This window comes from Pseudomonas sp. GW823-FHT02F05 (assembly GCF_058797315.1).
Window position 1 is genome coordinate 1 of record NZ_JBXAJM010000010.1, and the last position, 228,882, is coordinate 228,882.

A 228,882-nucleotide genomic window follows, 5' to 3' on the forward strand; every position below is an offset into this window, starting at 1 on the left:
AAGCATAGAGGAAGCAAGCCATCATCGAAACCGAATGACGCGAAGGCCTCGTCAAGGTGTGTTGCCTAGACGCTTACGTTGGGCATAGATATCCCCCCTGCGATGGAAGCAGCCAAGTGCTGTTGATTTCCAGCCGAATGCTGGGCACGCCGCTGCTGTGGAGGTCAATCAACAGCTGAGGTCTGCGAGGGTTTAATGAGGCCGCGTTCCGCCTGCACCACCCCATGGTGGTGAACACGCCGATCACCAGCGTTACGCTGATGCTACGTGAACGCACGTTCATGAGCGGATGCTCAGGCCGGGCGTGGCCGCAGTTTTTTGGTCATACGCACGCACCCTGTAATTTGGTTGAACTGCACGTAATGGGCTTGCGCCGTCCATTCCTCGACCAGGATCAAATACTCGGCCGGCGGATTGATCTGGCGCAGATAACCGCACAGCAGGCGTGTGCGTCGCGCGTTCATCGGCTGCTTTAGTGTCAAGATGACGTTGTCTGCGGCACGGCATTCAGTGATCTCCATGACTGAGCCCCTCATCGAGTGCTGGCGGCAAACGTGCTGGCCCAGTATCAGAGGCTGGGGATTCTCGCCGCGTGGCGTTCATTCTCAGATGAGGCGTTGCAGGCGTCTACTGTCATACTTGACAGTCCTTTAGTCGGTTGTGCACTGCCGTGACCCATTCCTCGACGTAACGGGCGTTAAATGATTCAGAGGCACAGACCGTCGACTACGTGCGCTCAGCTTCAAGTAACAGCGGGCTGCCTCACCTTGCGACTTAACCCCGGTGTCTTGCCCGTAATACGCTTGAATGCGCGACTGAAAGCGGCTTGGGATGTATAGCCCAAGCGCTGTGCTACCTCTTCGATCGGCAGCCTTTCGAGGGTCAGCCACTGGCTTGCGAGCCGCATTCGTAGTTCGGTGACATAGCGCAGCGGCGTCATGCCAATCGTCACCTGGAAGCGATCCGCGAAGGCTGAGCGTGAGGTATTGCATTGCTCTGCCAACTGGGCAACGGTCCAGTCGCGGCCCGGTTGTTGATGGAGCGCTAGCAGCGCACCGGCCAAGCGTGGATCGCGCAAGGCGGCGACCAGGCCAGAGGCATTACCGCAAGCGCACTCCACCCAGCCGCGAACGACCATGGCGGCCACCACGTCGGCCAACCGGGCGAGGATACCGGCGAAGCCCACACGTGCGGCGCTGACCTCGCGTTCCATGGTGGTCAGGATAGGCACCAGTCCAGGGTAGCGCTGGCCGCCGGCATCAATCAACATCAGGCCCGGCATCAGTTTGCCAAGGCCATGGATACTGCCCAGTTCAAACTCCATGCAACCACTGAACAAAATTGTGCTCGGCGTTGGGCTGGCATCGGTTGCGGTGTGCACCGCGCTCACGGTGTCACCGAGGGGGACGCTGTCTAGACCGTCGATGTCCTGAACAGGTGCGTCCGCATGGGAAGACAGTTGATGGGCGGCGCCATGGGAGATGAACACGGCGTTGCCGGCAGACAGCGCGTAGGTGGTGCCGTCCGCCATTCGCAGCACCGCATTGCCGACCGCCATGAAATGGAACCAGGCATGCCCAGGTTTTTCAGCGAAGCCCAAACCGAAACTCGGACTGGCTTGTATACGCCGGTATTCGACGCCACGCAGGCGCATACCGCGCAACAGCTCGTTGATGAGATCCGAGGAAAGAGCAAACTGTTCTGCAGACATTGTTCAGGTGTTTTAGTCAAAAAGTAGAGGTTTTTGATCATAGATCATCCAGTTTCCGGCGCCTAGACTGCGGCCTGAAATGAAGACTGGAGATCCCTGCAATGACTGACTGTATATGTAGTGCCGTATCCAACCGCCATCCCGGCGCCTTCTCGGAGGCAGAGCCTGCGGCCCCCGCGTGGATGGCGGTCTTCTCGCTGGCAATGGGGGTGTTCGGATTACTGACCGCTGAGTACCTTCCGGCCAGTTTGTTAACACTGATGGCGACTGATCTGGGAGTGTCCGAAGCACTGGCTGGCCAGGCGGTAACGGTGACAGCAGTGATAGCGCTGTTCGCCGGTTTGTTGGTGCCAGGCCTGACCCGCGGTATCGACCGACGTTGGGTGTTGCTGGGGTTTTCAACGCTGATGGTTGCCTCCAATCTTCTGGTCGCCGTTTCCTCCAGCTTCGCGGTGCTGTTGTTGATGCGCATCTTGCTGGGGATTGCCCTAGGCGGGTTCTGGAGCATGGCTGCGGCGGTGGCGATGCGCTTGGTGCCGAGTGCTTTGTTGCCTCGGGCGCTGTCGATCATTTTCAGCGGGATTGCCATCGGGACGGTCGTTGCCGTGCCGCTGGGCAGTTATCTGGGCGGGCTATACGGCTGGCGCAGCGCGTTCTTTGCAGCGGCGGCGGTAGGCATGGTGACCCTGGCTTTTCAGTCATTGACTTTACCGCGCCTCGCGCCGCGCCGGCCGACACGTCTGCGCACCGTTTTCGAAGTGTTGCAGCGCCCGGGCATCGCCATGGGGATGTTCGGTTGTGTGCTGGTGCATAGCGGTCACTTTGCGATGTTCACCTATGTTCGGCCATTCCTGGAAGGCACTACCGGCATCGGCCCGCAAGGGCTGTCGCTGATGTTGCTGGGGTTCGGTGTGGCGAACTTCTTCGGCACGCTGTTGGCTGGCAGGCTGCTGGAGCACCACCCGCTGGCCACTCTGGTGTTAATGCCTGCGCTGGTCGGGGTTGCAGCATTGGCGTTGGTGCTGTTGCCACCCTCGTTGCCGGTGCAGGCAGTACTGCTGGCAATATGGGGCTTGGCCTTCGGCGGTGTGCCGGTAGCGTGGTCGAACTGGGTCGCCAGCGCGGTACCTGATCAGGCGGAAAGCGCCGGGGGCATGGTGGTGGCATCTGTGCAGTCCGCCATCGCCACGGGCGCCGCCGCTGGCGGAGCAGTGTTCAGCCTCGGTGGCAGCGCTGGCGTATTCATAGCGGCAGCGATGCTGATGCTGCTGGCTGCGTTGCTGATTGCGCTGCGTGTCCGGGTTCCTTCTGTCCATGGCGTTCGCGAGTCCACGCCCGCATTGCACCTTTGATTCGGTTTTCCAAACTGCCTCGTTGCGCTTTGGGTGGATGTCACATTTGGCACCGATAATCCTGAGTCACGGTGGTTTCCAGGCAATGAAATTGCCCCATCGTTCGGCACACGGATTTCTCCGCACCTTCGCGTTCTGCGCGTGCGTAGTCCCAAAACTGGCAGCGCCCCGTGGCGATCGCCAAACCTTGGGATTCCCGGATTTGGCCGAGCTCGAATGGCGTATGTACGTAGGAGAGTTGGACCAGCCCATCGGACGGGTTGCCGCCGGTAGCTTCCCAATATTTCGGCGTGACGCAGCCTGCAAAGAGCGGTAGGGCGATGGCGACGATGACGGGTTTCATTGTCGAGGACGATCCTTTGTTGGTGAAAATGACGTTGGTAGGCTTCGTTTTTTGTTCGCCAGCATCAACGTAGAGGGCGAAGGCGGCCCAAATTTGACTGACTGGTAACCACTGGGCAGCAGCGGTTTGCCTGCATCGGCCTCAAACCCGACAACCTTCCTGTCCTGATCCATGGTGATGGAAAGGATGCAGTGATTCGGGTTATTGACCGTCGAGCAGTTGACCAGACGGCCTCTGGGGGTCGCGGCTTTGAGTTCAGTTCAGCGCCGCCCAGGAAATTCTCCTTGCGAATGGCGGCGGCAAAAAAATCTGCGCCGTGCCGCCTGTGGGAATCATGATGGGAAAGGGACTTGCCCCACGGCGGCGGAGTCTAGAAGCGCGTAAAGAGCCCGACAATCACCTGGAGGAAATCGAGACGCAAGCTACGGTGGACCGTGCTGGGGCTGACGGAAATCGGCTACAACCCAAGCAGTTATAGGGCTCTGCGACGCTGCTACCGATTGCGGCGCAGGGCTTTGCGATCAATGTATTGGCGCATGAGCAACAACTGCTGAGCGACCGCTTTGCGACGCCGACCGCGGATAAGTTCAGCCAGGTGCCTTACGCAATCAACCAAAACCACAATGTGTGGGTCTGGTTCAGATAGCGCGTAGCCGAGTACCCATCGGGTTGGGGCAACTGATGATGGAAGTGGTAACTCTGCCCAGTCATCGGCCCCAGGCTGCTGACTTGCCAGATCAGCCACTGCATCACTTGCCAGCGTTGTACGGGCGATGTGCCGCCAAAACGTGCGTGTTTTTCCGCCAGGTATAGAAGCACCGCGGCAGACTCCACCACCACTTGCTGGTTGTCGTTGTCCAGCAGCACCGAGATTTTGGCGTTCGGGTTCACCTGCAGATACGCGGGAAGGTGTTGTTCATCGCCGGCGAGATGGATGTGGCAGATGTCATAACTGACCGCCAGGGCCTCCAGCATCAGCAGCATTTTATAGCCATTGGCGGTGGGTGAGAAAAAGACGGTGTACATAGAGGCCGTTCATGTGAGCGCAGGGCAAAGAGCCGGCAGGTGCCGGCTCGCGGTACGTTGCAGGGGGCTTATGCGATGGGGTATCGCTTGAAGGCCGGGTGTTCCTCGAGCCTCCCAGCATGGCGCTGCAGGTGCGGGAAGGCCTCGGCGTTAACCACTGAGGCCACTGTGAACTGGCTGAACGACCAGGCCACTGCTGCGCTGATGGCACCTTGGGTCAAGCCTGCATCCGGCGCATGGGCCAGGCGTTTTTCCAAGGCTGAGTAGGCGGCCAGCAACTGGCCGGTTACTCGGTCGAGCCAGGGCTCGTGGAGTTTTTCTGCGGGGCGCAGGTTATGTTCGTACACGATCTGTACGGTTTTCTCACAGGCAGCAAGGGCGAGGCCAATCAACTGCAGGTCTTGGACGCGCGCGCTGGCTTGCTGTGGCAACAGCTTTCTATCAATCGGGGCCGACGCTTCGAAGTAATCGAGAATCAGGCTTGAGTCCATCAGTACGGTTGAATCGTCCAGCACCAGGCTGGGCGCTTTTACCACCGGGTTGATGCTGGCAAATTGTTCGTAGGTGCTGAATACCGAAAGTGGCTGATGCTCAAAGTCGACGCCGTAAAGATCCAGGGAAATTGCTACGCGGCGCACGTAAGGCGAGTCCAGCATGCCGACCAGTTTCATGAAACCTCCATTTACGTCAGGGTAATTTTCAACGTGCAGTGGGGATGCTTGAGGTACTTGTACAGGTTGAACAGCAGCCCCCAGGCGCGGGGGGTGGCCTGGTGGTCGGCCAGGTACAGCGCAATTTCCCCTTCGCCTTCCAGCAGGATCAGGCCCGGCGCAAGGCAGGTGAAAGTCCCTTGTTCCAGGCAGACATCAATGCCTTGGGACGTCATCCAATGGCGGCCCTTCAGCGCGATCACGTAGGCCTGCTGCTCCAGCCAGAAGGAGAGTAGTTGATCCTTGGTCACCAGCCATTTCAGGGCATGGCGCCCCTGGCCCATTTTCGTCAGTAATACCTGCGGGGCCTGGTTGAGGCGGGTGGTCCGGAGGCTTGGTTCCATGAGGGTGGTTTTCATCGAAGACGCTCCGCTGTTCTCGAGGTGACGGTGGAACGGAAAGACGCCCGTGGCTGGCAGGAATTGTTAATTTGAGGTTACTTTAACGTTGGTATAGCCCTCAAAATATCGATAATTTTTACCAGAAAAGGTTAGCTGAGCTTACATGAGTGCATTTCCTCCATTGACATGCCTGCGCAGTTTCGAAGCCACTTCCAGATTGGGGAGCGTCACCCTTGCTGCCAAGGAGTTGCACGTCACGCATTCTGCTATCAGCCAGCAGATCAAGGTGCTGGAGGAAATTGTGGGGTTGACGCTATTCGTGCGCGAAGGGCGCGGCTTGCGAGTCAGCGAGGATGGGCGCCTGTATGCGTTGCAGATCCGCAAAGCGCTGGGCGACATCGCCGAGGCCACCCGATTGATCCAGGCACAGCCCAAGATGGGGGAGTTGGTGATAGCGGTTCTGCCGTCGTTCGGCCGGTCCTGGCTGTTACCGCGACTACCGGGTTTTCAGCAGCTTTACCCTGATATCGGCATTCGTCTGCAAGCCAGCTTGACCATCTCCAATTTGCATCAGGAGTCAGTGGATATCGGCATCCGCATGGGCAAGGGGGAGTGGGAGGGCGTCGAGCAAAAGCTGTTGTTTCATGATGAAGTCGTTGTGGTTGCCGCCCCTCATTTCAATGGCGGGCGCCTGCCGCAGACACCGCAGGAGGTGGTCGACAGCACCATCATCTACAACACTGAGTCCTGGTTGCCCTGGTGCGAGGCTGCAGGTGTCGAGATGGGCAGCGAGCGCAAGGGTTTATGCAGCAATGACTCCAACCTGGTGCTGGAAGCCGTTCGCCTGGGGCAAGGCATCGCGCTGGAGCGGCGCAGCCTGGTGCATGACGCTATCGAGCGGGGCGAACTGATCCAGCTGTGTGACGTCAGTGCACCGTACGCGTACCCCTATTGGCTGGTGTGGCCACCCAGGGAAAGTTCGGAAGATAAACAACGCGAGTTCTCCCATTGGTTATCGGGGGAAGTGGAGCGTTACCTCGCGCAACTGAAAAAAAACACCTGACGGAGGTACTGCCCGAAAGGATCTGTCTCTGCAAGAACGCCTGGTTGTGGTCGCGGGCGGCAGCTCGGGGATTGGCCTGGCATGCGCCCGGGCATTCGCCGGTGAAAGCGCCCGAGCGGCGATCGTTTCAAGGTCGCAAGTGCGGCTGGAACAGGCGCAACGCGAGTGCGAGCGAGCGGGCCTGCAGGTGCATACCTTTGCCAGCGACCTGACTGACGCCGACCAGGCACAGACGCATCGAGAAGGGTAGTTACATCAACGTCGACACAGCCGACTATTGGGTGATTGAGAACACACGTTGATCGACGGCATGCACCTGCGCACGGATGAGAGGGTGATTTGATGAGCATTATTGAATTTCTAGGTAACCCTTGACACTCCCCAGCGCCGCGCACTCAATCGACCCCGGCTGTGCGAACTGATCGCCATCTGATAGTCATTTGAAAGGGGCGAAGGGCATGGGCGTTTTCGATTACAAGAGCATGAGGGGCGAGCAAGCCAAAGCGCTGCTGGACAACGCCTTGGCGTTGTCCGAGTACGCTTATGACTCCACCGGCAAACCCCTGGCCACCGGTGGCTGGGCGCCCATTGGTGCGCAAGCGTTGGGCGTGACGCAGAACGTCGACAAGCAAGGCACCTTTTGGGGCGAGACTGCCTTGGCCCCTTCGGCAAACGTCGAGATTCTCGGGCAGTACGATGGGGGTGGCAGGCTGATTGCCATGGGCATTGCCTTTCGTGGCACGTCCTTTGGCTTGACCTGGGATGGCGCGGGCGATGTGGCCAGCGACCTGGCAGCCGCTGCACTACCTGGATACGCCGCCAATTATGCCAAGTTCGCCTTCAGCGCCTTGTTCGAGAACGTCGCCCGTTATGCCGCGAGCCAGGGGCTGAGCGGTAAGGATATCCTGGTCACCGGCCATAGCCTCGGCGCGCTCGGGGCCAACAGCCTGGCGGCCTTGAGCCCCGATCATTGGGGCGGCTTCTACCAGGACGCTCACTATGTGACCTTCGCTTCACCTACCCAACGTTCAGGTGACACTCAGGTATTGAATATCGGCTACGAGAACGATCCGGTGTTCAAAGCCATTGATGGAAACGGCATCAACACCTCGGCGCTCTTCTGGGGTAACGACAGGGGCTGGGATTCGGCCGCGAACAACCTCGTCAGCTTTACCGATAATTACGCGTCGTTCTCGGCGCATTTACCCAATAGCCTCAATTGGGGCGTCGCCAAGGCCCACTCCCTGGACGGTTATATCCAGGGCCTGGGGCGCATCGCGTCCTCGCAGTTCTATGACTTGACCGACAAGGACTCGACCATCGTGGTTTCCAGCCTTACAGAGGCTGCGCGTGGAACCACCTGGGTAGAAGATCTGAACCGCTACGCTGAAAAACACACCGGCAATACCTTCATCCTCGGCACCGAGGGCAACGACCTGCTCAAGGGCGGGGCCGGCAATGACTTCCTGGAAGGCGGGGCCGGTGATGATCGTTTTCGCGATGACGGTGGCTACAACATCCTGCTGGGCGGGCAGGGCGATAACGTCTTCGAACTCCAAAAACCACTGGCCGGCTTCAGCTTTGCCAATGATGGCGATGGCACGCTGTACGTCAACGACGCCTATGGTGGTATCAGTATGACTCGGGATATCAGCGCGCTGGTGAGTAAGGAGACGTCCTACATACTGTGGAATTCAATTCCGTGGGGTTCTCACGACATCACCTATACCGTAACCGGCCAGGGCCTGCTGGCCGGAACAGCCTTGACGCACTACGTGCCCTCAGTCAACGGCGATGTACAGGATAACGTTCTCACCGCTCATGCAGCAGGGGAGTGGTTATTTGGTTTGGGCGGCGACGATCATTTGATCGGTGGGCAGGGCAATAACGTGTTCGTTGGCGGGGCGGGCAATGACCTGATGGTGTCGGGCGGTGGCAGCAATACCTTCCTGTTCAACGGCCTCTTTGGTAATGACCGGGTCGAGGGGTACCAGGCCAGCGATAAGCTGGTGTTCATGGGTATTCCTGACTTGGGACAGCAATACGATTATCGCTCCCATGTCTCGATGTTCGAGGACAACGCGCTGCTGTCCTTCGGGGACAATTCTGTGACGTTGGTTGGCGTGAATATGACTCAGTTGAATGGGGCGGGGATTTATATTTCCTGAGTCTCCAAATAACGGTGATGTGACGCTGAACCTGTGGCGAGGGAGCTTGCTCCCGTGACGTCCTGTCAGCCTAGGCGTATCTACCTTACTCCCCACATTTGGATCGCGGCGTGTCAGTGAGATCAGCGTCTGCTGTCAGACCGCTACGGGAGCAAGCTCCCTCGCCACAGGTGCGGCGCACCCCACCTCACTGGCGACATCCTTGTAGCCAGTGAGGTGGGGTGAGTTGCATCAGACGGGATACCTCGATGCTATCCACTACGGGTTTGTCATCGAATTCAAACCCGTTGTCTTACAGCCTCCGTTTACTTGAGCGTGACGTCGAGCATCGGCGGGATGTAGCCGTAGTCATACTCGGCGACTACGAACGTTTGCTGCCCTTTGATCTTGATACCCACCGTCGGTGCCTCGGTGCCGCCGATACGGATCTGCGTGCCGGTGTCGTCAGTCGGTACGCTGTCGATGAAGGAGGTCACCAGGCCGTTGGGCATGACGCAGTGCGAGTAGGTCTGGAACGGTTGGGAGGACGGGTTGCCCAGTACCAGGCCAGAGCCGTTCAACGGCACATACGGGCCGAACAGCGAATCGGCGACGAAACCGTACACCCCGTCCGGGCCGGTTACACCGTCGGCGTAGGTGAAGGTGTGGCTGATGGTGAACAGGTAGTACTTGCCGTCCTGGAACACGAAGTGCGGGCGTTCGGTCTGGTCGTTGACGCCGACCGCGGTCAGCAGCGGTGGGAGCATTTCCCAGTCGTCACCGTCTTCGTCGCGGGCCACGGCGATCCCGACGCAGGCGGTCTGGAAGCGCGAGTTGCCGACCTCTTCATAGCCGGGTGGCACGTCGCCGATTTCGGCGTTACCGACCTTGTGCGAGCCGCGTTCGCCGGCCACGTTGCCTTCGAACAGCATGTACAGCTTGCCGTCTTTCGGGTCGCGGAATGGCCATGGATCGCGAAAGCCCCAGAAGGCGTTTTGCGCTTCGGTCTGGTACATCTTGCCGTCCGCCTCGAACAGCGGCTTGACCTTCTCGAAGCCCACCAGGCTGACGCCGTGCTCGGTGGTCACCACGCGGCCACGCACCTTGACGATGGTCGCGCCGGGCGTGACGGCGGTGTAGTACAGGTCCACTTCGCCTTGTTCGTTCAGCAGGATCGGTGTGCCAGCCCATTCGCGCACGGTGGGCGAAACCCCTTCAGCCATTACCCGGCCGCCGAGTTTCCAGTCTTTGCCGGTGCGGGAGAACCAGTAGTACATCTTTGCCCGGCCATGGCGATCGTTCCAGTCGCGGATGACGTCGTAGTTGCCATTCTGATCGAGGTATTGCGGGTCGTTCGGATGGCGATCCGCGGTGAGGGTGAAGATCACCGACCAGCCGTCGACGGAGGTGATGTTGCCGTCGATATCACGCAGCGGCATGGTGTCCCAGATAAAAACCTCGTCACTCAATACCGGGAAGTTCGCACTGACCAGCGGCTGGGTGGTGGTGGGGTCGTCCGCATGGACTTTGAGCGCATCGGCGCGGGTCCACAGGCTGGGTTGATGGGGTGTTTTGCCAAATTTCGAAGGGGTGCTTTTCATAGTAAGCCTCGTCCATGAAGGGATTCAAAATACTGTATTCATATACAGTTATTTGAATTTAGAGGACTCGTCGCTATGGGTCAAGGTTAAAAATGCAGTTGTGTATAATTCGTGCTTTTTCCAAAGCTGATACGTTTCAGCGTGTCTTGTTTAAAGAGGTTCGTTCCTGAATGGATCGGCGAAGTTGTCCGCATGATGGCGGCAAACCAAGCGCCAGGCAGAAAGCCCAAAAATAATGAACCCTGCCTGCGCCTGCGCACCCAAAGTTACATAACCTGGAGGTGCATCATGCAAACCACTTACTTCTGGATAGGCCTGGCAGTGATCCTCGTACTGCTCGACGCGTGGATCATCAACAGCATCTGGCGCAGCGATAACGCATCGGCCAGCAAGGCAGGCTGGAGTGCTGTCGTCGTGGTACTGCCGTTCCTGGGCGCCGCGATATGGGCGATTGCCGGCCCAAGGGGTGTCACCAAGGGGCCGTCTTCTCCCGAGCACAGCAAGGGCTGAGTCCGGGCCGCGCTATGAACAACCCAGACCCCGACGACTTACAGAGCCGCAACTACCCGGTACCGGAAGATATGGCCTTGCAGCGCAAGGTCTGGCGCTTTGAAAGGGTGGGTTGGTACGCGCTGCTGGTGCTGATGGGGCTGAGCCTGGCGGGCCTGTTTTCCAGCGGGCCGGTGAGCACCCGCGAGGTGCGCAGTGCCGATGGGCAGTTGCGCGTGGAGTACCAACGCTTTTTGCGCAATGGCGCCTCCGATGGGCTGGTGATTCATGTGCAAGGCAAGGCCCAAGAACCTCTGGAGGTCGAGTTGAGCGGTGAGCTGCTGCGCGGTTTCAATATCGAGACGCTCCAGCCGCAGCCGCTCAAGGCCAGGGCGGCCGGGGAGGGTGTAAGCGTCTGGATGCTGAGTGACAGCGCCGGCCAGGCCGTGTTGTACCTGACCTTGCGCAGCGACACGGTGGGCAGCGTGGATACCCAGGTGTCGCGACCAACAGGGGCGTCCGTGCGCTTCTCTCAGTTCATCTACCCTTGACCGTCAGCCCAAACCCTAACGGCGTGAGCGGCACAGTTTTTCGATCAAGGAGATCAACGAGTCATGGCCCACGGGTTTGCTGACATGCGCATTAAAGCCCGATTCAGTCGCCTTTTTCTGGTCATTGCCAGCGCCATAGCCCGTTAAGGCGATGGCGGGAGCCTGTCGAAGGTGGCTTACTTTGCGCAGCTTCTGCATCAGCTCATGGCCATTCATTTTAGGCATGCCGATGTCCGAAATAATCACGTCGTACTGGGCATCCCGGGCTGTTTCAAGTGCGCTTAACGGGTCGCTGAAGGCGCTCACTTGGGCGCCTTCCATTTCCAGCAGCATGTTCAGCACCTCAAGGACTTCGGCTGAATCATCGACCAGTAAAACCTTGAGGCCATTGAGGCGCTGATCTTCGTTCTGGGTAGCGCCGCTATCCAGCAGATGATCCTGCTGTTCGCACAGCGGCAACCAGATCGAAAAGGTGCAACCGAAGCCCAACCCTCGCGAATGCACGCTCACCGAACCGCCGTGGGCCTCCACCATCTGCCGCACCAACGACAAGCCAATCCCCAGGCCTTCGCGCTGGTGAGTCTGGTGCTGGTTTTCCGCTTGCCCGAACAGGTCGAAGATTTCTTCCAGGCTTTCTTGGGCCAGGCCCGCGCCGCTGTCGATGACGTCCAGTTGCGCGCGCCCGTCCGAGCGGCTGACCACCAACTGCACCTGGCCGTCTTCGGGGGTGAATTTCAGGGCGTTGTTGACCAGGTTCCAGATCACTTGCTCGATGCGCGTGGGGTCTACGTCAACGATCAACGGGCCCGGCACCGAAGGTGTCTGAAGGCTGACCTGGCGACGATGACCGTCGGCAAGGACCACGCTGTGAATGTCCTTGAGGGTGCGAATCAGGTCGATCGGTTGCTTTTTCAGCTTCAGTTTGCCCGTGCGAACCCGGGCGACATCCAGCAGGTCGTCAATGATCCGCGCCTGGCTGGACACCGCTTCGCAGATGGTATTGACCGCCTTGATGGCCGGGCCCGCGACCTTGGTGGCTGGCAAGCGCCGCAACAGTTCGGCGTTCAGCTGGATCAGGTTCAACGGATGCTTGAGTTCGTGGGACATCACCGCGAAGAACTCATCCTTGAGATGGCTTTTGGTCTGGGTTTCCTTCAAGCGCTGATTCTGTTCGTCCTGGGTGCGTTTGTGGCCGGTAAGGTCGCGGGCAATCTTGACGTAGCCGCGCAAGCTGTCGCTCTTGAGCTGCGTCACCTCGCCACTGCAATAGAAACGGCTGCCATCCTTGCGCACATGCCAGCGTTCATCTTCGCCACGCCCATGTTCGCGGGCGGTGCGCAGTTCGCTCTCCGGCACGCCAGCGGAGCGGTCTTCCGGGGAGAAAATCAGGTCGTAGTAAGCGCCCAGCACCTCGTCCTTGGTGTAGCCGAAGATCAGTTCGGCACCGGTGTTCCAGTCGGTGATGGCGCCGTGGTCATCGAGGATGATGATGGCAAAGTCGTGGGTGCTCTCGGCAACCAGACGCATGCGCTCCTCGCCCAGGCGCAGTTCCTCTTCGGCCTGACGCCGCTTGGTGATATCAATGAAGGTCAGCACGGTGCCATCAATGTGGTCTTCACTGGAGCGGTAAGGCAGCAACCGCGCAATGTACCAGCGGTCGTCGTTGCTGCTGATTTCCCGCTCGATCAAGCTCAGGGACTCAAACACGGTGGCGGCGTCTTCGGTCATTTGCGGGTAATTGAGGCGGTGGGTGATGTCCAGCAATGAGCGTCCGGTGTCCACCGGCAACATACTGAAAATATCCGTGGCCCGTGGCGTGAACCAACGGATGCGCATGTTGCGGTCGACAAAGACCGTGGCGATGTCGGTGGACGCGATCAGGTTGGTCAGGTAGTCGTTGACCTTGTCCGTCTCTTCCACCTTGGTCTTGAGCTCGAAATTGACGGTCAGCAATTCTTCGTTGATCGACTGCAACTCTTCCTTGCTGGTTTCCAACTCCTCGGTGGCCGAGCGCAGTTCTTCGTTGACGGCCTGCATTTCTTCGTTGGAGGCCTTGAGTTCCTCGCTGGAGACTTCCGCCTGTTCGATGGTGTCCTGCAGGTGCAACTTGGTGCGTTGCAGCTCGCGCTCCAGGTTGCTCATGATCGCGTTTTCGGCCTGGCTGACGGTGTCGATGTCGGGCAGCTGTGGGTCGACGGCGGTTTCCTGGAAGATCACCAGCACGTAGTCGTTTTCGGTCGCTTCATCGCGGTAGGGGCGGGCGCTGATGTCCACCAGGAAGGGGCCTTGCTCGCGTTGGATGCGGATCTTGCGCGAAGACACCGGGCTATTCGATTGCTGGACCTGAAACAAGGTGGTGCGGATATCGAGGCGTAAATCGGGATGCACCAACGTCAGCAGGTTGTGCGTCACCTCGCCGGCCACGTAGCGCAGGAATCGACCTGCGCCTTCGCTCATGTGCAGGATATCGGCCTGCATATTCACGATAACGCTGGGCGGCGCGGCTTTTTCCAGAGCGCGCAGATGGATGTCCGCGAACGAGACCTTGCTGGGCGCCTTGGTTTCAATCGCCAGCGTCGTGGCGCTCGGGCGCAGGTAGCCGCCTCGCGGCATGGTCGGGGCGCGACGCACGGCGGACGAGCCGGCACGCACCCTGAAAATGCGGTTGCGCTTGTCCACCGGTACAAACAGGTCCAGGCAGCCGTCGGCCGACTCCGAGGAGCCGAGAAACAGGTAACCTCCGGGGCGTAACGCGAAGTGGAACATTTGCAGGATGTCGCGTTGCACTTCGCGGTCCAGGTAGATCAACAGGTTGCGGCACACGATCAGGTCGATCTGCGAAAACGGTGGGTCGGCCAACAGGCTGTGCTTGGCGAACAGTACCTTTTCGCGAATTTCCTTGCGCACCCGGTAGTGCTGGTTCTTCTCCTTGGCAAAGTACTGGCGCAACCGTTGAGGCGGTACGTCGGTGATGATCGCTTCGGGGTACACGCCGTTGCGGCCATGGGTAATGGCCCGCTCATCAATATCAGTGGCAAACACCTGCATCTTTGCACCGCTGGCGTCCAGCGCCAGTTGCTCGGCCACCAGCATCGCCAGGCTGTAGGCCTCTTCGCCGGTGGAGCATCCTGCCGACCAGATACGCACTTCCTCACGGTGCGGCACGCTGTCTTCCAGTGACTTCACCAGATTGGGGATTACGTCTCGCTCAAGCGCTTCGAAGGCCTCGCGGTCGCGAAAGAAGTTGGTCACGCCAATCAGCATGTCGCCCAGCAACGCCTTGGTTTCGTCCGGGTTGGCCTGGAGGAAGTTGTAATAGGTGGCGAGGTCGGGTTGGGCCGTGACCTGCAAGCGCCGCTCGATACGACGCAACACCGTGGCGCGTTTGTAATGCTTGAAGTCATGCCCGGTACTGGCGCGCAACTGGATCAGAATATCCAGCAACAGCTGCTCGGCCACGGCGGCATCGCGTTCGGTACTGGGTGGGGTGGTCTTGATCTCAGGGTCGTTGGCGGTGGGCAGCACAATCGACTGGGCATTGCGCCACAGTTCCAGCAGCTTCTGCGGCATTTCCACCACAGGCAGCACCAGGTCGACCATCTGGGTTTCGATGGCCGCCAGCGGCATGCCATCGTACTCGGCGTCTTCCGGTGCTTGTACCAGGGTGATGCCGCCTTGCTCTTTGATGCGTGACAGCCCTACCGCGCCATCTGAGCCGGTACCAGACAGGATCAGACAAAACGCGCGTTCTTTATGGGTGTCTGCCAGGTCGCGAAAAAACAGGTCGATGGCAATGTGCGGTCCACCTTCGCGCACGGAAGGTGAGACCGCGAGGTAGCCATCATTCATCTTCAAGAGCTGTGCTGGCGAGATGACGTACACGTGATTCTTTTCGATGGGCGTGGCGTCATTGACCTGCGACACCGGCATGCGGGTCGTTTCCTGAATGATCTTGCCCGCCACACTTTGATGGTCGGGCGAAAGATGCAGGATCACCACAAAGGCCATGCCGCAGTCTCTGGGCATGTGCTCGAAGAACGCTTTCACGGCTTGCAGCCCGCCCGCCGACGCGCCAATACCCACCACCGGGAAATTCAAGTTGCTGGGGGTCAAATCTTTGCGTTGCGGAACGTTGGGGGACCGCGGGGGGGCAGACTTCATAAATACCAACCTTGGATAACGGCGCACAGGAAGACGGGTGTAGAGGGAAGAACTTGAGCAACGAGGGCGAGGGCTGAACCGACAGTGAAATATAGCTGAAAACCTGCCGCCAACAAAAAATGCGTTTAGGCCACCCGGTCATTCGACCGACCACTTACACCCGGTTGAGGCGCGCAGCCTGCGGAAGGTTTAATCAAACTGACGAGTGGCCATCGTGGTTGCACGGTTATCCGATTTTCTGAAAATCCGTCTGAACTTCGCTTCCTGGCGAACCCTCGCAAAGAGAAACCCACCCAGGAGACGTTCTGATGAACAGCTACCCAAAACCACCCTTCAACGCCCAGCAACAGCCCGTACCCGGTGAGCAGCGCAAGATGGACCCGATGCCCGATTGCGGTGAGCAGTCGTACCAAGGCTCGGGCCGGCTCGCCAATAAAATCGCCTTGGTCACCGGGGCCGACAGCGGCATCGGACGGGCCGTGGCCATTGCCTTCGCACGTGAAGGCGCGGACGTGGCGGTGTCGTATCTGGATGAACATGAAGACGCCAAGGAGACCGCACGCTGGGTCGAGGCGGCGGGTCGTCAATGCCTGTTACTGCCCGGCGACCTGGGCGATGCGGCGCAGTGCACGGCCATCGTCAACGACACCGTGGAGAAATTCGGCCGCATCGATGTGCTGGTCAACAACGCAGCGTTCCAGATGACCTATCAATCGCTGGAAGACATCCCCGACGAGGACTGGGTGAAAACCTTCAACGTCAACATCACCGCGATGTTCCGCATCTGCAAGGCCGCGCTGCCGCATATGGCCGAGGGCAGTTCGATCACCAACACCAGCTCGGTCAACTCCGATATGCCCAACCCCAGCCTGTTGCCCTATGCGGCCACCAAGGGCGCGATTGCCAACTTCACCGCCGGCCTGGCGCAGATGCTCGGCGAGCGGGGGATTCGCGTCAACAGCGTGGCACCCGGGCCTATCTGGACGCCGTTGATTGTCTCGACGATGACGCCGGACATGGTGAAAAACTTTGGCGGCAACACCCCATTGGGACGCCCAGGCCAGCCAGTGGAAGTGGCGCCGATCTATGTGCTGCTGGCGTCGGATGAAGGCAGCTACATCTCCGGCGAACGCTACGGCGTGACGGGTGGCAAGCCGATACTTTGATCAGTGATTGAGGAGGGCAGTATGAGCGAAGCCTCGAAGCACCACGAACCGAATCCTTCTGAGCGCAAGGTGCGCCCGCCGGCGGCTAAGCGAAACGATAAATCGCAGGCACCGGCAGGCGGACAACAGGCAAAGGAGCAAGGCGGTGTTGCTCCCGGAGGGCCTTCGACAGACCCTGAGTCAGGGGCGTAAACGCGAGGGGATATACACTCGGCCTGACATCCTGATTGGTTGTCAGGCCGCTATCGCAGGCAAGCCAGCTCCCACAGGCTGACGTTATTTGCGCTTGGAACGATGAATTCGCATCCACTCCCGATAGGCCACTGTGCGCTGCGCATCCGCACGTTTCTTCGCCTCGGTAAACCGCGCCCACGTCTGCGCATCGCCGCTGTAGGACTCAATGATCTCGTACGCCAACGCGTCCAATCGATCCGCTTCGAAGAACATCTCGGCGTTTCGCGTGACCTCGTCGTCCCGCCTGTTTGTAGTTGTGTAACCAAGAGTCTGACTGTTCATCCTCTGAGGCCCTCCGCCCATTGAATCTGTGCCGCGCCACTCCAGCGCACCTGGGTAATGCCGTATTTCTCCGCCATCGGTTTGGACACACGCTTGAACGTGTGTTGCCCAAATTTGGGGATGACCGCCACACCAGCGTCACAACTGGCCCAATGCCAAGCCTCGGCATTGTCCATGCGCGGTGCGCGCACGATGAAGGACTTGGGCTCGCCGTGCAGCTGGTACTCGATAGTGAAAAGGTCGTTGTGTTTCATGAGGCCTCCTTGATACTCATGAACTACAGATATTTGACGTCAAAAAAAATTCAAATAAGTTGTCCGACAATTCGATGATTGGGCGCAGGGCGTGGACGAGACCTAATCGTCTACCGTAAAGGTGACCCATCCAGGCCCATCGGCCGGGCGTTGCAGCTCGGCGATGACCCCGCTGACAGAGGAGCCGTCGGGCAAATTGACGGTGATAAAGTTGGGATTGCCGGGCCAATCCATTGGCGTGTCAAAGTCCAAGCGCGCGATGGTCGGTTTACCGCTACTGGTCATTTGGATGTTTTTTGATTCGTTAAGGCGTTCATCTGAGGGTGTTCCAAGATGGCGCGAGGCAGTGATGACACTGGCAATACCTTGGTAGTCGTAAGACATGCTGGGTTACCTCATAAAGGGGGGACAACGAAGATCAAATGTGGGAGCGGGCTTGCTCGCGAAAGCGGTGGATCAGTCACATCAATGTTTAATGGACCGACGCCTTCGCGAGCAAGCCCGCTCCCACAGAGGAGTTGTGCTTGACTGGCTGGTATCCGGGATTTGCCCCGTTTTCATTTGTGACGAGCCGAATATTTGCGCGCAACGACAACGCCGCCCACTAGCAGCGCTGCGCCTATTGCAACCATCCCATAGGGCGTACGGCGGGTTTGCCGCCAGCCGCCTTCCACACGACGTTCGCCGCTTGCCGGGGTGTAGAGGTTGCCCGTAGAGGTCACGGCGCGCGGGCTGCGCTCCAGCCCGAGGCGGGTGAGCCAGCCGGATAACCGGGCAAAGCCAGGCAGCAAAAAATGCGCGACACGGGCCACGGTGGCAGCGCTGCCTACCGTGGTGCTGTCCCTCGGTTGCAGCGCACAGGCCACCATCGCTTGCGCGACTTTATGCGGGTCATAGACCGGTGGCGGTGGCGTCAAGGTGTGGCCGGTAAAATTGCCGCCATCGCGAAAGCCTGGTGTGTCCATTACGGCGGGATAGATGTCGCACACATGAATATCGGGGTAATCAGTCAGCTCCCCACGCAGTGCTTCAGTCAGGCCGCGCAGGCCGTATTTACTGGCTGAGTAGGCGACGGCATAGGGCTGGGCTACCCAACTGCCCAGCGACAAGGTGTTGATCAGAATGCCGCGGTGCTGGGCTTTGAAATAGGGCCACACCACGTGGGCGCCGCGCAGGTACCCGAGCAGGTCGGTTTGCAGCACCTGTTCGTGGGCTTCCAGGGGCGTGTCCTCGAAACTGCCGACGGCGCCTACTCCGGCGTTGTTGATCCAGATATCGATGCGGCCATTGCCGAAGGCCGCCGCCTGTTCGGCAAGGGCGCGCATCTGGTCGCCCTGGGTTACATCGGTTTTAACGGCGATGGCCTCGGCGCCACGCGCAGCGCATTCCTCGACCACCTCTTCCAAGGCTTTTTCATCTCGGGCCGCCAATACCAAGCGGGTACTTTGCTCGGCAAAGGCGTGAGCAGCCGCGCGACCAATGCCACTGGAGGCGCCGGTGATCACCACGGTTTTGCCGTGCAGTTTCCCCTTGGCCCGCATGACGCCAGGCGAATCCTCGGGCACGTGGACGGGCACGGGGTGCAGTTGCAGGCGGGTACCGTCAGTAAGTACCAGGGTCAGGTTCTCGAGGGTGCCAGCGACGCGGTCGGGAAATACCGGTTCGCCTGTGGCGTCGAGCTCATCATAGATAAACGTCTGGCCCTCAAGCCATCCGACTGCTGTCATCAGTTCAGGGCCCAGGTAGTACTTTCCGTCCAGGAAAAACCCGCTGAAGTTCGGTGTGCGCTCCAGGTTTTCCACGGCGTATCGCTCGCCAGGCCTCATTCCGGTTGCGGTATCAATCATCATGACATCCTCCTTTGGCTGGTCTTGGGGTAGAGAAGGGCCCGCAAATGATCGTTCAATCCAAATGACTGAATGGCGGTGTCAATGTTGATGGGCCTTCAGGGTCGGGTCGGCGATCTGGATAACCGTGCCCTGGCGCCACGCGTCCGCGCCGGGCGCGATGGGCGGCGCGGGGATATCGGCACGCGTCTTTTTCTTGTCGGCACTGTCGATGCCCAGTCGTTTATCTCGTTCGGCGACCATACGCGGGTCAGCCTGGCCGTCTGCGGTAAACCCCATCATCAACTGAGGCACGCCTAACGGCAGGCGTTTATCCAGATCGGTATGCCAGGTGTGCCAGGTCTTGCCGTAGGTGTGCACCAGCTTCTCCATCAGCGCATGTTCCGCCGCCTCAGGAATGCCCGGCGCGACCAGTTGCCCTGACTTCACTTCATGCACATGGCTATGCCACAACGCCTTTTCAGGCGCGGGCAGTGCGTTGAACTGCGCCTCGCTGATGATGTACTCCACGCCCATCAACTTCGCATCCTTGCGGTTGCCGTCGTAGATCACACACTGGATGACCTCCTCGTTGAGGATTGCGCAGTAGTGATGGGCTTCCATTTGCACATCGGGATGGCCGTTGTAGAAGTGAAAACCGTCCAGGTAGGCGTTCAGGGCATCAATCGGTGGGCGTGATTGCAGCAGGGCGGCGCCGGCTTCCAGCGTTCGGGTCGAAGGTGTTGTCGGCTTCCCAGGTGCCTCGACATTCGAAGGTGAGTTGTTGCCAGCGCAGGCGCTGAGCAGGGCCAGCGTCACTGCTGCGGCCAGGGATTGGGTCACTTGATGGATGGGGTTGTCAGTCATGGTCGGCTGCCTCCTGTTGCCGGTGTGTTCATGCGCGATGATCAAAGCCAGGTTTGATCCTGTTCTCGTTGGAAAGACGCGCGTACGGGGCGTTCAAAATGCTTTGAGTTGAACACTCACTCATTCATCAGGTCGTTTTTTATAGAGGCGCTGACAGCGCAATTGCTTACCTGCCAGTGAGGTGTTCATCCCATGCACAAGACTGAAAATCCAGCGTCGACGCTGCTTACCCAATTGCTCCAGGCACGCGGGCCGGGCGGTCAGGAGGACGAGGTGCGCGCCATATGCCTGGAAAGCCTGACGCCGTTGTGCGATGAGGCCTGGGTCGATCCGGCAGGTAATGTGGTGGGTTTGATCAAGGGCAAACCCAGCGATGCCGAGCCTGCCGGTGCGGTTAAAGTCATGGCGCATATGGATGAAATCGCCATGGTGGTTAAACGCGTCGAGGCGGATGGCACGTTGCGGGTGACGGCGTTGGGTGGGGCCAACCCGGTCAACTTTGGTGTGTGCCCGGTGGATATCCTGGGGGACGCACGCATCCTTCCTGGCGTGCTGTCTTTTGGCTCGATGCACGCCACCAGTAATACGGCACAAGGGGCTGATGTGCTCTCGGGCGATGTGCACTGGAACGACGTTCATGTGATCACACGATGCACTGCCCAGGCATTAGGCGAGCACGGCATTCGGCCAGGAAGCCGTGTGGTGCTGAGCCGTCATTGGCGTGAGCCCTTCCAAGTGGGCGATGCCATTGCCGCGCATTTTCTGGATGACCGCGCCCCGATTGCTGCCGTTCTGCATACAGCCCAGCTGCTGGCTTCGCGCCGGGAGGCGTTGGCCAGGGATGTCTATCTGGTATTCACCACGCTCGAAGAGGAGTGCAATGCCGGGGCAATGTATGCCGCGTCGACGCTACCCGGCGACACCACCATCGCGGTGGAGGTGGGGCCGGTCATGCAGGAATACGGCACGCGCCTGGCCGTCGACCCGATCATCAATACGGGGGACCAGAAAGGCTATTACACCCGGGCGGTGGTCAACGACCTGGCGGCTGCCGCAGAGCGCTGCGGCTACAGCCCCCAATATGCGCTGTTGGTGGATTTCGCTTCGGATGCCAGTGCGGTCATGAGTAACGGGACCTGTGCCCGCGCCGGCTGCCTGGCCATTCCAACGGAAAATACCCATGGTTATGAATTGATTCTGGATGGGGCGGTGCAGGCCTGTGCCGAGACATTGGCCGAGTACCTTGCAGCCTGATAGACGGTGCAAGGTACGCTGACCGGCGTGGGGCTCAGATTGGGCCGCTTGGAGAATCTGTCTCCTGCCTGATTTCATCGGCCGCATTGGGTTGCCCCAGCTTGCTGTATTGCTCGCGCAATTTTTGCAACTCACGCGACCCAAGCTTATCCAGGCTCAACGCCGCATTGTGAGCTTCTTTGGTGGCACGAATCAGCTCGTCCAGTTTCAGATGAAGAATATCGTTGTCGCGGTTCTGGGTATTCTGGATCAGGAACACCATCAGGAAGGTGATGATGGTAGTGGAGGTGTTGATGATTAACTGCCAGGTGTCGTTGTAATGAAAGTAAGGCCCGGTGAGCGCCCAAACAGCAATCAAGCTGACGGCTGTCAGAAAGGTTTTTGAGCTGCCCGCCTGGTTGGAGAGTTTTTGGCAGAATTTCGCGAACTTCATGGTGCTGTCTCCTGGGGGATGTTCCTCTGTAGACCCCAGCAGAATTTCGAAATTCTTTTTTACAAATCGTTTTTTTTGACAAAAATCAATGAGCAAATCCCTCTTGCAAAGGAGCACTCAGCATGTCGGTCGCTGCTTCTATCGTTGAATACCTCAAGCACCATCAGTTGGTCATCACGACGGCGGAGTCGTGTACCGCAGGCAAGATCATCACCTTGCTTTCGCAGGTCGACGGCAGCGGTTCGTGGATCGAAAGCGGGTACGTGGTGTATTCGCCAGAAGCGAAACAGCGGCTGTTGAACGTGCGTCGCTATACCATCGATACCTTCAATCTCACCAGCTGTGAGGTCGCCCAGGAAATGGCCCAAGGCGCGCTGCGCGACAGCCCCGCTGATGTGGCGGTCGCCACCACTGGCCTGCTGGGGCCGGATGGAATTGATGGCATTCCCCCAGGCACTGTCTGTTTTGCCTGGGCCTATCGAAACGGCGGGGCACTGAGTGTGTTCAGTCGCAAGGAACGCTTTATGGGTTCTCGTGAGCAGGTGCAGTTGGCCGCGTCTCTTCATGCATTGAAATGGCTGCCGCATTTTCACCAACGGGCGATGGTCGGTGAACGCGCCTAATGCTGCCAAGTATGCGCGTTTACGGCTGCGGTTCGATGTCCATCAGCAAGTCGCCGTTGGTCAAGGATTCAGCCTCCTGCACCACGCCACGATAGGCCTGACCATTCCATTCAAAGCTAATCCAGTGGGCCTTCGGCAATAGCTTTGGCCATGGCGGTGCAAGCCGCAACTGCACGCCGGGCGCAGTGCGCACAAGTTGCCCCATGCATTCGCTGGCGAGCGTGTTCACACCGAACAGCGTGTCATGCAGGTATTGAATGTTGACCGGTTGCAGCGTTGCGTCAGTAGCGTCTGGCATATCTGTTACCCCACCGATGACAGCCAGAAAGACTGTCTGGCGATGACCATTTCTTCACGTATTTCCCGCACAAGCCGGTTGATCCCCGAAACACCGTGGTAGTGGGCGCGGTTGATGTTGGCGATGGTGAATTGGTCCATACCGTGCGCCGTTACAGTGACTGAAAGGCTGCCGTCCGCGTTGAGTGCGCACTTGACCGCGCACTTGGGAAGGCGAGCGGACAGGGCCGTTTCGATTTCGGCTTTCGTTAGCGTATCCATGAGTTCACCGCATAAAGGACTCAGCGCGTTAAGGCTAGCTCAGAATCAGTTGGCGTAAATACTGGCAAGGTAATGGCTGCTGGGGCAGATGTTCTACCTTACATATTTCTGGCCCTTTCTAGGAGCGTTCCTAAATACGCCGGCTGAAGGTCTGCCGATAATTCGCACATCCCCACTTATGTGTGCTCTGCCATGTCCTTCCTACCTATTCGTGTTCTGGTCATCGAAGAACACCCGTTCAAGCGGCTTGTTGCCACCCAGGTGTTCCGGGAGGTCGGGTGTGAAGAGGTGGCCTCCGTTGCCGATGTCGTGGCGGCCGTTGAGTTGCTCGAGCGTACCGGGCCTGTCGATATCGCCTTGTGCAACTTGAAGGACGAGGGCGCACACGGCTTGAGGGCCATCGAAGTGCTCGGCCGTGGCCACTTGGCTAAAGCGCTCATTATGTTCAGCGCCCATGGCACGGACCTGCACGATGCAATTGATCGCATGGCAGGCCTGTTGGGCATCAGTGTATTGGGTTATGTGGACTTCCCGGTGCCAGCAAGCGCCATTGCGCCTATGCTCAGCCGCTACTTGGAGAGGATTGGCGCGCCGACAAAGCAGGCGCGCCGAAGCAGCCGGTCTGGGTTCTTGAGCAAGGCCTGCGTGGCTGGGGGTTTTTCAAGGCATGAGTTCAAGGCGTTCTTCCAGCCCAAGTTCAATTTGAGCACGGGGCACGTGCGCGGTTTTGAAGTGCTGGCGCGTTGGCAACATCCACAGTACGGCCTGTTGTATCCGGCAGATTTTTTGCCGCTGCTCGCTCAAGTTGGCGCATTGGATGAACTGTTCTTCGCGCTGTTGCAACAAGGCCTCGAGTTCTTGCAGCAGTCGGCAGAGCAGCAGGTCTTATCGCTGGCATTCAATCTGGAGTCCGACCAGCTCGGTCGTGGCTCATTATTGCCGCGTCTTTGCGATTCACTCCAATCCCACGCCATTGCTGCGTGTCGTCTGACGTTTGAAATCACTGAATGCGGCCTGCTGGAAGTTTCTCCCGCCGTGCTCGACACCCTGATACGACTGCGCATGATGGGTGCCGGCCTGTCGATTGATGACTTCGGCACCGGCTATTCCTCGCTGGAGCGCCTGTGCCAGTTGCCGTTTACCGAAATCAAACTGGACGCCGCATTTACCCGCGATCTTCAAAGCAGTGCGCGCAACCGTGCCGTGGTCAGTAGCACATTGGCACTGGGCGAGGCACTGGGCATGCGAGTGGTGGTGGAGGGCGTCGAGAACGAAAGCCAGCGCCAGGGATTACTGAAGCTGGGATGCAACGAGGCCCAGGGCTATCTCTGTGCTCGTCCCATGAACGCTGCGCGCGCGTTGGCCTGGCTGGCGACCCAGTTGAACTCGCGCAGCAATATTTGATGTCAATCAGGAGGGCTTTTATGTCCAATCCACGTTTGCGGATCGCGTTGGTAGATAGCGATGCCACCCGGCGAATGAGTATTGAAAAAGACCTTGGCCATTTGGGATACCACCGCGTTGTGCCTGTCGATTCCCTCAAGGTGTTGATTACGTTATTGGATAACGCAAGGGATGTATTTGATCTGTTGGTGATCAATGAAGAAACCGTGCACGCGGCGGGCGCACAGTTTAAGCAAATGCTTGAGGAGTACGCGTGTGTCAGACACTCATTGATTTATCAGGGCGTGACCCTGCAAGCGTTTCCCGATAATCCAGTCACGGCGCAACGCTGCGGCTTTATTGCCTCCGGTGTTCCGGACCGATCGATTCTGGCGCGCGTCATGGATCGGGTGGATGTGCAAATAAAACAGCGCTCGGGCAGACCGTTGCTGGAATCCAATTAATCCTGATGTGAGCTATTGCACGCTTTTCGCGGGACCCGCCACCGCCTCAGTTTTATGCTTTTAGTCCCATTCCTATTTGCTTCTTTTTAGGCACTGATAAGCTTTTTCGCTGAAACAATCTCGGGAAATTCTTTGTCATGATCTTAAATGCCGCCGTGCCTAACGAGTTCAGCGCCCTGCGCGTGATCACGTTGGCAACCGACCCTGCGTGTGTCTTGCGCCTCGCCTCTGCGTTGGGTGGCATGGGGGTCACGCCGCTGGCCACGGTCGCCTCGCTGGAGGCGCTGCAGGCGTGGTTAAGCGCGCACCGCGTGGACATCATCGTGTGCGAAATCCGCTCCGAGTGTGGCGATGGCTTGATGTTGCCAAGTGTGCTCAAAGCACTGCATGACGCGGGTACGTTAATGCAGTTTCCGAGTATTTTCTGGACCGGCGAAACCACCCTGAATGTGCAGGAAAATTTGATCGAAGCAACAGTTACACCGGCGTGCGAAGCGCCCGCTAAGCAGTTGTGGGTCAAGCACATGGGCGGCGTAGCCATCAGCGCACTGGAATCCCATTCGCGCCTGGCGCAGTCGGCGGGAATCAGCGTGCAGATCTTGCGTGACGGTGGCCCGCTGGAGCTGGGCGATGCCTTGCGCACGGTGCTGCTGACCCTCGCTCAACCGGACCCCAAGCTGCAGGCCATGACGTTTGAGTCGCTGGCTGAGGATGAAGTCATCAACGCCCTGACCACCGGCGAGGGATTGCGCTTTGTCTTTCAGCCACAGTTCGAGTTGCTGAGCCGGCGCATCGTCGGCGCTGAGGCGTTGGTGCGCTGGAAGCACCCGCGCTTTGGTGAAATTCCGCCTGCGGTGTTGATGCCGCTGGTCAACCGTCTCGGCCTGGACCTGTTGCTGTTCAGCCTGGTGGAGATGTGGACTCTGCGCGTGATGCTAGCGTTAAAGCGCGAAAACATTACGATCCCTATCGCGGTGAATGCGTCGGCCAAGACCCTGTGCACCCCCAATTTTGCCGAGCGCCTGGCCTTGCGCATGCGCCAGGCAGATCTGCCGAGCCGCTTGCTGAAAGTCGAACTGACCGAAGATGTGCAGGAGCCGGATGAGCTGCATCTTTCGGCGTCATTGACGACTATTCGCGCCAAGGGTTTTCAGGTTTCGCTGGATGACTTCGGCAGCGGCGCAGCCACTTTCAAGCTGTTGGCGAACCTGTCGTTTGATGAAATGAAAATCGACGGCTCGTTTGTGCGCGGTGTCGAGCAGCACGCCTCGTCACGCAAGGTGATCGCAGGCATTGTGAACTGGGCAGGTCTGCTTAACCTGAGCCTGGTGGCGGAGGGGATCGAGGACGAGTCCACGATCCCCCTGCTGCACCGCCTGGGTTGCCGGGTAGGGCAGGGCTATGCGCTGGCGCGCCCGATGGAAATAGACGCCTTCTTGAACTTTGTGATTGAGCGGGAAAAGAACGGCTGAGGCTGTAAAGTTTGGCGGGCAGGTAAGTATTGGAACTTGATGTGTGTAGGTCAGCTCTTGGTTTTTAGGAGTTTTCTTATATTAAGTTTTTCGCAGATCTATTAAGTTTTATACCGTTGTTATTGTGAAGAATTGGCGCATTTTTTAACTGCGATGGTGAGCCTGTGCGCGTTAAGTTATAGGGAGTGAGCGTGTGGCGTGTGATGTTCAGTTGCACGGATGTAATTGATGAAATGGATGAGTCTGAGAGGACCTTAACTTATTCAGAGTGAGGCAGCGCTGTTGTCCATTTTTTTGCACGCTATACAGAGTGTTCCGTCATTTATGAAACGCCTACAAATTGCTTTGCTGGATGATCATGCAATCGTGCGGCATGGTTTGGTCAATCGGTTGGTACAGGAACCTGATTTTGAAGTGGTGGGGGTCTACGCTCGCAGTCGTGAGTTGATGGCCGGCCTGCTGACACACCCGGCCGAGGTGTTGTTGCTCGATTTTGTGCTCGGCCCTCATGAGCTGGATGGCATCCTGCTGATCCGTGCTCTGCGGGTAAAGTACCCGGGCTGCCGAATCCTGGTGTTTTCCACTCACCATGACGCGGCCACGGTGATTCTTGCCCTGCGCGTCGGTGCCCGTGGGTTTATCGGCAAGGGTGAAGACATGAGCCAATTGATCAGCGCAGTGCGGCTGGTGGCCTCGGGCGCTGTCTACCTGAGTGCTGACATGGCCTATCGGGTGGCCGAAGCCACGGCGGTCAACTATGACGGTGAGGAGCAATCACGCGATGACGCGATGCGTTTTGTCAGCTTGTCTGCGCGGGAGCAAGAGGTGATCCGCTGTTACCTGTCGGGCATGACCATCACCGAAATTGCTGAAAAATTCAGCCGCAGTATCAAGACCATCAGTTCGCAAAAGGCCTCGGCTTTTCGCAAGTTGGGCGTGATGTCCAACAACGAGCTGTTTCGGATCAAGCACATCATCGAGAGTGTTTAACGCTAAACGCAGGCCACGCCGACGCGCGCAAAAACAGCGGTAGGCGGGCGTGCCCTTTGGCGGTTGTTGCATATACTCCTTGAAGTGCCGTAATAGCTGTCCCTGTTGTTTGACCGCGCCACCTAAGCGGGGCCAAGTGGGTTCGAATACGATGAAACCTGTACGCATTGCTCTATTGGACGACCACGCTGTTGTTCGGCATGGGCTCGCCAACACCTTGGCGGCCGAGGCCAACTTTGACGTGGTTGGCATTTATGAAAAAAGCCGCGACTTGCTCGCCGGCCTGGTCAGCGCTCCGGCTGACCTGCTGCTGCTGGATTTCTCCCTGAGCCCCGACGAGATGGATGGCGTATCGCTGATCCGCGCCTTGCGGGTCAAGTTTCCCAGTTGCCAGATCCTGGTGTTGTCCGCCCATCATGACCCGGCTACCGTGGCCCTGGCCATGCGGGTCGGTGCCCGTGGCTTTGTTGGCAAGGGCGAGGACATGACGCAAGTGGTCAAGGCCATTCGCAAGGTGGTCTCCGGCGCGGTGTACCTGAGCACCGACATGACGTATCGCCTGGCGGAAACCGTCACCAGCGAGACGCGCAAAGACCCCAGCGAAGCCTCGGATGCCCTGGTCCAGGCCGAGCTGACCAGCCGTGAGCAGGAGGTGATCCGCTGCTATCTGGCGGGCATGACCGTGAGTGAAATCGCAGAAAAATTCAATCGCAGCATCAAGACCATCAGCACCCAGAAAACCTCAGCGTTTCGCAAATTGGGGGTCACCTCGAACAATGAACTGTTCAAGCTCAATAAAATCATCGGCTCACCATGAGGCGATGGCGACCGGGTGCCCTCTTATTCATGTTGCTGATGCTGGATGCCGCGCTTGCCTGTGCGGCGCCGGTTGAGCTGACGGAGCAGGAGCGGCTGTGGATAGCGCAGCATCCGGTCCTTCGAGTGGGGGTGATGGAAAACCTGGTCCCCTTCGAGTACATGAGTAATGGCGTGCTGCAAGGGCGGCCGGTGCAGTACCTGCAATATGTGCGCGATGCCACGGGGCTTGAATTCACCTATGTGCCGGTCAAGACCCGGGCTGCACGTGAGCGCATGCTGTTGGATGGCCAGGTAGACCTGCTGTCTTCGCACTTTCGCTTTCGTGACGAGCCGCCTATCGAGGATCTTACCGCGCTGGTCTACGACACTACCGTGCCGATCATCGTGACCCGTGTCGACGACGCCGATATTTTTGACCTTGACCAGCTACAAGATAAAACGGTCGTGATCCCCGATGTGGAGTATTACGAGCAGTTGCTCAGAAAAAGGGCACCCCGAGCCACTCTGATCAAAAGCCCCCAGGCCTTGGCCATGCTGAACACCCTCCGGGACGGTGGTGCCGATGCAGTCGTGGCCTCCGAAGCCTTCTTGATGCCCTATTTGTATCGACAGTTTCAGGGCGTGCTGGAAATTTCTGGCGTGGTGGGCAGCAGCATGTTGGATGTGAACATGGCGGTGCGCACCGATAACGCCATGCTGGCCTCGATCATTGGCAAAGCCCTAGGCTCGATCAGCCCCTCACAACAGAATGCGATGTACGAGCATTGGTACCGGGACCTGGAGGTAGATGCGCCGACCCTGTGGGACATCGCCAGCCATTACTTGCATCTTTTGATCCTGGGCATGTTGGCGTTGATTGGCTTGTGTGTGCTGGTCTATCGCGGTTACCGCCAGCAGCGGCAGGCCGAGCGGAACGAGCAGGAAAAAACCATGTTCCTGGCGGTGATGGGTCACGAAATACGCTCGCCAATGAACGCCGTGCTGGCGGCCATGGAGCTGCTGTGGCACACCCGACTCAATGACCAGCAGCGCCACTTCGCGCACTTGGCCAACAGCGGCGCCAATATGCTGGTGCGCTTGCTCGATGATGTGCTGCACCGGCCGGATTCAGGGGCCAAGGCGTTACGTCTGACACTTGAGGCGACGGATGTCATCGCGCTGGTGCATGGCGTAGTGGGCTTGCATCGCCTGCGTGCGGGGGAAAAACACTTGAGTCTGAATGTGAGTGTGCAGACACCCCTGCCGTCGTTGTGGCTTGACCGTTCGCGGCTGACGCAGGTGTTTCATAACCTGTTGTCTAACGCCATCAAGTTCACCGATACCGGCGCTGTTGACATCACCCTGCGCCTGGAAGACTTGCTGGACGGTAAGCATCAGTTGCAGGTTGAAGTCCGCGACACCGGCATCGGTATGGGCGAAGCGGTGCAGGCCTCTTTGTTCCGGCCTTATGCCCAGGCGAGTCAGTCCTACAAGCGTGCGGGAGGCAGCGGCCTGGGGCTGATGATATGTCGGCAATTGGTCGATTTGATGCAAGGCTCGCTGACCCTGCGCAGCGAGCCGGGAGTGGGGACGTGTATCAACCTGTACTTGCCCGCAACCCTTGCCCCTGAGGCCGCTGAACCGACGCGAGCCCCAGCCCCAATGCCTTTGCATGTCACCGATGGTTTGCAGCTGCTGGTGGTGGAAGACACCCTGGCCAACCAGGAAGTGCTGCGGGCGCAAATCAGCGGGTTTGGTTGTGTGCCAGTGATTGCCGCCGATGCGGCCCAGGCCCGCGTGCGGTTCGCTGAGCGCGCTTACGCGTTGGTATTGATGGACTGCGACCTGCCGGATCAGGACGGCTACAGCCTGGTCTGCGAACTGCGGGCGCTCGAACAGCAATGGGGGCGAGCGCGCTGCCCGATCATTGCCATTTCCGCCTTGACCGGCGAGCAGCACCTTCAACGCTGCCTGGCGGCGGGCATGGATGGGGCGTTGAGCAAGCCCATACGTCTGGGGCAGTTGAGTGACGTGATCGAGCAGTGGTGCGGCGTCACGTTGGCGGCACCGCGTGCCAGCTTGATGGCCCCGACACTTGATCAGGCCGCTATCAACCGTGAGATGGCGGCCGACCTGGGGAGCCTGCTCAGGGCGATGGCGCTCTGTGATCGCCCTTCGGCCATCCATGTTGCCCATCGGTTACACGGCGCGGCACTGATCATCGAATGGCCGGCCCTGGCCCAGGCGGCCGCGCACATGGAGAACCTGTTGCGGGCAGAGGAGGGCTGGGGCAACCCGGTTTACGTGCACACGCTTCAGGCGTTGGTTCAGCACTGGCGTGCCGTGAGCGAGGAGACCCCGCTGGACATGCTGGCCATGGTCGCGCCGCCGCCGATGACGCAACAATGAAGGTTGTACGGTTGCGCCTGCTGCTGGGGTGGTTGCTGCTGGCAAGCGCGGGCCTGGCCGATGCGCAGGCCGACCCGCCGTCGATGACCTTGACCCAGCAAGAGCGTGACTGGATCGCCGCCAACCCCGTGCTGCGTGTCGGTGTGTTCGACAACCTGCTGCCCTTCGAGTACATCAGCGACGGCCAGTTGCGTGGGCTATCGGCCAAGTACCTGGGTTTGATTGCGGCGCGTACGGGCCTGCATTTTCAGTCGGTGGTCACCGGCAATCGTAGCGCCCGCAAGGACATGCTGATCAGCGGCGAGGTGGATATCTTGCCAACCCGGCGCCGCGACGACGATCCGGTCAAGGACCTGGGCATGCGCTATACGACGCCCTACAACACCAGTTCCACCATCCTCGTCAGCCGCTTTGGCCAACAGCCATTCGTGGACCTGGAACAACTTGCCGGCAAACGCCTGGTGATGTTGGGGCGCGAGGTGTATCAGGCGTTTTTGCAGCAGAAAGTCCCCGGCATAACGGTGATCTCCGGCCAGAACGCTGTCGACATCATGGCGATGGTCAAGGACGGTCGGGCGGATGCCGCCATCGCCTCTGAATGGTTACTGATCCCCTATCTTTCCCGGCAGTATCAGGGGGTGTTGCAAGTATCCGGGGTGGTGCCGCAATTGCACACCGGCGTGAGCATGGCGGTGCGTGACAGCGACGCGATCCTGTTGTCGATCCTGGAAAAAGTGCTGGGGTCCATCAGCAACGATGAGCGCAAAGCGATCTATGACGCCTGGTTCGATGACATGAACCTGGACATTCCGACGATCAAGGACATCGCCGAGCATTTCCAGGGTGAGTTGTGGCTGTTGCTGTCGGTGGTGCTGCTGTTGATCGCGTTCGCCTGGCAAAGCCGTCGTCAGCGCCGCCAGGCCGTGCAGAGCGAGCGGGAAAAGGCGATGTTTTTGGCGGTGGTCAGCCATGAAGTGCGTTCGCCGATGAACGCGGTGCTGGCGGCTATCGAGTTGTTGGAGCACACACCGCTGGACGAACAGCAGCGCCACTTCACTCAATTGGCCAACAGCGGCGCCAATACCTTGCTGCGGCTGGTGGATGACGTGCTGGACATTTCCAGGATGGAGGCCGGGGAACTGACCCTGACCCTGGAGCCTGTGGACCTCTGGGCCTTAGTCCAGCAGGTGGTGGAGGAGTATCGCGCCGGCGCCGAAGAAAAAGGCCTGTTGCTGACATTGAGTGGTGAACGCCCCAGCGGCCCCTTGATGCTGGAGGGCATGCGCTTGAGTCAGGTGCTGCGCAACCTGATCTCCAATGCGGTCAAGTTCACTGAGGTAGGCGGGGTGGAGGTGCAGCTCAAGGTGGTTGAATGGCCAGAGGTTCCTGTGCCGCACGTGCTGATCCGCATCATCGACAGCGGCATTGGCTTGTCACAGCAGGCGCAGGCCAGCCTGTTTCGGCCCTATGCACGGGCCAAGCACTCTTACAAACGTACCGGTGGTAGCGGGCTTGGCCTGGTGATTTGCCGTCGCCTCGTGAGGCTGATGTCGGGTGAGCTGACCCTCAACAGCACCCAAGGCGTGGGTACTGAGGTTGAAGTCAAACTGTCTGTCGAGTGGGCCAAGACCCTGGATATACCCCAGGCTGAAGCGGCGCAGGCCCAAGTGGAGGGTAACGGTGTACACGTGTTGGTGGTGCAGGCGCCTGTGACCGGCCAACAGACACTGCCTGCACACCTGCAAGCGCTGGGTTGTAGGGTGTTGCTGGCGGTTGATGGCGCCCAAGGGTTGACGCTATTCAATGTGCGACGGGTCGATATGGTATTGATCGATTGCGACTTGCCAAACAGTGAAATCGAGCCGCTGGCGGGCGCCTTTCGTGAGTTGGAGCAGGTGTTGCAGCGTGCCCATTGTCCGCTTGTAGCTGTCGCGGGCTTCAGCGATAACGAGCACCTTGAGCGTTGTTTTGATGCGGGGCTCGACGGGGTGCTGGTCAAGCCGGTTACACCGGCCAAGTTGCAGCAGATGATCGAGCTTTGGTGTGACATGCCGCAAGGTCCGCTGCCGGCAATGCCCAAGGAAGAGCCAGAGGAGGAGTCGCATATCCTGCGCACGGCCTTCAACGACTTGATCGAGGCACTGGCCTTGCGCGAGCGAAGCCAAGCGTTGCAGGCAGTTCAGCGTCTGCACGAGGCGGCGCTGGGGCTGGAGCGGGACGACCTGGTGGGCACTGTCGAAAGCCTGGGACGGCTATTGCGCGATGAGCGTGACTGGCCAGCGCAGCAGATTGCCGAGCGTCTCAGCGTGCTGCTTGGTCAAAGGCCTGCGCCAGCATAGCCTCGTTGCTGTACCCGCTCGTTCTCACAGGTGGGGCTTGCCTTAATGCCGTTCAGTTAAGCGTATATCGCTCCTACAAAATGCCTTAACTGAACGGCATTAGAGCTTGCCTGCGATAGCCATGGGTATCTATACAACTCTGTAGCGCTCAATGGTAACCACGATGCGAAGCGAGCCGCTCAGGCGGCCCCCAAATCACTGGCGGATTACGGGCACACCGCGCCTGGGCGAGGTGCCGAGTGGTGGGGCAAGAGCGTTTTGCTTGCTTTTGCGCTGTTCAAAAGGGAGCCGCCGTCAGGGCGGAACCCTAGGTGGCCGTTACCGCAGGAACGGATATGTACCCAATCCAACTGTGTTGACTGTCAGGTCGCCTTCGCGAGCAAGCCCGCTCCCACAGTTGGATCGCGGGGCGCCAGGTAAATAAGCGTCGGCTGTCAGGCCGCCACGGGTCCAGCCTAACCTCGAAGTTGTGTAGATGCTTAGGCTGCGATAACGGTGGGTCAATCAACATCTGATGATCAGAATAACGATGACCCATTATATAAGCTGGATTTAAATATACCGTTCAGGCGCGCTTTTAGGACCACTCCTATAGACGCTTTGTCTGTTGGCTTATTAAAGCCAGCCAACTATGGTGGGGGGCTTTGTTTGTTGCTTTTAATCGCCTGTTTATAAGGTAATTTGCCCGGGTTATTTGTTTTTCAGAGCACTCCTATTTTGAAAATTAAGTGCGCTGCTTACACTTCACTTCGCAACAACGCAGAAGTATTTCCCGTCCAGGGAACTTCAAAACTTAATCAAGTCTATCGTGCTCTCGGAGTTACTCATGAATTACAAAGCTCGCGCCCTCGCTGTACTGGTCGCTGCCACCGTCTCTTCTGCTGCCATGGCTTCGGACGGCAAAATTGATTTCAACGGTGAGCTGAAAGCCGAAACCTGCCAAGTGGCCGTCAATGGTGCAGCAGCTTCCGGCGCGACCACCGTCACCTTGCCAACCATCTCCACCGCTTCCTTGGCTTCCGCCGGGCAAGTAGCTGGCCAGACCGGTTTCAACATCGAACTGAGCAAGTGCTCTGCTGCGATCAAAACCGCGGCGGCGTTCTTTGAGTCGGGCGGTGGTGTTGATCCGGCCAGCGGTAATGTGAAGAACATCAGCGGTTCAGCCACCAAGGTTCAACTGCAGTTGGTGGATGCCACCAATGGCAACGCGATCAAGGCCGGCAACACGTCTCAGGTTACCTCCACCAGCCGCGTAACTGTTGACCCAACTGCCCTGACCGCTGTGCTGCCGTACGCCGTTCAGTACTACGCCCAGTCGGCTACCACGCCGGGCACCGTTGTGGGCTCCGTGACTTACTCCATCAATTATCAGTAAGTCGCAGGCTTTGGACACACGCCCTGCTCGGTATTGAAGGGCGTGCATCCAGACGGTAAAGGGATTGCTCTATGTCGTGCACACGTGCATTCAAACCACTGCTGCTGATCGGCCTGGCCACACTGATGTGTTCCCATGCATTCGCTGCAGTGGTGATTACCGGTACGCGCCTGGTCTATCCGGCGGACCAGAAAGAAATCACCGTAAAACTGAACAATAACGGCACGTTGCCCGCACTGGTCCAATCATGGATCGACACCGGCAGCGTCGAATCGACACCCACCAGCTCCAAGGCGCCGTTCCTATTGTCGCCCCCGGTGGCGCGCATTGACCCGACCAAGGGCCAAAGCTTGCGAGTGCTCTTTACCGGCGCGCCTTTGGCGCAGGACAAAGAGTCGGTGTTCTGGCTCAACGTTCTCGAAATCCCGCCCAAACCCGAGGCGGGTGCAGACCTTAATACGCTGCAAATGGCTTTCCGTTCGCGCATCAAGCTGTTCTATCGCCCGGTCGGCTTGCCTGGAAATCCCAATGAGGCGGTTGAGCAGGTGCAGTGGCAATTGGTTACGGCACGCGATGGGCAAGGCCTGGCGCTGAAGGCGTACAACCCGTCGGCGTTCCACGTCTCGCTGATCGAGTTGGACCTGGTGGCGGGTAACCAACGCTATCGCAGTGAGGACGGCATGGTCGGCCCTGGAGAAACCCGGCAGTTCGCGCTGCCCACGCTCAAGGCCAGGCCGTCGAGCCAGGCCCAGGTGGAATTCAGCGCCATCAACGATTACGGCGCGTTGGTCCCGACCCACAACACGCTGCAGCCCTGATCCATTCCTGACGTTTTTACCCGCGAGTCATCTATGTCGACCTTTTCTTGCTCCAGGCTTTTTCTGCGGGCGCGGCCTCGCTTCGCCTTGAATCCGCTCACTGCCCTGATCCTCAAGGCATTGGCCATTGCTCCAGGCGTGTGGGGCATGCAAGGCGCACTGGCGCAAGAAGTGCAGTTTAATGACGCCTTCCTGCCCGAAGACTCGCGCAATCTTGACCTGAGTGCCTACCAGGCCGGCAACCCGGTGATGCCAGGCCAATACCGAGCCGACATCATCCTCAACGGGCAACTGAACAACCGGCAGGATATTCGCATTGACGCCCAGGCCGACGGCAGCAAGCCGGTGGTGTGTATGAACCGTGGCTTGCTTGAGCGCCAGGGTGTGCAAATGGCCAGCCTTACGCCCGAGGCCAGCACGATGCTCGACAGTCAGGCGTGCCCGGCAGTGGGGCAGGTAATCCCTGGCGCTACCGCGAACTTCTCCCCAGAGAACCAGGCGCTGGACTTGAGCATTCCCCAGGTGGCGCTCAAGCGTAATGCGCGGGGTTACGTCAGCCCGCAGTTGTGGGACCGTGGCGTGACGGCCGCCATGCTCAGCTACAACTTCAACGCCAATCGTAACCGCACCCGCAGTGGCAACTCCGATTCGGCGTTCATGGGCCTCAACGCGGGCCTGAACCTAGGGGACTGGCGCCTGCGCCACAACGCGTCCATGAGCTGGCAGTCACGTTTGGGCAGCCGGTACCAGGCTCTGGACACATACGCCCAGCGTGATATCACCGCGTTGAAAAGCCAACTGACGGTGGGTGAGTCCAACACCACCGGCGAGATCTTCGACACCTTGTCCTACCGCGGTGTGCAACTGTCCACTGACGACCGCATGCTGCCCGATTCGATGCGCGGGTATGCGCCGGTCATCCGGGGTATTGCCCGCACCAATGCGCGGGTAACCATTCGCCAGGCCGGCAATATCTTGCTGGAAACCACCGTGGCGCCCGGCGCGTTCGTGATCGATGACCTGTACTCCACCGGCTATGGTGGCGACCTCAGCGTGAGCGTGGCCGAAGCCGACGGCACTGAGCAGAACTTTATCGTGCCCTACGCCTCGGTCAGCCAGTTGCTGCGCCCCGGCACCTCGCGGTTCAGCCTCACTGCGGGTGAAACCCGCAACAACTTCGTCGACGATCAGGCGCGCCTGCTGCAAGGGACTGTGCAGTACGGCTTGAACAATACCTTCACCGGTTTTGCCGGTCTGCAATCGAGCGATGACTACACGGCGGTGCTCACCGGCCTGGCGTTCGGCACACCCATCGGTGCGATGGCCGTGGACATCACGCACGCCCAGACCGACCTGGCCGGCGGCGCTGCCAAGGGCCAGAGCATGCGGGTGTCGTACAGCAAGAATGTGCTCAGTACCGGCAGTAACTTCTCGCTGGCAGCCTATCGGTTTTCCACTCAGGACTACCTGGATTTCAGCAACGCCATCCAACTGCTGGATGCCGAGAAAAATGGCTGGGATTCGAGCATGTTCGGTCGCCCGCGCAGCCGTTTTTCGGTGACCGCCGACCAGAACCTTGGGGCTTGGGGGCAAGTCTCCATCAGCGGTTACGCGCAAAACTACTGGAATCAGCCGGGCAGTGATGTGCAGTACCAGTTCAGCTACAGCAAGCAGTTCAACCGCGTCAGCTTCAGTGTGAATGCCAACCGCAGCCGCATGGGGCTGGGCGACATGGAGAACAGCTTTTTGCTGACCATGAGCATGCCCCTGGATTTCGGCGCGTCGGGTAACACTCCGCAAATAACCGCGCAGGTGGGCCGCGATACCCAAGGCAATTACAGTGAGCAGGCCGGTATCAGCGGCACCGCCGGCCAAGACCGTCAATATGGCTATAGCGCCAATTTCGGCCATGACGGCGCCAACCACAGCAAGAGCGCCGCGCTTAACGGTCAGTACACGGGTGGGCGAGCCATGCTCAGTGCGGCACTGGGGCGTGGCGATGGCTATACCAGCGCCTCGATGGGCGCCAGCGGCACCGTGGTGGCCCATGCAGAGGGCGTGACCATGACGCCGTACCGCGGCGAAACCATGGCGGTGGTCAGTGCGCCGGGTGCCGCGGGCGCCAAGGTTTCGGGGTACCCCGGCCTGACGCTCGACAGTCGCGGCAATGCCGTGGTGCCGTACCTGCGGCCTTATGAGCTGAACGAGGTGGCCATCGACCCGATTGGCAGTTCGCTGGATGTCGAACTCAACGAGACCAGCCAACAAGTCGCCCCACGCGCTGGCGCCGTGGTGCATCTTAAATACACCACTAATCAGGGCCGTGCGGTGCTGCTCAATGTGCGCCTGGACGATGGCAGCAGCTTGCCATTTGGCGCAGGCGTGACCGACGGCGAAGGCGCCTCGGTGGGGATGGTCGGGCAGGGCGGTCTGCTCTATGCCCGGATCAAGCCAGAAACCCGCCAGTTGTTGATCAACTGGGGCAGCAAGACCCATCAACAGTGTGCCCTGATGATTCCTCCCGGCCCCGGCGAGGGCCAGCAATTGCAGCAGGTGGACGCTATTTGCGCCGCCGGCAAACAGGTCGCGGGCAGCACGCCGCCCAACAACATGCAAAAGGTACCGTTATGAACATGGGCGCTTTGATCAAACCCAGCCTAGCGCTGGCGGCACTTTGGGCGATGGCCGATACGGCCATGGCAGTGACCTGTACATATAACAACGGTATCCAGGCCGCAGTGGGCAACATGCCATTGCAGGTCTCGGCGATTACCGTCGGACGTGATGTGCCGGTGGGCGCCGAAGTCTATCGACAGCGCTTCAGCATGGCCTTGGGCCAGGCACCCGAGCTGGACTGCCGGTTTGCTCCGTTTCAACAGTGGACCGAGTTGACGGTCGAGGCGACTTCTGGCTTAGCCAATTGGTCCAGCGGCCCCTATGCCAACAAGGTCTACAGAACCCGAATTCCAGGGCTGGGGGTGGTTATCAATAGTCTCGGCGGCGTGCTGCCCAGGCAAACCAACAAATCCTGGACTGCCTGCACATCGGGCTCTCGCTGCCTGATTCCGTTTGATGGACCTTCGAACTTCGAATTGATACTGATCAAACTAGGGGAAGTAACGCCAGGTGTATTGGCGGGCAGCTCATTGCCGGTCGTGAGCCTGTTTGGCAACTTCGGCGATGCCAGGATGCAGGGTTTCAGGATGGGCATCTCCGGCAGTATCCAGATTGTCTCGCGCACCTGCAGTACGCCGGATGTTTCAGTGCCGATGGGGACGCACTTGACCAATAAGTTCACCGGGCTTAACAGCGCCACAGGGTGGACAGATTTTTCCATCAACTTGAATGATTGCCCGGCGTTCCATGGCACCTATTCCACCACCGGACCTGGCTGGCTTTCGCAAAGTGGTAATTCACCCACCGGCGTTGGCTCCGGCGGAACCCTAGCGGGTAACACCCTGCAATTTCGCATCGACTCCTCGCGCCCGGCGATCAATGCCAGTACGGGCGTGCTGAGCATTGATCCCACAGGCACAGGTAATTCGCCTGCCGCAAGCGGAGTCGGCATCCAAGTAGCGACACTAGACAGTACCCCGGTACCCCTGGGGATGAATCGGGCCAGCGGTATTAACCCACTGTCCTTCGAGTCCAGCTACAACATCCGCTTGCGTGCCCGTTATCTGCAAACCGCCAACCGAGTCACGCCAGGCCCGGCCAATGCGTCGGCGACGTTTACGATTATTTATCAGTGATGAATATGTCACTTATGTTCTGTGCGTTTGGTTTGAAGGGGCAGCCAGGCTGCCCCTCCCACCGTTACTCAAGAACCCGACTTCCGACCGCCGCCATGGCTGTGCTGCCCACCTTTACGGCCGGCTTCCGAGGCTTTTTCACGGTCGTTGGCGAAGTTGCCGCCCGACGCCTGGCCGCCTTTTTTACCGGCTTCGGAGGCTTTTTCGCGATCATTGGCAAAGTTGCCCGGGTTTTTATTACCTGTAGTCATGATAGTTCTCCAGTCGCTAAGTTTGCGTTTCGTTAGTTGGCCGTTTCGCAACGGACACTTATTCCGATATTGGCTTTTTGAAAAATGTTTTACCGATTTTTCTAACCGGCGACGAACGGTAATTTCGCTGAAAAAGTTATACAGAAACTTGGTTGATGCGCCGCTTCGTATAACTTTTATTGCCGGCCAGCGCTTTGATATTAATTAAATCGAAACTGCTGGTTTAGTTAACGGTCCTGCCATTCGTCTTTTTCGTCGCACTCCAAAAAAGGGTGTGGTTCCAACGAGGTTCCTAACCTGTGAACGGGAGCTTTTCAGCCATGAAACACAACCCATCCAACCCACAGTACCGGCCGCTCGAGCATCCAGACGCACCCAATGAAGACGGTTGCGTCATCGGCACTGCCGGGCGCGACGAAGACCCCAACGCGACCACCGATTGGGACCATCCCGACAGCGCCGCAACGCCCGCTGACGCCAGCATCAAGCCCGCCAACGGTACGCCCGGCATCGACGCCGTGCCCGAGTCGGAAAACCACGGCGCCGATTGAGAGAACTGCGCTACAAGTGCCGTTTCGCTTGGCCTGCAGCGCATTACCGCTGGTCGTGAGGCGTCGGTTTATTTTGAAATTTTCCACGCGCAGGCCACTTCCCATGCAAGGTAGGCGCGCATTCCAGCAGGGCGCCTTTTTCCGTAAGCCTGAGGAGATTTGTTCATGTTTCTACATAACAAGCGACTTCAATACACCGTCCGCGTCGCCGAGCCCAATCCGGGCCTGGCCAACCTTTTGCTCGAGCAGTTTGGCGGCGCCCAAGGTGAGTTGGCCGCCGCGTCCCGTTACTTCACCCAAGCCTTGGCGGAAGACGATCCGGGGCGCAAAGATTTGCTGATGGACATCGCCACCGAAGAACTCAGCCATCTGGAGATCGTCGGCTCCATCATCGTCATGCTCAACAAGGGCGCCAAGGGGCGAATGGCCGAAGGCGTGGAAGAGGAGGGCGAGTTGTATCGTGCCCTCAATGGCGCCGGCAATGACTCGCATATCACCAGCCTGCTGTACGGGGCGGGTTCGCCTTTGACCAACTCTGCCGGCGTGCCGTGGACCGCCGCCTACATCGACACTATTGGTGAACCCACCGCAGACATGCGCTCGAATATCGCCGCCGAAGCCCGGGCCAAAATTGTCTATGAGCGGTTGATGAACGTCACCGATGACCCGGGTGTAAAAGATGCGCTGGGTTTTTTGATGACGCGGGAAATCGCTCACCAGATATCCTTCGAAAAAGCGCTGCATGCGATCCAGCCGAATTTTCCCCAGGGCAAGTTGCCGGGCAAACCGGAGTTCACCCAGGTGTACTTCAACATGTCCCAAGGCGCGGAGAACCTGCGCGGGCCCTGGAACCAGGGTGACGGTTGGGAGTTTGTGGAAAACCCACAACCGGCGGTCGATGGCGGTGACGGCACCGCCAGCGTGCAGTTGGACGCCGACGATGAAGCGGTGCTGAGCGCGATGAAAATCCGCACGCTCTCGGACCCCACCAGCGACCCCACCACCGGCGCTGACCTGGGGGCGGGCCTCAAGCCCAAGCCCGACCTTTGATTGAGAACAGCCGCACGCTGAAGGGCGTGCGGTGCTTTCGACTTTCTTGACGAGGACAACGACATGGCTACCCCACAGGAAAACCTGCTCGACTGGCTACGTGATGCCCATGCGATGGAGCAACAGGCCGAGAAAATGCTCAAGGCACAGTCCGAGCGCCTGGAGAATTACCCCCAACTAAAGGCGCGAATCGACGAGCACATTGAGGAAACCCTTGGGCAGCAGCAACTGATTGACGAATGCCTGACGCGTTTGGGAGGCAGTGCTTCGACCCTTAAAGACGTGGGCGGCAAGCTGATGGCTTTCGGTCAGGCGGTCGGTGGCTCGCTGATGAGTGACGAGGTGATCAAGGGCGCGATGGCCGGCTACGTGTTTGAAAATATGGAAGTGGCCAGCTACACGGTGCTCATCGCGGCCGCGAAGGCAGCGGGTGACGCCGAGACACAAGCGGCGTGCGAAAAGATTCTACCCCAGGAAGTCGCCATGGCTCAGTGGTTGCTCGAGCACTTGCCAGAGCTTACGCAAGCGTTTTTGCAACGCTCTGAGGCGCCTGACACACAAGCCAAGCGTTAATGACACGTGCGGTGCCCTTGGGGGGCGCCGCGTCCGCTCGGCACAAGATGGCACTGCGCAGCGTTTTCACGGTCCATGGAACACGTACCACGTATCTGGAGGTGAACCTTGGCGACAAAGAAGAAGCCTGTGGTCGACGGTATGGAATTGGCAATGCTGTCTGCCAGCCGCAAAGACCTGTTCTTTGCGGCCATGCAAGCCAGCCACAGTGCAATGATCGTGACCGACCCCGCGGGGCCTGATAATCCGATCATCTTTGCCAACCAGGCGTTCCTGACCCTGACAGGCTTTGAACTGGACGAAGTGATCGGACGTAATTGCAGGTTCTTGCAGGGGCCTCAAACCGACAAAAACGCGCTGCACCAGGTGCAGCGCGCGGTTGAGCAGCACCATGAGGCCTGTGTCGAGGTGCTCAACTACCGCAAGGATGGCTCGACCTTCTGGAACGAGCTGTTCATTTCGCCGTTGTTCAACGAACGTGGGCAACTGGTGTATTTTTTCGCATCGCAGCTGGACGTGAGCCGGCGTCACGATGCCGAACAGCGCGTGCGTCGCGCACAAGACCTGGAAGCGCTGGGGCAACTGACCGGTGGCATTGCCCATGACTTCAATAACCTGCTGCAAGTGATGATGGGTTATCTCGACTTGATCCAGCAGAGCGCCAAGCGCCCCGGTAGCGATCCGCAGCGCATCGTCAACAGTGCCAGCCGTGCCAGGGCCGCGGCGGAAAAAGCTCAGACCCTGACCCAGCAGTTGCTGGCGTTTTCGCGCAAGCAACGGCTCGACAGTCGGGTGATCAACTTGAACAGCTTGCTCAGCCGCCCCGAATTCATGGCACGTGCGCTGCAGGGCGTCGAGTTGCATGTAGAACTTGCCGAAGATCTGTGGAACTGCCGCATCGACCCTGTCCAGGCGGAGCTGGCAGTGCAGCACCTGTTATCCAATGCCCAGGATGCTTTGCGCGGGCGTGCGGACCCAGCGGTAACCGTCCAGACCTGCAACGTCCAGGTACCGGGCGATGTCGGTGCCGAGCGTGATGGGTTGACCGAGGGCTGTTACGTGAGCATTTCGGTCTCGGATAACGGCAACGGCATCGACGCAGGTATTCAGGACAAAGTCATGCAGCCGTTCTTCACCACCAAGGAAGAAGGCCAGGGCTCGGGCCTGGGGTTGTCGATGGTGTACGGCTTCGTCAAGCAATCGGGCGGCACGGCGCGGATTCATTCAGACCCGGGCATCGGTACGACGATTCGCTTGTACTTTCCTGCAGATGACAGCCAGCTGTGGGTCGAGCAGCCCCCCACAGCCATCTCACCGCAAGGTAACGAACGCATCCTGATCGTGGAGGACCGGCCCGAGGTGGCCGAGTTGGCGCAGGTCATTCTGTCTGACTACGGTTACCACACGGACATCGCCCTCAATGCCGCCGAGGCGTTGGGCATGCTCAAGCAGGCGACGTATGACCTGGTGTTCAGTGACTTGATCATGCCCGGCGCGATGAATGGCGCGGCGTTGGCGCGGGAGGTGTCGCGCTTGTATCCGCACATCAGGATCTTGCTGACTACCGGCTATGCGAAAGACGCATTGGCCCGCGCGGAGATAGAGGTGCATGAGTTCGAGTTGATTCCCAAGCCGTATCAGCCTGCTGATTTGCCGCGCAAAATCCGGGCGGTGCTCGATGCCTGATCGAGCAGGCCACTGTGCCCCAAATGTGGGAGCGGGCTTGCCCCAATGCCAGTCAGTTAAGCGCAATCCCCTGTGGGAGCTGGCTTGCCTGCGATAGCGGCGGGTCAGTCAACGTCAATGTTGGGTGGGCCGACGTCTTCGCGGGCAAGCCCGCTCCCACAGTTGATCTTCGTTGCTTTGAGCATTGCATCCCTCGAGGGCGCCGCCCACAAAGCTACCTCAGCACCGCCAGCGCCAGGTCAAGCGCCAGCACCAACACAATCGAAAACCCGAATATCCTGCGCGCCCAGCCGGTCGGGTCAGCGAGGCGTGTACCGCTGGCCGCGAGGGTTAGCCAATAACTCCCCAGCCCTAGCATCACCACAAAATACAACGCCGCCATCTGCGCCACCGCGCCTAGCACCAGGGCGCTGGCGAGGAAGGCCAGCATGTACACCTGGATCTGCCGATGGGCTTGGGCCAGGCTCAACAGCGGCAGGCCTGCGGCGCGGAAATCCTCGCGGCGCATCACGTTGATGGCGTGTGAATGCGGCATCTGCCAACAACAGAACACCACAATCAGCAGCAACGCCGTAAGGTCAAACCGCCCGGTGACCGCGCAATAGCCGATCACCGGCGGCATCGCCCCGGAGACGCTGCCGATCAAGGTGGCCCAGTGGGAGCGTCGCTTGAGCCAGTAGGTGTAGACCCCCGCATAGATCACCAGCCCGACCATTGCCAGCCCACACGCCAGCGCATTGCTGCCGGCCCACAGCAAGCCAAAACCGCAGGTGCCCAGGACGATCCCATAGCCTGCGGCAGTGGACACGCTGATGGTGCGCAGTGCCAATGGCCGATGACAGGTGCGCACCATGCGCCGGTCGATGTCGCGGTCAATGCAGTTGTTGACGACACAGCCGCAACCGATCACCAGGGCCGTGCCGAGCAGTGTGGCAAGCCCGTGCGTCACCGTGGCCACATGCCCGCTGGCGGCGAGCAGGTAACCGCCCAGCACCGACGCCAGGTTGCCGACAATAATGCCCGGCTTGGTGAGCTCGATAGCGGTATTGAACAGCCCCCGCCAGTGTTTCAGTGCGCCAGCATGTTGTGATGAATACTGTCCATGATCCATAACGAAAGCCCCACCAACAGAAGAATGATGACCGCCGAGAAAATCAGCGCAATCAGGTTCCAGCGTTGTTCTTCGGCCGTGTCCAGGTGCAGGAAGAACTTGAGGTGGACCACGATTTGTATCGCGCCCAACGCCACTACCAACCAGGCGGTGACGGTGCGCGGCAGTGACGGGAACATCACCAGGGCGAACGGAATCAGGGTGAGCAGTACTGACACCAGGAACCCGACCAGATAGGAGCGACTGCTGCCATGGCTGGTACCGGCACTGCTGTGAAGCGAGCTTTGCTTGTACATGTCACACCACCCCCAACAGATAGACCACGGTAAAGACGCAGATCCACACCACGTCCAAAAAGTGCCAGAACAGGCTCAGGCAACTGAGCCGGGTGGCGTTGGTGCTGGTCAGGCCGCGTTGCTTGACCTGGACCATCAGCACCGCCATCCAGATCAGCCCGGTGAACACGTGCGCGCCGTGGGTGCCGACGAGGGTGAAGAAGGCCGTCAGGAAGCCGCTGCGGTCCGGCCCGTAGCCTTCTTCGATCAGGTGGTGGAATTCGTTGATCTCCATGGCGATAAAGCCCGCGCCCAACACGAACGTGAGCCCCAGCCAGCGCAGCACATCGCGTTGCTTGCCGTGGTTCATGGCGAGCATGGCGTAGCCGTAGGTGATACTGCTCAACAGCAGCAGCATGGTTTCGGCCAGCACATAGGGCAGTTCGAAAATATCCATGCTCGACGGCCCGCCCGCCACGCTGTCGCGCAATACGGCGTAGCCGGCGAACAAGGTCGCGAACAGGATGCAGTCGGTCATCAGGTAGATCCAGAACCCGAACAGGCTCAGGGAACCGGCGTCTTCATGCCCTTGTTCGTGGGTATGGGCAATGTCTTTTTCCATAACGATATTGGACATGGGTCAAGCCTCCGCCAGGTCTTTGAGACGGGCCGTTTCGATGCGCGCGACTTCCTGGGCGGGCACGAAGTAATCGGTGTCTTCGTCGTAGCTGCGCACCACGAACGCGACCACCGAGGCCACCAGGCCGAACGCCGCCAACCACCAGATGTGCCACACCAACGCAAAGCTGCAGACCAGCGCAAACAGGCTGATGACCAAGCCCGACGCGGTATTGCGCGGCATATGGATGCTGCGATAGTCGGTGTGGCTCAGGGTGCTGACGCCGCGCTCCTTCATGCCCCAGTACGCGTCCAGGTCATTGACCTTGGGCTGTTCGGCGAAGTTGTACAGCGGCGGGGGAGACGCGGTGGCCCATTCCAGGGTGCGCCCGTCCCACGGATCGCCGGTGCGGTCGCGGTATTGATGACGGTTGCGGATGCTGACAAACAATTGCAAGGCTTGCGCCGCCACGCCGCAGAGGATGATTGCCACCCCCACCAGCTCTAGCAGCAGCCAGGGCCGCCACTCGGGGTTGTCGAAATGATTGAGACGGCGCGTCATGCCCATGAAACCCAGCACGTAGGAGGGCATGAACGCGAAATAAAAGCCCACCAGCCAGCACCAGAAGGCGATGCGGCCCAGCTTGTCGTTCAAGCGGAAACCGAACGCCTTGGGGAACCAATACGTCAGGCCGGCCATATAGCCGAACACCGCGCCACCGATGATCACGTTGTGAAAGTGCGCGATCAGGAACAGGCTGTTGTGCAGCAGGAAATCGGCCCCGGGCACCGCCAGCAGCACCCCGGTCATGCCGCCGATGCTGAAGGTCACGATAAAGCCCAGGGTCCACAGCATGGGCGTTTCGAAGCGCACGCGGCCGCGGTACATGGTGAACAACCAGGTGAAGATTTTCACCCCGGTCGGCACCGCGATGATCATCGTCATGATGCCGAAGAACGCGTTGACGTTGCCCCCCGCGCCCATGGTGAAAAAGTGATGCAGCCACACGATGAACGACAACACGGTGATCGCGATGGTCGCCCATACCAGCGACACGTAGCCGAACAGCCGCTTGCTGCTGAAGGTGGCGGCAATCTCGGAAAACACCCCGAACGCGGGCAGGATCAGGATGTACACCTCCGGATGCCCCCAGGCCCAGATGAGGTTCACGTACATCATCGGGTTGCCGCCGGCCTCGTTGGTGAAAAAATGCATGCCCAGATAGCGGTCCAGGGTCAGCATCAGCAGGGTGGCGGTGAGGATCGGGAATGCCGCCAGAATCAGCACCGAGGTGCACAGCGCGTTCCAGGTGAACACCGGCATCTTGAACAGCGTCATGCCTTCGGTGCGCATCTTCAGGATGGTGACGAAGAAATTCACCCCCGTGAGCAGCGTGCCGATACCAGATATCTGCAATGACCAGATGTAGTAATCCACGCCGACGCCGGGGCTGTAGCCCAGCTCGGATAACGGCGGATACGCGACCCAGCCGGTGCGCGCGAACTCACCGACCCCCAGCGAAATATTCACCAGCGCCGCACCCACCACGAACAGCCAGAAACTCAGGGCGTTGAGAAACGGATAGGCCACATCGCGAGCGCCGATCTGCAACGGCACGACGATATTCATCAAGCCGACCACGAAGGGCATGGCCATGAAGAAGATCATGATCACACCGTGGGCGGTGAAGATCTGGTCGTAATGTTCCGGCGGCAGGTAACCCGGCCCGCCGCTGGCGGCCATGGCTTGCTGGGTGCGCATCATGATCGCATCAGAAAACCCGCGCAGCAGCATCACCAGGGCGACGACGATGTACATGCAACCGATCTTCTTGTGGTCCACCGAGGTGAACCACTCGCGCCACAAATAACCCCACTTGCGTTTCCAGGTGATCGAGCCCACCAGCGCCACCCCGATCAGGCCCACGACGGCCAGGGTGTACATCACAATGGGTTCAGTGGTTGGGATCGCGTCCCACGACAGTTTTCCGAACATGGTTACCGCTCCTCAGCCAGCAGACTTGGGTGTTGATCGGTGCGTTGTGCAGCGTCGCTCAATGGCGAGCGCCGGGGTTTATTGGCCTTGTTCATGCCTTCGTATTTATCGACGATGTCCAGGAACAAGCGCTCCTGTACCGCCGAGTAATAGGTCACCGGGTGCTTGAGGGTCGGCTTGGCCAATTGCGCGTAAGCGCTGTGGTCCAGAGAGGTGGCCGCGCCCTTGACCTTTGTCACCCAGGTTTGAAAGTCGGCAGTGCTCAGGGACAGCGTGGTGAAATGCATGTCGGAAAAACCGGGGCCGTTGTAGTTGGCGGCAATCCCTCTGAACTCACCGGTTTCGTTGGCGATCAGGTGCAACTTGGTCTGCATGCCGGCCATGGCGTAGATCTGCCCGCCGAGTGCGGGAATAAAGAACGAGGTCATGGCCGCGTCGGAGGTGACGGTGAAACTCACCGGCGTGTGCACCGGCAGGGCCAGTTCGTTGACGCTGGCGATGCCCAGGTCAGGGTAGATAAACAGCCACTTCCAGTCGGTGGCGACCACCTGCACATTGATCGGCGGGGTGTCTGATTCCAGCGGGCGATAGGGGTCGAGTGCGTGGGTGGTCTCCCAGGTCACCCACCCCAGGACGATGATGATCAGCAGGGGAACGCCCCATACCACCGCTTCGATTTTGTGTGAACTGGCCCAGCGGGGGGAGTAACGCGCTTTTTTATTGGTGGCGCGGTAGCGGTAGGCGAAGACAAACATCATCACAATCACCGGAACGACCACCAGCAGCATCAGGCCCGTAGCGAGAATAATCAGGTCGCGCTCATCGGTTGCTACTTGCCCCTTGGGGTTGAATACCACCAGGTTGCAACTGGTGAGTAAGAAGAGGCTGGTGATAGTGACCAGGCAATAACCCATCGCTCGTTTCATGCCTTGCTCCTGTATTGGAAACTTGCGTTTTGCTGTGCCGAATCTGTGCTCGCGCGTTAACTAAGCGAAGCGCTTGTTAACACCAGGAGCCATCAGGTGATAAACATTCGGCAATAAGCTGCCGTCAGTAGATAAAGTGCGTCTACTGTCCGGTTCTATTGGCTTTTTCTGCCGCTCTGCAGGGCGCATTTCGCCGCGCTCCCGAACATTTTGAATAGAGCCCGATGGGTTGGTTTAACAATTTGTTTCCTCGCCTGACGAACGGTTTAACAGGCGAAACGGTAAAGGGTTTTTATCGGTGCATGATGGAGGTGGCCTTGCAGAAAGTCTGAATTCTGGTTAGGGATTTCAGTCGTTAGTTGATGGCCAACCCCACTAACGGTTTTGGAGAAGCGCTATGTTTATACGTGGCAACACCTATAAAGCCTGGGTCTCAAAAGCACTGGAAGAAAAATGCTTCACCCGGGAAGTCGAAAACGGCTGCCATATCGAAGTCAGGGCCCGAGAGCGGGACGATGCTGATATTGAAGTGCTGCTCTGTGTTTATACCGCGACGGGACAATGTGTGGTTGAACGCATCAAGCAGTTGCCGGGTGCCGAATGGACGGTGAATGACGCGCTCAAACGCGGTATTGACCAGGCGGAACGGATTGCCGGAGGTGAGTCCGGCCGACTGCCCTGTGCTGACGCTCACGTGCACGACGACGATTGAGTGGCTCCGCGATCTTGAATGTGGGAGCTGGCTTGCCTGCGATGACGGCCTGACAGCCGACGAGGACTTTGGTCCGACAGGCAAGCTTGGACCTCGGTGCGTCAGTTAGACAAGCGTCGGCTGCCAGGCCGTCACGGGAGCAAGCTCCCTCGCCACAGGATGAAGCGTCGCGGCAAAATAAAAAAGCCCGCACGGAATGCGGGCAAGACAGGAGTTTTTACCAAGAGCCTGGAGTGAACAGACTCAGTATTAAGAAACAAAAGAAGCATGAGCAGTTTTATTTTTTTAATGCGAGGCCGACGAACGGTAGTGCAACAGCAAGTGCGTGATCGTCGTCATTAAAAGATTAAAATTTCTGAACCTTCGTTCTGAGCAAATAACAAAAAATCAGAAGGAGAGGTTATGAAAAATTCTTTATATGTCATCGAGTACGAATACCACCACGAGCCTAAGTCTTTCATTATAAGAGCGGAGGTGATGAATAACGCAGAGGCGTGGCATTGGGCCTGTTGCGATGCAGGCATTGGTATTATTCCCAGGTCGCGTAATGAAAAGATCAAACGCATCAGTAAACCGCTGGCCGAGCGCTACGGTCTTGAGAATGTAAGATGGCGCCCGTCTGGGAGTATCCCGTTTATTGCAAAGCCTTATGTGCCGCCGCCACCCGAATGAATGTATTTTTAATGGACGGTCTCCATGCGGGTGGCGGTAGGGGCGAGGCGCGTGTTTACTGTTTTTTGCGTCGCTCCTGCAACATGCACAACTTTTGCACGCTGCGTTGAAGTGCCTCTTTCATCAGGTCGGCTGCATAGTGTTGCTGGCACGCCGGGCAGAGCATGTCAGAGGCCGACGACACTAGAAAGTCGGGGTCACCCAGCGTCGATTCGTAGGGTTGTTTACATTGCAGGCAACTTCGGTTCGCTTGTAGATGGGGCACATCGATTCCTCCCTGAATGAACGGCCACTCTCGATTAAGAAGTGGGCGTTTTCAACTGCTAAAGAGGAAGAATTCAAACAAGCGATTAGTTGATGCTTTAATGCCAGTATCGAGAGGCGGCGGGGCGGGGATGGCGCTTGGACGGCTGTCGATGTTTTAGAACCCTGGCAGGTTTATCGACAGGCGCGTCCTCACTCTCTGCTCTGTGGGTTCAGCAGTTGGGTTTTCTGCTACGGATTTTTTGCCCGGCGGCGGTCGCCTGGCGCTTTGATCGGTCCGGGTTGGGCGGGGTGACGCTACTTGCTATCGAGCCTGCCAGGCTGTCAGTCGGCGGGGTTGTCAGCTCCTCCCTGGCTTGTAACCAGTGCACGAAATCCTGACCGTCAGGCTTCCCTTGCTGTTCCCAAATGCGGTACGCGGTGAGTCGGATCGTTTCTTCGTCCATTGTGAGGCTCCCCTATTGAATAAAAGGTGCTAGGAGTGAATGAAGCTGCTCACGTACTCCGCCTTGATCACGGGAAGTTCGATCCCATGGATCAAGCCGGCGGTCAGCGCTTGTTGCGGATCAAGAATGCGGGGCGCGGCGATCAGGTACTTTTCAGTCTCCAGTTTTTCGACGGCATCAGCGGTGCGCTCGGCTACGATGCGTGCGTACAACTGCAAGTCGTAATCGAGACTCATCGCATATTCGGACATGCGCGAGTGGTCAACCGCGCCTTGCACATGCCAGTGGAAGGGGTGGAACAGGAATTTACTGTGCTTGCAGGCGGTTCTGCGCTCACCGGCCAGGAAGATGATATTGCCCATGGATTCCACGGTGCCGAGGTTATGGGTATGCACCGGAATCGGCAGGGACAATAAAAAGTTGTACATCGTAAAGCCGTAGCTGCATTCACCACCCATGGTGGCGATATTCAGTACCAGGCCCTGGGCATCTTGTTGTACGGCCAACGAGGCTTTTTCAATCAGTTGGCTGCACGTAGAAGCGGTGACCGGTGCGGTGAAGTTGATAATGTGTAAAGGCATGGTGTCCCTCATCAATGAAAGCAGGGGAGCATGGCTCCCCTGCATCAAGCACATCAGCTTTTGCGTCCGCCGCCGCGGCTGTGTTCGCCACCTTTACGCCCGGCTTCGGAAGCTTTTTCACGGTCATTGGCAAAATTGCCGCCACTGTTCTGGCCGCCTTTGCTGCCCGCCTCGGCGGCGCGTTCGGGGTCATTCTTGAAATTGCCCCCGCTGTTCTGGCCGCCTTTGCTGCCGGCTTCAGCGGCGCGCTCGGGATCATTCTTGAAGTTCCCGCCACTGTTTTGGCCACCTTTGCTGCCGATCTCCTGGTAGAACTCTTTGTCATGGGACGCAGAAGTGGCTTCGCCGCCTTTTTTACCGGCTTCGCTGACGCTCATCTGGCCTTGCTTGTCTTGAGTAGTCATGTTCAGTTACCTCGTCGTTATGTCGGTAATGTAACGTTCACTTCGATTGTGCTGGAAACGTGCACTTAGGCGCGTGAGTCAAGCTGCACGGTTATAAGTGCCTTTCACACAAGGGTGGCGTTTTAGATGCACTTATCGTGGCTTCGGCTTGTTCAGCAAGTTGCTGATGTTCGTAGCACGCAGACGTATTAGAACGCAGGCCAGTCCTTGCTTTAGTTTGCACTTCTACAATCGGCCTGCGAGCTGGCTCGCCGCGCTGATTATCAATGGACGCACGCATGATGAATGCCCTTTGTTAACGAACGGAACAGCGGTACTGCCCGTGTGGTCAGGACTTACGTCCACCACCATGACTGTTCTGGCCGCCTTTACGCCCGGCTTCCGAGGCTTTCTCGCGGTCGTTGGCGAAGTTGCCGCCAGAGGCCTGTCCACCTTTCTTTCCCGCCTGTGATGCTTTTTCGCGATCATTGGCAAAGTTTCCAGGGTTTTTATTGCTCGTCGTCATAACAATACTCCCAGTTTTGAAATGTCGTTTCGCTAGTTGCCCGTTTATGCAACGGACATCTTTTCTGATAGGGGCAAGTGCGCAGATGTTTTGAAATTTTTTAAAAAGGGCGATGAACGGTAGAGTGGTAGATGAAACTTGTACAGCTAGGCTCAAGAAGTGCCGCTTCGTATAAGTTTTGTCGCGTCGATTGATATTGAATTAATGGCGACCTTAACGATTGGTTTAGCATTCAATACCCTGTTTGATAGTGGTCATTAAAGGCGCTGGCTACTCTGGCCGGCGCTCAGCCGCACACTCTGTTGCTGCAGCCCGCACAGACTGCTTGTATGCTGGCACTCTGGAACCGGTTGCCCCTGTGAGTACCGACGTTCGAATGATGGCTGGAACGGAAACCGGACTTCCTTAAGGTGCTGACGTGAAGCGTGATACCCGTCTTGTGATGCTGTTGCTGTTGGTGATCGGCTGTTCCCTGACTTCGCTGACGATTTGGAAAGTCCTGTCTTCCCGCGACCGTGCGCTGGCGGAAGTGGATGTGCATGGCTTGAACCTGACCCAGGCCCTTAACACCTATACCGAAGGCATCGTGCGGCAAAGCTCGTTGCTGTTGCTGGGGCTGGTTGAGCGCCTGGAAACCGAAGGCAGTGGGCCGGTGCAAATCCAGCGAATCAGCACGCTGATCAACCTACAGCAGCCGCTGATGCCGCAGCTCAGCGGCATCACCATTTATGATCATCAGGGCCGGTGGCTGCTGTCTTCCAATCGTGCGATTCCGGAGGGCGCCAATAGCAGTGATCGGGCCTATTTCATCCACCATCGCGACGATCCGAGCGCTGAACCTTTTATTGGCCCGCCGATTCAAAGCCGCGCCAACCATGAATGGGTGGTGACCATCAGCCGCCGTTTCAACGACGCGGCCGGCAACTTCGCTGGCGTGGTCGCTGTGACCCTGGGGGTGGAAAACTTTCTGCGGGTATTCGGTAAACTCGATGTGGGCCAGGAGGGCGCCATCGGCCTGTCCTACGCCGACGGCACGTTGCTGGTGCGTTACCCCTTCCGCGAGCAGGACATGGGCCGCAACTTTTCCACCTCGCCTATTTATTCCAAGTACCTGGTCGACCAGCCTGTGGGCACTGCGGCCTATACCTCCAGCCTGGACGGCGTAGAGCGGCTCTATGCCTTTCGCAAGAGCGAAACCCTGCCGCTGATCACCACGGTCGCGTTGGGCAAGCACGAAGCCCTTGCGGCGTGGCGCATCGAGGCGGCACTGTCAGCGGTCGTGGTGGTGGGGCTGTTGGGGCTGACGGGGCTGATCGGCTGGTTTCTGATCCTGGATATCCGCAGGCGTACGGCGGCGGAAGAGGCGTTGCGTGTCGCCCAGCAACAGTTGCTCGACTCCAATCGGCAATTGGCGCTATTAGCGAAAAAGGATGCGCTGACCGGCCTCGCCAACCGCCGCTGTTTTGACGAAACGCTGGCGGTGGAAGCGCGCCGGGCGCAGCGCGAGGGTACGTCACTGGCATTGCTGATGATCGATATCGACCATTTCAAACGCTTCAACGATGCCTTTGGTCACGTCGCGGGAGATGCTTGCTTGCAGGCGGTCAGCACGTTATTGGAAACGTGCGTGCGGCGGCCCTCGGACCTGGTGGCGCGCTATGGCGGAGAAGAAATGGCGGTCATCATGCCCGCGACTGACAGTGCAGGCGCTGCGGTGGTCGCGCAACGCATTCTTTCGCGCCTACAGCAGGAGAACATCACACACCCAGGCAGCCCCTTCGGGCGCGTGAGTGTGAGTATCGGCGTTGCGACGGGCCTGGGCTCACGGCTGGAGCCGGTGTTGGGTTTGGTCGAGGCGGCCGATGCAGCGCTTTACGGTGCGAAGGCGGCGGGGCGCAATGGGTTCAACGTGCACCCTGCGGACGTGACTTCGGGCGGCTGAAACGGCTTTTACCTGGGTATGCGCGGCTCACATCCCCAGCGTCGGGATCATGAGTTCGCCGCACTCCATCAGTTGGCCAGCGGTGACTTGCAGCTGCGGGGTGGGTTTGGCCGCATAGCCTGCGATGAAGCCGGCACTTAGCAGTGCCAGGCAGAGGACGGCTTTTTTCACAAGCATGCGCAGGGTCTCAATCGGTTCAAAAGGGTGAACCACAGATTGTGCGTTCGAGAAAAGGTTCCCGCGTAGCGCAGATGGCGTTCTGCTTTCTGTAGGAGCGAGCTTGCTCGCGAAAAACCTCAACGATAACGCGTGCTCCCTGAATAAGCGCGGCGCCTGTGAGTGTTTCGCGAGCAAGCTCGCTCCTACAAAAGGTATCGTCAGCGAATGAACCTGACGTACACACGTTCAGGGTCGTTATCGTCCAGATTCTCGATCTGCCCGCTGGGAATAAAGCCGGCTTTCGTCAGCAGGGCCTGGGACGCGCCGTTGGAGGCATTGGTCGACGCGAACAGCTTGGGCGTCTTGCAGGCCGCTTCGGCCGCTGCCAGCAGACGAAGGGCGACGCCTTTGCGTTGATACAGCGGTGAAACCACCACCAGCGCTATAAACCCATGGTTGAAAAAATCGTGGGTGAGCACCAGGTAGCCGGCGCACACGTTAGCGTTGGCGGCTACCAGGCATTGCTGGCGAACCACGGCATCATAGATAAACACACGACGGCTGGCATGCTCGGTTGCGTAGGCATCCAGTGCGACCAAGGCATGCACATCGTCGGGGATGGCTTGGCGGATCAGCCAGTGTGGAGCAGCGGGAGGCAGAAGGTATTCAGCCATGGTCGTGGAGCATCCTCTGTTTAAACATTTGCCCCCACGTGCTTGATGACAGTCCCTTGTGCATTGATGACGCTATGCTATCGCCCGCTAGAGGGCGGCGTTATGGATAGCACAGTTATGGGGCGCGAAGGGGTTACGTTTGTTGGCCTGATTGCAGTCGTTGTTTAGAAATGTTTATGTGTTCCAATGGTTATCTCGACTTGCGCAGGAAGCGCATCGGCCGAGGCCATTCAGTCTTTTAACAGATTCATCCCAAGGAGTAACACCATGCAAGGAAGCACATCGCTCAAGTACCTGGCGTTTTCGTTGATCCCGTTGATGGCCGCCTGTACCACGCCCACACGCCAGTCCGCCGTCCTCCCTGCGCCACCCTTGCAGTTCGATAACTGCGCGGTTGGCTGCCCCACCGGCGGCAGCCCAGTGACGTTGAACCGCCAGGCCTACACGTTGAACAACAACGGTTCGACCAAGTTTGCCAATTGGGTGTCCTACAAGATCACTAAAGCCACCGCGGCCAGCGGGCGTTCCCGTGACTGGCGCACCGACCCGGATATTCCAGCCGGGGAGACCCTGGACCCGGTGGATTACAACGGTGCCAACGTCGCGCTCAAAATCGACCGTGGGCATCAGGCCAACCTGGCGTCAATGGCCGGGGTGGCCGACTGGCAAACGCTCAACTACCTGTCGAACATTACCCCGCAAAAAGCCGAACTCAACCAGGGGCCGTGGGCGCGCCTGGAAGACCAGGAGCGCACTCTCAGCAAGGAGCCAGGCGTCGATCAGGTGTATGTGGCCACCGGGCCGCTGTATGAGCATTTTGTGGGCTCGTTGCCGGGTACGAACAAAGTACACACCATCCCGAGTGGCTATTGGAAAATCATCGTGGTCGGCAGTTCGCCGGAAACGGGTGTGTACGCCTCATTCGTGATGAACCAGGAAACCCCCAAAGGCGCAGACTTCTGCGATTATCAGGTCACCGTGGATCACATCGAAGAGCGCTCGGGGCTGACGTTCTGGAGCACCTTGCCGCAAGCGATGCAAGCCACGCTGAAGGCCAGGCAGGGTCAGTTGCCGAGTCGGATCGGCTGTAGCCGAACCAAAGCCTGACGCCTAGTCGGCACACACCAACGAGGGCCTGCGGCTGTTGTTCTTGCCCAGGCGCTCATGCGTGGCGACGTCTGTGGCCTGTTCACGCAGTGCGTCTTCGAGCGCTTGCAAATGCTTGGAAAGGATTTTCACCGACCCACTCGGGTTGGCGGGGTCGAAGGGGATCCGACCGTTGGCAATCAGCACCATAGCCAGTTCCCACGCGCGTTGTGAGTCGTTCATGACAGGGATTCCTTCTTCAGCGTGATCGATATAGAGCTGTGACCCGCTGGCAACGCCCCGGTATCAACTGGGTTACTGCCGAAATTTCGATCATTTCAACGATTCAGTTGCGCTGAAACCATCATCTTTTTAGATGGTGGTCGAGATGTGTCGAAAGAATGAACCACCGCGGCGCGGTGGTCACCTAATCCGTATGAATCGGTCGTTTCCCATTCAATGATCCGAGGGGCAACCATGGACTCTGTACTGCGGGCTGTGGCGATTTACCTGGTGCTGCTGGTGCTGTTCAAAGTTGCCGGCAGGCGCACGCTGGCCGAGCTCACCACCTTTGACCTGGTTTTGTTGATGGTCATCGGCGAAGCCACCCAGCAGGCGTTGCTGGGCGAAGATTTCTCAATGACCAACGCCGTGCTGGTCATCGCTACCCTGATTGCCATCGACATTGGCTTCTCGCTGGCCAAGCAGCGTTCAGCCTGGTTCGCGCGGGTGCTCGATGGCGGGCCGACGGTGCTGGTCGAGCAGGGCCAGGTGCTGCATAAACGGCTCAAGCATGCGCGGCTGGACGAGGGTGACATTCTTGAGGCGGCCCGGTCCACCCAAGGGCTTGTCGAGCTCAAGCAGATCCGCTTCGCGATTCTTGAGCGCAACGGCAAGATCTCGGTGATCCCGTTTGATTGATACGCGGCCCCCATTCGTCAGCCAAGGGTCTGTTTTTTGAACGCACGCGCCTCTGTACCAGACAGATAGATCATGGGCGGACGAATGTTGCTGTCGTCACGCGGATATCACTCACTCGCCAGCAGGTGAACCTTCATGAAGAAGCTTTATATGTGCCTGGGCCTGTGCAGCGCATTCATGCTGCACGGCTGTTTTGACAACGCCGACAACGCCACTAAAGACAACAACAGTGGCACCGAGTCGTCGGTGCAGATGCAGGAAGGCAAGGCGGACGAAAACAAATAGCGCGGCCTTGTAGCCGACGCTTATCTACCTGAATGCTCATCGCCCAAATGTGCGAGCTGGCTTGCCTGCGATGCAAACACCTCGGTTCATCAGGAAAACCGAGTCGATGCATTCGCAGGCAAGCCAGCTCCCACAGTTGATCGCGACCGATCAGCGCATATGCAGGATGATCGGGCTACTGCTCGCCGGGTCGGTATGCCCACGCAACTTGCCCACGGCCTTCGCATCGACCGCACCGCCGTGGTTGCCCCAGGTACCGCGCACGTAGCTCAGCACGTCGGCGATTTCCGAGTCGGACAATTGCTCCCGGAACGCTGGCATGCGGTAGGCATCCGGCAGGCCGGCGGTGATCACGCGCTGTGAGCCATTGAGCGTGATGTTGATCGCGGACGCATTTTCCTTGGCCAGGGCCGAGGTAGCGCCGGCCAGAGGCGGCATCCAGTCGGGCTGGCCTTTGCCGTCGAGCCCATGGCAGGAGGCACAGCGGGTGGCGTACGTGTGAGCACCGGGGACATCCGAGCGCGCCGTTACCGGCTGATATTGCCAGGGGCTGCCGTCACGCTGGGGGTCGCCGGGCAGTGACTTGAGGTAGCGAGCGATTGCGGCCAGGTCATCGTCCTGCATGAACTGCGTGGAGTTGTTGAAGGCTTCGGTCATCGAGCCATAGACCACGGCATGCTGGTTGCGACCGGTCTTGAGGAACTGCACGATCTGTTCCTCACTCCAGCGCCCCAGGCCGGTGTTGTGGTCCTGGCGCAGGCTGGGGGCGTACCAGCCGTCGAGCAGGGCACCGGCCAGGAACGGCGCGCCGGATTCGTCCAGGGCCTTTTCGTTGAACGCCAGCCCCCGTGGCGTGTGGCAACTGCCGCAGTGGCCGGGGCCTTGGACGATATAGGCGCCCCGGTTCCACAGTGCGTCCTGGCCGGGCTTGGCGGCATAGGTCGCGGTCGGTGCAAACACACCGTTCCACAGGGCGATGGGCCAACGCAGGTTGAGCGGCCAGGGAATGTCGCTGGGGATATTAGGCTGGTTGGCCGGTTGCACGCCTTTCATGAAAAACGCGTACAGCGCCTGGATGTCATCGTCGCTGAGCTTCACATAAGACGGGTAGGGCATGGCCGGATAGAGTCGTCGCCCACCCGGTGCTACGCCGTGGCGTACGGCGCGGTCGAAGTCGGCCAGGCTATAGGTGCCGATACCATGCTCGCGGTCGGGGGTGATGTTGGTGGCGTGGATCGCCCCCAGCGGTGTGGCCATTTCCAGGCCACCAGCGAATGGCTGCTTGCCGGCCAAGCTATGGCAGGCCACGCAGTCACTCACTCGCGCGACGTATTCGCCGCGACTGACCAAGGCGGGGTCGAAACTCGTGGCCTGTTGCTGTTCAAAAGGCGAGGCAGGCTCGCGGGTGACGTACCAGGCCAGCAGGCCGGCGGCGACCACGCAGGGCAGCACCAGCCACCCTGCGGTTCTTGCGAATCGGCGGTTATTCATGGGCATTCCCTGTCGGTTAGCTGAAGGTGTAACGGCTCAAAGGCAGACTGCGGATGCGTTGGCCGGTCAGCTGCGCCACGGCATTCGCCACGGCCGGGGCCACAGCCGGCAACGGCGGTTCGCCGATACCGCCCATTTTTTCTCCGCTTTCGACGATCTTCACGTGTACCTGCGCCATACGCGAAGGCGGCAGCACCGGATAAAGGTCGTAGTTGCGCGCCCTTGGCTTGCCATCCACGTATACCGCTTCCTCCAACAAGGTTTGCGACAGTCCCAAGGCCACGGCACCGTTGACTTGCGCTTGCACAATCGCCGGGTTGACGATGCTGCCCGGGTCAATCGCTTCCCAGATGTGATGAACCTTGACCTGGCCGTTCTCGATCGACACCTCAGCCACCACCGCTGCATGGGAGCCAAACGGCGAGGCCATGGCTACGCCGCGTGCACGGCGGGTGCCGTCTTCGGCGGTGTAGGGCCCACGCTTCCAACCGCCAGACAGCTCGGCGGCCGCTTGCAGCAGGGTGGTCAGGCGCGGGTTGTCGCGCAGCAGGTGCAGGCGCAGTTCATAGGGATCATGGCCGCCTTTGTCGGCCAGTTCGTCCAGGAAGGCTTCGTAGAAAAAGTCATTGAGCGAGTTACCCACCGAGCGCCAATAACCGAGCATGGCCGGGCCTTTGACGTAAATCTGTGCGATGCGTTTGTTGGGTATTGCGTAGCTCTTGCCCGACAACCCTTCCAGGGCAGTAGGGTCGATGGCGTCGCCCTGTTTGCCGGCGATGGCTTCGGTGGGGCCTTCGGTGGCGCTGACCGCTTCGATGGCTACGGGCAGGCCTTTGTCATCCAGCGCGGCGCGGAACTTGACCACGGCGACCGGGCGCAATACATCGCGCACGAACTCTTCTTCACGGCTCCAGATCAGTTTGATCGGCCGGCCCACCGCCTTGGCCAGCGCAATGGCCTGCGGGTAAGGATTTGCCGAGTCATACAGGAAATGCCGGCCGAAAAAACCGCCCAGCAGCGGCGAGTGCAGGGTGACTTGCTCAATGCTCAGACCGGTGCGCTTGGCAATGTCGGCACGGAACATATCCGGCGCCTGGTTAGGCAGCCACACCTCCAGCGTGCCGTCGGGGTTAAAGCGTGCCAGGGCTGAAGGCGGTTCCAACTGGGCATGGTTGAGGTACTGGTTGTGGTAGGTGGCTTCGACGCGGGTCTTGGCGCTGGCCAGTGCACCGGCCACATCGCCTTCGTTTTCGTCATCGCGGGCCGGGCCCTGCTGGGCGGCGAGGAAGTCGCGGTACTTGTCGCTGGAGAAATCCGCTGGCATGGCCCGCACGGTGGAGTCGGCGGCGGCTTCAAGCCACTCCACCTGGATGGCTTCGACGGCCCGCTTGGCATGCCACCAACGTTCAGCTACCACAGCTACGGCGCCGGGCAGGGTGTGAACCGAATGCACGCCTTTCATGGCTTGCACCTGCGCCTGGTTGCGCAGGCTGCCCACGGTCATGCCCAGGCGTGGCGCATGCTGGACGGCGGCATGGAGCATGCCGTCGATTTTCAGGTCGATGGTGTACTGCGCCTTGCCGGTGGATTTGTCATAGGCATCCAGGCGCTTGACCGGCTTGCCGATCCAGCGGAACTGGCTCGGGTCGCGCAGGGTGATGCTGGCCGGGTCGGGCACCGGCATATCCAGGGCGGCACCTGCCAATTCGCCGTAGCCCAGGGAGCGACCGGAAGCGGCGTGCACCACGCGACCGGGCTGTGTGGTCAGCTCGCTGAGCGGTACGCGCAGTTGCTCGGCGCCGGCCTGCATCAGCATCGCGCGGGCGAGGGCGCCGAGGCGCCGCATGGTCGGGTAGCTCATGCGCACCGACATGCTGCCGCCGGTGATGCGCATGCCATTTTCCATCACCACGTAGGCTTCGCCGGGCGGGGCCGCTTCGACGATGAACGTGGCCGGGTCGGCATCCAATTCTTCACCGACGATCTGCGCCATGGCAGTGTGGGTGCCTTGGCCGCCTTCCATGAAAGGGCTGAGCAGGCGCACGCTGCCGTCAGGGCGAATTTCCAGGAAGGCGGGTACCTGGGTTCCACGCTCAGCGGCCGCGCCGGTCGCGGCTTGCACGCGGGAGGTGCCCAGCGGCAAGCCGAAGCCGATCACCAGCGCGCCCACCGCGGTGCTGGCCAGGAAGCGGCGACGGGACAGGTTGATCGGTTCGCCCAGGGTAACGCCGGGAATGATCTCGGTGGTGTTCATCAGGCGGTCTCCTTCCCGGCGGCCAAGGCATCCATGGCGGCATGGATCGCGTTGTAGGTGCCGCAACGGCAGAGGTTGACCATCGCCGCGTCGATCTGCGCCTTGGTCGGCGCGGGGGTATGTTTGAGCAGCGCGGTGGCCGCCATCACCTGCCCGGACTGGCAGTAACCGCATTGCGCTACTTGATGTTCGACCCAGGCCGCCACCACACGCTTGCCCACGTCATCGGCCTCCACGGCCTCGATGGTGGTGATCTCGCGACCGACCACGCCGGCCACGGGCGTCACGCAGGCGCGCACCACGTTGCCGTCCACCAGCACCGAACAGGCGCCGCACTGGGCCAGGCCGCAGCCGTATTTGGTGCCGGTCATGCCCAGGTTGTCACGGATCACCCACAATAACGGGGTGTCGGCTTCGGCATCGACCTGATAGGCCTTTTGGTTGATACGTAATTCCATGCGGGCTCACCTGCTGATCATCGGTTGGTGGTGCTGAGTTCTTATAGGAGCGGTGCGAATGGAAGTCGCCCATCGTCGAACTCTAGACCAACGCGCAAGGGCTATCTATCCGATTGCCCTCAAGTTCAGAGGATCAGGCAAGAATTCAACAGGATTGGGTCACTGTCCTCTGTAGGAGCGAGCTTGCTCGCGAAGATCGCCAACGATAACGCGCGCTATCAGGTTTAACGCGGGGTTCTCGGTTTTTTCGCGAGCAAGCTCGCTCCTACAAGAGCCTTCATCAGCAGCCACCAAATTGAAACCCGCCTGACAGCTTTTCCTTCAAATACCCTACCAATACGGTCACCGACTTGGGCACATGGGGCGAGTAGGGCCGAATGAGGTAAATCTCATCGGCAAACGCGCCTTTGAGTGTCCAGTCCTTCAATACCTGCACCACTTTGCCAGCGGCCAGCGCCGCCTGGGCGCTGAAGTCCGGGAGCAGGGCGATGCCCAGGTGGTTGAGTGCGGCGTCGCGCAAGGCTTCGCTGTTATTGGTGGCGAAGCTGCCGGCGATGGGCACGGTGAGGCGCTCGAGGGGTTGGCTGCCGCGTTCGAAGGTCCAGGCGGGCTGGTCGGTGCCGCGTGGGTAAAACAGGCAGTTGTGGGCCGACAGGTCGCCCGGCTCGCGGGGTTCACCGTGGTGTTGCAGGTAATCATGGGTGGCGACCAGTACCGAGTTGGTGTCGCACAGTTTCCACGCCACGTGGGTTTCGGGCACCTGGAAGCCGTGGCGCACCGCCAGGTCGTAACCCTCGGCGGCCAGTGAGCTCAAGGCATCGGAGACGTCCAGTTGAATACGCACCTGGGGGTACTGCTGCAAAAAGCCGGACAGGTGCGGCACCAGTTGTTGCCGGGCGAAGGCCACGGGGGCGGTCAGGCGCACCAGCCCGCGTATTTCCCCGACCGAGTCGCGCACCGAGGAAAAACTGCGGGCGATCTGCGCATAGGCGCTGCGCACTTCGCGGGCCAATGACAGCCCTGCATCGGTCAGCCGCACGCTGCGGGTGGTGCGCGTCACCAGCCGCGTGCCGGTGGCCTTTTCCAGGTCGGAAATGCGCTGGCTCACCGCTGACTTGCTCACCCCCAGGCGCGCGGCGGCGGCGGTGTAGGTGCCTTGTTCCTCCAGCACTGACAGCCAGTGAATGTGGGTCCACAGCCCTTCGATCTCAGCCTTTTCCATGGGTGTATTGTTCGCATATAAGGACAATAAGTTCTGGATTCTGCTCTGGTTCGGAACAAAGTGAAAGCCTATCGTGTGGACCAACGCTACCCACCTGGATCGACTGCCATGACTGCAACCATCGAGCACTACATCAACGACCAGCGCGTCAGCCGCGATGACCGTTATCAGGACGTCTACAACCCGGCCACCGGTGAAGTCACCGCCCGTGTGGCCCTGGCCAGCCGCCAGACCGTGGCCGAAGCCGTCGCCGCCGCCCAGGCCGCGTTTGCCGGCTGGGCCGACACCCCGCCGATCCGTCGCGCCCGCGTGTTGTTCGAATACCTGCATCTGCTGCGCGAACGCAAGGACGACCTGGCGCGCATCATCGTCGCCGAGCACGGCAAGGTATTCACCGATGCCCAGGGCGAAGTCGACCGTGGCATCGACATTCTCGAATTTGCCTGCGGCATTCCCAACCTGCTCAAGGGCGAACACTCCGACCAGGTCTCCCGTGGCATGGACAACTGGACGATGCGCCAGCCGTTGGGCGTGGTCGCCGGCGTGACGCCGTTCAACTTCCCGGTGATGGTACCGATGTGGATGTACCCCATCGCCATTGCGGCGGGTAACACCTTTATCCTCAAGCCCAGCCCGACTGACCCAAGCGCGTCGCTGTTCATGGCCGAGCTGCTGCATGAAGCCGGCCTGCCCAAAGGTGTGTTCAACGTGGTGCAGGGGGATAAAGAGTCGGTGGACGCGCTGATCGAACACCCGGACGTCAAGGCCGTGAGCTTCGTCGGCTCCACGCCGATTGCCCAGTACATCTACGAGAGCGGCGCCCGCAACGGCAAGCGAGTGCAAGGCCTGGGCGGGGCGAAAAACCATATGGTGGTGATGCCCGACGCCGATATCGAACGCACCGTGGACGCGCTGATGGGCGCCGCCTACGGCAGTGCCGGCGAGCGCTGCATGGCGATCTCGGTGGCGGTGCTGGTAGGCGACGTGGGTGACAAAGTCATTGCCGCCTTGACCGAACGCGCCAAATTGCTGCGCATCACCGATGGCCGCGATCTCAAAGCCGAGATGGGCCCGATCGTGTCGCGGGCCGCGCTGGAACGCATTAGTGGCTACATTGAGCAGGGTGTACAAGCGGGCGCGCAGTTGCTGCTCGATGGCCGTGACTACGTGCCCACCGAGCCCGGCCTGGAAAATGGCTTCTGGCTCGGCGCGACCTTGTTCGACCACGTAACCCAGGACATGAGCATCTACCGCGAAGAAATCTTCGGCCCGGTGCTGGCCTGTGTACGGGTCAACGATTTTGCCGAGGCAGTGAAGCTGGTCAACGACCACGAGTTCGGCAACGGCGTCAGCTGCTTCACCCGCGATGGCAACATTGCTCGTGAGTTTGCGCGGCGCATCGAAGTGGGCATGGTCGGTATCAACGTGCCGATCCCGGTGCCTATGGCCTGGCACGGGTTTGGTGGCTGGAAGAAGAGCCTGTTCGGCGACATGCATGCCTACGGCACCGAGGGTGTACGTTTTTACACCAAGCAGAAGTCGATCATGCAGCGCTGGTCGGAGAGCATCGAGCAGGGCGCGGAGTTTGCGATGCCGGTGTCGAGATAATCGGTACAGCCAAATTACTGAAATTTACCTTGGCGCCCGTTTCCGGGCGCTCCTTGCACAAGCAGGCAAGATGTTACAGCCTAGCCTTACCATTGGTCATAGGCTGTAACGTCGCCCTCCTGATTGCTGGCGTGCGGTACGCTCGATCAAGTACCACGAACTTTGTCTGTCAAGAATATCTAAGTAAAGCATGTCACGAATCTGTCCCGCAGAAAGGTACCCGTTTCTGATTTCATCAGGGGTAGGCGCAACTGCCTCGAGGACAGCTCGAGGATTGATGCCCTGCCGACGAAGACTTGATGGTAAAACACCGGGCTCGTTCCCGGCCCAGATTCGCCTCACCGCACTGATATAGTTGGGAGCACGTTCTGGTGCTACCGGTAAGGCGTGTAGTGCAGGGCGAGAGTGAGTGACCACTGCCTGATTCATTTGGCGTGAAGTAGCAGACAAGTTGGCCAAGGCTCTGCCGGGCAATTGATTGAAAATATTTTCCAGCACATGTTCCGGCATGCCGCTCAAGGTAGCATTCGGTCCGCCCCTCAGCGCTCCTCCTTGCACTTCCAACCTGGGTACCCCTCCTGCTGACTGCAGGTTTTGCTGCCAACGACCCACAAATTGACCCAGTTTCGCTGCGGCTTTCCAGGCGAGAGGCGCCAATGCGGTGACGCCTGAGGCTATTCCTGTGGCAAAGGACAGTGCACCCAGTATGGACGCGGCTTCGGAATTACCCGAAGCCTCCAGTAGAAACGAAGCGACACCGGTGGTGGTCGCTACCACTCCCAGTGCCATTGACGTTACCGCCAATGCGCCACTTGTCGTGAGTGCCGCCAGCCCACCCGCCATTACTCCGGCAACGACGGGCGCCGCTGTTCCGAATGAGGCGGCCGTCGCTAGTACGCCTATCAACAACCCTGCGCCAGCCAAGAACCATTTCCAGAAGCTATGCCCATCCGGGTCGACTCGGTTGAGCGGGTCACCGGCGCAATAAGCGTAACGGTTGAGTCCACCCCTACCGAATGGACTTTCATTGTCGGGTGCCAAGAACATCATAAGGTGAGGGTCGTAGGGTCGATAGCTGCCCAGCAAATAGCCACCTTCTACCAGTCCACGGGGCTCTCCGGCGTAGCCTAGGCGGCTTTTTCCGCTGCCCATGTCCGCCCCATGGGCGGTGTAGCGCACGCGGCGGATCTGCTGATCGTTTTCAACCTGCACCGTGCCTTGACCATCGCAGCCTGTCAGCAAGACCTCGCGTACAGCCTGGGCCATCGTATTCTGGGCAAACACGAAGGTGTCGTCGCGTAGTAACGATAATGCGTCGTCCGACCGGGAGCCGCGTGTACTGATCAGCCGATCACCCTGATAGAACCAGAGCGTCTTAACCCCATTCTGTGTAGTTTGCGTGGCTCTGCCCAGCGGGTCGTATTGATAATCGTATTGACCGTTGCCGCTGATCACTGCGCTGAGTCGCCCCTCTGCGTCCCATTTCAGCTCGCGGCCAAGACCGTCGCGTACCAGACGCCCATCGGCGTCGTACTCCAATGTCAGTGTCTGGGGGGCAGGGTAGGTATGTGTGATGGTAATGGGGCGGTCGGGGGCGGCGCAGTCGTAGGTGAACACCATGACATCGCAATTGCCGTCCGTGTAGGTCGTGGTGACTTGTTCGTAGCCGTCCAGGGCGTTAAACGTGAACGTTTGCTGGCTTATAGGCTGGCCGGTGCGCGGATCTTCGGGGCCCTCAGGGCCAGTCACCGATACTTCTACCAGCCTTGCACGCGCGTCATATTGAAATACCTCTTCGCTCAGCAGGTGGTTTTCTTCCTGCCAACGGCGGCTCGCCAGTTGGTCGCGCCCTGTCCACGTCAAAGTCTGGGTCAGTTGACGATGGTTATCGCCGACCCAGGTACGTGAAACTTCCCGTTCAAACTCATCATAGTGGAGGATCTGTTTGAGAGACTGGGTAGGGCCTTGTGTGATGTATTGGCTGACGCGGCCGAATGTGTCGTAGGTAATTTGCAGTTCAACAGCTCCCAGTACCTGGCGCTCCGGACGGCCGTAAACGTCATAGAACGTTTGGTGTTCTGCGCCGTTGGAATCCGTAAACGACACGTGCCGTCCCTCCAATGAGTGCGTCCAATCCGTGCTATGCACTTGACCGTCCAGGCACAACTGTTCGGACAATAAGCGCCCGTTATTGGAGTACTGCCAAGTCAATGTGCCGAAGGGGCTCTGTGCTTGTGTTATCTGGCCGGACTTGAAGTCGTATTGAAAAGTGCTGTCCTGACTATCGCCGGGCGACAGTCGGGTCAATTGATTTTCAAGCATCGGTTCATAGGCATATGCCATGGAACGACCACTGCTGCTGGTTCGAGAGGCGGGCAGCTTCTGACCCTCGTTATAGTTGAGACATTCCTTGCGGCTACCGATGGTGCGGCTGACTGGACGACCGATGCCATCATAGGTCTGCTTGCCTAGTGGCAAGGGTGTGAGGCCGATGGGTTTCAACGTAATGCTAACCGGATGATCCGCATCGCTATGCGGGGCGAATGCCCACTCAACCTCGCTGCCGTCTTCCAACCGACGGCGGGTAATACGTCCATATACATCGTAGTGCGTCTGCGTCTGCACACTGGTCTCGCCCGGCACGTTGACCGTATGGGACAAGGGACGATGAAGCCCGTCGTGGGTCCAGGTTTCACTGCGCAGTATTTCATCGTTGCGAGCAAGCGACGTCATGCTGAGCACCTCGCCGGCACTGCCGCGTACTATCCGGGTTTTCGCAGTCACCAGGCCGTCCCGGCTTTCTCGCCAAATGTCGCTTGTCAGTGTGATGGGGTTGGCTTGAGTGTGCTCGAGCGTGCCGTCCGGGTATCTGATCGTGCTCACTTGGCCCCAGTCATCGAACTCATAACTGGTGGTGAGACTCAACGACTGTTCCCTTCCGGCAAACCAGTCCTGAGTGGTCTCTTGTAACAACTGTCCTTCGACGTTATAAACGCCTCGCCAGGTTTCCCGAAAGACCTGGCCGGTGATCAGGTCGTCACGCCGCTCCTCGCGCACTCGGCGCCCGGCGCCATCGAGATAGATACGTCTTTGCTGGCCTGCCAGATCGGTTTCTTCTGCCATGACGGCGTGTTGGCGATAGCGGCCCGCGAGCACATAGCGACACGTGGCGCTGGCTTCGAACTCAGTGCCGGGTGCTACCGTGCTGCGAATGACACGACCCAGGGCGTCATATTCATAAAGGGTTTCCAAACCCTCTTCGCGATTGCTTAGCGTCAACCCCAAAAGACTGTCCCGGGTGACGTGTTCGGTTGATGTATAGCTACCGTCATGGCCGGTAACCCTAATGTGGGTCGTCAGTGCGGTGGCGGTCAGAGTCCGATGGTAATCGGTGGTGGTGATGAGTCCTTGAATCTGCGTCTGTGATTGAGTCACCTGGGCGAAGAAAGGACTGTCGATGACGGTGTCATAACACTGGGTGGTGTGACCGATCACAACCAGGCCACCTGCGGTGACGCTAAACGCCTCTTCCGACACGACGACCCACTGCAAGTGATCATCCGATTGGCGTCGCGGCAGCTGTTCATATCGGTAGTGCGTTTGCGTTATCGGCGCGCCGCCCGTTCCGCCAGAGTTTACGGATGCGGGCGTCACGATATGGTGTTGTATCCAGCGGACAAACATTTCCGTGTCGGCAACATCCTGCGTGCCACCCAACGGGTAATAAACCCACTGCTCCACTCGGCCATCGGCATGGCGCTGTTCAAGGGTATTACCGTAATTGTCGTAGGTTGTTTGAGAGGTCTCTTCGCGCGCATCTTGCGCGTCTTCGTAGCGCTTGGTGACTTGAGTGGGTAGCTGACACCAGGCTGGCTGAGCCTCCCAGCCCAGCGTCGGATCCTCACCATAGTCGGTGGTTGTCGTCACTGTCTTGCCGTTGCGCTGCACACGCTCTCGTGTCAGCAGATGGAATCGGTTCCAGGTCCGCTCGGTTTCTGACAGCACTAGCCCGGTATCGCTGTGCAACGTCTCCAGGCATGTATAGCTATATGACTCGGTGCGATAGAGATTGTCTTCTCCATCACGCCAGCCTCCTGGCAGGTCGGCGCCGTTACCGAGGAAGTTGGTGCTGCCCACCCATGTATAGGTTCGCGAGTTCGCAGGTTGACCCGCCCCAGGATCATGCCGATGCGCTGTCACACGGGGCAGCGAGGATAAAGGCGCGCCGGGTGGAAGTTGGTGGCCCTCGGTACCGGTGGCATACCACACCTCATCCTCGCTGCCCAAGGGGCCAGTCAGTCTGACGGGAAACAGCAATCCGTCGTGCTCGTCATAACTGAAGGTCCAGCGGCTGTCGTTGTCCGGCAGGATCAGTGTGCTGAGTTGGTCGCCGCTCAGGTGTAGCCTGTAGACACTTTTGGCGGCATCGTCTGGAAAAAGTTGAATCTGGAACTCGTCGATGGTGTCCCGAACAACTCGCAGCACCGCGCGCTGTTCATCGCGAATTTCAGCGAGGACATAACGCCCACTGCCATGGGGCAACCAGTCCAGAAATACCTGGCGCCCTTCAGCAGAGCGTATTTCCTGGGGCAGGGCCAAGCCGCTGTCGCCCTGAACGACCAGCCACTGGGTTTCGCCATCTTTGTACTCGACGCGAAAGCGGCGGCCGTCCGGTCCTTCCTGAATCACGCGGAAATTCAATAGCTTCTGGTCGATGAATACCAATTGACCTTGGTCGACGAATGTCGTCGCTTGACGATCGAGGCTGAAGCTTTCTCCCGTCGTCAACTGCAAGCGCCCGGCGGGCAAGTCCAGTTCAGACATTGCCAGCATCCAGCCACGCCCGAATCCAAAATCTGTGTGGGACGACAGTGGGCTGAACAGCAACCTGAACGACACGGAAGGGCCGGACTGATGATTGGCCTGGAGTTCCGGCAGGGCGATGTGGAGAGTGAGCTGGCCGGTGCGAGCATCGACGCCGTTGCTGACGTGACTCAGGAAATTACCGGCCTGTGTGTAAAGACCGCCTGTTTTCAAGCGGATTGAAGAAGCGCTGTCCATGCCCGAAACTCCTGATGATGAGAGGAGACCTGTGAGGGAAAATCACAACAACACCAACTCCAAGCGGCCAGTCGGCGTTCGGTCTTTGAATGCAATATTCAATAGGTGCTCGTTGCCGTACGTGTCGATGGCGCGCAGCTGACAAGGGCCGCCTTGATTGATCGCACTTTCACTGTGGTAGGGAATATTGTTGCCGCCCTGCAGCACCACAGTCACATGGCCTCTTCTTGGACGCGCAACCGTAGTGGCAGGGGAAAACTCCGAGCCGAGTTTAATCGCTGTGTTGTAATTGACGTTGGGCTCGCCCGGTGCGGCGTATCCGACATGGGAGGCCCGCGTGACCGTGTTGTCGCGGTCAACCCATTGAATCATTCCCATGGGGCTCATACCTGTTACCGAGAGTAATTCGACCACGGGCATCTGCACATTCTTTCCAGCGAGTTGGTACTCCCAGGTGAATAAATCGCTGTTGGGGTTGCCCGCGACCAAGTCTCGATTGAACGTGTAGTTGTCAGGGATACTAAAGTGCGGAATTTCTGCCGTTCTAAGGTCGACATACGATTTGAACGTAGCATCTATTGCGGTGTTGTAAGTAACAGGCCCTTGCGCGGTGTGCTGGGTGATTTGTGCATACAATCGGACCGATGCTCCCGTGGGAGCACGGCTCAGGATATAAAAATCTTTTTGAAAGAAATTGACATTCTCAGGCTCTTTTTGAGTAGGCGGTGGGCTGACAGCGCTCGTTGGATAAGGCAGGTACTGATTTTTCGTTTGGGAATAGAACCATTCACTGCCGTCGTCACCTCCGGGTAATATTGGGAAGAGTTCGTTTTTACGGGTGGTAATACACACGCTCTCTAATTCATCGTCAGAAATGGTCTGGCCTGTTCTGGGAGCAATGATCAATGTCACCAATACTTGTTGACGGGCGTTGGGATAGAGCAGCGCCGACAAACTGGTCAAATTTATTTCGAATCGGCTCAGCCAATTATTGGAGGCGCGGAGGGTTTGTTCAGTCATGCTATTCACCGTGAGTGTATGGGCTACTGAAATGACGTGGTATTCACGTTTCGAAGGAGTCCTGAAAGATGTTGACCGGCGCTTCCTCTATGCGAAGACTGTATCTCGTGCTGTCATTTTCTGGATCTAATAACGCCACACTTGTTTTAAATCGTTGCGAGTTACCAAAAGCGTCAAAAGTGGTAAATTCTTTAGAAGAATTTCTAACAAGGCTGTTACTTGTTGGCACCACGCCTGAAACCACGAATACCAACCTATCGGTGCTTGGCTTGAAGTAACCATTTTCTCTCAGCCATTGACCAGCTTGGTTATTCCAGTTCGAAGGGTAGGCATACCAGAGAAAGTTCGGCTTGTCGGGTTCGCGGACGCCGACCAGAAGGGAGAAGTAGGCCTTTCCAGAACCATGACGGAGATCGTATATGTTCCAAGTAAACCATTCATCGTCATGTTCAACGTGTTTAATCGCAATGGCCCTTGCGGTGCCGGGCAAGTTAAATCCGATGTAATGGTTGTAGGTATACCAATACTGGCTGTGATAACGCACTTGTTCGACTGCTTCTACCAAGCCGCCATTTCCCGCAGTGTAATAGTTCTGCGTTACTGACCTAAGATAGACGGAACTGTAGAAACGACCATTCTGCCCGGCGCCGCCATAAGACACATCCTCGTTACGGCTGGTGTAATCAACGCTCGTACCGGGTAAACGGACACGTACGGCGAATCGGTCTACTATGCCCCCGGGGTTTGCGTCATTGGTCAAGTATCGTTTAAATACTTTTCGTTGGGTTTGTGTACCGTCCGGAGAGTAAAGAGTGAGCGGTTCCGGTTTTGGCGCAGGCAAGAACTGACTCGGCGCCACGCTTTCCGGCCTGTAGGATTGCGGAGGGGGTGATGAGTCAATTTCTTGAACAGTGAAACTTTCATCAAACGGTAAATAGCCTTTTTCATGCGGGCCGGTTTTTGCAGGCCAGCGACCTCGCAGGGCGATGAACGGAATGATTTCGACCGTTGTTCCATCGGGTACGACGGTCACTTGTCCATGTTCATCTCGCGCCTCCAGCGTAATCAAAAATTCGGAAACCTGGCGCCGGTTGTTATAAAGCCGGGCGGTAGCATTTTCTCTTCCTTGAAACTGCTGCTGTTCAAGCAGCAAGTAGCTGATGGTCCTTGCGGAACCTGCGTTCATTGGGTATCCGCCGCCAGGCATGTCGATTTCAGTTAACGGAGTATCGCTCATGATTTAATCATCCAATTCGAACTGACTTAAGGTTCATCACCAAGCCAATCAGATCGGAGAGGGGGTGCAGCGTCTACCTGTCAATATTGACAGTCGCGACGAGTGGTATATGCGCATGGCTTGCGAGAGTCGGCTGCTCTGCGTGTCAAACGTCCTGTTGATTTAAAGTACGATAAAGTCCAATATGGATTTTGCAGTATGTGTGATCTTCCGTTTTGACATTCTTGCCAAACCAACAACAACTTGCGAGAACCCCTCCATGAAGAAACGCCATCTCCTTCCCGCCCTGGCCCTGAGCCTGTTTGCCGCCAGCCACCTGCTGGCCGCCGAGAAAACCCTGCGTATTGGCATTGAGGCCGCTTACCCACCGTTCGCCTCCAAAACCGGTGACGGCAAGATCGTGGGGTTCGACTACGACATTGGCAACGCCCTGTGTACGCAAATGAAGGTCAAGTGCGTGTGGATCGAAGGGGAGTTCGACGGGCTGATTCCGTCCCTCAAGGTCAAGAAGATCGACATGGCGTTGTCGTCCATGACCATCAACGAAGACCGCAAGAAGTCGGTGGATTTCACCCACAAGTACTACTTCACCTCGTCGCGCCTGGTGATGAAGGACGGCGCCGTGGTGGATGACCAGTACGCCAGCCTCAAGGGCAAGAACGTTGGTGTACAGCGCGCAACGACTACCGACCGGTATGCCACCGAGGTGTTTGAGCCCAAGGGCATCAACGTCAAGCGCTACAGCAATAACGAAGAAATCTACATGGACCTGGCAGCGGGGCGCCTGGATGCGATCTTTGCCGACACCATTCCCCTGAGCGACTTCCTGTCGATGCCGCGCGGGCAGGGTTATGCCTTTGTCGGCCCGGAGCTCAAAGACCCGAAATACGTGGGTGAGGGGGCCGGCATCGCAGTACGCAAGGGTAATGGCGAGTTGGTCAGCGAATTGAATGCGGCCATCGACGGCATTCGCGCCAGCGGCGAATACCAGAAGATTTCACAGCAGTACTTCAAGGCCGATATCTACGGCGACTGATTCTAGCGGATCGAACTCTTGTAGGAGCGAGCTTGCTCGCGAAGAACTCTCAGGCACCGCGTTTACCCAGAATGCACGCGTTATCGTTAAAGTTCTTCGCGAGCAAGCTCGCTCCTACAACTGATCAGGCCTTCAATTCCTTCAAATGCTTGTAGACCGTCGCCCGCCCCATGCCCAGCACATTGGCCACATAGTTGGAGGCGCTCTTGCCCTTGAAGGCTCCCTCAGCATGCAGCGCCAGCACCAGTTCGCGTTTGTGGTCGCGGGTCAACAGGTTCAGGCTCAACTGACGCTCGCGCAGCCAGGCATGCAGGAAGGTGTTGATGCGTTCCTGCCAGTCATCACGGAACAGCGCGTCCGGCTGTGCGATCAGCTTGCTTGGCGACAGGAATAAATCCAGCGCCGCCTTGGCCGTTTCGAACATTGAAATATTCAGGTTGATGCACAACACAGCCAGCCTGCGCCCTTTGTGGTCGTGCAGCACGGTGCTCAGGCTGCGGATTTTCTGGCCGTCCCAGTTGAGCTTTTCGTAAGGGCCGATATTCACCTCGCTGACGTCGCCGTCGAGCATGTCCTCCAGGGACGAGTCGTCACCCAGGCTGCGTTTGGACAGGTTATTGGCGATGTAATCCACGGTTTGCGTGCGCAGGTCATGCAGCACCACTTCTGCATGGGGAAAGAACAACGTAGCGATTGCATCGGCAATCGCGCGAAAGTTCTGCATGACCTTGTCTTGTTCAGCGGTGTTCATCAATGGGGCTCCAGGCGGACCGGTGAGAGCATACCAGCGTCCAGGCCGAACCGGGTCAGTGCCTCCGGCAGCGGTTCGCCGCGCACCAGAGCGGCGCTTGCCTGGCCCATGGCGGGTGAGGTCTGGATACCATAGCCGCCTTGCGCTGCCACCCAGAACAGCCCCGGTACTTGCGGGTCAAAGCCCGACAGCAAATCACCGTCCTGCACAAAACTGCGCAGCCCGGCCCAGGTGCGCGTGGGGCGGCGGATGGTCAGGGTGGTGGCTTCCTCGATCTGGTAAATGCCCATGGCAATATCCAGCTCTTCGGGTTGCACATCCTGGGGTTCTACCGGGTCGGCGTTGGCCGGTGAGCCGAGGAACATGCCGGCATCCGGTTTCATGTAGAACGCTTCGTCGAGGGCTACCAGCATCGGCCAGTCGTGGCTGTCCATGCCCTCGGGGCCGGCAAAGACAAAGGCCGAGCGGCGCTTGGGCTGCAAGCCGATGGACGCTGCGCCCGCCAGCCCGCCGATATGGTCGGCCCAGGCACCGGCGGCGTTGATGATGACCGGCGCGGTGAAGGTCGCATCCTGGGTGCGCACCTGCCACAGGCCGTCGGCGTCGCGGCTCAAGCCCAGCACATGGCTGTCGGTGCGCACTTCGCCCTGGTTGCGGCGGATACCGCGCAGGTAGCCTTGATGCAGGGCGTCGGTGTCGATGTCACAGGCGGTAGGGTCGTAGATTGCCCCGTGGACTTTTTCACGGCGCAGGATCGGCAAGCGTGCACAGGCTTCATCGACCGTCAGGCGCTGCACCTGCTCTACGGTCGCCTTGGCGCTCAGGTACTGGCTGTCTAGTTCGGCCGGGTCACCGTTGAAATCAACGGTCATTTCGCCCCGGGGCGTCAGCAGGGGATGTTCGCAGAAGCCTGCGGGTGGCTGGTCGAAGAAGGCCCGGCTGGCCAAGGTCAGCGCGCGTACTTGCGGGGTGCCGTACGCGGCGGTGTAGAGCGCTGCCGAACGCCCGGTGGAGTGATAGGCCGGGTGGTTTTCACGCTCAAGCACCAACACCTTGCCGTGCTGCGACAACCAGAACCCGGTGGACGCGCCGGCAATGCCGCCGCCGATAATGATGAAGTCTGCCTGGCTCATGGAGATCTCCTGAAATAAGCATTGTAGGCGCGTGCGTGCTCGCGAAAAACGTTGACGATAACGCGCCGATTCTGTGTGACCGCAGTGCCTGTGAGGTCTTGGCGAGCAAGCTCGCTCCTACAGTCGATACAGGGCATTGGCCAGGGCGATGTCTTCCAGGCCCAGGCCGATGGAGCGGAAAAAGACGTGACGATCGTAGTCGGGGCGCTGGGCCATGTCGCTGAACAACTCGGGCAGGTCGCCGACAATCGTGCGTTTGTCCCAGCCGTGCTGTTCGCTGGCGATCAGCATCTCACCGGCCGAATCCGGAGTGGTCTGGCGGTAGTCGCAGAACACGTGCATCTGGTTGAGGCAATGTGGCGGTACTTCATGGGCACGTGGCGCATTGGTGCTGATGGAGGTAATCAGCGCGGGTTTGCTCAGGCGCGAGGGGTCGATGACCGGCCCGGCGGACGAGGTGCACAGCAGGATCACATCCGCGTCTTCCAGGGCGGCCTCACAACTTGAGACGAGGCTCAGGCGCGGGTCCAGGCTGGTCAACTGCGCACGCGTCTCGGCGCTGGCGCTGCCCAGGCTTGGCGAGTACAGGCGGATCTGCTGCCAGTCGCGCAGGTTCTGCACATAACGCAGGTGCGCCTGGGCGACCTTGCCGCTGCCGATGATCGCCAGGCGTTGCGCCGCCGCCGGTGCCAGCGCATCCACTGCCAAAGCCGTGGCGGCGGCGGTGCGTGCAGTGGTCAATTCAGCGGCATCGCACAACAGCAATGGCTGGCCGCTGTGCATCGACATCAATAAGGTCCAGGCCGTCACCAAAGGGCCCTGATCACGCACGATATAGGGGGAGGTCTTGACCCCGTACACGCCGTCTCCGGCCAGTACGCCCAGGTAGTTGATGAAATCCCCGGCGCCTTGAGGAAATTCCACCAGCTGTTGCGCCGGCTGTACCGCTTGCCCGGCGGCGAGGTCGCGGAACAGTTTGCGCAGGATCGCGGGTACATCGACTTGAGCCAATAAAGTACGGGCCTGGGCCTGGTCGATGACGAGGGGCGTCGTGGACATGGGGTTCTCCGGATAAACTAATTTGTCCATTATGGACTTTTAGTTTTTGTCCGCAATAACCTGAGGTAAAAATGAGATCAATGTGGGGGGAGCCATGAAGATCAAATGTGGGAGCTGGCTTGCCTGCGATAGCGGTGTGTCAGTCGGTCCATCAGGTGGCTGACCCGCCGCCATCGCAGGCAAGCCAGCTCCCACAGGTGATCGGTGGTGTTCTGGCGGACGAGTTATCGCCTGCCCGAGCGCGTACTCACATCCACCCACACCGCCAGCACCAGAATGCTGCCCTTCACAATCATCTGCCAGTAGCTGTCCACATCCAGCATCGACATGCCGTTGTCCAAACTTGTAATCACCAACGCGCCAAGCAACGCGCCATAGACGGTGCCCGAGCCGCCGCGCATCGATGTGCCGCCGATAAAACAGGCCGCGATGGCATCGAGTTCACCCATGTTGCCCGCCGAGGGTGAACCCGCAGCAAGGCGGGCGGTGTTGACCAGGCCGGCCAGCGCGCACATCACCCCCATGATGCCGAAGATCCACAGTTTCACCGCTTGCACGTTGATGCCGGATAGCCGTGTGGCTTCCATATTGCTGCCTACCGCATACACGCGGCGGCCGAATACGGTCTGGCTGGTGACGTAGCTGAATACGCCGAGCAGCACCAGCAACAGCAGAACCGGCACGGGGATACCGTCGTAGCTGTTGAGGGTGGTGACGAACCCGGCGAGCACCGCGCCGATCAATACCACACGTAACACGTCGCGCACCAAAGCGTGCGCGGCCAAGCCATGCAGTGCGCGGTTGCGCCGCTGCTTCCAGGTCAGGAACAGCGTCAGTGCGAACAGCAGTACGCCAAGCCCCGCGCCCACACTGTGGGGCAAATACCCCTGGCCCACATACACCAGCGACGGCGACACCGGCGCAATGGTGGTGCCGCCGGTAATCCCCAGCAGAATCCCGCGAAACGCCAACATTCCGCCCAGGCCGACGATGAACGAGGGGATGCGCAGGTAAGCGGTCATGTAGCCGTTGGCAAGGCCGATCATCAAGCCGCACAGCGCCACCAGGCTCAGGTTGGCCAATAGCGGCACGTGATAGACCACATCCAGAATCGCCGCCAGCCCGCCCAACAGTCCGAGCAACGAGCCCACCGACAAGTCGATCTCGCCGCTGATAATCACCAGCACCATGCCGCAGGCCAATATCCCGGTGATCGACATCTGCCGCAGCAGGTTGGAGAGGTTGCGCGGGGTGAGAAAACCGCCCTCGGTCTGCCAACTGAAAAACAACCAGATGAACGCCACGGCGATCACCAGCGCGAGCATCTTGTAGCGGGTAAAAAGGTGTTTGACCTGATTCATCTACGCGGTCTTCCGATCATTAGGGTTATGGCTGAGCGCGGCGGCGAGCACCTGTTCCTGGGTGAGCCCTTCATTGATGAAATCCCCCCGCAACTGGCCGTCGCCAATCACCAGCACGCGGTTGGACACGCCGAGCACTTCGGCCAGTTCTGAGGAGACCATGATGATCGACACGCCTTCGGCGGCCAGCGCACCCATCAATTTGTAGATCTCGTACTTGGCGCCCACGTCCACCCCGCGTGTGGGTTCGTCGAGGATCAGCACCTTGGGCTGGGTCATCAGCATTTTCGCCAGCACGGCCTTTTGCTGGTTGCCGCCTGAGAGGTTGGTGATCGGCAGCGACGGGCTGGCGGTCTTGAGGTGCATGCGGCTGATCTGCTGGTCGATGCTGCCCAGTTCGGCCTCAGCGTCGATGCGGGTCATGTGCGCGTAGGTGTCGAGCACCGCCAGGGTAATGTTCTGGCCTACCCCCAGGTCGGGAATGATGCCTTGGCGCTTGCGGTCTTCGGGCACCATGCACAGCCCGGCGCGGATCGACTTGAGCGGCGTGCGCGTATCGATCACCTGGCCGTCCAGCCATACTTCGGCGCTGTAGCGGCCGGGGTAAGCGCCGAACAGCGCCGACACCAACTCCGTGCGCCCGGCGCCCACCAAGCCGGCGATGCCAAGGATTTCACCGCGCCTGAGCACGAAGGAGATGTCGTCGACGCGCTTGCGCTTGGGGTTATCGACGTCGTAGCAGGTGACGTTACGCGCTTCGAAGATCACCTCGCCCACTTCATGGTGCTCGATGGGGAAGAGGTTGCTCATTTCGCGGCCGACCATCTGCGTGATGATCCGGGGGATGTCCATGTCTGCCATGGCGGTGGTTGCGATGTGCTTGCCGTCGCGAATCACTGCAATGGTGTCGCAAACCGCCGCCACTTCATCAAGCTTGTGGGAGATGTACACGCAGGCCACGCCCTTGGCCTTCAGGCCCTTGATAATGTCCAGCAACACCTCGATTTCGCCACGGGTCAAGGCCGAGGAGGGCTCGTCAAGAATCAACAGGCGCGCCTGTTTGTTCAAGGCCTTGGCGATCTCCACCAGTTGCTGGTAGCCGCCGCCGTACTGCGACACCGGCAGCGCCACATTCATGTCTGGCACCTTGAGTTCACGCATCAACGCCTCGGCGCGGTGCAACATCGCCGGGTAGTTCATGCGCCCACCGGGCAGGGTCAGTTCGTGGCCCATGAAAATGTTCTCGGCCACCGACAGGTCGGGCACCAGGGTCAGTTCCTGATGAATGATGACAATCCCGGCGGCCTCGGTTTCGCGGATGGACTGGGCCTTGAGCGGCTGCCCATCCCAGAGGATTTCCCCCTCCCAGGTGCCGTGCGGGTACACCGCCGACAGCACCTTCATCAAGGTGGATTTACCCGCCCCGTTTTCACCGCACAGGCCCACGCATTCCCCAGGCTTGACCTTGATGTCTATGCCGTTGAGAGCGTTGACACCGCCAAAGCTTTTGACGATGCCGTTCATTTGCAGCAGGTAATCGGCGGCCACGGTCATTGCCCGGCGATCTGCTCTTTGGTGTAGAAACCGTCCTTTTCCAACAGGTCGATGTTGGCTTTGGTCAACGGCGTCGGCGTAAGCAGGATGGTGTCCACCTTCTTGCTGCCATTGTCATATTGCGAGCTGTAGGTCGGCTGTTCGCTGCGTGCCAGTTGCACCGAAAGCTTGGCCGCTTCGGTAGCGATCAGCTTGAGCGGTTTGTACACGGTCATGGTCTGGGTGCCGTTGATCACGCGCTTGATCGCTGCGAGGTCAGCGTCCTGGCCGGAGATTGGCACCTTGCCCGCCAGTTTCTGCGCGGCCAGGGCCTGGATCGCACCGCCGGCGGTGGCGTCGTTGGAGGCGACAATAGCGTCGATCTTGTTGTCGTTACGGGTCAGGGCGTTTTCGACAATGCTCAATGCCTCGGTGGGGTTCCATTCCTTGACCCATTGCTGGCCGACGATCTTGATATCGCCTTTGTCGATGGCCGGTTGCAGCACCTTCATCTGACCTTCGCGCAGCACCTTGGCGTTGTTGTCCGTCGGCGCGCCGCCGAGCAGGAAGTAATTGCCCTTGGGCGCCGCTTGCAACACGCCGCTGGCCTGCATCTCGCCGACTTTTTCGTTATCGAAGGAAATATAGGCGTCGATGTCGGCATTGAGGATCAGGCGATCATAGGACACCACCTTGATCCCGGCTTTCTTGGCTTCGGCCACCGCATTGGTCAGCACCGTGGCGTTGAACGGCACGATCACGATCACATCGACGCCCCGGGAGATCAGGTTTTCGATCTGGGCAATCTGCTTCTGCTCGTTGGCATCGGCAGACTGCACGAACACCTTGGCGTCGAGCTTTTCCGCAGCGGCGACAAAGTAATCACGGTCGCGGGACCAGCGCTCCAGGCGCAGGTCGTCGATGGAAAAACCGATTTTGGGGTGCGCAGGATCCGCCATCACCGGCAGGGCGAGCAGTGCCAGGGCTGCGGCGAGCAGGGCAGGTTTGAATGACTTCATGGTGGTGCGTCCTTTTATTGTTGTTGGAAAGACACTAGGTGAAGATCCTCTTTGTGGCGAGGGAGCTTGCTCCCGCTGGAGTGCGCAGCACTCCCATTTTTTGGGGCCGCTTCGCGCCCCAGCGGGAGCAATCTCTGGTCACAGTCAGGTGTAGATAAACCGATTCACCACGCCTTCAAGCATCTCCTGGCGCCCGCTCACCGCCTGCGGGTTCAGCTCGTTGGCAAAGGCATGTTCAGCCAATGACTCCAGGCTGAACTCACCGGCCAACACCGCCTGGCCCAACGGCTGCTGCCAGCCGGCATAGCGTTGGTCCTTGAACTGCTGCAAGCGGTCGTCCTGCACCATCGCCGCCGCACGCTCCAACGCCAGGGCCAGCACATCCATGGCGGCGACATGCCCATGGAACAGGTCCACCTCGTCGAGGCTCTGGCGGCGCACCTTGGAGTCGAAGTTATAGCCGCCGTTCTTGAACCCGCCAGCCTTGAGGATTTCGTAGGTGGCCAGGGTCATCTCCTCGACGCTGTTGGGGAACTGGTCGGTGTCCCAACCGTTCTGCGGGTCGCCGCGGTTGGCGTCGATACTGCCGAAGATCCCCAACGACACGGCGGTGGCGATCTCATGATGAAAGCTGTGCCCGGCCAGCGTCGCGTGATTGGCCTCGATGTTAACTTTGATCTCGTGTTCCAGGCCGTACTCATGCAGGAAGCCGAACACGGTGGCGCTGTCGTAATCGTATTGGTGTTTGGTCGGCTCTTGGGGCTTGGGCTCGATCAACAGGTCACCCGTAAAGCCGATCTTGTGCTTGTGTTCAACCACCATGCGCATAAAACGCCCGAGCTGTTCGCGCTCGCGCTTGAGGTCGGTGTTGAGCAAAGTTTCATACCCTTCACGGCCACCCCACAGCACATAGTTGGCGCCCTTGAGGCGCAGCGTGGCATTCATTGCACTGAACACCTGGGCGGCGGCGAAGGCGAACACCTCTGGATCTGGGTTGCTCGCCGCCCCGGCGGCAAAACGCGGGTTGCTGAAGCAATTGGCGGTGCCCCACAGCAGCTTGATGCCAGTCTGTTCCTGATGGCGCTCCAGGTGGTCGACCATCTGCGCAAAGTGATTGCGGTACTCCTTGAGCGTGCTGCCTTCGGGCGCCACATCGGTGTCGTGAAAGCTGTAGTAGTCGATGCCCAGCTTGGAAAAAAACTCAAACGCCGCCTCGGCCTTGCCGATGGCCACCTCCATCGGATCGCCACTGCGCTGCCACGGGCGCTTGAACGTCCCCATCCCAAACATATCCGCCCCCGGCCACACAAAGGTATGCCAGTAACAGGCGGCCATGCGCAGGTGCTCCCGCATGGGCTTGCCGAGGATCAGTTTGTTGGCGTCGTAGTGACGAAACGCGAGGGCAGAGGTGCTGGCAGGGCCTTCGAAGCGCACCTTTTCGACACCGGGGAAGTACGGCATGGGGTTTTCCTTATTGTTCTGAGCGGTGTCTGGATACTAGCAATGGCACTTGGGCGGCTGATTATGAAAATCACCAAAGGGGAGTGCGATTTTGAGTGAGGGGCTGAGAACGGCTGAGGGAGTACAGGATTTAGAGAAACGTCTGACTTTACGGTGGGGATATGCCTCTTCAAGGTTTGGTGTGCCACTTGCTCGTTACCTCGGAAGGCGTTACGCGTCAGTTTTCTTATCGGGACGAGCAGGGAAGTACGGCCAAAAAACATGGATAAGAGGCAAAAAAATGAGCGTAGGTTATTTCATTGGACTGGGTGACAAGACCACCTGCGGCGGGGAAGTGCTGGACGGTGATAAGAGAGTCAACATACATGGCCTTTTTCATGCGTGCGAAGGTGACCGAGTCACCTGCGGCAAGGATGGGCAAACTTATAAGATCGTCGGTGGCATTTCCCACATAAACAGCCATGGCCGGCTTATGGCCGGCACTTTGGATAGTTACAGCGACTGTCCCTGTAAAGCCGAGCTGATTCCTTCGGTGTACTCGGCCACCTATGAAAACCAACATGCAGAACCACCCATTAACCTGCGAGTAGCTCAACCAAACGCATCATCTGTAAATCGAAACACTGTAGCGCCACGTCATTCTGGTTTCGTGCCGTCCGGTCATGTTGGATCAATGGCATCCAATGGTGTGCAAGGTCAGGAGCCAGGTTTTTATATCGTGCCCAAAAGCATGACCCGCGAGGCGCTGGAAGCCACACTTTTTCCGACGCTCGACCCGGCTGTAATGCGCAAGTTTCAATCGCTGAATCCCAACACAGGCCACGTCAAAGCTGGTTCGATGACCGTGCTCAGCGATCCGAAAAACACCTCCTGCTCGTATGAAGAAGCTCAACTGATGCAGGCTGCACAACACGTCAGCGCATCACTGGATGAGCTGACGCCGGACGAGGCTGACTTTCTGCATCGCCACGGTGCAGAGATCGCCGGTTTCATCGGCCAAACCTCAACCTGGCTCGGCGTCAGCGCAGTGGTGATGGAAAAACACCTGAGCAATCTGCGCGAAACGCTGCAGGCCATGGAGCGCCTGCATCAGGACAGCTATCGGCAGCACGGACACCTTAGGTCACCGCAGTTCTTTGCTGATCGTCAGCGACTTATGAATCAGTTGGATGCTCATCTGCTCAACTCCACCCGCCTGCGCGGGCAGACCACCTTGGGCGATCACCCCAAGTTGAAAACGGCCCTGGGTATATCCAGTCGCAGCTTGGTGCATCACTGGGACAAGGCGGGTGGGCCGGGGCAGATTCCGGGGTATGCCGCTCATGTGGAAGCGGTCAGCCGTGCCACGAAGTACATGAAGGCAGGGGGTTATATCGGTATTGGACTTGGGGGAGTGTCTTCGTTGCTGGCTATTGAGCAGGTATGTAACGGGGATTCTGGAGCTGCATGTGAGAGGGTTAAGTTCACTGAAGGGGGGAAATTCGCTGGAGCCACATTGGGGGGTATTTGGGGTGGAGTGACGGGTCAAATTGCGGGTGGTTCAATCTGTTTGGGGATTGGAGTGGCAACCGGCGGGCTTGGAGGGGTCGTCTGTGTCGCGGCCTTAGTCGGGGCCGGCGCCTGGGCAGGTACGACTTTCGGTGAGATGGGTGGCGATTATATTGGGGAAAAAATTTACGAGGCTTTTCAACCATGACCCGTATTGACTCTTGGTCACCCTGGGCTGCGATCATTTTTACCGGCGGGCCTTTTCTGCTCGAACTCGTGAGTATTGCGTACAGCTTGTTCCTGAGTCATCGACATTTGGATGCGATAAAAGAGGCATTGAAAAACAGTCGCTATATTTATCTTTGGGGGCCGAGCCTGGGGAGGCGCGGCTATATTTGGTCGTTGTTGGAGATGGCGAAAATCACCGGGATGATAGCGATGCCAAGGACATATATCCGCATTGGTGACTTGAGCCCTATCGATTATGAAAACTTTCCTCCGTACCTAAAACGCCTGCTGAACCTACATTTAGCAATGGTAGTTGGCACTGGCGTTTGGCTAGGAACTGTATTCATAGTTTTAAAATTTAGGTAGATAGAACGGGCCTCCCTGAGGCCCGATATGCTCAGACTGCTTCCAGGACGTGACATCGATTTGAATGTAGCTAGGCGTGCGTAGTACACAGGCCTAATCTGCACCGACCGGCCCCAGGACAAAAACAATGAAAACCCTACCGCCCGTTCACCGTATCGCCTTGCTCTTCAACGGCAGCAAAATCTACGACCGCGGCATCATCGCCGGTATCGGCAACTACCTGAGCAGCACCCGCGCATCCTGGGACCTGTTCCTGGAAGAAGACTTCCTCTGCCGCCTGCGCGGTATCGAGCGTTGGCAGGGCGATGGGATAATTGCTGACTTCGATGACCCGCTGATTGGCGAGGCGTTGGCCGGCAGTCGGGTTCCAGTGGTGGCGGTGGGTGGGTCTTATGAGGATGTGGGCAAGTACCCGAAGGGCATTCCCTATGTGGCCACCGATAACCATGCCCTGATGAAGCTGGCCTACGAGCATCTGGTGGAGGCGGGTTTGACGCGGTTTGCCTGTTTCAGCCTGCCCGAAGCCCAGGCCAATCGGTGGGCCCAGGAGCGTGAGAAAGCTTTTCGCCGCTTGATGCAGCGTGATGGCTTGCAGGTAGAGGTGTATCGCGGCCTGGGCACCAGTGCGCCGTTGTGGGACAGCGCGGTGGAGCAGCAGATTGCCTGGCTGCACAGCTTGCCCAAGCCTATCGGCATCATCGCGGTGACCGATGCCCGCGCCCGGCAATTGCTGCAAGCCTGCCTGACGGCGGGTATTGCGGTGCCGGAGGAGGTGGCGTTGATCGGCATCGACAACGACCCGCTGACCCGCACCCTCACGCGGGTGCCGCTCAGTTCGGTGATCCAGGGCACGGAGACCATGGGCCGTACCGCTGCGGCATTGTTGCATCAGATGCTGCATGGCAAACCCTGCACGGGCACGCAGGTGCTGGTGCCGCCAGACGCCATTAACGTGCAAGCCTCCAGCCTGCATCAACCCCTGGGCAACCCTTACGTGATGCAGGCCTTGTTGTTTATCCGCCAGTACGCCTGCCAGGGTATCAAGACCGATCAGGTCGCCGCTTATGTCGGTGTTTCCCGCTCGTCCCTGGAAGCGCATTTTCGCAAGGCGCGTGGCTGCAGCGTGCATGATGAGATTTTGCGCTTCAAACTCGCCGCTGCCGCCAAGGGCCTGGAAAACCAAAGCCTTGCTATAGCCGACATTGCCGCACGCTGCGGCTTCACCTCTGCGCAGTACCTGCATACGGTGTTTCGCCGCGAATTTGGCTGCACGCCACGTCAGTATCAGCAGGGCGCGAGCTAGAACACCGCTTTGACTTGCAAACCCAGCACCAGCGCATTGTCGATGCTCTCACCGGAAAACGCCCCCGGCTCGATGATGTATTGCACATCCGGGCGCAAGGTCAGCCAAGGCGTGGCCTGGTAGCCATAACTGAGTTCGATCAATTGTTCGGCGCTGTCGATTGAGGGGTAGGACGCCCCGGCATTGAACGCAGCCAACTCTTGCACATCACGGCTGCGCGGGTTCGGCACCGCGCGGCCATAGCCCAGGGCGACGGTATCGCGCGGGCGACCTTCGAACGGCTTGTACAGCACCACGCCTGCGCCATACCACTTGGTGAACGGCGAGGCCGCTTGGCTGGCGGCAGAGTACTGGCCGAAGGCGTGCAGGCTACGGCCTTGGGATGATTGTGAGGCCCACACAGCCTGGTCGATCAAGAGGTAGTGACCGCCGCGCCCGCTGACGTCCTTGTTGCTGCCAATGCGTTTTACATCGGAACTGTCGTAGTAATACCCGAGCTTGTATTCACCGGGCAGTGCGCCCGCATGCTTGTAGATAAGCTCGATGGGCACCACGGTGCCGGTGGTGTGCTTCGGCCCCAGGTGCCAGGCACGGCTGGAGTTGCCGTTGCTGGACGGGTCGACATTGAACGCCGCCACGCGCAGTTGCCAGTTGGGCGAAAAGTCGTATTTTACCCGGGCACCGAGGTGCGCATTCGGGTAGTTGGCCCAGCCACTGCCGCCGGACATATTCAGCGGATGCCCGCAGAAGCCGGCGTTCATGAAGTTGCACAGGATGCCGCTGTCCAGGCCGCCGAGATCATTGCCCATGGCCATATAGCCCAGCTTGAGGTTCAGCGCCGGGGTGAACAGCGTGCGCTCGTAGCTCAGCTCGGTGAGGCGCGTGTAGAGGCCGCCGTAGTTTTCCTGGATCGGCAGGCGGTTGCCCACCAAGTCCTCGGAGGCGCTGTTGCCGCGTCGGTCGTTGATGGTCAGTTGGATGCGGTCGCCGTTGTTGAAGCCGTAGAGCTTGCCCAGGTCGAACTGCACGCCGAGCTTGATATTTTGCGAATAGCGCGCCGAACGGTGCTGGCCGCCGTGGGCGTTGTAGGCGGTCTCGCCGCTGTAGTCACCGGTAAAGCGCACACCTTGCGCGTCGAGTTCGCGGCGCAGGCCGCCCCAGTCGCCGGTCAGGGTGGTGTCGTCGGCTTGAACGGGCAGGGCGGCCGCAAAGGCCAGGCCCAGCGCCAGGCGCCAGGCGGTATGAGGAGTAGGGGTCATGGGGGATCTTTCCAAACACAAAGCGCGGTGCCGGAGCACCGCGCGAACAGAGGGCGGTTACGGCAGGGCGTAGGCGATCACGTAGTCGCCACGGTCGGTGGACTGGCGTGCGCCGCCGGCGGTGACGACGATGTATTGCTTGCCGGTTTTCGGCGACACGTAGGTCATCGGCCCACCCTGGCTGCCGACGGGCAGGCGGGCTTTCCAGATTTCATCGCCATTGCCGCTGTTGAAGGCGCGCAGGTAGAAGTCCTGGGTGCCGGCGATAAAGATCAGGCCGCCTTGGGTGGACAGCGTACCGCCCAGGGTCGGCAGGCCTACCTTGATTGGCAGGTGCATGCGGATACCCAGGGGGCCGGTGTCTTCAACGGTGCCCACCGGTACTTGCCAGGCGACCTTTTGCGTCTTCATGTCGATGGCGGTCAAGGTGCCGAATGGCGGCGCCTGGCACGGAATGCCGGCCACCGACAGGAAGCGGTTTTTGTTCACCGCGTACGGCGTGCCCTTGAGCGGCACGGCGCCCATGCCGGTGTTCAGCGCTTCCCCACCGGAAGAGGTCTGGGCCTTGTTCTGCGACGGTACCATCTGGATCCACAGGCCCAGGCGCATGTCGTTGACGAAGATAAAACCGTGCACCGGGTCGGTGGAAATGCTGCCCCAGTTCATGCCGCCCAGGGAACCCGGGAAGCTCAGGGATTTATCGGTGCCCGGCGCGGTGTACAGGCCGTCGTAGCGCATGCCCTTGAAATCGATGCGGCACAGCAACTGGTCATACGGCGTCGCGCCCCACATGTCCGACTCGGTGAGGGTTTGCGCGCCGATCTGCGGCATGCCGACGGATTTAGGCTGGGTCAGGGAATACGGCTCGTTGGGAATGTTCGCGGCTTTTACCGGCACTTCCTGCACGTCCGTCAGCGGCTTGCCGGTGGCGCGGTCGAGCACGTAAATCTGCCCGGCCTTGGTGCCGATGACCACGGCCGGTACAGCCTTGTCGCTACCTGGCGGGGTGAAGTCGATCAGGCTTGGCTGCATTGGCAGGTCGAAGTCCCACAGGTCGTTGTGGACCGTCTGGTAGACCCACTTCTCGGCACCGGTGGAGGCGTCGAGTGCCAGCACCGAAGCGCCGTATTTGTGGTTGAGCTGGGTGCGCTCCACGCCGTAGATATCGGTGGAGGAGCTGCCCATCGGCAGGAAGACCGTGTTCATCAGTGGGTCGTAAGACATTGGCGCCCAGCTGTTCGGGGTGCTGCGCACGTAGGTGGCGTCGCCCGTCGGGGCCTGCTTGTCTTCAGGGTTGCCTGGGTCGAAGGCCCAGCGCATCTGACCAGTGATCACGTCAAAGCCACGGATCACGCCACCGGGCATATCGGTCTGCACGTTGTCTGCCACGCGACCGCCGACTACGACGGTGGTACCGGCCATCAGCGGCGCTGAGGACAGTTGGTAGTAGCTGTCTGGTACATTGCCCAGGCCGGCCTTGAGGTCCACCTGACCGTGGGTGCCGAAGTCTTCGCAGAACTTGCCGGTGTCGGCGTCTACGGCGATCAGGCGTGCATCAATGGTGTTGGTCAGCAGGCGACGCTGGCACTGCGCACCGGCGGGCACGCTGGCGGCCAGGACCGGCGAGCTGTAGGGCTGGGCCGGCTGGGCAATCGGCGCGCTGGCGTCGAAATACGCCATGCCCCGGCAACGCTGCCACACTGCCGATTTGGCGTTGACTTCGTTTTTCCACAGTTCTTTGCCGGTGTCGGCATCCAGCGCGATCAGGTTGTTGTGCGGGGTGCAGATAAACACTTTGTTGCCGATCTGCAGGGGCGTCAGTTGGTCTTCGGCTCCGTTACCGTCGCTGATGGCCACGTCGCCGGTGTGGTAGGTCCAGGCGACCTTGAGCTTGTCGATGTTGTCGCGGTTGATCTGGTCCAGCGCGGCGAAACGGCTGCCACCTTCGGTATTACCGTAGTGGGCCCAATCTTTCTGCGCATCGGCCGCAGCCACCGGGGTGACGCCCGGGCCTGCACCGGTGGGCGCAACACTGGGGTGCGCGACAAACATATTGCCCGCTGCCACCGCCACGCCCAGCGCCAATACGGCGGCGACGCCATAGGCACCCCGCGCCGGTTTGCCAGCCAGCAACGGATACACCAGTGCGACCACCACGCCAATCACCGCAAACATGAACAGTCGCGAGAACAGCGGCCAGTATTCCAGGCCCACGTCGGCCACCGCCCACACGGCGGTAGCCACTAGAAACGCGGCGAACAACCAGGCGCCGGCAGGCTTGCAGCGGGCAATCAACAGCCCGGAGATGGCCATGACCACGCCGCCCAGCAGGAAGTACCAGGAACCTCCCAGGCTGACCAGTTTGGCGCCGCCGACGGCAAGCGCAAGGCCGAGCAGGGCGATGACGACGCCCAGGCCCAGGAGTAAGAATCTAGAGACGCCAGCGGCGCGCGATGCTCGTTTCATGTCGAATGGACTCGAGTGAGAGAGGGCAAAGACGCGATTTTAGCAAGATAAGTAACCGGTTAGTACATTTGAGTCCTGCAATAGACTGTTGCAGGTACTGCGATGATGGGCAGGGCCGCCTCTGAGTCGGCCTAGATGGACCCTGCGACGCGTACCCTGTGGCGAGGGAGCTTGCTCCCGCTGGGGCGCGAAGCGGCCCCTCTCTTAATTTAAAAGACTGGGACTGCTACGCAGTCCAGCGGGAGCAAGCTCCCTCGCCACGGTACAGCGCTGCCTTTATTGGGCGGGCATCAGAACTTGAAGCGCCCCACCAGCCCATTGAGCTGGCCGGAAATATCAGTCAGCCGCCCTGAACCGGTCTGCGCCGAATGCGCAAAGCCTTCCACCAACTGCGCGTCGGCGTGGATCTGCGCGATATGCCGGTTGATCTCTTCGGCCACCTGGTGCTGCTCTTCGGCGGCGGTGGCGATCTGAGTGTTCTGGTCGCGAATCGAGTCCACCGAGCCGCGGATCTTGTCAAAGCTGTCACGGGCCTGCTGGATGCGCTCCACGCTGGTGTTGGACACCAGCAAGCTGCCTTGCATCTGCTGGGTGACTTCCTGGGTGCGGCGGGCAAGGTTGCCCAGCAGGCTGTCGATTTCGCCGGTGGAGTCGGCGGTGCGACGCGCCAGTGCACGCACTTCATCGGCGACCACCGCAAAGCCGCGGCCCTGGTCGCCAGCGCGGGCGGCTTCGATCGCGGCGTTGAGCGCCAGCAGGTTGGTCTGTTCGGCAATCGAGCGGATGGTGTCGAGGATGGTGTTGATGTTCTGGCTGTCTTGCTCGAGCAACTGCATGGTCTGTGTGGATTTTTGCAGGTCTTCGCTGAGCTTGAGCACGCTGCCGGTGGCTTCGCCGATGTGCTGCTGGCCGGTGTGCACGTCGCGATAGCCCTCATCGGCACTCGTGGCGGCGGCGCTGCATGAACGCGCGACTTCGTTGGCGGTGGCGACCATCTCGTTGAACGCGGTGCTCACCAGTTCCACGGCTTCGCGCTGGCGGCCGGCGGCCTGGTTCATATTGTTGGCCACGGCGCTGGTGTCGGCGGCGGCGGTTTGCAGGTCTGAGGAGGCGTTGCCGATGCGCTGCACCAGTTGCGCGATCATGCTCAGGAACTGGTTGAACCAGCCGGCCAGGCTGGCGGTTTCGTCCTTGCCTTGCACTTTGAGCTGGCGCGTGAGGTCGCCTTCACCTTCGGCGATTTCCTGCAGGCCGTCGGCCACACCGCGAATCGGACGCACGATCACACGGGCGAAACTGGCACCGACGATTGCGAACACCACGGCCAGTACGGCGGCGATCGCAGCGATCAACCACGTCAGGCGGGTGGCGCCGGCCATCACTTCGTCACGCTTGATCAGGCCGATAAAGCGCCAGCCCAAGTCTTTGGAACTGACCACGTTAGCCATGTAGGCCACGCCATCGATGCTCACCTCGGTCACGCCATCGCCGTGCTTGGCCAGTTCGGCGTAGTTCGCGCCCAGGCCCGCCAGGGGCTTGAAGTTGTGCGTGGCATCGCTGGGGTCCACCAGCACGTTGCCGTCGGCTTCCACCAGCATCAGGTAGCCGCTGTCGCCCAGCTTGATGGTGCGCACCAGCTCGGTGAGTTGCTTGAGCGACACGTCAAGGCCAACCACCCCAAGGACGTTACCCGTGGCATCCGCGACGGTGCGCACGGTGCCGATCAGCACCACATCGTCCGGGGCCCAGTAGTAGGCGCCTGTGCGCACGGTCTTGCCTGGCGCTGCAATGGCGGCCTGGTACCAGGGGCGGGTGCGCGGGTCGTACTGCGTCAGCTTGGCGTCGTCCGGCCAACTGGCGTAGCCGCCATCGCTCAGTCCCAGGGACAGGTAGGCGGTACTGGGGTGGCTTTTGGCGAACTGATCAAAAATCGCCAGCAGTTCGGTGTTGGTCGGCGTCAGCGGAATTTGCGCTGCATCGGCGCCGGCGTAGTTCTTCAGGTTCTTGGCCGCGATCACACGCGGGTCTTTGGCGACGAAGTCGACATTCTGGCTGATGCCGTCGAAAAACTGCTGCATGCCATTGTCGATCTGGCGGATCTCGCGGCCGCTGCTGTCGAGGAAGTTGGCCAGCGCACCCTCGCGCAGGTTCAGCACCACGATAATGGCGACCAGGATGACCGGCACGCACGCGATGGCCGCAAACGCCCATGTCAGCTTCTGCTTGATATTCATGACTTCACCCGCGGGTATTTATAGTTTTGGCAAGGGGAGAAAAATGGCTACTGCGTGTCGCAGGCGTTTTTGTGAGAGGCGAGGCCATGCGTACCCTCGGTATATCGGCCGAGGGAGTTGGCACTTGAGGAGGGGGAATCAGGCGATCGGGTCACCGACCAGGGCATCGCGGCGCATCGACTGCAGGTTCTTCTCGATGGTTTCGCAGATGCTTTCCATCTGGATCTGGTGTTCGCTGGAATTGAACGGGCTTTGCAGGTCGGTGCCGATGCGTTCGATGGCCAGCAGCATGAAGCCCACGACCGTGGAGGCCAACGGCGTGAACCAACCGAGCGATTCCACCAGGCCCACCGGCACGATCAGGCAGAATAACGAAATGAATAGCCGCGGGAAGTACACGTAAGGGTAGGGCAGTGGTGTGTTGGCAATCCGCTCCATGCCGCCCTGGGCGTTGGAGAGGTCCACCAGGGTCGACTCCAACCGCGCCAGGCGAATGCTGTCCAGGCGCCCGGCCTGGTATTCGCGCGCCAGCAACGAGGCCGAGCCGGTGAGGATGTCATTGGCGAAGTTATTGGTGGCGCCGTTGCGCGCAAATTCTTCGGCGGGGATAAAGGCTCGCACTTCCTCCGGGCACGGCTGGCCCTTGAGGTGCGCAGCCAGGCAATTGACGTAAGCCACGTGACGGCGCAACAGCGTCGACTTCACCGGGTTCACCTCACCAGGGGCGTCATCGAGCAGGGTCAACACTTGCCGAGCAAAACTGCGCGAGTTGTTGACCATCGCACCCCACAGCGTGCGTGCTTCCCACCAGCGGTTGTAGGCGCTGCTGTTGCGAAAACTGATCAGCACCACCAGTGCCGAGCCGAGCAAGGTCAGGGGCATCAGCGGCAAATTGATCTTGGCGGTGAGAAACAGCATGAAATCCACCGTCACCGCCACATCCCACAACAACAGCCAGAACAACGCCCAGCCCACATAGCCCATGGTCTTGATGATCAGGCGGTATTTCTTCAGAAGGGCAGCTTTCAAACGAGAACCTCGCGGCGGGCGGTTGGCAACAATCCCCTGTTACGACGCCGCCGAGGAAGGAAGGTTCGCAGTGTGCTGAATCGATTAGTCCTCTAACCGCCAGGCGGAGAGAATGTAACCAAAGGTTGCGCGTAAGTGTGTGCCATAGGGCATCTGACTGTGGAACAACTTTGGTACTGATGACGTCTTGTCCGGCAATCGCTGTACATTGCGTTCGAGGCAAAAAGCCATTAATGGCAGGATTTTTGAAGTGATTTGTTTTGGGGCCGGGCTGCAGGGATTTCGTAGCTGAGATCAGTGGCATCAAGTTGGATGATCAGGGCTCTTTCATGCGTGTCAGTTCGTTGAAGTTGGCTATGTGTAATACCGCGCAAGCGCTCGAACGTCATAAGGATTTTGAATCGTGCATGAGAGCGCATTACCACGTGCTGCTCGTGCCCTATTCGAGACGACCGTTTTTCTACAAGAGTGCCCTTAAATACAGCCGCTTGATGGTGTCGTTTGCATTATTGAGCCAATACTTTTCTACACCGCTGCCTTTGTTGGCAGAAGTTAAAGCCTTGTGCGTAACGCGCAAATATTGTTCGAAAAACAGCCTGGAATCGATTTTTTTGCTATTCCGGGCCTTGGGTTTCATGGAGGTTGCGCCGCACCCCGAAGACAGTCGCTTCAGGGTGTATGCACCTTCGGATGAAGCCTGCCGCGAAGCGCGGTTGATGCTCACCGCCCTCACGGAGTCTTTGGCGCTGCTCTATCCCGAAAGGGAAGTGTTCCGGCAGATGCGCGACTTGGATGACCGCGAGTTCCTTGCGCTCTATTTCAAGGGTTTTGCCATGATTCTCGCGGCCGAGTTGACGGTGGATGTCTTGCTGCCCGAATGTTACTGGCTGGTGAAGCGCGACGCCGGCCATCTGTTGATGCTGGCGATCTACAACGACGCCTTTGCCCCTGAGAACGACCGCGCCACCTTCCGGTCGTCTTCCTACCTGGCCTTGGCCAAGCAACTTTCCGTGTCCAAGACCCACATTATCCGTATGGTGCAGGAGGGGGTTGAAAAGGGTTATTTCAAAGCCCACTCCAAAACCCGGCTGGAAGTTCTGCCACCCTTTGCCAGCCTGGTAAAGCGGTTCATGGCCTTTTCATTTGCGATGGGCCTGCATGCTATTGAGATGGGAGCGTAAGGATGCCTGCTAACTTGAAGTTGCGGCCCAGAATGCGCAGTTTGTTGTCACCTGCGGTGACCCAAGCCGAAGGGGTAGGGATTATTGCCTGGGTCGGCATGCTCCTGATTCCTGCGGCCCTGAAGTTGAATTTTTATATGTTGGGCGTCACGGTGGGCCTGCTGATTGTTTGCCGGGTACATGCCACCACCACGAACTTTCTGCTCTGGCGAGTGCTGGGGGTCACCTATATGGTGTTGTTGTCCGTCGGCTTCGCTTATCTGATTCATATGAACAAAGAGTTGCGTATCTATGGCCTGCCGTTGGCCGTGACCCTGGTGGTGGGCAGTGCGATCTTGTTTATCAGTGTCCAGGATTACCTGGCCGATGCGCTATTGATCTGGCTGATCCTGTGGCCGCCCATGCAGGCGGATATATACGTTGGCACCGAGGTGTATTTGCTGCTGTTCTGCGCCGCGTCGGTATCCATCGGGTTTATCTTGAGTTATTCCTACTTGAAGAACCTGCGTTCGGTATTGCTGGTGGAAAGCGAGTTTCGCGCCTTGGCCGAGACCGACTACCTGACCTCCATTCTCAACCGGCGCGCTTTTATGCAGAGCTTCGAGAAGTTGCTCGGTGGGGAGCAGGGCGGCTACTTCATCATGTTGGATATCGACAGTTTCAAAGAAAAAAACGATCTGTATGGCCACGACGTGGGGGACAAGATTCTGCGCGCCATGGCCCTGTGCCTGAAAAACGCCAAGGGCAGCCACAGCTTTGGACGGATCGGCGGGGAAGAGTTCGGCGTGTTATTGCAGGGCGACGATGTGGAGGTGGCCTGTGATTATGCCCTGGACTTGTTGCAAGCGATCCGCAGCAGTGTGCCTGCGCCCCACCATTACACCTGCAGTGCGGGAATGGCGCGTTTTTCGCCGGGCGACGAGTTGTCGGCCGTACTCAAGATGGCGGACAAGAACCTGTACGGCGCCAAGCGCAATGGCAAGGACTGTGTGCACCTGGACGGCGCGCTGTTAAAGGCGGTCTTGTCCTGAGGCTTGGCGTCTAGTGCATAGGTATCTGCACAACTTTCCAAGTTGCAGCAGCCAACGCTAACCACGATGCGAAGCGAGCCGCTCTTGATCTTGATCTGCTTTTGATCTTAAGCGCCCCGTTAAACCACGCTGGCGGATTACGGGCACACCGAGCCTGGGCGAGGTGCCGAGTGGTGGAGCAAGAGAACCCTAAGTGGCTGTTACCGCAGGAATGGATATGTACTCGGTATAACTGTGCCGGCTGTCAGGCCGCCTTCGCGAGCAAGCCCGCTCCCACAGTTGGATTGAGGGGTGTCAGGTAGATATGGGGCTGCTGTCGGGCCGCCATCGCAGGCAAGCCAGCTCCCACATTTGGATTGTGGGGTGTCAGGTAGGCAAGCGCCGGGTGGCAGGCCGTCACGGGAGCAAGCTCCCTCGGCACAGGCCCGGCGTCGCGCCGAAGTTATGCGTCTAGTGTTGTGACAACACGCTGGCCAGCAACCCAGGGAAGCGGCTTTCCAGCTCGTCACGGCGCAACGAGTTCATATGGGTGGTGCCCACATTGCGGGTGTGCACCAGGCCGGCATCGCGCAATACCCGGAAGTGATGGGACATGCTGGACTTGGGCCGCCCCCCGTCCAGTTCGCCACAGGTGGCCTCTGGCACGTTGGCCAGGTAGCGCACGATGTCCAGGCGCACGGGGTCGCTCAAGGCGTACAGCACACGCTCAAGCGTCAATTCTTGCGGGGTAGGGTGTTTGAAGGCTCGCATGGGGCGGATCATAACAGGGGGGTAGCGTTCAATACCATAGTTCGATTACCATCGAACTATCGAATCACTCATCCCTTCCTGGAGTTCTCAATGTCGGCTTTGTTCGAACCGTTCAAACTCAAAGATGTGACCTTGCGCAATCGCATTGCTATCCCACCGATGTGCCAATACATGGCCGAAGACGGCATGGTCAACGACTGGCACCACGTTCACCTGGCCGGCATGGCCCGTGGTGGTGCCGGCCTGCTGGTGGTCGAGGCCACCGCGGTCGCCCCTGAAGGGCGCATCACCCCAGGCTGCGCCGGGATCTGGAGCGATGCCCATGCCCAGGCATTTGTGCCCATGGTCAAGGCCATCAAGGCCGCAGGTTCGGTGCCGGGCATTCAGATCGCCCACGCCGGTCGCAAAGCCAGTGCCAATCGCCCCTGGGAAGGTGATGACCACATCCCGGCTTCTGATGCGCGTAGCTGGGAAACCATCGCCCCCTCTGCCATCGCGTTTGGTGCCAATTTGCCCAACGTACCGCGTGCCATGACCCTGGAAGACATTGCCCGCGTGCAGCAGGACTTCGTCGACGCGGCCCGCCGCGCTCGCGATGCCGGTTTTGAATGGATCGAACTGCACTTCGCCCACGGCTACTTGGGCCAGAGCTTTTTCTCCGAGCATTCCAACCAGCGTACCGATGCCTACGGTGGCAGCTTCGACAACCGCAGCCGCTTCCTCCTCGAAACCCTGGCTGCGGTGCGTGAAGTCTGGCCGGAAAACCTGCCGCTCACCGCCCGGTTCGGCGTGATCGAATACGACGGTCGTGATGAGCAGACCCTCACCGAGTCCATTGAACTGGCGCGCCGTTTCAAGGACGGTGGCCTGGACCTGCTGAGCGTCAGCGTCGGCTTTACCATTCCTGACACCAACATCCCATGGGGCCCGGCCTTCATGGGCCCGATTGCTGAGCGGGTACGCCGTGAAGCCGGTATTCCGGTGACCTCGGCCTGGGGCTTCGGCACACCGCAACTGGCCCAAGGCGCTTTGCAGGCCGGGCACCTGGACCTGGTTTCGGTAGGGCGTGCGCATCTGGCCGACCCGCATTGGGCCTACTTTGCTGCCAAGGAGCTGGGCGTGGACAAGTCCTCCTGGACCTTGCCGGCGCCTTACGCGCATTGGCTGGAACGCTATCGCTGAGGTACGCCTGCGCATTGCATGAGCCACTCGATTGAGTGGCTTTTTTTCGCCTGTCGCTTTTGGCGACCTACGCGGTGAAAAATAACAAATGAGAATCGATGTCAAACGAGAATCCGCTGATATATGATGCGCCGCGAATTCTTGGCAGGTTTGCCGTCCCATCTGGCTCATTCACTAGGTTCTACACCCATGCGTCGTATTCTGATTTCCATCTGTGTGCTCCAGGCGTTTTCCCCCTTCGCGTGGGCAGAGCAGGCACCTGCCGAGAACGCCAGTATCGAGCTGCAAGCGACCAATGTCACCGCCACCGCGCACCTTGAGTCGGCCCAAGGCCCCGTGCAGGGCTACCACGCCACACGTTCAGCCAGTGCGACGCGCACCGACACCGCCATTCATGAAACTCCACAGTCCATCAGCGTAGTGTCCAAGGACGTGGTCGAAGACCTCGGTGCAACGCGCCTGCAGGATGCCCTCGATTACGCGGGCGGCGTGGGCCGCGCCAACAATTTCGGCGGCCAGGGCCTGACCACCTTTACCGTGCGCGGCTTCACCACCGGTGAGTTCTACCGCAACGGTTTCCCGATCAACCGCGGTTACCCGAACATGCCGGACGCCAACACCATCGAGCGTCTGGAAGTGCTGCGCGGCCCCGCGACCATGCTCTACGGCCGTGGCGACCCAGGCGGCACCTTCAATGTGGTGTCCAAGCAACCGCTGGCCGAACGCACCGTCACCCTGGGCAGTCAGCTCAATGACCAGGGCATGAAGCGCGGCACCCTGGATGCCTCCGGCCCGCTGGACGATGAAGGCCGCCTGGCCTATCGCCTGAACGTAGTGGGCGAGGGCGGCGACACCTTCCGCGATCACGTCGAGACGGAACGCTACGGCGTGACGCCGGTGATCAGCTGGCAGGCCACCGATGACACCAAGGTGACCTTCGAAGGCGATTTCATGCGCAACAACCACCCGCTGGACCGCGGCCTGACGCGTTTCCCCAACCAGCGTGGCACCCCCTCGCGCGATACGTTCTGGGGCGACAAGGATGCCGGCAAGCTGCACAACGACAACAACATGGCGCAGTTGCGTTTCGAGCACATGCTTAACGACAACTGGACCCTGGGCGGCGGTTTTCAATGGTTGGACGGCAGCCTGACGGGCAACGCCATTGAGGCCAACGGGCCGGGTAGCCTGGGCGCCGATGGCCGGACCCTGCAACGCAACTTCAACTACCGCAAGCTGGAATGGACCGACAAGGACTATCAGCTCAACCTGACCGGGCACTTCTCCACCGGCGGGTTCGATCACACCTTGCTCACCGGTATCGAGTACGAGGACTACGACTACAAGTCGATTATCCAGCGTTCCAGCGCCGCGGCGGGCACCTACCCAATCGATATCTTTGATCCGGTGTACGGTCAACCCCGTCCGGCACTGACCCGTACGCCGACCCACGACAAAGAAAACCTCAAGACCTACGCCGCTTTTGTACAGGACCAGGTTGCTCTCACTGAACGTCTGAAAGTGCTGGCCGGTGCCCGCTTCGAGCGTTTCGAGCATGATTACCAAAACTATGTAGGTAAAAGCTGGCAGGCCGCCGACAACGCCGTCACCCCGCGCGTGGGTGTGATCTACGACCTCACCGACACCGTCGCGGTCTATGCCGACGCCGCCCGTTCGTTCAAGCCCAACACCGGCGCCAGCCGCGAAGGCGCTGGTTTTGCGCCGGAGAAAGGCAAGTCCTACGAGATGGGCATCAAGTGGGAGGCGCTGGACCGGCAGTTGAGCGTGGATGCGGCGATCTATCAGATCGAGAAGAAAAACGTGCTGACCACCGACCCCGTGGACAATACCTTCAGTGTTGCGGCTGGCCAGGTGCGCAGTCGGGGCTTCGACCTCAATGTGGCAGGCAACCTCACGCCCGAATGGCGCGTGATCGGCGGCTACGCTTACGTAGATGCGGAAGTTACCCGTGATAACACGTTGCGCTCCGGCACACGCTTGATGAACATCCCGCGCAACAGCTTCAGCCTGCTTAACGTCTACGAGTTCCAGGACGGCGCGCTCAAAGGCCTGGGCCTGGGCGCCGGCGGCAAGTACGTCGACCAACGCGCCGGCCAGACCGCCAATACGGCATTCTCCATGGACGCCTATACCGTGGTCGACCTGCTCGGTTACTACAAGGTCAATGAGCGTGTGCGCTTGAACCTGGATGTGAAGAACCTGTTCAACCGCGAATATGAAGAAGGCGCGTTCGGCAATATCTACGCCTACCCCGGCGCACCGCGTACCGTGCAGGTGGGCATCGCCTACACCCTGTGATGAACAGCTGCGGTACCACGCAGGGCCGGTGGCGAGAGAGATTGCTCCCGTGACGCTACGCGTTCCAACTGTGGGAACTGGCTTGCCTGCGATGACGGCCTGACAGCCGACACTTCTCTACCTGACACCCCACATTTGGAATGCGGCGCGTCAGGTGGATATGCGTCGGCTGGCAGGCCGTCACGGGAGCAAGCTCCCTGGCCACAGGGACCTGCATCAGCTTCACCTGTCAGGTTTGACAGTAGACACTGGCGGGCGATCGAGGGATGTTTGCTCGTAACGTGCCAGCGCAGCGGTCGGCGCTCATTGCTTTTCGAAGCCACGCTTAATAGGGATATTAAAAATGGAACGGGAACTGATCGAGAAAGCTGAAGACCTGATCAAAAAGACCAACGATGCCGAGCGTCTGTTCACCCGATACGCCACCAAGTGCTACACGTCAGCCTTGCAAAAATATGCCAAGGAGATCAGCGAAACCTCCTATACCTATCTGCTGGCCGAGCTGGCCGAAAGTTCGCTGAGTTCGGAAATTCTAGGCCGTCCAGGCGCCAATATCAGCCTGGTCAGGATCGAGATAGAGGAGGTCATGCTCGAAGCCGATGTGATCAAGAAATTGAAGCGGGCCGAAACCCATTACCTGGAAACCCTGGAATCGGTGCGCAAGTTCGAAGACCTTAAACGCTTCGAGAAAATGCAGGACACGTCCGATATCGTCCGCTCGATAAAACTCGGCGTGTCACGTTTCAATATCCTGTTTGTCATCTTGCTGATCGGTGGGTTGACCTGGGCGGCGATCAATCTGCCTAAAGAAGCCTTGGCGTTGATTTCCGCTGCGATCGGCGGCGCCATCACTCACTTGCTGTCCGAGCGCCAGGCCGTGCTGGCGCTGAAAAAAGAGGGCGATAACACCTGCCCCAGGGCCAACAATAACAGTCAGGAATGACGCGGGCTCACAACGGCGTCAACACGTTCATCACCGTATCCAGCGCCACCCGCGTGTCATCCAGTTGCACCAGCGACGCATGCCGCGCACCCAGGGCGTCGCGGTTCTGGATCGCAGTGAGGATCGCTTTGTGCCGAGGCAGACTCAGGCCCTGGATATCCGGACGGCGGTTGGTGATGTTGATCGACTCGCGCAACGGCAGCGAGAGCATGTTGCACATATAGGCGAGCAGGTCGTTGCGGGTGGCGTCGGCAATCGCGCGGTGGAAGTCCAGGTCGGCCTGTAACAGGTCCTCGTGGGTCTTGGCGGTTTCCATGCCTTGGTAGGCTTGTTCGATGGTGGCGATGTCTTCGTCGGTGGCGGTGGTCGCGGCCATGGCGGCGATTTCCGGTTCGAGAATGCGGCGCACCCCGGCCAGGGTGTTGAAAAACTCGCTGTGGGGCGTGGACTGCATCAACCAGGACAGCACGTCCGGGTCGAGCAGGTGCCATTTCAAGCGTGGCCGTACCACCGCGCCCACCCGTGGCTTGGAGTACACCAGGCCCTTGGCGCTGAGCACCCGTGTGGCTTCGCGCAATACCGAGCGGCTGACCTGGTATTCCTCGCACAGCGTGGCTTCCATGGGCAAGCGTTCTTCAGGCTTGAAGCGACCGGAAACGATGTGCATGCCCAAGTCCTGAACGATCTGGGCATGCTGGCTCTTGCGCGGCTTGGGCGGCTGGTGATCCATAACGACGGGGAGGCTCTGGCTTAGATTCGCCGCATCATAGCATCCCAATTAGTGGGAATGCCGTGGGACTTCTGCCCCGCGACAGCCCACCAGGAAGTCAAAGTCACAGCCTTGGTCGGCCTGCAGCACATGGTCGATATACAGCTGGCGATAGCCGCCGACGATTAGGTTCTGCGCGGGCGGCAGGTCGGCCATGCGCGCTGCCAGCTCGGCGTCTGGAATGTCCAGGTGCAGGCGGCCATTGGCGCAATCGAGTTCGATCCAGTCACCTTCCTTCACTGTCGCCAACGGCCCGCCAGCAGCGGCTTCCGGTGCCACGTGCAACACCACGGTGCCGTAGGCGGTGCCGCTCATGCGCGCATCGGAAATGCGCACCATGTCCGTCACGCCCTGGGCCAGCAGCTTGGCCGGCAGGCCCATGTTGCCGACTTCGGCCATGCCGGGGTAACCCTTGGGGCCGCAGTTCTTCATGACCAGGATCGAGTTGGCATCCACGTCCAGCTCCGGGTCGTTGATGCGTGCCTTGTACATGTCGAAGTTCTCGAACACCACGGCGCGGCCACGGTGTTGCATCAGTTCGGGGCTCGCTGCCGAAGGCTTGAGCACCGCGCCCAGGGGCGCGAGGTTGCCACGCAGCACGCAGATGCCGCCGTCGGCGCGGATCGGGTTGTCCAGCGTGCGGATCACTTCGTCCTGGCCGTAGATCGGCGCATCCTGGGTGTTCTCGCCCAGGGACTTGCCGTTGACCGTCAAGGCGTTGGGGTGGGGGATCAGATTGGCCTCACCCAGGCGACGCAGCACTGCGGGCAGGCCGCCGGCGTAGTAGAACTCTTCCATCAGAAAGCGTCCGGAGGGCTGCAGGTCGACGATGGTCGGCATACCGCGGCCGATGCGGGTCCAGTCATCCAGGTCGAGTTCGACGCCGATGCGCCCGGCGATGGCTTTCAAGTGGATCACGGCGTTGGTCGAGCCGCCGATGGCCGCGTTCACGCGGATAGCGTTTTCAAACGCCTCCTTGGTGAGGATTTTCGACAGCTTCAAGTCCTCACGCACCATCTCCACGGCGCGCATGCCCGACATGTGCGCCAGTACATAGCGGCGCGCATCCACGGCCGGAATCGCCGCGTTGTGGGGCAGGGAAGTGCCCAGCGCCTCGGCCATGCAGGCCATGGTGGAGGCCGTGCCCATGGTGTTGCAGGTGCCCGCCGAGCGCGACATGCCGCCCTCGGCCGCGAGGAAATCATCCAGGGTGATGGTGCCGGCCTTGACCTGTTCGCTGAGCTGCCACACCACCGTCCCCGAGCCGATGTCCTGGCCCTTGTGCTTGCCGTTGAGCATCGGCCCGCCAGTGACGACGATGGCCGGCACATCACAACTGGCCGCGCCCATCAGCAGCGCCGGGGTGGTCTTGTCGCAGCCGGTCAGCAGCACCACACCGTCAATCGGATTGCCGCGAATCGCTTCTTCCACATCCATGCTCGCCAGGTTGCGCGTGAGCATGGCGGTAGGGCGCAGGTTGGATTCGCCATTGGAAAACACCGGGAACTCCACCGGGAAGCCACCGGCCTCGATCACGCCACGCTTGACGTGCTCGGCGATCTGGCGGAAATGCGCGTTGCACGGCGTCAGCTCCGACCAGGTGTTACAGATGCCGATGATCGGCTTGCCATGGAACTGATGGTCGGCAATGCCCTGGTTCTTCATCCAACTGCGGTACATGAAGCCGTTTTTGTCGGCGGTACCAAACCACTGGGCAGAGCGTAGGCCGGGCTTTTTGTCAGGCATGATCGATTCTCTTATTGTATGACTATATGTTCTATGCGTGCTTAAACATAAGCGCAAAATCGCCGCTTTGGAAGTGTTGTTTTGCAAATAGTCATACTATATAGTCGGTCTCAACTGAGGTATGGCCCTGGCGGATTTCGTCAGAGGCGTCCCCCGAGCTTCTATAAAAACAACAATCGGAGATCGACCCCATGAGCCAGGAACTGCGGCTTATTCGGCGCATCACGCTGAAACTGATTCCCTTCCTGATCCTGCTGTACCTGATCGCCTACGTGGACCGTTCCGCCGTGGGCTTCGCCAAGCTGCACATGGGCGCTGACGTGGGCATCGGTGACGCCGCCTATGGCCTCGGTGCCGGGTTGTTCTTCATTGGCTATTTCCTGTTCGAAATTCCCAGCAACCTGATGCTTGACCGCTTCGGCGCACGGCGCTGGTTTGCGCGCATCATGATCACCTGGGGCGCCATCACCATCGGCATGGCGTTCGTGCAGGGGCCGCACAGCTTCTATGTGATGCGCTTTCTGCTGGGCGCGGCGGAGGCGGGGTTCTTTCCCGGCGTGCTGTACTACATCACCCAGTGGTTCCCGGTGCGCCATCGCGGCAAGATCCTCGGGCTGTTCATCCTCTCCCAACCTATTGCAATGATGATCACCGGCCCGGTGTCCGGCGGTTTGCTCGGCATGGACGGCATTCTTGGCCTGCATGGCTGGCAGTGGCTGTTCATCGTGATCGGCACCCCGGCGATCCTGCTGACCTGGCCGGTGCTGCGATACCTGCCGGACGGCCCCCAGAAGGTCAACTGGATGAGCGAGGAAGAAAAAGCCTGGCTCACCGGCGAGCTGCACAAAGACCTGCAAGCCTACGGCCAGACGCGCCATGGCAACCCCTTGCATGCGCTCAAGGACAAGCGCGTGTTGCTGCTGGCGCTGTTCTACCTGCCGGTGACCCTGAGTATCTACGGCCTCGGCTTGTGGCTGCCGACCCTGATCAAGCAGTTTGGCGGCAGCGACCTCACAACCGGTTTCATCTCCGCCGTGCCCTATATCTTCGGCATCATCGGCCTGTTGATCATCCCGCGCAGTTCCGACCGCTTGAACGACCGTTACGGCCATCTCGCCGTGCTCTATGTACTGGGCGCCATCGGCCTGTTCTGCAGCGCCTGGCTCACGGTGCCAGTGCTGCAAATGGCCGCACTGTGCCTGGCGGCGTTTGCCATGTTTTCCTGCACCGCCGTGTTCTGGACCCTGCCGGGGCGCTTCTTTGCCGGCGCCAGTGCGGCAGCCGGTATTGCCTTGATCAACTCGGTGGGCAACCTCGGCGGTTACATCGGCCCGTTCGTGATCGGTGCGCTCAAGGAGTACACCGGCAATCTGGCCTCAGGCTTGTATTTCTTATCCGGTGTGATGGTGTTCGGGTTGCTGCTGACCCTCGTGGTCTACCGCTTGTTGGAACGCAAGCACGTGCTGCCCGTCGACCAATTCGCCGCCAGCGCCCGTGGCGCCACACGCACTTAAATCCAGGAGAACCTGCATGCGTTTAGTTCAGTTCGAGTTGAGCAACGGTGAGCGCCGCGTCGGCGTGGTAGAAGGCAACCAGGTACGCGAAGTGCGCGGCGCCCACAGCGTGCGTGAACTCGCGCTGGCTGCCATCGATGTCGGCGGCAAGTTGCAGCAACAGGTAGAAGCCCTCGGCCTGGGCGTCAGCCATGACTACGCCGCCTTGTTGGCGGAACACAAAATCCTGCCGCCGTTGGACCATCCGGACCCGGCCCATATGCTGATCAGCGGCACTGGTCTCACCCACCTGGGCAGTGCCTCGGCCCGCGACAAGATGCACCAGCAGGCCGGCGACGACAGCGCGATGACCGACACCATGCGCATCTTCAAATGGGGCGTGGAGGGCGGCAAACCAGGCGCTGGCCAGGCCGGTGTGCAACCGGAGTGGTTCTACAAAGGCGATGGCAGCATCGTCGTGCGCCCGGGCCAGGCCTTCCCGGTGCCGCCGTTCGCCGAAGACGCCGGCGAAGAGCCGGAAATCGGCGGCCTCTATGTGATCGGGCATGACCGTAAACCCTATCGCCTGGGCTTTGCGGTGGGCAACGAGTTCTCCGACCATGTGATGGAGCGCAAGAACTACCTGTACCTGGCCCATTCCAAGCTGCGCAGTTGCAGCTATGGCCCGGAGTTGCGCGTGGGCGAACTGCCCGAGCATCTGGCGGGCACCAGCCGCATTCTGCGCAACGGCGAGGTCATCTGGCAGAACGAATTCCTCAGTGGCGAGGCCAATATGTGCCACAGCCTGGAAAACCTCGAATACCACCACTTCAAATACAGCCAGTTCCTCAAGCCGGGCGATGTGCACATTCACTTCTTCGGCACCGCCACCTTGTCATTCGCCGACGGTATACGTACCCAGCCGGGCGATGTGTTCGAGATCAGCCAGGCTGAATTCGGCGCGCCGTTGATCAACGGTATCGGCAGCAGCGATGCGGCATTTGAACCCGGCCAAGTCACCCCCCTTTAAGGAGATCAACATGACCCAGTTCCTCGGCCACAACTACATCGGCGGCCAGCGCAGCGCCAACGGCAGCATCAAGCTGCAAAGCATCGACGCTACCACCGGCGAAGCCTTGCCCCAGGATTTCTACCAGGCCACCGCCCAGGAAGTGGACGCCGCCGCCCGGGCCGCGGCCCAGGCGTACCCGGCCTATCGTGCCTTGAGCGCCGCACGGCGTGCGCAGTTCCTGGATGCGGTGGCCGATGAGCTGGACGCCTTGGGCGATGATTTCGTCGAACTGGTCTGCCGCGAAACCGCCTTGCCGGTCGCACGCATCAAAGGCGAACGCGGGCGCACCAGCGGCCAGATGCGTTTGTTCGCCACCGTGCTGCGCCGTGGTGACTTCTACGGCGCGCGTATCGACAAGGCCCTGCCAGAGCGCCAGCCGCTGCCGCGCCCGGACCTGCGCCAATACCGTATCGGCCTCGGCCCGGTGGCGGTGTTCGGCGCCAGCAACTTCCCCCTGGCATTTTCCACGGCTGGCGGCGACACCGCTGCCGCGCTGGCCGCCGGCTGCCCGGTGGTGTTCAAGGCCCACAGTGGGCACATGGCGACCGCCGAGCGCGTGGCCGATGCGATCATTCGTGCTGCCGAGGCCACCAAGATGCCGGCTGGCGTGTTCAATATGATCTTTGGCGGCGGCGTCGGTGAGGCGCTGGTCAAGCATCCGGCGATCCAGGCGGTAGGCTTTACCGGCTCGCTCAAAGGCGGCCGCGCCCTCTGCGACATGGCCGCGGCGCGCCCGCAACCGATCCCGGTGTTTGCCGAGATGTCGAGCATCAACCCCGTGATCGTGCTGCCCCAGGCGCTGCAAGCCCGTGCTGAAAGCATTGCCCGTGACCTGACCGCGTCGGTGGTACAAGGCTGCGGCCAGTTCTGCACCAACCCAGGCCTGGTGATCGGTATCGCCTCGCCTGCGTTCACCGCGTTCACTCAGCAGGTCGCGCAATTGATCGGTGAACAACCGGCGCAAACCATGCTGAATGCCGGCACCCTGGGCAGCTACGGCAAGGGCCTGGAAAAACTCCGGTCTCACCCGGGCATCCAGCATCTGGCGGGCAGCGCGCAATCGGGCAATCAGGCGCAACCGCAACTGTTCAAGGCGGATGTACGTCTGTTGATTGACGGCGATGAAGTGCTCCAGGAAGAAGTCTTCGGCCCCACCACGGTGTTCGTCGAAGTGGCCGATCAGGCCCAACTCAGCGCCGCCCTGCAGGGGCTGCACGGGCAATTGACCGCCACGCTCATCGGCGAACCGACCGACCTGCACCAGTTCGCCGAACTCACGCCCCTGCTGGAACAGAAAGTCGGGCGCATCCTGCTCAACGGTTACCCCACTGGCGTGGAGGTGTGCGATTCCATGGTTCACGGCGGGCCGTACCCGGCGACTTCCGACGCCCGTGGCACCTCGGTCGGCACTTTGGCTATCGACCGTTTCCTGCGCCCGGTGTGCTTCCAGAACTACCCTGATAGCCTGCTGCCCGACGCGTTGAAAAACGCCAACCCCTTGCGTATTCAGCGCCTGGTAAATGGCACGCCATCGCGCGAATCGCTGTAACTGATCAGGAGGCTTCATGTCGTTGAGCGCAGTCACCCCGCACCGTGCCCGGTTGGGCGAAGGGCCGTTCTGGGATGTACCGACCCAGGCCCTGTATTGGGTGGATATCGCCGCCCGCCAGGCGCTGCGTCTGATGGGGGGGCAGTTGCAAGTGTGGCAATTGCCTGAGCACGTCTCGGCGTTCATCCCCTGTCAAAGCGGTGATGCGCTGGTGACCTTGAGCAGCGGTGTGTATCGCCTGGACCTGGCCACCGAAGCCTTGACCCTGCTGTGCGTAGCCGACCCGCAAACGGGCAACCGCGGCAATGAAGCACGCTGCGATGCCCAGGGCCGGCTGTGGTTGGGCACCATGCAGAACAACATAGGCGAGCAGGGCGAAGACCTGCCGATTACGCGGCGCTCCGGTGGCTTGTTTCGCATCGATGCCGATGCGCGGGTCACGCCGTTGTTGGCGGGCCTGGGCATTCCCAACACCTTGCTTTGGAACGAGGCGGGCAGCCAGGTGCATTTCGGCGACAGCATGGACGGTACGCTCTATCAGCATTCGATCCAGGCTGACGGCCAACTCGGCGCCGCCCAGGCCTGGTTCGGGCCGCACACACGCGGCGGCCCGGATGGCTCGGCCATGGACGCCGACGGCTACATCTGGAACGCGCGCTGGGACGGCAGTTGCCTGCTGCGGCTAACGCCTTCAGGTGAGGTGGATCGCATCATCGAACTACCGGTCAGCCGTCCCACCAGTTGCGTGTTCGGTGGGCCCGAGCTCACCACGCTGTACATCACCAGCGCGGCGAGTCCCTTGGATCACCCCCTTGATGGTGCGGTATTGGCCATTGAGGTCGACGTGCCAGGCAAGCCCTGTCACCGCTTCGCCGGATAAACCAAACGCGCCGTTGTGGCGAGGGAGCTTGCTCCCGTTCGACAGCGCAGCTGGAGCTGGCTTTTTTGGGGGGGGCGCTGCGCACCCCAGCGGGAGCAAGCTCCCTCGCCACAACAGTACCCGTACACAAAACGAACATTGAAAAAAACAACAACAAGGAGTCACCCCTATGAATCGTCGTCGTGGTTTGCGTTCCCTGTGCTGCGCCGCTGTGGCGGTCTCGGCCATGAGCTTGAGCGGCCTGTTGCTGGCCGCTGAAGAAGTGAAAATCGGTTTTCTGGTCAAGCAGGCCGAAGAGCCGTGGTTCCAGACGGAGTGGGCGTTTGCGGAAAAAGCCGCCCAGGACAAAGGCTTCAAACTCATCAAGATCGCGGTGCCGGACGGCGAGAAAACCCTCTCGGCCATCGACAGCCTGGCCGCCAACGGCGCCAAAGGTTTCGTGATCTGCCCGCCGGACGTGTCCCTGGGCCCGGCCATCGTTGCCAAGGCCAAGGTCAACGGTTTGAAAGTGATGGCCGTGGATGACCGCTTTGTCGATGCCAAGGGCAACTTCATGGAAGACGTGCCGTACCTGGGCATGGCCGCGTTTGAAGTCGGCCAGAAGCAAGGCGCCGCCATGGCCGCCGAAGCGAAAAAACGTGGTTGGGACTGGAAGGACACCTACGCGGTGATCAACACCTTCAACGAGCTCGACACCGGCAAGAAGCGCACCGACGGCTCGATCAAGTCGCTGGAAGAGGCTGGCATTCCTAAAGATCACATCCTCACCGCCCCGCTGAAAACCCTCGACGTGCCAGGCAGCATGGACGCCACCAACTCGGCACTGGTCAAGCTGCCGGGTAGCGCGAAGAACCTGATCATCGGCGGCATGAACGACAACACCGTGCTCGGCGGCGTGCGCGCCACCGAAAGTGCCGGTTTCGCCGCAGCCAATGTGATTGGTATCGGCATCAATGGCACCGACGCCATCGGCGAATTGAAGAAAGCCAACAGCGGCTTCTTCGGCTCGATGCTGCCCAGCCCGCACATTGAAGGCTACAAAAGCGCTGAGATGATGTACGAGTGGGTTACCCAGGGCACCGAGCCGCCGAAATACACGGCCATGGACGAAGTGACGCTGATTACCCGTGAAAACTTCCAGGCGGAACTGACCAAGATCGGGCTGTGGAAATGACCGCTGCGGCCCTGCGGTTTGAAGGCATCGGCAAGACCTTTCCCGGGGTCAAGGCGCTGGATGGCATTTGCTTCACCGCCCACCCGGGGCAGGTGCACGCGCTGATGGGTGAGAACGGCGCCGGCAAGTCGACCCTGCTGAAAATCCTCGGCGGCGCCTACATTCCGTCCAGCGGTACGGTGCAGATCGGCGCGCAGACCATGGCCTTCAAATGCGCCGCCGACAGCATCGCCAGCGGTGTGGCGGTGATTCACCAGGAGCTGCATCTGGTGCCGGAAATGAGCGTGGCCGAGAACCTGTTCCTCGGGCATTTGCCCACGCGCTTTGGCGTGGTCAACCGGAGCCTGCTGCGCAAGCAGGCCCTGGCCTGCCTCAAGGGCCTGGCCGATGAAATCGACCCCGACGAGAAACTCGGGCGCCTGTCCCTGGGCCAGCGCCAATTGGTGGAAATCGCCAAGGCGCTGTCCCGTGGCGCCCATGTGATCGCCTTTGACGAGCCGACCAGTAGCCTCTCGGCGCGGGAAATCGACCGCTTGATGGCCATCATCACGCGCCTGCGCGAGGAGGGCAAAGTGGTGCTCTACGTGTCGCACCGTATGGAAGAAGTGTTCCGTATCTGCGATGCGGTGACGGTCTTCAAGGACGGTCGCTACGTGCGTACTTTCGAGGACATGAACACGCTGACCCACGATCAACTGGTGACCTGCATGGTCGGTCGCGATATCCAGGATATCTACGATTACCGACCGCGTGAGCAGGGCGAAGTGGCGCTCAAGGTGGACGGCTTGCTCGGCCCCGGCCTGCGTGAACCAATCAGTTTCCAGGTGCGCAAGGGCGAGATCCTGGGCCTGTTCGGGCTGGTGGGCGCGGGGCGTACCGAGCTGTTTCGCCTGCTCAGTGGGTTGGAGCGCGCCAGTGCCGGCAGCCTGGAACTGTGCGGGCAAGCGCTGCAACTGCGCTCACCCCGGGACGCCATCGCCGCCGGGGTATTGCTGTGTCCGGAGGATCGCAAGAAAGAGGGCATCATCCCGCTGGGCAGCGTCGCTGAGAACATCAACATCAGCGCCCGTGGCGCCCATTCCACCTTTGGCTGGCTGTTGCGCGAAGGCTGGGAGAAAGGTAACGCCGACCGGCAGATCCAGGCGATGCGGGTCAAAACGCCGAACGCGGCGCAGAAGATCCTGTACCTGTCCGGTGGCAACCAACAGAAAGCCATCCTTGGCCGCTGGTTGTCGATGCCGATGAAGGTCCTGCTGCTGGACGAACCCACCCGGGGTATCGACATCGGCGCCAAGTCGGAGATCTACCAGATCATCCATAACCTGGCGGCCAGCGGTATAGCGGTGATCGTGGTGTCCAGCGACCTGATGGAAGTGATGGGCATCTCCGACCGCATCCTGGTGCTGTGCGAAGGCGCCCTGCGCGGCGAACAACTGCGCGAGCACGCGACTGAATCCAACCTGCTGCAACTGGCCTTGCCACGCGGCCTGGCGAACTGAGAGACGACCATGACTATCCAAAACAACGCGCTGCCCTCGGCACGCAAACCCCTCGATATGCGCGCATTGCTCGATAACTGGGCGATGCTCTTGGCGGCGGTGGGCATCTTCGTACTGTGCGCGCTGCTGATCGATAACTTCCTCTCGCCACTGAACATGCGCGGTCTGGGCCTGGCTATTTCCACTGTGGGCATCGCCGCGTGCACCATGCTGTTCTGCCTGGCCTCGGGGCACTTCGACTTGTCGGTAGGCTCGGTGATCGCCTGCGCCGGCGTGGTTGCGGCGATTGTGATGCGCGATACCGACAGCGTGATGCTGGGCATTGGCGCAGCGCTGCTGATGGGCCTGATGGTGGGGTTGATCAATGGCATCGTGATCGCCAAGCTGCGGGTCAACGCCTTGATCACTACGCTGGCGACCATGCAAATCGTGCGCGGCCTGGCTTACATCTTTGCCGACGGCAAGGCGGTAGGCGTGTCCCAGGAGCAATTCTTCGTGTTCGGCAACGGCCAATTGTTCGGCGTGCCGGTGCCGATCCTGATCACTATTGTCTGCTTCCTGTTTTTCGGCTGGCTGCTCAACTACACCACCTATGGGCGCAACACCATGGCCATCGGCGGTAACCCGGAGGCGGCGCTGCTGGCGGGCGTGAACGTTGACCGCACCAAGATCCTGATATTTGCCGTGCACGGCCTGATTGGCGCGCTGGCGGGAGTGATCCTGGCTTCACGCATGACCTCCGGCCAGCCGATGATCGGCCAGGGCTTCGAGCTGACGGTGATCTCGGCCTGCGTGCTGGGTGGGGTGTCGCTGAGCGGCGGCATCGGCATGATCCGCCATGTGATTGCCGGGGTGTTGATTCTGGCGATCATCGAGAATGCGATGAACCTGAAGAACATCGATACCTTCTACCAGTATGTGATCCGTGGTTCGATCCTGCTATTGGCCGTGGTCATCGACCGCATGAAACAACGCTGAGCCCAGGCGCTGTGAAAAACCAATGTGGGAGCTGGCTTGCCTGCGATAGCGTTGGTTCAGGCAATAATTGTGTAGCCTGTGCCACCGCTATCGCAGGCAAGCCAGCTCCCACAATTTAATCAGCGGTGAACTTGAAAATAGTGTGTTGGGTGTAAGTCTGCCCAGGATTCAAGCGGGTCGAGGCAAAACTCGGTTGGTTAGGCGCATCCGGAAAATGCTGAGTCTCCAAAGTAAACCCACTCCAATGCTGATAGGTCTTGCCGCCTTTGCCCTTCACCGAACCGTCGAGGAAGTTGCTGGTATAAAACTGTACGCCGGGCTCTGTGGTGTAGAGCTGCAAACGCCGTCCTGATTCAGGATCATGCACCTCGGCGGCCAACTGCTTGACGTCCCCTTTGGTATCCAGCGCCCAGTTGAAGTCGAAGCCACCTTGCTTGGGCTCGGCGAATTTAAGCTGCGGATGGTCTGCCTTGATGTGCTGGCCGATGGGTGTGGGCTTCAGGAAGTCCATTGGCGTGCCCTTGACCGGCGCCAGTTCGCCGGTGGGAATCAAGGTGGCATTCACCGGTGTGTAGTGGCTGGCGTGCAAGGTGGCGACCTGCTTGAGAATGTCGCCATTGCCCGCGCCGGCCAGGTTGAAGTAGCTGTGGTTGGTGAGGTTGAGCACCGTGGGCTTGTCGGTGGTGGCGGTGTAGTCGATGTGCAGTTCGTTGTTGTCGTTGAGGCGGTAGGTGACCTCGGTCTTCAAGTTGCCCGGAAAGCCCATTTCCCCGTCCTTGGACAGGTAGGTGAGGGTGACCCCCACCGAGTCTTTGTCCTTGACCGATTTGGCTTGCCACACCTGCTTGTCGAAGCCCTGGGCGCCGCCATGCAATGAGTTGGGGCCGTCGTTGAGCGGCACCTGGTAGCGTTTGCCGTCGAGTTCGAAGGCGCCGCCGGCCAGGCGATTGCCGAAGCGGCCGATGGTGGCGCCAAAAAACGCGGTACCGCCTTGATAGCCTTGCACGTCGTCGAAGCCCAGCACCACGTCGTCGAGCTTGCCGTGTTTGTCCGGCACCTTGAGCGACTGCAGCACACCGCCGTAAGTGATCACCGTGGCTTGCATGCCGTGGCTGTTGCGCAACACGTATTGTTCGACGGCGGTGCCATCGTTGGTTTTACCGAAGGGTTTGTGTTCGCTGCTAAGGCCGGCTGCGTGCGCGCCGCCGCTGGCGATCAGCATAGACAGCGCGAGGCCGGACAGCAGGTATCGAGGGTGCTTCATGGTCGAACTTCCTTTTGTTGTTTTGCTGGAATAGTTCTACTAATTTGAGATATTTTGTCGATATGACAGCAGATTTATAGCCTTTAACGCCGTTCTTGCAAAATAAAATAAGACTAATTAAGCGGAGCACTGATTGTTATGACTACCCAGCAAGCGATTTATCCCGACCTCAAGGACAAAACCGTGCTGGTTTCCGGCGGGGCTTCGGGGATTGGCGAGTTCATGGTGCGGGCCTTCGCCGCGCAGGGTGCCAAGGTGGCGTTTGTGGACCGTGCACAGAGCCAGGGTGAACGCCTGGCGGCGCTGCTGAACTCCAAAGGGCACAGTGTCGAGTTCGAGTGCTGCGATATCACCGACGAGATCGGCTACCGTGCGGCGATCGGGCGTTTCGAGCACTCCCTGGGGTCGATCACGGTACTGGTCAACAATGCGGCGAACGATGTGCGCCACAGCCTGGAAGAAATCGACTCGCACATGTTCGACCAACTGATTGCGGTCAACCTCAAGCACGCCTTCTTTGCCGCAAAGGCGGTGGTGCCCATGATGAAGGAGGCCGGTAGCGGCTCGATCATCAACCTGGGCTCGGTGGGCTGGATGATGGCCTCGGCCGGCTACCCCGTATACGCCGCCAGCAAGGCTGCCGCTCACGGCATGACCCGAGCCCTGGCGCGTGAACTGGGGCCCAACCATATCCGCGTCAACACCTTGGTGCCGGGTTGGGTGATGACCGAAAAACAACTGGCCATGTGGGTCGACGACGCCGCCAAGGAGCTCATCGCCCGCAGTCAGTGCCTGCCCGGCAGCGTGATGCCGGAACACATCGCCAACATGGCGCTGTTTTTGGCCTCGGATGCCTCGGCGATGTGCTCGGCGCAGAACTTTATCGTCGACGGCGGGTGGGTGTAGCGACACCAACAGGGCTCCCTGTAGGAGCGAGCTTGCTCGCGAAAAACGTCAACGATAACGCGTGTAGCCTGAGTAAACGCGGCGTCTATGAGTTTTTCGCGAGCAAGCTCGCTCCTACACATTAGGGCGAGTTCATTCGATGGGGTAACGCTTGAACGCCGGGTGCTGCTCCAGGCGTTCAGCATGGCGCTTGAGGTTGGGGAACGCATCGGCCTTCACCACCGAGGCCACGGTGAACTGGCTGAACGACCAGGCGACCGCTGCGGTGAGGGAGGCCTGGGTCAGCGCCTCGTTGCCCGCCAGTTGCTTGTCCAGCAACGTATAGGCCGCCAGCAATTGCCCGGTAACGCGCTCAAGCCAAGGCGCATGCAATTTTTCAGCGGGGCGCAGGTTGTGTTCATAGACGATCTGCACGCTTTTTTCACAGGCCGCCAGCGCGAGCCCAAGCAGTTGCAGGTCGCGGGCGCGTGCCGCCGGTTGTTGGGGCAGCAGCTTTTTGTCAGCCGGCGCCAGCGCTTCCAGGTAATCGAGGATCAGGCTCGAATCCATCAGCATCGTCCCATCGTCCAGCACCAGGGAAGGGGCCTTGACCACCGGGTTGATCTGGGCAAATTCAGCGTAAGTACTGAACACCGACAGCGGTTCATGCACAAAGTCCACCCCGTATAACTCCAGGGAAACAGCCACGCGGCGTACGTAGGGCGAGTCCAGCATTCCGACCAGTTTCATGCAGCCTCCATTGCTTACAGGGTGTTGGGCTCACGAGATTAAGGGCGCGGGCCTGGATTGCGCAACGGCGTTGTGCAGCAGCCGATACGCCTGCACCAATTGATCCAGGCTGAACGCCAGGTTGCGCCCGCTGGGGTTGGGCAGCACCCATACCCAGGCGTCGCCCAGTAGCTGCGCTTGCAAACCCCAGGCGACCTCGCGCTGGCCGGTCAGTGCGCTATAGCCGGGCTTGCCGAGGAACGCGACGAAACGCGGGGCATGGCGGCGAACTTTATGTTCGAGCGCCGCAGCCGCGTCCTGGAACTCATGCCGCGCCAACTCGCCTGCACTGGCCGTTGGCCGTGCCACCAAAGTGGTCAATCCGCAACCGTAGTGCAGCAAGGTGGCGCCGTCTTGCGGGCGAATTTCATTGGGCGTGAAACCGGCCAGGTGCACGGTGCGCCAGAAACGATTGCTGCGATTGGCAAAATGCAGGCCGAGGGCTGCCGAGCCCTTGCCAGGGTTGATGCCGCAGAACAGTACGTGCAAGTGGTCGGCGAGGAGGTCGTCGAGTCGATCATTCATGCCGGATCTTCCATGCTGATAGGTGTGACGAATCATCGACCTTTGGTTTAGTCTGGAGCGCTTAGTTGATCGCAAGCGCCTCTGGAGCATTGATTATGACCGAGTACGTACCTGCCAAAGTCTGGACCTGGGACACCGAAAGCGGCGGCACCTTCGCCAGCATCAACCGGCCCATCGCCGGCGCCACTCACGAAAAGCCGCTGCCGGTGGGCAAGCACCCGCTGCAGTTATACTCCCTGGCCACGCCCAATGGGCAGAAGGTCACGATCCTGCTGGAAGAGCTGCTGGCCCTGGGGCACAGCGGCGCGGAATACGACGCCTGGCTGATCAAGATCGGCGACGGCGACCAGTTCGGCAGTGGCTTTGTGGCGGTGAACCCGAACTCGAAGATTCCGGCGCTGATGGACCACAGCGGCGCCACACCGATTCGCGTGTTCGAATCAGGCGCGATTTTGCAGTACCTGGCCGAGAAGTTCGGTGCGTTCCTGCCCACGGAGCCCGCCGCACGGGCTGAATGCCTGTCGTGGCTGTTCTGGCAGATGGGCAGCGCGCCTTACCTGGGGGGCGGCTTTGGGCATTTCTATGCCTATGCGCCGAGCAAGATGGAATACCCGATCAACCGCTTCGCCATGGAGACCAAGCGCCAATTGGATGTGCTGGATAAGCGCCTGGCGGTCAGCCAATACATCGCCGGGGATGAATACACCATTGCCGATATCGCCATATGGCCTTGGTACGGTGGGTTGGTCAAAGGCCGTTTGTATGGTGCGGCAGAGTTTTTGTCGGTGCATGAATACAAGCATGTGATGCGCTGGGCGGATGCGATTGATGCGCGGCCGGCGGTGCAGCGTGGGCGGCGGGTGAACCGGGTGTCGGGGGATGATCAGTTGCCCGAGCGCCATGATGCAAGTGACCTGGATTGATACGATAACCACGTGGCGAGGGAGCTTGCTCCCGCTGGGGCGCGAAGCGGCCCCGCTCTTTGTTTAAAAAGGCTGGGACTGCTACGCAGTCCAGCGGGAGCAAGCTCCCTCGCCACAGTTGCCGCTTCTGCCTTCGATAGTATCCAGCTGATTGTTCGAGTTATTTGTAGCGCTGCTCAAACACCCCCACCTGCTCAGGCGTGATCAGCTCGAAAGGCACCCACACCTGCGCGTCAACTTGCTCGCCCTTGATCATCCGCACCGCCGCTTGCACGGCCTGGGCAGCCTGGGCCTTGGGGTCTTGGAACACTGAGCCTGCCAGCAGCCCGCGCTTGATCGCTGCCAGGCCATCGGGCAAGCCGTCGATGCCGACAATCGCAATCTCGCCCTTGGCCTTGCCCGCTTGCTGCAAGGCCATGGCCGCGCCAATCGCCATTTCATCGTTGTTGGCGACAATGGCATTGAACGGGGTACCGGCCAGCAACCAGTTGCTGGTCAGGTCCATCCCCTTGCTGCGCTGCCATTCGGCGCTTTGTTGCTCGACGATCTTGATCCCAGGAAAGTCCTTGAGCACCTGTTTGACCCCCTCGGTGCGGGCATGGGTGGCGTTCTGCGCAAGGTCGCCCATGACGATCGCCACGTTGCCTTTGCCACCCAGTTTTTGGGCGAGGTAACGCATCTGCAATTGCCCCGCTTCGATGTCGTTGGAGGCCACGGTGACCACGCCCTCAGGCAGCGTACGCTCATCCGGGTGGCGGTTGACGTACACCAGCGGTGTCTTCGCCGCCACGGCAGCGCGGGTGATGTTGGCGGTGGCGGCGGTGTCGACCGGCAGCACGATCACCGCATCGACCTTCTGGTTGAGAAAGCCTTCGACCTGATTGAGCTGGCGCACTACATCGCCCTGGGCGTCTTCGAATTGGATCTGCACGTCCTGGTGTTTCGCTGCCGCCTCCAGGCCGGTGCGCACATAGGTCATGAAGTTATCGTCCACCCGGGCAATGCTCACGCCGATGCGATAGGCAGCGAAGGTCCACTGGCTGAACACCAACAACAGCGCGGCCACTAGTAATGAATAACGGTGCATGAGGCTGTTCCTTTTATTGTTATAGGGTGAATGCCTGACGGAAACGCTCCAGGGCCGACTCGCTGTCGCCGCTGGCCCAGCCCTCCAGGCCGACCACACCGGTGTAACCCATGGCGTGCAAGGCCCGGGCAATGGCCGGGTAGTGGATTTCGCCCGTGCCGGGCTCCTTGCGTCCAGGCACATCAGCGACCTGGATTTCGCCGATGGCGCTGCCAGCGCGCTGGATCAATTCGATCAGGTTACCTTCGCCAATCTGCGCGTGGTACAGGTCCAGGTTCATCTTCAAATGCGGGCTGCCGACGGCTTCGATCAGGGCCAGGGTGTCGTCGGCACGTGCGAACGGTGTACCTGGGTGATCGACGGCGGTGTTGAGGTTTTCCAGCAGGAACACGCGGCCGGCGTCTTCTCCCAGGCGCGCGATTTTTTCCAGGCTCTTGCAAGCGCTCAGCCACATGCGCCCGGTGGTGTGGCTGACGGGCTGCACGGGCAGGCCGCCTTCACCCAGGCCCGTGCCATGCAGATTGAGGCTGGGACAATTGAGGCGCTCGGCAATGCCCAGGGACTCACGGGCGCTGTCGAGCAATTGGCGGATGCCGTCGGGGTCGGTGAGGGTGCCGGTGAGGTAGCCGGTCATCGAGGTGAAGTCCGCGCCGGTCGCCGCCAAGGCATTGATGTCCTTGTCGGCCCAACTCCAGATTTCGGCGCTGAAGCCCAAGGCATGAATACGTTTGACCCGTTCGATGAAGGGCAGTTCGAGAAACACCATTTCGGCACTGACGGCCAATTTGAACGGCATCATTAGCGGGCTCCTTGAACGGCCACGGCCTTGCCGGTTTGGTACGACTCAATGCAGGCACGGGCAATTGCCAGGGCTGCACGCGCATCTTCACCGCTGGCCAGGGGCTTGGCGCCGCTGCGCAGGCAGTCGACAAAGTGGTTGAGCTCGGCAATGTAGGCGTCGCGCAGCAGGTCGGTGTCCATCCGCTGGGTGTCTGCCTGGATGCCCTCGGCCAGGTAGCGCACCAGGTCGCAGTCGTTAAGGCTGCCCATGCTCAGCATGCCCTTGCTGCCGAACACTTCGCCGCGCACGTCGTAGCCATACACGGCCTGGAAGCTGGCTTCGGCGGTGGCAATGGCGCCGTTGTCAAAGCGCAGGGTGACCACGGCGGTGTCGAGCAAACCTTGGCTTTTGAATTGCGGGGCAATCAGCGCGTCGGCCATCACCTGCACCTGTACCACTTCGGCCTCAGGGTTGAGGTAGCGCAAGGTGTCGAAGTCGTGGATCAGGGTTTCGAGGAAGATCACCCATTGCGGTGAGTTGGCCGGGTTGTTCAGCGCCGGGTCGCGGGTCAGCGAGCGTAGCAGCTGCGGCGTGCCAATACGTCCGGCGACGACGTCGAGGTGCGCAGTGCGAAAGCTCTTGGCGAAGCGCCGATTGAAGCCGACCTGCAACGGCACCCGTGCATCGGCAGCGGCGGCGATGGCGCGGTCGGCTTCGTCCAGGGTAATCGCCATGGGCTTTTCGCAGAAGATACCCTTGCCGGCGCGTGCGGCGTTGATCACCAGCTCCGCGTGGCTACGGGCAGGGGCGGCGATGAGCACGCCGTCGATGTCCGGGTCGTCCAGCAGCTGTTGCGGGTCGGTGTAGGCCTTGTCCACCCCCAGTTCTGCTGCCAGGCGAGCGGCCTGGCCTGGGACGGGATCGGCGATGGCGGCGAGGCAGGCACCGGGGATGTGGCGTGCGGCGGTAAGGCCATGGAAGCTGCCCATGCGGCCGGCACCGATCAAGCCCAGGCGGATGTTCTGTGTACTCATGAAGCGACCCCTTTTGTTGTTGTGGGCCCCCAGGACCGTCCTGGGTGACATTGGGGCAGGAGCAAGGCCTGTGCCAATTTATAACTGGCTGATTTATATGGGGTTATTATTTTAATTAAACAAAAAGTGTTCATGTTTGTGACATGTCTATACTGACATGTCGAAAATATGAACATGGATAACCGCAATGACCCAGGCGTTCAGTGTGCAAGACCTCGAATACCTCACGAACCTGGGGCCTGCCGCGCTGAACGACGGGCCCATTGCCGCGTTGGAACAGGCGTGGCGCCAATGCCTGGCTGGCCAAGTCGTGCGTCCCGACGGCGTACGCCAAGTCATCTGGGATTCCTGGCGACGCAGTGTCGAGGCGGGTATCGAGCCCGGTAACAGCGACTACCGCTTTGTTGCGCCTCATGTGCTGGCGGCGACCCTGGCCCACCATCGCGCCCTGATCGCCGCCGCCGCGCAGGTCATGCATGGATTGCTGGCTTACAACCCGCGGGGGCATATCAACCTCACGGATGCCGAGGGCACGACTCTGTATTTTTGCGGGCTGGACATCACCCCGGTGGGCAGTCGCTTGCTCGAATCGGTGCAAGGCACCAACTGCACCGGCCTGGCCCTGGCCGAAGATCGCCTGGTGTATGTGCTGGCTGAAGAAAATTTCGCCAGCGGCCTGCGCCAGCGCCACATGCACTGCGCCGCCGCGCCGATCAAAGATGCCCAAGGCCAGACCCTGGCCATGCTCACCCTGACCGCCGAGCCCGGCTGGTTTCATTTCCATACCCTGGGCACCGTTCAAGCGGCGGCCGAAGCGGTGTCGCGGCAGATGGCGCTGCAGGTGTTGCTGGAAGAACAACAGGCCGTACTCGAAGTGCTCAACGAAGGCTTGGTGGTGCTCGATGAGCGTGGCTGCATCAAGGCGCTCAACCGTTATGCGCGGCAATTGTTCGGGGTAGGGCGTGAGTTGATCGGCAGTCCTTTCCAGCGCCTGGGCCGCAGTGAACTGAGCGACGCGCTGGGTGAGCCTGTGCGCGACCGCGATTGCACCTTCCACTTGCACGACGGCAGCCAACTCGCCTGCCTGGTTTCGGTATGCCCACTGGAGCAGGGTGGGGTGATCGTGTCGGTGCGCGAAAACCGCCGTATCCGCGAGATTACCCGGCGCATTATCGGCACCCAGGCCCGCTATACCTTCGAGACCATCCTGGGCACCTCGCGGGCCATACAAGACGCACTGCACTTGGGGCGTATCGCCAGTCGCAGCGAGTCCACCACCTTGATCCTCGGCGAAAGCGGCACCGGCAAGGAACTGTTTGCCCAGGCCATTCATAACGGCAGCGAGCGTTGCAACGGCCCGTTTGTGGCGGTCAACTGCGGCGCGATCCCACGGGACCTGGTGCAGAGCGAACTGTTCGGCCACGTCGAAGGCGCGTTCACCGGCTCGGCGCGGGGTGGGGCGGCAGGCAAGTTCGAACTGGCGGATGGCGGCACCATCTTCCTGGATGAAATCGGCGACATGTCCTTCGATGCCCAGGTCAGTCTGCTACGGGTTTTGCAGGAGGGTGAAATCACCCGCGTCGGGGCCAAGCAATCGCGGCAAGTCGACGTGCGCATCATCGCCGCCACCCATCGCAACCTGAGCCAGGCGGTGGCCGAGGGTGCGTTTCGTGAAGACCTTTACTACCGACTCAACGTGCTGAACCTGAGCGTGCCGCCACTGCGCATGCGCCGTGACGATATCCCATTGCTGGCGCGGCACTTCCTGCAGCGCTGTGCCCGCTCGCTACGTAAAGCGGTACAAGGTTTCGCGCCGGATGCGTTGGCGTTGCTGTCAGCCCATGGTTGGCCGGGCAACGTGCGGGAATTGGAGAACGTCATTGAGCGGGCGACCAACCTGGCGATGGGCGAGCTGATTCAATCGACCGACTTGCCGCTGGAAACCCCGCAACGCACCACGTTGCGCGCCTACCAGCCCCAGCCCGCGCAGGATTTGAGCAGCCATGAAATGCACGCCATCGTTGCCGCGCTCACCAGCACCCGCGGCAACATTCGTCTGGCCGCACAGCAACTGGATGTGTCGCGGGGCGGTCTGTACAACAAGATGAGTCGGTTTGGCTTGAGCGCCGCCGATTTCCGTGAGCGCTGAAACCTCAAGCCAAACCGATCAGCTGCACAGGTTTTCCGGGGTCACTATCTGCGGCGGTATATGCACGCGGTGCCTCAATGGGTCAAACCCCTCATCACTCTGCAAGCGCACCAGCAACTCCACCAGCGCCACGGCCGTCTGCCGTGGCTGCGAGTCCATCACCACATCAATCAAGCCGTTGCTCAATGCCTGACGCGACAAGGGCGTGGACTCTTGCAGGATGCAGCACAGCGTCGGGCGCTTGGGCAGTTGCGCCAGGGCGTTGATCACACCGTCGCCACCACCGCCCACCACGCATAACCCACGCAAATCGGTATGGCGGCTGAGCAGGTCGAGCGTGGCTTCTTCGGTGATGTCGCAGTTGTCCAGGTTGATCAGCGGCTCCAACGGCTTGAGCCCCGGCGCGTGTTCGGCCAGGTAGCTGTGCAAGCCCTCGACCCGTGCCTGATGGCCGAGAAAACGATGGCCGCCCAACAGGATGCCCACGCTGCCTTTGCGTGCGCCGCAAGTGCGCGCCAACAGCCAGCCCATGGTGCGCCCGACCACGTGGTTGTCCTGGCCCACATAGGGTTCGGCGGCGTGTTCATGGATGTCCGAGAGCAGGGCCACCACCGGCACGCCCGCTGTGCGGATCTGCGCCAGGCAGGCGTTGATCAACGGATGGGCGAAGCTGACTACCGCGAGGGCGTCGCACTGCACGGCCAGTTGTTCGATTTGCGCGACGATGGCGGAGGGCGTGCGGTCGTTGATGTAGTCGAACTGGCAGCTCAGGTTGGCGGTGGCGTGATGCTGCGCTGCCTCGCTGATGGCGTGGGCCAACTGCGCATAAAAGGCTTGGGCTGTGCCCAGCAACAGCACGCCGAAACGGTAGGTGGGCCGACGTTCGCGAATGCGCTGGCCGATCAACCGTGCGGCGAAATAGCCCACCGCTTCGGCGGCCTGGAACACCTGTTCGGCCGTGCCGGGGTTGACCGGCGCGCGGGCGTTCAGCACGCGGTCGACGGTGGCTACGCTGAGCCCCGCATGGGCGGCAACGGTGGCGATGGTTGGGCGTTTGTTGTTGTGCATGGCAGGCCCCTTGAGCGTCTTGATAGAAAACTATCAAGCCCCGCTGGGCCTGGATGATAGCTTGATAGGGAATGGATTCAAGGCCTTGAGGGTGATTTAACCGCGCTCTATCGTGGGTTTCGCAAAGCCCCTGAAACCCACGCTTGCGGAGAACAATAACAATGCCTGGACACACCGCTCACCGCGCTCGGCGCGACTACAGCCTCACCGGCCCCGAAGCGGCCCGCGCCGCCGACAAGGGCCTGGTCTCGGCCCGTTGGTACCAGTCGCCCATCCCGCGCAATCGCATGAAAGCCCTGATGCAACGCCGTGACGGCCCGGCCTTGCGCGACACCGCCCTGTGGTTCTCGACGTTGTTGGCCACCGGTGTCGGCGGCTACTGGTTCTGGGGCACTTGGGCCTGCGTGCCATTCTTTATCGCCTACGGTGTGCTCTACGGTACGGCCTCCAACCCGCGCTGGCACGAAACCGGCCACGGCACGGCCTTCAAGACCCGCTGGATGAACGATGCGCTGTATCAGGTGGCGAGCTTCATGTGCCTCTTCGAACCCCACGTGTGGCGCTGGAGCCATGCTCGTCATCACACCGACACCATCGTCGTCGGCCGTGACCCGGAGATCGTCGAACCGCGCCCGCCAAGCTTATGGATGATGGCCCTCAGCCTGTTCAACCTGCCTCTGGCCTGGAAGACTTTCAGCGGCGTGGCCCGCCATGCGCTCGGGCGAATGAGCGCCCAGGAGCAGGACTTCATCCCCGAATCAGAGTGGCCCAAGGTGTACCGAGATGCACGTATCTGGGGCGGCCTCTACGCCCTGATCATCGGCACCGCGCTGTACCTGCACAGCTGGTTGCCGCTGATGCTGGTGGGCCTGCCCAGCCTCTATGGCGCGTGGCTCGGTTACCTGTTTGGAATCAGCCAACACGTGGGCCTGGCCGAAGATGTGCTCGACCACCGCAGTAACTGCCGCACCATCTACATGAACCGCGTGCTGCGCTTTATCTACATGAACATGAACTACCACCTCGAACATCACATGTACCCGATGGTGCCTTACCACGCGCTCAGTCAACTGCACGAAGAGATCCGCAGCGACTGCCCGCCGCCGTATGCCAACTTGTGGCAGGCCTACCAGGAAATCATTCCGACGATCTGGCGCCAGCGCAGCGACCCCGGCTATTTCGTCCAACGCCCCACCCGTGGCGAGGGAGCTTGCTCCCGCTGGGCTGCGCAGCAGCCCCAATAACCCTTCAGACCTACACCGTACAGACGAATCCAGGGCCGCTTCGCAGCCCAGCGCGAGCAAGCTCCCCCCACAGAGTAAGAGCCAGTCATTGGAGATAAATGTATGAACGATCAATGGATCGACGTCTGCGCCGTGGGCGAAATAGAAGCAGAAGACGTGCTGCGCTTCGACCACGGCGCGCAGACCTACGCGGTGTTCCGTTCAGCCGATAACGAATTCTTCGCCACCGCCGGCCTGTGCACCCACGAGAAAATCCACCTGGCCGACGGCCTGGTGATGGACCATGTGATCGAGTGCCCCAAGCACAACGGGCGCTTTGATTACCGCTCCGGCAAGGCCTTGGGCGCGCCGGTGTGCGTCAACCTCAAGACCTACCCCGTGCGGGTGGATGCGGGGCGGGTGCTGCTCGCCGTCACGGCCGAAGGATGAACGCCCCCCTGATCATCGTCGGCGCCGGCCATGCTGGTGGCCGTGCGGCACTGACCCTGCGTGAAGAAGGCTACAGCGGGCGCCTGATCCTGATCGGCGATGAAGCGCATCTGCCCTACGAACGGCCACCGTTGTCCAAGGGCTTGCTGCAAGGTTCGAGCGACCTGGCGCAATGCAGCCTGTGCGACAGCCAGCAGTTGGCGGCGCTCGGGGTCGAGCATATCGCCGCCAACCCGGTCAGCCGCCTGGAGCCCCAGCACCACCGGCTGCAATTGGCCGATGGCCAATGGTTGACCTACGCCGGCCTGCTGCTGGCCACCGGAGGCCGGGCGCGACGCTTACCCCAAGAGCAGGCCAACGTGTTTTACCTGCGCACCCATGATGACGCGTTGGTCTTGCGCAATGAATTAAAGCCAGGCGCCAGGCTGGTGGTGGTCGGCGGTGGTTTTATCGGCTTGGAGGTGGCGGCGACAGCGCGGGGCCTGGGCTGCGAGGTTACGTTGCTGGAAGCCGGGCCACGGTTGGCAGGGCGGGTTTTGCCGCCGGTGATCAGTGACGCGTTGCTGGCCTTGCACCGTGAGCAGGGTGTGGATGTGCGTTTGAACGTCGCGCTGGAGTGCATCCACGTCGACGCCGTGCAACTGGTCGACGGGCAACGGCTGCCCTGCGACCTGGTGGTGGTCGGCATTGGCATGCAGCCCAACATCGAGTTGGCCGCGGCGGCGGGCTTGGAAGTCGGGCAGGGCATTCGTGTCGACGCGCAGTTGCGCACCAGTGCGGCGGATATCTACGCGGCGGGGGATGTGTGCGAGTTTCGTCTGGCGGGCCTTTATCAGCGCCAGGAAACCTGGCGCAACGCCGAAGCCCAGGGCCGTCTCGCGGCGTTGAACCTGCTGGGGCGGGAGTTGGCGTTCGAGACGATCCCGGGTTTCTGGTCCGATCAATACGCGTGGGGCTTGCACACCGTCGGGGTGATGACGGCGCTGATGGTTCGCCGGGAATTGCCAGACGGCGGCCAGCTGCTGTTCTACCTGGACGACCATCACCGTTTGCAGGGCGCCTGCAGTTGGGCCTTGGGTAACCGCGCATCCAAGGACATCAAGCTGTGCGAGCACTTGATTACTGCCCGAATCCCGCTCAACCCGGCCAGCCTGGCCGACCCTGAGGTATCCCTGAAGCTGTTATTGCGAGGCTGACCATGCGCCAGTTGTTAGTATTCCAATCGATGTGGGCCATGCAAACCGAGCCCGGCAGCCTCGAAGCGCAACTGGACCGCATCGCCGCCGCCGGTTATGACGGCATCACCGACCATTACTGGGCACCTGCATCGGTGCAGCGCCTGCACGCGGCGGCCACGGCCAGGGGCTTGCAGATTGAAGGGCAACTGTTCCCGCAATCGGTGGAAGATCTAGCCAGGGCATTGGAGGTGATCAGCCGTCACGGCTGTCACCACCTCACCTTGCAAGCCGACGTGCGCCCGCGTACCCAGGCCGAGGCGGCCAGGCTGATCGACGGCTGGCAACGCCTGGCCGCACAGGTGGACTTCCCGATCCTGCTGGAAACCCACCGTTACCGGCTCACCAACGACCTATTGTTCACCCTCGACCTGCTGGCACAGATGCCCGATCTGAAACTGCTCGCAGACCTTTCCCACTACGTGGTTGGCCGCGAGTTGCCCGAGCCCGGCAGTGTGGAAGACGACGAACAGATACGCACCATCCTGCGTCACAGCTGGGGCTTTCATGGCCGCATTGCTAGCAGCGAACAGGTGCAGGTTTGTCTGGATTTTCCCCAGCACCAACAGTGGGTCGAGCGGTTTACCGGCTGGTGGCGCTACGGGATCGAACACTGGCTGGGCCGCGCTGACAGTCCGCAGAGCTTGTCCTTCACTTGCGAGTTGGGCCCGCCACCCTATGCGATTACCGACGCACAGGGCCGCGAACTCACCGATCGCTGGGCCGAGGCGCTCAAGCTCAAAGCCCTGATTCGCCAGGTGTGGGCCAGTTGCCATCGATGATCTGCTAATCTGCGCGGGTTCACCGCCCTCAGCCTGTGGAATGCCCATGAAAACCTGCCCCGTCCGTCCCCCGCTCGAACCACAATCGGTGTGCCACCCGATCACCAGCAGCGCGATCTTCATGGTCGCCACCCTGGCGCCCGATGCGGTTGAAAACGTGCGGGCCTGGTGCGTCGACATCGCAGGCCTGGTGCGCTCGGTAGGCAAACGCGTGCCCTCGGGCAACCTGACTTGCGTTTGCGGGTTTGGCTCGGATGCCTGGGACCGCCTGTTCGGCGCGCCGCGCCCGGCGGCCTTGCATCCGTTTCGCGAGTTCGGTGTGGAGGGGCGCAAGGCAGTGTCGACCCCCGGTGACATCCTGCTGCACATCCGTGCCGAACAGATGGACCTGTGTTTCGAGCTGGCGACCCAGCTGATGGCGGCCCTGGGTGATAGCGTGAAGGTGGTCGATGAGGTCCAGGGCTTTCGCTACTTCGATATGCGCAGCATCATCGGTTTCGTCGACGGCACCGAGAACCCGGTGGGGCGCAAGGCCGAGGCGTTTACCCTGGTGGGCGATGAAGACCCTGAGTTCGAAGGCGGCAGCTATGTGCTGGTGCAGAAATACCTGCACAACATGACCGCGTGGAATGGCTTGACGGTGGAGGCTCAAGAGAAGGTGATCGGGCGCACCAAATTATCGGACATCGAACTGGACGAAGACGCCAAGCCGAGCAACTCCCACAGCGCCCTGACCGTCATCACCGACGAGAGCGGTGAGGAAGTGAAGATCCTGCGCGACAACATGCCCTTCGGCCGCCCAGGCGCGGGCGAATTCGGCACTTATTTCATCGGCTACGCACGCTCGCCTCAGCCTCTGGAACAGATGCTGGAAAACATGTTCGTCGGCCGCCCGGCCGGCAATTACGACCGCTTGCTCGACTTCAGCACGGCCGTGACCGGCGGCCTGTTCTTCGTGCCCTCGGCCGACTTGCTCGAAGCGCTGGCCGACCGCCAATAACCTGTAGGAGCGAGCTTGCTCGCGAAAAAACCAAGGCCACCGCGAACATACAGAATGCCCGCGTTATCGTTGACGTTTTTCGCGAGCAAGCTCGCTCCTACAAGCGTCAGGTAAGCAGGCCGGTGCTGACGGCCACGATCAAAAACACCCCCAGCAGCGCACGGTAGATCACGAACGGCCAGGTGGAGAACCGTTCCAGAAACTTCATCAGGCCCCAGATCGCGAAGAACGCCGAGACGCTGGCCACCACCAGCCCGAACATCAAATGGGGCCAGGCGTGGGCGGGCAGGTCGGCGTGCAGCAATACCCCCAGCTCTTTCAAACCGGCCAGGGCGATGGCCGGCAGGCCCAGCAGGAAGGAAAACCGCGCCGCTTCTTCGCGTTTGAAATTCAGGAACAGCGCTGCGGTCAACGTAGAGCCCGAACGCGATACGCCCGGTATCAACGCGCCAATCTGCGCAACTCCCACAATCAAGGCATCGCGCAGGCGCATTTGGCTCACGTCGCGTGTATGCCGGGCACGCAGTTCGGCCACTGCCAGCAGCACCGCCATCACCACGCAGGAAATGCCGATCACCATCAGCCCGCGCAAGGGTGAGTTGCACGCATTCAAGGTCGACGACAACGCCAGGCCGGCGATGCCAATCGGTACGGTTGCCAGCACAATCGCCACGGCGAGCTTGAACCAGCGGTCGTTGTAGTCGCCCCGGCGCACCGCACTGATGCTGCCGGTGGTGACCTGACGCACATCGCGCCAGAAATAGCTGACTACCGCCGCCAGCGCCGCCAATTGCATGGCCGCGGAAAACGCCGAGCCGGGGTCTTGCCAGCCGAGCAGGGCGGGCACAACGCGCATATGGGCGGTGGACGACACCGGCAGCAATTCAGTAATGCCCTGGATCACCCCAAGGATGAAGATTTGCAGGTAATCCAGGGAGGCAAAGCCCACATCCAGGCCGGCGGTACAGACGTTGGTCAAAATACGTGTCCTTGAGCAATAGGGGAAACCGGCGAAGTTTATTCTAAATGTTTCAGGATTTCGGCCAGGGCAACCGCTATTTGCAATCGGTTCAGCTAATAGAAAGGATTCGCCAGGCCATTGGCGTGGGCAGCACTTTTGTGAACAATGGCGCCCTGCGTTTTTCCACCGAGAGCCCCATGCCCGAAACCACCGTCGAATTGATCCAGACCGGCCCCGAAGAAGCTGAACTGATCCGTAATCTTTACCAGTACTACGCCTATGAGTCTTCGGATTGGGAACAAGAAGATGTCGAGACCGATGGGCGTTACTACATCCATGACGAACACCTGGCTCGCTACTGGAGCGACCCGCAATGGAGCGCCAACCTGTTGCTGGTAGACGGCTATATCGCCGGTTTCCTCTTGATCGAAAGCAGCGAACTGCCGGGCATCGACGCCCTGGAACTGGCTGACCTGTTCATCCTCAAGCGCTACCGCCGCAAAGGCATCGGCCGCGCCATCGCCAGCCAGGTGCTGTGCAGCGGCTCGGCCAATTGGTTGGTGCGTTTCTATGATCAGGACGAGGTTTCCCAGGCGTTCTGGCGCACCGTACTGGATAACTTGCCGCGTCCGGTGCAGAGCATTGAACTGGACGATGAGCCGCAGTTGGTGAGCTACCTGATTACCCGGGCTTCGTTGCATTGAGGGGTTGGGGCTTTCTCTCGATGAGCATAGATATCTGAACAAGGCTGTGGCGATCAACCCCGTAACCACGATGCGAAGCGAGCCGCTCTTGATCTGCTTTTGATCTGCTTTTGATCTTGATCTTAAGCGCCCCGTCAAACCACGCTGGCCGAACGCAGGCTTGAATTCGTGGGTAACCCGGCAGGACGCCGGGTTAGCCGCCCCGCGCCATGGATGGCGCGTGGCGGCGGCCCACGGATTCAAGCCTGTGTTCGGGCACACCGAGCCTAGGCGAGGTGCCGAGTAGTGGGGCAAGAGCCCTTTTGGTTACTTTTGGGGCTCTTTTCCAAAAGTGACCCGCTGTAAAAGCGGAACCATAAGCAGCCGTTACCCAAATAACGGATATGTACACGGTCTGATCCAAGATTCTGGTCGACTGCCAGGCCGCCTTCGCGAGCAAGCCCGCTCCCACAGTTTGATCGCGGGGTGTCAGGTAGGTAAGTGTCGGCTGGTAGGCCGCCATCGCAGGCAAGCCAGCTCCCACATTTGGATCATGGCACTTCAGGTAGATAGGAGTCGGCTGTCAGGCCGTCACGGGCCTAGCCCGGGTTGAACAGCACCTGCTGCATCGCCTGGGGTGGCTGCCCGAAGGCCCTGAGGAACGCCTGGCGCATGCGCTCGCGATCACCAAACCCGGTTTCGCGCGCCACCACTTCCACCGGGTGGCGGCTGGTTTCCATCATTGCCCGCGCAGCTTCCACCCGCAGGGCCTCAATGGCCTTGGCCGGGGTCTGCCCGGTTTCTTCGCGAAACACCCGGCTGAACTGGCGTGGGCTGAGCCGGGCGACGTCGGCCAGTGCGTCCACCGACAAATCATGGGTGAGGTTTTCACGGGCATAGGCCAGGGCCAACTGCACGCGGTCGGACTTGGGGTCCAGTTCCAGCAAGGCCGACAGTTGCGACTGCTCGCTGCCACGGCGCTGGGCAATCACCAGTTTGCGTGCAATGCGACGGGCCAGGTCGCTGCCCAGGTCGTCCTCCACCATCGCCAGCGCCAGGTCGACCCCGGCGCTCATGCCCGCACCGGTCCACACCTGGCCGTCGACAATGAACAACTTGTCCTCTTCCAGGCGAATATCCGGGTAACGCTTGCGAAACGCGGGTGCGTGGATCCAGTGGGTGGTGGTGCGCTTGCCAGCCAGCAGGCCAGCCTCGGCCAGCACAAAGATGCCCATGCATAACGACGCCACCCGGCGCGACTGCGCGGACGCGGCCTTGACCAGTTCCAGCAGGTTGGCTTCCGGCAGGCGAAACTCCAGGTAGCCGCTGACAATCAAGGTGTCATAGCCCTCTGGGCGGAGCGCGCTGGTGTTCACCGAAAAGCCCTGGGAGGTCATCACGGCGCCGCCGCTTTCCGACACCAGGTGAAACTCATAGGCCGGCTCGCCGCGCAGCAGGTTGGCACACTCGAACACCGAGCCCAGGCTGAGGCTCAACGACTGGAAATTCGGGTAAACCATCAGCGCAACGCTGTGCATTGCATCTCTCCAAGGGGCAGGGGAGAGGCGATTGTCGGCGTGTGCCGGGCAAACGGCAACCGACTTTCGTGCGTGTCCGGAATCCTTGCGGATATGACATTGTGAGCCAATGCCGCGCTGCCTAACATGAGCCCAACGCACTAGACGACTGGTCTAATCGCAGAGGGGCAAGCATGAGCAACGCAAGCAGCAGTGCGCGGCAAGCGATTCTTGAACGGGCGCAATCCATTGTCGGGGCCAAGGGGTTTTCGGCGGTGGGCTTGAACGAGATCCTTCAAGCGGCGCAAGTGCCCAAGGGCTCGTTTTATCACTACTTCAACTCCAAAGATGCCTTTGGCGTGGTGTTACTCGATACCTATTTCGACCACTACGTCGAGGGCATGCAGCAGTTGTTCGATCAGCCGGGATTGACCCACCACGCCAAGCTGATGCGTTATTGGCAAGGCTGGATCGACAACCACACCGGCTGCACCGACGCCGGCAAATGCCTGGCCGTGAAGCTTGGGGCGGAGGTCTCCGATCTGTCAGAACCCATGCGGCTGGCGCTGCAACGCGGTACTTCGCGCACCATCGACTTGCTTGCCGTGGCCCTTCAACGCGGCGTCGAAGACGGCTCGCTCAGGTTCGAGCAGGCCCCCGAAAGCCTGGCCAGGCGTTTGTATGCGCTATGGTTGGGAACCAGCGTCATGGGCAAGATCACCCGTACCACCGCGCCGTTCACCGAGGCGCTGCTGCTGACCCAACAGTTGTTGGGCAGCCCTGAAAACCCTGTTATTCACATCGATCGAGGCACTGGAAAATGAAAGTATTAATGGTACTGACCTCTCACGACCAGCTTGGCGATACCGGGCGCAAGACCGGCTTCTGGCTCGAAGAATTCGCCGCACCTTATTACGCGTTCAAGGACGCTGGCGCCGAAGTGGTGCTGGCTTCTCCGGCCGGCGGCCAGCCGCCGTTGGACCCCAAGAGCGATGAACCGGATGCGCAAACCGAGCAGACCGAGCGCTTCGGCAAAGACCCGGCTGCGCAGCAAGCCCTGGCGACCACCGTGAAGCTGGACTCGGTCAATGCCGCCGACTTCGACACCGTGTTCTACCCAGGCGGCCACGGTCCGCTGTGGGACCTGGCGGAGTCGCCGGTGTCCATCGCGCTGATCGAAGCTTTCGAGCGGGCCGGCAAGCCCGTTGGCTTTGTGTGCCATGCACCGGGTGCCTTGCGTCACGTCAAGGCAGTTAACGGTGAGCCGTTGATCAAGGGCCGCCGCGTCACCGGGTTCTCCAACTCGGAAGAGGCCGCTGTGCAGTTGACCGAGGTCGTGCCGTTCCTGATTGAAGATGAGTTTCGTAAATTGGGCGGCCTGTATGAGAAGGGCGCCGACTGGCAATCCTTCGTCATTGTCGACGGTTTGCTGGTGACTGGGCAAAACCCAGGCAGCTCCAGCGAAGTGGCCAAGGCCCTGCTGACACTCTGCGCTTAAATTAATCAACCGATCTACGCGGTGGCGACTCCCAGGAGTCGCCACGGTTTTCGTTCGTCCTGAATTTGGAATATCGCCGTGCCTGACTGCATCTTGAATACCCCGATCAAGCTGGGGCATCACCGCTTGAACAACCGTGTGGTACTGCCACCGCTGACCCGCCAGCGCAGCGCCCAGCCGGGTAATATCGCCACCGACCTGATGGCCGAGTATTACCGTCAACGGGCCAGTGCCGGGTTCATGGTCAGCGAGGGTACGCAGATCGAACCCCGGGGCCAGGGCTACGCGTGGACGCCGGGCCTTCATACACCGGCGCAAATCGAGGGTTGGCGCAAAGTCACTGCAGCGGTGCATGCCGAGGGCGGTGTGATCTTCGCCCAGTTATGGCATGTGGGGCGGGTGTCCCATAACGCGCTGCAACCTGACGGTGGTGCCCCGGTGGGCCCGTCTGCGCTGCCGGCGTTGCAAGCCAAAGCCTTCATTGAAACCGGGCCGGGTAGGGGTGAACTGGTGCAGCCACCCGTCCCCCGTGCCTTGACCACGCTGGAAATCGAAGAGCTGGTAGGGCACTACGCCCAGGCTGCGCGCAATGCCCTGGACGCCGGGTTCGACGGCGTGGAAATTCACGCGGCCAACGGCTACCTCGTTAACCAGTTCATCTCGGCCCATTCCAACCTCCGTGAGGATGAGTACGGCGGCTCGCTGGACAATCGCCTGCGCTTGCTGCGCGAGATTGTCGAAGCGGTGTGCAAAGTGGTGGGGCCGGAACGCCTGGGCGTGCGCTTTTCGCCGCTGTTCAGTGGCACCGATCAGGACCGGGTCTACATCGGCCTGGTGGAAGAAGACCCGCACCTTACCTATATCGAAGCGATCAAAGTGCTGGAAGCGTCGGGCCTCGCCTATGTGTCCATTGCCGAGGCCGACTGGGACAACGCCCCCGACCTGCCCGACACATTTCGCCAGGCCGTGCGCGCCACCTTCAGCGGCAGGATCATCTACGCCGGGCGCTACACCGCCGAGCGCGGCGCACGGCTGGTAGAGACCGGGTTGGCGGACTTGATCGCCTTTGGACGGCCCTTCATTGCCAACCCGGACTTGCCCCAGCGGCTGTTCAATGGCTGGCCGTTGAATGCGTTGAAGGCCGAAGGCTTGTATGGCGGGACACAGGCGGGGTATGTGGATTATCCGGTGTATGCCCAACAGCCGTGATAGCCCATGATGGCCTGTGTTTTATCCAGGGTGGGAGGAGGCTTGCCCTGACGCCGGTCAGTTAAACGAACGCTATGCTCGAAGTAATGAAGATCAAATGTGGGAGCTGGCTTGCCTGCGAAAGCGGTCGTGCAGTAACAGATACAGTGACTGACACACCACCTTCGCGGGCAAGTCGAATCGCCTCACTCCACCCGCAACACAATCTTGCCGATATGGTCCCCACCTTCCATCCGCGCATGGGCCTGGGCGGCGTCGGTGTAGGCGTAGACCTGGTCGATAATCGGCAGGCAGCGCCCGGCACTGAGTACCGGCCACACGTGTTCGCGCAGTTGCTGGGCAATCTCGGCCTTTTCTTCCCGCGTGCGGGCCCGCAGCAGCGAGCCGGTGATCACCGCTCGTTTGCCGAGGATGGTCAGCAGGTCGACGTCGTTGGCCTTGCCACCACCGAGGAAGCCGAGGATCACCAGGTGGCCGTCCATGCCCAGGGCCTTGAGGTTATTGTTGAGGTACGAGGCGCCCATGATGTCGAGGATCACGTTGACGCCTTTGCCATCGGTCTGTTTGGCGATGACCTCGGCAAATGCCTGTTCGCGGTAGTTGATCGGCTCGGCACCGAGCTTGGCAATCGCCGCGCATTTGTCGGCGCTGCCCGCCGTGGCGAATGCCTGGATGCCGAACTCCTGGCAAAGCATCAACGCGGTGGTGCCGATGCCGCTGGTGCCGCCGTGGATCAAGGCGCGCTGGCCTTTGCGGGCACCGCCGAGACCGAACAGGTTGGCCCAGACCGTAAAGAACGTTTCCGGCACGGCAGCGGCCTGAATCCAGTCCATGCCTGCGGGGATCGGCAGCGCCTGGCTGGCCGGCACCGCGCAATACTGCGCATAGCCGCCGCCATTGGTCAGGGCGCAAACCTTGTCGCCCACGCTGTATTCGTTCACGCCAGTGCCCAGCGCCACCACTTCACCGGCCACTTCCAACCCCGGAATCGGGCTCATGCCGGGCTTCATCGGGTATTTACCCGCGCGCTGCAAGGCGTCTGGGCGGTTGACCCCGGCGGCGTGCACGCGAATCAGAATCTCGCCCGGCCCGGCCACTGGCACGTCGGCGCTGCGCGGCTGCAAGACCTCGGGCCCGCCAGGGGTGGTGATTTCGATCAGGGTCATTTCTTGGGGAAGCGTCATGGAAAAGTTCCTGTAGCGATGAGCGTATGGGTTGGGACCGTAGCGCGGGGTCGGCAGTTCAGCAAGATCATGCCGGGTTCTTCGGGCAATGCAAACGCAGGCTTTCAGCACAAGCCTGCAAGTGCGTCGGCGTGGCTTCGGACACACTGGCTGCCGCTCATTTTTGACGGACACAGGTGGCGTATGAACGAAGCGAGAAATCAGGATATCGGGTTGTTGTTCCTGCGGGTCAGCGGGGCGTTGTTCCTGCTGTGGGTGCATGGGTTGCCCAAGTTGCTCCACTACAGCGAGCAATTGAAGCTGATCGAGGACCCGTTTCACCTGGGCGCCCATGTCACGTTGCTGCTGGCGATCTTTGCCGAGGTGCTGTGCCCGCTGCTGATCGTCGCGGGCGTGCTGGTGCGCCTGGCGTGCCTGCCGATCCTGGCGGTGCTGGTCATCGCGTTGCTGGTGGTGCACCCGGAGTGGACGCTGTTCGAAGGGCAGTTCGGTTGGCTGCTGTTGATCATCTTTACCAGCGTGCTGATCGCAGGGCCGGGGCGGCTGGTGCTGAGCCAGCGCTTTGCCTGAACAAAAAAGGCCTGGCTCGCCCGGCCTTCTGCCTTCTGTAGGAGCGAGCTTGCTCGCGAAAAACGCATAGGCGCCGCGTTCATTCAGCAAGCACGCGTTATCGTTGACGTTCTTCGCGAGCAACCTCGCTCCTACAGGGGCATCAAGATGTCAACGGTTCAGGAATCCCAACAGGTCTTCATTGAGCTGTTGAGCGTGGGTCACGGCAAACCCGTGAGGCGCATCCTTGTACACCTTCAGTTGCGCGCCCTTGATCATTTCAGCAGCCACCTTGCCGGTGGTTTCGAACGGCACGATCTGGTCGCCGTCGCCATGGATCACCAGGGTCGGCACGTCGATTTTGGCCATGTCCGGGCGGAAGTCGGTTTGCGAAAATGCGGTGACGCAATCCACGGTGGATTTGAGCGACGCGAGCATGGCGATCTGCAGGGTTTGGCTGAGCACACCCTCCGAAACGTGCTGGCCTTTATTGAGACCGAAGAATGGCGTGTTGAAGTCGCTGATGAACTGCGCACGATCCTTCAACAGGCCGGCCTTGATGCCATCGAACACCTCGCCTGGCACGCCTTGGGGGTAGTCGGCTTGCTGACCGAAGATCGGCGTGACCGCGCCCAACAACACCAGGCCGGCGACACGGGCACTGCCGTGGCGGGCGATGTAGCGCGCCACGTCACCGCCACCCATGGAGAAGCCCACCAGGGTCACGTCCTGCAGGTCAAGGTGTTCGATCAACTGGGCGATATCGTCAGCGAAGGTGTCGTAGTCGTTACCGGTCCATGGCTGGTCCGAGCGGCCAAAACCACGACGGTCAAAGGCAATGGTGCGAAAGCCACGGCTGCTCAGGTATTCCATCTGGTATTCCCACATGTCCGCATCCAGCGGCCAGCCGTGGCTGAACAGCACGGGCTTACCGCTGCCCCAGTCTTTGAAGTAAATCTGGGTACCGTCTTTGGCAACGAATGTGCTCATCTGAAACTCCTTGCAGGGCTGAAAAAGGGCGGTGTGAAAACCGTCTCACTATTGCCGTAAACCTGAGCCCAGGCTTGTATGGGTGTGCTTGTCTCACCAACTGAACTTGAGCTCCATGCCCAGGTAATTGCTGTCGTGCCCACCGGCATCACGCAGGGTCTGGCCGACCGCGTAGTGCACCGCCTCGACCGCACCGCTGAGGTTGGGTGTAAAGGCGTAGTCGGTGCGCAGTTGGCCGTAGGCGCCGGTCCAGCGCTCGCCTTGGCCCGCCGTGCCAGCCACGGCCAGGTTGGGCTGGGTGTAGACGGCGTCTGCGGTGGTCTGCCGCCACAGCAGGCCGACAGCGGTTTGCACGCTGAGCTTGGCGAGGGGCTTGACGGTGATCGACGGCTTGACGTGGATCAGGTTGCTGTAGCCGGTGTAGCCCGCCAGGGAAAAGTAATAGCCATTGGGGAACAGCGGGTTGAAGGTGCCGACCCGGCCGTCACCGGCCTGGCGGTCACCGGAAGCGATATCCAGTTGCAGGCCGATACGCGGCTTCCAGGCCAGCGTGTCAAAGGTGTAGCCGGTGCGGCTGCCACCGGCCCAGGCGCGAATCGTCTTGCTGCCCACCGAGCCGCGTTGCAGCATGGCTTCGACGTCCCAGTCGAAACCCTGGGCTGCGCCACCCAGGCGGGCGTCCAGCAACTGGCGCGTCTCTTCGCCGTCGGCGTCCAGGTAATGGGCGGCGCTGCGCTCGTACACGCCGTAATAGGCCGACAGCTCATTGGTGCCGCCCACCAGCCGCTCGACCCGTAGCATGTGGAAGCGCGCGTCGCTGTTGGACTTGTCGTCGAAATGCCGGCCATCCTGGTACTGCACCGGTTGGCTGGCGATCCCGATAAAGCGCCATTGCGGCGTTTCCCAGTCCGCCCACAACGCATCGAAGGACTGCCGCACATTCGGGCCGTCCCGTGACGAGATGAAACGCTGCAAGTCGAAGGCGAAATCCTGGCGGCCAGCCCGTGCCTTGAAGGTGCCAGCGCTGAAGGTCTTCACGTATTCGGCAAAGGCCAGGCGCAGGTCGACGCGGTTCTGGTCGGCACCGCCAATGGTGGTCTTGTCATAGGCCCGCACATCTTCCAACTGGGTGAACAGCCGCCAGTGTTCGTTCAGGTGCAAGTCGGCGTGCATCTGAAAGCGCTGGATCAGGTAGCGGTCACGCGGTACATCCCGCACGCCGAACCCGCTGGCGTCGTTCATCTCGAAACGTTCACGCAAGGTTGCGCCCAACGACAAGTAGGTGAACGGGTTGGCGGCGGACAGTGGGATGTACTTGAGGTTGTCCAGCGGTTGCGTGCGCAATGCCGGGTCCTTGAGCACAGACCAGTCTTCCTGCCAGCGGTTGGCCTTGATCGCCGGGCGTACCAGCTGGTCGTCGGCCTGCACGCTGCCAGCAAGCAACGGCCACAGCACAGCCAGGCTCCAGCCTGCGTGACGAATCATTTTGCCGCGCTGAGTTGGTGGATTTCTGCGACATAACCGCCCGGGAACTCCACCAACGCACTGCGCCGACCTTTGCTGTCGAACGCCGGCACCAGCACTGTGGCGCCAGAGCCAGTGGCCTTGCCCAGGGTGGCGGCCAGGTCGTTGACCTGATAACCGGTGGTGTCATGGCCGAACGGGTAGGGCAGTTGGCCGTTGGTGACCAGCACCGCCATGCGCCCGAACGGCGATTCGATATCAACGCGGCGGTAGTGGCCGCCGGCCTGGCCGACATCAACCCCAGGGGCGTGCTTGTCGTCGCTCACTACCTTGCCGTGGGAGAAACCCAGGAACGCCTTGATAAACCGCTCGGCGCTGTCGTTGGACACATACACACGGTTTTCCGGCACGGTGTCGAAGGCGGCGTAATCCGGGGTCTTGGTGTGCCAGTAGAGCTGCATGTTCACACCGCCCGGCCATTGCACCACGGCATCACGGCCGATGGGGTCGGGGAAATCGCTGACGATTACGTCGGCGCCATTTTCACGCGCGGCCTTGAGGGCCACGTCCATGTCCTTGACCAGATAGCCGTTGCGTTCCTGGCCGAACGGGTGAGGCACGGGGGTGGTAAAGCCGAACAACGACACGGTGCCCGCCGGGGTCTGGAGCAATTGCGAGGTGGTGCTGCTCGGCACCGGCAGCACGTTGACCACGACCTGGGGCGTGCTTTTGCCGCCGAAGGTGGCGAGGAAACTCTGGGCAAAACGGTCCACATCGGCCGGTGCCACATACACATGGCTGGTGTCGTACTGCGGCGCCACGGCCACGTTCGGGGTGGCGGCAAACGCGTTGCTCATCATCGCACTTGCCAGCAGCGTCAATGCCAGCGATACCTTGGTTGCTGTGTTACCCATGCCCGTTCTCCAGCGCTTCTGAGGGTTCGAAAGCCGTGAGGTTAGGGGGGCAGGGCGGTGGGGAATTGTATGGACGTGCTCGGTTGAACGTTTCAGCTACGCGGCCCAGACAGCCGACGCCTGTCTACCTGACGCCCCTCAATCCAAATGTGGAAGCTGGCTTGCCTGCGAAGGCGGCCTGAGAGCCGACCATAATCTTGGATCAGACCGTGTACATATCCATTATTTAGGTCATGGCTGCTTATGGTTCCGCTTTTACAGCGGCTCACTTTTGAAAAGCGCAAAAGTAAGCAAAACGCTCTTGCCCCACCACTCGGCACCTCGCTTAGGCTCGGTGTGCCCTCACTCCGGCTTGAATCCGTGGGCCGCCGTCATGGGCCATCCTTGGCCCAGGACGGCTAACCCGGCGTCCTGCCGGGTTACCCACGAATTCAAGCCTGCGTTCGGCCAGCGTGGTTTAACGGGGCGCCTGAGATCAAGATCAAAAGCAGATCAAGAGCGGCTCGCTTCGCATCGTAGTTACCGGTGGCTGCGTAGATACCTATGCTGCGATGACGACGTTTCAGTCACTGCATCTATTACTGCACGACCGCTTTCGCAGGCAAGCCAGCTCCCACATTTGATCTTCGTTGCGTTGGGCATTGCGTTCGCTTAACTGTTCGGCATTGGAGCTGCCCACACATTTGGATGGCGGGGCATCGGTTAAACAGCCTTTATCTGTCAGGCCACCATAATGATCTTCGACACCAACTCCACCACCGTCTTGGCCTGCAGTTTCTTCATCAACCGCGCCCGGTGCACCTCAACGGTGCGGTGGGAGATCGCCAGGCGCAGGGCAATTTCTTTGGATTTGAACCCGTTGACGATGTGCATGGCGATTTCCCGCTCCCGGGGCGTGAGGTCGCCGGTGCCCTGGTGCATGCGGTCCAGGCGTTCGAAGTGCCAGATCATCAGCTTGAACGGGTCTTTGGGGGTGAGGGTGTAGCCGTGGGACTTGGCCCAGAACACTTCGCCATTGTGGTGCTGCATGAAGCGTTCATCGGAATAAAAGCCGTTGTCGCTGTCGAGCAGCCAATCATGGCTGCGCTTGCCGATGGCGTGGTAGTCGGCCTGGGACGGGTAGATCAGCAAGGTCAGCTGGTTGACCAGTGCGTCGCGCGTATAGCCGAACAGCTTCAGGAAAGCGTCGTTGCAGTCGAGAATCACGCGGTCGCTGGTGACGATCTGCGGGGCAGGGGACAGCTTGAACGCCAGGCGTTCGAGGTCGGGAAATTGCTGGGCTAGCGCGGTCATGGGGCATCCTGCCTCGTTGTTCAATGCCCTGGGGCGCTACTTACCCGTGTAAGTAGTTACACGAATTGGCGCACGATCAGGGGTGGGTCATTGTAAGTAAAGTCCGAATCAAGAACAGAAGAAATTGATTATGCCTGCTGATTGCGTCTCCATTGTTGCCGCTGGTCACTCCCGCTTTGGTCGCCTGGAAGGCACGACGCTGGAAGACCTGATCGTCCAGGTGACCCGCGAAGCCCTGAGCGACGCCGAGATTGACGCGTCGCAAATCGATGCGTTGTTCCTCGGCCATTTCAACTCGGGGCTGGTGCCCGACGGGTTTGCCGCCTCATTGCTATTGCAAGCCGACCCCGGGCTGCGCTTCAAACCGGCTACTCGCTGTGAAAACGCCTGTGCATCCGGCTCGGCGGCGATTCAGGCGGGGGTCAATGCGATCCTCTCCGGCAGCGCTGAGCTGGTGCTGGTGGTGGGCGCCGAGAAGATGACCCACACCAGCACTGCCGCGGTCACCCAAGCCTTGGCCGGGGCCGGCTACCAGAACGACCCGGCCGAAGCCGGCCTGAGTTTCCCCCAGTTGTTCGGCCGCGCCGCCCGCCAATACGCGGAGCGTTACCACTGCCCGCTGGGCTCGATGGCGGCCATCGCTACCAAAAACCACTCCAATGCCATGGCCAACCCGCTGGCGCAGATGCATCGGGAGATGAATTTCGAACACTGCAACAACGTGTCCCAAAGCAACCCGTTCGTGGCTGACTCCCTGCGCCTGACCGATTGCTCACTGATCAGCGATGGCGCAGCCGCGATCATCCTCGCCTCGCCCAAACGTGCGCGGGCGTTCCGTCGCGAGGTGCAAATCCGGGCGATGACCCAGGTCAACGACACCTTGCCCATCGCCCAGCGTGACATCCTCGCCTTTGAGGGCCCGCAACGCGCGATCCATGCAGCGCTGCGCGGGGCGAATGTGACCCTGGCTGACCTGAGCTTCGCCGAAGTGCACGACTGCTTCACCATTGCCGAGTTGCTGATCTATGAAGCCATGGGCCTGGCGCCCAAGGGCGAAGGCCATCGCGTGCTCGACAGCGGGGTGGTGCGCGCCGGCGGGCGCTTGCCGGTGAACCTTTCCGGCGGGCTCAAGGCCAAGGGGCACCCCGTCGGCGCCACGGGGGTGTCCATGCATGCCTTGGCGTTCCGGCAATTGACCGGCGAGCCGATTGGCCTGGCGGTGCCCAACCCGGAGTTCGGCCTGGTGTTCAACATGGGCGGCATGGCGGTGGCCAACTACGCCTCGGTCCTGCAGGCACGCCGGAGCTGAGTCATGAACATTGCCAACTGGCTGCACGACACCCAGCGTCGGGCCCCGCAACGCCCGGCATTGTTCGACGGCAGCGTGCAAGTGGCCGACTACGCCACCTTCGCCGCCCACGTGCGCCAACGCGCCGCGCACCTGGTGGAGCAGCATGGCCTGGTGCCGGGAGACGCGGTGGCGCTGCTGATGAAAAATAGCTGCGACTACCTGGAACTGCTCTACGCCATCTGGTGGATGGGCGGGGTGGCGGTGCCGATCAACGCCAAGCTGCACCCCAGCGAAGCGGCGTGGATTGCCGATAATGCCGAGGCGCGGTTGATCTTTACCGACGGCGGCCAGGTGTTTTCATCGCGGGATTTGCCCGCGCATTGCACGGAATTGGACGGCCACCCGCTGCCGCCCAGCCATGGTTGGCCCAGCCTGGAACAGCCGGTGCCCCGCCAGGATCACGACCTCGCCTGGCTGTTCTATACCTCTGGCACCACCGGGCGCTCCAAGGGCGTGATGCTGTCGCACGGCAACCTGATCGCCATGTCGCTGTGCTACGCCACGGATGTCGATCAAGTGAGCGCCGACGATGCGGCGCTGTATGCCGCGCCCATGTCCCACGGCGCCGGCCTGTACAACTTCATCCATGTGCGCTGCGGCGCCCGCCATGTGGTGCCGGCCTCCCATGGCTTCGATGCCGCCGAGCTGTTCGGGCTGGCCGAGCACATGGGCCAGGTGTCGCTGTTTGCTGCGCCGACCATGGTCAAGCGCATGGTCGAACAGGCCCGGCGCCAGGATTATCACGGCGCCGGCATCAAGACCATCGTCTACGGCGGCGGCCCCATGTACCTCGCCGACCTGCGCGAAGCAGTCGACACCTTCGGCCCGCGCCTGGTGCAGATCTACGGCCAGGGCGAGAGCCCGATGACCATCAGCGTCTTGCCCCGCGCCTTGATCGCCGAGCGCCAGCGCCCCGACTGGGCCACCCTGGCCGCCTCGGTGGGCCACGCGCAAGCCTGTGTCGAGATCCGCATTCTCGATGCCGAGCACCAGCCACTGCCCACCGGCGAGCGCGGTGAAATCGCGGTGCGTGGCGCCACGGTGATGCAGGGCTACTGGCGCAACCCGCAGGCCACGCGCCAGACGCTGGTGGACGGTTGGCTGCTGACCGGCGACATCGGCTACCTCGACCCGGCCGGCTACCTGACCCTGACGGATCGCTCCAAGGACGTGATCATCAGTGGCGGCAGCAACGTGTACCCCCGTGAAGTCGAGGAAGTGCTGGCCCAGCATCCCGAGGTGTTCGAAGTGTGCGTGGTGGGCGAGCCCGACGCGCAATGGGGTGAGTCGGTGGTGGCCTTCGTGGTGACCCGCAGCGGCCAGCCGCTGGACGAAGGCGAGCTGACGACGTGGTTCCTGGCGCGCATGGCCTCGTTCAAAAAGCCGAAAAAATATGTGTGGCGCAGCGATTTGCCGAAGAACAGCTACGGCAAGATTCTCAAGACCGACTTGCGGCATTGGCTGCAAACCGCGAGTATCGCCGCGCTTTAACATGGATCGATAATCAGACAAGGAGTCCCCACGATGGGCAATCCCGCACAAGACACCGTCCGCAAGCGCCGCCGTGCGTTTCTGGGCGCCACCTCCGGCCACTTGATCGAGTGGTACGACTACGGCGTCTATGGCTTTCTCGCGGTCTATATCGGCCAGGCGTTCTTCGTCTCCGATGACCCCACCACCAGCCTGTTGGCCAGCTTTGCTGCGTTTGCGCTGAGCTTTTTTATCCGCCCTTTGGGTGGGCTGTTCTTCGGCCCGCTGGCAGACAAGATCGGCCGGCGCAAAACCCTGATCATGGCGCTGGTGATGATGACCGGCTCCACGGTGATGCTGGGCCTGTTGCCGACCTACGCCAGCCTGGGCATCGCCGCACCGATCCTGTTGATCCTGGTGCGCTGCGTGCAGGGCTTCTCGGCGGGCGGCGAAATCGGTACCGTCACCAGCTTCATCTCTGAATACGCCGGCCCCGGTCGCCGTGGCTTTGCCACCTGTTGGCTGATGGTTACCGCCGTGCTCGGCCTGCTGCTCGGTGGCGCCGTGGCCAACGGCATGACTTGGGTGCTGGGCGCCGAGGTCATGCAGGAATGGGCCTGGCGCGTACCGTTCCTGATCGCCGCGCCCCTGGGCTTTATTTCCATGTACATCCGCCTCAAGCTCGAAGACAGCCCCGAGTTCCTCGCCCTGCAACGCGCCGGGCAAACTTCGCGGGCGCCGCTGCGTGAGGTCTGGCAGTGGAAGCGGGCGATTGCCCTGGTGTTCTTTATCATCACCTTGCACAGCTCGATCTTTTACCTGGTGCTGACCTTCGCCTCGACCTACATGGCCAAGATCCTCAAGTTCGACAGCGGCACCACCTTGCTCTATGTGTTCGTCGCCAGCTTCTCGGCGGCTTTCGTGATGCCGTTTGGCGGGGCCTTTACCGATAAATACGGGCGCAAGCCGTTCCTGATGGTGATCGGCACGCTGGCGACCCTGGCGATGTTCTGGCTGTTCAAATCCGCCCCGACCGCCACCCCGGCGACCTTCTTCGCGCCGTTGATGGCGGTGGCGATTCTGTTCGGGCTGTACGCGTCGTCAACCTATGCGTTGATGAGTGAGCTGTTGCCGACGCGGATTCGCTCCACTGGGATTGCCGTGGCGTATAACGTGCCCGTCGCGGTGTTTGGCGGCAGTGCGCCGTTGATTTCCACTTGGTTGATCAAGGTGACAGGCGACATTACTTCGCCGTGGTATTTCTATGTAGCGACCGGGGTGGTGTCGTTGGTAGCGCTGGTGCTGTTGCGCAAGGAGGACTTCGTGGTCGGTGCCACGCCTAGGGTGGCGTCTGCGAAAACGGCGCTGGCCTGACGCCGTGTTTGCATCTTGGTAATCAAACGGCAGGGTTGTGTTGGCAAACCTGCCGCAACAGGCTACCGGGTTGAATTGGCTGGCAACACGTGGGCCGCGGCCAGGGCAGGGTAGGAGTAATGTGGCCGGTAATCGACAAGTTCTTGAACCATCTCAGGCTCTTTCTGGGTGCCAATATTGAATCGCAGCAGCGTTCCTGATGTCTTTTCCACCGTATTAAGGTGGTTGTTCTTGGCAAAATCCAACTTCACTTTCGAGTCAGCGAGCAACTTTATGTCGCGTGGAGAAAGCGTGGGGTATTTCGCTTTGAATTCCCGATAGTACGTTTTGAACAGGCCCGTTGGGTCTTTGCCCAAAAAATAATCCATGTGCACAGGACCTGCGAATGACTTGGTGGGTATGTTGGTCAGGTTGGAGATTTCATCACCCAGCGAGTTCGGGCCGTTTGCGCCGGAATAGCAGACGCGAAGCACAATGTTTTTATATTTGCTGAAGTCAATTTTTTCCGCACGAAGTTTATTGACGATGTCTTGCGCCGAATAGAACTTGCCGTTTGCGCCTACGACTTTCGCGGGCTCTCCGGTGGCCGGTTCAGTCCCATGTCCGAATATATTGAGTCGTGGGGCGCCTTTGTAAATATCCTCGAAGGTTTGTATGTCGCCATCGATGGCCTTGAAACCCCTCCATGGACCGCCCAACCGAATCACTTCACGTAATGCTGACTCAGGCGAAGGCGCCGCCGGTAAATCACCTGCGCGTGTTTCCTGCGGTACCGTATGAATGGCCGCGACTCCAGTACGTGCGGAGGTTTGAGTGGGGTGTGCTCTTGCGAGGTGAAGCAATAACATCGCTATGTTGATGAATAAATCTGTTGCGGCTGCTTCTTTGTTTCCTTCCCTGCTCCCGGCAAGCGTCTTGATATCACTTATGATGCTGTCTGCCTGAAACGGCATACCGATTAAAAAGGCACTCTCTGGCATGAACAGAAATGCCGTATTGAGTAATAGGCCTGCCCCTTCTTTAATCCTTTCCCAGCGACTTTCCCCGTTGGATACGGCTTGGTGTTCGGCCAGCGATGTCAGCGCCCTTGAATTGGCTTCATATAAGTAGCTCATCAGTTGCCCGGTTTGCAGCTCGGACGACAGGTCGTGAGTCGCCAGTGTGGGCGGCGCAGGCGTGAACACGGGCGTATATGTCGGCATATGCGGTTCGCGAAAGCCATCGTGCCTGTAGACGGCGCGGGTTGTCTCATCAGGCAGCCAGGCAAGAATGTCTTTTTGTAGCTCCTTCTGTGTCTGGACAGACTCCATTAGCGCCTGGCGCGAAGGAAACTGCAGCAGGGGGGCGCTGGAATTCAACGGGCGATAAAGAATATGCGGGCCGACTGTGGTGTCTTTGGGTTCGATCAGGAACATGTTTTCGACCACATCGGGCACCGCGCCGGGCAGGCGCATGAGCGCCAACGGGCGCACGGTGATTTCGTTGCCATTGACAAACTTCTTCCCTGGCGTTGGATCCAGTATTGCCTGGAGGTAACGAAAACCCATGGCGTTATCGAAGCCAGCCTCGCCTTTGGCCGTCAGTGCCAGGGCCCTCATTTTCAGTTCAATCGGGACTTGCTCGGCGAACAGCGCTTGGCGCCTGGTTTTTTTTTCAGGATCGTCGAGCAGCTCGCGCCTGACTAATTCGGGGTAGTTCTTGCCGGCATCGATTTGCTGAATCAGCTTACCCAGTTCGCCCTCTTTTCCGAGCTTGGCTAGATGAATGCCCGTCGGTTTGTGACGCACCTCCACCCGACCTTTTGGTAATCCTGAAAGGTTGCGTACAAAGGTTTCGGTGAAGGGCAGGGTGGTGGTTTGGGTTGATCCGAATCCGCTGGCCGGGGCGCCATAGGGAGTGTGAAAGATGACTTCCAGATCCTTGATGTCATAGTGAAAGGGTGGAGGGTTGAGGGCTTTGATCTGTTCCTGGATATAAGTGCTAATGTCCGGAATATCACTGCCAAAGCTCTTGCCCTTGTGCCGGCGCTCGAAGCCCGCCATCTCCAGAAGCAGGTCATGGTAAATAAAGCGATTGGCATCGGAGGCGGTTTTCGACCATTCGGGACGCTTGAGCCCGGACTCTTGGGATGGTCGCGCCACGATCAGCGCGGGATCAGTGTCGGCGTTGGCGTCCCCGTTGTTAATCATGACGTTCGCTTGCAGGTAGAACGCATCAGCGTCGAAGGCTTTCAGGCTGGGCTTGTCGGTGCGGGTCGGTGGTTGCGCCGCGGGGTTTTGCTGTTCCCAGGCCTGCTGGGCACCATTCAGGGAAGCATAAGGGGTAACCTTTCCGCTGGGTTCGCACATCAGCACTGCGAGGGTGCGGTCCCCAGCCTTGCGTTCGATGAACAGGTTAGGGGTTTGAAAGTTCGGGCTGTCTGGGTTGGCCGGGTCAGTGCGGACCATGAAGTGAATGGTTGTCTTGGAGTTGTCTGTAGGGTTGAGGTGCCCGTGGGGAAACCTTGCTACCGTATCCAGTGTTTCGCGTTGTATGTCATTGAGACCTGGAGATTTTAAACTGGCCAGGCGCAGGTTGCTGTGCAACAGCTGGCCGAGCATTGACCGCCGGCTACCCGCGTAAATCGGGGTGACACTGAGCGCTGTGTCGGCACTCAGCCCAGGGGTCGGCTCATTGAACGGCGGCTCATTCCAATACGTGATCTTTGCCGCTCGAAGCGTTTCGTTCAGCTTATCGGGCAACTCGCTCATAGCCTTCTGTAGCGCTGACCTATCGATAGGAAGTGCAGTACCCGCAGGTTTGCCGGTACGGGCGAGCACGTCCTCGCGCGTATCGACGAATTTGCCAGCGCTGTCGAAAACCGGCGCGGCGCCTCCAGCGACATGGCTGATGATCATTTCCATCAGCGGTATTTCAATGTGCTCACCTGGATTGTCCGGATCGGGAACGGCGAACGCCAACTGCTCCACGTCGAGGTTCAATGACGCATCGATGGCGTCCTTGAGTAATCCCGATACGACCGATTGCAATCCGGGCTCTGCGTTAAACAGACGGTGGGCGATGTCGCTCACGGGGCTGGCGACGGGCGGCTTGGCGGTGGTTACCGGCGCAGGCGCTTGAACGACAGTAGGTGTTGGAGGGGGTTTGATGCCTGCAAGTGCTTGTAGGGTTGCCTGCTGCAGTTCGCGAATCCCACGCGAGGTGTCAGCAGAAGGGTTGTTTTTTTTCAAGGAGGGGAAGCCATCGCGGATGAGCCCTGCGACTTGTTCGAGCCACTTCTGCTCTGAGCCGGTTTCCCGAGTCACGCCGTAAAAGTCCAGCATCATAGAGAGATCCAGCGCTTGCTGGGTACGAACGGGCCCCTCGTAGACCGAGCCGCTTCTCCCGTATTTTCGGGCTGCGCTTGAAATGTCGGGTTCAAGGGCCGCCCATTGGGGGCAAGTCGACGTGCGCAAAACAATCGATTTACGGCTGCCGTCAGGGTTTCGTACGTAGCCTTCCAACTGGCCTGTCGGCAAGTGGATAAACAAGGATGAAACCTCGAGATTATGTTCTTTCGCAAACGCCAGGAAAGCGGGGCTGGAGAAGCATTTGCCGAACGCCTCGCGTGTGTGTGCGTAGGTAGAGTCGTCAGGCACATTCAGGAGGGGGAGAAAGGTTAGCGACTGATCATCGATGCGCCTTTGATATCCGATCCTCGTGAGGATTCTGGCACACTCCCGTGCCACTTCCCGATCAGCCGCCTCGACGCGTTCGGCGGGCGTCGGTGTGCGACTGGAGTCGGCAAGTGTGCCGCTGCGTTCAAAGGTGGCTTGGGTGATCGTCTCCTTCACGCTGCGTTGTGCTTGCCTGGCACGCAAGGTCTGTTGCGAGATGTCCAATGGCAGGGGGCCGTTGGGGATGACCAGAGAGGGGAATGTATCGGCTTGCTGGAGTGCCGCGATCACGGCCCGCGGATTGCGCGTGAGCTCGGTTCTAGCGATAGCGTAGAAGTCTCCGACCAGGTAACTGGGAGGCGTGTGTTCGCCGGTGTAGCGGAACCAGGTCGTCGACGGGGCGCCCAGCTCTCTGGCCGCTGCGGCGACGTCCGCCGATGCCTGTGACCAGCCAGGGGTGAACTCCGTGAAGCTGTTGGGGGAGCCATTGATCATGCACGTCATGGTTCCCTCTTGAGGGTTCCAGCTGAAATTGGACAGGTCGATGTGATGGGCTTTGGCAAAGGTTGCAAACGGCTCTGCCCTGAGCGCCTGGTTAAAACGTGCCCACGCTTGGCCGAAGCTGGAAAAAGGCGGAACCTGGGTGAGGGTCGGGGCGGTGAGTGACTGTCTGTTGGTTGTGAGCTCCTCAGCGACCTGGCCCATCAATGCCGCGCTGAGCTGCTGTGCCAGCTCGGCATCACTCTTTTCCACCAACGTGCTGACGTGTCCTTGAGTGAGCAGAAATTGAGGCGAACTTGGTGCGCGTCTTGAAACGGGCTCGGATCGACCAGGATTTTCCGGCTGCTGAGCGATGTCATACTTCAGCCTTTCATCCGGGTTGACCGGCCACGCAAAGGTGCCTGTTGGCGTTTGTTGCGAAGATGAGGGTGGAACATGGTTCGTGGCTGCCGGGATCGTCATGGAAGTCTCCGTCTATCGTTATGAAAAGCGCGCCTTCTGTGGCGAATTTTCGTGGCTTTTCTGTACGAAGGTGTTCCGTATCCACTTAATACGAAGGGTTACAGCCGCTGATGCGGGGAGCCGTCATGTGTCACAGTCCTTTGCCTGTTCGTTGTGACAGGTTGAAATACGCCGCCGTTTTCTCCCCGCCGCGTCCCTGAGCAGAGTGAGGTGCCTATGCAAGCAACCCGATTGACTCTCGTATGTCATGCCGTGACCCCCATGCAAAAGCAGGGGCGGTTTCCCGATGACGAGTCGTTACTGATGGATTGGCAGAATGCGCGGCTGTCACTGACGGATCGGTTCCGCAAAAGTGTGCGCCTGATATGCGGGCCCGAAGCGCGGACTCGCCAGACGGCAACGCTGTTCGGTGACCACGCCGTGGTTGAGCCCGCGTTACGCGATGGCGATTTTGGCCATTGGAAGGGGCAGGACACTGCCCAGCTTGATCGCGATGAATTGATGACTTGGCTCACCGACAGCGCCAGCGCCCCCCATGGCGGCGAGTCGGTGGACCACATTTGCGCGCGCGTGGGCGAATGGATGAGGTCACTGGAGTGCCAACCCGGCCATGTGGTGGCCGTTACACATCCCTTGGTCATCCGCGCTGCAATGCTGTACGTCATGCAATTTCCAGTATCGATGTTCTACCTGATCGATGTCGAACCGCTGTCGCGCACCGAGCTGCGTTTCAACGCGGTCTGGCGCCTGCGCCTGGAAACTCACGCCTGATGCGTTGATCATGGCAAAATCCACGCCCCGCACTGAGAGCAACCCATGAAACGCATCCTGATCATCGGCATTGGCGCCGGCAACCCCGACTACATCACGATGCAGGCCGTGAAGGCGCTGAACCGTACCGACGTGTTCTTCCTGATGGACAAGGGCCAGAGCAAGGACAAGCTGATCGACCTGCGCCGGGAAATCTGCGACACCTACATCACCGAGCCCGGCTACCGTTTTGTCGAGGCCGACTGCCCGGAGCGTGTGCGCGGTGAAATCGACTACACCACCGCTGTGCAGGACCTCAACCGCGATAAGCAGCAGACCTTCGAACGCATGATCAACGAAGAAATGGCTGACGGTGAGGTGGGGGCGTTCCTGGCCTGGGGCGACCCGGCGCTGTACGACAGCACCATCCGCATCTTGCAGGCGATTCTTTCCAGTGGTCGCTGTGTCTTCGAGTTTGAAGTGATCCCCGGCATCACCAGCGTGCAAGCCCTGGCGGCGCAGCACAAGGTGGCGCTCAACCGTATTGGCAAGTCCATCGAAATCACCACTGGGCGCCGGTTGGCGGCGGGGCAGGCGAGTGATGCCGATACCCTGGTGGTCATGCTCGACGCCGAAGATTCCTACCGCAGTGTGGCGGATCAGGACCTGGATATTTACTGGGGCGCCTACCTGGGCACCCCGGACGAGATCCTGATCAGCGGTAAAGTGGGGCATGTGGCAGAAGAGATCGAACGGGTACGCAAGGCGGCGCGCCTGGAAAACGGCTGGATCATGGACACCTATTTGTTGCGCAAACCCTGAGGTAAACCCGATGCTCAAACAACTTGCCCTCGCCTTGGCCCTGGTGGCCGGCGCCGCTCATGCCGACTCCGGCTTGCACACCGACTTGCCTTTGTCCTACCTGGAACAGACCCAGGGTGATGCGCGCAACCAGCCGCTGGTGATCTTCCTGCATGGGTTTGGCAGCAACGAGGAAGATCTGTTTGGTATCAAGGACGCGTTGCCGTCCACCTGGACCTACCTGTCGGTGCGCGCGCCGCTGCCGGTGGAGCCGCAAGGTTATCGTTGGTTCACCAAGACCGATGAGCCTGAGTACAACGGCGAGACTGATGAACTGTTCAGCAGCGCCCGGCTGATCAAGGACTTTGTGCTCAAGGCTACCGCCAAGTACCACACCCAAAGTGATCGGGTGTTCCTGGTGGGGTTCAGCCAGGGCGCAATCATGTCTTACGAGGTGGCCTTGCGTGAACCCGAGTTGGTACGCGGTATCGCTGCGCTCAGTGGCAGCGTGCTACCGGTGCTCAGGTCTGCGCTCAAACCTGATGCGTCCATGGGCAAGCTGGCGATCTTTATCGGCCATGGCACCTTGGACCAGGCGCTGCCCTTTAGCTCGGCCACGCAGGCGAACAAGGTGCTGACGGGGTTGGGGCTCAAGCCGGAGTTTCATGAGTACCCGGGAATGAATCACACCATCAGCGAAGCGGAAGTGCAGGACTTGAAAGCCTGGCTAGAGAAAAGCCTGAAGTGAAAATGCGGTTAAAAATGTGGGAGCTGGCTTGCCTGCGATAGCCATAGGTATCTACACAACTTCGGCACGACGCTAAATCTGTGGCGAGGGAGCTTGCTCCCGTGACGGCCTGGCAGCCGACACAGATATAACTGATGCCCCGCGATCCAATGTGGGAGCTGGCTTGCCTGCGAAGACGGCCTGGCAGTCAACACAGTTGGACCGTGTACATATCCATTCCTGCGGTAACGGCCACTTAGGGTTCCGCCCTTACGGCGGCTCACTTTGCAAAAGCGGCAAAGTAAGCAAAACGCTCTTGCCCCACCACTCGGCACCTCGCCTAGGCTCGGTGTGCCCGTAATCCGCCAGTGATTTGGGGGGCCGCCGCCACGCGCCATCCATGGCGCGGGGCGGCTAAACCGGCATCCCTGCCGGTTTACCCCCCAAATCCCTGTCGAATTCCGGCCAGCGTGGTTTAACGGGGCGCCTAAGATCAAAAGCAGATCAAGAGCGGCTCGCTTCGCATCGTGGTTACCGCTGAGCTTACAGAGTTATGTAGATACCTATGCTGCGATAGCGGTGGCTCAGTAAAAGATTCAGTGACTGACACACCGCCATCGTAGGCAAGCCCGCTCCCACATGGGTTTTGTGTTGGCTGGAAGAGGGGGCTACTTGCCGCCCGTAACCTGCTTCACCAACGCCGCATGCCCCTTCACATCATCAGCCCGGGAAATCGCCTGGATCACCAGCAAATGGTTGCCCGAACCACCCAGGAACGTGGAGTTCAAGGTCTTGCCTCCGCCTTGGGTAGCGCTGCTGTCCACCTGGCGCAGGCCCAGGCCCTTGTAGGTGAGTTTCTTCTCCCCCAGTTTCTTGAAGTCGGGCATGGCGGCGCTCTGGTCTTTGACGAAATCAGCCACGGCGCCGTCGAGGAACTTCGGGTCGTTATCCTGGATAGTTGCTCCATCGTTGCGCACGGTTTCGGCGACGATCACCACACTTTTCGTCGTTGAGTTAGCGTACAGGGTGCCTTGGGTGTCAGCGGTGCCGTCTTGCGCCGTGCCGGAGGGCAGGGTGTCGGCGCTGTAGGCTTTGGGCAGTTTGAAGGTGAACTTGCCACCCAAGGTGGAGATTGTCTGTGTGGCGGGCTTGGTGGCAGCGAACACGCTGCCGGCGGTAAGCGCTAGGGCGAGCAGCATTGCGGTTTTGGTGAACGTGGCCATGAAGCACTCCGGGGTTGAACGAAATTGCGGCGTATTCTGTCAGAAAATTCGCAATTTCGTTCATCCAGCCCATCACAGCTTGTCGGAGGATTCCTCGTCAAGCCTGTCCATTTCAAACAAGCGCGCCAGTTCCGCACGGGCTTCCTGGGCAGTTTGCATGACCTTGGCCGCGTCGTCGTATACCGCGTGTTGGGCGGCAAGTACCTGCTGGTCGTGGGTTTTGAAGCGGTTGATGCGCGCATCGGCCTGGGCCTGGCTCAAACCGAGGCCGACCAGGGTACGGCGGCTCATTTCCAGGCTGGAGTAGAAGGTTTCGCGCACCGGTGAAGCGTCCAGGTCCACCAGGCGGTGTACGTGCTGGCGGTTACGCGCACGGGCGATGATCTTCATGTGCGGGTAGAGGTTGCGCACCAGCTCGGCGGTCTTGATGTTGATCTCCGGGTCGTCCATGGCGATCACGAAGAACTCCGCTTGATCGACTTTGGCGGCGTGGAGGATTTCCGGGCGTTGGGGGTCGCCGTAGAACACCGGCATGCCGCCGAAACTGCGGGTCAGCTCGATGGTTTCCACCGAGGTGTCGAGGGCGATGAACGAGATGTTCTGCGCGCGCAGGATTCGCGCCACGATCTGGCCCATCCGGCCCATGCCGGCGATGACCACGCGAGGCGCATCGCTTTCGATGGCGCGGTATTCCTCGGGCACTTCCACCGGCTTGGCCTTGGGTTTGAACAGCTTCGGGCACACCAGCAACAGCAGCGGAGTCACGGCCATGGACAGGGTGATGGTGAGCACCAGCACGTCGTACAGCTGCGGTTCGAACAGGCCCTGGTCGCGACCGATCTTGAACACCACGAAGGCGAACTCACCCCCCGCCGCCAGCACCACGCCCAGGCGCAGGGCACTTTCGCGATTGAGGTCGCCCACCATCCGCCCGACGGCGTACAGCAGCGGCAGCTTCAAGCCGATCAGCAGCAGGGTCAGGCCGATCACCACCAGTGGCGTGCTGAGCAGCAAACTGAGGTTGGCGCCCATGCCCACGCTAATGAAAAACAGCCCCAGCAGCAGGCCCTTGAATGGCTCGATCTGGGATTCCAGTTCGTGGCGGTATTCCGAATCCGCCAGCAGCAGGCCGGCGAGGAAGGCCCCCAGGGCCATGGACACGCCCACCAACTCCATCAGCCAGGCGGTGCCGATCACCACCAGCAGCGCGGTGGCGGTGGACACTTCGCGCAGGCCGGTCTTGGCCACAATGCGAAACACCGGGCGCAACAGGTAGCGCCCGCCGATGATCACCACTGCGATGCTGCCGAGGATCTGCAACACATGTTGCAGGCCCTGGGCTTCGGTGGTCGGATGATCGCTGCCGGCCAGCAACGGCACCATGGCGATCAGCGGGATGGCGGCGATGTCCTGGAACAACAGGATGGCAAAGGCCAGACGCCCGTGGGGTTGGTTGAGCTCCTTGCGTTCGGCCAGGCTTTGCAGGCCAAACGCCGTAGACGACAGCGCCAGGCCCAGGCCCAGCACGATGGCGCTGTTCCACGACTGGCCAAACAGCCATAGCGCGACCGCGCCCATCACCACACCGGTGAGCAGGACCTGGGCCAGACCGACGCCGAACACCGCCTTGCGCATCACCCACAAGCGTTTGGGCGACAGCTCCAGGCCGATGATGAACAGTAACAGCACCACGCCCAGTTCAGAGAACTGCGCCACGCTTTGCGGGTTGCCGATCAGGCCGAGAACCGACGGGCCGATGATCACACCGGCAAACAGATAGCCCAGCACCGCGCCCAATTGCAGGCGCTTGGCCAGGGGCACGGCCAGCACGGCGGCGAACAGGAACACCACGGCTGCTTGTAACAGGTTGCCTTCATGGGGCATCACGAACTCCATCGTTTACGTAGATCAACTCGGGGGGCCATTGTGGCGAGGGAGCTTGCTCCCGCTGGGCTGCGAAGCGGCCCCAAAAAACTGCGGGCGCTGCGCACCCGAGCGGGAGCAATCTCTGGCCACAAAAATATTCCACAGCAGGGGAAATAGAGCGCTATTAGAGCGCTTTTTCACATTTTGAAACTTGTATTTTTGTCGCGACAGTCAATGGATGTTGGCTCTCATCCCATTCTTACGCCGATTTTACGAAAGTATTAATACCATTTAATTCAATGGCTTTCGCGCAGGTCTACTAACGTTTCGAAAAACTGGATCAGTAGTCACCACGGTCAGGTGTTTCGAATTCGATGCGTGTGGATCGTTGAAGCAAGGCGTGCACGCAGTCACGGATGAAAGGCTTGGACCACAAGGAGTAGAACGTGGATAGAAGACTTGCGACTGCCGCTTTACCTCGTATTTCTGCGCTTTCTCTTGCGATCCGCCTGGGAGTGGCCGGGCTGGTGATGGGGCTGGCGAGCCCGGATGTGTTTGCCGCCTGCAGCCCGGCAAGTCCTGCGGCCGGCGCGACGGTGACCTGTACGGGCGTGCCGTCATTGCCATTGTTCCTCAATACCTTCAGCAGCGCGGTCAACAACCTGACGGTCAACGTCAATGCCGGGGCGCAACTCAACGCAACGCTGGGCGGCAAAGCACTGACCCTGACCGGCAACAACGCCACGTTGAACAACTCCGGCACCATTGACCCGGCACTCCTCGGACTGGTTTCAGTGCTGAGCGGTGGGGTGGTGATCGGCAACACGGCAGCCAGCGTGTTGAACATCACCAACAGTGCCACCGGCATCATGCGCGGTACTGGCGCGTTGCTGGGGCTGAACCTGGCCTCGTTGGATGGCATGGCCCTGAACGCCACCAACGGCGCAGGCGGCACCACCACGATCGTCAACAACGGCGTCATTGGTTCTTCCTCCTTGCTCGGCCTGACGTTGTTTGCCTCCGATACCCCGGTGGTAGCGGTGCAGGGTGGCGGGCAGGTCAATATGACCAACAACGGCGCACTGACCGGGCGCGTGGCGTTCGAGAGCTCTGCTACGGGGAACACGTTCCGCAACACCGGCACTATCTCTGGCGGCGTTTCGATGGGGACCGCCAGTACCAACACGTTTACAGCGGTCACGGGGTCGCAGGTGACCAGTGGCGGCGGCCTCGGCTTAAGCCTTGGCGGACTGATCGGCGTGAACCTGACGTTCGCGCCCACCGGCCAGGTGGACGGTGGCGCAGGCGGCAGCAACTCGCTGATCCTTGAAAACACGACGGGCGTCGGTGGTGGCAGTACAGGCACCGGCACGGCTTCAAGCGCCAACTATGTCAACTTCAACAACCTGGCCATCAACAGTGGCACCTGGACGTTGCAGGGGCCGCTGGTCAGCGGCAGCACTACGCTCAATGGGGGTGTGGCGCAATTCAATAACAACGCGACATTTGGCAGCGGTGTGCTCACGTCTAACGGCGGCGCTATCGAGGCCACTGGCAACGGCCTGACACTGGCCAACCTGATGACCCTGGGTACCGGTGGTTTAACGGTACAGGGCGCCTCGACCGGGCTGACCCTGAGTGGTGTGATCTCGGGCGCCGCGGGTGTGAGCAAAGCGGGTATCGGCGAATTGATCCTCAGTGGCGCCAATACCTTCCAGGGTGGTACCACCTTGAACGCCGGCACGCTTACATTGGGCAATGCCGCGGCGCTAGGTACCGGTGCCTTGACCGTGGCGGGTGCAGGTATTTTGCAGAGCAATGCTGCGCTGACAACCAGCAATGCGATTACCTTGAACGCGAATCTGACCGTAGACGGCGTGAACCCGCTGACCCTTGGCGGGGTTGTCAGCGGTGGTTCCGGGTTGATCAAGGAGGGCGTATCGAGCCTGGCGCTTACGGGCAACAATACTTACACCGGCGCCACGGCCCTCAACGCCGGTTCGCTGGTGGTTGGCTCCAATACTGCGCTCGGCGCCAGTGTGTTGAACGCCTCGGCGGGTACCACGCTGGATGCCAGTGCAGCAGTGAGCCTGGGCAATAACCTCAACCTGGGCGGTAACCTGACCCTTGGCGGCAGCAACGCGCTGACCCTTGGCGGTGTGGTGGCGGGCCTTGGTGGGTTGATCAAGAACGGCCCGGCGGATCTGATCCTCAATCAAGCGAACACTTACCTGGGCAACACTGCGCTGAACAGCGGCAAGCTGGTAGTTGGCGCCAGTGGTGCCTTGGGCGCGGGTACGTTGAATGCAGCCGGGGGCACGACCCTGGACGCCAGTACCAGTACGACGCTGGCCAACGCGATCAACCTGGCCGGTAACCTTGGAATCGGTGGCAGCGCCAACCTGACCCTGGGCGGCACGGTCAACGGTGCAGGCAGCCTGACCAAAGACGGCGCGGCCGGCCTGACACTCAGCGGCAGCAATAATTTCCTGGGCGGCACTACTCTGAATGCGGGCAGCCTGACCGTCGGCAGCAATACGGCGCTTGGCCTGGGCAACTTGACCGTCGGCGGCGCCGCAACCCTGGACAGCAACTCAGCGGTGGCACTGGGCAATGGCATTGTCCTCAACGCCGGGCTGATCGTCGGCGGCACCAATGGGCTGACCCTGGGCGGTGTGGTCAGCGGCGCGGGGGCGCTGATCAAGGATGGCCTGGCCAACCTGACCCTTGACGGCACCAACACGTTCACCGGTGGCACCAGCCTCAACGCCGGTACGTTGACCTTGGGCACGGCAGGCGCATTGGGCGCGGGCCCCTTGACGGTAGGCGGTGCGGCCACTCTGGATACCAGCGCGACCTTCACCCTGGGCAACGGGATTGCCTTGAATGGCGACCTGACGCTCGCGGGTAACAATGACCTGAACCTCAGCGGCGTGATCAGCGGCGCCAGTACGCTGATCAAAAATGGCTTGGCTGACCTGACCTTGAGCGGCAGTAACACTTTTACCGGGCCATTGAATATTGTCTCCGGCAGCGTCACCACCGGCAGCGCCGGTGCATTGGGCAGCACCTCCGGCGTTGATGTCAGCGCTGGCGCTGCGCTGAACCTGGGCGTCGATTCCAGCCTGGCCGGCCTCAGCGGTGCGGGTGGCGTGGTAGTCGGCGGCGGTTTGGAACTCACCGTGGGTGGCGTGAACACCAGCAGTACTTTTGACGGTGACCTCAGCGGCGCGGGCAGCTTGATCAAGGTGGGTACCGGCACGCTCACGCTCAACGGAATCAATGGCATCACCGGTAACACGGCGATCAACGCGGGCACTCTGGATGTCGATGGTTCCCTGGGCAGCGCGTCGGTCAACGTGAATACCGGCGGCACCCTCACCGGCAGTGGCTCGCTATTGGGTACGGCGAATATCAACAACGGCGGGTACCTGGCGCTGGGCAGTGGCACGACCTTGTCGGCTGGCGGCCTGAACATGAGTGCCGGGGCCAGTCTGGATGTGGCGCTTGGCGCACCGTCGCTGACCTCGCTGATGAATGTCGGTGGCAACGTGAATCTGGCCGGCGACCTTAATGTGAGCGATGCCGGTGGCTTTGGCGCCGGCGTGTATCGCTTGATCAACTACACCGGCGGCTTGACCGGCGCATTGAACGTCAACACGGTGCCGCTGGGTTATGGCCTGGGTGATCTGCTGGTACAGACCTCAGTGGGCAGCCAGGTCAACCTGGTGGTAGCGGCGCCGAATATTCGTTTCTGGGACGGCAGCAACACCCTTGCCAACGGCACTGTCGACGGTGGCAACGGCACCTGGACAGCGGGGGGCACCAACTGGACCTCGGCCGACGGCCTTTCCAACCAGACCTGGGGCGGTGGCTTTGCGGTGTTCCAAGGTGCTGCGGGGACTGTCAGCGTGAATGGCGTACAAACCATCACCGGTCTGCAATTCGTCACCGATGGCTACAGCCTGGTCAATGGCACCGGTGGGCAGTTGAGCACCGGCAGCGGCAACTTCGCCGTGCGCGTCGACCCACTGGCGACTGCCACCCTCGGCGTCGATATCACCGGCGCGGGCGTTCTGAACAAACTCGATACCGGCACGCTGGTGCTCAATGGCGCCAACAGCTACACCGGTGGCACCTTGCTCAATGGCGGTACCTTGGTGGTCGGCAGCAACACCGCGCTGGGTACTGGCGCCCTGACTGCTGCGGCGGGCACCACACTGGACAGCAACGCCTCCGTAACCCTGGGCAATAATGCGGTACTCAGCGGCAGCCTGACGGTCGGCGGCAGCAACGCATTGGCGCTCAATGGCGCCATCAGTGGCATCGGTGGTCTGGTGAAGAACGGCACGGCAGACCTGACACTCGGCGGCACCAATACCTTCCTGGGCCCTGTGGCCTTGAACGCAGGCGGGCTGATCCTGGCCAGCAATACGGCGCTGGGCGCGGGCGTGTTGAACGCCGCCGGCGGCACAACATTGGACGCCAGCACGGCGGTTACCACCACCAACGCGATCAATCTGGCTGGCAACCTGGGCATCGGCGGCACCGCTGACCTGACGCTCGGCGGCGCAATCAACGGTGCGGGCAGCCTGACCAAGGAGGGCGCGGCCAATCTGATCCTCAGCGGCGCCAACGCCTACCTGGGTGGCACCACCCTGAACGCCGGTACGCTGACCTTGGGCAGCGCCACCGCCCTTGGTCTGGGCAACCTCACCGTTGGCGGCGCGGCGACCCTGGATAACACGGCAGCGCTGAGTGTGGGCAATGGCGTCGTGCTTGACGCCAACCTCGCCGTCACCGGCAGCAATGACCTGACCCTGGGTGGCCTGGTCACCGGCACGGCTGGCCTGAGCAAAGACGGCGCGGCCAACCTGACCCTCAATGGCGTCAACACCTTCCAGGGCGGCACCACCCTCAACGCCGGCACGCTGACCCTGGGCACGGCAGCGGCCCTGGGTACCGGCGCCTTGAACGTAAACGGCGCGGCCACGCTGGCCAACAGCACACCGCTGGTATTGGCCAATGCGGTCAACCTCAACGCTGGGCTGACCGTGGGCGGTCTCAACAATAACCTGACCCTGGCCGGCGTGCTGGCCGGCAGCGGTAGCCTGGTCAAAACCGGCACGGCGGATGTGAGCCTCACCGGTACTAACACCTTCAACGGCCTGTTCGATGTGCAATCGGGCAGCCTCACCACGCTGGGCAATGGGGCACTGGGTGTCGGCGCCGGGGTCAACCTGGCGAGCGGTACTTCCTTGAACCTGGGCGGCAGCGCCAGCCTGGGCGCCCTCACGGGTACCGGGCTTGCAACCGTAGCGGCCGGCAGCACCTTGAGCGTCGGCAACAATAACCTCGACAGCACTTTCGACGGCGTCGTGGCAGGCCTCGGCAACCTGGCCAAAGACGGCACAGGCGCCTTGACCCTCGGTGGCCTCAGCGTGGTGACCGGCGATGCCCAGGTCCACGCCGGCAGCTTGCTCGTCAATGGTTCCCTGGCCAGCACCAACGTGGCGGTGGGCAGTGGTGCCACCCTCGGTGGTACCGGTACTTTGTTGGGCAACGTGACCATTGCCGACGGCGGCCACCTGGCCGTCAATTCCGGCGCGACCCTCACCACCGGTTCGTTGCTGTTCAATGCCAACTCCAACCTGGATGCGGGCCTCGGCGCGCCCGCCACTGGCGGCACGGCGCTGGTTCAGGTCAACGGCAACCTGACCCTGGACGGCACCCTCAACGTCACGGATATCGGCGGCTTCGGTGCGGGTATCTACCGCCTGATCGACTACACCGGCGGCCTGACCAACAACGGCCTGCTGCTGGGCAGCCTGCCGGTGAACATCCCGGCCAGCGACCTGGACCTGCAAACCGCTATCGGTAACCAGGTCAACCTGCTGGTCAACGGCAGCACCAACGTGCAGTTCTGGGACGGCAGCCAAACCACGGGCAATGGCACCATCGAAGGCGGCAGCGGCACCTGGAGTGCAGGCGCCAGCCAATGGACCGGCGTCAACGGCGCATTCAATACAGCCTGGACCCCGAACAGCTTTGCCGTGTTCCAAGGCACGGCGGGCACTGTCACGGTTGACGGCGCGCAAGCCATCACCGGTTTGCAGTTCGTCACCGATGGCTACAACCTGGCCGGCAGCGCAGCGGGCGCCTTGACCCTGTTCAACGGCGTGGGCGGCAACACCGCCGTACGTGTCGATCCCGGCGTCACTGCCACCCTGGGCGTCGCGCTCAACGGCGGCGGCACCCTGGCCAAGCTCGACACCGGCACCCTGGTGCTTAACGGTGCCAACAGCTACACCGGCGGCACCGCCCTGGATGGCGGCACCCTGGTGGTCGGCAATAACAGTGCTCTGGGCAGCGGCGCCTTGACCACCGCCAACGGCACCACCCTGGACAGCAACACCGCAGTCAGCTTGGCCAATGCGCTCAACGTCAACGGTAGCCTGACCCTCGGCGGCAGCAATGCCCTGACTCTGGCCGGCACCGTGGCGGGCACGGGCAGCCTGATCAAGAATGGCATCGCCAACCTGACCCTCAGTGGCAACAACACCTATGCCGGCCCAACCGCACTCAACGCAGGCGGCCTGATCCTGGCCTCCAACACGGCCCTGGGCAGTGGCGCCCTGAACGCGGCCGCCGGCACCACCCTCGACAGCAGCACGGCGGTCGCCCTGGCCAATACGGTCAATCTGGCCGGCAACCTGGGCATTCTAGGCACCGCCGACCTGAGCCTGAACGGCCTGGTCAGCGGTACCGGTGGGCTGACCAAAACCGGCGCGGGCGACCTCACGCTCAACGGCGCCAATGCCTACTTGGGCGGCACGCAGTTGAATGCCGGCTCCCTGACCCTGGGCAATGCGTCGGCCCTGGGCAGTGGTGCCTTGGCGGTCAATGGGGCAACCACCCTGGACACCAACACGGCGTTGGCCCTGGCCAATAACACCAGCCTGAATGCCGCGCTCACCGTCGGCGGCAGCAACGACCTGAGCCTCAACGGCGTGGTGGACGGCAGTGGTTCGTTGACCAAGGCCGGTGGCGCCAACCTGACTCTGAACGGCGCCAATACCTACAGCGGCGGCACGGCACTCAATGCCGGTACGCTGACCCTCGGCAGCACCACGGCCCTGGGCTCGGGCGCGCTGACCGTCGGCGGTGCGGCGACCCTGGCCAATAGCACGCCGCTGGTGCTGGCCAATGCGGTAAACCTCAATGGCGACCTCAGCGTCGCTGGCAGCAACAACCTGACCCTGGCCGGCGTACTCGCTGGCAATGCAGCGCTGATCAAGAATGGCGCGGCGGACCTGCTGCTGACTGGCAACAACAGCTTCAGCGGCCCACTGACCGTGGCGGCCGGCAGCGTGACCACGGCGGGTAATGGTGCGCTGGGCACCACCTCCGGCGTCACTGTCGGCAGCGGCGCGAGCCTCAACCTGGGTGGCAATGCCAACCTCAACAGCCTGGCTGGCACCGGCACGGTGCAGGTGGCGGGCGGCGCTACGCTGGCGGTGGGAGGCAGCAATCTTGATAACAGCTTTGGCGGCGCGCTCAACGGTGCCGGAAACCTGGATAAAAACGGCAGCGGGGTGCTCAACCTGAGCGGCACCAATGCCCTCAGCGGCGCGGCCAACGTCAACGGCGGTACCTTGAATGTCACAGGTTCCCTGGCCAGCGGCACGGTGGCGGTGAACAGCGGCGCAACCCTGGCCGGCAGCGGTTCATTGGCCGGCGCTGTGTCCGTGGCCGACGGTGGGCACATCGGCCTGGCCTCCGGCAGCACACTGTCGGTGGGCTCGTTGGTGCTGGGTGGCAACTCGAACCTGGATGTTGGCCTCGGCACCCCGGTGCTGGGCGGCGGCACAGGCCTGCTGAATGTCGGCGGCGACCTGACTCTGGACGGTAACCTCAATGTCACCGATATCGGCGGCTTTGGCAGCGGCGTCTACAACCTCATCAACTACACCGGGGCCTTGACCGATAACGGCCTGGCGCTCGGCACACTGCCAGGCAGTGTGGTACCGGGTGATCTGCAAGTGCAGACCGCGATCACCAGCAAGGTCAACCTGCTGGTGACTGCGCCCAACACCACCGTACAGTTCTGGGATGGCAACAGCCTGATCGGCAACGGTGCGATTGACGGCGGCAACGGCACCTGGAACGCCGGCAATACCAACTGGACCAATGTCGACGGCACCCTCAACCAGGGCTGGGTCAACAGCTTCGCGGTGTTCCAAGGCGCGGCGGGCAACGTGACGGTGGACGGCACGCAGAACATCACCGGCATGCAGTTCGTCACTGATGGCTACACCCTGGGCTCCGGCACGGCGGGCGTGCTCAACCTGGTCAATGGCGGCACCGGCAACACCGCGGTGCGCGTCGACCCCAATGCCACCGCGACCCTGGGCGTGACCCTCAACGGCGCTGGCACCCTGGCCAAGCTCGACAGCGGCACCCTGGTACTCAACGGCAATAATGGCTACACCGGCGGTACCGCGCTGAATGGCGGCACCCTGGTGGTGGGTAACAACAGTGCCCTCGGCACAGGCGCTCTGACGGCGGCCGGCGGCACCACCCTGGACAGCAACGCGGCGGTCAGCCTGGCCAATGCGGCTGTACTCAACGGTGCCTTGGCGGTGGCAGGCAGCAATGCGCTGACCCTCGACGGGGTTATCAGCGGCAGCGGCAGCCTGGTGAAAAACGGTGCGGCAGCGCTGACGCTCAATGGCGTCAACAGCTACAGCGGCGGCACTGGCCTGAACGCCGGTCAATTGATCCTTGGCAATAATGCTGCCTTGGGCAGTGGTGCCTTGACGGTCGGCGGCGCGGCGCAACTGGATGGCAGCACCGACCTGCAACTGGCCAATACCCTCAACCTGGGTGGCCCGCTTACCCTGGCCGGCAGCCACGACCTGGCCCTCAACGGCGTGGTCAGCGGCAGCGGCGGCCTGGTGAAAAATGGCAACGGCGACTTGTTGCTGACCGCGGCCAACACCTACAGCGGCGGTACCACGCTCAACGGCGGCAGCACCACGGGCAACACCGCCAGCCTGCAAGGCGCTATCGTCAACAATGCGGCGTTGACCTTTGAGCAAGCCACCGACGGCACCTACACCGGCAACCTCACCGGTACCGGCGTGTTGAATAAAACCGGTACCGGTGCGTTGCTGCTCAGCGGCACTAACACCTTCACCGGCAACACCAACGTCAACACCGGCAGCCTGCTGGTCAACGGCACCTTGAACAGCGCCGCGGTACAAGTCGCCAGCGGCGCGACCCTCGGTGGCAGCGGCACCCTGGGCGGTGCGGTGAACATGGCAGACGGCTCGGTGCTCCAGGCCGGCGCCGCGACGCCGCTGTCGGTGGGTTCGCTGGGCTTGTCATCGGGCACCACCCTGGACTTCGCCCTCGGCGCGCCGGGTGCCTCCAGTACGGCGGTGAACGTGGCGGGCAACCTGACCCTGGACGGCACCCTCAACGTCAGCGATACGGGCGGCTTCGGCGTCGGCGTGTACCAACTGTTCCGCTACGGCGGCAGCTTGACCGATAACGGCCTCACCTTTGGCACCTTGCCGGTGGCACTGGGCAACCTGAGCCTGCAAACGGCGCTGGCCAACCAGCTCAACCTGGTGGTGCAAACCGCGCCAGGGCAAATCCAGTTCTGGAACGGCGGCACCACCAACCCCGATGGCACCATTACCGGTGGCAGTGGTACCTGGGGCCCGGGCACCAACTGGACTGACCCGACCGGCACCCAGGGGCAGGCGTCCACCAACCAGTTCGCGGTATTTGGCGGGCAGGGCGGCACCGTGACCGTGGTTGGCAACCAAGGCTTCACCGGCCTGCAAGTGCTGGACGCCGGCTACGTGCTGACGGCCGGCGAAGGCGGCAGCTTGAGCCCGACCAACGCGGCGGATGGCAGCCTGGCGGCGGTGCGGGTCAATTCCGGCGTGACCGCCCAGATTGATGCTCCGCTGGTGGGAACCGGCGGCATCAACAAGCTGGATGCCGGTACCTTGCTGCTGACTGGCGCCAATACCTACACCGGCGGCACCACCGTCAGTGGCGGTACGCTGGCGGGCACCACCACCAGCCTGCGTGGCAGGATCCTCAACAACGCGCGGTTGTTGTTTGCCCAACGCACCAATGGCCAGTTCAGCGGCACCTTGAGCGGCACCGGTGCGCTGATCAAGCAAGGCGCAGGCGCGCTGTTGCTGACCGGCAACCAGCCGTTCAGCGGCACCGTGGCGGTGGAAGAGGGCGTGTTGCAAGTGGGCAACGCGGCCAACCCAGGCGCCGTGCTCGGCGGCCAAGTCACCGTGGCCAACGGTGCGGGGCTGACCGGTAACGGCAGTGTCGGTTCGCTGGTCAACAACGGCTCGGTGACACCCGACAGCGGCAAACTGACCGTGGCCGGCAACTTTACCAACGCCAGCACCGGTGCGCTGAAGCTGGTGATCACCCCATCCACCACCGGCTCCCTGGCCGTGGGCGGTACCGCCAACCTGGGCGGCACCTTGAATGTGGTCAACCTGGCACCCTATGCCGGCGCCACCACCTACACCCTGCTGACGGCGGGCGCAGTCAACGGTACCTTTGCCACCACCAATCTGGAGAACTTGGCGTTCCTCACTTCCGCGTTGAACTACAGCCCAACCCAAGTGGCCCTGGCGGTCAGCCGCAACGACGTCAGTTACGCCAGTGTGGCGGCCACTGGTAACCAGCGCGGCGTGGCGGCGGCGTTGGGCACAGGCACCGGAGTCGGTGGCGCAGCGGTGCAAAACGCCCTGCTTAATGGTGATGTGGCAGCGGCACGCGCGGCCTTCGACAGCTTGTCCGGCGAAATCCACGCCAGCACCGCCAGCGCCATGCTTGAAGACTCGCGTTACGTGCGTGATGCGGTCAACGAGCGCCTGCGCCAACCCGGTTGCTACCGCGAGGACGACCCGCGCAATGCCCTGGCACCCAGCGAAAACCACCTGAGCAGCGCCGGTTGTCACGGCGAGATGGTCGGCTGGATGCGCGTGCTTGGCACCTGGGGCCATATGGGCGGTGACAGCAACACCGCCAAGCTGGACCGCAACCTCAGCGGCTTCCTGCTCGGCACCGACAAGCAAGTGGACGACGCCTGGCGCGTGGGCGTGGCCGCCGGCTACACCCGCAGCGACCTGGACGCCAAGCGCCGCAATTCCAGCGCTGATGTGGACAGCTACCACCTGATGGCCTACACCGCCTACCAGCAGGAAGCCTTCGCCGCACGGATGGGCGTGGCGTACAGCTGGCATGACGTCGAAAGCAAGCGCAACGTGGCCGTCGGTGCCGAGGGCCAACGCCTCAAAGCCGATTACAAGGCACGCAGTGCGCAGGTGTTCGGTGAAGTCGGCTACACCATCCAAACCCCTAGCGTGGCCCTGGAACCGTTCGCCGGCCTGGCCTACGTCAACTACGACAGCGACACCATCAAGGAAAAAGGCGGTTCGGCAGCCCTGCGTGGCGATGCCGACCAGGACATCACCTACTCGACCCTGGGCGTGCGCATTGGCCAGACCATCACCCTGGGCAACGGCTCGAAAATCACCCCACGGGGCAGCATCGGCTGGCGCCATGCCTTCGGTGATACCAAGCCCGACGCCGACCTGAGCTTTATCAATGGCGGTGGCTCGTTCAGCACCCAAGGCGTGCCGATTGCCAAGGACAGTGCAGTGGTGGAAGCGGGGCTGGATTACCAGATCAGCCAGAACGGCAGACTGGGCCTGGGCTATTCGGGCCAACTCTCGCGTAACGACAAGGACCACGCAGTGACCGTGAGTTTCTCCCTCGGTTTTTGATCACGGCCGAGTTTTTTGAACCGCCCGAAAGGGCGGTTTTTTTTGGAAGATTTTTTGAAGAAGTACGTTGGTTAATGAAAGCAGGGCATTTATTGCTCACCGGGCAGCCTGAAGGATGTGAATACAATTTCTTCCGGAACACGGCTGGCGACCAACCGACGCCGGCCTAAAGTTATGCACTTGAGTTTATATTCCTTGGGTGGCATATTTGCATGGTCTGGGACATTGAATACACGGATGAATTCGAAGAGTGGTGGGATGGCTTGGATGCAAAGGAGCAATCGTCGGTGGCTGCCAGTGTTGATTTGCTGGGGCTGTTCGGGCCTGGGCTGCGCTTTCCCCATAGCAGCGATATCAAGGGTGCTCGGCACGGCAACCTGCGAGAGTTGCGGGTACAGCATGCAGGGCGACCTTACAGGGTGTTGTATGCCTTCGATTTTCGGCGCTGTGCAGTGTTGCTGATAGGTGGCGATAAAACCGCACAGCACCGTTGGTACCACGAGTACGTACCCTTGGCAGAGAAGCTGTACGACGTACATTTAGACTCATTGCGTAAAGAGGGCCGTGACCATGGCTAAGAAATTCGCGGAACTGAAAGCTCGCATGACACCTGAGGCGCACGCCGATGCCGAGCAGATATTTCAGCAACACTTGAAAGAAATGCCGCTGCATGAGTTGCGCAAAGCCCAGCAACTGAGCCAGGCAAGCCTGGCAAAGGCATTGAATATCAACCAGGCAGCGGTTTCGAAGATGGAGCGTCGTACTGATATGTACATCAGCACGTTGCGTGACTACATACGTGCGATGGGGGGCGAGCTGGAAATCATCGCCACTTTTCCGGATGGCCAGGTCAAAATTGACAACTTTGCCTGTTGAAGTAGCTGGGCTCTTCGCCAGATTCAGGCTATTCCAATTGTCCTGAGCGTGGCGAACGCTGGTCAGGATTCACCTTCCTTGTCGGCTCTGTTTGTTACTATCGCCATCCCTTCCGCCAGGAGTCACCGCCCCATGCAACACCAGTGGGATGAAATGCACCGCACCCGCAAACCCACGTTCGTCTTGTGTGGCGAGCCCCAGGGGGATGTGCTCAATCTCTATGTTCACGGTTATTCGGCATTCTTCAACCGTCAGCAACTGGGCAGTTTCAAGGAGCAACTGGCCGGTATCGAAGGGTCGACCAACCTGATGTTGTTCTGGCCGGCGGGGCATTTTCTGGAAAACCTGTTTGCACCGTTCAAGGACGTGCTCGCCTCGCTGCTCGGCGGTGGCGGCCTGGGCGCGGCGACGGTGGGCGTGGGCAAGGCCATTGCCTATTTTCTCGACCATTACAAAAGTGTCGAGGCACGGGTCGATGAAGTGGCCAAGACGTTATTGCCAGAGCTGGCCGGCTACCTGCACGACCAGTCGCTGCCGGTACGGCGTATCAACCTGATCGGCCACTCCCTGGGCGCGCGTATCCTGGTCAAGAGCTTGCTGGCCAGCCCCGAGATTGCTCGCGAACTGCCGCTCGATAACCTGTTGTTGATGGGCGGGGCGATTTGTACATCGAGCCCCTGGGATGATGTGTCGGCGCCGCTCAAGGGGCGGTTGATCAACTGCCACTCCAGCAAGGACTGGGCGCTGGCCATGAAACCCGATACCGAGCGTTGCATTGGCCGCTATGCGATTGACGTAACGCCCGCGCTCAAGTCCAAGGTCACCAATGTGCACCTGGCCAGCTTCGATCATGCCGCCTATTGGCCGCAGTTGAAGACGGTGGTGCAGTACACCGATTTGCTGCAGGAGCGGCGCGGCATGATCCGTGTGGACTCGCGCAGCAGTGAAGTGCGTTTTGCCGAAGCGGACGTGGACCTGTACCCGGCATTGGTGCAAGCGCGGCCGGAGGAGCTGAAGTTTCTTGCCGAACTGATGGCGCAAAAGCGCAGTGCCGCGATTGATGCCAGTGTGCGCGAGCCGTTGAAACTGGCCATTGAATTGCAGCGCATGGGCGGTGATAGCTTTATGAACCTGGCCCGTGGCCATGGCGTGGGCTATCGCCAGATTGCCGAAGATGTGGCGCAACGCCTGGGCATCAAGTTCGACCAGCCACTTGAGCACGTGGCGCTGGCAGAGATCGAAGGGCAGGTCGCAGAAACACTGATCGAGCAGTACAAGGACAAACTCAGTCGCGCTGATCGCCAGGCGTTCGAGGCCGAGCTCAAGGCGGCTGCACAAAAAGAGCAGGGGCTGTTCAACCGTTTCGATCTGGGGCGTTCGGCCACCACCGCCTTGAGCGGCACGGCGTTGGCCGGGCTGACTGGGTTTATCCTGCGGCGCGGTGCGGCCACGGCGATTCCGGTGGTGGGCCAGGCGCTGGCTGCGGCGATGTTGCTGGTCAGCGGGGTGCGAGCGTTTTCCGGCCCGGCATATTCGATCACCACCCTGGCGGTACTGGTGATCGGCGTGATTCGCCAGCGCATGGAGCGCGAGGCCCTTAACCAGGAACTGGAGCTGGTGGTGCAAGTGGTGGAAGCGTTTGACCTGCCGCGAGACACGGTGATGCGCACGGTCGCGTCCGACTGATAAGCTGCTGCCCAAGTCTTGTGTATTTGCCTGGAATACCGCGTGAAATTCAGCCTGCCGAAAATCGCTACCGCCCCGTTCTGCCCGCCGGAAGTGGCCGGCTCTGTCGCTGTTGATCCCAAGGCCTCGTTTTTTAAACGGGTGCTGATGTTCGCTGGCCCCGGCCTGTTGATCTCCATCGGCTACATGGACCCCGGCAACTGGGCAACGGCCATTGAAGCCGGTTCACGCTACGGCTACAGCCTGTTGTTTGTGGTGCTGCTGGCCAGCCTGGCGGGGATGGCGGTGCAGTGCCTGTGTTCACGGCTGGGTATCGCCACTGGCAAGGACCTGGCGCAACTGTGCCGTGAGCGCTACAGCCAGCGCTCTGCTCGTACCCAGTGGGTGTTGGCGGAAATCTCCATCATCGCCACAGACCTTGCCGAAGTGCTCGGCTGCGCCCTGGCGTTTCACCTGTTGCTGGGCGTGTCGCTGACCACTGGTATTGTCATCACTGCCTTCGATACGCTGTTGATCCTGGCCCTGCAAAATCGTGGTTTTCGCCGCCTGGAAGCGATCATGCTGGCGCTGGTCGCCACCATCGGCGTGTGTTTTTTCATCGAACTGGTGCTGATCAAACCCTACTGGCCCGACGTGCTCAGTGGCTTCACTCCGTCACTGTCGGCTATCAGCGATGCGGCGCCGTTGTACTTGGCCATCGGTATTCTCGGCGCGACGGTCATGCCTCATAACCTCTACCTGCACACCTCCATCGTGCAGACCCGCCTGATCGGCAAGGACCTGGCGAGCAAACAGGACGCGGTCAAGCTGGCGCGTATCGACACCATCGGCTCCCTGGCCTTGGCGCTGTTGGTCAACGGCGCCATCCTGGTGCTGGCGGCTGCAGCCTTCTACAAGACCGGCCATACCGATGTGGTGGAGATCCAGGACGCCTATCACCTGCTCGATCCCTTGGTCGGCGGTGCTTTCGCCAGCATTCTGTTCGGTATCGCCTTGCTGGCTTCGGGTCAGAGTTCGACCTTTACCGGCACCATTGCCGGCCAAGTTATCATGGAGGGTTACCTCAACCTGCGCATACCCTGCTGGCAGCGCCGCCTGATTACCCGTGGGCTGGCGCTGATCCCGGCGTTTCTAGGTGTATGGCTGATGGGTGATGATGCCATCGGCAAGCTGCTGATTCTCAGCCAGGTGGTCCTGAGCCTGCAGTTGCCCTTTGCGCTGTACCCGCTGATCCGCATGACTGGCGACAAGCAATTGATGGGGCCATTCGTCAACCGGCTGCCCACGCGGCTGCTGGCGTGGTTTCTGTTCGCGGTGATCAGTGGGGCGAATGCGTGGTTGATCGGGCAGTGGTTGTTCTGAGCTAGGGTTGAGTCATGTGCTCGTTTTCTCAACACCGCCTTCGAACAGTTTGCGCTCCATCAGGGGGCGGTCACACTCACCGATCCCAATACGGCACCGTCCCAAAACACTCCACGAAATAGTCGATCACCGTGCGCACCTTCAATGAGAGCCTGCGGCTGCCCGGCCACAACGCGGCGATCTGTTGGGGCTCCAGGGTTGTCGCGACCTCATACTCACTCAGCACCGCCTGCAAGGTGCCGGCGCGCAGGCTTTCGCCAATCAGCCAGGACGGAAACGCCACCAGGCCCAGGCCTTGTTCGGCGGCGTGGGTGAGTGTGTCGGCGTGGTTGCCAGTGATGGGGCCGCTGACGCTATAGGGGGTCCAATCGCCTTGGCCGCGGCGGAAGAACCAGCGCTGCTGACCGGTGATGCCTTTGTAGGCCAGGCAGTGGTGGTGGGCCAGTTCGTCGGGGTGGCGCGGCGTGCCATGCTGGGCCAGGTAGGCGGGGCTGGCTGCGATGCGAAAGCGTTGCGGCGCGAAGATGCGCGCCTGCATGCCCGAGTCATTGAGCACGCCGATACGAAACAGCAGGTCGGTGCCGTCTTGCAGCGGGTCGACGAAGGTGTCGGTCTGCTGGATATCCAGTTGCAGCTTCGGGTAGCGCCGGCACAGCCCTCCCAGCCAGGGTGAAAGGTGACGCTGGCCGAACGCCATGGGCGCGTTGATGCGCACCAGGCCGCTGGGTTCGCTGTCTTGCTCCTGCAGGGCCTGGTTAGCCGTCTCCAACTGCTCGAGTAGCAAGCGTGCGTGACGGCCCAGCAGGCGGCCGGCTTCGGTGGGGCTGACGGCACGCGTATGGCGGTAGAGCAATTGCTGGCCGACGACCTGTTCCATCAGTTGAATCTGCCGCGAAATGGAGGAGGGCGCCAGGCTTTCGCGGCGGGCCACTTCGGAAAAGCTGCCCTGGTCCAGCACGGCCACAAACAGGCGTAGCGCCTTGAAACTCAGTTCATTCAAGCCCTGCATCGTCTCTCCAGGCTGTGCGTTTTGCGCAAAGGTGTTGTCCGCATACTCCCATTTATCGCACAGCACGGCCACCGGATAATGCGCGCCATGTTTTTCCTTTCTTGATACACGGGTGATGTATGCAGGCACGTTCTACCGAAGGCCTGGCGCAGGCCAGGCCGAGCAATAACCTTCTACGGCTGCTGCTGTTGCCGTTGGTGATTCTGGCGGGCATGGGCCTGTCGGTGGAGGCCGGGTTGCTCGGGCCATTGGGCGCGCAGGTCGGGCATTTGTGGGCGACGTTGAGCATCTTTGGCGTTGGCACGGCGATTCTGTTTTTACTGCTGCTGTTCAGCGGCCCGCAAAAGGGTCCAGCATTCACGCAACTGCCACGCTGGCAGTTGATCGGCGGGTTTCTGGGGCCGATGTACGTGGTGGTATTGACCCTGGCCACACCGCACATCGGCATCGCGATGACCATGATCGCGATCCTCTCGGGCCAAGTGGGCAAGAGTGTGTTGATCGACCACTTCGGCTGGTTCGGCACGGCGCGCAAACGGGTCAATGGCGAGCGCTGGATCGCGTTGGCGTTGATTGTGGCGGCTCTGGTTCTGATTGCACGAGGTTAAGACGATGAATCTGTTTATGTTGTTGGTGGTGGTGATTGCAGCGGGGGCGGTGCTGAGTGTGCAGGCCGCTATCAATGGGCGTCTGGGCCAGACGGTGGGGGTATTGCGCAGCAGTCTGTTGACCTTCGCGGTGGGCGCGCTGACCACGGCGCTGTTGATATTTTTCTTCGAACCGGCCCAGGCCGTCAGCCTGCTGGAGGTGCCAAAGTGGCAATTGACCGGTGCCCTGTTTGGCGTGGTGTACATGATGGTGATGGTCGGCGCAGTGCCTGTGGTCGGCACAGCCGTCGCCACGGTGGCGGTGATTGTCGGGCAACTGGGCATGGGCATGCTGATCGACAACTTTGGCTGGCTGGGCAACCCGGCGATCGAGCTGTCGGGCAGCCGTATCCTCGCCATGCTATTGCTTGCCCTGGCGTTGGTGTTCATGTACCGCAGTAATAGCCGCCGGGCCGACTGACGGCGCTGAACCATGCTTGCTTGCCCAGGGTCACTGCTTAAGGTGCGGCGCTCGCCGCATCGGACGACCATGAAAAAGGAGTCTGACCATGCCAGATCAAACCTGTGCTTGCCCTCACTGCAAATGTGTATTGGGCGCTGACGCAATAATGAAAGACGGCAAGGGCTATTGCTGCCAGGGCTGTGCCGAGCATCATGCTCATGGTGAACCCTGCGCGGCGGCGACGGGTTGCGAATGCGCCAAGTCAGCCCACGGTTGACAGGATTGACCTGCAGGCCCGGCCACCCGGTGCCTGCAGGATGAGTAAAAACAGTACGCTTGCCGGCGACCAGTCTTTACCATGGTCACCCGACCCGATTGATGTGTACCCGCAATGGCCCTGGCCGCGCCCCCCGACCTCAGTGATCACGCCGTTCCCGTGCAGCCGTTGGCGCGTACCTACCCGCGTGGGTTGTACGTAGAGCCGCACAGCCACGATTGGGGCCAGTTGCTCTACGCCATGAGCGGAGTGATGTGGGTCGAGACGCCCCGCGAAGCCCTGGTAGTGCCGCCCCAGCGTGCGGTGTGGTTGCCGCCGGGGGTGGAGCACGGGATTCGCGTGGTCTCCGATTTGCAGATGCGCAATATCTACCTGCGCCCGGCGTTGGCGGCGACGCTGGACAGCCAGGTGCAGGTCATAGAAGTGGGCCGCTTGTTGCGTGAGTTGATCGTGACATTGGTGGAGCAGGGCGATCACGGCGATGCGGCCTATTACGAGGCTGTGGTAGGCCTGGGCCTGTTGGAGTTGCAACGCGCACGGCGCTCGCCTATTCGCATCGCCATGCCGGTGGCGGCTGATCGTCGGCTGATCAATGCGTGCCAGGCCGTCATGACGTCGCCCTCCCTGGACATCCCGTTCGAGCAGCACGCCGAGGCCGCGGGCGCCAGCGTGCGCACCCTGGCGCGGTTGTTCCAGCAGCACCTGGGCATGGGGTTTGCCCAGTGGCGCCGTCAGGTGCAGTTGGCTACGGCGGCGGCGGAGTTGATCCAGGGCCATTCGGTGAGCGGCATAGCGCGCACCCTGGGCTATTCGCCCAGTAGCTTCAGTGACATGTTCCGACGTGAACTGGGAGTATCGCCGTCGCAGTACAGGGGTTGGCCGAAATCCTGAAGCACTTGGCCGATACCCACGGTAGACGCGCCCTAGACTGAGCCCATCAATCAACCGGGCGCAGCGTTCATGAGCTATTTGATTTCCTTGGCCATCGGCCTGTTTGTCGGCGTGATCTACGGCGCGCTGGACTTCCGCTCGCCTGCACCGCCCGCTATCGCACTGGTCGGCCTGATGGGCATGCTGCTCGGCGAAAAGCTCTGGCCCATGGCGCGGCAGTTGGTCAGTGGTTGGTTGTCCTGATCCCTTTTTCCTTCCACGGATGCCCTCTATGAACGCACTGCAATTTACCGCCACCGGCGACCTCGCCCACCTGCGCCTGCTGGAGGTGCCCATGCCGGTACCGTCTGCCGGCGAAGTGCTGGTCAAGGTCAACGCGGCGGGCCTGAACCCCAGCGACGTCAAAAACGTGCTTGGCCGTTTCCCCTACACCACGCTGCCACGCATCCCTGGGCGTGACTTCGCAGGCGTGGTGGTGGAAGGCCCGCAGGCATTGCTCGGCCAGGAGGTCTGGGGCACCGGTCGTGACCTGGGTTTTTTCGCTGACGGTTCCCATGCCCAATACCTGCGCGTGTCAGCCAAGGGCGTGGCGTACAAACCTACGCACTTGAGCTTTGCCCAGGCGGCCAGCCTCGGTGTGCCCTATACCACCGCCTGGGATGCCCTGGAGCGCAGCGGCGTTGGCAAGGGCACGCGCTTGCTGGTGGTCGGCGCCAACGGCGCGGTCGGCAGTGCGGCGTTGGCGCTGGCGAAGATACGCGGTGCGCAGGTATTGGCGGCCGTGCGCAAGGCCGATCAGCTCGAGATGTTGCAGGCCCAAGGGCTGGAGGCGATTGCCTTGGGCAAGCCGGAGGAATTGGGCGCGCAAGTGCAGGCCGTGTTCAAGGGCGGCGCCGACGTGATCTTTGACACTACCGGTTTCTGGCTGCCTGCCGCGGTGGCGGGGCTGGCACCGTTCGGCCGCATCGCCATCATCGCCGCACCGGTTGACGGCCATGTGCAGTTACCGGCCCTGGCGCTGTACCGTAAGGGCGGATCGGTGGTTGGGATCAACTCTTTGCTCTATAGCTGCGAACAATGCGCGGTGATGCTGGAGGCGTTTGGGCGCTTCTTTGATGAAGGCCTGTTGCCGCTGCCTACAGGGTTGCGTGAAGTGGCGTTGGCGGAGGGTGTTCAGTGCTATGCAGAAGTGAACAACGGCAGCCCAGACAAAATCATCTTCCTGCCCTGATGGATAGAAATGTGGGAGCGGGCTTGCTGTGGCGAGGGAGCTTGCTCCCGCTCGATAGCGCAGCTGGAGCCGGCTTTTTTGGGGGCGCTACGCACCCCAGCGCAAGCAAGCTTGCTCGCCACAGCAAGCCCGCTCCCACAGTGTTGATCTTTATTCGGCTTCGGGAACGCCTTTTTCCCACGCCGACCAGTTCTTCACAATCGCTTGGACCAACGGGTTGCCCGTGCGGTACAGGTTTTCCAGCGCCGGTACAAACCCACCCTGGTCCGCATACTTGAGCAGGTTGTCCACTTCGCTGTAGCCAGGGTAAGGCCGGTCAAAGTCGGAACCTGCGCGCACCACGGCCAGACGCTGGATATCCACCAAGCCTTCGCGGCTGGCGCGCAGCAGCGCTTCGTAGGTGGAGTTGTCTTCCTGTTGGGTGGTGCAGTATTCGCCTTTGTTGTCGGTGAGCAACTTGGTCCAGACTTCGGCACGTTCGCTCAACCGGGTACCGGAAAACCAGGTGTTGCCCGCCAGGGTGTCGCAGCGGGTGACTTGCGGCGGCTGGTTGGCCGGGGCGGCGGGGTAGTGTTTGCGCCAAGCGGCGGACTCTGTGCTTTCTGTCAGCTCCACCTTGTGCGACAAGGCAAACGCCTTGGCTTGCAGCTTTTGGTTGAGCTCAAACACCTCGGTCTTGTAGTCCAACGGTGGTTTTTCGTTGGGGCCCTTGGTGTTGATCCCGATATAGCCCGTCGGCCAGTCCTTGGGTGCATCCCGTGAATCCAGCTCCCACTGCGTGCCGAACTCAACCAGGTAATGAGCCCAGGCGGCGGTGCCGATGGTGCCGTGCTTGGGGCTGATACCGGCGATTCCGGCGATCAGGAAGTAACTCTGGCGCAGGTCGAACTTAGGCGACAAGGCCAGGGCCAGGGTAGACGCGGCAGCGTTGGTCTGGCCCATGCCGGTCACCAGCAGGCACACGTCTTGGGTGTTGCAGCGAATCACGGGATATTCGGCGGACAAGCCCGGAACGCGTACTTCTTGTTTAAGCTCGAGGCGGTCGATCCAGGTTTGCGCCTCGGGGGCGAACATGGTGATCAGCATCACCTTGGGTTTGATCGGTGGCGGGTTATCCGCCAGCACCACGTGAGGCAATAGGGCCAGGCCGACGGCCAGCGAGACACGGGTCAATGCGTTCATCTACAGCTCCTTGATCAGAATTGATAGCCCACGCCAGCGTAGTAACCCCAGCCGTCTGAGCGTGCGCGGAAGTTGCCTTCGCCGAAATTCAACTCGCTGCCATCCTCCCAGTTGCCGCCGTTGTGAAAGTAACGGCCGACCAGGGTAAAGCGCAGGTGGGTAAACGAGTACAGCAATACGTTGGTGGCCACCAGGGAGTTGGCGGTGCGCGCCGGGTTGTCCTTGTGCAGGTCCGAGCCGAAATCGTAGTTGGTGAAACCGATGTAGGTCAGCGAGGCGCCGTTGTCGAACTTGCCGATGGGCACGATGTACTTCATCTGCGCTCGGTAGCCGTCCCAGGAATACTCATTGCTGGCGCCGTAGTTTTCCCACTGGTAGCGCCCGTAGAAATTGGCCGACAGGTTGACTCGCGAGTGGGTGTCGATATCGGTGCCCAGGCCGCTGTACAGGGTGTTGGCGCGGTTTTCCTTGCGGCTGCCGTGGTCATAGATCCAGTCAAAGGCCACATACCATTCCTTGAATGGGCCAATTGCCAGGCTGCGTCCTGCGAGGTAGTCGATGGAGATCCGCGGTTCATGCTCCATGAACACCGGCGAGCCATGGTCCCACACACCTTTGTCATTACTGTTACCGATGGTGAGGATCTTCGGCACATCGATATAGCCGTACAACTCAAAGGGGCCCTTGCGCCCGAAGTACTCGTATTCCAGGTAGACGTCATCTTGAGGCTTGGGGCCGAAACTGATGTCTTTGCTGCCAATCAGCGTGAGGTCCTGGTTAAACCACTCGGACAGATACACGCCTTTTTTCGCCGGGGGGTTGGCTTCAGGGCTGAGGGTTTCGCCCTGTGCTGAGTCATCCACGGGCTTTTCCTGCGCCAAAATGGGTGCACTGAGTACTCCCGTAACGGCAGCCAGTAGCAACGAAACGCCAAGACCAGCACGAGGCTTTGAGGTGGGGTGCATTGAAAGTCCTTATTCTTACGCGGTTTAAACCCGATTAGACGGGGAGGAGTGAACTTGGCGGTCAAGTTCGTTCCGCAAACGTTTGCACAGGTTGTACCAACTTGGGTCAATGGCTTGAACTATCTAGAAAAAAGAGCAATTAGCCGACGCTTTGGTCAGGAAAACAGTGGGATTTCTGTCATCCTGATGCGTCACCCCTGTGGAGGAGTCTGATGTTCGAACACTACCTGCGTGCCTGGGAGCTGAGTGCCGATGGAGAGCCTATCGTCACACCCGGCAGCCACCTGTTGCCGGTCCGCTGGAAGGGCGTGCCGGCGATGTTGAAAATTGCTCATACCCCTGAGGAAAAACTCGGCGGCCGCCTGCTGAGTTGGTGGGCCGGTGACGGCGCGGCACGGGTGTTCGCCCATGACCACACTGCAGTGTTAATGGAACGCGCCACGGGCCCAGGTTCCTTGATGCGCATGGCCCTCAATGGTCAGGACGACGAAGCCAGCCAGATCGCCTGCGCAACCCTGGCCCGGCTGCATGCGCCTCGTGTGTCGCCGCCCGAAGGGTTGGTTGGGCTGGATGAGTGGTTCAGATCCTTGTGGCACGCCGCCGAACAGGAGGGCGGTGCCTTACGCGACTGCGCGGCGACGGCCCGGACATTGCTGGCTGCGCAACAGGAGGTTGTGGTACTGCACGGTGATTGCCACCACGACAATATCCTCGACTTTGGCCCTCGTGGCTGGCTGGCGATTGATCCAAAGCGGGTGATGGGCGAGCGCGGTTACGATTACGCTAATCTGATCTGCAATCCGGACTTGCCGACCAGTAGCGATCCACTGCGTTTCAGCCGCCAGGTTGGGGTTATCGCCCTGGCGGCCGGCCTCTCACGTCCTCGTTTGTTGCAATGGGTGGTGGCTCATGCCGGGTTGTCTGCCGCCTGGTTTCTGGAAGACCAGGAGCGCGAGCGTGCCATGATTGAGTTGCAGGTTGCCCGTCTGGCACAGCAGGCACTGGCTCAAGGGGCGGGCGAGTAAGGCGGCGGGTGATGGGTAACCGGGGTGAATAATTGAAGTGCGGCCTGCCGCCGGTACTCACTCGGCGTCTGGTGCATTTCGATCCGAAAGTGGCGATTGAAATTCGACAGGTTGGCGTAGCCCACCTCAAAGCAGATGTCCGCCACTGACATTTGGCTGTGCAACAGCAAGCGGCAGGCACGCTGCACGCGGAACTTGCGCATCAGGTCGATAAAGCCGTGGCCGGTGTTGCGCTTGAAAAACCGCGAAAAGCCGGGTTCGCTCATGTCCAGTTGCCGGGCGATGTCCGACAGGCGTACATCGCCGGTCAGTTCCCGCATCAGGTAGTCAAGCGCCTTGTTGATACGTTCGGCGCTGCGCGCATCCAGCGTCGGTGCATAGCACGGGCTGGCCAGGGTATTGGCCTGTGCAGGCGGTGCGTTCTTCAGGGTGTCGAGCAATTGCAGGAACAGGGCCAGGCGTTGCAGCCCATGGGCGCAGCCGATGGCCTCCATCAGCCGTGCCGCGCTCGTTGCGGTCTCGCCGGTGAATTCGATGCCCCGTCGCGCCCGTGCAAACAGTGACTGTAAATCACCGAGCTCAGGCAGGGTGGTGCGCAGAGCGAGCAGGGCGGCGCCGTCGAATTGCAGCACCACATCACGCCCGTGCAGGTATTCGCCCGGGGCCAGGTCACCGATCCAGTCGTGGGGCAGGCCAGGGCCGATCAGTGCGACATGCCCGGCGCTGAATACACCGATATAGTCGCCCGCCACCAGCTTGCCGCTGCCTTGGCGGATCAGGTGGATTTCGAATTCAGGGTGGTGGTTCCAGCGTGCCAGTTCATAGGGATAGTCATGTTCGAACCAGCGAAAACCATGTTCCGGTTCGGTCAGGATCACCTCAAGCTCGGCAGGGCGATGCTCGAACAGGGTGGCGGGGCTGACGGGCATGGTGCTGCCTCTTGTGGCGGTGCAATTTTCCCAAAATACCCGCACTGGCAATCGCTGCGCTAGCCCCGGTTTCGCCCGGGACTAATACTTTTTTGATCCTGTGCCTCAGGTTAAAAAAGTATCAGCCTCGCATTCGCCAGCCGTTTGTGAGGCGGCAGGTCAAGCTGCTGTAATCGAGGTTCCACAACAAAGGTCGGCAAGCTGTTCTCGGCGGTGTTCACCGGCTACCGGCAATAACCTTTACAGGACCCCCCATGAAACGACTCGAAGGCAAAAGCGCGCTGATCACTGGATCGGCGCGAGGCATTGGCCGTGCGTTCGCCCAGGCCTACATCGCTGAAGGCGCCACCGTGGCCATCGCCGACATCAACCTGCAGCAGGCCCAGGCCACCGCCGCCGAACTGGGGCCCAAGGCTTACGCGGTGTCGATGGATGTCACCGACCAAGCCTCCATCGACGCGGCGATCGCCACGGTGGTGAGCCACGCCGGCAAGCTCGATATCCTGATCAACAACGCCGCCCTGTTCGACCTGGCCCCCATCATCGACATCACCCGCGACAGCTTTGAACGACTGTTCTCGATCAACGTCGCCGGCACCCTGTTCACCCTGCAGGCCGCAGCCCGACAGATGATCAACCAGGGGCATGGCGGCAAGATCATCAACATGGCCAGCCAGGCCGGGCGGCGGGGCGAGCCGTTGGTGGCGGTCTATTGCGCGACCAAGGCGGCGGTGATCAGCCTGACGCAATCGGCGGGCTTGAACCTGATCAAGCAGGGCATCAACGTCAATGCCATCGCCCCCGGTGTGGTGGACGGCGAGCATTGGGATGGGGTGGATGCGCTGTTCGCCAGGCATGAAGGGCTGGCGCCTGGCGAGAAGAAAAAGCGCGTAGGGGATGAGGTGCCGTTTGGGCGGATGGGCACAGCTGAAGACCTGGCTGGCATGGCGATCTTCCTGGCGTCGACGGACGCCGACTATGTGGTGGCCCAGACCTATAACGTTGATGGCGGCAATTGGCTGAACTAGCAGTTAACGCTGACCCAACTGTGGGAGCTGGCTTGCCTGCGATAGCGTTGGTGGATTCACTCCCGTCATTGCAGGCGAGCCAGCTCCCACCTTTGAACTTCAGCGTGCTTGAGAATAGGGTAAGTCAGCAACGCATCGATCCCCGCAGTAAACTGTCCCATACTTCAAGATTTCTACGCTCGCCCGGAGGCGGTCGTACGTGCAGACCACCCGAGAACGACCATGAGCCTTTCGAAAGCCGCCATCGCTTCATTTGACGTCGACGCCCAGAAGAGCTTCACGCCCTTGTGTCCCAACGAGTTGCCAGTGGCCGGTGGCGACGGCATTGGTGCCGAACTCAATTACATGGCCAGTCTCGCCGGCCACCGCATCGGCAGCAAGGACGCCCACACCCCCCACGCACCCTGGGTGGTTGCGCAGCACAGCGAGATGCTGCAACCCACCGGCCTGGCCCATGCCGATGTGACCTGGGTCAGCCACTGCGTGCCGGGTACTGAAGGGTTCACCCTGCTCGATGAATTGCCCACGCCCTATGACTACGACTACTTCATCTGGAAAGGTGTCGAGCCCGACCTGCACCCCTACGGCGCCTGTTACCACGACCTGCACGACAAACTGTCCACCGGCGTCATCGAGTACCTCAAGGCCCACGGCGTGGCCCGCGTGATTGTGGGCGGGCTGGCGCTGGACTATTGCGTCAAGACAACCGCGTTGCAATTGCTAAAGGCCGGCTTGCAAGTGATCCTGCATTTGCCGGCGTGCCGAGGCATCAGCGAGGAGGGCGGTGTACGGGCTGTCGACGAATTGCTCAAGGCCGGTGCACACGTCAGTCGCACCCGCGAAGAACTGGTCGTGGTGGTCGCGCGTTAAGCAGATTCCGGTGAGGCCATCGCCTCTGTCAGTTGGCGGTCGAGCAGGTGGGCTCCGAGAATTACGCCGCGTCTATAAGCGCCCTGGCAGAGTATTTGTAGCATCCAGGCAGGGTTCGTCGCGAAGTAACTTGGCATGCCAGCTGGGGATGTCGCCTGTATCCACATCCAAGCGCTTGAGCCACTGGTCAGCCGACCAGTCCACCAGCCGCAACTCGCCGTCATGAGAGCCGCCGTGCAATGAACCCACCGTCTCGTAGCGAATGCCCTTGAGTACATGGTTCAGTATTACGTAGGTGGCCGGCTTCGGATCCTCGGCATCACCACCAAGGTAGGGGTATGCGCCGGCCTGGATCACTACGCCGCTACCGTAGTCATAGAATGCAAAATGGCTGGAGGGTAGCTGCGTACGTAATCCTTCCAGGCCGCCAACCAACTCCAGGCGAGTTTGGTCGAGCAAGGTCAGCCAACTGACCGTCTTGATTTTTGTAGGTTTGAACTCGGGGATATTAGCCAGTAGACCGGCTGTTCCCACATCCAAACCAGGCATGCGTGCCGCCATAAAGGCTTCAGTAGGTTCGTTGCCGTCCCGGTTGGTGACGGAAAGGTTGAAGGCATGTCCCGCGTAACCCTGTTCTGGAGCCAATCGGCGTGCTGAGTCAAGGTACAAACGCAGGAAGCTGAGTGGGTTTTGCTCTTGGTACAGAAGCGGTACTGAGAACTCCAGAGTGCTTATTTCATCCCCCATCTTTGCCTTCCATCCTCGCGTACCAAACACATTGAAGAGCCAAGCGCTGGCGTCATTTGATTGTTTGCCACTGAGGTAGTAGAAGCTGAGAAGGTCATCCTCATCCATTACTTCCATCATGTCGCGTAATGGCTTTGCCTCGGCATAAGCTGAAAGTGGTTTACCCTGAGGAGGCTCTTCGCGCCAGACCCAAGTGAGGTAGGGCTCAGCCAAGCGCTTGAAGTCGTCAAAGCACTGGCACAGTGCCTCCCGTACCAAACGTGTGTGTGCATCCTTGAAATAAAGCGTCCCGCGCAGGCAGAGCACTGCGCCGATATAGTTCTGGCGTCCGCACTTCATGAGCAAGTGGCCGGGTATTTCCAGCAGATGTGGTTGCTTGGCAAGTTCTTCGGCCACATTGAATTCCGGTTCCATTGGCATTCCTCCGAATTAGTAAGCGGGGGTCATTGGTCGAGGGGAGCGGCCACGCGTCAGGATAAACATCATCCCCCCTGCGATGGCTGCGGCCCACCCGAGCTGCTCCACTGGCACATTGGACTGCTGACTTTGCTGGCTACAGTCGCATTCGGTAGATGTCATCTCAACAACCCTGTTTTTGTTGCCAGCAATGTTCGCATAATCCTGCGCCTGCTCCACTTTCGGTGGGTCAGGTGGAAACTTCATCTCCACCACTTGCTTGATGTTGTCCTGAGTTGGCGGCTTGCTGGCGTCCTTGACGATCACCACATCGGGCCGGCGAATCATCCCTTTCCCGGGTTTGAACGGTGGATGCTCTGGGTCGTCATTCCAATATTTGTTGATCCAGCCCGGTATCCAGCCATGAGGGCCATTCCCCGTTTGGCTGTCGAGGATTGGCCGTGGTGGTCGCTTGGTCATGTCGTAACTGACTTCGGGCTTATACGGACTGCGCCTCTGAAGAATCTCGTCAAGCTCCCCAAGGCGCTGGGCCACGCAGGCCTGTTTGAGATGCTTGCCATCTTGGCTGATGTTGGGCGTGCCGCTGCAATAGCAAATTGCCGAGCACAGTACGTTCTTGTCTTGGGGATCGAGCTTCGGTTTCAGAATACCCACAGGGTTAATCTTTCCGTCTGGGCTCATGCCCCCCTGAGAAAGGCTGGGTTGCCCATTCATTCTTCGCCTTCCTGCACCAAGTCAATATGGATAGACTCTGACGCAGCATGGCTAATCCACGATGTCATGCCTTCGCTATTCGTGGTGTCGAGCGCGTTCCAACCGGCACTCGACCAAACCTTTACCTTGCGGCCAACGATAGGTTTTCCGGTTTCCTGATCTATGAGTTGAAAGCGTCCAGAGTAATGGGTATTGGAACTGCTCAATGGCACCATGGGGCTGAGTGGGGGCGGTGTGAATTGATCGCCTATGATCACCGTTCCCGATCCACCGATGATCACGTTGCCATGTTCACCCACACTGCCGAGCGTTGCGGCAGGTTTTCCATTGATAAAAACTGTCGATGATACGGCCGAACTGATCGGGCTCCCGCAAGCAGATAGATCACCTTGGCGCGCTGCGGGCAAACCATCGAAGAAGACGTCAGGAGAACCTTCGATGATGGAGGCGACACCATGTCCCGGAATTGGACATGTCGTAGGGTCAGTAACGCGGGCGGCGGGCTTTCCACTCATAGTGCCGAACCTCGGGAAAGTGGCTGCAGATCAAGAAAGTGCGCTGAATTAACGAGACGCTTCGCAAACATATCAATCGCCATACTCGTTCCTTGTCTGATCGTTCGCCGGTAGTGGCGCATGGCGTACTTTTCCTATTCCTCCGATTAACTACAAGATGCTTAACCGCGAACGGGAAGTACCTGTCAAAGAAAAGAAAAATCTCCTACATGATTGCGAGGTATTGATTCTTTACGCTCTACATTCTTATGCATTCGCAAGTAAGGGAATGACAATTGGGATATTCAAAGATGGTTTCCCCCGCGCTCATCTCACTACCGGTGAGTGCATTGAGGGAGATATCAATCTGCGTCCGCTGTTTTGCTTCCATCGATGCAGGTCCGGCGATTGCTGGAGCAGGGGGACCAGAGAGGTTCACCTAGGTCGAGGTGCCATAAGCAGATCGCGCCCGCAAAAGATCCTTGCAAGTCGGCAAATTAAGCCTAATATTATCCGGGTAAAACAAATAACATCCGGGTAATAAAAGATGACCACGCACACCCTTTCCCTCTGCACCGCGTTCGCAGGTCATCAATGCATCGCCGCGGGGACCTATGTCGATGTGGCCGAGTCCCTTGTCGCCCAGGCTTTGCCCGCCGGTAGCTTCCTGGTCTTCGATGACGCCACGGGCACTCAAGTCGATTATCCGTGGCCAGCAGGTCACGCGCCGCACCCTCCCCAGGCCGAAAGCGACGACGAGCCACCCGCAACGCCCTCGGTAGGCCGCCCGAAGTTGGGCGTCGTCGCCCGGGAAGTCACATTGCTGCCACGTCATTGGGAGTGGCTCGGCCAGCAGCGTGGTGGTGCGTCGGCTGCCTTGCGCCGGTTGGTGGATGAAGCGCGTATGGCTCATGCCAGCGCTGATCAATTGCGCCAGGCCAAGGAGGCCAGCTATCGCTTCATGAGCGCGATTGGCGGCAATCTGCCGGGCTTTGAAGACGCCTCGCGTGCGCTGTTTGCCCAGGACAGGGACGGCTTCTCGAACAGTATCGCGCACTGGCCGACGGACGTGCGCACCTACCTGGCCTGGCTGTCGCGCAATGCCTTCCCAGTCCAATAATCAAGGGGCTCAGACCTTCATGGACGTCACCCAGCAACGCCCGCTGTGGCAAATCTATCTGTTGTTCCTGGCACCGATGGTGCTGTCCAATTTCCTGCAAAGCTTTTCCGGCACCCTCAACGGCATTTACGTTGGCCAGATGCTGGGCACCCAGGCATTGGCCGCGGTGTCGGGGATGTTTCCCATCGTGTTTTTCTTTATCGCCCTGGTGATCGGCCTGGGGGCGGGCGCCTCGGTGTTGATCGGCCAGGCATGGGGCGCCCAGGAGACCGGAATGGTCAAGGTGATTACCGGTGCCACCCTGACCCTGGGCGCGTTGGTGGGCCTGGTGGCCGCTGTGCTGGGCAGCCTGTTCGCGCGCCCGGCATTGCAGGCGTTGGGCACGCCGGTGGATGTGCTCGACGATGCCGTGGGCTACGCCCAGATGATGATGTTGATCATGCCGTTGCTGCTGGTGTTCATCCTCTATACCCAACTGTTGCGTGGGGTCAGCGACACGATTTCGCCGTTGCTGGCATTGATGGTCTCAACCCTGGTGGGCTTGCTGCTGACGCCTGCGCTGATTCGCGGCTGGATCGGCCTGCCGCCCATGGGCATCCAGAGTGCGGTGTATGCCGGGCTGGTGGGTAACGCTTTGGCGATGCTGTTTCTGGTCCTGCGCCTGCGCCACAAAAACCACGTGATGGCGCCAGACCGCGAGCTGCTTGCCGCCTTGCGCCTGGACCGCGTCGTCCTCGGCAAAGTCCTGCGCATCGGCCTGCCGACGGGCTTGCAGATGGTGGTGCTATCGCTGTCGGAGCTGGTCATCCTGGCCCTGGTCAACGGCCACGGTTCCCAGGCCACGGCGGCCTATGGCGCGGTGACGCAGATCGTCAACTATGTGCAGTTCCCGGCGCTGTCGATTGCCATCACCGCCTCTATCCTCGGCGCCCAGGCGATTGGCGCCGGGCGCCTGGAGCGTATCGGGCCGATCCTGCGCACGGGGCTTGTGATCAACCTGTGCCTCACCGGTGGCTTGATCGTGCTCGGCTATGGGCTGTCCCACTGGTTGCTGGGCCTGTTCATCACCGACGACAGCGCACGGGTACGGGCCGAACACCTGCTGCACATCATGCTCTGGAGCATTCTGGTATTCGGCTTCCAGGCGGTGATCGGCGGCATCATGCGCGCCAGCGGCGTGGTGCTGATGCCGGTGGCGATCTCGATCTTCTGCGTGCTTGGCGTGGAACTGCCAATGGCCTATCTGTTCAACGCCCACTTCGGATTGGAAGGAGTGTGGATGGCATTTCCGGTGACCTACCTGGCGATGCTGGTGTTGCAGATCGCCTATTACCGCCTGGTGTGGCGGCATAAGCAGATCAAACGGTTGGTGTGAGGCTCAGCCCCTGCAGGAGCAGCTCCAGGCCTTGCAAGCCTTCCTCCAGCCGTGTGCCCGGGTGTTCATCCCGGGCAATCCACAACGCGGTATTGACCAGGCTGCCGTTGATCAACTGCGCCAGTGCGTGGCTGGGTGCCGTCGGCATCAGGCCCGCTTGCATCAGGGCCTCCAGCAATTGACGCAAGGACTCCACGCAGTGTTGTTGGGAGCCGGTGTCGCCCAGTACCGCCGGTGCATCCTGCAATACAATGCGCTGGATTTCCGGGTCCTGGGCCATGCGCAGATAGGCCCGGCAGCGCTCGCAAAAACCACTCCAAGGCTCTACGGCCTGCTCCGAGATGCGTTGCAAGCGCGCGTCCATCTCGCTGTCGAGTTGAGCGACCACCGCCGCCAGCAGCCCTTTTTTGTCACCAAAGTGGTGATACAGCGCACCGCGCGTCAGGCCGGCGCGGGCAGTGAAGTCATCCATCGAGGTATTGGCATAGCCTTGGGTGGCGAAGGCCAGGCGCGCGCTCGCTATCAGGCGGGCGCGGGTGTCTTCGATCATTTCAGCTCGGGCTCGGCTCATGGGCGTCTCTTGGCTAAGTGATTGACATACGCTGCGTATGCGAAGCATGATTTGCCACATACGCGCCGTATGTATTCTGCCCTGATGGTTTCAGATAGCAAGCCCAGGGCGTCGAGCAAGAGGTCAAGCAGGATGGCAAACCCCTACGCTGAATTATTCCAAGCCCCCGGTGCCCGGGCCTTTGTGCTCGCTGGCGTGCTGGCACGCATGCCGATATCCATGACCGGCATCGGCCTGATCACCATGCTGTCCCAGGTGCATGGCGGCTATGGCCTGGCCGGTTCGGTGGCGGCAGTGTTTGCCCTGGCCACGGCGATTTGCGCGCCGCAAGTGTCACGTTGGGTGGACCGCTACAGCCAGGGCAGGGTGCTGCCGATTGCCGCGCTGATCGGCGGCGGGGCGCTATTGATGTTGCTGCTGTGTACGCGGTTGCAGGCGCCGAATTGGACGCTGTTTCTGTTCGCCGCGCTGGCGGGCTGCATGCCCAATATGTCGGCCATGGTGCGAGCGCGCTGGACCGAGTTGTACCGTGGCCAGCCCAGGCTGCAAACCGCGTTTGCCCTGGAGTCGGTACTTGATGAGGTGTGCTTCATCATCGGCCCGCCCATTTCGGTGGGGTTGAGCGTGGCGGTGTTCCCAGAAGCCGGGCCCCTGGTGGCGGCGTTGTTGCTGGCGGTGGGCGTCACCACCTTTGTGCTGCAACGGCAAACCGAGCCACCGGTACACGCGCATCAGGGAGCACACGGTCGCTGGCTGATTGCGTCGCCGTCGGTATTGATCCTGATGATTTTGCTGCTGGCCATGGGCGTGATCGTCGGCGTGGTGGATGTGGTCAGCGTGGCCTTCGCCCAGCATCAAGGCCAGCCGGCGGCGGCGAGTATCGTGCTGTCGGTGTATGCCATTGGTTCGTGCCTGGCGGGGTTGGCCTTCGGTGCCCTCAAACTCAAGGCACCGTTGCCACGCCAGTTCCTGTACTGCGGCGTAGCCACGGCGTTGACCACCTTGCCCTTGCTGTTGGTGAGCAATATTCCCGGCTTGGCCGCTGCAATCTTTATCTCCGGGCTGTTCTTCGCGCCCACCTTGATTGTGTCGATGGCCATGGTGGAGCAGATCGTCCCGGCCAGCCGCCTTACCGAAGGCATGACCTGGCTGATCACCGGCCTGAGCATCGGCGTGGCCATTGGCGCCGCCAGTTCGGGGTGGATGATCGACCACTTTGGCGCCACCAGCGGGTTTTGGGTGGCGCTGGCGGCGGGGGCGGTGGTAGCGGGCTCGGCGGTAGTGGGTTACCGGCGGTTGGGATAGTCAGCCAATCGTCGGGCATGGCTCTGGGTAGTGATGCTGCAGAAATTCGTTCAGCGCCTGACGCGTGAGATCATTCAATGTCACTTTCTTACGGTTTGCCGCCAGGGCAGCGGCCAAATGCAAGTCATGCCCGACGCGTACGTTGAATGAACCTTTGCACGGTTTCTCCGGCGTGTGCCCCAGGCTCTGGCAGGTAGCGAGATAATCATCCACCGCGCCACGGAAGGCTGCGTCCAGTTCAGCCACAGTTTTGCCTTCATAGCTCACCAATGCCTTGATGAACAGGATTTTACCAAACAGGCAGTTGTCCTCGAGGCTGGCTTCGATGGAGCCGATGTAGCCTTTGTGTTTCAGTTGGTTGTTCACTGAATCAGTTCTCCTGATTTCAATTGTTCGATGATCTGGCGCCGAATGTAGTGTTTCAGTTCGTTGCCGGGGTGAGGCTTGTGCAGGGTGATCATTGCACTGGGGTCGCCCATGTCGAACTTGACCCGGCTTCCGGCCCCTTCAATCTGTGTGTATCCCAATCGGCGTAATAACGTGACGAGCTCAGACCAGGTAAATGCCATGTGCTCATTGAGCAGTTTGGCGAGCAGCTTTTCATTCTTGGACACGGCGTTCCCTGCGTGTAACTAAATGTAGTTGCAAAAAGTGGTGTTCGTCAATGCTAGCTCAGCTTCGTGCGGCTTCGCGGGGATTGATGTAACCCCCGATGACAGCCTGTGCGGCGCCCCCCATTCCCCCGCTAATTTTTCCCCGCCCGGTTCGTTTTATAGGGACGACGTGCCTTTGTGCTTCCCGCCTATTGCCCCGGATTCCAAGAAATGAATGCTGAAGACTCCTTGAAACTTGCTCGCCGGTTTATCGGGCTGCCCCTGGAAAAGCGCCAACTGTTCCTGCAAGCCTTGCAGAAAGAAGGCGTGGATTTTTCAAGGTTTCCGATTCCGGCAGGGGTGGAGGTGGAGGACCGCCAGGCGCTGTCCTACGCGCAGCAGCGCATGTGGTTTCTATGGCAGTTGGACCCGGCCAGCGGCGCCTACAATTTGCCCGGCGCAGTGCGCTTGAGGGGGGCGCTGAGCCTGCCAGCGCTGGAGCAAGCGTTCGCCAGCCTGGTGGCGCGTCACGAAACCTTGCGCACAGTGTTCCAGCGTCAGGCTGATGAGCGGGTGGCGCAGGTGGCGGTGGAGCCGTCGGTGACCGTCGAGCACCTGGACTTCACGGCCCTGGCCTTTGATGCACGGGAGCAGGCCGTCAACGCCGCCGCCACCCGTCAATCGCTGTTGCCGTTCGACCTGGAACACGGGCCGCTGCTGCGCGTGCAACTGCTCAAGCTTGCCGAGCAGGAACACGTGCTGCTGCTGACCCTGCACCACATCGTCTCCGACGGTTGGTCGATGAATGTGCTGATCGACGAATTCATCCGTTGCTATGACGCCCATGAGCGCAACGAAGCGCCCCAACTGCCGGCGCTGCCCATCCAGTACAGCGACTACGCCCTGTGGCAGCGCCGCTGGCTGGAAGCGGGCGAGCAGGCCCGCCAGTTGGAGTACTGGCAGGCTCGCCTGGGCGATGAACATCCGGTTCTGGAGCTGCCCACCGACCACCCGCGCCCGGCCATGCCCAGCTACCAAGGCACACGGCACAACTTCGCGATTGAGCCGGCACTGGCCGCGCAACTGCGCAACTGCGCGCAAAAACACAACGTCACCCTGTTCATGCTGCTGCTCGGTGCCTTCAATGTGCTGTTGCACCGCTATACCGGCCAGGGCGACATTCGCGTCGGTGTGCCGATTGCCAATCGCAATCGCACCGAAGTCGAGGGGCTGATCGGTTTCTTCGTCAACACCCAAGTGTTGCGCATCGAACTGACCGGGCAAACCCGGGTTGCCGAGTTGCTGCAAGGTATCAAGGAGCATGCCCTGGGCGCCCAGGCCCATCAGGAATTGCCCTTCGAACGGCTGGTGGAAGCGCTGAAAATCGAGCGCAGCCTGAGCCACACGCCGCTGTTCCAGGTGATGTATAACCATCAGCCGGTAGTCGCCGACATCGCCTCGGTCAGCACTGCATCGGGGCTGGAATTGGCCCTGGTGGAATGGCAAGGCCGCACCACCCAGTTCGACCTGACCCTGGACACCTATGAAAAGTCCGGCACCCTGCATGCCGCGCTGACCTACGCCAATGACTTGTTCGATACGCCCACCATCGAGCGCATGGCCCGGCATTGGGTCAGTCTGTTGCAAGCCATGGTGCTCGATGGCGAACAGCGCATTGGCGAATTGCCCATGCTTGACGCGGCTGAACAGCAACGGCTGGTCCACACCTGGAACCAGACCGCCGAGGCGTACCCGACCGAGCGCGGAATTCATCACCTGATCGAAGACCAGGCACGGCGCAGTCCCGATGCACCGGCACTGGTGTTCGGTACCACCACCTTGACCTACGCCCAACTGGATGCGCGCGCCAACCAGTTGGCCCATGCCCTGGGCGAGCAGGGCGTAGGGCCCGACGTGCTGGTAGGTATCTGCATCGAGCGCTCCATCGAAATGGTGGTTGGCCTGCTGGCGATTCTCAAGGCCGGTGGCGCCTACGTGCCCCTCGACCCTGAGTACCCCCGGGAACGCCTGGCCTACATGATCGAAGACAGTGGCATTCAGTTGCTGCTCAGCCAGCAAAGCCTGCTGGCGTCGCTGCCCGTCGCCGGTATCCAGGTAATTGCCCTGGACCAGCCGGCGCTATGGCTCGACGGCTACAGCAGCGATTCACCGAACGTGGCCTTGCATGCCCTCAACCTGGCCTACGTGATCTACACCTCGGGCTCCACCGGCAAGCCCAAAGGCGCCGGCAATAGCCATCGCGCCTTGGTCAACCGCTTGAGCTGGATGCAACAGGCGTATGGCCTGGGCGCCAATGACGCGGTGTTGCAGAAAACCCCGTTCAGCTTTGACGTGTCGGTGTGGGAGTTCTTCTGGTCGCTGATGACCGGCGCCCGCCTGGTGGTCGCAGCGCCTGGCGAACACCGTGAACCGACGCGCCTGATTGACACCATTGGCCGACACGCCATCACCACCTTGCACTTCGTGCCGTCGATGTTGCAGGCGTTTATCCATGAGCCGGGCGTACAGGCGTGCGCAAGCCTCACGCGCATTGTGTGCAGCGGCGAAGCCTTGCCCCTGGACGCGCAACAGCAAGTGTTCGCCAAGTTGCCCGCTGCGGCGCTGTACAACCTCTATGGCCCGACCGAGGCGGCCATCGACGTCACGCACTGGACCTGCATTGACGAAGGCGCCGATAGCGTGCCCATCGGCCGCCCCATCGCCAATCTCGGCACCTACGTGCTGGACGCGCAACTCAACCCGGTGCCGGCCGGCGTCAGTGGCGAACTCTACCTGGGCGGCGTCGGCCTGGCGCGCAGTTACCATCGGCGCCCGGCGCTCACCGCCGAACGTTTTGTACCCAGCCCCTTTGTGACAGGCGAACGCCTGTATCGCACCGGTGACCGCGTGCGCCAACGTGCCGATGGGGTAATCGAATACCTCGGCCGTCTCGATCATCAGGTCAAGTTGCGCGGCTTGCGTATCGAGCTGGGCGAAATCGAAGCACGCCTGATGCAGCATCCACACGTGCGCGAAGCCGTGGTACTGGTACAGGGCGGCAAGCAGTTGGTCGCCTATCTTGTACACGCAGGCGAGGCGCCAACGGGCCTCAAGGAATGGTTGCTCAGCAGCTTGCCGGAATACATGGTGCCGACGCATTTCATTGCGCTGCCCAAGCTGCCGGTGACCGCCAACGGCAAGCTCGACCGCAAGGCGTTGCCAGTGCCGGATGCGGCGCAGCAGCAGGCATTTGTCGCCCCCCAAGGCGACCTGCAAACAGCCCTGGCTGCCATCTGGAGCGACGTGCTGGGCGTTGAGCAGGTCGGCCAGGACGATAACTTCTTCGAGCTGGGCGGCGATTCGATCATCTCTATCCAGGTGGTCAGCCGCGCCCGTCAGGCCGGCATTCGCCTGAGCCCGCGTGACCTGTTCCAGTACCAGAACATCCGCAGCCTGGCTCTGGTGGCGCGCTTTGAGCAGGTCAGCCTGATCGACCAGGGCCCGGTCAGTGGCGAGGTGATGCTGACGCCCGTCCAACACAGTTTTTTCGACCAGCCGATCCCGGCGCGGCATCACTGGAATCAATCCTTGTTACTGGTGCCCGGTGAGGTGCTTGAGCCTGCACGGTTGGAGGCCGCGCTGGCGCGGTTGATCCAGCATCACGACGCTTTGCGCCTGCGCTTTGTGCAGCAGGCTGGCGGCTGGCAGCAGAGCCATGCTGCCTATGTCAGCGAACCGCTGTTGTGGCAATGCCAGGCCGGCACCGACGCTGAACTGGCGGCGCTGTGTGATGAAGCCCAGCGCAGCCTTGACCTTGCCCAAGGTCCACTGCTGCGCGCCGCGTTGGTGAGCATGGCCGATGGCAGCCAGCGTGTGCTGTTGGTGATCCATCACTTGGTGGTGGATGGTGTGTCCTGGCGCATCCTGCTCGAAGACCTGCAACAGGCCTACCGCGAACAGGTGCTGCCGGCAAAAACCAGTGCCTACCAGCGCTGGGCGCAACAGTTGCACCGCCACGCGCAGACCGTCGAGGAGCAACTGCCGTACTGGCAAGCCCAATCCATCGACGCCGAGCTGCCGTGTGATCACCCCGAAGGCGGCCTGCAAAACCGCCTGGGCGCCAAGCTGGAAACACGCCTTGACGCCGAGCACACCCGCCGACTGCTGCAAGACGCGCCAGCGGCCTATCGCACCCAGGTCAACGACCTGCTGTTGACCGCCCTGGCGCGGGTGATCAGCCGTTGGAGCGAGCAACCTGCTGCGCTTATCCAATTGGAAGGTCACGGCCGTGAAGATCTGTTTGACGACATCGACCTGAGCCGCACCGTCGGCTGGTTCACCAGCCTGTACCCGGTGCGCCTGCACGCCGAAGGCGAGTTGCCCGAGGCGATCAAGGCGGTCAAGGAACAACTGCGCGCCGTGCCCGACAAAGGCCTGGGCTTCGGCCTGCTGCGCTATCTGGGCGCGCAACACGCACAGGAAAGCCTTGCGAACCTTACCGCGCCGCGCATCACCTTCAACTACCTGGGCCAGTTCGACCGTCAGTTCAACGAGTCGGCACTGTTCGTGCCGGCCAGTCAGGGCAGTGGCCAGGCCCAGGATCCAGAGGCGCCGCTGGCCAACTGGCTGACGCTGGAAGGTCAGGTATATGGCGGCGAGCTGTCGTTGCAATGGGGGTTCAGCCGGGAGATGTTCGAGGCGGCAACTGTTCAAGGTCTGGCGGATGAGTACGCAGCCGAACTCAGGGCGCTGATCGAGCATTGTTGTGCCACGCCGGCAGGCCAGGTGAGCCCGTCGGATTTCCCGCTGGCACGCGTCACCCGGCAGCAACTGGATGCCTTGCCCGTGGCCGGGCCGGCGATTGCCGACCTTTATCCGCTGTCGCCGATGCAGCAAGGCATGCTGTTCCACACCCTGTTGGAACCCGAGTCCCAGGCCTACATCAACCAGTTGCGCCTCGACATCGAGGGCCTTGATTTGCTCGCCTTCGGGCGTGCCTGGCAGGCCGCACTGGACCGTCACGACATCCTGCGCAGCAACTTCCATTGGCTGGGCCTGGACAGTGCTCATCAGCTGATCCAGCGCCAGGTCGACCTGCAACTGCAAGTGATCGAAGACCCCGACGCCGATTTCGACACCCTGGCCCAGGCCGAACGCGAACGCGGTTTTGCCCTGAATGCCGCGCCGCTGTTTCGCCTGACGCTGGCGCGCGGTGCCGGTGCGGCCTGGCACTTTATCTTCACCAGCCACCACATCCTCATGGACGGCTGGAGTAACGCGCAGTTGCTCGGTGAAGTCATCGCTCACTATGCGGGGCAGGCAGTGCCGGCGCCGCTCGGGCAGTTCCGTGATTACCTCGCCTGGCTGCAACAACAGTCCTCGGGCGAAGCGTTCTGGAAAACCGCCGTGGCGGCATTGCCGGCGCCGACCCTGCTGGCGCAAGCGTTGCGCAAGCCTATGGACGCGGTTGGCATGGCTGACCATCACGTGGCACTGGACAGCGACTTTACCCGCCGCCTCGCTGAGTTCGTACGCCAGCACAAAGTCACCCTCAATACCCTGTTGCAAGGGGCTTGGAGCCTATTGCTGCAACGCTACACCGGCCAGGACTGCGTCGCCTTCGGTGCCACCGTGGCCGGGCGTTCCGCACCGCTGCCGGGGATCGAGCAGCAACTGGGCCTGTTCATCAACACCTTGCCGATCATCAGCACAGCCTCGCCAGCCCAGTCGGCCGCGACGTGGCTCAGCGAACTGCAAGCGCTCAACCTCAGCCTGCGCGACCATGAACATGTGCCGCTCTACGACATCCAGGGCTGGGCTGGCCAGCAGGGCGCGCTGTTCGACACCTTGCTGGTGTTCGAGAACTTCCCGGTCGCCGAGGCGCTCAAGCAAGGCGCGCCGGCCGGCCTGACCTTCGGTCGCCTGCACAACCATGAGCGCACGCACTATCCATTAACCCTGGGCATCGAACTGGGCGCCAGCCTGCGCCTGGAATTCAGTTATGACCGTGCCCAATTCAGCGAGGCGCACGTGGCGCAGTTGAGCGCCAACCTGCAACACCTGCTGGCGCAATTGCTCGCAGACGCTCACATGCCGCTGGGCAACCTGCGCCTTCTCGACGCCCCAGCGCAACGGCAGATGGTCGCTCTGAGCCGCTCAGCCGCAGCGCCCCAGGCCAACGAACGCGTGCATCAGCGTATCGCAGCCCAGGCCGAGGCGACGCCAGACGCTTTGGCTGTACAGGCCGGTGACGCCAGCTTGAGTTACGCCCAGTTGAACCAGCGCGCCAACCGCCTGGCCCATCGCCTGTTGGCGCTTGGTGTCGGCCCCGGCCAACGGGTGGGCCTGGCTTCGCGGCGTGGGCCGCAGTTGATCGTCAGCCTGCTGGCAGTGCTCAAAAGCGGGGCGGCCTACGTACCGCTGGACCCTGAATACCCGGCGGAACGTTTGGCCTACATGCTCGCCGACAGCCGCCTGGACGTGCTGCTCAGCGAAACCGGCTTGCTCGCCGACTTGCCTTTGCCCCGCGGCCTGACCCGCATGGATTTCAGTGCCAGTGGCGACGAACTGACCGGCTACCCGACAACCAATCCGCCTAATCACGCGGCGGCGGCTGACCTGGCCTATGTGATCTACACCTCTGGCTCCACCGGCCAGCCCAAAGGCGTGGCCATCGACCATGCCGCCCTCGGCCAGTTCTGTGACAGCGCCACGCTGTACAGCCGACTTTGCGCCGAGGACCGCGTGTTGCAGTTTGCGACCTTCAGTTTCGATGGTTTTGTCGAGCAATGCTTCCCGCCCCTGTGTGCGGGCGCGGCGTTGATCATGCGTGGCGATGAACTCTGGGATGCCGGCCAACTGGCGCAAGAGATTGTCGAGCAGGGCGTGACCCTGGCCGATTTGCCCGCCGCCTACTGGTACCTGTTGGCGCAAGAGTGCGCCGAGCACCGTCGCTCCCTGGGCAAGCTGCGCCAGGTGCATGTGGGGGGTGAAGCCATGTCAGTGGAGGGCGTGCGTGCGTGGTACGCCGCGGGCTTGGGCAATGTGCGCCTGGTCAACACCTACGGGCCGACCGAAGCCACAGTGGTCTCCAGCGTGCATGAGTGCCAATTGGCCGATGCCAACGACGCCTACGGCGTGCCAATCGGGCAGGCGATTGCCGGGCGCGGCCTGTATGTACTCGACAGCGGTTTCGAACTGTTGGCCACCGATGGCGTGGGCGAGCTGTGCATTGGTGCCGAGGTTGGCTTGGCGCAACTCTATTTCGACCGCCCGGCGCTGACCGCCGAGCGCTTCCTGCCGGACCCGTTTTCCGCCATGCCCGGTGCGCGGCTTTATCGCAGTGGCGACTTGGCCCGGTACAACCCGGCGGGTGCGCTGGAGTACGTTGGGCGTATCGACCATCAAGTGAAGATTCGTGGCCTGCGTATCGAAATGGGCGAAATCGAAGCCAGCCTGCAAGCCTTGCCCAACGTGCGAGAAGCCGCCGTGCTTGCGCAGCCGAGCGCGACCGGCGTGCAGTTGGTGGCGTACGTGGTGCCAGCCGAAGGCCAAGCGCTGGAGGCCCAGGCACTGGCGGCGCGCTTGCGCCAGACGTTGCCGGACTACATGGTGCCGGGCCATTGGGTGTTCCTCGATGCCTTGCCGTTGAACCACAACGGCAAGCTCGACCGCCGTGCGCTGCCCACACCCGACCTGAACCAGGCCAGCGCCGCCTACGTGGCGCCGCAGAGTCCATTGCAAATCCAGTTGGCGGCGATCTGGCAAGCAGTGTTGCAGGTCGAGCAGGTTGGCCTGGAAGATCACTTCTTCGAACGTGGCGGCCACTCCTTGCTGGCCACCCAGGTGATCTCCCGGGTGCGTCACGACCTCAAGCTGGAGGTGCCGTTGCGGGCCTTGTTCGAACAGCCGACGCTGGCCGCTTTCGCAGCGGCGTGCGCAGGCGTGCAGGCCGATACCGCGCCTGTGATGCAGGCGGTTGGCCGTGAGCAGCCGCTGGCGTTGTCCTTTGCCCAGGAACGGCAGTGGTTTCTCTGGCAATTGGATCCCACCAGCGCGGCCTATCATGTGCCCACCGCCTTGCACCTGCGCGGTGAACTCGACATCGCGGCGCTGGAGCGCGCCGTCGAGGCCCTGGTGCAGCGCCATGAACCGCTGCGCACCACCTTTGTGGAGGCGGGCGAGCACACCGTGCAAGTCATCCACCCAGGCCTGGCAGTGCCGGTTGAACAACAAGAGGTCGACGCCGGCGCTATCGAGCAGGCTGTCACCGAAGAGATCCAGCGCCCGTTCGACCTGCGCAACGGCCCGCTGATGCGCGTCAAGTTGCTGATCGTTGCGCCTGATCACCATGTGCTGGTCATCACCCAGCACCACATCATCTCTGACGGCTGGTCGATGCAAGTGATGATCGACGAGTGGGTGGCGCTGTACCAAGGCGACGCAGGGTTGCCGGCCTTGCCGATCCAGTACGCCGACTACGCCCAGTGGCAGCGCGACTGGATGGCGGCTGGGGAACAACAACGCCAGCTCGATTACTGGTGCGCTCGTCTGGGGCGCGAGCATTCGTTGCTGGACCTGCCGCTGGACTATCCACGCCCCGCAGTGCAGAGCCATCGTGGCGCGCGCCGCCAGATTCATCTGGAGCGTGCGCTGCTGACTGAACTCAAGACCCTGGCCAAGCGTCAGGACGTGACGCTGTTCATGCTGTTGCTGGCCTCGTTCCAGACCTTGCTGCACCGCTACAGCGGCCAGGCACAGGTGCGTGTCGGCGTACCGGTCGCCAACCGTAATCGCTTCGAAACCGAGCGACTGCTGGGCTTTTTCGTCAACACCCAGGTGCTGCAAGCTGACGTGCACGGGCAGATGCCGTTCGACCAGTTGCTGGCCCAGGTCAAGCAGCGTGCCCTGGAGGCGCAGGCCCATCAGGACCTGCCGTTCGAGCAGCTCGTGCAAGTGTTGCAGCCCGAGCGCAGCCTGAGCCATAACCCGCTGTTCCAGGTGATGTTCAACCATCAGGACAGCCTGCGTTCAGCCCCGGTGCAATTGCCCGGCCTGGCTTTGCAGCCCGTGGATTGGGCCGGTCACAGCACGCAATTCGACCTGAACCTGGAAACCGAGGAATCGGTGGACGGTCTCTGGGCCTCGCTGACTTACGCCACGGATCTGTTTGACGTGGCGACCATGGAGCGCTTGGCCGAGCATTGGCAAAACCTGCTGCGCGCAGTCCTGCAGGATGCCTCGGTGGCCTTGGACGACCTGGCGATGCTCAGCCCGTCGCAATGGCAGCACATGGTGCACGACTGGAACCGCAGCGACACCGACTACCCACGCGAACGCTGCGTACACCAGTTGTTTGAGGCCCAGGCCGCGGCGCAACCCGAAGCCATCGCGCTGCACTTCAATGACGAGCACCTGAGCTACGGCGAACTCAACCGTCGCGCCAATCGGCTGGCCCATCGTCTGATCGACATGGGCGTCGGCCCGGACGTGCTGGTGGCGGTGCACGTGGAGCGTTCCCTGGACATGGTGGTTGGCTTGCTCGCGACCCTCAAGGCCGGTGGCGCCTATGTGCCGCTCGACCCACAATTCCCGGCAGAGCGCCTGGCCTACATGCTTGAAGACAGCCGCGCCCGGGTATTGCTGACGCAACCGCACCTGCTGGGGCACCTGGCTCAGCCGCACGGCGTGCAGGTGCTGATGGTGGAGGAGGCCGGCACAGCGCAGCACAATCCCCAGGTTGCCGTGACACCGGAGCATCTGGCCTACGTGATCTACACCTCTGGCTCCACTGGCAAGCCCAAAGGGGTTATGGTTCGTCACAAGGCGCTGTGCAGCTTCACCAGCGGCATGGCCGGCACGTTGAGTATCGGCCAGGATGCGCGGCTGTTGTCGCTGACCACCTTCTCGTTCGACATCTTCGCCCTGGAGCTATATGTGCCGCTGAGTGTCGGCGGTACCGTGGTGCTGAGCACCCAGGCAACGGCCCTCGACCCCGAGGCGATCCTCGATCTGGCCCAGCGTCAGGCGGCGAATGTGCTGCAAGCCACGCCCTCGACCTGGCGCATGTTGCTCGACAGCCCACGGGCTCATTCACTGCGTGACATCGCCTGCCTGTGCGGTGGCGAAGCGCTGCCCGTCGATTTGGCCCAGCGCATGCTCGACCTGCAAGGCCCGCTGTGGAACCTCTATGGCCCGACGGAAACCACCATCTGGTCGGCGGCTCATCGTTTGCATCAGGCATTGCCGTTCGTTGGACGGCCCATCGCCAATACCGGCTTGTTCATCCTCAATGCCGGTCTCACGCCCTGCCCCCAAGGTGTGTCCGGTGAGCTGCTGATCGGCGGTGTCGGCCTGGCGCGGGGTTATCACGGGCAGCCGGCGCTGACCGCTGAACGCTTCGTGCCCAACCCGTTTGGGGTTCCGGGCGAACGCCTGTACCGTACTGGTGACCTGGCACGCTATCGGGCCGACGGCGTGGTGGAATACATCGGCCGCGTCGACCATCAGGTCAAGGTCCGGGGTTTCCGTATCGAGCTGGGTGAAATCGAAGCCTGCTTGCGTGAGTTCGACGGCGTACGCGAAGCCGTGGTGCTGGCCGATAACGACCGGCTGATCGCTTACCTGGTCAGCGCCGCGCCGCAGGCGTCGCAGGTCTATAAAACCGCGCTGCGCGAGCGCTTGCCGGACTACATGGTGCCCGCGCAGTGGCTGTTCCTCGACAGCCTGCCGCTGACCCCCAACGGTAAGCTCGACCGCAAGGCATTGCCCAAACCGGATGCCAGCCTGTCGCTCAAGGGCCATGTAGCGCCCGTCACCCCGCGCGAGCAGCAGGTGGCGGCGATCTGGGCCGAGGTACTGGAGTTGCCCCAAGTGGGCCTCGACGATCATTTCTTCGAGTTGGGCGGGCATTCATTGCTGGCCACGCGGGTGGTGTCACGGGTGCGTCAGGCCCTGGCGCTGGAAGTCCCACTCAAGGCCTTGTTCGAACAGCCGCTACTGGGTGATTTCGTGCGAGCCTTGGGCGAGGAGGGCGTCACCGCGCCGGCGTTGATCAAGGCAGACCGCACGCAGCCTCTGCCGCTATCTTATGCCCAGGAGCGCCAGTGGTTCCTCTGGCAACTGGACCCGGCCGGCGCCGCGTATCACATCCCCAGCGCCTTGCGTTTGCAGGGGCCGTTGGACCTGACCGCGCTGCAAGAGAGCTTTGATAGCTTGCTGGCTCGCCATGAAAGCCTGCGCACGTATTTCCGTCAGGACGCCACCGGCGCGGTTCAAGTCATTGACGCCCAGGGCCGGGTCGATATCGAGCAGGTCGACAGCGACTATGCCGGCCTCAAGGCGCGGCTCGCGCAGGTGGTCGCCCAGCCTTTCGACCTGCTGCGTGGGCCGCTGCTGCGGGCCACCTTGCTGCGCCTGGCCGAGGACGACCACGTGCTGGTGCTGGTGCAGCATCACATCGTTTCTGACGGCTGGTCGATGCAGTTGATGGTCGAGGAGTTGGTGCAGGCGTATGCCGCTAACAGCCAAGGCCAGGACGTGCAATTGCCGGCGCTGCCGATCCAGTACGCCGATTATGCCGTGTGGCAGCGCGGTTGGATGGAGGCGGGTGAGCAGGCGCGTCAACTGGCCTACTGGCGCGAGCAGTTGAGCGGCGAGCAACCGGTGCTGGAGTTGCCGTTCGACCAGCCGCGCCCGGCACAGCCAAGCCATCGCGGCGCACGCTTGGGTATCGAGTTGCATCCGGAGTTGTTGGGCAGTTTGCGCACACTGGCGCAGCACGCTGGTGTCACGCTGCCGATGCTGCTGCTGGCGTCTTACCAGGCGTTGCTGCATCGCTACAGCGGCCAGGAAGATGTGCGCGTGGGCGTGCCGATTGCCAACCGCAATCGCCTGGAAACCGAGGGGTTGATCGGCTTCTTCGTCAACACCCAAGTGCTCAAGGCCGATATCCACGGGCAAATGAGCACCGAGCAACTGCTGCACCAAGTGCGTCAGCGCTCCCTGGAGGCCCAGGCTCACCAGGACCTGCCGTTCGAACAGCTTGTGCAGGCATTGCAACCGGAGCGCAGCCTTAGCCTGAGCCCGTTGTTCCAAGTGTTGTTCAACCACCGTGTGAGCGTTGCCGACAGCCATCTGCATCGCCTGGCCGACCTGCACGTCGAAGTCCTGGATCTGGACGAAGGCGTGGCCCAGTTCGACCTGGCGCTGGATGTGGAAGAAAGCCAGACGGCCCTGCGTGCCTCTCTGAGTTATGCCACCGATCTGTTCGCTGTGGCGACCATCGAGCGCATGGCCGGGCATTGGCAGAACCTCTTGCGGGCAATGGTGATCGACCCACAGCAACCCATCAGCCAATTGAGCTTGCTGGGCGAGGATGAGCAACAGCAGATTCTTGAGCTGTGGAACCAGGCCGACGCCGGCTTCTCAGCCGAGCGCCTGGTGCATGAATTGGTCGGCGATCGCGCCCGGCAAACCCCGGACGCAGTGGCGGTTAAATTCGATACTCAAACCCTGACTTACGGTGAACTGGATCGCCAGGCCAATCGCCTGGCCCGTGCCCTGATCGCCCGTGGCGTCGGCGCGGAAGTGCGGGTGGCCATCGCCATGCCGCGCAGTGCCGAGATCATGGTGGCGTTCCTGGCGGTGATGAAAGCCGGTGGTGTGTATGTGCCGCTGGATATCGAATACCCACGTGATCGCCTGCTGTACATGATGCAAGACAGCCGTGCGCAACTGCTGCTGACTCACAGCCGGGCGTTGCAGCAACTGCCAGTCCCCGAGGGTCTGGATACCCTCGCGATTGATCGCACCGAAGAGTGGGCCGGTTACAGCGATACGGCCCCGACTGTGGCGCTGGACGGCGACAACCTTGCCTACGTGATCTACACCTCCGGCTCCACCGGTTTGCCCAAGGGCGTGGCGGTGTCACACGGCCCGCTGGTGGCGCATATCATCGCCACTGGCGAGCGCTATGAAACCTCCCCGGCCGATTGCGAACTGCACTTCATGTCCTTCGCCTTCGACGGTTCCCACGAAGGCTGGATGCACCCGCTGATCAATGGCGCCAGCGTGTTGATCCGTGATGACAGCCTGTGGCTGCCGGAATACACCTATGAGCAAATGCATCGCCACAACGTGACCATGGCGGTGTTCCCACCGGTGTACCTGCAACAGTTGGCCGAACATGCCGAGCGCGACGGCAACCCGCCGGCAGTGCGGGTGTACTGCTTCGGTGGTGATGCCGTTGCTCAAGCCAGCTATGACCTGGCGTGGCGCGCGCTGAAGCCTGAATACCTGTTCAACGGCTACGGCCCGACCGAAACCGTGGTCACGCCGCTGCTGTGGAAGGCACGCAAGGGCGACCCTTGCGGAGCTGTCTACGCGCCCATCGGCACCTTGTTGGGCAACCGCAGTGGCTACGTGTTGGATGCGCAACTGAACCTGCAGCCCATCGGCGTAGCCGGCGAGTTGTACCTGGGCGGCGAGGGCGTGGCCCGGGGTTATCTGGAGCGCCCGGCACTGACTGCCGAGCGTTTCGTGCCGGACCCGTTCGGCAAGCCCGGCAGTCGCGTGTATCGCAGTGGTGACCTGACCCGCGGGCGTCCGGATGGCGTGGTGGATTACCTGGGGCGTGTCGACCATCAGGTGAAGATCCGCGGTTTCCGTATCGAACTGGGGGAAATCGAAGCGCGCTTGCGTGAGCAAGCCAGTGTTGGTGAAACCGTGGTGGTCGCCCAGGAGGGGCCGACCGGCAAACAACTGGTGGCCTATGTGGTACCGGCCGACGCCAGCCTGGCCGACCAGGTTGAGTTCCGTGACGCCCTGCGTCGTGCCCTGAAAGCCGACCTGCCGGACTACATGGTGCCCAGCCACTTCGTATTCCTGGCGCAGATGCCGCTGACCCCCAACGGCAAGCTCGACCGCAAAGGCCTGCCGGTGCCGGATACGAGCCAGATGCAGCAGGCGTATGTGGCGCCCCAGAGCGAGTTGGAGCAGCAGATCGCCACGATCTGGGCCGACATCCTGCACCTGCCGCAAGTGGGCCTGAACGACAACTTCTTTGATGTCGGTGGTCACTCCTTGCTGGCTATCCAGATTACCTCGCGGGTGCAGGCCGAGCTCGGCCTGGACGTACCGTTGATGGAACTGTTCCAGACCGAATCGCTGCGCGCCTACGTGCAGGCCGCAGCCACTTTCCGCGCCGGCAGCGTGGAAGATTTTGATGACCTTCGTGACTTTTTGAGCGAACTAGAGGCGATTTGAACCATGCTTTCCAACCCTAATATCGACCTGGTGTCGCGCTTTCTTCGCTTGCCTCTGGAGCAGCGCCAGCAGTTTTACCAGCGCCTGCAAAGCCGGGGCATGAGTTTCGCTCAACTGCCGATTGCTCCCACCCGCCACGACAGCGACACACCGACGTTGTCTTACGCCCAGGAACGCCAGTGGTTCCTCTGGCAACTGGACAAGGACAGCACCGCCTACCACATCCCTGGCGCCCTGCGTTTGCACGGGCACTTGGACCTGGCAGCGTTACAACGCAGTTTCGACAGCCTGCTGGCCCGGCATGAAAGCTTGCGCACGCAATTGGTCGAGGACGATGAACGCCTGTGGCAGGCAGTGATGCCGCAGTCGCGGGTGCAGATCCAGCAGGCGCATGTCGACCAAGCGCAGTTGATGGCGCGGGTGGAAGAGGAGGTGGCGCGGCCGTTCGATTTGCACCAGGCGCCGTTGTTGCGTGTGACGCTGTTGCAACTGGCCGAGGATGAGCATGTGCTGGTGATGGTGCAGCACCACATCGTCTCCGATGGCTGGTCGATGCAGGTGATGGTGGAGGAACTGGTGCAGCTCTACGCCGCCCATAGCCAGGGCCATGACCTGCAACTCCCGGAACTGCCGATCCAGTACGCCGACTACGCGCTGTGGCAACGCGGCTGGATGGAAGCCGGGGAACAGGCGCGCCAACTCGCGTATTGGCAGGCCCTGCTGGGCGGCGAGCAACCGGTGCTGGAATTGCCGCTTGACCGCCCGCGCCCGGCGCAGCAAAGCCATCGCGGTGCAAGCCTGCAGGTGCATCTGCAACCGGCACTGGTGGCGGGGCTCAAGCGCCTGGCGCAGCAAGAAGGCGTGACCGCGTTCATGCTGCTGCTGGCGTCGTTCCAAGCCTTGTTGTATCGCTACAGTGGACAGTCGGACATTCGTATTGGCGTGCCGAATGCCAACCGAAACCGCGTCGAAACCGAGCGGCTGATCGGCTTCTTTGTCAACACCCAGGTACTCAAGGCTGACCTTGACGGGCAGATGAGCTTTGCCGAGCTGCTGCAACAAACCAAACGCCGCGCCCTCGAGGCCCAGGCTCATCAGGACCTGCCGTTCGAGCAACTGGTGGTGGCATTGCAGCCTGAACGCAGCTTGAGCCATAACCCGTTGTTCCAGGTGATGTTCAACCACCAGACCGAGGCCCAGGGCGGCCGCGAAGGCCAACAGTTGCCGGGCCTGCGTGTGGTGGAACTGGACTGGGACAGCCAGACCACCCATTTTGACCTGAGCCTGGATACCCATGAATCCGCCGACGGGCTTTGGGCCGCGCTGACCTACGCCACCGACCTGTTCGATGCCGCCACCATCGAGCGCTTGGCGCAACATTGGCAGCACCTGCTGCAGGCGGTGGTGAGTGCACCCCGCAGCCGCCTCTGCGAACTGCCGATGGCGAGCGCCGCTGAGCAACACAGGATGCTCCAAGCCTGGAACACCCCGGCTGGTGTCACCCCCTTTGAGGCTGTACACCGGCTGTTTGAAGCCCAGGCTGATCGGCAGCCGGAACGTCAGGCCCTGGCCCTGGATGAGCAGGCCCTCAGCTATGGAGAACTGAACCGTCAGGCCAACCGCCTGGCGCATTACCTGCTGGCTCAGGGCGTCGGCTCTCAAGGGCTGGTGGGGATCGCCGTGGAGCGCTCCTTTGCCATGGTGGTCAGCTTGCTCGCGGTGCTCAAGACAGGAGCGGCCTATGTGCCGCTGGACCCTGAGTACCCCCGCGAACGCCTGGCGCATATGCTTGAGGACAGTGGTGTGGGCCTGGTGTTGACCCAATCCCACCTGAATGGGCGTCTGCCGTTGCCGGCCCGGGTGCTGGCGGTGGACATCGACCTGGTCCAGGCGCAGTTGGCGTTGTGTGCCGACAGTAATTTACCGGTTGATGTCGAGCCCCAGAGCCTGGCGTATGTGATCTACACCTCCGGCTCCACAGGCAAGCCCAAGGGGGTTGCCATCAGCCAGGCTGCACTGAGTGAGTTTGCTGGCATCGCGGCGGATTACTCGCAACTGGTTGCCCAGGACCGAGTGCTGCAGTTTGCCACCTTGAACTTCGACGGTTTCGTCGAGCAGCTATATCCAGCCCTGACCCTCGGCGCCACCGTGGTACTGCGTGGCCCGCAGTTATGGGACGGTGCCGAGCTGTATCGGCAGATCATCGCCCAGGGCATTACCCTGGCCGACTTGCCCACGGCCTACTGGAAGCTGTTCCTGCAAGATTGCCTGGCAGCAGGCCCAAGAACCTATGGTGCCTTGCGCCAGATCCATATCGGCGGCGAAGCCATGCCGTTGGACGGCCCACTATTGTGGCAGCGCGCCGGGCTCGGCCATGTGCGCTTGCTCAATACCTACGGGCCTACCGAGGCCACCGTGGTTTCCAGCGTGCTGGACTGCACTGACCCGAGCGCCGTCGGCGCCGGCGGTGCCAGCCCCATTGGCCGGGCGCTGCCAGGGCGTGGCCTGTATGTGCTGGACCGTGACCTGAACCTGCTACCGCTGGGCGCCGTGGGTGAACTCTATATCGCCAGCGCCAATGGCTTGGCCCGTGCGTATTTGCAACGGCCAGGCCTGACCGCCGAGCGCTTTGTCGCTGATCCGTTCAGCCCATCCGGCGAGCGCCTGTACCGCACTGGCGACCTGGCGCGCTATCGCGCCGATGGCGTGGTGGAATATGTCGGGCGGGTCGATCATCAGGTCAAGGTCCGTGGTTTCCGCATTGAACTGGGTGAAATCGAAACCGTGCTGCTGGCCCAGGACAGTGTGCGTGAAGCGCTGTTGCTGGCTGCCGACAACCAACTGCTGGCCTACCTGGTACCTGCGCAGACGCTGTCTGAAACCGAGCGCGCCGAGGTGGGCGAACAACTGATGGCCACCTTGCGCGACCACCTGCCGGACTACATGGTGCCGGCGCACCTGATCTTCCTCGACCGCATGCCGCTCAACCCCAACGGCAAGCTGGATCGCCAGGCCCTGCCCAAGCCAGATGCCAGCGTGGAACAACAGGATTGGCGAGCGCCGGTCACCCCGTTGCAACAACAGGTGGCGGCGATCTGGGCGGCTATTCTGGGGGCCCAACGGGTGGGCTTGAACCAGCACTTCTTCGAACTGGGAGGGCATTCCCTGTTGGCAATGCAGGTGGTGTCACGCATCCGCCAGACCCTGAGCCTGGAAGTGCCGCTCAAAGCCGTGTTCGAACACCCGCGGCTGGAGGCGTTTGTCGCGGCCTTGCAAACCCAGGAGAGCCTATTGCCAACGGCGCCGGCCCTACTGCCGGCGGGGCGCGTGCAGCCGTTGCCACTGTCTTACGCCCAGGAGCGGCAATGGTTTCTCTGGCAACTGGAACCCCGCAGCGCGGTATATCACATTCCCAGCGCGCTGCGCCTGAAAGGGCAATTGGACCTGGCTGCGTTGCAACGCAGTTTCGATAGCTTGCTGGCGCGCCATGAAAGCCTGCGCACCCATATCCGCCAGGATCAAGACGGCGCGGTGCAAGTGATTGAGCCGCCAATGTCCTTGCCGATCACCCAGGCTGATGTCGATGACGCCCAGCTCAAAGCCAGGGTGCAAGCGCTGATCGCCCAGCCGTTCGACCTGCAACAAGGCCCGTTGCTGCGCGTCACGCTGTTGCGCCTGGCCGCCGACGAGCATGTGTTGGTGTTGGTGCAGCATCACATCGTCTCCGATGGTTGGTCGATGCAGTTGGTGGTCGAGGAACTGGTGCAGTTGTATGCCGGTTACAGCCAGGGCCAGGACGTGCAGTTGCCGGCGCTGCCGATCCAGTATGCCGACTATGCCGTATGGCAGCGCAGTTGGATGGACGCCGGTGAAAAGCAACGTCAACTGGCCTACTGGCGTGAACTGTTGGGCGGTGAGCAGAGCGTGCTGGAGTTGCCGTTCGATCATCAGCGCCCGGCTGTGCAGAGCCACCGCGGCGCGCGCCTGGCGTTCGAGCTGGCGCCCGAACTCACCCAGGGGCTCAAGGCTTTGGCCCACCAGCAGGGCGTGACCCTGTTCATGTTGTTGCTGGCATCGTTCCAGACCTTGTTGCACCGCTACAGCGGCCAGGAAGAAATACGTGTCGGCGTGCCGATTGCCAACCGCAATCGCAGCGAGACCGAGCGCTTGATTGGCTTCTTCGTCAACACTCAGGTGCTCAAGGCGGATGTGCATGGGCAAATGAGTGTCGAGCTGTTGCTGCAGCACGTTCGGCAACGCGCCCTGCAAGCCCAGGCCCACCAGGATTTGCCGTTCGAACAACTGGTGGAAGCCCTGCAACCTGAGCGTAGCCTGAGCCACAACCCGCTGTTCCAGGTCATGTTCAATCATCAGACTGACGTCGGCCAGGCTCAGGTTCAGCACCAATTGCCAGGGCTGCGGGTAGAAGGGCTGGACTGGGACAGCAAGACCGCACATTTCGACCTGGACCTGGATATTCAGGAGTCCACCGAAGGTATATGGGCCACCTTGGGTTATGCCCAGGACCTGTTCGAAGCCAGCACCGTGCAACGCATGGCGCGTCACTGGCAGAACCTGCTGCAAGGTATGGTCGCCAACCCACGGCAGCAGCTCAGCCAGTTAAGCTTGCTGGACGCGACCGAACAACAACAGATCCTGCAACTGTGGAACCGCACGGAGTCTGGCTTTTCGGCCGAGCGCCTGGTGCATCAACTGTTTGCCGATCGCGCCCGGGCAAACCCGACTGCGGTGGCGGTGAAGTTCGACGCGCAAACCCTGAGCTACGGCGAACTGGATCGCCAGGCCAACCGCCTGGCCCATGCCCTGATCGCCCGTGGGGTCGGCCCGGAAGTACGGGTGGCCATCGCCATGCCGCGCAGTGCCGAAATCATGGTGGCGTTCCTGGCGGTGATGAAAGCCGGCGGTGTGTATGTGCCGCTGGATATCGAATACCCGCGTGATCGCCTGCTGTACATGATGCAAGACAGCCGTTCGAAATTGCTGTTGACCCATTCGGCCGTGCAACACCGGTTGCCGATCCCGGACGGCCTCGACGCCTTGGCGGTGGATCAGGTGCAAGCCTGGTCGGATTACAGCGATACGGCCCCGACTGTGGCTCTGGACGGCGACAACCTTGCCTACGTGATCTACACCTCCGGCTCCACCGGTTTGCCCAAGGGCGTGGCGGTGGCTCATGGGCCGTTGGTGGCGCATATCATCGCCACTGGCGAGCGTTATGAGACCTCACCGGCCGATTGCGAACTGCACTTCATGTCCTTCGCCTTCGACGGTTCCCACGAAGGCTGGATGCACCCGCTGATCAACGGCGCCAGCGTGTTGATCCGTGATGACAGCCTGTGGCTGCCGGAATACACCTATGAGCAAATGCATCGCCACAACGTGACCATGGCGGTGTTCCCACCGGTGTACCTGCAACAGTTGGCCGAACATGCCGAGCGCGACGGCAACCCGCCGGCAGTGCGGGTGTACTGCTTCGGTGGTGATGCCGTTGCTCAAGCCAGCTATGACCTGGCGTGGCGCGCGCTGAAACCCAAATACCTGTTCAACGGCTACGGCCCGACCGAAACCGTGGTCACGCCGCTGCTGTGGAAGGCACGCAAGGGCGACCCTTGCGGAGCCGTCTACGCGCCCATCGGCACCTTGTTGGGTAACCGCAGCGGTTATGTATTGGACGCGCAGCTGAACCTGCAACCTATCGGCGTGGCCGGCGAGTTGTACCTGGGCGGCGAGGGCGTGGCCCGGGGTTATCTGGAGCGCCCGGCACTGACTGCCGAGCGTTTCGTGCCGGACCCGTTCGGCAAGCCCGGCAGTCGCGTGTATCGCAGCGGCGACCTGACCCGCGGGCGTCCGGATGGCGTAGTGGATTACCTGGGCCGTGTCGACCATCAGGTGAAGATCCGCGGTTTCCGTATCGAACTGGGGGAAATCGAAGCGCGCTTGCGTGAGCAAGCCAGTGTCGGTGAAACCGTGGTGGTGGCTCAGGAGGGGCCGACCGGCAAACAACTGGTGGCCTATGTCGTACCACTGGACCCGACGCTCCTGGATGATGCTGTCGCTCAATCAAACGGTCGCGAAACCTTGCGGCGCGCCTTGAAAACCCGCTTGCCGGACTACATGGTGCCGACGCATTTGATGTTCCTTGAGCGTATGCCGCTGACCCCCAACGGCAAGCTCGACCGCAAGGGCTTGCCGCTGCCGGATGTGAGCCAGATGCAGCAGGTGTATGTGGCGCCCGAGAGCGAGTTGGAGCAACAGGTGGCGGCCATCTGGGCCCAGATCCTGGGCGTGGAGCGTGTCGGTCTGGCCGATCACTTTTTTGAATCGGGGGGGCATTCATTATTGGCGATGCAGGTAATTTCCCGCCTGCGTCAACTGTTGGGTCGGGAAGTACCCCTCAGAACAATGTTTGAGCAACCGCGACTGCAGGGGTTTGTCGAGACCCTGTGCAACTCCCATGAATCACAGGCAAGTGTGCTTCAGATCCTGCCGGTCAGCCGTCAACAGCCGTTGGCGCTGTCTTATGCCCAGGAGCGCCAGTGGTTTCTCTGGCAATTGGATCCGCACAGTGCGGCCTACCATGTACCCAGCACCTTGCGCTTGCGTGGCTGGCTGGATCATGCGGCTTTGCAACGCAGTTTCGACAGTCTGGTAGCCCGTCATGAAAGCCTGCGAACGCAGGTACATCAGGACGAAGGGCAGGCCTTCCAGATAATCCGTGAAAACGGCACTGTGGCCATCCTTCATGAGCAGGTCAATGAGGCGGACCTGCAGCGTCGGGTAGAGACCGAGATCGCGCAACCTTTCGATCTGCAGCAAGGGCCGTTGCTGCGCGTAACCTTGTTGCGCCTGGCCGAAGACGACCATGTGTTGGTGCTCGTGCAGCACCATATCGTTTCCGATGGCTGGTCAATGCAGGTGATGGTGGATGAGTTGGTGCAACTTTATGCCGCCTACAGCCAGGGCCAGGACCTGCAACTGCCGGCATTGCCGATTCAATATGCTGACTATGCCCAGTGGCAGCGTGACTGGATGACGGGTGGTGAACGCGATCGGCAAATGGGTTACTGGCAGGCTCTGCTTGGCGGTGAGCCGTCAGTGTTGGAGCTACCCCTTGATCGGCCGCGACCTTCGGTGCAGAGCTTTCGTGGTGCAAGCCTGGAGATCAAGCTTGCACCGGCATTAGTGGCGGGGCTCAAGGCCCTGGCGCAGCGTGAGGATGTCACGCTGTTCATTGTTTTGTTGGCGTCGTTCCAGGCTCTACTGCACCGCTACAGCGGGCAGCAGGATATTCGCGTGGGTGTGCCTATTGCGAATCGTAACCGGGTCGAAACCGAGCGCCTGGTAGGTTTTTTCGTCAACACCCAAGTGCTAAAGGGCGATTTCGATGCGCAGCTGACGGTCACCCAGCTGTTGCAGCAGGCCAAGCACCGGGCGTTGGACGCCCAAAGCCATCAGGACTTGCCGTTCGAGCAATTGGTCGAAGCCCTGCAACCTGAACGCAGCTTGAGCCGCAATCCGTTGTTTCAGGTGCTTTTCAATCATCAGAGTCAAGCGCGTCTAGCCAGTACGAGCCAGCAACTACCCGACCTGAGGATTGAAGGCTTGGAGTGGGGCACGCAAACCGCGCAGTTCGATTTGAGCCTGGACACACAGGAAACCGTCGATGGGCTATGGGCAACCCTGACTTATGCGACCGACCTGTTCGATGCCGCCACGCCCAATCGCATGGCGCGCCATTGGCAGAACCTGTTGCAGGCCATGTTGGATGACCCTCACCAACGTGTCGCTCAGCTACCGCTGTTGGAACCGCTTGAGCATCAGGTGATAGTCGAACAGTGGAACGACACAGCGCAGGATTATCGGTTGGAAGACAGCGTGCAGAGGCTGATCGAAGTGCAAGTGCGGCGCACACCGAATGCCCAGGCTTTGGTGTTTGGCGCTCAGACACTGAGTTATACGCAGTTGAATGCACGAGCCAATCGATTGGCGCACCGCTTGATCCAGGCCGGTGTCGCGCCTGATGTGTTGGTAGGTGTGGCGATGGAACGCTCCATTGAAATGGTGGTAGCACTTCTGGCTGTGCTTAAGGCAGGTGGCGCCTATGTACCGCTGGACCCGGACTACCCGCGCGAACGCCTGGCCTACATGCTGCAAGACAGCAACGTACCGCTGCTGCTGACGCAGGCGCATTTGTTACAAGCCTTACCGGTCAGCGCGCCCTCGCACTGTCTGGTGGTCGAGCCCGACGATCACTGGTTGAGCGAGTATGCCGATACCGATCCTGATGTGGCCGTAGACGCGGAAAATCTCGCTTACGTCATTTACACCTCCGGTTCCACCGGCCAGCCGAAAGGGGCGGGTAACCGTCACTGTGCGTTGACCAATCGGTTGCTATGGATGCAACAGGCTTATACGCTCGGCGCCGAAGATACGGTGTTGCAAAAGACACCGTTCAGTTTTGACGTGTCGGTATGGGAGTTTTTCTGGCCCTTGATGACCGGTGCACGGCTGGTGGTAGCGGCCCCTGGAGATCATCGGGATCCATCGAAGTTGGTGGGGTTGATCAATCGGCACCAAGTGACCACCCTGCATTTCGTGCCTTCCATGCTGCACGCATTCCTGCAGGATTCACAGGTGGCCAGCTGTCAGGGGTTGCGCCGTATCATCTGTAGTGGCGAAGCCTTGCCGGTGGGGGTGCAGCAACACGTATTCGCCGAGCTGCCGAATACAGGCTTGTTCAACCTGTATGGACCGACCGAGGCTGCGATTGATGTGACTCACTGGACGTGCGTCGATGAGCATCGTGACAGCGTGCCGATTGGCAGACCCATTTCCAATCTGCGCACTTACGTGCTGGATGCGCAGTTGCAGCCAGTCGCGGTGGGCGTTGCGGGCGAGTTGTACCTGGGGGGCGTCGGGCTGGCACGCAGTTACCATCGACGTCCCAGCCTGACCGCAGAGCGGTTTGTACCGTGCCCGTTCCAGCCTGGCACGCGGTTGTATCGTACCGGCGACCGCGTGCGACAGCGCAGGGATGGCGTGATCGAATACATCGGGCGCCTGGATCATCAAGTAAAACTACGCGGTTTGCGCATAGAGCTGGGTGAGATCGAGGCGCGCTTGCTGGAGCATCCACTGGTGCGCGAAGCCTCGGTGCAAGTGCATGGAGGCAAGTTTCTCGTTGGCTATCTGGTGCTGCAGGATTCGACACTCGCCTGGCGTGATGTACTGAGCACTCATTTATTGGCACATGTGCCGGACTACATGGTGCCTGCGCAGTGGGTACTGCTGGACCATATGCCACTGAGCCCCAACGGCAAACTGGATCGCAAGGCTTTGCCTGCGCCGGATTCAAACTTGCACGAACGGCACTTCGTCGCAGCGCGCAATACGCTGGAGCAAACACTTGTAGCCATTTGGCGCGAAGTCCTGGAGCTTGAGCAGGTGAGTGTCGAAGATAACTTCTTCGAGTTGGGCGGGCATTCGTTGCTGGTCCTGATGCTCAAGGAGCGCATCCGCAAAGCTGTTGGCGTGGAGCTGTCGGTGAGTCAGTTGATGCTCAATCCGAGCGTCGCAGGGCAGGCGGCTTGCCTTGAGGGAAGCGCTGGCAGTTCGTTGATCGTGAGGCTCAACAGTCAAAGCCGTGGAACACCGTTGTACCTGTTCCATCCCAGCTATGGCTCGGTGCATTGTTACAAGGCGATTGCCCTTGCGTTGCGTGAGCACAGGCCGGTGATGGGGGTGATGTGTCGCGCCTTGGCCGAGGAGGGCAGCGAGGTGCCAGCCTGGGCTGCAATGGTCGAGGACTACACGACGCAATTGTTGAAGGCTCAGCCCGAGGGTCCGTTCCGTTTGGCCGGTTGGTCGCTGGGGGGCAACCTGGCGATGGAAGTCGCCTATGGCCTGGAGCAGGCGGGCCGACAGGTCGAGTGTGTTGGCTGGATCGACGCATCCCCGCCGCAGTGGGTCAAGCCGTTTTGGGATACGGCGGTGATGGTTGACGAAAGAGATATTTCTGCCAATGAACGGCGTGTGGAACTGTTGGAGGTGATGTTCCCTGAGTTCTCCCAGCAGATTCATGCCCACTGGTCCGAGCTGCAATGCTTCGAGGCTGCAGAAGGCGAGCAATGGACTGCATTCAGCCACTGGGCCGAGGAAACCCTGGGCTCGCGTTTTGGCGAGCTCAAGGATGAGTTGCTCAGTGGCCACGAAGCGCAGATCTCCTGGGAGGTTGACCGCATTCTCGGGCAGCGCCTGCACGAGGCCGACTTCAAGGCGATCAAGGCACCGATAAGTTGCTGGTGGGCGACCTTGAGTCGTACTGGGGTACATCATCAATTGATTGAGGCGAGCATGCTGGAAGTTGCAGTGCAATCAACGATCGAGCGCTCAGTGTTGATCGAGACCAGCCATGACCGATTAATCGATAACGCAGAGTTCGTCCATAGCTTCGCTGCCGCGATGAGCTGACCAGAGGCCAATATGAAAAGCCCCCAGTCACCTTGAGCGACTGGGGGCTTTTTTATGGCCCTCTCTATAGTATTCGGACAAACAAAACGCCCCGGGCAGTCATTGCCTCGGGGCGTCTGATCCTGCTTTAGAAGTCCCAGCGAGTGCTGAGCATGAAGTTACGGGGTTCACCATAAGCGGCAGAATTGTAGAAGCCGATGTTGGTGTAATAAGACTTGTCGAAAACGTTGTTGATGTTCAGCGTCGCCGACACGTTTTTAGTGAATTGATAACGGGTCATCAGGTCCACCAACCAGTACGCTTCTTGAGAGAACTCCTCGTAGCCACCACGGGGAGAGTTATAGATATTCTGCCAGCCAACGCTCTGCCAGCGAGCGCCACCGCCAACGGTCAACTTGTCAAGATTACCCTTGAGCTTGTAAGTGGTGTACAGGCTGACCTGGTCTTCGGGTTCGAAAGTGGAAATCTTGACGTCTTTGTCGTCACGCACAATCTTGTGCGTATAGCCAGCCTGGAGCTGCCAGCCCGGAGCCAGTTCGCCGGACATCTCCAGCTCGTACCCCTTCGTCACGGCCTGGGTGCCTTTGAACGCGTAGTTCGAGGGGGTAGGTTTCAAGTTGTTGTAGTCATCGTCCGAAACGGAACGGTTGTCTTCATGGATCTCGAAGTAGGCCGCACTGGCGTTTACACGACCATCCAGGAAGTCGGCCTTTACACCCAACTCCCAATTCTGGCCTTCGTCCGGCTCAAGCAGCTTGTTGTCCCTGTCGCGGTTATAGCTTTCCTGGGGCATGAAAATATCGGTGTAGCTGGCGTAAACCGAGTAGGTGTCATTCAGGTCGTACACCGCACCGACATAAGGTACGAAGCGTCCTGACTCGCGATAGGTAGGGTTGTAGCCGGTCACCGTGTAGTTGACTACCCGGCCACCGAGCAGCAGCTTCAGGTCGTCAGCAAGGTTCAGCCGTGTTGTCATGTACATGCCGGTCTGGCGGACGGTGTCGTCGATTTTCGATTGTGGTTTGCCCCAATCAGGTTGCGGTGCGTTGCCGTGCCAGTTATTGAAGTCCACCAGGTTGGGGGCGAGGTTCCAGTAACCATTGCCATTCCATTCCGAAGCGCTGATGGAACCGCCGAATACCAGTTCATGCTCCCTGCCTCCCAGGCTGAAGGGGCCGCTCACATACAGATCGGCGGAGTCACTGACGGTTTCACCGGTGTATTTGCCCGAAGTCAGCTGTGACTTACCATCCAATCCCGGGGTGTCACCCTGAATGGAACCCATGAGTGCGTGGTAGCCGTTGATCTTGTGATCCAGTTGCAGTTTGGTTATCCAGCCATCCCCCAGGTCGTGCTCCAACATGGCGAAGACGGTGCGGGTGTATTGCTCCCAACTGCTCCAGTCGGCCGCGTTGTTGAACGAGCGCTTGACGTCGTTGCGATTACCCTGGGCGTCGATCAATGGGAAACTGCCCGACCAGGATGAGCCTTTCGGCAGGCTGTCCTGATAATCGCCGCCGACTGTCAGCAGGGTATCGGGAGACAGGTCGAACTCCATGATGCCGTAGTAAGTCGGGCTTTTGCGCTCGTAGCGGTCCATGAACGAGTGTTTGTCCTGATAGGCGGCGACGGCCCGGCCACGGATATTGCCGGTCTCGGTCAGCGGGCCACTCACATCCAACTCGCTGCGGTAGTTGTCCCACGAACCGGCACCCAGCGTGGCATGACCTTGGAACTCAGAGGTCGGCTTTTTGCGTACCAGGTTGATGGTGGCCCCCAGTGAACCAGCACCGGTCAGCAGGCCAGTCGCGCCCTTGAGTACTTCAACACGGTCGTAGATCGCCATGTCGCTCAGCGTGTTCCCCGCCGAGTAAGCCACGTTGCGCGCGGTGGAAGGGATCCCGTCATATTGGAAGTTGTTGATAGAGAAACCACGAGCGTAGTAGTTGCTGCGCTCAGTATCGAAGGCTGAAACGGTAATGCCCGGCGTGTGGCGCATCACGTCGTCGACACTGTTCAGACCAAAGTCGTCCATGTGCTGACGCGTGACCACGGTCACCGATTGCGGGGTTTCCTTGGGCGTCAGGACCAGGCGCGTTGCGGTGGCAATCGAGCCTGGCGTATAGGAGCCGGTATTCTCGGTGACGTTACCCAGCATGTTGCCAGTCACTTGCGTCGGGCTCAGCTCCAGCCCGCCACCGCTGCCAGCAGCAGTGACGGTCAAGGTATTGCCATTGAGGTTATAGGTAGTCTGGCTACCGGCCAGCAATGCAGCTATGGCCTGCTGCGGCTGCATCTTGCCCTTGACGGCGGGGCTGTTCTTGCCCTGCACATCGCCCGGGCTGTAGAGCACTTGCACATTGGTCTGGCGGCCAAATTCCTGCAGTGCGCTCCCCAGCGACTGCGCAGGAATATTCAACTCGATCTCCTGGGCCTGCACATAGGCTGCAATCGGCATCGACACAGCCAACGCCAAGGCACTGGGCAAGAGGTTGATGTTCAGGGCCCGGCGCATAGATAGCGCTTTGCTCAGGGGGCTGAGACCGAGTCGTGCTGGCATGGATGCTTTCTCTTCTATGTTTTAAGTGGGCAATTCTAAGTGTTTATTGAGGTTAGTTCTCATTACCACTAGTGAGACGTTCCTACTTCGCAAAACCGGAAAAAATTATTCCGGTACTTCATGCAGGCTCCATCTCATGCACCACCTGACCGGCGCGCAGGCGCACCAGATGATCGGCGATGTCGAAATAACGATCATCGTGGCTGATCACGATGATGGTCTTGCCCAGGCGTTTGAGGTCCGGCAGCAGCTCGGTGTAGAAGATGCGGCGGAAGGCCGGGTCCTGGTCGGCGGCCCACTCGTCGAACACCAGTACCGGGCGCTCTTCCAGCCAGGCATTGACCAGGGCCAGGCGCTTGCGTTGGCCGGTGGACAGGTCAGTGGTGCTGAACACGCCGTCCTTGACGCTGACCTTGTGCGCGATTTCCAGGCGCTCAAGGTATTTGGTGGCGCTGTCCAGGGACTGGGTGGCGCTGCCTTGTACCAGGTCATCGAACAGGTAATAGTCGGAAAACACTGTGGTAAACAACTGGCGATAATCGTCGCGCTCTGGGTCGGTCACCGCTGTACCGTTGAGCAGGATCTCACCCGCCTGAGGTGGATACAGGCCCAGCAGCAGCTTGATCAGGGTGGTCTTGCCGCTACCATTCTCGCCCACGACAAACACGATATCGCCTTGCTTGATGCTCAGGTTGATCGGCCCCAGGTGGAACGGTTGGCTGCCTTCAACCGCTGGCGGGCTGTAGCTGACGCCGCGCAGTTCAAGGCTGTTGACCACAGGCTTCGGCGCTTCACTGTCGTCCATCAACAAGTGGGGCTCGGGCGAAGAAAAACGTTCCGACAGTTCGCTGATGCGCCCGAAGGCAATCTTCGCCTTGCCAACCACGGGCAAGTAACCCAGCAGGTGCTCCAACGGGCCTTTCATATACAGCAGTACCAGCACGAAGCCGGTAATCACCGTGGGGTCGGGGTTGGGGTTGTAGGCCTGCATCGCCAGGGCCAGGCCGATGACCACGAAGAACAGCATCGAGCCAAAGGTCTTGGCCAGGATATAGATGTTGACTGAACGCACCTGGATATCGCTGATGCGGTCTGCGGTTTCCTGGATGCGGTGGGTGTTCATGCGAAACCGCCGCGGACGGTGCATGCGCAGTTCCTTGGCTCCCGAAGCAATCGCATTGTAGTAACGCTGCAATTCATCTTCGTGGCTGCGGGCCAGATCGAAGCCCTGGATGCCTTTGCCGCCCGCGATGAATTGCACGGCGCTGCCGATGATGATTGCGACCACCATCATCAGGAACATCGGCACGGACAGGTAAGCCAGGTAACCCAGGCATCCCAGGGTAACGGTGGCGGCGATGGCCAGGGGCGTGAAGGCAAAGGAAAAGTCGCTGATGGTGTCCACGTCGTGGGTCAGCACCGGGATCAGGCGGTGAGAGCGATATTGCTCGATCTGCCCGATGGGCGCTGACAGCACCTTTTCACCCAGGTCCTTGCGCAGGGCGGCAATGATCCGTTGCCCGACGTAGTTGGTGCCGATGTCGGAAATGATCGAGCTGACCAGCGCCACCACGCACAACGCGGCGAAGGTCAACACCACACCCTGAGTCATCCCCCCCGCCGAATGCAGGGCATTGTTAATCGTCGCCAACAGCAAGGTAATGGCCAGGCCGCCCGCCATGCCAAGGGCGACGGAGACCGTCACGATGGTGCGAAAGGGCCTGAGCAATGCGAGCAAACCTTTGAAGGCGCCGCGCTTGGGGTCGGTCATAAATACTTCCCGGAAAGTGAAAAGAGGGGGCTGGGCACACAGACCCTTACCCATGACAAACGAAGCTGTGGCGTGACTATTTAGCGCGGCGTGCCGGGCGGTGGCAGTGAGCGATAAATTGCCCGGGGCCTGGTTCGTTCTTGTTCTGTAGGCGCACGTGTATCAATGCCGTGCGTGGCCCTTTGAGCGAGAGCGAAACACATGACGAAAAAGAACCTGGTGTATGTCTGGTCCCTGAGAAATGCCGCCGCCGACAAGGCGGGGCAGCCGGTGGCCTATAAAGACCACGAGCGCTATATGAAATCGGTGCTGGAGTTTCTGGTGGGCTCGCTCAACGACACGTCGCTGGGCGAGGCTTACAACCTCGTAGGCGTGGTGTATGACGACGATGAGCACAACCCGCGGGACCAGCAGTTGGTGGCGGACTACGGCTTCGCCTACCAGCCGGGTCGCCAGTGGCTGTACCCGGCGGACTTGCGTGTGCAGGGCACGTTGGTCAACGACCTGCTGCTCAGCGTGCCGTCGACCTATCGTCGTCTGCCACGAGGCAGCGCCGAACATGTCGCCGGCAAGCAGGATTTCGAGCGTCGGCTGCATGACACCCTGGTGGAGTTGAAGGCTGACATCGTGGTGCTGGATGGTTTGCTGGTGATCCTCGACGAACTGGTGCGCCCGGGTGCGCCGTTTGCGCGGCGCATCATGAACATTCATCCGGGCATCACTCGCATCGAATCGCCTTACGAACGCCGTGGGGCGTACGCCACCTGGAATGCGCTGTACGGCGCACGTGGGCAGGCGATCACCGACTGGGCAACCAAAGCGACTCAGGCGTGCGAGCCGTTGTATTGGACCGGTGCGTCATTCCACTACGTGGATAACGGCATCGACTCGGGAGAGGTGTTTCACGACGTGCTCAAGACCCAGATTTCGCCCGAAGACACCATCCTTGAGTTGCGCTGGAACAACTTCAACAACAGCCTGTTCCCGGCGCTGCATGAAGGCTTGGAGCTGTTGGCCAAACAAGGCTGAACCTGCGGACGCTAGCCCTGTAGGAGCGAGCTTGCTCGCGAAAAACGTCAACGATGACGCGTGCTTCCTGAGTACACGCGGCGTTTATGAGTTTTTCGCGAGCAAGAACTAGGCGTCCCCCTCGCTCCTACAAGGTATTAGAGCTCGCGCACGACCCGAAAGCCGATCCAGTCCCCGCGAGTCTGCGGGTAGATGTTGTTGCGATTGCCCGAGCGTGAAAACACCGGCGCCTCGCCCCAGTCATTACCACGGATCTGGTAGGCCTCGCAGTTGGGCTCCACCCAGGCGCTGCCATCAGTTGGCGCGCCGACGTAGTTCGGATGCTCGCAATCAGCCACCCGCTCATACACATTGCCGTGCATGTCATACATGCCAAAGGCATTCGGGGGGTAACTGCCCACGGGCGACGAATAGCTGTAGCCGTCCGCCGGGCCGTAGGTGTTGGCGTGCTGGGCGATGCTGTAGCCCTTGCCTTCGTCGAACGGGAAGGGGAACGGGCCGGTGGTGCCGGCGCGGGCGGCGTATTCGCGTTGGGCTTCGCTGACCATCTGGTACGTGTGCCCGGTCTTCTTCGACAGCCAGCTCACGTACTGCTTGATGTCGTCCATGTCCATGCACACCGCCGGCTGCCGTGGCCCCTGGGGATAGCGCGGCTTGCTGGCGATGCATTCGCGGCCGGGGCGGTCGTCGCCATTGGCGATCTTGACCCCGGTCTGGCGCACGTAGCTGTCCCATTCGCCGGCGGTGACATGGAAGCGGCTCATGGCGAACGGCTTGGCGAAGGTCACCTCGTGCATCGGGCCTTCGTCAGGCTCGCGGCCCACTTCGTCGTCCGGCGTACCCATGGTGAAGGTGCCGGCGGGAAGCACCACCATTTCCGGGCAGTCCTTGCAGTCTTTGAAGACCTTGCCCGGTTGTGGGGCAGCGGCCTGGGCCAGGCCGGGCAGCAGGGCGCCGCACAGGGCGGTGAGTGCCAATGCGGTGAGCGGTTTGAGTCGGGATGGCATCATGGAGGCGTCTCGTTCAAAGGGAAAAGGGGTCATAACCGCTGGCTCAGCAGGGTCATGAAGCGCTGGATCTCATCGGAGTTGTTAAGCAGGCCCGGCGAGGTGCGAATCACCGGGCCAACGTCACGGTCCACCGCGTCCACCACCACGCGGTTTTTCATCAGGTAGGCCGCGACGGCATCGCTGTTCTGATCCTTGACCCGAAAGAAAGTGAATCCGGCTGACAGGTCGGGGCTGCGCGGTGTCACCAGTTCGATCTGCGGGTGGGCCAGCAGTTGGTCCTTGAGTTCGGTGTTGAGGGCATGGATACGTGCCTGCACCGGCGCCTTGCCCAGTTGCAGGTGCAACTTGAAGGCTTCGTCGGCGGCCCAGCGATGTTCGAAGGCGTGGTAGCCGCCGGGCGTCATGGTCGTGGCGAAGTTTTTGTCTTCGGAGAAGGTCGGAATCATCGGTGTGACGTATTTGTTTTCGGTCTCGCGGGCGCATACCAGGCCGGTGCCGCGCGGGCCGAACATCCATTTGTGAGTGCCAGCGATGAAGAAGTCGCAGTGCATAGCGGGGAAGTCGAGGTCTTCCACGCCGAAGCCGTGCACACCATCGACGATATAGAGCAGGCGGTCCGGCTCGTCGCGGTTGCGGTTGTGTTCGTCCACCAGCTTGCCGATCTCACCGATGGGCAGTTTTACGCCGCTGCCGGATTGCACCCAGGTCATGCCCAGTACACGGGTGTTGGGGCGAATGTTGCGCTGGATGTTGCCCAGCACTTCATCGGCCGAGACCTGATTGGGGTTTTTGAACAGGCGTATCTTGCGAACCTGGGTGTGCTCCTTGCGTACCCGGAAGTCCAGGCTGAACGCGGTGGCGTAATGCTCATGCACCGTGGTGAGGATTTCCTGGTCGGCGCGCACCTTGATCCCGCCATAGATCATCGCCAGCCCTTCGGACGTGCTGCCGGTGAGGGCGATCTGCGCTGGCGTGGCGTTCAGGTAGCGGCCGGCCCACTCGCGTACCTGGCCCTCACGCTTCCAGGTTTCCTGCAGGTCCCAGTCCATGGCCAGGCCAGGGTTGCGGTCGATCTGTTGGCGGTAGCGTTCGATGGCCTCGCGCACGGGCCTGGGGTGCGAGGCCACCAGAAAGTTGGAAAAGTGCAGGTAATTGGGGTCCTGGTTGAACAGTTGCTTCAATCCCGTCCATGGGTCGTTCGTAACAGCGGCTACTGCCTGAGGCAGCAACGCGGTGCCCAGCGGCAGGCTCGCGGCAAAGACGCCGGCCTGCTTGAGAAATGTACGGCGGTCGGTCATGGACTTACTTCGTGGTGGTTAGCGATTGGCCAATGGCTTGGCGGCTTTTTGTACTTGGTCCCACACCCGCAGGAAGTTGCCTCCCCACAGCTTGGCGATATCGGCTTCGGAGTAGCCGCGCTGGATCAGTTCGGCAGTGACGTTGCGCACCTCGCCGACGTTCTCCCAGCCCTGGAGGCCGCCGCCGTCGTTGAAGTCCGAGGCAATGCCGACATGATCGATGCCGATCTTGCGCACGGTGTAGTCGATGGCGTCGCCCAGGTCCTTGAGGGTGGCCTTGGGTTCTTCCTCGAGAATGCCGTACAGCGCGCTGGCGTATTGGCCGAAGCGTTGCTCGGGCCAGGCGGCAATGATTGCATCGCCGGGCATCAGGGCCATGGCCAGGTTGGGCAGTGGCGGCAGGTCGAAGCGTGCGCGCAAGGTATTGAGCTTGTCCTGGGTCGGCTGGCTCAAGGGGCGCAGGTAGGTGGGGAAACCCACCACTTGCACCACGCCGCCGCTGTTCTTGATCAGTTGCAGCTCCTTGTCGCTGAGGTTGCGCGGGATGTCCACCGATGCCCGTGGCGCCGAGTGGGACGCCACCATCGGCGTGCGGCTCAACTGCGCGACTTGCTCCAGGGCCTTGGTCGACATCTGCGACACGTCGATGATCACCCCCAGGTCATTGAGGCGATGCACCGCTTGCTGGCCGATAGGCGACAGGCCCTCGAGGGCATCGGTGGAGTCATTGAAGAACGGCAGCGGGCGCGACGAGTCGGACCAGGCGTTATTGCCGATGTAGCTGAACCCGAACATGCGCATGCCGCGTGCGGCCCACAAGTCCAGCTGGTTGAGGTCATTGCCCAAGGGGTAGGCGTTGAGCATGCTGATAAAAATCGCGAACTTGCCTTCGCCGTGCAGGCGGCGCATATCGTCCGGTGTGTAGGCAATGCCCACCTGGTTGGGAAAGTCACGCACCATGCCGGAGATGATCTTGTAGCGCACTTCCTGCTCGTGCCGGGCCTCTTCGACAAAACCGTCGGTGGGCTTGTGTGGGGCGTTGGCGCCGTTCCAGATTTCCGGCCAGCCGAAGATCGTCAGCGCGGCGCCCGACAATCGGCCGCGGGCGGCCTTGGCCAGGTCGAACTGGCCGCTGCCATCCTTGTCGGCCTCGTTGCCCGCCGTGCCGAAATCCAGGGGCAGGGTGATGTGGCTGTCGAACGACAACAGGCGGTCCTGCATTTCATTGGCCTGTTTGATCACCTCCAGCGGGTAGCCGGCGTTGCCCTTGAACCACTGATCCCAGACCAGGAAACCAGCCCCGGCGCCGATAGCCAGGGCCAGCGGCAGGCCAATATACAGCGCCTTTTTCGAACGTGATTTTGTCATTGCCATCTCAGTCAGTTGAGGCCTTTGCTATCAGGGAAGAACGAGCGATGACGGGGGAAATTTAGGTGGCGGGGGCGGGGCGGTAAATTTCATCGGGTTGCAAACGTTCTAGCTCTGATCAAGCCGTTTCCTAAGGTAGCCAATGACAATCTCTCGACGTGGGTTCATCGCAGGCCTGGCGCTGACCGGTGCAGCCGTGCCCGCGGCCTTTTATGCCCATCGCGAGTTGACACGGGAAGAAGAGTTTCCCATCACCCCCGGCGAAGCCACGGTCGACCTCGCTGACACCCAGGGCCAGCACCTGGCGAACACCCTGCGGGGCGTCTGGAGCCTGCGCCTGGAAGGCCGCGATGCTGGCCTTGCGGGCCTGCCGCTGCATGGCCTGGAGTTGCTGCTGGACATCGCTCCCCGTGGGCGTGGCCTGCGCGGTTACCTGGACACCGCCGAGCAGTTGCGCGCTGAAGGCGAGCCGCGCTACCGGGTCTTGGGTGATGTGCTGACGGGCGAGGGCGCCGTGCTCTATTGGCGCTTGATCGACCGCGATTCAGCCGGCGGCGTGCCGGCCTATGAATTCAAGATGACCCTGGATGAAGTCTGGGCCGATTTCGGCAATGCCGGCAGCGCCACCCTCAGCGGGCACATCCTCGACCTTGAGCGGCGCCTGGCGCTGACCGAACGCGACAACCGTTTTATCGCCCACAAACAACTGTTCCCCGAAGCCCGCCAGCGCATCGGCCTCAACCCGACCTTGCTGGCCTGGCTGATTTCTCCCGAGCACCGCCTGTTTCACCAACTGTGGCACGCCACCCGCGACCAATGGCACAAGCTCTCCGAAGAAAAACGCGAGGCCCTGCGCGGCATCGGCTGGCAACCGGGGCCCCGTGGTCAGGAACGCGACGCCCGCGGCAAGCGCAAGGACCGTAATGGTTCGGGCATCGACTTCTTCTTCATGCACCGCCACATGCTCGGCACCGCACGTTCCATGCAGGACTTGCCCTCCTGGCCGCAATTCCCCGAGCCGCAACCGCCGTTGGAGCGGGATCGCCTGGGCTTCGTGCGCTACTTCGACAACCACGACGGTTTCGCACTGCCGCCCTGTTGGTCAGCGCCAGATGACGCCGACTACACCCAGTGGGTCAGCGATATCAAGGCGGCCGAGACCTACCACAGCAACTTCCAGGTGTGGGAATCCCAATACCGCGACCCGCGCTACCTGGCCCAGTTGACCCTGGGCCAACTGGGCTCGGAAATGGAGCTGGGCCTGCACGATTGGCTGCATATGCGCTGGGCCTCGGTGCCCCGCGACCCGTCCAACGGCGCCCCGGTCCCCTTCGCCCGTGACCCCGCGGACTTTGCCGCACGTTGGTATGCGCCGGAGAACGACTTTCTGGGCGACCCGTTTTCATCCCATGTGAACCCGGTGTTCTGGCATTTCCACGGCTGGATCGATGACCGCATCGAAGACTGGTTTCGTGCCCACGAGCGCTTCAACCCAGGCGAGGTGAGCCGACTGGAAGTCAACGGCGTAGCCTGGTTTGCGCCAGGTCGCTGGGTGGAAATAGGTGACCCGTGGCTGGGCCCGGACACCCACGGCTGCAGCACCACGCCGGGGCTGCAACAGGGGCGCTCGATGGAAATGGACCCGGAGATCATGAAGCTGGCCCTGCGCATTACCTTCGGTGCCGATGAAGAGCTGCTCAAGGGGCTGTTCAAACGTGTGCCGCAACGGCCATGGTATGCGCGGCATCTGAAACTCAAACGCGAGGCTTAGCAGGGGGTTTTAAACCTGCTCTTCCTCGCGCAATTGCGCACTCATCTCATCGCAACTGCGTGCCCAGTCGCTCAACCATTGCGGCATCGGCGGTGAGGTCTCGTCCAAGCCCAACTCGCGGATGAATTCGGCCGGGGGCAGGGTGCCCTTGGCGGATCGAAACAGCCCACGCATCACCACCACGCCGACCACCCGCCCATTGCTGACGAAGCGGTGCTCCATCAGGTTCCACTTGTGGTCCCAGCCGAGAATGCGAGTGTGCACTTCGAATACTTCGAACAGTTTCAATTCCCGGCGAAACTTGCCCCAGGTATCGCCGACTATCGGCATGGCCTTGTGGCGCAGTGCCACGCGAAAGGCGCCGGTGCGCAGCACAAAATCCATGCGCGCCACATCGGCCAGGGTGAAATACCGGCCATTGGTGACATGCCGGTTCAGGTCCAGGTCCAGCGGCCAGACCCGCATGCGCACCACCGTGGTAGCCAGGCCGTGAACCGGTTTGCGCCAGGGGCGGCGCAACAGCATGTGCAGTAATCGAAACCAGAGATTCATAAAAACGCCAGACAGTTGATCAATGGCCGCACTGTACGGGGGCGGAATCGGCTAAGGTAGATGCGTAAATGACTTATTACATGCGAAAAGTGCAAGCCGGAGTTTTTACATGCATGTCACCTTGCTCCTGGCGGATCAATGTTCCGCTGCCAGTGCCACCCTGGCCATGGAGATGCTCAGTGCGGCCAATCTGTTCGCTGACAGCCCGCCGTTTGAGGTGATGCTCGCGTCTATGGACGGCCAACCGGTGACAGCATGGGGCGGGCAGCGCTTGCAGGTGCAGGGCTCACTGGCGCAGATCGCGCACACCGACCTGGTGCTGATTCCCGGGTTTCTCTTTACCCTCAAGGAGGCTATGCCGACGTTTGCTGCCTACGGCCCCTGGTTGCGTGAGCAGCATGGGCAGGGCGCCGTGTTGGCGTCGATGTGCACGGCGGCCTTCATGCTGGCCGAGACCGGGCTATTGCACGGCTTGCGTGCGACGACTCACTGGGCATTTGCCGGGTTCTTCCGGCGTCGATATGCCCAGGTCAGCCTGGATGAGGGGCAGATCCTTTGCGAAGACAATCGCCTGATCACGTGCGGGGGCGCTACGGCGGCGATGGACTTGATGCTGCACCTGATCCGCCGTTTCGGCTCGCCGGAGTTGGCTCATACCTGCGGCAAGTACTTGCTGATCGATGCCGGCCGCACCGAGCAGTCGGCCTACGCGATGTGGTCGCTGCCCAAAAGCCACGGTGATGCGCAGATTTTGCGTGTGCAGCATTGGTTGGAGCAGCACTTTGCGCAGTCAATGGTGATCGATGAGGTGGCCCGGCGCTTTGGTTTTGGCGTGCGTAATTTCAAGCGGCGTTTCAAGGATGCCACTGGTTGTACGCCGATTGGCTACCTGCAAACCCTGCGCCTGGAACGAGCCAAGCAGATGCTGGAGTCAACACGCATGACCCTCGCCAGCATCACGTATGCCGTGGGCTATGAGGACAGCAACTCGTTTCGGCGTCTGTTCCAGCAACGGGTGGGGATGCTGCCGGCGGCGTATCGCAAGAAGTTCCTGGTTGCCCAGGGCGACGCCTATGTACCTGACGCACCGAGGTCCTGACCTGCCTTGATGCCGGTCAGGTAGGCAGGCGCGCTGCATCGTGGTCGTGTATCACTTTTTTGCGCGGGGATTGCTTTGTGCAACACCGTGCAGCAATAGCGCCTCAAACACCCGCTGTACCCGTGGTTCGTCGCTGTGGGCCACATTGAAGCGCATTGAGTCGCGGTGGGCCGGGTCGTAGCCGAAGAGCGCGCCAGGTGCCAGTACCATGCTGCGTTTCAGGGCCTCCTGGGCCAGGAGTTCGCCGTTCACGCCAGGCGGCAGGCGTGCCCAGATGAACATCCCGCCTTCATACGCCATGGGCAGTTCGCACCCGCAGCGCTTGAGCCATTGTTCGACGCGCCCACCGGCTTCCATCAGGCGCTGCACCATGCGTTTGCGGTGCTTGGCGTAACTGCCTTCGCTGAGCATGCGGTAGACGATCTGTTCGAACAGTTCCGAGGTGACGCCGCCGCTCATCAATTTCATGTTGGTCAGGTTGGCGGCCAGTTGCGGAGCGGCCACCACATAGCTGACGCGGGCGTTGGCGCTCAGGATTTTCGAGAACCCCGACAGGTAGGTAACCTGGTCCAGCCCGGCGACGGCGGCCAGGCGTGGTGGAGGGTTGGGGTGCAGGTCGCCGTAGAGGTCGTCCTCGACGATGTGGCAGTGGTACTGCTGGGTCAGTTGCAACAGGCGAAACGCTTGGCTGGGGCTGAAGGAGTGGCCGGTGGGGTTGTGCAACACGCTGGTGGTCAGATACAGGCTGGGGCGGTGTTCGGCCAGCAGCTGTTCGAGGGCGCTGAAGTCAAAGCCGTCGGGGCGGCGTGCAATGGTGATGACCTTGACGCCGTGCAGCGCCAGGTTGGCGTGGAAGTTGAAGTAGCACGGCGCGTCGAGCAGCACCGTGTCGCCGGGGCGTGCGAGCAGGCGCATGAGCATGTCCAGGCCCTGCACGGTATTGGGTGTGGTGATGATCTGTTCCACCGGTACCGACAAGCCTTCACCGTGCAGTTTCTGTTGCAGCGCCTGGCGCAACGGCAACAGCCCCGCCGGCGTGCCCAGCCCGGCGATACGCAGTGACGGCGCACGCACTACGCTGCGCATGGCCTGGCGGATCGCTTCGCCATTGAGCCAGTCCTCCGGCAAGTGCCCGCCACCGGGGCGCAGTTCGCCACTGGCGGTGGCCAAGGGCCGGCGCAATACGCTGAGCAGGTCTTGGGGCAATAGGTCCACCCAGGTCACTGAGGCAGGGCGGGTGCTGTCCATCGCCACGAAGTAGCCGCGGCCCTGGCTCGAGGTGAGCAGGTGGCGACCGCGCAGGCGGTCCAGTGCCTCATTGAGAGTGAACTTGCTGACGCCGAGGACCTGGGTCAGTTCACGCACGGATGGCAGTTTGCTGCCCGGTGCCCATTCGCCATTTTCGATGGCCAGGCTGAACGCCTCGACGATCTGCTGGACCTTGGGCGTGCCTTCTACGAAAGCGATGGCGGATACAAACATGACGCGTCCTTGTGTTTGCCGGTGCTTTTACCGGTGAAGTTAGGCCGGATTAGGCACCACTTTACCTGCCTTGCGCAATGCCACTCCCCTAGACTGCGCGGCATCTCGCCTGGAGATGGCGATATTTCCTACACCTGAGCAATGGATTTTGCATTTCCATGAAGACTTATATGTGCGCACCCTGCGGTTTTATGTACGTAGAAGAACTGGGTATTCCGGAGGACGGAATTCCCGCAGGCACCCCTTGGGAAGAGGTGCCTGAAGATTGGACATGCCCGGATTGCGGCGTGACCAAGGCCGATTTCATGGCCATCAATCTTCCTGAACGTCAATTCGCCTGACACTCCATCAACGAAAGGAATCGTCCCATGAACAGCAAACTGATCAACGCCACCGTCCCGTTCTGCACCGGTGTGGCCCACCAGAAATACCTGGGCGCCGAAAAGGGCCTGCAAACCGCCATCGAAGGTGACTGCACCCACTGGTACATCGACGGCAGCCTGTTCGGCGAAATGGTCGATGACTGGACCGAGGCGCGTATCGAGAGCCTGCAGGGGCAAATCGCGGCCACGGGGGTCAAGCCGGTTTTCCATGGCAACTTCAAAGCGCCGTTGGGCAGTGATGTCGAAGCCTTCCGTAGTGCGGCTGTGGAGTACGTCAAAAAAGAAATCGACATCGCCAGCCGCCTGGGCGCGCCGTTGATCATTCACGGTGGTTGCATCGTCGAGCCGAAAATGGTGCTGATGGCCAAGAAGGTTGCCCTGGAGCATTACCTCAAGTCGGTGCAGGAACTGGCGCGCTATGCCGAGGCCAAGGGCACGGATATCTACTTGGAGAACCTGTCCAACTATGTCAACTATCGGCCGTTCCACTACATCTTTACCCATGAAGCCGAATACGCCTTTGTGTTCGAGCGCCTGCAAGCCCATAGCAATGTGTATTTCTTCCTCGATGCCGGCCACGCCAACATCGAGAACGGCCTGCCGGCAGAAGTGGTGCGCAAATACCACCACTTGATCAAGGGCATTTCCTTCAGCAACAACAACGGCGTGCAAGACCAGCACTTCGGCATCCATGACGGCAACTGCGATTACGCCGATGTGCTGCAGGCCATTGTCGAGACCAACTGGAAGGGGCTGGTCGCGTTTGAAACCCGCAACCAGACCGCCAAGGCTGCCCTGGCTGACCTGGCGGTGATGTACCGCGACTCCCTGACCACCGAAATCGCTGTCGCCTGATCGGCCGGGGGCGAGCGCTGGCCGCGTTCGCCCTGTTGCTGCTGTTTCTTTTTATTCAAGGTGCTGGCCATGACAAGTGCGTTAACCCTGTCTTCATTTCTCTACTTTCTGTTGTTTTGCGCCACCATGACCTTCAGTCCGGGCCCGATGACGTTGCTGTTGTTGAGCCTGGGCTTGAAGGACGGCCTGCGCAGTTCGATCCCGGCGCAGGTCGGCGCCAGTGTGTCGTACCTGATTTCGATCCTGATCTTTGCCGTCGGCTTCTCGGAATTGATCAAGGGCAACCTCGCCATTACCCAGACCATCCAGTTTGTCGGGGTGGCCTACATTCTTTACCTGGCCTACAAGCAGTGGACCAGCAGCGGCGTGTCGATCAACAACGCCGACAAGGTCGAGGGGGCGCGCAGCCTGTTTGGCAAAGGGCTGTTGACCGGGTTTTCCAACCCCAAGACCATCATCATGTTCAGCGCCGTGTTCCCGCAGTTTGCCGGCGCCGGTGAACACAGTTCGGCGGCGGACATCGCCATCCTTGGCCTGACCTTCCTGCTGCTGCAATTTGCCAGCGGCTGCCTGTATTGCTATTTCGGCCAGCGCATCAAACACGTGCTGGAAAACCCCAAGCGGCGGGTGTTGTTGCAGCGAATCACGGCCGTGTTGCTGCTGGGCGTCGCCTTGATGCTGGCGCGTGGGTTTTCGCACTGAAGTATTAGCCAATAAGCGGTAGTGGCGATTTGACGTCGCCCTGATAGACTCCAGGCATTCACCCAGGATCGCCCCCACCATGCCAGCCGTCGGAGGAAAAGGACTTCCGCTCGCTTTGCGCTTGTACAAATCTCGCGTGCTGGGGCTGACGCTCGGCTTTGTGTGCGTGGCGTTCGGCATGTATCCGTTGAATCCGTCCCTGTGGGTGTGGGCCTGGATGCTGATCAATGCCTTTGCGTGGCCGCACCTGGCTTTTCAATGTTCTTTGCGCTCGGCCAATACCTTGCGCAGCGAACGCCGCAGCCTGCTGTTCGATTCCTTTTGCGGTGGGTTCTGGGTTGGCGCAATGCACTTCAACCCGCTGCCCAGCGTCACCACCCTGTCGATGATGAGCATGAACAACGTCGCCATCGGCGGGCCGCGTTTCCTGTTCGCGGGTTGGGTGGCGCAGGCACTGGGGCTGGGCACCGCGTTGCTGCTGTTCACACCAGGATTTATCGCCGTGACCACCCAGGCCCAGCTGTATGCCTGCCTGCCGATCCTGATGCTGTATCCCCTGGCCCTGGGCTGGATCTGCTACCGCCAGGCCGTCACCTTGGCCCGCCACAAACGTGAACTGCTGGCCTTGAGCCGCACCGACAGCCTGTCGGGCCTGCTCAACCACGGCGCCTGGAAGGACCATCTGGACCTCGAGTTTCAACGCTGCCGCCGTGGCCCGGGCGGTGCCGCCATCGCGTTGATCGACATCGACCACTTCAAGACCATCAACGACACCTACGGCCATGTGACCGGCGATATCGTCCTGCGCCAACTGAGCAAGGTGCTGCGCCAGAACCTGCGCACCAACGACCTGGCCGGGCGCTATGGCGGTGATGAGTTCTGCGTGATCCTGCCAGACATGCCCCTCAACCGTGCCACCGAGGTGATGGAGGCCTTGCGCGGTCGCTTCAACGCCTTGGCCTACGCCCAGGACCCGACACTGCGAGTGAGCCTGAGCATCGGCCTGGCGCCGTACCAGCCGAGCCACGCCGACTCCATCAGTTGGCTCAACGATGCCGACCAGGCGCTGTACGAAGCCAAGAGCAGCGGGCGCAACCGGGTCAGTTCGGTACAGGGCAGTTGGTTGCGGTCAGTTTAGTGGGGTAGGGTGGCGGGGCACCCTCCAACAAAAAACAAGGATCGGTCCATGCTCTTCACCTTCCCGCGTACCCTTTTGGCCGCTACCCTGGCCTTGTCTTTCAGCCTGCCGGCCTACAGCGCCGAGCCTCATAAACAGATCCAGCAACAGGCCGAACAATACAAGGCCGAAGCCTTGAAGCTGCTGGAGCGCCTGGTGAATATCGACTCGGGTTCAGGCTACGAGCCGGGCCTGACCCAAGTGCGCGATATCGCCGTGGATGAGTTGAAACAGTTGGGTTTCACCATCGAATTGGTGCCGGATAAAGCCGCCAACAATAGCCATGTGGTCGCCACCCTCAAAGGCACCGGCGAGGCCAAGATCCTGCTGATGGCCCATATGGACACCGTATTCAAGGAAGGCTCGGCTGCCGAGCGCCCCTTCCACATCAAGGACGGCCGCGCCTACGGCCCCGGCGTGATGGATGACAAGGGCGGCATCGTTGCGGGCATCTATGCGCTCAAGGTCCTCAAAAGCCAGGGCTTCAAGGATTACGCGCAGATCACCTTCCTGCTCGACGCCAGCGAAGAAACCGGCTCCGACGCCGCCTCCGAACTGATCCGCAACACTGCCAAAGGCCACGACGTGACCCTGAACCTGGAACCCGGCCGCCCCGCCGACGGCCTGGTGGTGTGGCGCAAAGGCAGCGCCACCGCGGTGGTCGAAGTCAAAGGCAAGGCCGCCCACGCCGGCGTCGCCCCGGAACTGGGACGCAACGCCGCCATGGAAGCCGCGCACCAGATCCTGCAACTGGGCAAACTCGGCGATGAAGACAAGAAAACCACCATCAACTTCACCGTGCTCAAGGCCGGTGACCGCACCAACGTTATCCCTGACCAAGCCACCGCCAAGGCCGACGTGCGTGCGGCCTTGCCGGAAGAGTTCGACCGGATCGAGAAAGACCTGGCCCGGGTTTCAGCCAACAAATTGATCCCGGAAACCGAAGTGAACACCAGCCTGCAGCGGGGCCTGCCACCGATGCCGCAGACAGCCGAGTCGGATAAGTTGGTAGCGATAGCCCAAGGGATTTATGGCGAACTGGGACGCAAGTTGACTATCGAAGGCAGCGGCGGCGCGGCGGATGCCAGCTTGTCCGCCGGTGTAGGCACGCCGACGCTGGATGGGTTTGGGATAGTGGGGGGCAATATTCACACGGCGGAGGAATATGCCGAGGTGGAGAGTGTGGTGCCGCGGGTTTATTTGTTGAGTCGGATGATCATGGAGCTTTCCAAGCGCTGATCAGAACACTGGATTGCAGAACGAATCGGGTTTGAATGGGGGAGGAGTCCCCGTCCGGCAAACGCAGATCCCCTGTAGCGGGCTTGCCCGCGAAGGCGGTGTGTCAGTCGCTGCATGTGTTACTGCACTACCGCTTTCGCAGGCAAGCCAGCTCCCACATTTGATCTTTGTTGTTTGAGCGTTGTGTTCGCTTTGTTTTGTTGGATTACTCGTCTGCTGTCGCTTCAGCGTGATAACGAATTAGACATTCAAGTAATGTTCTCATAAAGGCTCTTTTGTCGATGATTTCATCTTCGAAGTAAGTGTCGAAAAGGTAGAAGACTGAGTCGAAATTTTCGTCGGTTAAAAGATAATGCTTAATGGTTTCTATGAACCAACTCTGCTCCTCTGACGTATACGTGTAAAACTCTGGCTTGGTTAAAGCATCGAAAAGCTCTGTTAGCTCTCTTGGGTTGTTAATATTTTTTGATGCGATGATTTCTTCTCTTTCGAAATTTCTAGTGTTTTCGATGCAGTAGGTAAATAACAATCCTTTAAGGATTGATAGTTGCGGTTGTCTTTTCATTTTTAAAAGTCCGTATAAGCAGTAATGGGTTTGCCGTCTTCATTCAAATGCACAACGGCTTTTTTCTGTTTTCCATATTCTAATCCATCCCTTTTATACCCTTCGCCTATAACCTTCCCCATATCCATTGATGCAGGAACCGCTGCTCGGCCATTGAGCTTGAAAATTAAAATTGCCCGGTCAATCGCATTTAATTGGTCTCTATGAGTCAGGAAATGTGTGGCGGCACTCGGAGGTCTTGGCTGTCCGGCTCTCCTGCCTCTTTCGAACGTTTCTATTTCCCCTGTGGTTGGGTTCCTGGCTGTTATCACTCGTTCTAGCTGAGACGCTAGTGACGTCTGCGCACCATGTTTTTCTAAAAAGTGTGCCCCTGGAATTGACGCTTCAAGCTCTGATAATCGCCGATGAGCATTTGATTCTGCTAGCTCATCAATTCTCGCCTGCCGCTGCGCGCGGGTCAGTCGCGGTAGGGCCGGTTCTCCATGGTTAACACTTGCCGCAGGGTTTTGGGCGCTATTACTGGGTTTACACCCATCACCGCCAGGGCATGAATTCAAGCCTAGCGGGTCTACCCATCCCGTGGGATTGGGCACATACCGGTACCCATTGATCCCACCCGCCAACCTCACCGGGTCCGGTGTCAGGTAACGACCAATATCCGGATTGTAGTAGCGATGGCGGTTGTAGTGCAGTCCGCTTTCCGCATCGAAATACTGGCCTTGAAACCGCAGCGGATTGTCGACCTTGCCCACGTCGAGCCGGGCGATCTGGCCGTAGGCGCGGTAGTGGGCGGACCAGACGATTTCGCCTTCAGGGCTGGTCAGTTCCTGCGGGGTGCCGAGGTGGTCGAGTTGGTAGTGGTAGGGCGTGGTTTCTTTTGGGCCGAAACCTTCCAACAGCGCCAATGGGCGGAAGCTGTCGGGTTCGTAGAGGTAGCTGCGATGGCGCTCTGC

The 228,882-nt window shown here is 60.7% G+C and carries 178 protein-coding genes and 2 pseudogenes; 93 read left to right on the plus strand and 87 right to left on the minus strand.

Features of this window, described 5'->3' with window-relative positions:
* Positions 1–293: 293 nt before the first annotated feature.
* The gene (locus AC1RAC_RS13500; protein ID WP_054921197.1) at positions 294–521 is read right to left on the minus strand and encodes a hypothetical protein; all 228 of its coding nucleotides are present in this window, start codon (positions 519–521) and stop codon (positions 294–296) included.
* 221 nt (positions 522–742) lie between these two features.
* Entirely contained in the window at positions 743–1,711 is a 969-nt protein-coding gene (locus AC1RAC_RS13505; RefSeq protein ID WP_492616647.1) for an AraC family transcriptional regulator, read from the minus strand.
* A 101-nt stretch (positions 1,712–1,812) separates the two neighbouring features.
* On the opposite strand from AC1RAC_RS13505, the gene AC1RAC_RS13510 reads away from it, so the two are divergent.
* Positions 1,813–3,063: an MFS transporter gene (locus AC1RAC_RS13510; protein WP_492616648.1), complete on the plus strand. Its 1,251-nt coding sequence runs from the start codon at positions 1,813–1,815 to the stop codon at positions 3,061–3,063.
* 40 nt (positions 3,064–3,103) lie between these two features.
* On the opposite strand, the gene yecR is transcribed toward AC1RAC_RS13510, so the two are convergent.
* From yecR to AC1RAC_RS13530, 4 genes are all read right to left on the minus strand, one after another.
* Positions 3,104–3,406, minus strand: a complete 303-nt coding sequence (gene yecR, locus AC1RAC_RS13515) for a YecR family lipoprotein (protein ID WP_089042627.1) — start codon at positions 3,404–3,406, stop codon at positions 3,104–3,106.
* Positions 3,407–4,006: 600 nt separating this feature from the next.
* Complete coding sequence (locus tag AC1RAC_RS13520) at positions 4,007–4,432, minus strand: glutathione S-transferase family protein (protein WP_236279720.1); 426 nt, start codon at positions 4,430–4,432, stop codon at positions 4,007–4,009.
* A gap of 68 nt (positions 4,433–4,500) precedes the next feature.
* Positions 4,501–5,103 carry a glutathione S-transferase gene (locus tag AC1RAC_RS13525; RefSeq protein ID WP_236455093.1) on the minus strand — a complete coding sequence of 201 codons (603 nt, stop codon included), beginning with the start codon at positions 5,101–5,103 and terminating at the stop codon, positions 4,501–4,503.
* Between the two features lie 11 nt (positions 5,104–5,114).
* Entirely contained in the window at positions 5,115–5,501 is a 387-nt protein-coding gene (locus AC1RAC_RS13530) for a hypothetical protein (RefSeq protein WP_236455091.1), read from the minus strand.
* Between the two features lie 145 nt (positions 5,502–5,646).
* Here AC1RAC_RS13530 and AC1RAC_RS13535 point away from each other — a divergent pair, with 145 nt between their 5' ends.
* From AC1RAC_RS13535 to AC1RAC_RS13545, 3 genes are all read left to right on the plus strand, one after another.
* Positions 5,647–6,546: a LysR substrate-binding domain-containing protein gene (locus AC1RAC_RS13535; protein ID WP_236455089.1), complete on the plus strand. Its 900-nt coding sequence runs from the start codon at positions 5,647–5,649 to the stop codon at positions 6,544–6,546.
* 46 nt (positions 6,547–6,592) lie between these two features.
* On the plus strand, positions 6,593–6,796 hold the full coding sequence (locus AC1RAC_RS13540) for an SDR family NAD(P)-dependent oxidoreductase (protein ID WP_181197099.1): 204 nt from the start codon (positions 6,593–6,595) through the stop codon (positions 6,794–6,796).
* Between the two features lie 208 nt (positions 6,797–7,004).
* Positions 7,005–8,714, plus strand: a complete 1,710-nt coding sequence (locus AC1RAC_RS13545; RefSeq protein WP_236455087.1) for a polyurethane esterase — start codon at positions 7,005–7,007, stop codon at positions 8,712–8,714.
* A gap of 305 nt (positions 8,715–9,019) precedes the next feature.
* Here AC1RAC_RS13545 and AC1RAC_RS13550 read toward each other — a convergent pair whose 3' ends face one another.
* The gene (locus AC1RAC_RS13550) at positions 9,020–10,294 is read right to left on the minus strand and encodes a glycoside hydrolase family 68 protein (RefSeq protein ID WP_236279715.1); all 1,275 of its coding nucleotides are present in this window, start codon (positions 10,292–10,294) and stop codon (positions 9,020–9,022) included.
* A 288-nt stretch (positions 10,295–10,582) separates the two neighbouring features.
* Here AC1RAC_RS13550 and AC1RAC_RS13555 point away from each other — a divergent pair, with 288 nt between their 5' ends.
* Positions 10,583–10,804 (plus strand): PLDc N-terminal domain-containing protein, encoded by a 222-nt coding sequence (locus tag AC1RAC_RS13555; RefSeq protein ID WP_003190416.1) that lies wholly within the window; start codon positions 10,583–10,585, stop codon positions 10,802–10,804.
* A gap of 14 nt (positions 10,805–10,818) precedes the next feature.
* Complete coding sequence (locus AC1RAC_RS13560; RefSeq protein WP_492616649.1) at positions 10,819–11,334, plus strand: hypothetical protein; 516 nt, start codon at positions 10,819–10,821, stop codon at positions 11,332–11,334.
* 15 nt (positions 11,335–11,349) lie between these two features.
* On the opposite strand, the gene AC1RAC_RS13565 is transcribed toward AC1RAC_RS13560, so the two are convergent.
* Positions 11,350–15,495, minus strand: a complete 4,146-nt coding sequence (locus AC1RAC_RS13565; RefSeq protein ID WP_492616650.1) for a CheR family methyltransferase — start codon at positions 15,493–15,495, stop codon at positions 11,350–11,352.
* A 308-nt stretch (positions 15,496–15,803) separates the two neighbouring features.
* Here AC1RAC_RS13565 and AC1RAC_RS13570 point away from each other — a divergent pair, with 308 nt between their 5' ends.
* Positions 15,804–16,661, plus strand: a complete 858-nt coding sequence (locus AC1RAC_RS13570; protein ID WP_492616651.1) for an SDR family oxidoreductase — start codon at positions 15,804–15,806, stop codon at positions 16,659–16,661.
* Between the two features lie 276 nt (positions 16,662–16,937).
* Here AC1RAC_RS13570 and AC1RAC_RS13575 read toward each other — a convergent pair whose 3' ends face one another.
* From AC1RAC_RS13575 to AC1RAC_RS13595, 5 genes are all read right to left on the minus strand, one after another.
* A complete protein-coding gene (locus AC1RAC_RS13575) occupies positions 16,938–17,177 on the minus strand; it encodes a hypothetical protein (RefSeq protein WP_019821471.1) in 240 nt (79 codons plus the stop codon).
* Positions 17,174–17,431, minus strand: a complete 258-nt coding sequence (locus AC1RAC_RS13580; protein ID WP_003190423.1) for a DUF6555 family protein — start codon at positions 17,429–17,431, stop codon at positions 17,174–17,176. Before AC1RAC_RS13580 ends, AC1RAC_RS13575 begins: the two co-directional genes overlap by 4 nt.
* Positions 17,432–17,533: 102 nt before the next feature.
* Positions 17,534–17,815 carry a hypothetical protein gene (locus AC1RAC_RS13585; protein WP_020303208.1) on the minus strand — a complete coding sequence of 94 codons (282 nt, stop codon included), beginning with the start codon at positions 17,813–17,815 and terminating at the stop codon, positions 17,534–17,536.
* Between the two features lie 173 nt (positions 17,816–17,988).
* Positions 17,989–19,278, minus strand: coding sequence for an SDR family oxidoreductase (locus tag AC1RAC_RS13590; RefSeq protein WP_492616682.1), 1,290 nt, complete (start codon positions 19,276–19,278; stop codon positions 17,989–17,991).
* An 81-nt stretch (positions 19,279–19,359) separates the two neighbouring features.
* Complete coding sequence (locus AC1RAC_RS13595) at positions 19,360–20,124, minus strand: OBAP family protein (protein WP_492616652.1); 765 nt, start codon at positions 20,122–20,124, stop codon at positions 19,360–19,362.
* 192 nt (positions 20,125–20,316) lie between these two features.
* On the opposite strand from AC1RAC_RS13595, the gene AC1RAC_RS13600 reads away from it, so the two are divergent.
* Positions 20,317–21,378, plus strand: a complete 1,062-nt coding sequence (locus AC1RAC_RS13600) for a M28 family peptidase (RefSeq protein WP_198791166.1) — start codon at positions 20,317–20,319, stop codon at positions 21,376–21,378.
* Positions 21,379–21,412: 34 nt separating this feature from the next.
* Here the strand turns inward: AC1RAC_RS13600 and AC1RAC_RS13605 are convergent, their stop codons facing one another.
* Positions 21,413–21,811, minus strand: coding sequence for a low affinity iron permease family protein (locus tag AC1RAC_RS13605; protein ID WP_014718020.1), 399 nt, complete (start codon positions 21,809–21,811; stop codon positions 21,413–21,415).
* Between the two features lie 122 nt (positions 21,812–21,933).
* Between AC1RAC_RS13605 and AC1RAC_RS13610 the strand changes: the two genes are divergently transcribed.
* Positions 21,934–22,434: a CinA family protein gene (locus AC1RAC_RS13610; protein WP_054895711.1), complete on the plus strand. Its 501-nt coding sequence runs from the start codon at positions 21,934–21,936 to the stop codon at positions 22,432–22,434.
* A 19-nt stretch (positions 22,435–22,453) separates the two neighbouring features.
* Here the strand turns inward: AC1RAC_RS13610 and AC1RAC_RS13615 are convergent, their stop codons facing one another.
* Together AC1RAC_RS13615 and AC1RAC_RS13620 are read right to left on the minus strand one after the other, a co-directional pair.
* On the minus strand, positions 22,454–22,732 hold the full coding sequence (locus AC1RAC_RS13615; RefSeq protein WP_020303212.1) for a hypothetical protein: 279 nt from the start codon (positions 22,730–22,732) through the stop codon (positions 22,454–22,456).
* A 5-nt stretch (positions 22,733–22,737) separates the two neighbouring features.
* Entirely contained in the window at positions 22,738–22,992 is a 255-nt protein-coding gene (locus AC1RAC_RS13620) for a DUF1652 domain-containing protein (protein ID WP_014718023.1), read from the minus strand.
* Between the two features lie 192 nt (positions 22,993–23,184).
* On the opposite strand from AC1RAC_RS13620, the gene AC1RAC_RS13625 reads away from it, so the two are divergent.
* From AC1RAC_RS13625 to AC1RAC_RS13675, 11 genes are all read left to right on the plus strand, one after another.
* Positions 23,185–24,396 (plus strand): EAL domain-containing response regulator, encoded by a 1,212-nt coding sequence (locus AC1RAC_RS13625; RefSeq protein WP_492616653.1) that lies wholly within the window; start codon positions 23,185–23,187, stop codon positions 24,394–24,396.
* Between the two features lie 20 nt (positions 24,397–24,416).
* Positions 24,417–24,839, plus strand: a complete 423-nt coding sequence (locus AC1RAC_RS13630) for a hypothetical protein (protein ID WP_032892354.1) — start codon at positions 24,417–24,419, stop codon at positions 24,837–24,839.
* 137 nt (positions 24,840–24,976) lie between these two features.
* The gene (locus AC1RAC_RS13635) at positions 24,977–26,311 is read left to right on the plus strand and encodes an EAL domain-containing protein (RefSeq protein ID WP_054895709.1); all 1,335 of its coding nucleotides are present in this window, start codon (positions 24,977–24,979) and stop codon (positions 26,309–26,311) included.
* 324 nt (positions 26,312–26,635) lie between these two features.
* On the plus strand, positions 26,636–27,301 hold the full coding sequence (locus AC1RAC_RS13640) for a response regulator transcription factor (RefSeq protein WP_032892352.1): 666 nt from the start codon (positions 26,636–26,638) through the stop codon (positions 27,299–27,301).
* Positions 27,302–27,452: 151 nt separating this feature from the next.
* The gene (locus tag AC1RAC_RS13645; RefSeq protein WP_003190442.1) at positions 27,453–28,118 is read left to right on the plus strand and encodes a response regulator transcription factor; all 666 of its coding nucleotides are present in this window, start codon (positions 27,453–27,455) and stop codon (positions 28,116–28,118) included.
* A 29-nt stretch (positions 28,119–28,147) separates the two neighbouring features.
* Entirely contained in the window at positions 28,148–30,508 is a 2,361-nt protein-coding gene (locus AC1RAC_RS13650) for an ATP-binding protein (protein ID WP_054895708.1), read from the plus strand.
* The gene (locus tag AC1RAC_RS13655) at positions 30,505–32,847 is read left to right on the plus strand and encodes an ATP-binding protein (RefSeq protein ID WP_492616654.1); all 2,343 of its coding nucleotides are present in this window, start codon (positions 30,505–30,507) and stop codon (positions 32,845–32,847) included. The genes AC1RAC_RS13650 and AC1RAC_RS13655 overlap by 4 nt, the downstream gene beginning before the upstream one ends.
* A gap of 826 nt (positions 32,848–33,673) precedes the next feature.
* Positions 33,674–34,222, plus strand: a complete 549-nt coding sequence (locus AC1RAC_RS13660) for a fimbrial protein (protein ID WP_003190448.1) — start codon at positions 33,674–33,676, stop codon at positions 34,220–34,222.
* 71 nt (positions 34,223–34,293) lie between these two features.
* The gene (locus AC1RAC_RS13665) at positions 34,294–35,040 is read left to right on the plus strand and encodes a fimbrial biogenesis chaperone (RefSeq protein ID WP_054895706.1); all 747 of its coding nucleotides are present in this window, start codon (positions 34,294–34,296) and stop codon (positions 35,038–35,040) included.
* A 33-nt stretch (positions 35,041–35,073) separates the two neighbouring features.
* Complete coding sequence (locus AC1RAC_RS13670; protein ID WP_044273270.1) at positions 35,074–37,671, plus strand: fimbria/pilus outer membrane usher protein; 2,598 nt, start codon at positions 35,074–35,076, stop codon at positions 37,669–37,671.
* Between the two features lie 2 nt (positions 37,672–37,673).
* Entirely contained in the window at positions 37,674–38,792 is a 1,119-nt protein-coding gene (locus tag AC1RAC_RS13675; RefSeq protein ID WP_229999502.1) for a fimbrial protein, read from the plus strand.
* A gap of 68 nt (positions 38,793–38,860) precedes the next feature.
* On the opposite strand, the gene AC1RAC_RS13680 is transcribed toward AC1RAC_RS13675, so the two are convergent.
* Positions 38,861–39,043: a con-10 family general stress protein gene (locus AC1RAC_RS13680; protein WP_003190457.1), complete on the minus strand. Its 183-nt coding sequence runs from the start codon at positions 39,041–39,043 to the stop codon at positions 38,861–38,863.
* Positions 39,044–39,363: 320 nt separating this feature from the next.
* Here AC1RAC_RS13680 and AC1RAC_RS13685 point away from each other — a divergent pair, with 320 nt between their 5' ends.
* From AC1RAC_RS13685 to AC1RAC_RS13700, 4 genes are all read left to right on the plus strand, one after another.
* The gene (locus AC1RAC_RS13685) at positions 39,364–39,594 is read left to right on the plus strand and encodes a hypothetical protein (RefSeq protein ID WP_054895704.1); all 231 of its coding nucleotides are present in this window, start codon (positions 39,364–39,366) and stop codon (positions 39,592–39,594) included.
* A gap of 165 nt (positions 39,595–39,759) precedes the next feature.
* On the plus strand, positions 39,760–40,644 hold the full coding sequence (locus AC1RAC_RS13690; protein WP_014718025.1) for a manganese catalase family protein: 885 nt from the start codon (positions 39,760–39,762) through the stop codon (positions 40,642–40,644).
* A gap of 63 nt (positions 40,645–40,707) precedes the next feature.
* Positions 40,708–41,217 carry a ferritin-like domain-containing protein gene (locus AC1RAC_RS13695; RefSeq protein ID WP_019821478.1) on the plus strand — a complete coding sequence of 170 codons (510 nt, stop codon included), beginning with the start codon at positions 40,708–40,710 and terminating at the stop codon, positions 41,215–41,217.
* A gap of 108 nt (positions 41,218–41,325) precedes the next feature.
* Positions 41,326–42,903 (plus strand): histidine kinase famiy protein, encoded by a 1,578-nt coding sequence (locus AC1RAC_RS13700; protein WP_172415510.1) that lies wholly within the window; start codon positions 41,326–41,328, stop codon positions 42,901–42,903.
* A 214-nt stretch (positions 42,904–43,117) separates the two neighbouring features.
* Here AC1RAC_RS13700 and cyoE read toward each other — a convergent pair whose 3' ends face one another.
* The 5 genes from cyoE to cyoA are packed head-to-tail and all read right to left on the minus strand — an operon-like array spanning position 43,118 to position 47,829.
* Positions 43,118–44,014 (minus strand): heme o synthase, encoded by an 897-nt coding sequence (cyoE, locus tag AC1RAC_RS13705; protein WP_492616655.1) that lies wholly within the window; start codon positions 44,012–44,014, stop codon positions 43,118–43,120.
* A complete protein-coding gene (cyoD, locus tag AC1RAC_RS13710) occupies positions 43,972–44,310 on the minus strand; it encodes a cytochrome o ubiquinol oxidase subunit IV (protein WP_034127103.1) in 339 nt (112 codons plus the stop codon). Before cyoD ends, cyoE begins: the two co-directional genes overlap by 43 nt.
* A 1-nt stretch (position 44,311) precedes the next feature.
* Positions 44,312–44,926 carry a cytochrome o ubiquinol oxidase subunit III gene (locus AC1RAC_RS13715; protein WP_054895700.1) on the minus strand — a complete coding sequence of 205 codons (615 nt, stop codon included), beginning with the start codon at positions 44,924–44,926 and terminating at the stop codon, positions 44,312–44,314.
* A gap of 3 nt (positions 44,927–44,929) precedes the next feature.
* Positions 44,930–46,903 (minus strand): cytochrome o ubiquinol oxidase subunit I, encoded by a 1,974-nt coding sequence (cyoB, locus tag AC1RAC_RS13720; RefSeq protein ID WP_057978062.1) that lies wholly within the window; start codon positions 46,901–46,903, stop codon positions 44,930–44,932.
* A 2-nt stretch (positions 46,904–46,905) separates the two neighbouring features.
* Positions 46,906–47,829: a ubiquinol oxidase subunit II gene (gene cyoA, locus AC1RAC_RS13725; protein ID WP_057978061.1), complete on the minus strand. Its 924-nt coding sequence runs from the start codon at positions 47,827–47,829 to the stop codon at positions 46,906–46,908.
* A 397-nt stretch (positions 47,830–48,226) separates the two neighbouring features.
* Between cyoA and AC1RAC_RS13730 the strand changes: the two genes are divergently transcribed.
* Both AC1RAC_RS13730 and AC1RAC_RS13735 read left to right on the plus strand, forming a co-directional pair.
* Positions 48,227–48,541, plus strand: coding sequence for a hypothetical protein (locus AC1RAC_RS13730; protein WP_034127106.1), 315 nt, complete (start codon positions 48,227–48,229; stop codon positions 48,539–48,541).
* 402 nt (positions 48,542–48,943) lie between these two features.
* Positions 48,944–49,213, plus strand: coding sequence for a DUF6555 family protein (locus AC1RAC_RS13735; RefSeq protein WP_003190473.1), 270 nt, complete (start codon positions 48,944–48,946; stop codon positions 49,211–49,213).
* A 476-nt stretch (positions 49,214–49,689) separates the two neighbouring features.
* On the opposite strand, the gene AC1RAC_RS13740 is transcribed toward AC1RAC_RS13735, so the two are convergent.
* From AC1RAC_RS13740 to AC1RAC_RS13755, 4 genes are all read right to left on the minus strand, one after another.
* Positions 49,690–49,923 (minus strand): DUF2934 domain-containing protein, encoded by a 234-nt coding sequence (locus AC1RAC_RS13740; protein WP_252950246.1) that lies wholly within the window; start codon positions 49,921–49,923, stop codon positions 49,690–49,692.
* 29 nt (positions 49,924–49,952) lie between these two features.
* Positions 49,953–50,504 (minus strand): ATP-dependent Clp protease proteolytic subunit, encoded by a 552-nt coding sequence (locus tag AC1RAC_RS13745; RefSeq protein WP_038449759.1) that lies wholly within the window; start codon positions 50,502–50,504, stop codon positions 49,953–49,955.
* Between the two features lie 53 nt (positions 50,505–50,557).
* Entirely contained in the window at positions 50,558–50,908 is a 351-nt protein-coding gene (locus tag AC1RAC_RS13750; RefSeq protein WP_492616656.1) for a con-10 family general stress protein, read from the minus strand.
* A 328-nt stretch (positions 50,909–51,236) separates the two neighbouring features.
* Entirely contained in the window at positions 51,237–51,413 is a 177-nt protein-coding gene (locus tag AC1RAC_RS13755; RefSeq protein ID WP_003190478.1) for a con-10 family general stress protein, read from the minus strand.
* Positions 51,414–51,831: 418 nt separating this feature from the next.
* On the opposite strand from AC1RAC_RS13755, the gene AC1RAC_RS13760 reads away from it, so the two are divergent.
* Positions 51,832–53,355: a sensor domain-containing diguanylate cyclase gene (locus AC1RAC_RS13760; RefSeq protein ID WP_127882095.1), complete on the plus strand. Its 1,524-nt coding sequence runs from the start codon at positions 51,832–51,834 to the stop codon at positions 53,353–53,355.
* 27 nt (positions 53,356–53,382) lie between these two features.
* On the opposite strand, the gene AC1RAC_RS13765 is transcribed toward AC1RAC_RS13760, so the two are convergent.
* Together AC1RAC_RS13765 and AC1RAC_RS13770 are read right to left on the minus strand one after the other, a co-directional pair.
* Entirely contained in the window at positions 53,383–53,532 is a 150-nt protein-coding gene (locus AC1RAC_RS13765) for a hypothetical protein (protein WP_019821496.1), read from the minus strand.
* 200 nt (positions 53,533–53,732) lie between these two features.
* Positions 53,733–54,188, minus strand: a complete 456-nt coding sequence (locus tag AC1RAC_RS13770) for a GNAT family N-acetyltransferase (protein WP_054895693.1) — start codon at positions 54,186–54,188, stop codon at positions 53,733–53,735.
* Positions 54,189–54,455: 267 nt separating this feature from the next.
* Between AC1RAC_RS13770 and AC1RAC_RS13775 the strand changes: the two genes are divergently transcribed.
* Positions 54,456–55,295 carry a DNA/RNA non-specific endonuclease gene (locus AC1RAC_RS13775; RefSeq protein ID WP_089042647.1) on the plus strand — a complete coding sequence of 280 codons (840 nt, stop codon included), beginning with the start codon at positions 54,456–54,458 and terminating at the stop codon, positions 55,293–55,295.
* Positions 55,296–55,298: 3 nt separating this feature from the next.
* Here the strand turns inward: AC1RAC_RS13775 and AC1RAC_RS13780 are convergent, their stop codons facing one another.
* Complete coding sequence (locus tag AC1RAC_RS13780) at positions 55,299–55,517, minus strand: hypothetical protein (protein WP_054895691.1); 219 nt, start codon at positions 55,515–55,517, stop codon at positions 55,299–55,301.
* Positions 55,518–55,751: 234 nt separating this feature from the next.
* Here AC1RAC_RS13780 and AC1RAC_RS13785 point away from each other — a divergent pair, with 234 nt between their 5' ends.
* A complete protein-coding gene (locus tag AC1RAC_RS13785; RefSeq protein ID WP_034127111.1) occupies positions 55,752–56,195 on the plus strand; it encodes a DUF421 domain-containing protein in 444 nt (147 codons plus the stop codon).
* A gap of 135 nt (positions 56,196–56,330) precedes the next feature.
* Positions 56,331–56,480: a hypothetical protein gene (locus AC1RAC_RS13790; RefSeq protein ID WP_492616657.1), complete on the plus strand. Its 150-nt coding sequence runs from the start codon at positions 56,331–56,333 to the stop codon at positions 56,478–56,480.
* 150 nt (positions 56,481–56,630) lie between these two features.
* Here AC1RAC_RS13790 and AC1RAC_RS13795 read toward each other — a convergent pair whose 3' ends face one another.
* The 4 genes from AC1RAC_RS13795 to AC1RAC_RS13810 all read right to left on the minus strand — a co-directional run bounded on the left by AC1RAC_RS13795 (position 56,631) and on the right by AC1RAC_RS13810 (position 61,905).
* A complete protein-coding gene (locus AC1RAC_RS13795) occupies positions 56,631–57,971 on the minus strand; it encodes a c-type cytochrome (protein ID WP_200582927.1) in 1,341 nt (446 codons plus the stop codon).
* Positions 57,972–57,987: 16 nt separating this feature from the next.
* Positions 57,988–60,225, minus strand: coding sequence for a xanthine dehydrogenase family protein molybdopterin-binding subunit (locus AC1RAC_RS13800; RefSeq protein ID WP_054895689.1), 2,238 nt, complete (start codon positions 60,223–60,225; stop codon positions 57,988–57,990).
* Entirely contained in the window at positions 60,225–60,683 is a 459-nt protein-coding gene (locus AC1RAC_RS13805; RefSeq protein WP_014718046.1) for a (2Fe-2S)-binding protein, read from the minus strand. Before AC1RAC_RS13805 ends, AC1RAC_RS13800 begins: the two co-directional genes overlap by 1 nt.
* 280 nt (positions 60,684–60,963) lie before the next feature.
* Entirely contained in the window at positions 60,964–61,905 is a 942-nt protein-coding gene (locus AC1RAC_RS13810) for a LysR family transcriptional regulator (RefSeq protein ID WP_057978049.1), read from the minus strand.
* Between the two features lie 108 nt (positions 61,906–62,013).
* Here AC1RAC_RS13810 and AC1RAC_RS13815 point away from each other — a divergent pair, with 108 nt between their 5' ends.
* Complete coding sequence (locus AC1RAC_RS13815; RefSeq protein WP_054895686.1) at positions 62,014–63,513, plus strand: CoA-acylating methylmalonate-semialdehyde dehydrogenase; 1,500 nt, start codon at positions 62,014–62,016, stop codon at positions 63,511–63,513.
* Between the two features lie 96 nt (positions 63,514–63,609).
* On the opposite strand, the gene AC1RAC_RS13820 is transcribed toward AC1RAC_RS13815, so the two are convergent.
* Genes AC1RAC_RS13820 through AC1RAC_RS13830 form a run of 3 tightly spaced genes read right to left on the minus strand, consistent with a single transcriptional unit; the run spans position 63,610 to position 70,831 of the window.
* Positions 63,610–68,574, minus strand: a complete 4,965-nt coding sequence (locus AC1RAC_RS13820; RefSeq protein ID WP_492616658.1) for an RHS repeat-associated core domain-containing protein — start codon at positions 68,572–68,574, stop codon at positions 63,610–63,612.
* Between the two features lie 42 nt (positions 68,575–68,616).
* Positions 68,617–69,594, minus strand: a complete 978-nt coding sequence (locus AC1RAC_RS13825; RefSeq protein WP_492616659.1) for a hypothetical protein — start codon at positions 69,592–69,594, stop codon at positions 68,617–68,619.
* A gap of 43 nt (positions 69,595–69,637) precedes the next feature.
* Positions 69,638–70,831 (minus strand): hypothetical protein, encoded by a 1,194-nt coding sequence (locus AC1RAC_RS13830; RefSeq protein WP_181124153.1) that lies wholly within the window; start codon positions 70,829–70,831, stop codon positions 69,638–69,640.
* A 259-nt stretch (positions 70,832–71,090) separates the two neighbouring features.
* Between AC1RAC_RS13830 and AC1RAC_RS13835 the strand changes: the two genes are divergently transcribed.
* A complete protein-coding gene (locus AC1RAC_RS13835) occupies positions 71,091–71,867 on the plus strand; it encodes an ABC transporter substrate-binding protein (protein WP_057978047.1) in 777 nt (258 codons plus the stop codon).
* 124 nt (positions 71,868–71,991) lie between these two features.
* Here the strand turns inward: AC1RAC_RS13835 and AC1RAC_RS13840 are convergent, their stop codons facing one another.
* From AC1RAC_RS13840 to xylA, 7 genes are all read right to left on the minus strand, one after another.
* Positions 71,992–72,618, minus strand: coding sequence for a helix-turn-helix transcriptional regulator (locus tag AC1RAC_RS13840; protein ID WP_161906660.1), 627 nt, complete (start codon positions 72,616–72,618; stop codon positions 71,992–71,994).
* Complete coding sequence (locus AC1RAC_RS13845; RefSeq protein WP_072448524.1) at positions 72,618–73,751, minus strand: NAD(P)/FAD-dependent oxidoreductase; 1,134 nt, start codon at positions 73,749–73,751, stop codon at positions 72,618–72,620. The genes AC1RAC_RS13840 and AC1RAC_RS13845 overlap by 1 nt, the downstream gene beginning before the upstream one ends.
* A gap of 117 nt (positions 73,752–73,868) precedes the next feature.
* Positions 73,869–74,810 carry an ornithine cyclodeaminase family protein gene (locus AC1RAC_RS13850; protein WP_252950242.1) on the minus strand — a complete coding sequence of 314 codons (942 nt, stop codon included), beginning with the start codon at positions 74,808–74,810 and terminating at the stop codon, positions 73,869–73,871.
* 224 nt (positions 74,811–75,034) lie between these two features.
* Positions 75,035–76,171: a sugar ABC transporter permease gene (locus AC1RAC_RS13855; RefSeq protein WP_106118377.1), complete on the minus strand. Its 1,137-nt coding sequence runs from the start codon at positions 76,169–76,171 to the stop codon at positions 75,035–75,037.
* Complete coding sequence (gene xylG / locus AC1RAC_RS13860; RefSeq protein ID WP_181124157.1) at positions 76,172–77,725, minus strand: D-xylose ABC transporter ATP-binding protein; 1,554 nt, start codon at positions 77,723–77,725, stop codon at positions 76,172–76,174.
* Positions 77,722–78,723 carry a D-xylose ABC transporter substrate-binding protein gene (xylF, locus tag AC1RAC_RS13865; RefSeq protein ID WP_181124158.1) on the minus strand — a complete coding sequence of 334 codons (1,002 nt, stop codon included), beginning with the start codon at positions 78,721–78,723 and terminating at the stop codon, positions 77,722–77,724. Before xylF ends, xylG begins: the two co-directional genes overlap by 4 nt.
* A 144-nt stretch (positions 78,724–78,867) precedes the next feature.
* The gene (gene xylA, locus AC1RAC_RS13870) at positions 78,868–80,184 is read right to left on the minus strand and encodes a xylose isomerase (protein ID WP_054895675.1); all 1,317 of its coding nucleotides are present in this window, start codon (positions 80,182–80,184) and stop codon (positions 78,868–78,870) included.
* 280 nt (positions 80,185–80,464) lie between these two features.
* Between xylA and AC1RAC_RS13875 the strand changes: the two genes are divergently transcribed.
* From AC1RAC_RS13875 to AC1RAC_RS13885, 3 genes are all read left to right on the plus strand, one after another.
* Positions 80,465–81,880, plus strand: coding sequence for a PAAR domain-containing protein (locus AC1RAC_RS13875; RefSeq protein ID WP_492616660.1), 1,416 nt, complete (start codon positions 80,465–80,467; stop codon positions 81,878–81,880).
* A complete protein-coding gene (locus AC1RAC_RS13880) occupies positions 81,877–82,266 on the plus strand; it encodes a hypothetical protein (RefSeq protein ID WP_054895673.1) in 390 nt (129 codons plus the stop codon). Before AC1RAC_RS13875 ends, AC1RAC_RS13880 begins: the two co-directional genes overlap by 4 nt.
* Positions 82,267–82,393: 127 nt before the next feature.
* Complete coding sequence (locus AC1RAC_RS13885; protein ID WP_034127136.1) at positions 82,394–83,569, plus strand: XylR family transcriptional regulator; 1,176 nt, start codon at positions 82,394–82,396, stop codon at positions 83,567–83,569.
* Here the strand turns inward: AC1RAC_RS13885 and AC1RAC_RS13890 are convergent.
* The 5 genes and pseudogenes from AC1RAC_RS13890 to AC1RAC_RS13910 all read right to left on the minus strand — a co-directional run bounded on the left by AC1RAC_RS13890 (position 83,566) and on the right by AC1RAC_RS13910 (position 90,557).
* A complete protein-coding gene (locus tag AC1RAC_RS13890) occupies positions 83,566–84,828 on the minus strand; it encodes a carbohydrate porin (RefSeq protein ID WP_072448538.1) in 1,263 nt (420 codons plus the stop codon). The two genes, AC1RAC_RS13885 and AC1RAC_RS13890, sit on opposite strands and share 4 nt — an antisense overlap.
* 57 nt (positions 84,829–84,885) lie before the next feature.
* Positions 84,886–87,294, minus strand: coding sequence for a glucose/quinate/shikimate family membrane-bound PQQ-dependent dehydrogenase (locus AC1RAC_RS13895; RefSeq protein ID WP_054922108.1), 2,409 nt, complete (start codon positions 87,292–87,294; stop codon positions 84,886–84,888).
* Between the two features lie 290 nt (positions 87,295–87,584).
* Positions 87,585–88,121: pseudogene (locus AC1RAC_RS13900) on the minus strand (methyl-accepting chemotaxis protein); the annotation flags it as partial.
* 327 nt (positions 88,122–88,448) lie between these two features.
* Positions 88,449–89,528 (minus strand): annotated as a pseudogene (locus AC1RAC_RS13905) (HAMP domain-containing protein); the annotation flags it as partial.
* A gap of 138 nt (positions 89,529–89,666) precedes the next feature.
* Positions 89,667–90,557: a bestrophin family protein gene (locus tag AC1RAC_RS13910; protein WP_003190542.1), complete on the minus strand. Its 891-nt coding sequence runs from the start codon at positions 90,555–90,557 to the stop codon at positions 89,667–89,669.
* A gap of 329 nt (positions 90,558–90,886) precedes the next feature.
* Here AC1RAC_RS13910 and AC1RAC_RS13915 point away from each other — a divergent pair, with 329 nt between their 5' ends.
* Positions 90,887–91,738: a hypothetical protein gene (locus AC1RAC_RS13915; protein ID WP_169922168.1), complete on the plus strand. Its 852-nt coding sequence runs from the start codon at positions 90,887–90,889 to the stop codon at positions 91,736–91,738.
* Positions 91,739–91,740: 2 nt separating this feature from the next.
* Positions 91,741–92,769 (plus strand): GGDEF domain-containing protein, encoded by a 1,029-nt coding sequence (locus AC1RAC_RS13920; protein ID WP_072448543.1) that lies wholly within the window; start codon positions 91,741–91,743, stop codon positions 92,767–92,769.
* Positions 92,770–93,219: 450 nt separating this feature from the next.
* On the opposite strand, the gene AC1RAC_RS13925 is transcribed toward AC1RAC_RS13920, so the two are convergent.
* The gene (locus AC1RAC_RS13925) at positions 93,220–93,519 is read right to left on the minus strand and encodes an ArsR/SmtB family transcription factor (protein WP_003190545.1); all 300 of its coding nucleotides are present in this window, start codon (positions 93,517–93,519) and stop codon (positions 93,220–93,222) included.
* A gap of 90 nt (positions 93,520–93,609) precedes the next feature.
* Between AC1RAC_RS13925 and AC1RAC_RS13930 the strand changes: the two genes are divergently transcribed.
* From AC1RAC_RS13930 to AC1RAC_RS13940, 3 genes are all read left to right on the plus strand, one after another.
* Positions 93,610–94,701: an NADH:flavin oxidoreductase/NADH oxidase gene (locus AC1RAC_RS13930; protein WP_014718067.1), complete on the plus strand. Its 1,092-nt coding sequence runs from the start codon at positions 93,610–93,612 to the stop codon at positions 94,699–94,701.
* 189 nt (positions 94,702–94,890) lie between these two features.
* Positions 94,891–97,020 (plus strand): TonB-dependent siderophore receptor, encoded by a 2,130-nt coding sequence (locus AC1RAC_RS13935; RefSeq protein ID WP_492616661.1) that lies wholly within the window; start codon positions 94,891–94,893, stop codon positions 97,018–97,020.
* A gap of 343 nt (positions 97,021–97,363) precedes the next feature.
* Positions 97,364–97,963 carry a hypothetical protein gene (locus tag AC1RAC_RS13940; protein ID WP_034126738.1) on the plus strand — a complete coding sequence of 200 codons (600 nt, stop codon included), beginning with the start codon at positions 97,364–97,366 and terminating at the stop codon, positions 97,961–97,963.
* Between the two features lie 7 nt (positions 97,964–97,970).
* On the opposite strand, the gene AC1RAC_RS13945 is transcribed toward AC1RAC_RS13940, so the two are convergent.
* Both AC1RAC_RS13945 and AC1RAC_RS13950 read right to left on the minus strand, forming a co-directional pair.
* The gene (locus AC1RAC_RS13945; protein ID WP_034126739.1) at positions 97,971–98,693 is read right to left on the minus strand and encodes a FadR/GntR family transcriptional regulator; all 723 of its coding nucleotides are present in this window, start codon (positions 98,691–98,693) and stop codon (positions 97,971–97,973) included.
* Positions 98,694–98,741: 48 nt separating this feature from the next.
* Positions 98,742–100,478, minus strand: a complete 1,737-nt coding sequence (locus AC1RAC_RS13950) for an IlvD/Edd family dehydratase (RefSeq protein WP_089042659.1) — start codon at positions 100,476–100,478, stop codon at positions 98,742–98,744.
* A 191-nt stretch (positions 100,479–100,669) separates the two neighbouring features.
* On the opposite strand from AC1RAC_RS13950, the gene AC1RAC_RS13955 reads away from it, so the two are divergent.
* The 7 genes from AC1RAC_RS13955 to araH all read left to right on the plus strand — a co-directional run bounded on the left by AC1RAC_RS13955 (position 100,670) and on the right by araH (position 109,123).
* On the plus strand, positions 100,670–101,992 hold the full coding sequence (locus tag AC1RAC_RS13955; RefSeq protein ID WP_003190554.1) for an MFS transporter: 1,323 nt from the start codon (positions 100,670–100,672) through the stop codon (positions 101,990–101,992).
* Positions 101,993–102,008: 16 nt separating this feature from the next.
* On the plus strand, positions 102,009–103,001 hold the full coding sequence (gene araD1 / locus AC1RAC_RS13960; protein WP_089042661.1) for an AraD1 family protein: 993 nt from the start codon (positions 102,009–102,011) through the stop codon (positions 102,999–103,001).
* 10 nt (positions 103,002–103,011) lie between these two features.
* Entirely contained in the window at positions 103,012–104,592 is a 1,581-nt protein-coding gene (locus tag AC1RAC_RS13965) for an aldehyde dehydrogenase (NADP(+)) (RefSeq protein ID WP_492616662.1), read from the plus strand.
* A gap of 16 nt (positions 104,593–104,608) precedes the next feature.
* Positions 104,609–105,472 carry an SMP-30/gluconolactonase/LRE family protein gene (locus AC1RAC_RS13970; RefSeq protein ID WP_034126742.1) on the plus strand — a complete coding sequence of 288 codons (864 nt, stop codon included), beginning with the start codon at positions 104,609–104,611 and terminating at the stop codon, positions 105,470–105,472.
* Positions 105,473–105,641: 169 nt separating this feature from the next.
* Complete coding sequence (locus AC1RAC_RS13975) at positions 105,642–106,646, plus strand: substrate-binding domain-containing protein (protein ID WP_492616663.1); 1,005 nt, start codon at positions 105,642–105,644, stop codon at positions 106,644–106,646.
* Positions 106,643–108,145 (plus strand): L-arabinose ABC transporter ATP-binding protein AraG, encoded by a 1,503-nt coding sequence (gene araG / locus AC1RAC_RS13980; RefSeq protein WP_198791184.1) that lies wholly within the window; start codon positions 106,643–106,645, stop codon positions 108,143–108,145. The genes AC1RAC_RS13975 and araG overlap by 4 nt, the downstream gene beginning before the upstream one ends.
* Positions 108,146–108,154: 9 nt before the next feature.
* Positions 108,155–109,123, plus strand: coding sequence for an L-arabinose ABC transporter permease AraH (araH, locus tag AC1RAC_RS13985; RefSeq protein WP_005787495.1), 969 nt, complete (start codon positions 108,155–108,157; stop codon positions 109,121–109,123).
* Positions 109,124–109,238: 115 nt separating this feature from the next.
* On the opposite strand, the gene AC1RAC_RS13990 is transcribed toward araH, so the two are convergent.
* Positions 109,239–110,387 carry an aldose epimerase family protein gene (locus tag AC1RAC_RS13990; RefSeq protein ID WP_054898567.1) on the minus strand — a complete coding sequence of 383 codons (1,149 nt, stop codon included), beginning with the start codon at positions 110,385–110,387 and terminating at the stop codon, positions 109,239–109,241.
* Positions 110,388–110,525: 138 nt separating this feature from the next.
* Between AC1RAC_RS13990 and AC1RAC_RS13995 the strand changes: the two genes are divergently transcribed.
* On the plus strand, positions 110,526–111,293 hold the full coding sequence (locus AC1RAC_RS13995) for an SDR family NAD(P)-dependent oxidoreductase (RefSeq protein WP_054918730.1): 768 nt from the start codon (positions 110,526–110,528) through the stop codon (positions 111,291–111,293).
* A gap of 132 nt (positions 111,294–111,425) precedes the next feature.
* On the opposite strand, the gene AC1RAC_RS14000 is transcribed toward AC1RAC_RS13995, so the two are convergent.
* Together AC1RAC_RS14000 and mug are read right to left on the minus strand one after the other, a co-directional pair.
* Entirely contained in the window at positions 111,426–112,022 is a 597-nt protein-coding gene (locus tag AC1RAC_RS14000; protein WP_034127278.1) for a glutathione S-transferase family protein, read from the minus strand.
* A 30-nt stretch (positions 112,023–112,052) separates the two neighbouring features.
* Positions 112,053–112,586, minus strand: a complete 534-nt coding sequence (gene mug, locus AC1RAC_RS14005; protein WP_054918728.1) for a G/U mismatch-specific DNA glycosylase — start codon at positions 112,584–112,586, stop codon at positions 112,053–112,055.
* Between the two features lie 95 nt (positions 112,587–112,681).
* Between mug and yghU the strand changes: the two genes are divergently transcribed.
* Entirely contained in the window at positions 112,682–113,509 is an 828-nt protein-coding gene (gene yghU, locus AC1RAC_RS14010; protein ID WP_034127280.1) for a glutathione-dependent disulfide-bond oxidoreductase, read from the plus strand.
* A 160-nt stretch (positions 113,510–113,669) separates the two neighbouring features.
* Here the strand turns inward: yghU and AC1RAC_RS14015 are convergent, their stop codons facing one another.
* The 3 genes from AC1RAC_RS14015 to AC1RAC_RS14025 are packed head-to-tail and all read right to left on the minus strand — an operon-like array spanning position 113,670 to position 116,411.
* The gene (locus AC1RAC_RS14015; RefSeq protein WP_034127281.1) at positions 113,670–114,596 is read right to left on the minus strand and encodes a sugar ABC transporter substrate-binding protein; all 927 of its coding nucleotides are present in this window, start codon (positions 114,594–114,596) and stop codon (positions 113,670–113,672) included.
* 19 nt (positions 114,597–114,615) lie between these two features.
* A complete protein-coding gene (locus AC1RAC_RS14020; RefSeq protein WP_054898562.1) occupies positions 114,616–115,395 on the minus strand; it encodes a TIM barrel protein in 780 nt (259 codons plus the stop codon).
* Entirely contained in the window at positions 115,395–116,411 is a 1,017-nt protein-coding gene (locus tag AC1RAC_RS14025) for a Gfo/Idh/MocA family oxidoreductase (RefSeq protein WP_054918726.1), read from the minus strand. Before AC1RAC_RS14025 ends, AC1RAC_RS14020 begins: the two co-directional genes overlap by 1 nt.
* 187 nt (positions 116,412–116,598) lie before the next feature.
* On the opposite strand from AC1RAC_RS14025, the gene AC1RAC_RS14030 reads away from it, so the two are divergent.
* Positions 116,599–118,560, plus strand: a complete 1,962-nt coding sequence (locus tag AC1RAC_RS14030) for a sigma-54 interaction domain-containing protein (RefSeq protein WP_054918724.1) — start codon at positions 116,599–116,601, stop codon at positions 118,558–118,560.
* A gap of 18 nt (positions 118,561–118,578) precedes the next feature.
* On the opposite strand, the gene AC1RAC_RS14035 is transcribed toward AC1RAC_RS14030, so the two are convergent.
* On the minus strand, positions 118,579–119,628 hold the full coding sequence (locus tag AC1RAC_RS14035; protein WP_054898559.1) for a LacI family DNA-binding transcriptional regulator: 1,050 nt from the start codon (positions 119,626–119,628) through the stop codon (positions 118,579–118,581).
* 161 nt (positions 119,629–119,789) lie between these two features.
* Between AC1RAC_RS14035 and AC1RAC_RS14040 the strand changes: the two genes are divergently transcribed.
* From AC1RAC_RS14040 to AC1RAC_RS14060, 5 genes are all read left to right on the plus strand, one after another.
* Positions 119,790–120,872, plus strand: a complete 1,083-nt coding sequence (locus AC1RAC_RS14040; protein ID WP_054918722.1) for a fatty acid desaturase family protein — start codon at positions 119,790–119,792, stop codon at positions 120,870–120,872.
* Positions 120,873–120,974: 102 nt separating this feature from the next.
* Positions 120,975–121,301: a MocE family 2Fe-2S type ferredoxin gene (locus tag AC1RAC_RS14045; RefSeq protein ID WP_034127287.1), complete on the plus strand. Its 327-nt coding sequence runs from the start codon at positions 120,975–120,977 to the stop codon at positions 121,299–121,301.
* On the plus strand, positions 121,298–122,497 hold the full coding sequence (locus tag AC1RAC_RS14050; protein ID WP_492616664.1) for an NAD(P)/FAD-dependent oxidoreductase: 1,200 nt from the start codon (positions 121,298–121,300) through the stop codon (positions 122,495–122,497). Before AC1RAC_RS14045 ends, AC1RAC_RS14050 begins: the two co-directional genes overlap by 4 nt.
* Before the next feature lie 2 nt (positions 122,498–122,499).
* Positions 122,500–123,318, plus strand: a complete 819-nt coding sequence (locus AC1RAC_RS14055) for a sugar phosphate isomerase/epimerase family protein (RefSeq protein WP_127881628.1) — start codon at positions 122,500–122,502, stop codon at positions 123,316–123,318.
* A gap of 46 nt (positions 123,319–123,364) precedes the next feature.
* Positions 123,365–124,318: a Dyp-type peroxidase gene (locus AC1RAC_RS14060; RefSeq protein ID WP_492616665.1), complete on the plus strand. Its 954-nt coding sequence runs from the start codon at positions 123,365–123,367 to the stop codon at positions 124,316–124,318.
* A 106-nt stretch (positions 124,319–124,424) separates the two neighbouring features.
* Here the strand turns inward: AC1RAC_RS14060 and AC1RAC_RS14065 are convergent, their stop codons facing one another.
* Entirely contained in the window at positions 124,425–125,297 is an 873-nt protein-coding gene (locus AC1RAC_RS14065) for an undecaprenyl-diphosphate phosphatase (protein ID WP_492616666.1), read from the minus strand.
* Positions 125,298–125,344: 47 nt separating this feature from the next.
* On the opposite strand from AC1RAC_RS14065, the gene AC1RAC_RS14070 reads away from it, so the two are divergent.
* Entirely contained in the window at positions 125,345–125,983 is a 639-nt protein-coding gene (locus AC1RAC_RS14070) for a GNAT family N-acetyltransferase (protein WP_054918714.1), read from the plus strand.
* Between the two features lie 578 nt (positions 125,984–126,561).
* On the opposite strand, the gene AC1RAC_RS14075 is transcribed toward AC1RAC_RS14070, so the two are convergent.
* Positions 126,562–127,500 (minus strand): GlxA family transcriptional regulator, encoded by a 939-nt coding sequence (locus AC1RAC_RS14075; RefSeq protein ID WP_034127293.1) that lies wholly within the window; start codon positions 127,498–127,500, stop codon positions 126,562–126,564.
* Between the two features lie 173 nt (positions 127,501–127,673).
* On the opposite strand from AC1RAC_RS14075, the gene AC1RAC_RS14080 reads away from it, so the two are divergent.
* From AC1RAC_RS14080 to AC1RAC_RS14090, 3 genes are all read left to right on the plus strand, one after another.
* Complete coding sequence (locus AC1RAC_RS14080; protein WP_054898552.1) at positions 127,674–128,303, plus strand: TetR/AcrR family transcriptional regulator; 630 nt, start codon at positions 127,674–127,676, stop codon at positions 128,301–128,303.
* Positions 128,300–128,977, plus strand: a complete 678-nt coding sequence (locus AC1RAC_RS14085) for a type 1 glutamine amidotransferase domain-containing protein (protein WP_054898551.1) — start codon at positions 128,300–128,302, stop codon at positions 128,975–128,977. Before AC1RAC_RS14080 ends, AC1RAC_RS14085 begins: the two co-directional genes overlap by 4 nt.
* 78 nt (positions 128,978–129,055) lie before the next feature.
* The gene (locus AC1RAC_RS14090) at positions 129,056–130,186 is read left to right on the plus strand and encodes an alkene reductase (RefSeq protein WP_072448654.1); all 1,131 of its coding nucleotides are present in this window, start codon (positions 129,056–129,058) and stop codon (positions 130,184–130,186) included.
* A gap of 185 nt (positions 130,187–130,371) precedes the next feature.
* Here the strand turns inward: AC1RAC_RS14090 and AC1RAC_RS14095 are convergent, their stop codons facing one another.
* Positions 130,372–131,370 carry an NAD(P)H-quinone oxidoreductase gene (locus AC1RAC_RS14095; RefSeq protein WP_072448652.1) on the minus strand — a complete coding sequence of 333 codons (999 nt, stop codon included), beginning with the start codon at positions 131,368–131,370 and terminating at the stop codon, positions 130,372–130,374.
* Positions 131,371–131,553: 183 nt separating this feature from the next.
* Here AC1RAC_RS14095 and AC1RAC_RS14100 point away from each other — a divergent pair, with 183 nt between their 5' ends.
* Positions 131,554–131,940 carry a DoxX family protein gene (locus AC1RAC_RS14100; RefSeq protein WP_034127298.1) on the plus strand — a complete coding sequence of 129 codons (387 nt, stop codon included), beginning with the start codon at positions 131,554–131,556 and terminating at the stop codon, positions 131,938–131,940.
* 150 nt (positions 131,941–132,090) lie between these two features.
* Here the strand turns inward: AC1RAC_RS14100 and AC1RAC_RS14105 are convergent, their stop codons facing one another.
* The 4 genes from AC1RAC_RS14105 to AC1RAC_RS14120 all read right to left on the minus strand — a co-directional run bounded on the left by AC1RAC_RS14105 (position 132,091) and on the right by AC1RAC_RS14120 (position 136,580).
* Complete coding sequence (locus AC1RAC_RS14105; protein ID WP_054898548.1) at positions 132,091–132,909, minus strand: alpha/beta fold hydrolase; 819 nt, start codon at positions 132,907–132,909, stop codon at positions 132,091–132,093.
* Between the two features lie 93 nt (positions 132,910–133,002).
* Positions 133,003–134,394, minus strand: a complete 1,392-nt coding sequence (locus AC1RAC_RS14110) for an alginate export family protein (RefSeq protein WP_492616667.1) — start codon at positions 134,392–134,394, stop codon at positions 133,003–133,005.
* Positions 134,391–135,287, minus strand: a complete 897-nt coding sequence (locus AC1RAC_RS14115; protein ID WP_054898546.1) for a VOC family protein — start codon at positions 135,285–135,287, stop codon at positions 134,391–134,393. Before AC1RAC_RS14115 ends, AC1RAC_RS14110 begins: the two co-directional genes overlap by 4 nt.
* A 720-nt stretch (positions 135,288–136,007) precedes the next feature.
* The gene (locus AC1RAC_RS14120; RefSeq protein WP_003190613.1) at positions 136,008–136,580 is read right to left on the minus strand and encodes a LuxR C-terminal-related transcriptional regulator; all 573 of its coding nucleotides are present in this window, start codon (positions 136,578–136,580) and stop codon (positions 136,008–136,010) included.
* Positions 136,581–136,710: 130 nt separating this feature from the next.
* Between AC1RAC_RS14120 and AC1RAC_RS14125 the strand changes: the two genes are divergently transcribed.
* From AC1RAC_RS14125 to AC1RAC_RS14135, 3 genes are read left to right on the plus strand one after another with little or no spacing between them, the layout of a single operon-like run.
* Positions 136,711–137,889 carry an acetyl-CoA acetyltransferase gene (locus tag AC1RAC_RS14125; RefSeq protein ID WP_054898545.1) on the plus strand — a complete coding sequence of 393 codons (1,179 nt, stop codon included), beginning with the start codon at positions 136,711–136,713 and terminating at the stop codon, positions 137,887–137,889.
* Between the two features lie 3 nt (positions 137,890–137,892).
* A complete protein-coding gene (locus tag AC1RAC_RS14130; protein ID WP_054898544.1) occupies positions 137,893–139,422 on the plus strand; it encodes a class I adenylate-forming enzyme family protein in 1,530 nt (509 codons plus the stop codon).
* A 33-nt stretch (positions 139,423–139,455) separates the two neighbouring features.
* Entirely contained in the window at positions 139,456–140,775 is a 1,320-nt protein-coding gene (locus AC1RAC_RS14135; RefSeq protein WP_034127304.1) for an MFS transporter, read from the plus strand.
* Between the two features lie 62 nt (positions 140,776–140,837).
* Here AC1RAC_RS14135 and AC1RAC_RS14140 read toward each other — a convergent pair whose 3' ends face one another.
* A complete protein-coding gene (locus AC1RAC_RS14140) occupies positions 140,838–145,394 on the minus strand; it encodes a dermonecrotic toxin domain-containing protein (protein WP_492616668.1) in 4,557 nt (1,518 codons plus the stop codon).
* A 216-nt stretch (positions 145,395–145,610) separates the two neighbouring features.
* Between AC1RAC_RS14140 and AC1RAC_RS14145 the strand changes: the two genes are divergently transcribed.
* The 3 genes from AC1RAC_RS14145 to AC1RAC_RS14155 are packed head-to-tail and all read left to right on the plus strand — an operon-like array spanning position 145,611 to position 147,693.
* Positions 145,611–146,165: a histidine phosphatase family protein gene (locus AC1RAC_RS14145; RefSeq protein WP_034127306.1), complete on the plus strand. Its 555-nt coding sequence runs from the start codon at positions 145,611–145,613 to the stop codon at positions 146,163–146,165.
* Between the two features lie 45 nt (positions 146,166–146,210).
* Positions 146,211–146,966 (plus strand): precorrin-6A synthase (deacetylating), encoded by a 756-nt coding sequence (gene cobF / locus AC1RAC_RS14150; RefSeq protein ID WP_492616669.1) that lies wholly within the window; start codon positions 146,211–146,213, stop codon positions 146,964–146,966.
* Between the two features lie 10 nt (positions 146,967–146,976).
* Complete coding sequence (locus tag AC1RAC_RS14155; protein ID WP_186527266.1) at positions 146,977–147,693, plus strand: alpha/beta hydrolase; 717 nt, start codon at positions 146,977–146,979, stop codon at positions 147,691–147,693.
* A 647-nt stretch (positions 147,694–148,340) separates the two neighbouring features.
* Here the strand turns inward: AC1RAC_RS14155 and AC1RAC_RS14160 are convergent.
* Positions 148,341–148,895 carry a DcrB/PsbP domain-containing protein gene (locus AC1RAC_RS14160; RefSeq protein ID WP_259039129.1) on the minus strand — a complete coding sequence of 185 codons (555 nt, stop codon included), beginning with the start codon at positions 148,893–148,895 and terminating at the stop codon, positions 148,341–148,343.
* Between the two features lie 72 nt (positions 148,896–148,967).
* Complete coding sequence (locus AC1RAC_RS14165; RefSeq protein WP_034127310.1) at positions 148,968–150,779, minus strand: monovalent cation:proton antiporter-2 (CPA2) family protein; 1,812 nt, start codon at positions 150,777–150,779, stop codon at positions 148,968–148,970.
* A gap of 428 nt (positions 150,780–151,207) precedes the next feature.
* Between AC1RAC_RS14165 and AC1RAC_RS14170 the strand changes: the two genes are divergently transcribed.
* The 5 genes from AC1RAC_RS14170 to AC1RAC_RS14190 all read left to right on the plus strand — a co-directional run bounded on the left by AC1RAC_RS14170 (position 151,208) and on the right by AC1RAC_RS14190 (position 166,519).
* Positions 151,208–162,595 carry an autotransporter-associated beta strand repeat-containing protein gene (locus tag AC1RAC_RS14170; protein ID WP_492616670.1) on the plus strand — a complete coding sequence of 3,796 codons (11,388 nt, stop codon included), beginning with the start codon at positions 151,208–151,210 and terminating at the stop codon, positions 162,593–162,595.
* Between the two features lie 212 nt (positions 162,596–162,807).
* Positions 162,808–163,173 (plus strand): type II toxin-antitoxin system RelE/ParE family toxin, encoded by a 366-nt coding sequence (locus AC1RAC_RS14175; RefSeq protein WP_034127312.1) that lies wholly within the window; start codon positions 162,808–162,810, stop codon positions 163,171–163,173.
* Positions 163,166–163,471 (plus strand): XRE family transcriptional regulator, encoded by a 306-nt coding sequence (locus tag AC1RAC_RS14180; RefSeq protein ID WP_057977105.1) that lies wholly within the window; start codon positions 163,166–163,168, stop codon positions 163,469–163,471. The genes AC1RAC_RS14175 and AC1RAC_RS14180 overlap by 8 nt, the downstream gene beginning before the upstream one ends.
* Before the next feature lie 132 nt (positions 163,472–163,603).
* Complete coding sequence (locus tag AC1RAC_RS14185; RefSeq protein WP_054897040.1) at positions 163,604–165,157, plus strand: DUF726 domain-containing protein; 1,554 nt, start codon at positions 163,604–163,606, stop codon at positions 165,155–165,157.
* Between the two features lie 42 nt (positions 165,158–165,199).
* On the plus strand, positions 165,200–166,519 hold the full coding sequence (locus AC1RAC_RS14190) for an Nramp family divalent metal transporter (RefSeq protein WP_072448638.1): 1,320 nt from the start codon (positions 165,200–165,202) through the stop codon (positions 166,517–166,519).
* 76 nt (positions 166,520–166,595) lie between these two features.
* Here the strand turns inward: AC1RAC_RS14190 and AC1RAC_RS14195 are convergent, their stop codons facing one another.
* A complete protein-coding gene (locus AC1RAC_RS14195) occupies positions 166,596–167,528 on the minus strand; it encodes a LysR family transcriptional regulator (protein ID WP_236455288.1) in 933 nt (310 codons plus the stop codon).
* A gap of 119 nt (positions 167,529–167,647) precedes the next feature.
* On the opposite strand from AC1RAC_RS14195, the gene AC1RAC_RS14200 reads away from it, so the two are divergent.
* The 6 genes from AC1RAC_RS14200 (at position 167,648) to AC1RAC_RS14225 (ending at position 170,977) form a co-directional block, all read left to right on the plus strand.
* Positions 167,648–168,136 (plus strand): DMT family transporter, encoded by a 489-nt coding sequence (locus tag AC1RAC_RS14200; protein WP_014718846.1) that lies wholly within the window; start codon positions 167,648–167,650, stop codon positions 168,134–168,136.
* Positions 168,137–168,140: 4 nt separating this feature from the next.
* Positions 168,141–168,596 carry a DMT family transporter gene (locus AC1RAC_RS14205; protein ID WP_003191976.1) on the plus strand — a complete coding sequence of 152 codons (456 nt, stop codon included), beginning with the start codon at positions 168,141–168,143 and terminating at the stop codon, positions 168,594–168,596.
* Between the two features lie 88 nt (positions 168,597–168,684).
* On the plus strand, positions 168,685–168,855 hold the full coding sequence (locus AC1RAC_RS14210) for a putative metallothionein (protein WP_019816816.1): 171 nt from the start codon (positions 168,685–168,687) through the stop codon (positions 168,853–168,855).
* 114 nt (positions 168,856–168,969) lie between these two features.
* Positions 168,970–169,746: an AraC family transcriptional regulator gene (locus tag AC1RAC_RS14215; protein WP_236455290.1), complete on the plus strand. Its 777-nt coding sequence runs from the start codon at positions 168,970–168,972 to the stop codon at positions 169,744–169,746.
* 69 nt (positions 169,747–169,815) lie between these two features.
* Complete coding sequence (locus AC1RAC_RS14220; RefSeq protein ID WP_014718843.1) at positions 169,816–169,989, plus strand: DUF1427 family protein; 174 nt, start codon at positions 169,816–169,818, stop codon at positions 169,987–169,989.
* 28 nt (positions 169,990–170,017) lie between these two features.
* On the plus strand, positions 170,018–170,977 hold the full coding sequence (locus AC1RAC_RS14225; protein ID WP_060765230.1) for a quinone oxidoreductase family protein: 960 nt from the start codon (positions 170,018–170,020) through the stop codon (positions 170,975–170,977).
* A 150-nt stretch (positions 170,978–171,127) separates the two neighbouring features.
* On the opposite strand, the gene AC1RAC_RS14230 is transcribed toward AC1RAC_RS14225, so the two are convergent.
* Together AC1RAC_RS14230 and AC1RAC_RS14235 are read right to left on the minus strand one after the other, a co-directional pair.
* Entirely contained in the window at positions 171,128–172,159 is a 1,032-nt protein-coding gene (locus AC1RAC_RS14230; protein ID WP_034127319.1) for a purine-nucleoside phosphorylase, read from the minus strand.
* A 14-nt stretch (positions 172,160–172,173) separates the two neighbouring features.
* Entirely contained in the window at positions 172,174–173,124 is a 951-nt protein-coding gene (locus tag AC1RAC_RS14235; protein ID WP_032872109.1) for a nucleoside-specific channel-forming protein Tsx, read from the minus strand.
* A gap of 212 nt (positions 173,125–173,336) precedes the next feature.
* Here AC1RAC_RS14235 and AC1RAC_RS14240 point away from each other — a divergent pair, with 212 nt between their 5' ends.
* Entirely contained in the window at positions 173,337–174,149 is an 813-nt protein-coding gene (locus AC1RAC_RS14240) for an aminoglycoside phosphotransferase family protein (protein WP_054897045.1), read from the plus strand.
* On the opposite strand, the gene AC1RAC_RS14245 is transcribed toward AC1RAC_RS14240, so the two are convergent.
* Entirely contained in the window at positions 174,131–175,078 is a 948-nt protein-coding gene (locus tag AC1RAC_RS14245; protein WP_492616671.1) for an AraC family transcriptional regulator, read from the minus strand. The genes AC1RAC_RS14240 and AC1RAC_RS14245 overlap by 19 nt on opposite strands.
* Positions 175,079–175,332: 254 nt before the next feature.
* Here AC1RAC_RS14245 and AC1RAC_RS14250 point away from each other — a divergent pair, with 254 nt between their 5' ends.
* Both AC1RAC_RS14250 and AC1RAC_RS14255 read left to right on the plus strand, forming a co-directional pair.
* Positions 175,333–176,106, plus strand: a complete 774-nt coding sequence (locus AC1RAC_RS14250) for an L-iditol 2-dehydrogenase (RefSeq protein ID WP_054897047.1) — start codon at positions 175,333–175,335, stop codon at positions 176,104–176,106.
* A 222-nt stretch (positions 176,107–176,328) separates the two neighbouring features.
* On the plus strand, positions 176,329–176,976 hold the full coding sequence (locus AC1RAC_RS14255; RefSeq protein ID WP_492616672.1) for a nicotinamidase: 648 nt from the start codon (positions 176,329–176,331) through the stop codon (positions 176,974–176,976).
* Between the two features lie 72 nt (positions 176,977–177,048).
* Here the strand turns inward: AC1RAC_RS14255 and AC1RAC_RS14260 are convergent, their stop codons facing one another.
* From AC1RAC_RS14260 to AC1RAC_RS14270, 3 genes are read right to left on the minus strand one after another with little or no spacing between them, the layout of a single operon-like run.
* Positions 177,049–178,137, minus strand: a complete 1,089-nt coding sequence (locus tag AC1RAC_RS14260) for a DUF3396 domain-containing protein (RefSeq protein ID WP_054918663.1) — start codon at positions 178,135–178,137, stop codon at positions 177,049–177,051.
* A 15-nt stretch (positions 178,138–178,152) separates the two neighbouring features.
* Positions 178,153–178,854, minus strand: a complete 702-nt coding sequence (locus AC1RAC_RS14265) for a VRR-NUC domain-containing protein (RefSeq protein ID WP_054918661.1) — start codon at positions 178,852–178,854, stop codon at positions 178,153–178,155.
* Positions 178,851–179,369 carry a PAAR domain-containing protein gene (locus tag AC1RAC_RS14270; RefSeq protein ID WP_082430432.1) on the minus strand — a complete coding sequence of 173 codons (519 nt, stop codon included), beginning with the start codon at positions 179,367–179,369 and terminating at the stop codon, positions 178,851–178,853. The genes AC1RAC_RS14265 and AC1RAC_RS14270 overlap by 4 nt, the downstream gene beginning before the upstream one ends.
* Before the next feature lie 526 nt (positions 179,370–179,895).
* Between AC1RAC_RS14270 and AC1RAC_RS14275 the strand changes: the two genes are divergently transcribed.
* Together AC1RAC_RS14275 and AC1RAC_RS14280 are read left to right on the plus strand one after the other, a co-directional pair.
* Positions 179,896–180,468 carry a DUF2239 family protein gene (locus AC1RAC_RS14275; protein ID WP_054897051.1) on the plus strand — a complete coding sequence of 191 codons (573 nt, stop codon included), beginning with the start codon at positions 179,896–179,898 and terminating at the stop codon, positions 180,466–180,468.
* 19 nt (positions 180,469–180,487) lie between these two features.
* Entirely contained in the window at positions 180,488–181,843 is a 1,356-nt protein-coding gene (locus AC1RAC_RS14280; protein ID WP_213154214.1) for an MATE family efflux transporter, read from the plus strand.
* Here the strand turns inward: AC1RAC_RS14280 and AC1RAC_RS14285 are convergent.
* Positions 181,827–182,414, minus strand: coding sequence for a TetR/AcrR family transcriptional regulator (locus tag AC1RAC_RS14285; RefSeq protein ID WP_313044125.1), 588 nt, complete (start codon positions 182,412–182,414; stop codon positions 181,827–181,829). The two genes, AC1RAC_RS14280 and AC1RAC_RS14285, sit on opposite strands and share 17 nt — an antisense overlap.
* A gap of 132 nt (positions 182,415–182,546) precedes the next feature.
* Here AC1RAC_RS14285 and AC1RAC_RS14290 point away from each other — a divergent pair, with 132 nt between their 5' ends.
* Entirely contained in the window at positions 182,547–183,719 is a 1,173-nt protein-coding gene (locus AC1RAC_RS14290) for an MFS transporter (protein ID WP_492616673.1), read from the plus strand.
* Here the strand turns inward: AC1RAC_RS14290 and AC1RAC_RS14295 are convergent, their stop codons facing one another.
* The gene (locus AC1RAC_RS14295) at positions 183,720–184,085 is read right to left on the minus strand and encodes a type II toxin-antitoxin system HicB family antitoxin (RefSeq protein WP_014718824.1); all 366 of its coding nucleotides are present in this window, start codon (positions 184,083–184,085) and stop codon (positions 183,720–183,722) included. It abuts the gene before it with no gap.
* Positions 184,082–184,333 (minus strand): type II toxin-antitoxin system HicA family toxin, encoded by a 252-nt coding sequence (locus tag AC1RAC_RS14300; RefSeq protein WP_014718823.1) that lies wholly within the window; start codon positions 184,331–184,333, stop codon positions 184,082–184,084. Before AC1RAC_RS14300 ends, AC1RAC_RS14295 begins: the two co-directional genes overlap by 4 nt.
* Before the next feature lie 210 nt (positions 184,334–184,543).
* Here AC1RAC_RS14300 and AC1RAC_RS14305 point away from each other — a divergent pair, with 210 nt between their 5' ends.
* Both AC1RAC_RS14305 and AC1RAC_RS14310 read left to right on the plus strand, forming a co-directional pair.
* Positions 184,544–198,577, plus strand: a complete 14,034-nt coding sequence (locus AC1RAC_RS14305) for a non-ribosomal peptide synthase/polyketide synthase (RefSeq protein WP_492616674.1) — start codon at positions 184,544–184,546, stop codon at positions 198,575–198,577.
* A 3-nt stretch (positions 198,578–198,580) separates the two neighbouring features.
* The gene (locus AC1RAC_RS14310; RefSeq protein ID WP_492616675.1) at positions 198,581–209,068 is read left to right on the plus strand and encodes an amino acid adenylation domain-containing protein; all 10,488 of its coding nucleotides are present in this window, start codon (positions 198,581–198,583) and stop codon (positions 209,066–209,068) included.
* A gap of 127 nt (positions 209,069–209,195) precedes the next feature.
* Here the strand turns inward: AC1RAC_RS14310 and AC1RAC_RS14315 are convergent, their stop codons facing one another.
* Both AC1RAC_RS14315 and AC1RAC_RS14320 read right to left on the minus strand, forming a co-directional pair.
* A complete protein-coding gene (locus tag AC1RAC_RS14315) occupies positions 209,196–211,583 on the minus strand; it encodes a TonB-dependent siderophore receptor (protein ID WP_492616676.1) in 2,388 nt (795 codons plus the stop codon).
* A 163-nt stretch (positions 211,584–211,746) separates the two neighbouring features.
* Positions 211,747–213,399 carry a cyclic peptide export ABC transporter gene (locus AC1RAC_RS14320; protein ID WP_034127740.1) on the minus strand — a complete coding sequence of 551 codons (1,653 nt, stop codon included), beginning with the start codon at positions 213,397–213,399 and terminating at the stop codon, positions 211,747–211,749.
* A gap of 201 nt (positions 213,400–213,600) precedes the next feature.
* Here AC1RAC_RS14320 and AC1RAC_RS14325 point away from each other — a divergent pair, with 201 nt between their 5' ends.
* Positions 213,601–214,428: a N(5)-hydroxyornithine transformylase PvdF gene (locus AC1RAC_RS14325; protein WP_314544305.1), complete on the plus strand. Its 828-nt coding sequence runs from the start codon at positions 213,601–213,603 to the stop codon at positions 214,426–214,428.
* 137 nt (positions 214,429–214,565) lie between these two features.
* Here AC1RAC_RS14325 and pvdO read toward each other — a convergent pair whose 3' ends face one another.
* From pvdO to pvdM, 3 genes are read right to left on the minus strand one after another with little or no spacing between them, the layout of a single operon-like run.
* Entirely contained in the window at positions 214,566–215,438 is an 873-nt protein-coding gene (gene pvdO / locus AC1RAC_RS14330; protein ID WP_034127738.1) for a dihydropyoverdine dehydrogenase, read from the minus strand.
* Between the two features lie 29 nt (positions 215,439–215,467).
* A complete protein-coding gene (gene pvdN, locus AC1RAC_RS14335; RefSeq protein WP_492616677.1) occupies positions 215,468–216,736 on the minus strand; it encodes a pyoverdine-tailoring periplasmic protein PvdN in 1,269 nt (422 codons plus the stop codon).
* Between the two features lie 18 nt (positions 216,737–216,754).
* Positions 216,755–218,104, minus strand: a complete 1,350-nt coding sequence (pvdM, locus tag AC1RAC_RS14340) for a pyoverdine-tailoring dipeptidase-like protein PvdM (protein WP_492616678.1) — start codon at positions 218,102–218,104, stop codon at positions 216,755–216,757.
* A gap of 142 nt (positions 218,105–218,246) precedes the next feature.
* Between pvdM and pvdP the strand changes: the two genes are divergently transcribed.
* Positions 218,247–219,875: a pyoverdine maturation tyrosinase PvdP gene (gene pvdP, locus AC1RAC_RS14345; protein WP_054918641.1), complete on the plus strand. Its 1,629-nt coding sequence runs from the start codon at positions 218,247–218,249 to the stop codon at positions 219,873–219,875.
* Between the two features lie 9 nt (positions 219,876–219,884).
* Here the strand turns inward: pvdP and AC1RAC_RS14350 are convergent, their stop codons facing one another.
* Positions 219,885–220,427 carry a thioesterase family protein gene (locus AC1RAC_RS14350; RefSeq protein WP_054918639.1) on the minus strand — a complete coding sequence of 181 codons (543 nt, stop codon included), beginning with the start codon at positions 220,425–220,427 and terminating at the stop codon, positions 219,885–219,887.
* A 109-nt stretch (positions 220,428–220,536) separates the two neighbouring features.
* On the opposite strand from AC1RAC_RS14350, the gene AC1RAC_RS14355 reads away from it, so the two are divergent.
* A complete protein-coding gene (locus tag AC1RAC_RS14355; protein ID WP_054918638.1) occupies positions 220,537–221,526 on the plus strand; it encodes a GlxA family transcriptional regulator in 990 nt (329 codons plus the stop codon).
* A gap of 51 nt (positions 221,527–221,577) precedes the next feature.
* Here the strand turns inward: AC1RAC_RS14355 and AC1RAC_RS14360 are convergent, their stop codons facing one another.
* On the minus strand, positions 221,578–223,008 hold the full coding sequence (locus tag AC1RAC_RS14360; RefSeq protein WP_492616679.1) for an aminotransferase-like domain-containing protein: 1,431 nt from the start codon (positions 223,006–223,008) through the stop codon (positions 221,578–221,580).
* Between the two features lie 158 nt (positions 223,009–223,166).
* On the opposite strand from AC1RAC_RS14360, the gene AC1RAC_RS14365 reads away from it, so the two are divergent.
* The 5 genes from AC1RAC_RS14365 (at position 223,167) to AC1RAC_RS14385 (ending at position 227,364) form a co-directional block, all read left to right on the plus strand.
* On the plus strand, positions 223,167–223,349 hold the full coding sequence (locus tag AC1RAC_RS14365) for a rubredoxin (protein ID WP_014718115.1): 183 nt from the start codon (positions 223,167–223,169) through the stop codon (positions 223,347–223,349).
* 27 nt (positions 223,350–223,376) lie between these two features.
* Positions 223,377–224,246, plus strand: a complete 870-nt coding sequence (locus AC1RAC_RS14370; protein ID WP_492616680.1) for a sugar phosphate isomerase/epimerase family protein — start codon at positions 223,377–223,379, stop codon at positions 224,244–224,246.
* A gap of 69 nt (positions 224,247–224,315) precedes the next feature.
* Complete coding sequence (locus tag AC1RAC_RS14375; RefSeq protein WP_034127731.1) at positions 224,316–224,948, plus strand: LysE family translocator; 633 nt, start codon at positions 224,316–224,318, stop codon at positions 224,946–224,948.
* A gap of 79 nt (positions 224,949–225,027) precedes the next feature.
* Positions 225,028–226,086 (plus strand): diguanylate cyclase, encoded by a 1,059-nt coding sequence (locus AC1RAC_RS14380; protein WP_060764775.1) that lies wholly within the window; start codon positions 225,028–225,030, stop codon positions 226,084–226,086.
* Between the two features lie 48 nt (positions 226,087–226,134).
* A complete protein-coding gene (locus AC1RAC_RS14385) occupies positions 226,135–227,364 on the plus strand; it encodes a M20/M25/M40 family metallo-hydrolase (RefSeq protein WP_181124235.1) in 1,230 nt (409 codons plus the stop codon).
* 205 nt (positions 227,365–227,569) lie between these two features.
* On the opposite strand, the gene AC1RAC_RS14390 is transcribed toward AC1RAC_RS14385, so the two are convergent.
* Both AC1RAC_RS14390 and AC1RAC_RS14395 read right to left on the minus strand, forming a co-directional pair.
* Entirely contained in the window at positions 227,570–227,929 is a 360-nt protein-coding gene (locus AC1RAC_RS14390; RefSeq protein ID WP_127881656.1) for a hypothetical protein, read from the minus strand.
* Between the two features lie 2 nt (positions 227,930–227,931).
* Positions 227,932–228,882, minus strand: a 951-nt coding sequence (locus tag AC1RAC_RS14395) for an RHS repeat domain-containing protein (RefSeq protein WP_492616681.1), incomplete at its 5' end; no start/stop codon positions are given.

Coding starts and splice junctions, on each gene's coding strand:
- AC1RAC_RS14225 (WP_060765230.1), top strand. CDS start 170,018: ATGAACGCACTGCAATTTACCGCCACCGGCGACCTCGCCCACCTGCGC.
- AC1RAC_RS13880 (WP_054895673.1), top strand. CDS start 81,877: ATGACCCGTATTGACTCTTGGTCACCCTGGGCTGCGATCATTTTTACC.
- AC1RAC_RS13525 (WP_236455093.1), bottom strand. CDS start 5,103: ATGAAACTGGTCGGCATGCTGGACTCGCCTTACGTGCGCCGCGTAGCA.
- AC1RAC_RS13585 (WP_020303208.1), bottom strand. CDS start 17,815: ATGTCTTACGACTACCAAGGTATTGCCAGTGTCATCACTGCCTCGCGC.
- AC1RAC_RS14165 (WP_034127310.1), bottom strand. CDS start 150,779: ATGCCCCATGAAGGCAACCTGTTACAAGCAGCCGTGGTGTTCCTGTTC.
- AC1RAC_RS13645 (WP_003190442.1), top strand. CDS start 27,453: ATGAAACCTGTACGCATTGCTCTATTGGACGACCACGCTGTTGTTCGG.
- AC1RAC_RS14350 (WP_054918639.1), bottom strand. CDS start 220,427: ATGAATCTCTGGTTTCGATTACTGCACATGCTGTTGCGCCGCCCCTGG.
- AC1RAC_RS14105 (WP_054898548.1), bottom strand. CDS start 132,909: ATGAGCACATTCGTTGCCAAAGACGGTACCCAGATTTACTTCAAAGAC.
- AC1RAC_RS13995 (WP_054918730.1), top strand. CDS start 110,526: ATGACTACCCAGCAAGCGATTTATCCCGACCTCAAGGACAAAACCGTG.
- AC1RAC_RS13940 (WP_034126738.1), top strand. CDS start 97,364: ATGGAACGGGAACTGATCGAGAAAGCTGAAGACCTGATCAAAAAGACC.
- AC1RAC_RS13790 (WP_492616657.1), top strand. CDS start 56,331: ATGAAGAAGCTTTATATGTGCCTGGGCCTGTGCAGCGCATTCATGCTG.
- AC1RAC_RS14155 (WP_186527266.1), top strand. CDS start 146,977: ATGCTCAAACAACTTGCCCTCGCCTTGGCCCTGGTGGCCGGCGCCGCT.
- AC1RAC_RS14185 (WP_054897040.1), top strand. CDS start 163,604: ATGCAACACCAGTGGGATGAAATGCACCGCACCCGCAAACCCACGTTC.
- AC1RAC_RS14140 (WP_492616668.1), bottom strand. CDS start 145,394: ATGACGATCCCGGCAGCCACGAACCATGTTCCACCCTCATCTTCGCAA.
- xylA (WP_054895675.1), bottom strand. CDS start 80,184: ATGCCGTACTTCCCCGGTGTCGAAAAGGTGCGCTTCGAAGGCCCTGCC.
- AC1RAC_RS14320 (WP_034127740.1), bottom strand. CDS start 213,399: ATGACCGACCCCAAGCGCGGCGCCTTCAAAGGTTTGCTCGCATTGCTC.
- mug (WP_054918728.1), bottom strand. CDS start 112,586: ATGAATGATCGACTCGACGACCTCCTCGCCGACCACTTGCACGTACTG.
- AC1RAC_RS13950 (WP_089042659.1), bottom strand. CDS start 100,478: ATGCCTGACAAAAAGCCCGGCCTACGCTCTGCCCAGTGGTTTGGTACC.
- AC1RAC_RS14360 (WP_492616679.1), bottom strand. CDS start 223,008: ATGTTTGTATCCGCCATCGCTTTCGTAGAAGGCACGCCCAAGGTCCAG.
- AC1RAC_RS13810 (WP_057978049.1), bottom strand. CDS start 61,905: ATGGAAAAGGCTGAGATCGAAGGGCTGTGGACCCACATTCACTGGCTG.
- AC1RAC_RS13665 (WP_054895706.1), top strand. CDS start 34,294: ATGTCGTGCACACGTGCATTCAAACCACTGCTGCTGATCGGCCTGGCC.
- AC1RAC_RS13840 (WP_161906660.1), bottom strand. CDS start 72,618: ATGAACACCGCTGAACAAGACAAGGTCATGCAGAACTTTCGCGCGATT.
- AC1RAC_RS13925 (WP_003190545.1), bottom strand. CDS start 93,519: ATGCGAGCCTTCAAACACCCTACCCCGCAAGAATTGACGCTTGAGCGT.
- AC1RAC_RS13875 (WP_492616660.1), top strand. CDS start 80,465: ATGAGCGTAGGTTATTTCATTGGACTGGGTGACAAGACCACCTGCGGC.
- AC1RAC_RS13975 (WP_492616663.1), top strand. CDS start 105,642: ATGAATCGTCGTCGTGGTTTGCGTTCCCTGTGCTGCGCCGCTGTGGCG.
- AC1RAC_RS13930 (WP_014718067.1), top strand. CDS start 93,610: ATGTCGGCTTTGTTCGAACCGTTCAAACTCAAAGATGTGACCTTGCGC.
- cyoB (WP_057978062.1), bottom strand. CDS start 46,903: ATGTTCGGAAAACTGTCGTGGGACGCGATCCCAACCACTGAACCCATT.
- AC1RAC_RS13620 (WP_014718023.1), bottom strand. CDS start 22,992: ATGGATACGCTAACGAAAGCCGAAATCGAAACGGCCCTGTCCGCTCGC.
- AC1RAC_RS14015 (WP_034127281.1), bottom strand. CDS start 114,596: ATGCACCGTTATTCATTACTAGTGGCCGCGCTGTTGTTGGTGTTCAGC.
- AC1RAC_RS14175 (WP_034127312.1), top strand. CDS start 162,808: ATGGTCTGGGACATTGAATACACGGATGAATTCGAAGAGTGGTGGGAT.
- AC1RAC_RS13560 (WP_492616649.1), top strand. CDS start 10,819: ATGAACAACCCAGACCCCGACGACTTACAGAGCCGCAACTACCCGGTA.
- AC1RAC_RS14310 (WP_492616675.1), top strand. CDS start 198,581: ATGCTTTCCAACCCTAATATCGACCTGGTGTCGCGCTTTCTTCGCTTG.
- AC1RAC_RS14315 (WP_492616676.1), bottom strand. CDS start 211,583: ATGCGCCGGGCCCTGAACATCAACCTCTTGCCCAGTGCCTTGGCGTTG.
- AC1RAC_RS14145 (WP_034127306.1), top strand. CDS start 145,611: ATGCAAGCAACCCGATTGACTCTCGTATGTCATGCCGTGACCCCCATG.
- AC1RAC_RS13750 (WP_492616656.1), bottom strand. CDS start 50,908: ATGACTACTCAAGACAAGCAAGGCCAGATGAGCGTCAGCGAAGCCGGT.
- cyoA (WP_057978061.1), bottom strand. CDS start 47,829: ATGAAACGAGCGATGGGTTATTGCCTGGTCACTATCACCAGCCTCTTC.
- AC1RAC_RS13825 (WP_492616659.1), bottom strand. CDS start 69,594: ATGACTGAACAAACCCTCCGCGCCTCCAATAATTGGCTGAGCCGATTC.
- AC1RAC_RS14230 (WP_034127319.1), bottom strand. CDS start 172,159: ATGAACGCATTGACCCGTGTCTCGCTGGCCGTCGGCCTGGCCCTATTG.
- AC1RAC_RS14045 (WP_034127287.1), top strand. CDS start 120,975: ATGAACGATCAATGGATCGACGTCTGCGCCGTGGGCGAAATAGAAGCA.
- AC1RAC_RS14290 (WP_492616673.1), top strand. CDS start 182,547: ATGGCAAACCCCTACGCTGAATTATTCCAAGCCCCCGGTGCCCGGGCC.
- AC1RAC_RS14120 (WP_003190613.1), bottom strand. CDS start 136,580: ATGACCGCGCTAGCCCAGCAATTTCCCGACCTCGAACGCCTGGCGTTC.
- AC1RAC_RS14035 (WP_054898559.1), bottom strand. CDS start 119,628: ATGCACAACAACAAACGCCCAACCATCGCCACCGTTGCCGCCCATGCG.
- AC1RAC_RS14325 (WP_314544305.1), top strand. CDS start 213,601: ATGACGAAAAAGAACCTGGTGTATGTCTGGTCCCTGAGAAATGCCGCC.
- AC1RAC_RS14245 (WP_492616671.1), bottom strand. CDS start 175,078: ATGCCCGTCAGCCCCGCCACCCTGTTCGAGCATCGCCCTGCCGAGCTT.
- AC1RAC_RS13915 (WP_169922168.1), top strand. CDS start 90,887: ATGCGTGTCAGTTCGTTGAAGTTGGCTATGTGTAATACCGCGCAAGCG.
- AC1RAC_RS13675 (WP_229999502.1), top strand. CDS start 37,674: ATGGGCGCTTTGATCAAACCCAGCCTAGCGCTGGCGGCACTTTGGGCG.
- AC1RAC_RS14070 (WP_054918714.1), top strand. CDS start 125,345: ATGTTTCAGGATTTCGGCCAGGGCAACCGCTATTTGCAATCGGTTCAG.
- AC1RAC_RS13745 (WP_038449759.1), bottom strand. CDS start 50,504: ATGCCTTTACACATTATCAACTTCACCGCACCGGTCACCGCTTCTACG.
- AC1RAC_RS14075 (WP_034127293.1), bottom strand. CDS start 127,500: ATGCACAGCGTTGCGCTGATGGTTTACCCGAATTTCCAGTCGTTGAGC.
- AC1RAC_RS14040 (WP_054918722.1), top strand. CDS start 119,790: ATGCCTGGACACACCGCTCACCGCGCTCGGCGCGACTACAGCCTCACC.
- AC1RAC_RS14030 (WP_054918724.1), top strand. CDS start 116,599: ATGACCCAGGCGTTCAGTGTGCAAGACCTCGAATACCTCACGAACCTG.
- AC1RAC_RS14260 (WP_054918663.1), bottom strand. CDS start 178,137: ATGGAACCGGAATTCAATGTGGCCGAAGAACTTGCCAAGCAACCACAT.
- AC1RAC_RS13590 (WP_492616682.1), bottom strand. CDS start 19,278: ATGATTGATACCGCAACCGGAATGAGGCCTGGCGAGCGATACGCCGTG.
- AC1RAC_RS14385 (WP_181124235.1), top strand. CDS start 226,135: ATGCTCTTCACCTTCCCGCGTACCCTTTTGGCCGCTACCCTGGCCTTG.
- AC1RAC_RS13820 (WP_492616658.1), bottom strand. CDS start 68,574: ATGGACAGCGCTTCTTCAATCCGCTTGAAAACAGGCGGTCTTTACACA.
- AC1RAC_RS13600 (WP_198791166.1), top strand. CDS start 20,317: ATGCACAAGACTGAAAATCCAGCGTCGACGCTGCTTACCCAATTGCTC.
- AC1RAC_RS13630 (WP_032892354.1), top strand. CDS start 24,417: ATGTCCAATCCACGTTTGCGGATCGCGTTGGTAGATAGCGATGCCACC.
- AC1RAC_RS13580 (WP_003190423.1), bottom strand. CDS start 17,431: ATGAAACACAACGACCTTTTCACTATCGAGTACCAGCTGCACGGCGAG.
- AC1RAC_RS13605 (WP_014718020.1), bottom strand. CDS start 21,811: ATGAAGTTCGCGAAATTCTGCCAAAAACTCTCCAACCAGGCGGGCAGC.
- AC1RAC_RS14280 (WP_213154214.1), top strand. CDS start 180,488: ATGGACGTCACCCAGCAACGCCCGCTGTGGCAAATCTATCTGTTGTTC.
- AC1RAC_RS13680 (WP_003190457.1), bottom strand. CDS start 39,043: ATGACTACAGGTAATAAAAACCCGGGCAACTTTGCCAATGATCGCGAA.
- AC1RAC_RS14250 (WP_054897047.1), top strand. CDS start 175,333: ATGAAACGACTCGAAGGCAAAAGCGCGCTGATCACTGGATCGGCGCGA.
- AC1RAC_RS13685 (WP_054895704.1), top strand. CDS start 39,364: ATGAAACACAACCCATCCAACCCACAGTACCGGCCGCTCGAGCATCCA.
- AC1RAC_RS14020 (WP_054898562.1), bottom strand. CDS start 115,395: ATGATGCCGTTCAAATTGGCCGTCAGTGCCGAAATGGTGTTTCTCGAA.
- araH (WP_005787495.1), top strand. CDS start 108,155: ATGACTATCCAAAACAACGCGCTGCCCTCGGCACGCAAACCCCTCGAT.
- AC1RAC_RS14355 (WP_054918638.1), top strand. CDS start 220,537: ATGCATGTCACCTTGCTCCTGGCGGATCAATGTTCCGCTGCCAGTGCC.
- AC1RAC_RS13715 (WP_054895700.1), bottom strand. CDS start 44,926: ATGTCCAATATCGTTATGGAAAAAGACATTGCCCATACCCACGAACAA.
- AC1RAC_RS13535 (WP_236455089.1), top strand. CDS start 5,647: ATGAGTGCATTTCCTCCATTGACATGCCTGCGCAGTTTCGAAGCCACT.
- AC1RAC_RS13520 (WP_236279720.1), bottom strand. CDS start 4,432: ATGTACACCGTCTTTTTCTCACCCACCGCCAATGGCTATAAAATGCTG.
- AC1RAC_RS13855 (WP_106118377.1), bottom strand. CDS start 76,171: ATGAATCAGGTCAAACACCTTTTTACCCGCTACAAGATGCTCGCGCTG.
- AC1RAC_RS13945 (WP_034126739.1), bottom strand. CDS start 98,693: ATGGATCACCAGCCGCCCAAGCCGCGCAAGAGCCAGCATGCCCAGATC.
- AC1RAC_RS13565 (WP_492616650.1), bottom strand. CDS start 15,495: ATGAAGTCTGCCCCCCCGCGGTCCCCCAACGTTCCGCAACGCAAAGAT.
- AC1RAC_RS13695 (WP_019821478.1), top strand. CDS start 40,708: ATGGCTACCCCACAGGAAAACCTGCTCGACTGGCTACGTGATGCCCAT.
- AC1RAC_RS14135 (WP_034127304.1), top strand. CDS start 139,456: ATGGGCAATCCCGCACAAGACACCGTCCGCAAGCGCCGCCGTGCGTTT.
- AC1RAC_RS14095 (WP_072448652.1), bottom strand. CDS start 131,370: ATGACGCTTCCCCAAGAAATGACCCTGATCGAAATCACCACCCCTGGC.
- AC1RAC_RS13785 (WP_034127111.1), top strand. CDS start 55,752: ATGGACTCTGTACTGCGGGCTGTGGCGATTTACCTGGTGCTGCTGGTG.
- AC1RAC_RS14235 (WP_032872109.1), bottom strand. CDS start 173,124: ATGCACCCCACCTCAAAGCCTCGTGCTGGTCTTGGCGTTTCGTTGCTA.
- araG (WP_198791184.1), top strand. CDS start 106,643: ATGACCGCTGCGGCCCTGCGGTTTGAAGGCATCGGCAAGACCTTTCCC.
- AC1RAC_RS13595 (WP_492616652.1), bottom strand. CDS start 20,124: ATGACTGACAACCCCATCCATCAAGTGACCCAATCCCTGGCCGCAGCA.
- AC1RAC_RS13830 (WP_181124153.1), bottom strand. CDS start 70,831: ATGAGCGATACTCCGTTAACTGAAATCGACATGCCTGGCGGCGGATAC.
- AC1RAC_RS13500 (WP_054921197.1), bottom strand. CDS start 521: ATGGAGATCACTGAATGCCGTGCCGCAGACAACGTCATCTTGACACTA.
- AC1RAC_RS13615 (WP_020303212.1), bottom strand. CDS start 22,732: ATGCCAGACGCTACTGACGCAACGCTGCAACCGGTCAACATTCAATAC.
- cyoE (WP_492616655.1), bottom strand. CDS start 44,014: ATGGATCATGGACAGTATTCATCACAACATGCTGGCGCACTGAAACAC.
- AC1RAC_RS13505 (WP_492616647.1), bottom strand. CDS start 1,711: ATGTCTGCAGAACAGTTTGCTCTTTCCTCGGATCTCATCAACGAGCTG.
- AC1RAC_RS14240 (WP_054897045.1), top strand. CDS start 173,337: ATGTTCGAACACTACCTGCGTGCCTGGGAGCTGAGTGCCGATGGAGAG.
- AC1RAC_RS14130 (WP_054898544.1), top strand. CDS start 137,893: ATGAACATTGCCAACTGGCTGCACGACACCCAGCGTCGGGCCCCGCAA.
- AC1RAC_RS14210 (WP_019816816.1), top strand. CDS start 168,685: ATGCCAGATCAAACCTGTGCTTGCCCTCACTGCAAATGTGTATTGGGC.
- AC1RAC_RS13775 (WP_089042647.1), top strand. CDS start 54,456: ATGCAAGGAAGCACATCGCTCAAGTACCTGGCGTTTTCGTTGATCCCG.
- AC1RAC_RS13575 (WP_019821471.1), bottom strand. CDS start 17,177: ATGAACAGTCAGACTCTTGGTTACACAACTACAAACAGGCGGGACGAC.
- AC1RAC_RS14215 (WP_236455290.1), top strand. CDS start 168,970: ATGGCCCTGGCCGCGCCCCCCGACCTCAGTGATCACGCCGTTCCCGTG.
- AC1RAC_RS14080 (WP_054898552.1), top strand. CDS start 127,674: ATGAGCAACGCAAGCAGCAGTGCGCGGCAAGCGATTCTTGAACGGGCG.
- AC1RAC_RS14055 (WP_127881628.1), top strand. CDS start 122,500: ATGCGCCAGTTGTTAGTATTCCAATCGATGTGGGCCATGCAAACCGAG.
- AC1RAC_RS13640 (WP_032892352.1), top strand. CDS start 26,636: ATGAAACGCCTACAAATTGCTTTGCTGGATGATCATGCAATCGTGCGG.
- yecR (WP_089042627.1), bottom strand. CDS start 3,406: ATGAAACCCGTCATCGTCGCCATCGCCCTACCGCTCTTTGCAGGCTGC.
- AC1RAC_RS14195 (WP_236455288.1), bottom strand. CDS start 167,528: ATGCAGGGCTTGAATGAACTGAGTTTCAAGGCGCTACGCCTGTTTGTG.
- AC1RAC_RS13895 (WP_054922108.1), bottom strand. CDS start 87,294: ATGAAACGAGCATCGCGCGCCGCTGGCGTCTCTAGATTCTTACTCCTG.
- AC1RAC_RS13990 (WP_054898567.1), bottom strand. CDS start 110,387: ATGAAGCACCCTCGATACCTGCTGTCCGGCCTCGCGCTGTCTATGCTG.
- AC1RAC_RS14220 (WP_014718843.1), top strand. CDS start 169,816: ATGAGCTATTTGATTTCCTTGGCCATCGGCCTGTTTGTCGGCGTGATC.
- AC1RAC_RS13890 (WP_072448538.1), bottom strand. CDS start 84,828: ATGACCCCTACTCCTCATACCGCCTGGCGCCTGGCGCTGGGCCTGGCC.
- AC1RAC_RS14380 (WP_060764775.1), top strand. CDS start 225,028: ATGCCAGCCGTCGGAGGAAAAGGACTTCCGCTCGCTTTGCGCTTGTAC.
- pvdO (WP_034127738.1), bottom strand. CDS start 215,438: ATGATGCCATCCCGACTCAAACCGCTCACCGCATTGGCACTCACCGCC.
- AC1RAC_RS13770 (WP_054895693.1), bottom strand. CDS start 54,188: ATGGCTGAATACCTTCTGCCTCCCGCTGCTCCACACTGGCTGATCCGC.
- AC1RAC_RS13625 (WP_492616653.1), top strand. CDS start 23,185: ATGTCCTTCCTACCTATTCGTGTTCTGGTCATCGAAGAACACCCGTTC.
- AC1RAC_RS14285 (WP_313044125.1), bottom strand. CDS start 182,414: ATGAGCCGAGCCCGAGCTGAAATGATCGAAGACACCCGCGCCCGCCTG.
- AC1RAC_RS13650 (WP_054895708.1), top strand. CDS start 28,148: ATGTTGCTGATGCTGGATGCCGCGCTTGCCTGTGCGGCGCCGGTTGAG.
- AC1RAC_RS14265 (WP_054918661.1), bottom strand. CDS start 178,854: ATGAATGGGCAACCCAGCCTTTCTCAGGGGGGCATGAGCCCAGACGGA.
- AC1RAC_RS14365 (WP_014718115.1), top strand. CDS start 223,167: ATGAAGACTTATATGTGCGCACCCTGCGGTTTTATGTACGTAGAAGAA.
- AC1RAC_RS13735 (WP_003190473.1), top strand. CDS start 48,944: ATGAAAAATTCTTTATATGTCATCGAGTACGAATACCACCACGAGCCT.
- AC1RAC_RS14115 (WP_054898546.1), bottom strand. CDS start 135,287: ATGGGTAACACAGCAACCAAGGTATCGCTGGCATTGACGCTGCTGGCA.
- AC1RAC_RS14375 (WP_034127731.1), top strand. CDS start 224,316: ATGACAAGTGCGTTAACCCTGTCTTCATTTCTCTACTTTCTGTTGTTT.
- AC1RAC_RS13965 (WP_492616662.1), top strand. CDS start 103,012: ATGACCCAGTTCCTCGGCCACAACTACATCGGCGGCCAGCGCAGCGCC.
- AC1RAC_RS13635 (WP_054895709.1), top strand. CDS start 24,977: ATGATCTTAAATGCCGCCGTGCCTAACGAGTTCAGCGCCCTGCGCGTG.
- AC1RAC_RS13885 (WP_034127136.1), top strand. CDS start 82,394: ATGAAAACCCTACCGCCCGTTCACCGTATCGCCTTGCTCTTCAACGGC.
- cyoD (WP_034127103.1), bottom strand. CDS start 44,310: ATGTACAAGCAAAGCTCGCTTCACAGCAGTGCCGGTACCAGCCATGGC.
- AC1RAC_RS13550 (WP_236279715.1), bottom strand. CDS start 10,294: ATGAAAAGCACCCCTTCGAAATTTGGCAAAACACCCCATCAACCCAGC.
- AC1RAC_RS13795 (WP_200582927.1), bottom strand. CDS start 57,971: ATGAATAACCGCCGATTCGCAAGAACCGCAGGGTGGCTGGTGCTGCCC.
- AC1RAC_RS13920 (WP_072448543.1), top strand. CDS start 91,741: ATGCCTGCTAACTTGAAGTTGCGGCCCAGAATGCGCAGTTTGTTGTCA.
- AC1RAC_RS14205 (WP_003191976.1), top strand. CDS start 168,141: ATGAATCTGTTTATGTTGTTGGTGGTGGTGATTGCAGCGGGGGCGGTG.
- AC1RAC_RS14255 (WP_492616672.1), top strand. CDS start 176,329: ATGAGCCTTTCGAAAGCCGCCATCGCTTCATTTGACGTCGACGCCCAG.
- AC1RAC_RS13740 (WP_252950246.1), bottom strand. CDS start 49,923: ATGGACGAAGAAACGATCCGACTCACCGCGTACCGCATTTGGGAACAG.
- AC1RAC_RS13935 (WP_492616661.1), top strand. CDS start 94,891: ATGCGTCGTATTCTGATTTCCATCTGTGTGCTCCAGGCGTTTTCCCCC.
- cobF (WP_492616669.1), top strand. CDS start 146,211: ATGAAACGCATCCTGATCATCGGCATTGGCGCCGGCAACCCCGACTAC.
- AC1RAC_RS13730 (WP_034127106.1), top strand. CDS start 48,227: ATGTTTATACGTGGCAACACCTATAAAGCCTGGGTCTCAAAAGCACTG.
- AC1RAC_RS14000 (WP_034127278.1), bottom strand. CDS start 112,022: ATGAAACTGGTCGGAATGCTGGACTCGCCCTACGTACGCCGCGTGGCT.
- pvdP (WP_054918641.1), top strand. CDS start 218,247: ATGACAATCTCTCGACGTGGGTTCATCGCAGGCCTGGCGCTGACCGGT.
- AC1RAC_RS14200 (WP_014718846.1), top strand. CDS start 167,648: ATGCAGGCACGTTCTACCGAAGGCCTGGCGCAGGCCAGGCCGAGCAAT.
- AC1RAC_RS14370 (WP_492616680.1), top strand. CDS start 223,377: ATGAACAGCAAACTGATCAACGCCACCGTCCCGTTCTGCACCGGTGTG.
- AC1RAC_RS13755 (WP_003190478.1), bottom strand. CDS start 51,413: ATGACGACGAGCAATAAAAACCCTGGAAACTTTGCCAATGATCGCGAA.
- AC1RAC_RS14060 (WP_492616665.1), top strand. CDS start 123,365: ATGAAAACCTGCCCCGTCCGTCCCCCGCTCGAACCACAATCGGTGTGC.
- xylG (WP_181124157.1), bottom strand. CDS start 77,725: ATGACCGTGGCCGCCGATTACCTGCTGCAAATGAACGGCATCGTCAAA.
- AC1RAC_RS13845 (WP_072448524.1), bottom strand. CDS start 73,751: ATGAGCCAGGCAGACTTCATCATTATCGGCGGCGGCATTGCCGGCGCG.
- AC1RAC_RS13660 (WP_003190448.1), top strand. CDS start 33,674: ATGAATTACAAAGCTCGCGCCCTCGCTGTACTGGTCGCTGCCACCGTC.
- AC1RAC_RS13690 (WP_014718025.1), top strand. CDS start 39,760: ATGTTTCTACATAACAAGCGACTTCAATACACCGTCCGCGTCGCCGAG.
- AC1RAC_RS14025 (WP_054918726.1), bottom strand. CDS start 116,411: ATGAGTACACAGAACATCCGCCTGGGCTTGATCGGTGCCGGCCGCATG.
- yghU (WP_034127280.1), top strand. CDS start 112,682: ATGACCGAGTACGTACCTGCCAAAGTCTGGACCTGGGACACCGAAAGC.
- AC1RAC_RS13555 (WP_003190416.1), top strand. CDS start 10,583: ATGCAAACCACTTACTTCTGGATAGGCCTGGCAGTGATCCTCGTACTG.
- AC1RAC_RS13805 (WP_014718046.1), bottom strand. CDS start 60,683: ATGGAATTACGTATCAACCAAAAGGCCTATCAGGTCGATGCCGAAGCC.
- AC1RAC_RS13655 (WP_492616654.1), top strand. CDS start 30,505: ATGAAGGTTGTACGGTTGCGCCTGCTGCTGGGGTGGTTGCTGCTGGCA.
- araD1 (WP_089042661.1), top strand. CDS start 102,009: ATGCGTTTAGTTCAGTTCGAGTTGAGCAACGGTGAGCGCCGCGTCGGC.
- AC1RAC_RS14275 (WP_054897051.1), top strand. CDS start 179,896: ATGACCACGCACACCCTTTCCCTCTGCACCGCGTTCGCAGGTCATCAA.
- AC1RAC_RS13530 (WP_236455091.1), bottom strand. CDS start 5,501: ATGAAAACCACCCTCATGGAACCAAGCCTCCGGACCACCCGCCTCAAC.
- AC1RAC_RS14160 (WP_259039129.1), bottom strand. CDS start 148,895: ATGGCCACGTTCACCAAAACCGCAATGCTGCTCGCCCTAGCGCTTACC.
- AC1RAC_RS13970 (WP_034126742.1), top strand. CDS start 104,609: ATGTCGTTGAGCGCAGTCACCCCGCACCGTGCCCGGTTGGGCGAAGGG.
- pvdN (WP_492616677.1), bottom strand. CDS start 216,736: ATGACCGACCGCCGTACATTTCTCAAGCAGGCCGGCGTCTTTGCCGCG.
- AC1RAC_RS14305 (WP_492616674.1), top strand. CDS start 184,544: ATGAATGCTGAAGACTCCTTGAAACTTGCTCGCCGGTTTATCGGGCTG.
- AC1RAC_RS13510 (WP_492616648.1), top strand. CDS start 1,813: ATGACTGACTGTATATGTAGTGCCGTATCCAACCGCCATCCCGGCGCC.
- AC1RAC_RS14085 (WP_054898551.1), top strand. CDS start 128,300: ATGAAAGTATTAATGGTACTGACCTCTCACGACCAGCTTGGCGATACC.
- AC1RAC_RS13815 (WP_054895686.1), top strand. CDS start 62,014: ATGACTGCAACCATCGAGCACTACATCAACGACCAGCGCGTCAGCCGC.
- AC1RAC_RS13670 (WP_044273270.1), top strand. CDS start 35,074: ATGTCGACCTTTTCTTGCTCCAGGCTTTTTCTGCGGGCGCGGCCTCGC.
- AC1RAC_RS13545 (WP_236455087.1), top strand. CDS start 7,005: ATGGGCGTTTTCGATTACAAGAGCATGAGGGGCGAGCAAGCCAAAGCG.
- AC1RAC_RS13850 (WP_252950242.1), bottom strand. CDS start 74,810: ATGTCCACGACGCCCCTCGTCATCGACCAGGCCCAGGCCCGTACTTTA.
- AC1RAC_RS13800 (WP_054895689.1), bottom strand. CDS start 60,225: ATGAACACCACCGAGATCATTCCCGGCGTTACCCTGGGCGAACCGATC.
- AC1RAC_RS13780 (WP_054895691.1), bottom strand. CDS start 55,517: ATGAACGACTCACAACGCGCGTGGGAACTGGCTATGGTGCTGATTGCC.
- AC1RAC_RS14100 (WP_034127298.1), top strand. CDS start 131,554: ATGAACGAAGCGAGAAATCAGGATATCGGGTTGTTGTTCCTGCGGGTC.
- AC1RAC_RS13955 (WP_003190554.1), top strand. CDS start 100,670: ATGAGCCAGGAACTGCGGCTTATTCGGCGCATCACGCTGAAACTGATT.
- AC1RAC_RS14390 (WP_127881656.1), bottom strand. CDS start 227,929: ATGAAAAGACAACCGCAACTATCAATCCTTAAAGGATTGTTATTTACC.
- AC1RAC_RS13765 (WP_019821496.1), bottom strand. CDS start 53,532: ATGCTTGTGAAAAAAGCCGTCCTCTGCCTGGCACTGCTAAGTGCCGGC.
- AC1RAC_RS14050 (WP_492616664.1), top strand. CDS start 121,298: ATGAACGCCCCCCTGATCATCGTCGGCGCCGGCCATGCTGGTGGCCGT.
- AC1RAC_RS13570 (WP_492616651.1), top strand. CDS start 15,804: ATGAACAGCTACCCAAAACCACCCTTCAACGCCCAGCAACAGCCCGTA.
- AC1RAC_RS14110 (WP_492616667.1), bottom strand. CDS start 134,394: ATGATTCGTCACGCAGGCTGGAGCCTGGCTGTGCTGTGGCCGTTGCTT.
- pvdM (WP_492616678.1), bottom strand. CDS start 218,104: ATGACAAAATCACGTTCGAAAAAGGCGCTGTATATTGGCCTGCCGCTG.
- AC1RAC_RS14125 (WP_054898545.1), top strand. CDS start 136,711: ATGCCTGCTGATTGCGTCTCCATTGTTGCCGCTGGTCACTCCCGCTTT.
- AC1RAC_RS13835 (WP_057978047.1), top strand. CDS start 71,091: ATGAAGAAACGCCATCTCCTTCCCGCCCTGGCCCTGAGCCTGTTTGCC.
- AC1RAC_RS14180 (WP_057977105.1), top strand. CDS start 163,166: ATGGCTAAGAAATTCGCGGAACTGAAAGCTCGCATGACACCTGAGGCG.
- AC1RAC_RS14270 (WP_082430432.1), bottom strand. CDS start 179,369: ATGAGTGGAAAGCCCGCCGCCCGCGTTACTGACCCTACGACATGTCCA.
- AC1RAC_RS13610 (WP_054895711.1), top strand. CDS start 21,934: ATGTCGGTCGCTGCTTCTATCGTTGAATACCTCAAGCACCATCAGTTG.
- xylF (WP_181124158.1), bottom strand. CDS start 78,723: ATGAAGTCATTCAAACCTGCCCTGCTCGCCGCAGCCCTGGCACTGCTC.